The organism is Pseudomonas sp. S150 (genome assembly GCF_004526365.1).
Taxonomy (GTDB): domain Bacteria; phylum Pseudomonadota; class Gammaproteobacteria; order Pseudomonadales; family Pseudomonadaceae; genus Aquipseudomonas; species Aquipseudomonas putida_A.
In genome coordinates this window covers 516,187-746,872 of record NZ_CP038207.1, presented here as the reverse complement: position 1 = coordinate 746,872, position 230,686 = coordinate 516,187, and the positions used below count along the sequence as shown (strand labels likewise).

Below are 230,686 nucleotides of genomic sequence, written 5' to 3'. Positions count from 1 at the left end.
CGAGACACCGGGGATGTCGAGGGTAAAGCGCTCGGCCGCCTGCGCCGGAAACTGCACGCAAAGGGCGACGGCGACGGCCGCCAGCCAAGGGTTGAGAGAGGTCAATCGGGTCATTCCGGGAGTACCTTGTGCAGTTGGGCCTTCGTCGGCCTGCAAACTATAGCTGTACCGTTCGTACCTTGGCAGTGGCAATTGGCTGAACCTCGCACGGCGGCGCAAACTCGTAAGAGAAATGCCTGTCAGGAGCACGAACATGAGCCTGCACCGTGTCGCCCGTGTCGCCGATGTCCCCGAAGACCGTGGCCTGCAAGTCGAAATCGGCGAGCGCAAGATTGTCCTGCTCCACGCCAATGGCCAACTGCGCGCATTTCAGGGCGAATGCCCACATGCCGGGGCGCCACTGGCTGACGGCGCGCTGTGCAACGGACGCCTGATCTGCCCGTGGCACAAAGCCGCGTTTCGCGTCGAAGACGGCGCGCTGTGCGAACCGCCGGCCCTCGACAGTCTCAAGCGTTATCCGCTGGAACTACGCGGCGAGGAAGTCTGGGTCGATGACCAGCCGTTAAACGATGCGCACACACCGCCAGAAGATGACCCGCGTACATTCGTGATTGTCGGCGCAGGTGCAGCCGGGACGGCGTGCGCGGCCGCATTGCGGGAGAAAGGTTTCGGTGGTCGGATCATCATGCTCGACCGCGAAGCGGAGGCCGGTTACGACCGCACGGTACTGAGCAAATTCGTCCTCGCCGGCGAGATGCCGGCGCAGGAAACCCCGCCGCTGCGCGATGAAGATTTTTATCAAGAGCAGCGCATCGAACGCCGACAAGGCGAAATCTCCGCGATCGACGCTTCGGCGAAAACCCTGCATTTGCACGACGGCCAATCCCTGCGCTTCGACGCGGCAGTGCTCGCCACCGGCGGCGAGCCCAATCCGCTGCAACTACCCGGCGCCGACCTGCCGCAGGTGTTCGTCCTGCGCTCGAAAGCCCAGGCCGAACAGATCATGCGCACCGCCAACCCCGAACAGCGGGCGCTGATCATCGGCGACAGCTTTATCGCCCTCGAATGCGCCTCGGCCCTGCGTCAGTTCGGCCTCGACGTCACAGTCATCGCCCGCCTCGCCATCCCGTTTGCCGCGCAATTTGGCGAAGCGGTGGGCAAGGCGATCCGTGCGCTGCATGAACAACACGGGGTGAAATTCATCACCGATCACGAAGCCCGGGAAATCACCGGTGATGGCAAAGTCGAGGCGGTGCTGCTGGACAACGGTTTGCGCGTCTCGGCGGATCTGGTGCTGGCGGGGGTTGGTGTGCACCCGGCCACCGAGGCTTTTGCGTCGCTGCCCAAGGAGAAAGACCAGTCACTGCGCGTCGATGCCGGCCTGCGTGTTTGCGACGGGCTGTGGGCGATTGGCGATATCGCCACGTTCCCCCTGAGCGGCCAGCCGCAACGCATTGAGCATTGGCGCCTGGCCCAGCAGCACGCACGCATCGCTGCCGCCAACATGTTGGGCGCCGATGAGCATTATCTGGATGTGCCGTTTTTCTGGACCTGGCACTTCGGCAGGAACTACGACTACCTTGGCCATGCCAGTCAGTGGGATGAAATCGAGTTCAAGGGCGAACCCGAGCATCCGCCCTTTATTGGCCTGTTCGGCCACAACGGCGTGGTGGTTGCCGCTGTGGCAAGCGAGGAGGAGCGAGCCATGGCGATGCTGGCCGAGCGGATGAAACAGCCGCTGACGATGGAAGACGCGTGGGAACTGATTCGCTGCTGAATGCTGAACAATGTAGGAGCTGCCGAAGGCTGCGATCTTTTGATCTTTTAAATCAACAGATCGCAGCCTTCGGCAGCTCCTACAGGGGACGCGTCGTTCAGGTGAGGCGGTTTACCGGGTCGCGATTGTCATCATCCTCGGCGTGCAGAAAGATCACCCGCGGATGTTCAAGCGGCGCCAGCGGTGGCGGCAGCTCCGCAGGCTCCAGCGGACGGAAATTCAGCACCACATGGCTGATATCACCTTCCTGATCGTTGTGGATGGTCATCACCCCGGGTGTGCGCAGCTTCTCCAGGCGGTCATCGCACAGGCGGAAGCTCTTGCTCAGCCCTTCATCATCGACCACCGGTGCCGGCAAGCGACGCTGGGCGAAGCTTCTGCTTTTGCGCTGCTGATAACGCGCCCAACCAATCAGGATCACTGCGTTGACCAGCGCCACCCACAGGTAGATCTGCAACGTACCCAGGGCCTCGAACGCCGAGTTGTCGATGCGTGGCCCACCGGCGTGGGTCTCGATCAACGGCCACAGTCCGCGAATCAGCAGAAACAGCAGGCCGACCCAGGCCAGCACGGTGAGGACCACATCGACCACCACCAGGAAGGGCCGCTGCCGGGTCCGGATGATTTTCATTTGATGACCTCCTCTTCGTCGTCGCCGACCGGTTTGATACCCCGGTCAGGGCTGACCCAACGCGCACGCTTCTGGTGTTGACCAAACAGCACTTTGGGGAAACTGACCAAGGTGGTGAGCAGGCTGACCAGCCAGAACGCGATCGGATACCAGACCACCCAGAACATGGTTCGGCCCAGACCCGGTTCATAGCGCCGGTCGATGATTATGCTGACTGCGAATTGCACCAGGCAGACAAACGCCAGCAACAGGCCGGTGAACGCCGGGGGCATCAGGTGATGCACGGCAATCGATTCCGGCATGACCACAAACTTGCCAACACCCCAGAAAATCACCGACAGCAGGAAGGTGAAGGCCCAACCGGTTGACAGGCAGTATTCGAACAGCAGCGGCCACAGATAACGATGGCGGTACTGCCAGATCCCGCGAATGTTCTTGAACAGCACCTCGGCACCGCCTTGGGCCCAGCGCAGGCGCTGCTTCCACAGACCGCGCAGGGTTTCCGGCATCAGGATCCAGCACAGCGCGCGCGGCTCGTAGAAGATGCTCCAGTGATCGAGTTGCAGCTTCCAGCTGATGTCGATGTCTTCGGTGATCATGTCCGGGCTCCAGTAGCCGACCCGGTTCAACGCGGTACGACGGAACGCGACGATCACCCCGGACACGGTGAAGATCCGCCCGAACACCCGTTGCGTACGCTTGATCAGACCGATGATCGACGAGAACTCACCGACCTGCACCCGCCCGACCAGGGTCGAACGTGTGCGAATCCGTGGGTTGCCGGTCACTGCGCCAAGCCGCGCGTTGTCGAGCATCGGCGCCACCAGATAGGCCGCCGTGTTCGGCGCCAGCAGCGCGTCACCGTCAATGCACACCAGATATTCGCTGCGCGCAGCAATCGCACCCATGCGCAGGGCCACAGCCTTGCCCTGGTTTTCTGCCAGATGCAGCACCCGCAGGCGTGGGTCTTCCTGGGCGAGCCGGTCGAGCACTTCGGCGGTGTTGTCCTTGGAGCCGTCGTTGATCGCAATGACTTCGATGTTCGGGTAGTGCTGGGCCAGCGCCGCGTGAATGGTGTCGGCAGCGTTTTCGCCTTCGTTGTAGCAAGGGATCAGGATCGAGATCAGCGGCTCGCCTTCCAGTGGCGGCGGCAAAGTGTCGTCCTTCCATGGCCAGTGGCGTTCCCAGTGCAGCCAGAAATACAGGCCGCCGGCAATCCACAGCCCGGACATGAACAACGGGTAGAAGAACACGAAGTCCATCAGGAACTGCCCGGTGACCAGGAAGATCAACCCCAGCGGCACGCCGAGGACGAGCGCCAGAACAAGCAGGGCTAACAGTCTATCCAGCATGTCATGGGTTCCATTTGTTGGAGAGCGCAGGCCTTACGGTTTTCAGGTCCGGCAGGTTGTCGAGGAAGTTGTCCGGGTAGTAACCGAAACTGGTCGCACCCTGACGCTTGAGCCGGCCCATCCAGTCGGCCAGTTGGGCGCCGTCGATGTCGGCCTGATCCTTTTTCGTCCAGTCGCGGGCCTGCAGTTCGAAGACGGTGCGATCCAGTGCACCGGGGCGCTGTTTGATCTTCGCCACCAGTTCTTCAAGCCACGGGCCGGATTGCGCCTGGGTCTGTTTTTCCATCAGTGGCATGGCCATCGGCGCCGTCCAGTCGTAGGTCACGAGGAAGTCGTCGAGGTTCTGCGCAAACCAGGCTTCGCTCTCAGGATTGAGTACCGGCTCGGCGAAGATGTTGCGTGCGGTCAGCACTTGCGGGCCACGGATCGCACGTACCTTGGCGGTCAGCTCATTGGTGAAGTCGATCAGGTATTGGCTCTTGAACCGCGTCCAGCGCTGCATGGCTGCCGGATCATCCCGAAGCGCCGCAATGGACCCCGGCAAGCCATGCGCGGCATAAGCCTTCAGGGCCTCGGGGCTGGCGTCTTCGAAGTCCGAGAGCACCGCGTCGTCGTGATAAAGAATCCCGTCGACCGAGGTCAGACGCGCCACGTCTTCGTAGATTTCACCGATGATCCGCCGTACTTGCGGATCGAATGGCGACAGGCGTTGATACTGGCCCGGATCGACCGAGGTGCTGCCGGTCTTCGGATCCCAGCGCGTGACACGCGGCAGCTTCGCATCGAGGCCGAAACTCAGCACCGGCATCCACGCGAACACCTTCACATGCGCCCGAGTGCGCAGTTGCCAGGCAACGCGATCGAAAATGTCGGCGCGCACTGGCAGGTGACGGTTGGGGAAGTACAGCGAGTGCACCAGTCCGTCGCCCTTCGGATCGGCGAAGGCCTGCAGGAACACGGTGTTGGCGCCCATGTCGGCCATGCGCTGGATCAGCTTGCCGAGGTTGATTTCCTGTTGCGCCGGATCCGGGTCATAAACGTTGTCGAGATCGACGTGCACCACACGCATGGCGAAATCCGACTGCACGCCAACAATGCTGTTGGCGAAATGCTCGCCGTCAGGATCGGAGGCCACCAGGAAACGCGGGCCGCTCATCAGGTTGTCGAGAGCGTCGAGACCGTCGTCCAGGGTCAGGGCCATTTCGTAGCCCTGCTCGCCGACCACGGTCAGCGAAGTGCCGTCCGCCGTGCCGTACGGCCAGACCCAGATGCGAGGCTTCTTGCCGGTGACCTTGCGGATCTTTTCCGAAATGGTCGCGACGTCATTGCGGATTCGGGCGCGGAAATCCTCTTCGGACTCATAGCGTTTGGTGACTGGATCGTAGCGGCGGGTGGCCGCCGCCGGCTGCATGTTGCCCTGCGGGTTGGCGAGGATGCCTTTGTGGCTGGCGTCGGTGTGCGCGGCGATTTCCACCAGCCCCGACTGCGAGATTTCCCGCACCTGATCCCAGGTCAGGAAGTCGGAGCGTGCGCGGGGGGCGCCGGCAAAATCCACCGGTTGATTGAGCGGCGTGTCGATCCAGGTGCCGACCGGCGCCAGCAAGGCGTGCCAGTTGTAGGCGCGCAGCACCGGTAGCACGCGGGTATAGAAGCTTGAGTAACCGTCGTCGAAACTGAGCAGGATCGCTTTGGCCGGCAGTTCCGGGCCGCCCTTGCGCGCCGCCATGATCTGATCGACGGTGACCGGCTGGTAGCCGTTCTCGCGCAGCCAGGCCAACTGTTCGATCATGCGCTCGGTGCGCACGGCCACCACGGCCTGATCAGGGTCACGGTCTTCGACGTCGTGATAGGCGATGCCCAGCACGTGGTTTTTCGGCCACGGTTTTTCACTGGCCGCCAGCGGACGTTGCGAGGGCGGCGCGAAAGCCGGGGCTTGCTGGGCGCAGGCGCTGATCAGCAGCACTCCCAGCAGAAGGATGAAACGCGTCATCAAAGGCATCTTCAAACTCTTCTAGAAGCGGAAAGTGAGGTCGACAAGCAGACGCAGATCGGTCTCCCGATCACCGTCGTAGGGCCGGTTGATCACACTGAACAAACCGCCCACCTCGAACACGTCGTTCCAGGCATAACGCTGGCCGTAGCCGAGCATCGCCATGCCGCCGGTGCCGTGGTCACGCTGGCTGTAGGTGCCCGCACCGGCCTGGAATTGCTGGCTCCAGGAGGTTTCGTAGCGGTGGTAAAGCACATGGTTGACGTTGACCGTCGGCATCACGCTGAAGTCCGACTTCGGGTTGAAGTACGGCACATCCTCGGAATTGGAGTTGTGGCTGGTGCCGACTTCCAGACCGGCATCGACCTGCACGTTCGGTGCGCTGTAGACACCCTCGCGCCCGGTGAGCAAGGCCTCGACGCGGTTGTTGCCGTCGCTGAAGTGCGACGGGCTGACCGACAGTTTCCACTCGCGGCTCTCATTGGCGCGCCAGCGGATGAACGCGTTGCCGCCGTTGGCCTTGATGTCGCTGTTGAGCGCCCGCAATGGCGTCTCGGCCGACAGGTAGGCGAAGCTGCCGCCGTACTGCCAGTTGTCGTTGATGTCGCGGGCAATCGCGATGCGCGCGCCCTGCTTGGCGCCATAACCGTAATTGTGGTTGGACACCTCGGCTTCCAGGCTCATGTCGCGGGTACGACGTTCCAGGCCCACGCGCTGGAAACGGTCGGTACCGGTGCCTTCGGCGAAGTCGCCGGTGGCATAACCGGCGCCGACAAACACCCGCCAGTCTTCATCAATCGGCGGGCTGTACAGGGTGCTCTGGATGCCGAAATCGCGGCTGCCACTGACCGCGCCCGCACCACCGCTGCCGCCGCCCCCATTGGCTTTGCCGCCGTAGGCTTCGACACGCAGTTCGGACATGTCGTGCACTTCACGCTCACGGGCCGCGCGCTGCACCTGACGGTTGTCGGGAAAACGCGCGACCACGTCATCGGTCAGCGCATCCATTTGCCGCCATTCCTGCAGGGTCATCGCGGTGCGCGCCTGAGCCAGTTCCAGGCCCATGTCGCGGGGGGCCATGCTTTCGGTTTCCTTGAGCTGGTTTTCCGCGCGGCGTGGCCACTGTCGGGCCAGGTACAGATCGGCCTGGGCCAGACGCAAACCGAGGTTGCCCGGGGCCTGATCGACCAATGTCTGCAGGCGCTCCTCGCCGTGCGGCAGGTCAGAGCCGTAGGTACCGGCCTGCGCCGCGAGCTGCTGGGCGTCCATCCATTCGTCGTTGGGGTTGCCGATCGGCAAGCCCTTGAGTTCGACGCGCGGCTTCTGGGTCTTGGCCAGATCCTCGGCGACTTTGCGCGCTTCATCGGCGCGGTCGCTTTCCAGCAGCGAGTAGTACAACGCGGTGGTGTCTTCGAGACGATCACCGACATCAGCGTCGGGGGCCGACAGCACCTGGCGATACAGGTCAGTGGAGACTTCCGGCTGGCGCTGATCCAGATACGACGCCGCCACCCAGCGCATGGCGTAGGTCGGAATCTTCACGCCTTCGCTTTGCAGCTTCTGATATTCGTTGATCACGTCGGCGGTGCGCGCCCGGGCCTTGAGTGCGCCCATGCGGTCGATGCGCCAGCGAATCACGTCATCGTGGGCACTGGCGTCCGGGGTCCAGGTGGCGAGCAATTTGTCGTAATCGGCCAAGGCGCGGTCGGCGATCACATAGCGTTCTTTTTCGCTGCGGGTGGCGAGTTCGGCCAGACGCACGCGTTCGGCAGCCAGATCACCTTCGAGGCGGCGCAGGGTGACCGGGTCGATCAGCCCCGGACGTTGATTGGCCAGGCGCAGCGCCGGTTCCGGCAGCCGCGCCTTTTGCAGGGCGACCACGTATTCACGGGCGACTTCCGGCTTGCTGCCGGCACGCATGAACGCCTGATCGTATTCGAACAGTGCGTCGTACTGCTTGCCGGCGCGGGTCAGGGCATAGCCCAGTGCGAGACGGCGTGAGGGATCGTCGGGTTTGGCGGCAACCAGAGCCTTGGCGCGGGTCACGGCTTCGTCGGGTTTGCCCGCGTCAGCCTGAGTCAGCGCCAGCCCCAGTTGCAGGTCAGCGTTGTCCGGCTCCAGCGCCAGGGCCTTGTTGTAGACCTGGGTCGCCTGCTCCCAACGCTTGAGGTTGCGATAGGCGCGTGCGGTGGCGGTCAGTGCCTGCACCGGCAGTACCCGGTCACCGCCCTGGGTCTCATAGACCTGCACCACCTCGGCATCGAGGCCGGCCCAACTGGCGATCTGCAGGTGATCGCTGATCTGCCCGGTGGTCGATTGCCCCGGTGGCACCTGGCGCAGCACGTTCAGCGCAGGCGTGGTCTGCCCGGCACGGGCATCACGCACCATCTGATCATAGGGCGTATCGGCAAACGCCAGTGCCGGCCAGAGCAACTGGCTGCACAGCGCAACGCGAAACAACGGGCGTAAACCACGATGTAAAACAGGAACATCAATACGCGGCATTCGTCAGCATCCTTACATGGCCAGCCGGGTCGCAATGCCCCCCTTGCCCATTCGTAACGGAGACCGAGTCAAAAGAGACCCAGCCAAGCTTAGTCAGGCAGTCTTGCATGCAAGCGTAGTCGAATATTCAGAACACAATAATTGTTCAGAATCGTGGCGCCGGCTCAGACGAAAACCCGAACGCCAGACAGCAAAACGCCCGGCGTCTGAGGATCAGAGGCCGGGCGTTGTTATTTAGAGCGCAGGATTACTGCACTTGCGTGACGCCAGCGAACTTGCTCATCAGGAAGCCGACGAACTGCTCGACGGACATCTTCTGGCCGTTGAACTCCACCTGATTGGCAGCGTAATGCAGCTTGGTCACGACATTGGTGCCATCGACGGTCGCCAACTGCGAACCGACGGCCATGCCGGAGAACATGTCGGCACCGGCGCTGGCCTGGTCGACGATGGCTTTGGCGTCAGTCTGACCGTCGAGCTGCGCCTGCACGCTGAGCAGATCGATCAGCATCGGCTTGGACACCTGAATGTTCAGGTCCAGCAGCGCGACCAACTGTTTACCCAGTTGATCCGGCGGCAGATCCATCGACTGTGGCTTGGTCAGATCAATCACCAGGCTGGCGCGGCTTTCACCGTTGGCGGTTTTCAGCGACAGGTTTTCCAGCGCGATCTGTGGACTGGCGGCCAGCAGTTTCTGCAGGTCAGCCTTGACCTGTGCCGACTCGGCTTCGGTCAGGTTCAGTTCCGGTGCCGGCAGGCCGGCTTCGGCAGCGGCCGCCGCTTCCTTCTCGTACGGCTGCAATTTGGTCTGGTAGATCTGCATCAGCGACATGGTCGACGGGATGTCGAGGTTCTTCAGGCTCATAGCCATGTTGGCCGAACCGATTTTCTTGTCGTTGAGGGTGACTTCACCCACCTTGTAATCAGCGCGGCCCGAGGCATTGCTGCCGCTCTCTTCAGTGAGGTTCTTCATTTCGAAGTTCTTCACGCCGAGTACCGACTGCTTGGCACCGAAAGTGGTTTTGCTGTTGGTCAGCTCCAGGGTGTTTTCCCCGGTGTAGTAGCCGTAGCTGCTCTTGGTAAGGTTGCTGGCCAGGGTCAGACCGTTGAGTTCGACCTGCACCGGCGCCTGATCCTGCGACACGGTGACCAGTTTCAGGTTGTCCATGTAGCCGTCAGCCTTGACCTTCTGCGCCTGGGCACTGGCGGAGATGTTCATGGTCAGGCCGGAGAATTTCAGGCTCGACTGCTCGTCCAGCGCGGTTTCCAGCGGCAGCAACTCGAGGCTGCTGGTGGTGGATTCGTCGTAGCCGATGTTGGTCACACCTTTAAGCGGCGCGGCGCCCTTGGTGGCGGCAAACCATTTTTCGGTGGCCGGGCTCTTTTCCAGCTCGTAATTGCTGGTGGCCATGACCGGCAGCCACTTCAGCGACACCAGGCGCGAGAACGGCAGTGGGCCGTGCTCGATGTGGTCGACAAACAGCAGCTCGACCGGCTGGTCGCCGAACATCTCGCCCTCGCCCTTGAGACGGTAGTGCGCGGTGCTGGTGAAAGTGTGACGCTCCAGCGACACCAGCTCCAGCGACGCGGTGCCATTGGAGCCGGCCATCGCGGTCTGCAGCTCTTTGTTGGCGTTGCTGACGGCGTTGTTCAGTACGCCTTCGATCTTGGTCCCGGTGTACCAGGCCCCGCCGGCGCTGATCGCACCGATGGCAACAACAATCCCGAGAAGCACGCCTGCTGATTTATTCATGAATGACCTGATCAATGTCCGTGGCTGTAAGTGTCGTCGTCTTCCCTGAACCCGTGACCGGGTCGCGGCTCGACTCCGCTGAAATTAGCGGTGGAGATTAGCACTGGCAGCGCGAGGCGGCCCAATGTTTAAAGGTTAAAGAGTGTCTATGGGGAGTGTGGACAGCTGACAGGCGGGGAGAGTTGCAGTGTTTTTGAGGACGCTATCGCGAGCAGGCTCACTCCTACAATTGAAATGCGTTCCCCTGTAGGAGTGAGCCTGCTCGCGATAGGGCCACTGGATTCCCAGAAGCTCAGGAATACTGAACCTCGATCTCATCGAGTTGATGATCGAAGCTCTTCAACCGCGCCGTCCAAGTGTAGACCAGCACTTCAAAGTCGCGATCGATCACCGCCCCGCCCGGCCCATCCGCCCGGGGGTCACAGAAATCCAGCTGATAGCGCTCGCGGGCCATGGCCGTGGCGACATCCGACAGCTCGCGGGCATTGTTGAGCCAGTGCCAGCCTTCGTCGGCAATCTGCTTGTCGAGTTCCAGGCACTGTTTTTTCAAGGCTTCGAGGCTTTTTTCCAGCGGCGTGCCGGTGAGTTCGCCCATGACTTCGGCGAAGGTGCGTCCCGGTTGCCAGTAGCTGCCCCAGAAGTAGCGGTCGAACACGGTTTCGACCCGACGCAGGGCGACTTTGGTGTCCCAGATCAGCACCAGGGTCTTGCCTTGTTCAAGTTGTCTTTTCTTGACCCGCTGCACCTGGATCGACGCCCAGGCCACCACCACGATTGCCATCACCGCGATCAACGCGGTGGCGCTGTCGAGGAAGACCATGGCCTTGTCGATCTGATGGGCCAGCATGATGCCGTAGAAATAGGTGGCCGATAGCAGCACCAGCGCTACAAGGGCGCACCAGAAGCCGAGAGCGTAAGGGTTTTTCATTATTGGTTTCCCCTAGACCAGCGCTAGCAATGTGCGCTGAAAGGGTGCGTTGCACGTGGCACCCCTTCAACACTTCAAAGCATAGCAACGGCTTCAGGGTTTGCTGGCGCTCGAGGCTTGCGTTCGTCCGCTTTCCCAACCGCCACCGAGGGCGAGGAACAAATCGATCTGGCTCATGGCGACCTGGGTGTTGGCGGCGGCCAGTTGCGCGGTGACGTCGGTGTAGGTGCGGGTCGCCTGCAGGTCGGCGAGGAACGACTCGCGCCCGGCCTGGAAGAAGCGGTGGGTCTGGTCCGCCGCCAGTTTCGCCGACTGCTCGGCGTCGGCCAGGGCGTCGCGGCGTTGCAGCAGCGCGCTGTATTGGGCCAGACCGGTCTGGGTTTCGCGGATGGCGTTGAGCACCACGCCGTCGAAATGCGCCAGTGCGGCCTGGGTGTTGGCCTCGGCTTCACGGATCCGTGCGCGGGCGCCGTTGGTCGGCACTTTCCAGCTCAACGACGGGCCGAAGCCCCAACGGTTGGTCGATGGATCACCCAAGTCGTCAATAAGACCGACGGTGCCGATGGTCGCGCCGATGCTGATGTCCGGGTACAGCTCGCCCGTAGCGACGCCGATGCCCGCTGTCGAGGCCGCCAAGCGACGTTCCGCCTGACGGATATCGGGACGACGCTTGAGCAGCGCCGCACCGTCGCCCACCGGCACCAGTTGGGCAATTTTCGGCAGTTCGGCACAAGTGGCGGTACCGGCCGGCAATTGCTCGACCGGTTTCGCCAGCAACATCGACAGGCGGAACAACCCCGCCTGACGCGCCGCTTCGTAGCGCGGCATGTCGGCGCGCAACGACTTGAATTGGGTTTGCGAACGGGTGACCTGGGTTTCATCGCCACGCCCGGCATCGCGCAGGCGCTGGATCAGGGTCGTGCCTTGCGATTGCAGGTCAAGGGAGTGCTGGGCGATTTGCCGTTCTTCGTTCGCCGCACACACCTGGGTGTAGGCGCGCACCACGTCCGCCACCAGGGTGATGCGCGCGGTGTCGGCGGCCGCTTGCGTTGCATCGGCGTTGGCTTTTGCCGCTTCGATGCCGCGTTGCAGCGTGCCCCACAGGTCGAACTGATAAGACGCACTGATGCCAATATCGCCGACGTTGTCGACCGGGACTTTTTCCGGCAGCAAAAACGCCTGCCCGGATTCCTGCAAACGCTGCGCGCCCATCTTCACGCCTGCGCTCCAGCCACCCGCCGCTTCGGCCTCATCGACTTGCGCGCGCGCCCGTTGAAGGTTCGCCGCCGCCACGCGCAAGTCGGTATTCGACGCCATGGCCTGCTGCACCAGTTGATCCAGTCGCGGATCCTTATACAGCCGCCACCAGTCCGCCGGCACCGGCGCCGACACCACTGGTTTGCCGTCCACCGCCAGCTCGCCCTGAAAATCCTTGCGCTGCACCGCCGCATCAGCGGGCAGGTGATAGTCCGGCCCGACCATCTGACAGGCCGAGAGCATCACGCCCAACCCGGCGATCATCAGGGCCTTGTTCATTGCGCGGGCTCCTGCGTTTTATCGTCGATGATCGACACGGTGGCGGTACGTCCGGCGATCATGCGGAAATCTTCCGGCACATCGTCAAAGGCGATGCGCACCGGAATCCGCTGCGCCAGGCGCACCCAGCTGAACGCCGGGTTGACGTTGGGCAGCAGGTTATTGCCGCTGGTGCGGTCGCGGTCTTCGATACCGGCGACGATGCTTTCGACATGTCCGCGCAGTTTGGCTTTATCGCCGATCACGCGGATATCCACCGACTGACCGACATGAATGCCGTCGAGTTTGGTTTCTTCGAAATAGCCGTCGATGTGGAACGAGTTGCTGTCGACCACCGACAACACCGGACGCCCGGCGGTGACGAATTCCTGCACACGCGGCGCGCGGTCGTTGACGTAGCCGTCCACCGGGCTGCGGATCACCGAACGGTCGAGGTTGAGCTGCGCGCTGTCCACCGTCACCAGCGCTTCGGCCAGCGCCGATTGCGCCCGGGCGACTTTCGACTGGCTTTCTTCCAGCTGTTCGGCCGGCACCAGATTGCCCAGGCCACGGTTACGCTTGGCTTCGCGCTGGGCTTGAGCCAGGGTTTCCTCGCGATCGGCAACCGCCGCTTTAGCCTGACGCAGGGCCAGTTTGAAGCGGTCCTGATCGATGCTGAACAGCACTTGACCGCGCTTGATCAACTGGTTGTCCTTGACCTCGACCTGCTGGATCAGCCCGGACACGTCCGGAGCGATCTGGATGATGTCGGCACGGATGTGGCCGTCACGGGTCCACGGCGCGAACATGTAATACATCACCATGCGCCAGACGAGGACAACGGCAAAAGTCACGATCAGCAGGGTCAGTACCACGCGACCGATAGTCAGAAACGGTTTTTTCATGTCATCAGGTATCGACTGAGTGAGTCCACGCCGTACAGCATCACGGCGTAGAGGGCCACGTTGAACAATGCCCGGTGCCAGACCAGACGGTAAAAGTGCAGGCGCGTGAGCACGCCATGCACCAGCAGAAACAACACATAGGTGATGCCCATCAACACCAGCAGGGTCGGCAGGAAAATCCCGCTGATATCCAGATCACCGATCATAGGGGCGCTCCATCGGGCAGCGGTTCTTCGGCATCGCTGGTGCTGACGAATTCCACGCCGGGCAGCAGCGCCAGGCGCAAACCGCTCAAGGCATGCAACAGGTTTAGCCGGGTTTCTTCGTCGCCGTGGCCTTTGAGCGCGCGGCGCGCGCGGTCCATGGTCATCAGCAACGGACTCGGCGCCGGCAAGCGTTCGCCGGCCTTCAGACACGCGCGGAAATACTCGCCGACCTCAGCCACCACTTGCTGCAGCAGGGCCTTCGGCGCGCCGCTGACCCGTGGCGTGTAAGCCAGCAGATCGAGCAGGTTCAGGCCCACGCGCACTTCACGCATGGCAATCCCGGTGTCCTGGCCGGTCATGGCCAGACGCGGCAAGTGCTGCATCAGACGATCGAGCAACTGCACGCCCAGATGCCGATGTTCGGCCAGATTGGCCGGCTCGGTCATGCGCACGATGTCTTTCCAGCTGAAGCGGGTCAGACGTTTGGCGGCCAGCTCGACGCCGAACGGGCGGGCGATCAGGGTCCAGATAAACGCGAACAGCAGGCCCAGAGGGCCGGCCAGGTTGGAGTTCACGAAGGCGAAGAAGTCCGCGTCGTAAGCGCCCTGAATGCTGATGAACGACGAGGTGTTGACCAGCGTCAGGAGCATGCCGAGGAAGAAGCGTGGCTGCACCGTCAGGGTGCCGACACAGATGAACGGAACCGCAAACGCCAGTACCAGCATCGGGAAATCGTGCAGGTTCGGCAGAATCAGAAACAGGTAAAGGCTGGCGAACAGCACCGACATCCCGGTCCAGAAAAAGAACCGGTAGATCTGCGGTGCCGGGTCGTCCATCGAGGCGAAGAAACTGCACGCTACCGCCGCCAGAATCACCGCACTGCCACCGTCCGGCCAGCCGAGCAGAATCCACAGCACCGAAGCGACGATGATCGCCAGAACGGTCGAGGCCACCGAATACAGCATCATCCCGCGGTCGAGAAATGGCGTCAGCCGCCCGAGGCGCCAGTGCCGGTACACCGCGCGCCAGCTGTCCTGGCGCTCGCAGAGAATCGCGTCCTGCAAACTGCGGCAGTCCTGCCACAGATCGATGAATTCGCCGAGGCGATAAATCGCGTTGGAGAACAGCAATTGCTTGCGATCGTCCAGCGCCTCGCAGCTTGGTTGCAGGGCCTGGAGTTGATCCTTGAGCGCCTGCCACCGTTCGAGATCGGCGTCGTTATGGCCGAGCCATTGCTGGGTCGCGGTCAGCAGTGGGGCAAACTTTTCCACCAGTTCCGGTGTGCGTCGCTCAAGGGCATAGAGCGAGTCTTCCAGCGCGTCGATCACCGGCAACAGGTGGATCATCCGCCCGCGCAGCTCCTTGGTGTTGCGCACGGTTTGCGGTCGAGCGCCTTCGTGGGGCAACTGGCCGATCATCAATTCGAGGCTGTTGAAATTGGCGACCATGGCCATGCGCAGCGCGGCGATCTGTTCAGGCTGCACGTCGCGGCTGAGAAACTTCAGGCTGTAGGTGGTGGCGTCAGCGAACCACTTGCCCACCGCGTCGTTGAACACCGGCGCCAAGCGACGCGGCCAGAACATCGCGCCGACCACCGCCGCCACAGCGATGCCGAGAAAAATCTCTTCGGTGCGCGCCTCCGCCACGTCCCACACCGCCAGCGGGTTATCCACGGTCGGCAAGGCAATCAGCGGCAAGGTGTAGCCGGCCAGCATCAGCGCGTAGTTATTGGCGGTACGCAGGTGCAGCGACAGGAACAGCAAAATCCCCGTCCACAGGGCAATCACCACCACCAACACGTACGGACTCTGCACGAACATCGGCACGAACAGCACTGCCGCCGCCGCGCCGAGAAAGGTGCCGATGGCGCGGTACAGCGCCTTGGAACTGGTCGGGCCGAGAAACGGGCTGGAAACGATGTACACCGTGGCCATCGCCCAGTACGGACGCGGCATTTGCATGAGCAAGGCGATGTACAGCGCGATCATCGACGCTGCAAAGGTACGGACCCCGTAGAACCAGTCACGGGCAGGCGGGATGCCAGAGAAAAAACCGTTCAAGAATTGATCACCACAGGCGGATTGGCCGCCTCAAAAGCTCGCAGTACCCGAAGCGTAGCTTCCAGATCACTCTGGTCGATGCCTTCGAGCACTTCATGACGCAGACGCACCAGTTCGATCTCCACCGCTTGCACCAGTTCACGGCCGGTGTCGGTCAGGCTCAGGCACTTGGCCCGACGATCCTGCGCATCTTCGGTGCGGCAGACGTAGCCGGCGTGGCACAACTGATCGAGCAGGCGCACCAGCGACGGACTCTCCATCCCGGCCGCCTGCGCCACCTGCACCTGACGCACACCCTCGCCCAGCCGTCCGATCATCAACAACGGCACGGCGCAGGCTTCGGAGATTCCATAGTTGACCAGCGTGGTCTGGCAGATCTTCCGCCAATGCCTGGCGGCCACCACCATGGCACTGCTGATGTTCATCTGAAGAGCGTCGAGGGAATTCGGCACGGGAAAATGCACACTGTTAGTTTGCTAACTATCAATATCGCATTGGCGGGGAATTTCAGTCAAGTTTTGAAACAAATCTGCCCGTTGGTCGTGCGCACCGTAAACAGATGTGGCCGTTCGCAAAACAATGGTTATCCCTCCCGCCCATTGCGCAACAACACATTCAACTGATCCACCACCTCCGCCCAATCCGCATCATCAAGAATCTCGCCGCGCAAAAAATCCGCCTGGCTTTTGCTCCAGAAAAACGCGTCTGCGAGGTGCAATTCGGGTTTGAGTGGTGAATGGGTGGCGATGAATTGCTCGATGCCAGTCGGGTCGCTGTCCAGTCCCAGTTGCTTGAACAGGGATGGGAGGCTGTGGGTGGGCTGCTCCATGGAGGACTCCTTAAGGAATGCGGTGGATGGGCGATTATTCGCGAGCAAGCCCGCTCCCACAGGGGATTGCGGTCAACCTGTGGGAGCGGGCTTGCTCGCGAAGGTGTCAGTGGCCACACCACAAAACCTAATGACTCAACTCCTGCACCTGCGCATGCGGCACCATTTTCAGGAACTCGGGCATGCTCATGTGCAGCAGGTAGTTGTGGTTGCCGGCTTCCAGGTAGATGTCTTTCTGCCGAGTCAGCAGCGGGTCGATGACCATGTCCAGGCCATAGGAATCACCCAGTGGCGGCACCGCGCCGCGTTCGCAGTCATCGAAGATATGCGCCAGATTGCTCTCGCGAGTGATCTGCCATTCACCGCTGCTGCGCACTTTGCTCAAATCCAGGTGCCGGCTGGCGGGCAGCACGGCCATCAGGTAATGCCCGTGATGGTCGTCGAGAATGACCGACTTGGCCACGCGTTCGGCGGGCACCCCGGAAACCCGTGCGGTTTCCAGACTGCTGGCCGAGTGGCGGTGGGCCACGATGTCATATTCGCAATGCGCCCGGTTCAGGCTGCTCTGCACTTTTTTTGCCATACGCATGCTGCACCTCGGTGTCCCGCTGAACGTTGTGCCTGTTCTGCTGAGTCTAGTTCGGCCAGTTGCTGATGAAGGGAAATCCGCTCATTGGACACATCCGCTTATTGATCAAAATTCATCCGACGTCAGGCTCAACTAGACTTAAGGAAACACCCCCATGACTCTCCCGGAGGGTCACGTGAACAGCCGATGTTGCACGTTTTTCCTGATACTGCTGGCCAGCGGCTCGGCCCTCGCGGCTGATGTCCTGCCGACGGCGGTCAATCCGGTCGGCCTGTGGCTGATCACCCTCGGGATTGCCTTTCTGATTGCCGAAGCCGCGCTGCCCAACTACGGGGTGATCGGCCTGGGCGGAATCATCATGTTCGTCATCGGCGCGCTGATTCTGAGCAATGCCGATTTGCCGGTACCGATGATTATCGGCCTCGGCCTGCTCAGCGCTCTGCTGCTGATCGCATTGATCGTCCGCGCCTTGAAAACCCGCCCGCGCCACGCCGTCAGCGGCGATGCCGGGCTGGTCGGCAGCGTGACGGCGGTGACCACCGTGCAAGCGCAAAACGCCCACAACGGTTGGGTGCAATTGCAGGGTGAACACTGGCAAGTGCACAGCACGACACCGCTGCACACCGGACAATCGGTACGCGTGGTCGGGCGTAAAGGCTTACTGCTGAAAGTCGCCGCGACTGATGCGGTGCGACACGGAGAGTGATCATGGGTCTGCAAATCGGTTTCGTTGCACTGCTGCTGTTGGTGATCGCCCTCGCCGGGTCGACCTTCCGCATCCTGCGTGAGTACGAGCGCGGCGTGGTGTTCCAGCTCGGACGCTTCTGGCAGGTCAAGGGCCCGGGGCTGATCCTGCTGATTCCGGTGGTGCAGCAAATGGTCCGGGTCGACCTGCGCACCGTGGTCCTCGACGTGCCGCCACAGGATGTGATCACCCGCGACAACGTCTCGGTGAAGGTCAACGCGGTGCTGTACTTCCGGGTACTCGATCCGCAGAAGGCGATCATTCAGGTCGAAGATTTTCTTTCGGCCACCAGCCAACTGGCGCAGACCACCCTGCGCGCAGTGCTCGGCAAACATGAGCTGGATGAACTGCTGGCCGAGCGCGAGCAGTTGAACATCGACATCCAGCAGGTGCTCGACGCCCAGACCGATGCCTGGGGCATCAAGGTCGCCAACGTCGAGATCAAGCACGTCGACCTCAACGAATCGATGGTGCGTGCGATTGCCAAACAGGCCGAAGCCGAACGCGAACGCCGGGCCAAGGTGATCCACGCCGAAGGCGAACTGCAGGCCTCGGAAAAACTCATGCAAGCCGCCGAAATGCTCGGCCGCCAGCCCGGTGCCATGCAATTGCGTTACATGCAGACGCTGAGTTCGATTGCCGGTGACAAGAGCTCGACGATTGTCTTTCCGTTGCCGATCGAGTTGCTCAAGGGGATGGCGGATCTGTCGGGAAAAACCTGACAGCAAAAGATCGCAGCAACTCAAGATTCACAAAGGCATCCTGGGCACATTGCCGAACCCGTTCGCGCAACCACGGCGAAGCCTCGCGGCGCTTGTCTTCGCCATCAGCGACAAAACGCTGGGACGGCTGCTTGGCGTGCTGCACCGTCGCCGCCAACACCTGCTGCCGCTGCTCGGCATTCAAGCGGAAAAAATTCGCCAATCGGCCGGCCATGGCCTCGGGCAATTCGCTGTAGTTCACCAGCAGTCCATCACCCTCACGGCAGTGCAGATAAGCCGACGCCAGCAAGCGACCAAGCCGTCGTGCGATGAAGTCTTCACTGCCGGTAAACGGCAAACCATCGTCGAGCACACAGTTCCCAAGCATCCCCGGCACCATGTGCATCCCCGGACGGCGCACGTGCGACACGGCGATTTCCAGCGGATCGCGGTACACGAACAACCATGGCGTATCGGGAAAGCATGCCTGCAACAGCGGCCACTCGCCGATGTTCCAGGCGTCGAGCTTGATCACCAGTCGCTGCTCGACACCGCGTCGACGTTGACCGTAGGCCGAGAGCAATCCACGGATCGCTGCACGCCGCTCGACTTCGGGCAGCTCACCTCGCAAAAGCGCATCAAGCGGCGGTGGCTCCGAGACCACAATATGGTCATCGAGCCGCGCGAGCATCTGGCTGATCAACGTCGAACCGCAACGCGAGGCGTGCAGGATAAAGGCACTCGGCGCCAACCCCGGGCTTTGCGCTTGCCACTCGGTCAGCACCGACAGCGATGTCTGCCGGCGAAAAGCCTGATTGAACGGCAACCGCAGCGCCTCTTCGACGGCGTCACGAAAAAAAGGCTGATGCAGTGGCGTTTCACCAAACCAGCACCAGTCGACTTGCCACTGCCCCGCCAGCGGCCAGATCCGGATCGGCAACCAACCGTGCAGATTCAGCCGCTCCATTGTTCGTTCCATTGCCGACGACCGCTGCGCATCGCGGCGCGCAGTTCTTCGCGGGAGAATGGCAAGCCGTGTTTGGCGGCCAGCTCCAGAGTGCGCTCGATGAACGACTCAGGCTCCGCCATGTGCTGCAGAGTCGCCGCCAACGCTGCGTCACCTGCAACCAGTCGCTGGAATTGCTGTAACGCCGAATCAGCCGGTTGCGTTGCAGGAGTGTCGCGCAAACCTTCGGCGATCTTCTGCGTGAGCCAGGCCCCGGGCCGGCAGTCGAGCACCAGATGAATCCGCGCGCAGGTATCGAAATTATCCACCCGATGCGCACGAGCAAGATCGAGAAACCAGCACTCCCCCGCCGCCATCGGCACCCGTTGACCATCGAGCCAGAAATCCACTGCAGGTGGGCTGAGCAACGGAATATGCAGGCGCAGATCGGTATCCGGCCCTTCCAGGTCGTAATCACGATGCTCGTGAATTCGCCCGCCCGGCCCCAGTCGCAACAAGCGCGCACAGACGATATCCAGCGTCAGACCGCGCAGCCCCAACCGCCAGCGTTCATCGCACAGCCAAGGCGTGCGCTGCAGCGTTTCTCCGCGCCCGGGCGATAACTCGGTCAGCGCATCGGCGGCCGAAATCAGTGCCACACCGCTCCAGTCGCCCGTGAAGTAATCCGTGTTGAAGTGGCCATGCCATGCATCTTCGGCAATCGCCTGCAGCGCCTGCAACAGCAGCGGCAAGTCCACCGCCACCGGCAGACGCGAACAGACCGGGCGGCTCATGCTTTGGGCAACACCGCGCATTCGCCAAGCCAGGTCAGCAGCCGATCCAGACAGGCCTCCACAGTCTGCACGCCGGTGTCGAGCACCAGCGAGGGCTGCGCGGGCGGCTCGTACGGTGCCGAAACCCCGGTGAAACCGGCCATTTCGCCACGCCGTGCGCGGGCGTAATGCCCCTTCGGATCACGCTGCTCGCACACCGCCAACGACGCGCTGCACCAGACCTCGCGATAGTCCGCAGCCAAACGCCGAGCGAACACTTCGCGCAGCTCCAGCAACGGCGCGATCATCGCCAGAATCACGATCTGCCCGTTCTCCACCAGCAGCGCTGCCAGCTCGCTGGCACGGCGAATGTTCTCCAGGCGATCGGCGTCGCTGAACCCCAGATCGCGGTTGAGCCCGACCCGCAAGCCGTCGCCATCGAGCACCACGCTGTGCAATCCACGGGCGAATAGCTCGGCGTGCAACGCCTGAGCCAGCGTCGATTTGCCCGCCGCCGGCAGGCCAGTCAACAAAATCGCCGCACCGCGATGGCCGTTGCGGGCTTCGCGTTGCGAGCGGCTGACGCTGGCGACAGGCGCCAGCAGATTATCGGGCAGCGGCATGCGCCACCACAGGCACCGAGATATCCCCCGACGCCCACGCGGACTCGCGGTTGGCCAACGCCGTGGCGATCGACTGCACTTCGGTGGACTGCACCTGATCCGGCAGCGGGTCGAGACCAGCGCTGGCGAAGATCTGTCCATAGGCGTTGCGCAGATCGGCATACGACAAGTCACGGCGCAGGTCGGCTTGCAGGTTGTTCAGCTCGCCCTGAATCAGTTCAAGTTCACCGATACCGGCGGCCTGATGCCGATTGCGCAATTGGCCGACGATCTGCCCGTCGATGTCCGACAGTTGCTGATTGGTCTTGAACTGCCGCAGCGCCTCCTGATAGTTGGCGTTCGCCACATACAGCTGCGCCAGCACCGCGATCGACATCGCCTGCCGCCGGGCGGCGGCGACTTCCTCACCCGCCTTGGCGACGTCGATGGCCGCCGGAGCGGAAATCACGTTGAACAGGTTCCAGGTGACTTTCACGCCGTAGTCGGCCCAACCCTGTTCGACGAGGAACGAGTTGCTGTCATAATGCCCGCCGGCGGAAAACTCCAGACCCGGCAGCAGGCGCAACATCGCCTTGCGGGTTTCGGCGGCGCTGATGCGGCTCTGATAATCCTGCTCGCGCAGTTCCGGGCGGCTGGTCAGGGCTTCCTGCTCGAGTTTGGCCATGGCGACCTTGAGTTCGGGAATCTGATAACCGTCATCGGTCGCCAGCGTCAGGTTGGTGCCCAGCGGCAGGTTGATCAGCGTTGCCAATTCGGTTTTCGCCAGCGACAGGGCGCGGCGCTGTTCTTCCAGTTGCCGCGTGGCTTCGATCAGCGAACGCTGGTAACCGAGTGCCTGCACCGGGTCGCCGATGCGCTGATCGCTCAGGCTCTGGCTGTCACGCCGGGCGGTGTCGACGCGGGCCATCAGGCTGTCGATCTGCTTGAGCAACCGTTCGGCAGCCATCGCGCGCCAATAGGCTGAGCGCACGTCCTGAACGATGGTGTTGATCACCTTGCGCCGGCGTTCCTGCACGATCAGGCGCTGGTCGCCCTGCTGCTTGGCGCTGATGTAGCTGACGCCGAAGTCGAGGACGTTCCAGACCATGGTCAGGTCGGCGACATCGCGGTCGCGGTCCTGCGAGGTCGAGGGTTCCAGAGACTGAGTGCCGGTGCGCACGCTCTGGCTGCTGGAGGCGTTGACGTTGTTGCGCCCGACGTAACCGGCGTCCAGCGCCATGCGCGGCAGCATGTCGAAACTGGCGAGGTCGAGCTGCCGCTTGGCCAACGCTTCTTCCATGATTTTCAAACGGCCTTCGAGGTTGTATTTCACCGCGCGGGCCATGGCCTGATGCAGGGTCAGCGGGCCACGCAGCGGCTCCTGATCCTTGTACATGCTCTGCAGGTCGGTTTTGGCCCGCTGCTCACTGACGCTGCGTTCGATCGGTTCACTGGTCACTGCACATCCGCTGATCGCCAGCGCCAGCAGGCTGGCGCCGAACAACTTCTGACTTTTCTTCATCCCTGGATCGCCCCTAGGTGCCGCACCGTGTTGAGTAGTTGTGTGTTCAGGCCTGCATTTCGCTGATGCCGACCTGGCGCAATGCCGCTGCCAGGTCGTCGACCCGGTGCTGCTCGCTGTCCTTGAGTTGTTGCAATTGCTGCCCGAGGGTCGGCGCGCCAAATACCCCGCGCAGCCCTTGGGAAATGTCACCGGCCTTGAGCGAGTGACTGTCGAAGGCGTTCAGCGCCTCCCGCTCGGCGCCGTCGTTCTGGTGGAACAGGCTCGACAGCGTACTGCTGGCGAAGACTCCGCCATCACCGCCACCGAAACCGAGGAAGCCGTGCCCGCTGCCGTCACCGCTTCCGTCGCTGCTGCTGAATACCTGGGCGATGAAGCTCGGGCTCAGAGCACCGTGATTGATGAAAATGTCCCCCAGCGGCCGGATGCCGTCGCCCAGTACACGCTGCTCGAACAGCGGCGGGAAGGTCAGCGGCGAGCCGAGATTGCCGGTCGGTGGCGTAAACACAAACGGTTGCAACGGCACGTCCGGGGCCGGCGGCGGTGCGACCGGATCGCTGCTGCGGGACAGCGGATCGGGAATCACCCCATTGATCGGCGTGGTCGGCACCGTTGGCGGAATAACCGGCGGCACGGTATTGATCGCGTAGTTATTGGAGCTGCTGACACCGCTGCCGCTGTTGCCGGACAGGTCACTGACCCCGGCGCTGTTGACGCTGATCGCATTACTGGCGCTGTTGATGTTGGCGCCCGGGGTCAGCGTCGCGGTCCAGGTCTTGCCGCCGTCGTTGCTGCTCAGGTTCGACAGGGTGCCGTTGCCGACATTGATGTCACTGAGATCAAACCCGGTCACCGCCTCATTGAAGCTGATGGTCACCTGCGAGGTCTGGCCCACACCCAGATTCGGATTGGCAACCACCACCGTGGCGGTCGGCCGTTCGCTGTCGAGGGCGTAGTTGTTCGACACCGCCACCGTGCTGCCGGCGTTGCCCGCCAGGTCGCTGACGTTGCTGGTGTCCAGCGCAATGAAATTGCTCGGGTCGGTGACATTCGCGGTCGGCGTGAACGTCGCGGTCCAGGTCTTGCCGCCATCGCTGCTGGTCAGATTGCTCAGGTCGCCGTTGGTCACGCTCAGGTCGGACAGGTCGAAATTGCTCACCGCCTCGCTGAAGGTGAAGGTCACCGTGGTGGTCTGGCCGATGCCCAGATGCGGATTGGCGACCACGATATCCACCGTCGGCCGGGTTGCATCGAGGATGTAGTTGTTGGAGATGGCGATACTCGCCCCAGCATTGCCGGCCTGATCCTGAACACCGGCGGTGTCGATCAGAATCAGGTTGGTCGCGTCATTGACGCCGGCTGTCGGGGTGAAAGTCGCCGTCCAGGTCACGCCACCGTCGCTGCTGGTCAGGTTCGACAGCGCACCGTTGGCGACGCTGATGTCCGACAGGTCAAACCCGCTCACCGCCTCGCTGAAGGTGATGGTCACTGTGGTGGTTTCACCGATGCCCAGGCGGTTGTCGGCAACCACGATGGTAGCGGTCGGCAGCGCGGTGTCGATGGCGAAGTTGTTGGAATCGGTGGTACCGATGCCGCTGTTGCCCGACAGGTTGGCCACCCCGGCATTGTTCAGGGTGATCAGGTTGGTGGCGTCGGTGACATTGGCTGTCGGCGTGAAGGCGGCCGTCCAGGTGATACCGCCGTCGCTGCTGCTGACATTGCTCAACGTGCCGTTGGCGATGGTCAGGTCGCTGTTGTCAAAACCGCTGACCGCTTCGCTGAAGGTGATGGTCACCAGCGAGGTTTCCCCGGCCCTGAGCGACGTGTCGGCAACCACGATGGTGGCGGTCGGCACCTGAGTCTGGATCTGATAGTTGGCCGAACTGGTGGTGCCGGTGCCGGTGTTTCCGGCCAGGTCGGTGATGCCGGTGTTGTTCAGGACAATCAGGTTGGTGAGGTCGGTGATACCGATGTTCGGCGTGAACGTGGCCGTCCAGGTAATGCCGCCGTCGCTAGACGAAACATTGCTCAGGGTGCCGTTGGCGACGCTCAGATCGGAGTTGTCGAATCCGGTCACGGCCTCACTGAAGGTGATGGTCACCTGCACGGTTTCACCGGGACGCAGATCGCTGTCGGTCATGACAATGGTCGCCGTCGGACGCTGACTGTCGACCGCATAGTTGTTGGAATCGGTGGTACCGCTGCCGACGTTGCCCGCCAGATCGGCGATGCCGGTGTTGTCCAGGGTGATCAGGTTGGTGGTGTCGGTGATCCCCGCCGCCGGCGTGAACGTCGCCGTCCAGGTGAGGCCGCCGTCGCTGCTGCTCACCGCACTCAGCGTGCCGTTGGCGATGGTCAGGTCGGCGTTGGTGAAACCGGTCACCGCTTCGCTGAAGGTGATGGTCACCAGACTGCTCTGGCCGACGCCGAGCGCGGTGTCAGCCACCACGATGGTGGCGGTCGGGCGCTGAGTGTCGATCGAGTAATTGTTGGAATCGGTGGTGCCGCTGCCGGCATTGCCCGACAGGTTCTGTACGCCGGCGTTGTCCAGGGTGATCAGGTTGGTGGCGTCGGTGATGTTGCTGGTCGGCGTGAAGGTCGCTGTCCAGGTGATGCCACCGTCGCTGCTGCTGACTGCCGACAATGTGCCGTTGGCTATCGTCAGGTCGGCATTGCTGAAACCGGTCACCGCTTCGCTGAAGGTGATGGTCACCAGTGAGGACTCGCCGATCTTCAGACTGGAGTCCGCCACGATGATGGTCGCGGTCGGCACCACGGTGTCGATGGTGTAGTTGTTGGAGTTGGTCGTGCCGCTGCCGGCGTTGCCCGCCAGGTCGGCGATACCGGTATTGGCCAGCGTGATCAGGTTGCTTGCGTCGTTGATGCCCACGTTCGGCGTGAATGTTGCCGTCCAGGTGATGCCGCCATCGCTGCTACTCACCGCCGTCAACGTGCCATTGGCGATGGTCAGGTCGGCGTTGGTGAAACCGCTCACCGCTTCGCTGAACGTGATGGTCACCAACGAGGTTTCGCCGGCCGTAAGGTTGCTGTCGGCGACCACGATGGTTGCGGTCGGGCGCTGGGTGTCAATGGCGTAGTTGTTGGAGTCGGTGGTGCCGCTACCGGCGTTGCCCGCCAGGTCGGCAATGCCGGTGTTGTCCAGGGTAATCAGGTTGGTGGTATCGGTGACGCTGGCGCTCGGAGTGAACGTCGCGGTCCAGGTGATGCCGCCGTCGCTGCTGCTGACTGCGCTCAGCGTGCCGTTGGCAATGGTCAGGTCGGCGTTGGTGAAACCGGACACCGCTTCGCTGAAAGTAATGGTCACCAGCGAGGTTTCGCCGATTTTCAGAGCGTTGTCAGCCACCACGATGGTCGCGGTCGGGCGCACGGTGTCGATGGCGTAATTGTTGGAGTCGGTGGTGCCGCTGCCGGCGTTGCCGTTCAGGTCAGCGATGCCGGTATTGTTCAGCGTGATCAGATTGGTCGCATCAGTGATGCTGGCAGTCGGCGTGAAGGTCGCCGTCCAGGTGATGCCGCCATCGCTGCTGCTGAGCGCCGACAACGTGCCGTTGGCAATGGTCAGGTCGGCATTGGTGAAGCCGGTCACGGCTTCGCTGAAGGTGATGGTCACCAGCGAGGTTTCGCCGATCCGCAGGTTGTTGTCGGCCACCACGATGGTCGCGGTCGGCCGCGCAGTGTCGATGGCGTAGTTGTTGGAATTGGTGGTGCCGCTGCCGGCATTGCCGGCCAGATCGACGACCCCGGTGTTGTCCAGGGTGACCAGGTTGGTGGTGTCGGTGATGTTGGTGGTCGGGGTGAGCGTGGCGGTCCAGGTGATGCCGCCGTCGCTGCTGCTCAGACCGCTCAGGGTGCCGTTGGCCACCGTCAGGTCGGCGGTGGTGAAGCCGCTGACCGCTTCGCTGAAGGTGATGGTCACCAGCGAGGTTTCACCCGCTGCCAGATTGCTGTCGGCCACGACAATGGTCGCGGTTGGCCGCACGGTATCGATCACGTAGTTGGCCGAATCAGTCGTGCCGCTGCCGGCGTTGCCGGCGAGGTCGGCGATACCAGTGTTGTCCAGAGTGATCAGGTTGGTGGTATCGGTGATGCTGGCGGTCGGGGTGAACGTTCCGGTCCAGGTGATGCCACCGTCACTGCTGCTGACTGCTGACAGTGTGCCATTCGCGATGGTCAGGTCGGCGTTGGTGAAACCGGTGACCGCTTCGCTGAAGGTAAAGGTCACCAGCGACGTGTCGCCGATCTTCAACGCCGTGTCGGCCATCACGATGGTCACGGTCGGCCGCACGGTGTCGATCGCATAGTTGACGGAACTGGTCGTGCCGACGCCCGCCACGCCGTCGCTGATCGCATTGACCCCGGTGTTATCGAGGGTGATCAGGTTGGTGGCGTCGGTGATGTTGTTGGTCGGAGTGAAGGTCGCGGTCCAGGTCAGGCCACCGTCGCTGCTGCTGACCGCTGTCAGCGTACCGTTGGCAATGGTCAGGTCGGCGTTGGTGAAACCGGTGACCGCGCGGCTGAAGGTGATGGTCACCAGCGAGGTTTCGCCGATTTTCAACGCCGTGTCCGACATCACGATGGTTGCGGTGGGTGGTTCCACATAAGCGGTATTGAGTGTGCCGCCATTGTTGTAGATCGCCGCGAAGGCCAACGGTACAGAGCCCGTCACGCCGCCGCCCAGTTCTGCGCCGCCGGCGCCGCTGCCGGCCGCGTTGCCGCTGATGGCGCTGAAGTTGGCGGCGGTGATCAGTACCGTGCCGCCCTGGTTCCAGATCGCACCGACACCCCGTCCGCCGTCGCCGCCGTTCAGGTTGTTGCTGCCCTGGCCGCTACCACCGCCGCCACCGCCGCCCGCACCGAGGTTGTTGCTGATGACCGAGGTGCCGACAATTTTCAGGGTGCCGGTGGAGGCGTTGTAAATGCCGCCGGCCGCATTGCCGCCGACGCCGCCCACCTTGTCCCAGCCGGAGCCGCCACCGCCGCCGCCAATCGAAATGGTGCCGTTGTTCGCGGTGCCGCCATTGCCGCCGTTGCTGTAATAGGACACGCCCACGCCGCCGGCACCGCCGACGGTGGAGCCGCCGCGGCCGCCCATGTGCGTGGCGTCGTAGCCACCGCCGTAGCCACCGACGCCACCACTGCCGGCCTGGCCGCCCAACGTCCCGGTGCCCGGCCCGGCCGTACCGCCATGGCCGCCGCCCTGACCACCGAGGCCGCCGCCACCGCCACCGCCGCCGCCGTAGTTGGCTCCCGTGACCCCCCCACCACCGCCACCACCGGCCGCCGCGTTACCGGTGACCGAAACGTTGTTCAAGGTCAGGACGCCGGCGTTGAAAATCCCCCCGCCCATGGCCCCGGTTGCGCCATAGCCGCCATTTCCGCCATTGCCCGAGACCAATCCGCGAGTAATGACCAGACCATCGAGTGTCACCGTGCTGCTGGAGGTGATTTCCACCACCCGCGTCCGGTACTGGCCATCGAGGGTGACGTCCGCCACCCCGTCGTTGTTCAGGTCGCCATCAACGGTGATGTTCTTGTTGATCAGCAATTCCGAGGTGAGCTGCACCGTCATGCCGCTGCTGAAGGTCACGATGTCGCCGTTCTGCGCCGACGCCAGCGCTGCGCGCAGCGAGCCGACCCCGGTGTTCGCATTGTTGGTGGCAGTCCAGGTGGCGAGGCCCCACTGGTACTCGCTCATCGACAGGGTCGACAGCACGTTGGCGCTCTCGATCCTGCCCGTGGCGATTTCCAGATCCCAGTCGCCGCCCACCCCGGTGCGGTTGTTCGAGGCGGCCACATCGCGGCCGGTCAATTGTGCCAGCGAGTCGACGAAACTCAGGCCGCGGTCACCTTCGGCGGTGTAGCAGCCGTAAATGAGAATGTCGCCGCCGACGTTCATGTCCTTGCCGATTTCCGCCAGCACCGCACTGCGTTGCGCGACGTTGTCCGCCGACAGATAGCTGTTGCCGAGCCACAGGTCACCGGCGTTGCCGTGAGCGATGATCTGCACCGAGCTGACACCCGAATGCTGGTCGAGGTAATCAGCGATCTGCTGCAAGCCGTCCTTGCTGGCATCGAGCTTGACCACCTGCGCGCCGGGAGCAACGCCTTTGAGCAGGCTGTCGGCATCCTTGACCCGGGCATCGACGAACACCACGCTCTGGCCCGGTACGGCGACAGGGCTGGCAGCCGGCGTGGCATCGGCCTGGCCGTGGGTGTCCTTGCTGACCGACGGATGATCGGCCGTGGGCGCCTTCGCTGCATCGGCAGTGGGGTGGCTGTCGGGCTGGGCCGCAGCGGTATCGGCCACGGTGGCCGCGACAGCGCCGTCGAACAGCATGCGCGGTTCCAGCGACATGATCAGCGGCGCAGCCAGCGTCCGTTGGCCTTCGGTTACCCGCGACTTTTGCTTGCTCCACCACATGTTGCTCACCCGGACTCGAACAGTTGTAAACGCATCAATGAAAAACGCCGCGATCAACTGATCGCGGCGTCGGACTTCATACGAATCACATTGGCAGCGCTGGCTGAGCCATCGAGCCAAAAGGACAGATCGGCGTATTGCTTGAACAGGTCCGGCGGCAGAATCGTGCGTCGGGACTGCAGGGCGACCTTGGGTTTGACCTTGTGCAGGCCGGCCACACCCAGGGCCTGGTCGAACTCCGGCGCGTCATAGGCCAGGTGTTCGAAATCGTGCTCGAACCAGGGTTCGCCAATGAAGTCGTAGACCAGCCGCAGCACCCGCTCCGGGGCCTGGGTCAACAAGTCGTAATCGACGATCAGCAGCGAATCGGCGTGCTCGCCGTAATAGGCTTCTTTGAGCGCTGCCCAGGCAAAACCAACCAGACGATTGCGCTGGGCCAGGGTTTCGCAGCGGCTGTAGACCGTGTTGCGTTCGACAGCATCGCCGAACAGCTTGGTGTTTTCATAAGGATTGGCGCGGTACAACCGTTCCAGGCTGTCCATCACCCAGGCGACGTTGCGCACGCAGGCAATGACTTTGGCTTTAGGGAACAGATCGCTGATCGCCGGCAGGCGCGAACTCCACTGCCGGTTGGTGTCGAACACCACCGGTTTGTCAGCCTTGTCGGCATAGTAGGAATCGAACAGCCCGCGCAGCAGGCGCCGGCGCATTTCGGTGTCGATCACCGCGCCGAATTCGCTGCCGGCGCTGCATTGTTCAAGGACACCGGAGAAGAGTGCGCCGACCGGACTGGTCATGCCGGCATGAAAGCGCGGGTTCTGCAGAAGAATCGCAGAAAGCAGGGTAGAGCCTGAGCGCGGCAAGCCGGAGATAAAGTGGAACTGCTGCAATCCCTTCACCCTACTTTGTAAGTCCTTTTGTCCGACGAGCGTAGTCCAACAATACCCTTTCGACTAGTAGTGTTTTGATATCAAAACAGAGCAAAACGGACTATGAAGATCTGTTTTTATCGCGAAAGAAAAGGTGAACCGTTTAAGTCATTGCATCGCTGTCCCGTTATCGGTGGTCAACGAAAAAAGTCGCGCATTCGCGCCGCCGGCATGGGTCTGATCACGCAACTGCCAGTTCTTCGGCAAGGGTCGGAACGGATCGGGCACGTCCACATCCAGATCACCGATCAACCAGACGCGAGCACTGCCCTTGGGCAGGTCGTCGAGTCGATCCAGATAGACCTCCTCAGACACCAGGGTGCCGAAACCGTAGTGATTCGGGCGCGTCGAACGACCATCGGCGGCGGGCGGGGTAAACAGGCGCACCTGAGCGTCAGTGCGGTTGTAGTAGACGTAACTGAGATACCAGAGCATGTCGCTGGTGACGATCCGGTCACCGCTGACGAAATGCCGGTTGATGTAATCGACCATGACATTGAACTGATCGTGCGGGTCGACCGTGGCGTTGGTGTTTACGCCCACCAGCTCAACCCCGACCCATGACACCAGAACCGCCACTGCCAGCACACGAGCGCGGCGGTACAACCGGTCGATGGCCAGCGCCGCCAGCATCGGCAATCCCAGCGCATAGGCTGTCAGGTAACGCTCGATGAACACCGGACTGATGAAGGACACCGCGAACACCAGCAACAACGGCACACCGGTGTAAAGCGCCAGCAAAACGCTGCCATGGTTCACGCTGCGGTCGCGGGCCACGGCCACGCCCGCCAGCGCCAGCAGAGCCAGCGGTACGCCGCAGAACAGCAGCAATGGCAGATGCTCGCCCTCGTCCTGGATCAACCAGAGCCAGATCATCGACGGCAGCGAGGACAGGGTCACTGGATCTTCCCAGCCCACATCGCCACCGACCTTGAGTTCTTCCATGTGTTGCGTCAGATCAAGCAGGTTCGGCAACCACGGCAGGTAGAGCACAACGATGGCCAGATTGGCCAGCCACCAGTCCTTGCGCTGGATATGCCGCAGGCGATAGCCAGGCAGCAGGCGAATCAGCCCCAGATACAGCCAATGGCTCAGCGCCGCCAGCACGGCGAAGTAGTGGGTATACAACGCGGCGCTCATCAGCAATGCATAGATCAGCAGATACCGGTGGCGCTGCGGACGCCTGACCCAACAAATCAGCGCCAGTGTGGAACCGATCAGGAGCAGGCCGAGCAGCGAGTACATGCGCACTTCCTGGCTGTAGCGCACCGCCGTCGGCAGCAACGCCAGCAGCACCCCGGCAATGATTGCGGCGCGACGAGTGGCCAGGCGATCGACCAGGCACACCCCCAGCCCGACCGTGGCGATGCCGGCCAGCGCGCTGAGGCTGCGGATCGACAGAATCGTGTCGCCGAACAACCCGATCCAGCCGTGCAGCAGCATGAAATACAACGGCGGATGCACGTCGAACGCCGCGTGCTCCCAGATACCACTCAGCGAATAGTTCGCCAGCAACAGGCTTGAGCCTTCGTCGCCCCAGATCGCGGCGGCGTTCAGGTCATAAAAACGCACCACCGTCGCCAACAACAGAATCGGTATCAGCCACTGCCGGCGAGCCCAGCGCCATAAACGCCGGACACCGGCATTCGGTGCGGCAAACGGGTCCTGGGTATCCCCCAGCGGAGTCTCGCGACGCGCTTCCATCAACCTTCCCTTACAGATTTACCGAGTAAAAACCAGCGCCATTCATTGCGCACACTGTAGGCCAGAGTCGAAGTCGACGCGCGGCCACGACGACGTCCGGCAAGTCCGCCGATCCGGGTCTACGCTACCGCTTGGCGTGACCTGCCCGCGCAAACGCAAGGCGTCAGCACAGCATCTGTGCCTGTCCTGCAACCAAGGCTAACGCGCGGCGCGCCGACCACATAACAGAAGGATGAGGAACCATGGAAGTCTTTATGGGTACGATTCAACCGTTCGCCTTCAACTTCGCCCCCAGTGGCTGGGCCTTGTGCAACGGACAAATCCTGAGCATCTCGCAATACCAGGCATTGTTCGCTTTGCTGGGCACCTTCTACGGCGGCAACGGCACGACCAATTTTCAGTTGCCTGACCTGCAAGGTCGCGTACCCGTGGCACAGGGTAACGGACAGGGGCTTACGCCGCGTGTCATCGGTCAGGTGTATGGCACGGAAAACGTCACGGCCACGATCGCCAACATGCCTAACCACACCCACGCGATGACCGGCCTTTCTGCCAACACCGCCCTGCAACTGGCTGTGCCTGCAAGCAATCCGGCGACCGTGCCGACCGCCACCAACTCGTACATCGGCGCGTCCGGCGGCGGCCCTGGCTCGGCGAACATCTATTCCGATGCCCAAGGTGCCACGCCGGTTCCCATCAAAGGCCTGACCACGACTGTCACCGGGGACATTTCCTCCACGGGCGGCAGTCAGCCGTTGCCCATCGTCAACCCCTCTCTGGTCGTCAACTTCAGCATTGCCCTGAACGGGCTGTTCCCTTCGCGCAACTGAACCACTGTCGGGGGCCTCGGGCCCCCGACCGTTTTTCTCTTCACTGGAGTCAGACCATGTTGCAAACGGTTCAGATCCAACACGTCCAGGCATTGCTGGGCCAGCAACACACGCTGTACCTGCCGGATGGCACGGCGCTGCCGATCCACATCGAGTACCTCGACGAAGTCCCCGCCGCGAAGACGCGCTACAGCGAGCGCATGCCGTTCTGCCTCGAATTCAACAGTCTGGTGCCGACCGGGTTCGTCGACGGCCTGTGCGCACTGGAACTGCCGGAACTGGGGCGAGTGGAGGATATTTTCGTGTCACGAGTGCCAGCAATGGGGCGGGATCCGCAACTGGGTTATTTCTGTATTTCCTTCAACTGAAATCCCACCTCATTGCGGATACCACACCAGCCGCTCCGCCGCCGGATTACGCTCCTCCACCGCAAAACCCAACGCCAGATAGTGTTGCCGCGCGTGGGGGTTGTTGGCCCAGACCACCGTTGCCACCGGGCAGCGAACCTGCTGCGCGGCCTTTTGCACGCCTTGCAATACCGCGCGGCCGTAACCCTTGCCCCGCGCCTGGGGGATGAAGGCGATGTATAACACGCGGATTTCATTGGGGCCGAAGTCGGTGCTCAGTGCACCGATGGCCGTGCCGAGTTTTTCCACGACGTAGTGCATGGCGTTGGGATGGTTTTCACCCACGCCCTGTTCCTGCACCTGGAATTGCTGGGCGATCACTTGCTGCACCACTTCCTGCTCGCCGTCGATCCATTGCAGATCCGGGCGCGCCGACTGATAGAGGTGGTGCAAAAACGGCTCGTCGGTGGCCCGCGCAGGTCGCACCACCAATCCGTCTGCCGTCACATCTGCGTTGCTCGCCATGTTCACGCTCCCTAGAAACCGCTTTCCCTGACCCCCAGCGCCGCCAGCCGGCGCCAGGCCACGCCGAGTACCGACTCGCCCCTGCCCTGCAACACCACCACACCGCGCAACGGCTGAACCGGGGCTGGTGGCTGATCCAGCGTTGTCAATCGCGCGCCATATTGCGCCTGTACAGGCTCGGCTCGTTGCTGTTGATCACGGCGCACGGCAATCGGCCCGTGATGATCGGAGGTCAGCGCCTCCTGATCGACATAGGCCACGCCATTGGTATCGATTTCATCCAGTTTTACGCTGATCGCCGGATGCATCGGATCATCGGCGATGAACCGCCCGGTTGCACCCGGTTTGACCCGCCACAACTCGGCCTCGGCGATATAGCCGCGCAGGCGCAAACCATCCTCGACCACCCGCGCCAGCGCATCCTTGCTCGACAGCCAGCGCCCCGGCGTCAGATTCGGCAGCAGATCACGCACAGTGCCGGCATGGGGCGCGCGCAACAGCAGGCGCTCGCGTCGAGCGCTCAGACCACGATATTGCGCCACGGCTTCGGCGAGGCGTTGCTCGATGATACTGGCGTCGGCAGCGGTTTCGCTGCGACCGGCCTGTCGGCGCATCAGCAATTGCTGGATCTGGATTTCCCGGCGGACGATGGCCTGCTGCGATTCGAGGTCCGGCGACTCCAGTTCGATCAGCACATCGCCCTGAGCGACTTTCTGGCCATCCGCGACCTTGACTGATTTGACCCGCGCCGCCACCGGCGCATGCAACGCACTGGCCCGGCCGCTCTCAAGCATCGTCGGCAGTTCCACCGCGCTGCGCCACGGCACGATCAGCACCAGCAGCAGACCAAGCACAGCCAGGCTGCTGAGCAGCACACGCGGGCCATGCGCCTGTTCGCGGCGGCTCCACCACTGGCGCCACTCATTCATGATCGGCAGGAAGATGAACCAGACCAGTTCCACCAGCATGAGGAAAATCCCCAACACCTTGAAGAACAGGTGATAGACCGCCAGCGCGATCCCGAAAAACAACGCCGCGCGCCACAACCACGAGCCATACCCCCATATCAGCAAACGCCGTTGCATCTTCGGCGACCAAGGCTCCGGCGCCGGAGCGCCATAGCCGAACAAAAATTCGCGTAACCGCCAGCGACACAGGGCAAAGGCTCGCCCCTGAAGATTGTCGACCTCCCACAGATCACTGAGCAGAAAATAGCCATCAAAACGCATGAACGGGTTGAGGTTGACCACCAGCGTAGTGATCCACGTGGCGCTGGCGAGCATGAACGCTGCCGTGCGCCCGGGGCCATCGGGCAACAGCGACCAGGCCAGCAGCGCGATGCACGCCAGCAGCAGTTCCGCGAGCACCCCACCGGCACCGATCAGCAGCCGCGCACGCCGATCGTTGACCCGCCAGGCATCGCTGACATCGGTGTAAAACATCGGCAGCAAGACCATGAACGCCACGCCCATGCTCTGCACCCGACACCCGGCGCGCTTGGCCATGAAAGCATGGCCGAACTCGTGGCACAGCTTGGCAAAGAACAACGCAACGCCGAACGCCAATGCGCCGCCAAGGCTGAACAGGTGCGGGAAAGTACCGACAAAGCGCTGCCAGTCCCGCGACACCAGAAACACTCCCAGACCCAGCGTCAGCGGCAAACCGTAGCGCAACACCCGCGGGCCGAAGCGCTCCAGCCAGGGCCAGGCGCGGTTGAGAAAGGCGTCCGGGCGCCACAGCGGAATACGGAAAAACAGGTATTGATGCAGCAGGATTTTCCACAGGCTCTGGCGTTGCGCGAGGGCCTTGAGCGAGTAACTGACACGCTGCTGATCGTCGAGGGCGCTGATCAGGTCATGCGCGCGCAGAAACGTCAAAAGATGCTCTAGCTCAACGCCGTCCAGCGGCAGGCCCGGTTCGCGATTGGCGGCGTGCAACACCTGCTCGGCATCGCCCAGCGACCAATGGCGCAACAGACGCATCGCCGCCGCGCCGAGTTTGAAATAGCGACCGCGCACCGGATCGGCCAGGGTCCAGCGCGGTGAACCGTCCAGTGCCGGTGCCGCGGGCGACAGTTGCAGGTCGGCACGCAGGCTCGGCAGATTCATTTACAGGCCCACGCTCTGGCGCAGACCGGCCAGAGGGCGGCGCAGCAGGTACAAGGCCAGCGGGGCGCGATCACCGAAAATTTTTGCCGTGCCGCGCAGACCGATACGCGGTGGCGCATCAGCAAAATTGGCGTCGAGCCGATATGCAAGCTGCCCGCCCGCCGTCGGTTGCGCCTCGTAGGCCGAGCGTTCCAGCGTGGCGAGGTGGCGCTGCAACGGATCGCTGTCGAGAAACAGCGCGACTTCGGCACCCGGCGCCAGTGCAATCGCATCGCCCACTGCCAGTTCGATGCGCAGTTCGGCCTGATTCGGGTCGGCGATTTCCATCAACCGTTCGCCGGTCTGCACCGGTTTGCCGGTCAGACGTTCGGCATCGGCGAACACTGCAATCCCGTCACGCTCCGCGCGCACTTCGCTGCGCGCCAGCAACTCGCGGGCGTAATCGCGCTCGGCGCGTTTTTGCTCGGCGCGGGCAGCGAGCAAATCGACCCTGGCACTGGACTCGGCATCGGCAAATGAACGTTGCGAGTTGGATTTCAGTTCCGCTTCCGCCACGCCCAAGGCACGCTCGGCCACATCGGCCTGGGCCTTGAGGGTGGTGCTTTCAAACCGCAGCAGCAGGTCGCCGGTTTTCACCGGTTGATTGGGCTTGACCAGAAACTCGGCGATCACCCCGTCCAGCGGCGCCGCGACCACGCGCCCGCCCTGCGGCACCACCTCCGCCGGAGCCAATACCGACTGGCGCACCGGGATCAGCAACCCGAGCAACAGCACCGCCACCAGCGCCACCTGACGCTTGCGCGTCCAGCGCAGACGCCACGGTTTGCGTGGTTGCAGCGCCAGCCAGGCGTGACTGTAGGTGTCGCCCAGTTGCGACAGCAGCACTTGTTCGGAAGGATTCCACGGCACATCGCGGGCCAGCCACAGACCGCCGAACACCTCGCCCTGACGGTCGATCAGCGGCAGCCAGAACACCTGCGCCGCCGACAGCGAGCGCCAGTCGGCCTGAATCGACTCGGCAAGCAGTTGCGGGGTAATCACCCGTGCCTGCTTCAGCACATCCTGCTGGAACAACTGCGCCACGGCCTGCTCGACAAACGCCACGAACGGCGCATTCGGCTCCACCGCGCTGACGCCGGTCACCGCCTGCACCTTGCCGGCAATCAGCAACGCTGCATGACGAAAGCCGAACAGCGACTGGCCGTCATTGACCAGACTGTAGGCCAGTTGCGAGGCATCGCGGGCGGCGCGGGTCTGGCGTTCGAGGTCAAGGAACCGCGCGAACACCTGCTCGGCAGCGCCGGCTACCGGGGCGTTCATTTAAGCTCCGCAAAGTGCGCCGTGCCGCTCATGCCGGCGAGCAAGCCCTTGGCTTCGGGAAGTGTGGCGACCAGCAACAGTGTCTGGCTGCCTTCGTCGATGCGCGCACCGAGGCGTTTGACCGTGGCATCAAGCGGCTGGCCGGTTTCGTCGGGGACAAAGCTGAAGGTCTGGCCGGGTTTAAGCCTGGCCATCCAGCGCGACGGCACCAACAAGTGGATCTCCAGGGTGCGGTTATCCACCACGTCCAGCAGCGGCGCGCCGGCCGCCACGCTTTCGAAACGCTGGACCTTGCGCTCGACCACTTGCCCGTCGAATGGCGCGACCACGCTGCAGCGTTTGACCTGAACCTGATAAACCTGAGATTGCGCCTGGGTTTCGCTGACCTTGGCCTCGGCCCGCGCCACTTCGAAACGCCCGACGGAATTGAGCGCGGCCAACTGCCGGTTGTGCGCCAACTCCTCACCGGCACCGCGATTGGCAGCCTGCGCTGCATTGAGCTGAGCCTGATACGCCGAGCAATCAAACTTCGCCAGCACATCGCCCTTCTTGAACGACTCGCCCTCGCTGAACGGCAACTCGACAATCCGCCCCGACAGCTCGCTGGCCAGCGTCGCCTGATCCCGAGCTCGCAACACACCCCGCGCCTCACTGCTCGCCGTGGTTGCCGCAGGCGCTGCGTTATCCAGCAGCGGATCGTCTGGCCCGGGCGTTTGCGCCTGAACTGCACACGTAACAAAGGTCAATCCGATAACCCAACCGCGCAAACGCTGCATAACCGCTACTCCCTGACGGATGAGCGGAGTCTACGACAGCGGGGATTAGCGTCAAGCGAAAGGCCATCACTGTGCCGTTACGCTTGCTGTAATCCGACCGAAGCGCTATGGTCAACCGATCGAAAATATGACTTTGATGGAATATTCCATAACACTCATATTAGTGCCCATGAATTGGGATATCGAATACACCGACGAGTTCGGCAACTGGTGGGAAGAACTGACTGAGAGCGAGCAGAGTTCTGTGGCGGCAAGCGTCAAACTGCTTGGGCAATTCGGCCCAGGCCTGCGTTTTCCGCATAGCAGTGCAATCAATGGCGCGCGGCATGGTCATTTACGGGAATTGCGCGTCCAGCATGGCGGGCGACCGTATCGCGTGCTCTATGCGTTTGATCCAAGACGCTGCGCGTTGCTTTTGATCGGTGGAGATAAAACCGGTCAGGACCGCTGGTATGAACTCAACGTCCCGCTCGCCGATCGACTGTACGATGAGCATCTCGAAACATTGCGCAAAGAGGGTTGCAACAATGGCTAAGAAATTCGCCGACCTCGAAGCACGCATGACACCCGAAGCACGGGCGCTTGCCGATTCGATCTACGAACAACACATCAAGGAAATGCCGCTTAACGAACTGCGACAAGCCAAGGCCTTGAGCCAGGCCACGCTGGCTGAAATGCTGCACGTCAACCAAGCGGCCATCTCGAAAATGGAGCGCCGTACCGATATGTACATCAGCACGCTGCGCAACTATATCCGGGCAATGGGTGGCGAACTTGAAATCATCGCGACCTTTCCCGACGGGCAAATCAAAATCGAAAATTTCGCAGGCTGAACAGCCATAACCCGCTTCAACCTGTGAGTCTTCCACTGTGCAATAGCCGTATAGTGGCCAATCGAATTCGCCGATTTGCTCCCTCAGGCGCAATCTCAGCGCCGCGCCACCTCCCCCGCCGGATACACCGACTCCCAGCCCCCGCCCAACGCCCGGTACAACCCGACCATCGCCAGCGACACCCCGGTCGAGCTCTCCACCCACTGCTCCTGAGTCGCCAGCAACGCGCCTTGAACGGTGAGGACGTTGACGAAATCGACCACGCCTTCGACGTACTGCTGCTGTGCGGTGCGCAGGGCGATCTGGTTCTGGCGTACGGCTTCGGCGAGGCTGTCGCGGCGGCGTTGGCTGGCGTTGTAAGCCGTCAGTTGGTCGTCGATTTCATGCCAGGCGCGCAGCACGGTCTGCTGGTAGGCGATGGCCGCTTCCTGTTGCTGGGCCTCGCGCAGTTGCAACATGCCGCGCAGGCGGCCACCGTCGAACAGCGGCAGGCTGAATTGCGGGCCGATACCGAACGCGCGCGAGCCCCAGGAACCGAAATCGCTCAGTTGCATCGCTTGCGAGCCGAGATTGCCGGACAAGGTGATGCGCGGATAGAAATCACCCTTGGCCACGCCGATGTTGGCGGTGGCGGCATGCAGACGCGCCTCGGCCTGCCGGATGTCCGGCCGGCGTTCGGCCAGCTGCGACGGCAGGCCGATGGCGACTTGCAGCGGTGACTGCGGCACCGCGCCGTCTGTGGATAACTCCTTGGCCAGGGCCTGCGGCGGTTCGCCCATCAGCAGGCTGATCGCGTTGATCAATTGCGACTGACGCTGCTCGAGGGCCGGCAGGCGCGATTCGATGGCCGCGACCTGCGCGGCGGCTTCGGCGACGTCGAGATCGGTTGCCACACCATCGCTCAGGCGCAGTTGCGAAAGCTTGAGGCTGTGCCGGGCGACGTCGAGGTTCTGCTCGGTGACCGCGCGGGTGTTTTGCACGCCGCGCAGCTGGATGTAGTTCTGCGCGGTGTCGGCGAGCACCGCCAGAAGCACACCGCGACGGTCGTTTTCGGCGACTTCGAGGTTGGCATCGGCGGCTTCGGTTTCACGGCGCACGCGGCCCCAGAAATCCAGTTCCCAGGACGCGGAGAAACCGGCGTCCCACAGGTTGAAGGCGGAATCGCCGTTGTGCCCGGACGGGTCATTCAGGCCTTCGCCACTGTTGCGTTTACGCGCGTAGCTGCCGGTAGCGGCGGTGTTCGGGTAGCGATCCGCGGTGATCACTTGGCGCGCGGCACGGCTTTGTTGCAAGCGGCTGCTGGCCAGTTGCAGATCGAGGTTGCTGTTCATCGCCCGCTGGGTCAGGGCTGAGAGTTGCGGGTCGTGGAAAACCTCCCACCAGCGTTCGTTCAGCGGTTCGCTGACGGCTTGGCTGGGGGCGGATTTGGCGGGTTTGGCCCAGTCGGCGATCTTTGTGGCTTCGGGCTTGCGGAAGTCCGGGCCGACGGTGCAGGCGCTGAGGCCAATAGCGAGCAATGCACCGAGGGTGAGTTGCTGCCACTGGCCTCTTCGCGAGCAAGCCCGCTCCCACGGGTGATTGGCAGGTTGCTGGAGATCTTTGTTCCAAACGGAGATCCCTGTGGGAGCGGGCTTGCTCGCGAAGGCGTCAGTTCTATCAACGCTGTTCATCGCTGAGTCACCTCGCGCTCCGCCGGCGCCGAGCTGCGAGTGTCAATACTCGCCTCCACCGACATGCCCACACGCAAACGCTCGGCCAACGGCTGACCCGGTTCAAGCACGATCTTCACCGGAATCCGCTGCACGACCTTGGTGAAGTTACCCGTGGCGTTGTCCGGTTTCACCGCGGCGAATGTCACGCCAGTCGCCGGGGCGATGCTTTCGACGCGACCGCTCAAGGCCTCGCCACCAAGGCTGTCGACGCGTACCTGCACGTGCTGGCCCGGCTGCACGTCCGTCAGTTGGGTTTCTTGAAAATTTGCGACTACATACGCCTGCTGCAACGGCACCACCGCCAGCAGCTTGCTGCCCGGCGTGACATAAGCGCCGACGCGCACAGCACGCTCGCCGATCATGCCGTCCTGCGGCGCGGTGATCCGGGTATACGACAGCTCGAAACTGGCAATTTCCAGCGCCGCTTGCGCGTGCTTCAGATTGCCTTCGGCAGCATCGCGCTGCGCGGTGAGAATCTCGACCTGCTTGCGTTCAGCCGCGAGCTTCGCGCTGGCGGTATCGAGCCGAGCGGTTGCCTGATCAATACGCGTGCGGGCCTGTTGCGCGTTCTGCACCGTGCCGGCACCTACACCGGCGAGGTGGTTGTAGCGATTGAGTTCCTGCTGGGCGAAGGCCATTTCTGCCTTGGCCGAGACCACCGAGGCCTGCGCCTGAGCAATCACCGAGGTCTGCCGCTCCAGCGTCGCCTTGGCGTTTTGCAACTGAGCGCGGGCGACCAGGGTTTGCGCATCGGCCGCTTCAGCGGCGGCGCGCAAATCGCGATCATCGATCAGCGCCAGCAACTGCCCGGCCTTGACCTGCTGGTTGTCTTCCACCAGCACTTCCTTGATGAATCCGGCCACGCGCGGCACCACCAGGGTGAAGTCGGCGGAAACAAACGCATCGTTGGTGTTTTGCTGGGTGCGCTTGCCGAACAGTCCCGGCACCGCCAGGTACAGCAACACGCCGACCGCCAGTGCGGCCGCCACGGCCACCGCGAGTTTTTGCTTTGCTTGAGTCGTCATAAAAACCTTCGGTATCAGTGAAGCAATCAGGTCGGCGCACGGGGCGGAAAGATCCGCGTCGGCAGCCAGAAAATCAGCAGGATCAGCGCCACCGCGACGCCGGCCATGCACACATAGAGATCGGACGAAGTCAGCACCACGGCCTGTTCGTGCAGGCGATGGGCGAGGCCCGGGTCGCTGCGATCGGCCAGCGGTGAGTTGCCGAGGTTGTCGATCAACATGGTCGAGTGGAAATGCAGGCGCGCGGTGGTCAGTGCTTCGATGACGCCGGTGGCGATCACTGCCGCCAGGCCTTTGACCGTGTTGAACCACGCCGAAGCGAACGGCCCGTCCTGCGGCTGGATGCTGCCGGTCGAGAGCATCAACAGCGGCAGCACCGACATCGGCTGACCGAAAATCTGCAGCCATTGCAGGACGTAGAAATTGTCGCGGATCCACTCCGAGGTCAGCAGCGAGCCGCCCAGGCAGGACAGGGTCAACATGCTCAAACCGATGCCGAGCACCCAGCGGCAATCGACCCAACGCAAGTTGCACAGCGCCGCCACCAGCGGCAGCGCGATCAACTGCGGCAACGCGGCGATCAGCATGATCGGCGCGGTCTGCACCGGGCGATAACCCTGGACCTGCGCCAAGTAGCTCGACGGAATCAGCACCACCGCCTGCAACACCACCAGCACCCCGGCCAGGGTCATCAGTGCAAACGACAGGTTGCGGATGCCGAGCATCTGCAACTTGAAAAACGGAATCGGCTGCGACCATTCATTGATCAGAAACGCCACCAGCAACAGCGAACCGGCGCCGAGCAAACCGCAGATCAGGCTCGACTCGAACCAGTCCAGCCGGTTGCCCTGGAGCAAGCCGATCACCAGCATGCAGATCGCCGGAAAACCCAGCAGCAGGCCTTTCCAGTTGAAGGTCTTGAGGCGCTCCAGGCGCAGCGGATCCTGCGGAATCCCCCAAGCGACCATTGCCATGGCAATCAGGCACGGCACGATGATTTGCCAGAACGTCCATTGCCAGCCGACATACTCGCTCCACAGCCCGGCCAGCGGCGTGCCGAGGCCGGGGCCGAAAGTCGCCGTCAACGCATAACCGGCCAAACCATAGAGTTTGAAGTTGGCCGGTAGAAAACGCAGGGCGACCGTCATCAGCATCGGCGGCAACGCGCCGCCGGCCAGCCCTTGCAGGGTGCGCATCAGCAGCAGGCTTTCGTAGTTGGGGGCGAACGGGCACAGCACGCCGAGCAGCGTGAACAGGCTGATCGCGCAGAGGGTGAAACGGCGCAGCGAAAAGGTCACCGAGCACCACGGCGCGAACGCCATCGCCGCCACCGAGGTCGCGGCGTAGCAGGACACCAGCCAGGTGCCTTCGTCATAACCGATGTTCAGCGCGCCCCGAATATCGGCCAGCGCGACTTTGGTCACCATTTCGTTGAGGCCCGAGACCAGCACCGCCAGCAACACGCCAACCAGGCCGGTGATGATTCGCGCCCCGAACACCGGTGGCGCGGCCGCCGTCGCCGGACTGGCCGCAGCAATGGGCGCCGGAACCGACAGGGATGTCATGGATACACACTCCGGAAGGAAAAATACCGGAGCATTTTAGTAAGGCTTACTGCTGACGAAAATTGACTTATTGGCAGGTTATAAGTGCGCTCAGTGCAGCAATGAATATCCAATGTGGGAGCGGGCTTGCTCGCGAAAGCGGTGGATCATTCAACCTGTGCGGTGCCTGACACGACGCCTTCGGGAGCAAGCCCCCTCCCACACGGACTCTGCTTGTATCAGGGCTGTGCGGCCAGCCAAGTTTCGTCGCAACACGCCTTGAGCGTTTCACGCAGCCAGCGGTGCGCCGGGTCTTTGTCGAAGCGCGGGTGCCAGGCCTGGGTCAGCATCAGCGTCGGCAACGGGATTGGCAGGTTGAACGAACGTAGCTTCAGGCCCAGCCGGCGCACGCTGAGCAACGCTTCCTTGGGCACCGGCAGGATCAGGTCGGAATCGGGCAAGGCAAACATCGCCGCGTGGAAGCTTGGCGCAATCACCGCCACCCGCCGCTCCAGGCCCAAGGCGTTCAACGCAGTGTCGATGGGGCCGCGAGCAATGCCACGGCGCGACATGCTGATATGCGAGTAACCGGCATAGCGCTCAGCAGTGATTTCGCCGTCGAGCAGTGGATGATCCTCTCGCACCAGGCCGACGAAATGCGTGGAAAACAGGTTCTGCACTTTGACTTCCGGGGTCACCGGACGGGTGTTGCTGACACTCAGATCAATCCGTCCTTCACGCAACGCTTCGTCGTCGCCATCGCCCTCGGGGACGAAGCGCAACTCGCAGTGTGGCGCCTGCTGGTCGAGGGTATCGAACAGCTTGCCGCCATATACGCCAATGAAAAAGTCGTTGGCGCGGATGCTGAAGCGCCGGCGCAGGGTGCCAAGTTCCACATGGTCGGCGGAGCGAAACAACAGCGTCGCCTGTTCCACCACATCGCGCACCTGCTCGCGCAATTCCAGGGCTTTGGGGGTTGGCACCAGGCCGCGACCGGCGCGCACCAGGATCGGATCGCCGATCGCCTCGCGGATTCGCGTCAGAGTGCGGCTCATGGCGGCGGGGCTGAGGTTCATCCGCCGCGCGGCGCCGACCACACTGCCCTCGTCGAGCAAGGCGTCGAGGGCGACCAGAAGGTTCATGTCCGGGAGTTGCATGCTGAGCACTCTTGGCTGATCTGGATTGATCTGGGTGCAATGCTAGCAAACATCCTTGAAACCGGTGGCGCATGAACCGACGCCTTCGCGAGCAAGCCCGCTCCCACAGGAGAAACGCATTCCAAAATGTGGGAGCGGGCTTGCTCGCGAAGGGGCCAGGGGGAACAACACAAATTACCGCTGCATGCCCCAACGCTTCACCGTCACCCGCTCCAGCGTATCGAACACCAGATTCTCCACCAACAACCCGATCAGGATCACCACCGCCAACCCGGCGAACACCTTGTCGGTGTACAGCTCATTGCGGTTCTGGAAGATATACCAGCCCAACCCGCCCTTGCCGCTGGTGGCGCCGAATACCAGTTCGGCGGCGATCAGCGTGCGCCAGGCAAACGCCCAGCCAATTTTCAGACCGGCAAGGATCGACGGCAGCGCTGCCGGGATCAGAATGAACAGCACAAAACGCATGCCCTTCAGCCCGTAATTACGCCCGGCCATGCGCAGGGTTTCCGAAACGCCGAGAAAACCGGCGTAGGTGTTCAACGCCAGCGCCCACAGCACTGAATGCACCAGCACGAAAATCAGGCTGTTCTGCCCCAGCCCGAACCAGAGCAAGGCCAGCGGCAGCAAGGCAATTGCCGGCAGCGGATTGAACATTGAGGTCAGGGTGCTCAGCAAATCGCGACCGAACTGGGTCGACACCGCCAGCGTGGTCAGGGCGAACGCCAGCACGATGCCGATCAGGTAACCCTTGATCAGCACCACCAGCGATATCCACACCTTGCCCAGCAACTCACCGCTGAGCAGGCCGTCGTACAGCGCGTGACTGGTCTGCAGAAAACCTGGCAGCAGCAGGTCGTTGTTCTGCACCCGGGCGATCACTTCCCAGAGGATCGCCAGCAGAATCAGGATCACACTCTTACGCAACCAGCCCTGTTGCCACAGGCGTTGGCCCAGCGGCAGTTCGCGCTCGAGCGGCACGCTGGTCAGTGGTTCAAGGACGGTTTCAAACTCTTGCCGTACAGACGATGGTTGGCTCATCGGGCAATCCTCCAGAACGCTCAATAAGCGATACGAATGTCGTTGAAGTCATGGTCACGCTCGGTTTCCGGCGACTGGCCTTCATCGAACAGCAAATGGTGAATGCGCCGCGCCGATTCCTGAAACGCCACACCGCCGAGGCTTTGCAGATCGTATTGATGGCTGTGCACTTCGGCGCGCACCCGCCCCGGATGTGGCGACAGCAGCAGGATGCGATTGCCGACCACCAGCGCTTCTTCGATCGAGTGCGTAACGAACAGCAAGGTGAAGCGCACCTCTTCCCAGAGCAGCAGCAATTCTTCCTGCATCTTGCGCCGGGTCAGGGCGTCCAGCGCGGCGAACGGCTCGTCCATCAGAAGGATTTTCGGCTGCATCGCCAGCGCGCGGGCAATCGCCACCCGCGCTTTCATGCCGCCGGACAAAGTGTGGGGATAGGCGTCGGCGAATGCTGCCAGACCGACTTTTTCCAGGTAGTGCAGTGCACGTTCTTCGGCGTCTTTTTTGTTCAAGGTTCGCGAGGCCAGCAGCGGAAACATCACGTTCTGTTTCACGGTTTTCCACGGCGGCAGTTGATCGAATTCCTGGAACACCACGATCCGGTCCGGACCGGGTCCATCGACCCGCTGACCTTGCAGGCGAATCTCGCCTTCGCTCGGCGCAATGAAACCGGCGGCCGCCTTGAGCAAAGTCGACTTGCCGCAGCCGGACGGGCCGAGCAGGACGAAGCGGTCCGCCGGATCGACCTCGAAACTGACTTGATGGGTGGCCCGTACCACCCGTTGCGGGGTGCGGTATTCAAGGCTGACTTGGTCAACCGCCAGCAGCGCCTGGCTGCTGGCGATCGGGTTGCTGGCCGCGTGGCCTTGCAAGGGGGCATTCATCTCGATCAGCTCCCTTGCAGCGGTTTGGCGTCCTGGAAGAAGTAGTCCTTCCACGATTCCGGTTTGTTCTTGATCGCACCGACGCGGTAGAGGAATTCGGCCAGTGGATAGGTATTTTTCGGCGTGACGCTGAATTCGAATTGCGGGTTGTCGATGATTTTCAGCAGCTCGGCGCGGTCGATCTTGGCCTTGGTCACGCGGATGTAGGTGTCCGCCGCCGCGCCCTTATCGTTCTGCGCAAATTGCGCGGCTTCGGTCAGCGCTTCGACGAAGGCCTTGTAGGTTTTCGGGTTGTCGTTGCGGAATTTCTCGGTGGCGAACAGCACGGTTGGCGAGTTCGGGCCGAGGATGTCGTAGGAGTTGAGCACCACGTGCACGTTCGGGTTCTGCAGCGCCTGATCCTGGAACGGTGGGTTGGAAAAATGCCCGGTCAGCTCGGTGCCGCCGGCAATCAGCGCAGCGGTCGCATCCGGGTGCGGCACGGCGATGGTGTACTTGTCGAGGCGATTGAATTCCTTGTCACCCCACTGTTTGGCCGCCGCGTATTGGAGGAAGCGCGACTGCACCGACACGCCCACCGCCGGCACCGCAATGCGGTCTTTCTCGGTGAAATCGGCAATGGTTTTGACCTTGGGATTGTTGCTCACCAGGTAGTACGGGAAGTTGCCGAGCGAGGCCACGGCCTTGACGTTCTGCTTGCCGTGGGTGCGATCCCAGATGGTCAGCAGCGGGCCGACGCCGGCACCGGCAATGTCGATAGAGCCGGACAAGAGCGCATCGTTGACCGCCGCGCCGCCCGAGAGCTGCGTCCAGTCGACCTTGATGTCGAGGCCTTCCTGCTTGCCGTACTTCTCGATCAGGCCCTGATCGCGCACCACATTGAGCAATAAATAGACAATCCCGAACTGTTCGGCGATGCGGATTTCACCTTCGGCGTGGGCCACGGTCGGCGCCACCAGGCTGCCGGCAAGCAGGCTGAAACCCAGGCCGATGGCCGCCGCCAGCGATGCAAATGGAAGACGTTTGGACATGATCGAATCTCCGGCAAATCAGAAAGGCGCGTCGCCCTGAATGGTCGTGCGATACAGCTTGCGGCGCAGGTGCGCTGGGCAGCCGGCGGCGAGGTGGATCAGCGAACGGTTGTCCCAGAACACCATGTCGTGGGGCTGCCACTGATGGCGGTAGATGTTCTGCGGCAACACGCTGTGGGCGTAGAGCTCGGCGAGCAGTTGTTTGCTCTCGTCCTCCGGCAGACCGACGATGCGGGTGGTGAAGCCCTCGCTGACGAACAACGCCTTGCGGCCGTTTTCCGGGTGGGTGCGGACGATCGGATGCACCACTTCGGCGACCTGCGCCAGTTGCTCCGGGGTCAGGGTCGGACGCCAGTTGCCTTCGAATTTGGTTTCGCTGTAACGCGCGGTGTAGGAGTGTGCGGCGGAGCGCCCTTCTACGGCTTTACGCAGCGCTTCGGGCAGGTTGTCCCAGGCTTTGTGCATGTCGGCAAACAAGGTGTCGCCGCCCTCGGACGGCAACTCCTGGGCGTGCAGCATCGAGCCGAGACTCGGCAGCTCTTTATAGGAAAGGTCGGAGTGCCAGAACTTGCCGGCATCGCCGAGGCCGATGTTCTGGCCGTTCTCGACGATGTTGGAAACGATGAGGATTTCCGGGTGATTGGCCAGCAGGAACTGCTTGAGCACGTGGATCTGCAACACGCCGAAGCGGCGGCTGAAATCGATCTGCTGTTGCGGGGTGATGCGCTGGTCGCGGAACACCACGACGTGGTGATCCAGATGCGCACGATGAATGCGCGCGAAGTCCTGATCGGCGACCGGCCGGGTCAGATCCAGGCCGATGATCTCGGCACCGACGGCACCGCTGAACGGACGAATTTCAAAGGTTTGCGGCGCGGCAGTCGCGGCGCTTGGGGTGGCAGTAGCTGCGGACATCTTTCAATCTCCCACGCACGGCGCGCTCACAGGCGCGCACGTCGATCAGACACTCACGCTGAATTGCGTGTCGGTTCAGGTCGTGCGGCGCGCCGATTGGTCGGCAGGTACGCAGGTGGATGACTTTAAAGCTATAAGAACTGGAAATTAAATACCGTTAATGAATAACGATATGGCAGATGGTGAGGAATGGACTGGATGGTGAGTGACGATTTGTGTCACTTACTGACAGGGGTGTGGTGATTTTGCTGGCCCCTTCGCGAGCAAGCCCGCTCCCACATTTGATCTTCAGTGGACACAAGTTCTGTGTTCGACCGGGATCCACTGTGGGAGCGGGCTTGCTCGCGAAGGGGCCATGTGCCGCGCTGAAGACCTACCGCTCGTGCAGTGCCTCGGCCCGCGCCCGGATGATCGGCTTGAGCAGATAGCTCAACACCGATTTCTTGCCGGTGATGATATCCACCGACGCCACCATCCCCGGGATGATCAGCAACGGCTTTTCATCAGTGCCCAGGTGGCTGCGCTCGGTGCGCACCTTGATGATGTAGTAGGTGGTTTTCTTGTCTTCGTCGGTGATGGTGTCGGCACCGATCTGCTCCAGTTTGGCTTTCAGCCCGCCATAAATGGTGTAGTCGTACGCGGTGAATTTGACGATCGCTTCCTGCCCCGGATGCAGGAACGCAATGTCCTGCGGACGGATCTTGGCTTCGACCAGCAAGGTGTCATCCAGCGGCACGATTTCCACCATGTCGCTGCCCGGCTGAATAACACCGCCGATGGTGTTGACCAGCAACTTGTTGACGATCCCGCGTACCGGCGAGGTGACCAGCGTCCGGCTGACCCGGTCTTCCAGGGCCTTGCCGGTGGCCTGGGCCTTGTTCAGGTCGGTGCGGGCTTCGTTGAGCTGGGTCAGCGCATCGCTGCGAAATTTGCCGCGAGTCTCGTCGATCTTGCGCTGGACTTCCTTGATGGCCGATTCGGCGCGCGGGATCGCCAGCGTGGTGGCGTCGAGCTGACCACGGGTTTCAACTTCGGCACGCTTGAGTCGCAGCACCTCCACCGGCGACACCGCGCCCTGCGCCACCAGCGGCTCGGACATGTTGATTTCCTGGCGTTGCAGGCCCAGTTGCTGGCGATACTGCGCCTGCTTGGAGCTGAACTCGCGCAGCTCTTGCTGACGCTGGATCAACTGCTCCTGCAAACCGCCGATCTCGTCGTGCAGTTGCTGACGCCGGCTGATGTACAACGATTCTTCGCTTTTCGCCTGACCCGGCACGGCTTTGAGCACGTCTTCAGGGAAATTCAGCGGACGGTCATCGACCTCGGCGCTCAGACGCTCGACACGCAGCAGCATCGACAGCCGATCAGCCTCGGTTTCGCCGACGTTGGAAGCAAATCGCGTGTCGTCCAGACGAATCAGCGGTGCGCCGGCCTCGACGATCTGACCTTCCTTGACGAACATTTCCGAGACGATCCCGCCCTCAAGGTTCTGGATTTTCTGGATCTTCGACGACGGAATCGCCTTGCCGTCGCCCTTGGTCACTTCGTCGATCACGGCGAAGTTGGCCCACAGCAGCAGGAACAGGAAGAAGCCGATGATTGCCCAGATGGTCAGGCGCACGACGCGCGGGGCGTCCTCGATCAGCGCCTTGTTGACCTCCGGCAGCGGCTGGCCCTGCAGCGAGGCAGAACCCTTGAAGTAGCGACGGATCGACTCTTTGACACCCGACTTAAGCAACACTGATCTGCCCCTTCTTCAACGCTTCCATCACGGCGGCTTTCGGGCCATCGGCGAGAATCTGTCCACGGTCGACCACCAGCAGGCGGTCGACCAGCGACAGCAGCGAGGCCCGGTGCGTCACCAGCACCACGGTCTTGTTTTCAACGACGGCGGCCAGACGCTGCTTGAGGCGTTCTTCGCCGGTGTTGTCCATGGCGCTGGTCGGTTCGTCGAGCAGCAGGATCGGCGGGTTGAGCAGCAGCGCCCGCGCCAGAGCAACGTTCTGCCGTTGGCCACCGGACAGGTTCTGCCCGCGCTCGCCGACTTGCAGCTCATAACCCTGCGGATGCAGGCGGGCGAATTCGTGCACGCCGGCCAGTTCGGCGGCTTGCAGTACCAGCTCGTCTTCTACATAGCGCGCGCCAGAGACCAGATTGTCGCGCAGGGTACCGGCCAGCAGCTGGATATCCTGCGGCACGTAGCCGATGTTGTAGCGCAGCTCGCTGACGTCGATCTGGCGGATGTCCACGCCGTCCACCAGCAATGCGCCGTCGTCCGGTTGGTACAGGCCGACCAGCAGTTTCGCCAACGAACTCTTGCCCGAGCCGCTGCGACCGATGATGCCGATCTTCTCGCCGGGACGAATCACCAGGTTGATGTTCTTCAGCGCCGGGTTCTGCTGTTCCGGGTAGGTGAAGTTCAACTGACGGCACTCGATCGCGCCCTGCAACACCTTGCGGCTCAGCGGACGTTCTTCGAAATTGCGCTCCTGCGGCAGCTCCATCATCTGGTCGACGGAAGTCATGGTTACCCGTGCCTGCTGGTAGCGGGTCAACAGACCGGACAGCGACGCCAGCGGGCTGAGCGCGCGGCCGCTGAGCATGTAGCAGGCAATCAGACCGCCCATGCTCAGGTTGCCGGCGATGATCTGGTACACGCCGAAGACGATCATGATCACCCCGGCCAGTTGCTGGATCAGCAGGGTGATATTCATCGCCAGACCGGAGAGCATTTTCACCCGCAGTTCGAGGCGGCTGAGGGTGCCGATGGTCTGCTCCCACTGATACTGGCGTTCGCTTTCGGCGTTGTTGACCTTGACCGCGTCGAGGCCGGCGAGGGTTTCGATCAGGCTCGACTGACGCTCGGCACCGAGCGCCATGGTGCGTTCCATGGTCGCGACCAGCGGCTTCTGCAACGCGTAGCCGATCAGTAGCGCAATCGGGAACGCCAGCACCGGAATCCACACCAGATGCCCGCCGAGAATCGCGATGACGATGAAGATCAGGATGGTGAACGGCAGGTCGATCAGACTGGTCAGGGTCAGCGAGGCGAGGAAGTCGCGCAGGCTCTGAAATTCATGGATGTTCTGGGCGAAGCTGCCGACCCGTGCCGGGCGGTACTTCATGGCCATGCCGACGATACGCTCGAACAGCGTCGCGGAGATGATCAGGTCGGTTTTCTTGCCGGCCAGATCCAGGCACAGGCTACGCAGGCTCTTGAGGATCAGGTCGAAAATGTAGGCACCAGTGATGCCCAGCGCCAGCACCCAGAGGGTCGCTTCGGCCTGGTTCGGCACCACGCGGTCGTAGACGTTCATCACGAACAGCGGCGCGGCCATGGCGATGATGTTAATCAGGAAACTCGCGGCGATCGCATCCGCATACAACCAGCGCGAACGCTTGAGGGTGTCGCGAAACCACGAGCGCGCACGCGGGATCAGCGTGCCATGATTAACGTCGAATTTGTGCTGCGGCTGGGCGAAAAACACTTTGCCGGTGTAGTCGTCGGCCAGCAGTTCGCGGCTGACCACCGATTCGCCGCCATCACTTTCGCTGAGCAGCACCCGTGCTTCGTTGTCACCTTGCCAGCCGAGCAGGACGGCGCTGCGGCCATCCTTGAGTAGCAACAGCGCCGGCATGGCAATCGCCGGAATCTCTTCCAGCTTGCGTTGCAGCACCCGACCCTGCAGCCCGGCGCGAGCCGCTGCGCGGGGCAGCAACTCGACACTCAGGCGCTGCTTGGGCAACGGCAGGCCAGTGGTGAGCATCGCGGCACTGGCCGGCTTCTGGTGCAACATGCATAGAGCGAGCAGACCATCCAGTAACGGATCGTCGTGCATCGCGCGCGGATCATGAATGAGTTGAACTCGACTGACTTCTGATTCCACGCTCGGCACTCTTGGCTAACAATTGAACAATGAAGGTTCTGCTCAATTCATACCCGGCAGTTGGACCTTCGGCTTCACATCGTTCTGCACGACGGATGCCAATGGTGCGACCACTCCCTGGCTCTTGAGCAACTCGCCCATGGTCGCCTTGATTCGATACTGAGTAAATAACTGAATGTTCTTGATCTCGGCCAAACGGCGCGAAGCGGTGAACAACTCGTTTTCGCTGTCGAGCAAATCGAGCAGGGTGCGCTCGCCGAGGCTGAACTGACGCTGGTAGGCGGTACGCACGGCGGTGCTGTGATCAACGTACTGCTGCGCGATCGGCACCTGCGCATTGGCGTTGTTCAGGGCGTTCCAGGCCAGGCCCAGTTCTTCGTTCAACTGACGCAGGGCGTTGTTGCGGATGTCCAGCGCCTGGTTCGACAGGTACGACTTGGATTCCAGATCGGCCTTGTTGCTGCCGCCCGAGTACAGGTTGAAGCGCATGCGCAGCATGGCCTGCCACTCGTTGTTGTGGCCGTTCTGACCATCGAGATCGTTGTCGGCGGTGCGTCCCAGCTCGGCGTCGAAACGTGGGTAGAACGTCGACTTGGCGGTTTCGTACTGCTTCTCGGCAGCGGCGATATCGGACTCGGCCGAGCGCAGGATCGGGCTGTTTTCCAGCATCTGCGTACGGGCTTCATTGAGGTTGGCCGGCATCATCGCCATGAACGGCGCCGGGCGCTCCAACTGGTCAGGCATCTGGCCGACGGCACTGAGGAAGTTGGTCTCGGAGTCGGCGAGGTTGGTCTGTTCGGTGATCAGGTTGTTGCGGGCCTGAGCCATCCGCGCTTCCGCCTGATCGAGGTCGGCACCGCTGCCGACGCCGCGCTGGGTGCGCAACTGGATCTGGTCGTAGATGCGTTGGTGGCTTTTAAGGTTCTCTTCGGCCAGACGCACGAATTCGCGGCGGGTCAGCACGTCCAGGTACACCTGGGCGACGGTCAGCGCGGTGCGCTCGGAAGTGCCGAGCAGCGAGTAGGCGCGGGAGTTGACGGTGGCTTGTTGACGCCCGACTTCGCTGGACGTGGCAAAACCGTCAAAAACCATTTGCGAGAGACGTAAACTTGACTCGCTGCGGTTCAACGTTTCCCAGTGGTTGCCGCCACCGTTGGCGCGCGTGGTCACGCTGTCAGTGCCCTCACGGCCATAACCGCCCAGCAGATCGACCTTGGGCAGGTATCCCCCTTTGGCTGCCTTTAACTGATAATCCGCGGCCAAACGACTGTTGACCCCCGCCTGGATTTCCGGATGGACATCCAGTGCCTGTTGCATGGCTTCTGGTAAGGATTGTGCTTGGACGAAAGAGGCGGCGAGAGCGAACGGTAGAGCCTTGAACAAGTGCAAACGCATGGTAAAGATTTCCCAGGACTTCTTGTCTTGAATCACAGCAAAACGTGCTGCTGCGTCGGATGATTGGCAACCGGAATGACCGTATGTCGGAAAGTTCAAAATAGGAACTGGATCACACGCTGAGGGACAGGTCGCCGCGGAAATATCAATGTGACATTAGTGGGGCGATTGTTTAGGATGGCACCCAGAAGGTCAATAGTTTGGCATAAAGTTAATAGCGAAAGAATCTAGCCAAATTATTGACGAAGAACAGCGTCAATCTTGATTCGCAAATTTTTAAAGTACGTCCAGACTGAATCGGCGCCGAAGCCATCAGGCTATGGAAGTCAACTGAACGTGACACCCGGAGAGTCTTCAATGAGCAGTGTTGTTGCCATCGTCAAAAGCATTGTCGGTCAGGTATTCGTGGTCTCCCCCGAGGGTGTACGCCGCGTGCTCGTTGAAGGCGATCGCCTGTTCGTCGGCGACCAGATCGATACCGGCCTCTCCGGCGCCGTGTCGCTGGAACTGGCGGATGGCCGCACCCTGGACCTGGGCCGTGAAACCCAGTGGAGCGCCAACGCGCCCGACTCCAGCACTGACCTGGCCGAGGCCACCGCGCAGGCCGCACCGTCCGTAGCCGAGCTGCAGCAGGCCATCGCCGCCGGTGCCGACCCGACCACCGCCCTTGAAGCCACCGCTGCCGGCGCTACCGCCGCAGGGACTGGCGGCGCGGCAGGCGGCGGCCACAGCTTCGTGATGCTCGACGCCACCGCTGGCCGCGTCGATCCGACCATCGGCTTCCCGACCGCGGGCATCAACGCCGGTGCACAAGCGGCACAGAACATCACCGGTGGCCAGACCACCGACACCACCACCAACGCCCTGCGTGAGTCGACCCTGAGCCTCAGCGCCACGCCGACCATCACCGAAGCCGGCGGCGTGCTGGTGTACACCGCGACCCTGACCCAGGCGCCGCTGACCGACCTGACCATCACCCTGTCCAACGGCTCGGTGATCGTGATTCCGGCCGGCTCCACCACCGGCACCGTCAACGTGCCGCTGGCACCGAACGACACCGTTTATAACGACCCGACCCAGATCAACGTGACCGTCACCGGCACCACCGGCGGCAACGGCATTACCGTGACCCCGCCGACCACCCCGGCGACGACTCAGGTCACCGACACCATCGACACCACCACCGTCACCCTGACCGCTGGCAACAGCGTCACCGAAGGCGGTCAGATCACCTATACCGCGACACTGACCAACCCGGCGCAGACACCGGTCACCGTCACCCTGTCCAACGGTTCGACCATCACCATCGAAGCCGGCCAGACCACCGGCACCGTCAACGTGCCAACCGCGCCGAATGACGTCTACAACAACGGCAGCACCGTCAGCACCACCATCACCGGCGCCACCGGCGGCAACTTCGAGAATCTGGTACCAAACACGACGCCAGTCGTAACGAACATCGTCGATTCGCGCGACACCACCGGCCTGACCCTCACCGCCACCGGTACCGTGGTCGAAGGTGGCCAGATCACCTACACCGCGACCCTGACCAATCCGGCACAGACGCCGGTTACCGTCACCCTGTCCAACGGTTCGACCATCACCATCGAAGCCGGCCAGACCACTGGCACCGTCAACGTGCCGACCGCGCCGAACGACGTCTACAACAACGGCGGCACCGTCAGCACCACGATTACCGGTGCGACCGGCGGCAACTTCGAGAATCTGGTGCCGAACACCACGCCGGCGACCACTACCGTCACCGACTCCATCGACACCACCAACCTGTCGCTGAGTGCCACCGGCACCGTCGCTGAAGGCGGCTCGATCGTTTACACCGCGACCCTGACCAACCCGGCCGGCACCCCGGTGACCGTGACGTTGAGCAACGGCTCCGTCATTACCATCGAAGCTGGCAAAACCACCGGTACCGTGACCGTTCCGGCGCCTGCGGATGACGTCTACAAAGATGCCGGCAAAGTCGAAGTCAGCATCACCGGCACTACCGGTGGCAATTTCGAGAACCTGGTGCCGAGCACCGTTCCGGCGGTCACCGAAGTCACCGATACCATCGATACCTCGACCGTCAAACTGACTGCCGATACCTCAGTCGCTGAGGGCGGCATCGTCACTTACACCGCCACCGTCGGTGCACCTGTGACCGGTTCGCCAGTGACCGTGACCCTGACCAACGGTCAGACCATCACCATCGAAGTGGGCAAAACCACCGGCACCGTGACCACCACCGCGCCGAACGACGCGCTGACCGGCAACCCACCGCTGACCAACGCCATCACCAATGTCAGTGGCGGTAACTACGAGAACCTCGTCGCCGACAAAACCCCGGTTTCGACCACCGTTACCGACACCGTCGACACCACCAACCTGTCGTTGAACGCGACCGGTACCGTGGCTGAGGGCGGTTCGATCGTTTACACCGCGACGTTGACCAATGCTGCCGGCTCGCCGGTCACCGTGACCCTGAGCAACGGCGCCGTGATCACCATCGAAGCCGGTAAAACCACCGGCACCGTGACGGTTCCGGCGCCTGCGGATGACGTATACAAAGACGCCGGCAAAGTCGAAGTCACCATCAACGGTGCAACCGGCGGCAACTTCGAAAATCTGGTGCCAAGCACTGTCCCTGCGGTCACCGAAGTGACTGATACCATCGACACTTCGACGGTCAAACTGTCCGCTGACACCTCGGTCGCCGAGGGTGGCACCGTCACTTACACCGCGACCGTTGGTGCGCCTGTGACGGGCTCGCCGGTTGTCGTGACTCTGGCCAACGGTCAGTCCATCACCATCGAAGTGGGTAAAACCACTGGCACCGTGACCACCACCGCACCGAACGACGTGCTCAACGGCCAGGCGCCGCTGAGCAACTCGATCACTGGCGTGAGCGGTGGCAACTACGAAAATCTGGTCGCCGACAAGACGCCGGTCAGCACCACCGTGACCGACACCGTCGACACCACCAACCTGACGTTGAGCGCCACTGGCTCCGTCGCTGAAGGCGGTTCGATTGTCTACACCGCGACCCTGACCAACCCGGCCGGCACCCCGGTGACCGTGACCCTGAGCAATGGCTCCGTCATCACCATCGAGGCCGGTAAGACCACCGGTACCGTGACCGTTCCGGCCCCAGCCGATGACGTCTATAAAGACGCCGGCAAAGTGGAAGTCAGCATCACCGGCACCACGGGTGGCAATTTCGAGAACCTGGTGCCGAGCACGGTTCCGGCTGTCACCGAAGTCACTGACACCATCGATACTTCGACGGTCAAACTGTCCGCTGACACCTCCGTCGCCGAGGGTGGCACCGTCACTTACACCGCGACCGTTGGTGCGCCTGTGACTGGCTCGCCGGTTGTCGTGACCCTGGCCAACGGTCAGTCCATCACCATCGAAGTGGGTAAAACCACTGGCACCGTGACCACCACCGCACCGAACGACGTGCTCAACGGCCAGGCGCCGCTGAGCAACTCGATCACTGGTGTGAGCGGTGGCAACTACGAAAATCTGGTCGCCGACAAGACGCCGGTCAGCACCACCGTGACAGACACCGTCGACACCACCAACCTGACGTTGAGCGCCACTGGCTCCGTCGCTGAAGGCGGCTCGATCGTCTACACCGCGACCCTGACCAACCCGGCCGGCACCCCGGTGACCGTGACCCTGAGCAATGGCTCCGTCATCACCATCGAAGCCGGTAAAACCACCGGTACCGTGACTGTTCCGGCGCCTGCCGATGACGTCTACAAAGATGCCGGCAAAGTCGAAGTCAGCATTACCGGAACCAGCGGTGGCAATTTCGAGAACCTTGTTCCGAGCACCGTTCCGGCTGTCACCGAAGTCACTGACACCATCGATACTTCGACCGTCAAACTGACCGCTGATACTTCGGTCGCTGAAGGCGGCACTGTCACTTACACCGCTACGGTTGGTGCGCCGGTGACTGGCTCGCCGGTGGTTGTGACCTTGGCCAACGGTCAGACCATCACCATCGAAGTCGGCAAAACCACTGGCACCGTGACCACCACCGCGCCGAACGATGCGTTGAATGGTCATGAGCCACTGAGCAACGCGATCACTGACGTGAGCGGTGGCAACTACGAAAATCTCGTGGCCGACAAAACCCCTGTCAGCACCACCGTCACCGATACCGTCGACACCACCAACCTGTCGCTGACTGCGACCGGCACCGTGGCTGAAGGTGGCTCGATCATCTACACCGCGACCCTGACCAATCCGGCCGGCACGCCGGTAACCGTGACCCTGAGCAATGGCTCCGTCATCACCATCGAAGCGGGTAAAACCACCGGCACCGTGACCGTTCCGGCGCCAGCCGATGACGTCTACAAAGATGCCGGCAAGGTTGAGGTCAGCATTACCGGAACAACCGGCGGCAATTTCGAGAACCTGGTGCCGAGCACCGTCCCTGCGGTCACTGAAGTGACTGACACCATCGACACCTCGACCGTCAAGCTGACCGCCGATACCTCGGTGGCTGAAGGTGGCACCGTCACCTATACCGCGACCGTTGGCGCGCCTGTCACCGGCTCGCCAGTGATCGTCACGTTGGCCAACGGTCAGACCATTACCATCGAAGTGGGCAAAACCACTGGCACCGTGACCACCACCGCACCGAACGATGCGTTGACCGGTCACGAGCCACTGACCAACGCGATCACTGACGTGAGCGGTGGCAACTACGAAAACCTGGTCGCTGACAAAACCCCGATTTCGACCAACGTCACCGACACCGTCGACACCACCAACCTGTCGCTGACTGCGACCGGCACCGTGGCGGAAGGCGGTTCGATCGTCTACACCGCAACCCTGACCAATCCGGCCGGTACTCCGGTGACCGTGACCTTGTCCAACGGCTCGGTGATCACTATCGAAGCCGGTAAAACTACCGGCACCGTGACCGTTCCAGCACCTGCCGATGACGTTTACAAAGACGCTGGCAAGGTTGAAGTCACGATCAAAGACGCCGCAGGCGGCAATTTCGAGAACCTGGTGCCGAGCACCGTTCCGGCTGTTACCGAAGTTACCGATACCATCGACACCTCGACCGTGAAGCTGAGCGCCGATACTTCGGTGGCTGAAGGCGGCACTGTCACTTACACCGCGACTGTTGGCGCTCCAGTGACTGGCGCACCCGTTGTTGTGACCCTGGCCAACGGTCAGACCATCACCATCGACATCGGCAAGACCACCGGCACCGTGACGACCACCGCACCGAACGATGCGCTGAACGGTCACGAGCCGCTGAACAACTCGATCACCAACGTCAGCGGCGGCAACTACGAAAACCTCGTCGCCGACAAGACGCCAGTCAGCACCACCGTGACCGACACCGTCGACACCACCAACCTGTCGCTGAGCGCGACGCCGGCGGTGAACGAAGGCGGGCAGATCACCTACACCGCCACCCTGACCAACGCCGCCGGCACTCCGGTGACCGTGACCTTGAGCAATGGCGCGGTGATCACCATCGACGCCGGCAAAACTATCGGCACCGTGACCGTCGATGCGCCGAAGGATGACGTCTACAAGGACGCCGGCACCGTTGAAGCGACCATCAAAGGCGCGACCGGTGGCGACTTCGAGAACCTGGTGACCAGCAACACCCCGGCGGTGACCACCGTCAACGACACCATCGACACCTCCACCGTGTCGCTGACTGCCACCGCCAACGTCGCCGAAGGCGAAACCGTGGTTTACACCGCAAGCGTGACTGCACCAGTAACAGGCTCGCCTGTTGTGGTCACCCTGTCCAACGGCCAGACCATCACCATCGCCGTCGGTGAGACCACCGGCAGCGTGAACTTCGTCGCGCCGAACAGCCCATTGGCGGGCGGCAGCTCGTTGAGCGTGGCCATCGACAAGGTTGCCGGCGGTAACTATGAAAACCTGGTGGCCGACAAGACACCGGCGAACACCTCAGTGTCGGACACTGTCGACACCACCAACCTGAACCTGACCGCCAGCGACTCGGTGGCCGAGGGTGGTTCGATCGTTTACACCGCGACCCTGACCAATCCGGCCGGGACGCCGGTGACCGTGACCCTGTCCAACGGCGCGGTGATCACCATCGAAGCCGGTAAAACGTCGGGCACCGTGACCGTTCCAGCTCCGGCTGACGACGTTTACAAAGACGCGGGTAAAGTCGAAGCAACCATTTCCAGCGCTACCGGTGGCAACTTCGAGAACCTGGTGCCTAGCACCGTTCCGGCCGTCACCAACGTGACCGACACCATCGATACCACCACGGTCAAACTGACCGCGACCGAATCGGCTGCGGAAGGTGGCACCGTCACTTACACCGCGACTGTCGGCGCGCCAGTGACTGGCTCGCCGGTCGTGGTGACCTTGGCCAACGGTCAGAACATCACCATCGAAGTGGGTAAAACCACTGGCACCGTGACTACCACTGCGCCGAACGATGCGTTGACCGGCCACGCGCCGCTGACCAACGCCATCACCGACGTGAGCGGCGGTAACTACGAAAACCTCGTGGCGGATAAAACGCCGGTTTCGACCAATGTCACCGACACCGTCGACACCACCAATCTGTCGCTCAGTGCGACCGGCACCGTGGCCGAGGGTGGCTCGATCGTCTACACCGCAACCCTGACCAACGCCGCTGGTTCGCCAGTCACCGTGACCCTGTCCAACGGCGCGGTGATCACCATCGAGGCCGGTAAAACCTCTGGCACCGTGACCGTTCCGGCGCCAGCCGATGACGTGTACAAGGACGCCGGTAAAGTCGAAGCGACCATTTCCAGCGCTACCGGTGGCAACTTCGAGAACCTGGTGCCAAGCACCGTTCCGGCCGTCACCAACGTTACCGACACCATCGACACCACCACGGTCAAACTGACGGCGACTGAATCCGCTGCTGAAGGTGGCACCGTCACCTACACCGCCACCGTCGGTGCTCCGGTAACCGGCTCGCCTGTGGTCGTGACCCTGGCCAACGGTCAGAACATCACCATCGAAGTCGGCAAGACCACCGGCACCGTGACCACCACCGCGCCGAACGATGCGTTGACCGGTCATGCGCCACTGACCAACGCCATCACCGACGTGAGCGGCGGTAACTACGAAAACCTCGTGGCGGATAAAACGCCGGTTTCGACCAATGTCACCGATACCATCGACACCACCAACCTGTCGCTCAGTGCCACTGGCACCGTCGCTGAAGGCGGCTCGATCGTTTACACAGCAACCCTGACCAACGCCGCGGGCTCGCCAGTTACCGTGACGCTGAGCAACGGCGCTGTCATCACCATCGAGGCCGGCAAAACCACCGGCACCGTGACTGTTCCAGCTCCGGCGGACGACGTTTACAAAGATGCCGGTAAAGTCGAAGCAACCATTTCCACCGCCACCGGTGGCAACTTCGAAAACCTGGTGCCAAGTACCGTGCCGGCTGTCACCGAAGTCACCGACACGATCGACACCTCGACCGTCAAACTGACTGCCGATACCTCGGTAGCCGAAGGCGGCACCGTCACCTATACCGCCACTGTTGGCGCACCAGTCACCGGTTCGCCGGTCGTGGTGACCCTGGCCAACGGTCAGAACATCACCATCGAAGTCGGCAAGACCACTGGCACCGTCACCAGCACCGCGCCTAACGACGCGCTGACCGGTCATGCGCCTCTGACCAACTCGATCACAGGTGTGACTGGCGGCAATTACGAAAACCTTGTGGCTGACAAAACCCCGGTCAGCACTAACGTCACCGACACCGTCGACACCACCAACCTGTCGCTGTCCGCAACCGGTACCGTGGCCGAAGGTGGCTCGATCGTTTACACCGCGACCCTGACCAACGCCGCTGGCTCGCCAGTTACCGTGACGTTGAGCAACGGCGCCGTGATCACCATCGAAGCAGGCAAAACCACTGGCACCGTTACCGTTCCGGCCCCAGCCGATGACGTGTACAAGGACGCTGGCAAAGTCGAAGCGACCATTTCGACTGCTACCGGTGGCAACTTCGAGAACCTGGTACCGAGCACTGCTCCTGCAGTCACCAACGTCACCGACACCATTGATACCACCACGGTCAAACTCACCGCGACCGAGTCTGCTGCCGAAGGTGGCACCGTCACCTACACCGCGACCGTTGGTGCGCCAGTGACTGGCTCGCCAGTCGTGGTAACTCTGGCCAACGGCCAGAACATCACCATCGAAGTCGGCAAAACCACCGGCACCGTAACCACCATCGCACCGAACGATGCGCTGACCGGTCATGCGCCTTTGACCAACGCGATCACCAATGTGAGCGGCGGTAACTACGAAAACCCTGGTCGCCGACAAAACGCCGGTCAGCACAACCGTTACCGACACTGTCGACACCACCAACCTGTCGCTGAGCGCAACCAACTCGGTCGCCGAGGGTGGTTCGATCATCTACACCGCGACCTTGACCAACGCGGCTGGCTCGCCAGTCACCGTGACCCTGTCGAACGGCGCTGTGATCACCATCGAAGCCGGGAAAACCACTGGCACCGTGACCGTGCCGGCTCCGGCGGATGACGTCTATAAAGACGCGGGTAAAGTCGAAGCGACCATCTCCACCGCTACCGGTGGCAACTTCGAAAACCTGGTACCGAGCACCGTGCCGGCTGTGACTCAAGTCACCGACACCATCGATACCACCACGGTCAAGCTGACCGCGACCGATTCTGCTGCCGAAGGTGGCACCGTCACCTACACCGCCACACTGTCGGTGCGCCTGTGACCGGTTCGCCTGTCGTTGTGACACTGGCTAATGGTCAGAACATCACCATCGAAGTCGGCAAAACCACCGGCACCGTAACTACCACCGCACCGAATGATGCGCTGACCGGCCACGCGCCGCTGACCAACGCGATCACCAACGTCAGCGGTGGCAACTACGAAAACCTCGTTGCCGACAAGACCCCGGTCAATACCACGGTCACCGATACCGTCGACACCACCAACCTGTCGCTGTCCGCGACCGGTACCGTGGCCGAAGGCGGCTCGATCGTTTACACCGCGACGCTGACCAACGCTGCCGGTTCGCCGGTTACCGTGACGTTGAGCAACGGCGCCGTGATCACCATCGACGCCGGCAAAACCACCGGCACCGTGACCGTCCCGGCACCGGCTGATGACGTTTACAAAGACGCCGGCACCGTGCAGGCCACGATCAAATCCGCCACCGGTGGCAACTTCGAAAATCTGGTGCCAAGCACCACGCCAGCCGTGACCAGCGTCACCGACACCATCGACACCACCACGGTCAAACTGACCGCGACCGAGTCTGCTGCGGAAGGTGGTACCGTCACCTACACCGCGACCGTTGGTGCACCGGTAACCGGTTCGCCAGTGACCGTGACTCTGGCCAACGGCCAGAACATCACCATCGAAGTCGGCAAAACCACCGGTACCGTGACCACCACTGCGCCGAACGACGTGTTGACCGGTCATGCGCCACTGACCAACGCCATCACCAACGTCAGCGGCGGCAACTACGAGAACCTCGTTGCCGACAAGACCCCGGTCAGCACCACGGTCACCGACACCATTGACACCACCAACCTGTCGCTGAGCGCGACCGGCACCGTGGCCGAGGGTGGCTCGATTGTTTACACCGCAACGCTGACCAACGCCGCTGGTTCGCCAGTGACCGTGACGCTGAGCAACGGTGCAGTCATCACCATCGACGCCGGTAAAACCACCGGTACCGTCACCGTCCCTGCCCCGGCCGACGACGTCTACAAAGACGCCGGCACTGTTCAGGCAACGATCAAAACCGCGACCGGTGGCAGCTTCGAGAACCTGGTACCAAGCACCACGCCAGCAGAGACCAGCGTCACCGACACCATCGACACCACGGGCGTGAAACTCACCGCCACGGGCACCGTGGCCGAAGGTGGCACCGTCACTTACACCGCTACCGTTGGTGCGCCAGTTACCGGCTCGCCTGTCGTCGTGACCCTGGCCAACGGTCAGACCATCACCATCGACATCGGCAAAACCACCGGCACCGTGACCAGCATCGCACCGAACGATGCGCTGACCGGTCACGCGCCGTTGACCAACTCGATCACTAACGTGACCGGCGGCAACTACGAAAACCTTGTGGCCGACAAGACCCCGGTCAGCACCACCGTGACCGACACTGTCGACACCACCAACCTGTCCCTGAGCGCCACTAATACGGTCGCCGAGGGCGGTTCGATCATTTACACCGCCACCCTGACCAACGCCGCTGGTTCGCCAGTGACCGTGACCCTGAGCAACGGCGCAGTGATCACCATCGACGCCGGTAAAACCACTGGCACCGTGACCGTTCCTGCCCCGGCTGATGACGTCTACAAAGACGCCGGCACCGTGCAGGCAACCATCACCAATGCCAGCGGCGGCAACTTCGAAAACCTGGTACCAAGCACCGTACCGGCCGTGACCAGCGTCACCGATACCATCGACACCACTACCGTGAAGTTGTCTGCCACCGGTACAGCGGCTGAAGGCGGCAACGTCGTCTACACCGCCACCGTCGGCGCGCCAGTCACTGGTTCGCCAGTCGTGGTGACTCTGTCCAATGGCCAGACCATCACCATCGACATCGGAAAAACCACCGGCACCGTAACCACCACCGCACCGAACGATGCGCTGACCGGCCACGCGCCGTTGACCAACGCAATCACCAACGTGAGCGGCGGCAACTACGAGAATCTGGTTGCCGACAAGACTCCGGTCAGCACCACCGTGACCGACACCGTCGACACCACCAATCTGTCGCTGACCGCGACCGGCACCGTGGCCGAAGGTGGCTCGATCGTTTACACCGCAACCCTGACCAACGCCGCGGGTTCGCCAGTGACCGTAACGTTGAGCAACGGCGCCGTGATCACCATCGACGCCGGTAAAACCACCGGCACCGTGACCGTTCCGGCTCCAGCGGACGACGTCTACAAAGACGCCGGCACCGTGCAGGCGACCATCAAGTCGGCGACAGGTGGCAGCTTCGAAAACCTGGTGCCAAGCACCACGCCAGCCGTAACCAGCGTCACCGACACCATCGACACCACTGGCGTGAAACTCACCGCCACGGGTACTGTCGCCGAGGGTGGCACTGTCACCTACACCGCCACTGTCGGTGCGCCTGTGACTGGCTCGCCAGTTGTCGTGACTCTGTCCAACGGCCAGACGATCACCATCGACATCGGCAAAACCACCGGCACCGTGACCACCACTGCGCCGAACGACGTGTTGACCGGCCACGCACCGTTGACCAATGCGATCACCAACGTCAGCGGCGGCAACTACGAAAACCTCGTAGCCGACAAAACCCCGGTCAGCACCACCGTGACCGACACCGTCGACACCACCAGCCTGTCGCTGAGCGCGACCCCGGCGGTGAACGAGGGCGGCCAGATCACCTACACCGCAACCCTGAGCAACGCTGCCGGTTCCCCGGTAACCGTGACCCTGAGCAACGGCTCGGTGATCACCATCGACGCCGGCAAAACCACTGGCACCGTGACCGTTCCGGCTCCGGCTGACGACGTCTACAAAGACGCCGGCAGCGTGCAGGCGACCATCACCAACGCCAGCGGTGGCAACTTCGAGAACCTGGTACCGAGCACGACACCGGCCGTGACCAACGTCGCCGATACCATCGACACCACCACCGTCAGCATCACCGGCAGCACCTCGGTGACCGAAGGCCAGACCGCCAGCTACACCGTCAGCCTGACGCACCCGGCGCAAACCGACGTGACCCTGAAAATCGTCTACAGCGGCACCGCCGCCGACGGTTCGGACTTCACCGGTGTTTACACCGTGAAGATCCCGGCGGGCGCCAGCAGCGCACAGTTCAACGTCGCGACCATCGATGACAAGATCACCGAAGGCACCGAGAACTTCGTGGTCAAGATCGACTCGGCCACCGGCGGCAACTTCGAGAACCTGGCCGTCAGCAGCACCAACGGCAGCGTCAGCACCTCGATCATCGACAACGATGCGCCACCGGTCATCGACCTGGATGCCAACAACTCCAGCGGCGCCACCGGTGCCGACTACAAGGTGACGTTCACCGAAAACACCCCGGGCGCCGGCGTGTCGATTGCCGACACTGACCTGACGATCACCGACCCGGACAGCACCATGCTGACCGGCGCGACCATCGTGCTGACCAACCGTCAGGACGGCGATGCACTGAACCTCGGCAACAGCGTCAACGGCATCACCATCAATGCCAACAGCACCAACGGCACCGTGACCCTGACCCTGTCGGGTAACGCGACGCTGGCCGATTACATGCAGGCGATCAAGAACATCAGCTTCACCAACAGCAGTGAAGACCCGAGCACCGTGCCGCGGATCATCACCGTGACCGTGACCGATGGCGGCAACTACTCCAACACCGCGACCACCACGGTCAACGTGGTGGCGGTCAACGACGCGCCAGTCGCCGCGCCAGTCAACGTCACCGGCACCGAAGACACCCCGCTGATCCTCGGCTGGTCGACCTTCGGCGTGACCGACGTCGACAGTCCGGCCAGCAGCCTGGGCATCAAAATCACCCAGCTGCCGGGCGAAGGCAAACTGCAGTATCTGGACGGTTCGACCTGGAAAGACGTCGCCAACAACCAGACCTTCAGCAAGGCTGACATCGACGCCGGCAAACTGCGCTTCATGCCGGATGCCAACGAGTCGGGGGTCAACGGTTACGGCGGCACCGGTATGGGCAACAACCAGGCCGACTACGCACAGATCAAGTTCCAGCCAACCGACGGCCAACTGCTGGGCAACACCGGCACCGTGAAGATCGACATCACGCCAGTGGCGGATGCGCCGACCGTGAGCGTGGCCGACAACAGCGTGAAGTCCACCGGGCTGGTCAAGGAAGTCTGGACCGGCCTGTCGGGCCTGGGTACCAGCGGCAACGGCGCTGACTCGACCACGTTGAAAAACGTGATCGACGGCGCCGGCACCCCGAATTCCAGCACCAACGTGAATAACGTGCAGTCCGACGGCAGCGTGACCGCCGGTACCGCGTCGAAGACCTCGGGCCTGATCTATCTGGAAGCCGGCAAGACCTACAGTTTCAGCGGTGTGGCTGACGACAGCCTGCTGATCACCATTGGCGGCAAGAGCGTGGCGTCGGGTACCTGGGGCGCGGGCGGTGCGATCAGCGGTTCGTTCACCCCGACCACCAGCGGCTACTACACCCTGGACATCTACCACCACAACCAGAGCGGCCCGGGCAGCTATGACGTGAACCTGTCGGTCAACGGCAGCACGCCAATCGACCTGAGCAGCGCCGGCGTGCCGATCTACACCGGGGTGCAGGATCTAGTGAATTCCGGTGTGACCGTCTCCGACCTGCACGGCACCAACGGCGAAGGCTATTACGACGGCTACAAGCTCAACACTGGCGCCGAAGGCACCACGGTGAAACTGTCGGCGATCAACACCGCGCTGACCGACACCGACGGCTCGGAAACCCTGAGCGTGAAGATCAGTGGCGCGCCGGTCGGCTCGGTTCTCTCCGACGGCAACGGTCACACCTTCACAGTCACCGCGAGCAACGGCGAAGCCAACGTCACCGGCTGGAACCTGGGCAGCCTGACCGTAACCCCGCCGACCTACTACAACGGCCAGTTCAACCTGACCGTGACCTCGACCTCCACTGAAATGGTCGGCGGTTCGGCCAGCAGCACCGCGACGATTCCGGTCACCGTGGTGCCGGCGGTTTACAACGCGGTGGTTGGTACCTCTGGAGACGACACCTTCAACGGTACCGATGGCAACGACATCATGGTCGCCGACATCGGTGGTCTGACCGTGGTGCCGGGCACCAACTACAACATCGCGTTCATGGTCGACAGCTCGGGTAGCATGAGCACCTCGTCGATCAACGCGGCCAAGGACTCGCTGACCTCGGTGTTCAACACCCTCAAGCAGAGCTTGGGCGGCAGCAACTCGGGCACGGTGAACATCTTCCTGGCGGACTTCGATACCCAGGTCAACAAGTCGGTGTCGGTGAACCTCAACGACCCGAACGCGCTGACCAAGCTCAAAGCCGTGCTCGACTCGATGGCGTCCGGCGGCGGCACCAACTACGAGGACGTGTTCAAGACCACGGCCAACTTCTTCCAGAGCGCGGAAGCTGTGGCGAACACCGGGGCGAAGAACCTCACGTACTTCATCACCGACGGCCAGCCGACCTATTACCAGAGCGGCGAGCAGACCAACCCGACGCTGTACGGCAGCGTGAAGTTCGACAGTGTGGTGACAACCAGCAACTACAAGCTGGGCGACACTTTCAGCACGTACATCGACAACACGCATTACCTGAGCATCACCGCCAGCGGTTATGCCCAGTTGCAGACTTACACTGCCCGTTATGGCTGGAGCACCACCAACCTGGGCACTGTTCACGCTCAGGGTGACGGCACTTACGAGTTGTCGAGCCTGGCCGGTAGCGGCAGCAGTACGGATTCGGCGACAACCTCCAACTCCAACAGCAGCTTCGCCCTGCTCAGCGGTCTGTCGAACGTCGAAGCGATCGGTATCAACAGCGGTGTCAGCCTCAACGACCTGAAACCGTATGACTCGGATCACTCGCCGCAGACCAACATCGATCCGAAGGATCTGGCCAACTCGATCATCGGCCACACCGAAGCGACGATGCCGGGCAACGACACCGTCAGCGGTGGCGACGGCAACGACATCCTGTTCGGCGACCTGGTGAGCTTCAACGGCATTGCTGGCGAGGGTTATCAGGCAATGCAGGCGTTCGTGGCGCAGCAGACCGGGGTCGACGTCAGCAAAGTCACCACCAGCAACGTGCACCAGTACATCACCGAGCACTATCAGGCGTTCGATGTGTCCGGTGCGCATGACGGCAACGACACGCTGCTGGGTGGCGCAGGCAATGACATCCTGTTCGGCTCGGGCGGCAACGACCTGCTCGACGGCGGCAAGGGCAATGACATCCTGCTCGGCGGCACCGGCAATGACACGCTGATCGGCGGCCAGGGCAACGACATCCTGATCGGTGGTTCCGGTGCCGACACCTTCGTCTGGAAAGCAGGCGACACCGGCAATGACGTGATCAAGGACTTCAACGCCAACGAAGGTGACCGCATCGACCTGCGCGATCTGTTGCAGGGTGAAACCGGCAGCACCATCGACAACTTCCTGAAGATCACCACGGTTGATGGCACGTCGTCGCTGCAAGTCAGCTCGGCGGGCAAGTTCAACTCCGGCGACGCGGCAGCCGCCACGCCGGACGTGACGATCAAACTGGAAGGCAACAACTGGTCAACGGCCAACATTCATAACCTGATTGCCGGCAGCGATCCGACCATCAAGGTCGACCACAACAACAGCTGATGCGTGAACAAAACGGCCGCCCCTTGGGGCGGCCGTCACGTTTGCGGCTAACTCGGCGGTGACGATTTCGTCGCCACCCCGCATACTCGCGCGCAGTTGGCCTATGCTGCTGACAGCATGACGCTGGATCTTTCTGAGGGATGCTCAATGTTTTACGTGCAACGCGATGCGCAAGGTCTGTTGATTCGCGTGGAAGCCGCGGCCTACGCCGAGGCCACGGAAACGCTGCCGGCCGACAGCCATGAAATCCAGGCCTGGTTCGCCAATGAAGTGGTGGAAACCAGCCTGAAACAGCTCAAGCAGAGCGACCTGGAAATGATTCGGGTACTCGACGACCTGATTCAGGTGCTGACCCAGAAAGGCGTGATCCGCGTCACCGACCTGCCGCCGGCGGCGCAGGCCAAGTTGATGGACCGCACCCAGGCGCGGGAAGCGCTGGGCGGGTTGAGCCACTTGATCGACGACGAAGAGACCGGGCTGATCTGATCCGCGATCTTCAGTGACCGGACTGACCCCTTCGCGAGCAAGCCCGCTCCCACATTTGAAATGCATTCCAATGTGGGAGCGGGCTTGCTCGCGAAGGCTGATTTACCGACAACGAATAACGAACAGGTTACTTCCAGGGCGTGGGCTCACCAAACAACTGCCCCTGCACCCCATACAGGCCCATCTCGCGAATCACCGACAACTCGCCCTCGGTCTCCACCCGCTCGGCAATCAATGGCAGATCGATGCTGTGCGCCGCACGCTGGATCGCTTCGATGAACAGGCGCTTGTCGCTCTCCTGATCGATGGCGCGGATGTAACTGCCATCGATCTTCAGGTACGCCAGCCCCAGCCGCGCCAGGTTGCCGATCATGCTGAAGCGTCCACCAAAGCGCTGCAGGCTCAGAGAGAAACCGAGTTCACGCAGGCGCCGGGTCAACTGCTCCAGCACCGCTTGCTCCGGCAATTGCTCCTCGCCGATCTCCAGCGTCAGGCGCTCGCCGAGGTCGGAGTGCGCGCGCAGAATCTCGAACACTTTGTTCAGCGCTTGTGGATCGGCCAGGGTTGCCGAAGAGAGGTTCAGCGCCAGCGAATCTTCATGCGCCTTCATTTGCTCCAGCACGCGCTCGAGCATCAGACGGTCCAGTCGCGCGGTCCAGCCAAAACGCTCGAGCCACGGCAGGAAACGCCCGGCCGGGATGGTCTGGCCCTGTTCATCCAGCAAGCGCGAAAGCACTTTGTAATGCAGCACCAATTGCGTGTCCTGAGCGGCCACCACCGGTTGGAAATACAGTTCGAAACGCTGCTGATTCAGCGCCTGATCGAGCAAGCGATGCCAGGCGTGGTGATCGTCACCGACGTCCGCCACCAGGCTCTGATCGATGCACGCCCAGTTCTGCTCGCCCTGCCCCTCGGCCTGCGCCAGCGCCTGATCGCCCAGGGTCAGTACTGCTTGCGGTGAATCGCCGTGGGCAAACGGCGCGAGGCCAATGGAAGCCACGGCCGGCACATCGGTTGCGCCAGTGGCGTGCAGGCTGCTCAGCGCGCTGTCGAGGTTCTGCGCCAGTTGCAGCGCTTCTTCGCGCACCAGTCCCGGCGCCAGCACGGCGAATTCACCACCGCGAATACGGGTGACGAGGTTCTGGGTTTCCGGATATTTGGCGCACTCGCGGGACAGTTGCTCGCCGACAGCTTTCAACAATTCATCGGTGCGCTGACCGCCCAGACGCTGATTGAGCCCGGCCAGATCCTTGACCCGCAACAGCAGCAGATAACCGGAACTGGCCTGCTCCGGGTTGCTCACGCGGTTATGCAGCTGCATCTCGAAATAGCGCCGGTTGGCCAGCCCCGTGAGGTTGTCCTGATAAGACTCGGCACGCAGTTTTTCGCTGCGCTCGGCCTGCTCCTGGAACAGCGCCTTGAGCTTCTCGACCATCTGGTTCATCGCCTGCACCACGCGCCGCAGTTCCGGGGTACGCGGCAACTCCGGCAGGCTGAGGAATTCGCGGCGGGCGATGGCGTGGGACTGTTTGACCATGTAATCCAGCGGGCGCAATTGCCGGCGCAGCAGCAACGCGCCGAGCACTGCACTGACCGCGCCGCACAGCAGCAGCCAGCCGAGGCTGCCCAACGCGCTCTGCCACAGCTTGGCCACGGCAAACATCGGGTGACTGACCACCTCGACCCGCGCCGCCTGCTCCCAGCCACGGCTGACCAGCGCGTCGCCACCGGCCGGCTCCAGGCCGATCAGTTTGACGAACCAGTCAGGCACATTGCTCACCGCCGGAATCCCGCTGCGCTCGACAATGGTCTGGTCGGTCTTGAGATCGACCACGCGGATGCTCGCGTAATAGCCGCTGTCGAAAATCGAGCTGACCAGCAGCTCGACCATCGCCGGGTCGTCGATATTCGGCGTCAGCGACAACGCCAGCGCCGTGGCGGCGTCCTGGGCATGTGAGCGCAGCTGGTTGACGTACTGGGTGCGCGAGCTCTCCAGACTGACCATGAAGCTGCCGGTGAAGGCGACCACCAGGAACAGACAGATAGCGATCAACAGCTGTTTGAACAAAGACATCTGAGCGCGTGCTCCTAGTTAGTCGTTTCGACCGGGAAACCTTCGGCCTGCATTTTCTTCAGCACATCCTGCCAGCGCGACAGGCGTTTGGTGTCACCGACCTTTTTGTTGCCCTTGGCTCCCGGCAGGTACAGACCTTCAGCATTGAAAGAGTAGACCGGCAGCAAATCGGTTCGCTGGGACGCAGGCTGAATCGGATCGATCAGGCTGTCGAGCACCAGCGGCATGGCATCGGGGGTGGCGTAGTAAGTCAGCACCATGTGTGCGCGATTCTGGCGCAGTGCCTTGACGTAGGTGATGCGCAGCTTGTCACTGGAGACCCCGAGATGGCGCAGGCTGAAATACTTGGCGATCGCGTAGTCTTCGCAATCGCCGGCGCCTTTCCACAACGCTTCGATGGGCGTCTCCCAATAATCGACCTGCCCCCACAGATCGATATCTTCTACATAACGCACCTGTTTGTTGAAAAACAGGTTCACCACTTTCAGCTTTTCCATCTCGCTGACCTGTTTCTGCGTGGCCAGCAGGTTTTGCCAGGCATCGATCCGCTGCTGCCCGGCACCCAACGGGCCGTAGAGCGCCGTAGCCTTGCGGCTGATCGCGGAAAAATCCCAATCGGCATGCAGGCCGCCCAGCATGACGCCGGCCAGCAACAGTGCGCAGCCTAGCCAGCGCAGAGTCCGGGGGATTGCGAAACGTACCGCCACAGCAGGTTTCCAGGGGGCAGGAAGGAAAGCGTTTGATGGTGAAGCTTAGCCCGGCAAAAAACAATGGCACCATGAGATCATCGCCATCGCGCTAAACTTCATTCAGGACAGCAATCCTTTACATGGTTTGACAACCTGTAGAGCAATCACTAGTGTCTTTGGATCCAAATTCCGTCGTCATTCAGGGTGAGTAGTTGTGACACAGAAGCCCAAACCGCTGCACAGCATCAAAGTCGATGGGCCGATTCCCGCACACCTTGCCCGCTCGATCATCGAAGAAACCCTGCGCTCGGCGATCCTTGACGGTCGCTTGCCGTGCGGCACCGCCCTGCGCCAGCAGGATCTGGCCGACCTGTTCGGGGTCAGCCGCATGCCGGTGCGCGAGGCTCTGCGCCAGCTCGAAGCGCAGGAACTGCTGAGCGTCACCACCCACAAGGGCGCCGTTGTAGCGCCGCTGATCCAGGGCGACGCCACCGAAACCTACGAGTTGCGGATCCTCCTCGAATCCGAGGCCATGCGCCAGTCGATCCCGTTGCTGACCAGCGCCGATCACGCGCTTGCCGCCGGCTATATCGAAGAACTCGAAACCCAGCACGACTACAGCGAAATCGGTCGGCTCAACCGTCTGTTCCACATGGCCCTGTACAGCAAGGCACCGAATAAGCGTCTGCTGCGGCTGGTCGAAGACGGCCTCAACGAGGAGGAGCGCTTTTTGCGTTTCAACCTCGAAGCCATGGGTCTGGGCAAATTGTCCCAGGAAGATCACCGCGCCATGCTCCAGGCCGTGATCGAGCGCGATGTCGAGCTGTCGGTGAAGTTGCTCACACATCACCTCAACCGTGGCGTCGAGGTCATCACCCGCTATCTCGCCAGCCCCGCCGGACAAAACCGCAAGGCCGTGCGCTGACACCCCTCACGCCGGTCTCAGGCCTTCGCGCCTGACCGGCGAATAACCCGCTTACAAATCCTCTCCCCGATCCTCCGCAAACCTGGTGGCGGATCCGCGTGTTCGCTCTAACCTCCCAGCGCTCGCAAGCCCGCCATTGCGGCTCGGCGCGGACGAATCGGTCATAGCCGTCCCGCCAATTTACCCGCACTCTTTAACGGCCACCCCATGAAGAACGGGCGACGCGCCGCACCGCCGGCGCAGTCCCCGCACCAGGAACCTACGGAAGGAGCCTTGCCACGGGAAAAAGGGAAGTTACGGCGCCGTTTCCGGCCCACTTTCATTCCTATACATCACATTCAATTTCCGCTTCTTAAAGTTGCTTTGAGTGAGGCATTCACTCTTGTCTTCAATTTTGGCCATTATTTGCCGAAAGGAGCAACTACGCCCAAGTAAAACTTAAACCAAAAGTTTTACCGGGCCGACTCATACTTGAAAAACACACAACTAAAAATAATTAAAAATAAACTTGTTAAGTTATTTGACGATGTATTAGCTTTTCCTCGCCGAGCAGGTTCTACCTGCAAACACGGCACGGCTCCGCAGTCATCCAATAGCTTTGGCAAATATTCGCCAACGCATGGTCGAGAGCCTTTCATGCACTTTGCAAACTTTCATTAATCCGAATGAGGCCCGCGTTCGCCAATAGAAAACATTTCAAACTTATCAAGTCCGTGTTGATGCACTGAACGAGCAACTCCCTCTATTCCAATAACACCGAGGTTCGCCATGATGCCAACTAAAGAACAACTCGCCCTGAAAAAAGCGCAATTGAGCGTTCACCCGATCTTTACCGAGATCGATTCGTTATCGGTACTGCGCCGGTTCATGGAATCCCACGTCTTCGCCGTGTGGGATTTCATGTCGTTGACCAAGCGCCTGCAGCAGGAACTGACCTGTACGCGGCTGCCATGGTTACCGCCACGCGATCCGCATGCTGCGCGGCTGATCAACGAGATCGTGCTAGGCGAAGAGTCCGATGATCGTCCCGCCCACGGCCATTACAGCCATTTCGAGCTGTACCTGGACGCGATGCGCGAAGTCGGTGCGAGCACCACGACGGTCGAACGGTTTGTCGCGCTGCAACAGGAAGGCGTGAGTTACGACGTCGCCCTGCAAAGCGTTGAGGTTGATCCGGCAGCGGCGAAATTTGTGCGCGAGACGCTGCACACCGCGCTGCACGCACCGGGCCACAGTGTCGCCGCCGCGTTCCTGCATGGCCGCGAAAGCGTGATCCCGACGATGTTCCAGCGCATCCTCGATGACTGGGGGATCGGCATCGAACAGGCACCCACCTTTCGCTATTACCTGGAGCGCCACATCGAGGTCGACTCCGAAGATCACGGCCCGGCGGCAGAGCAACTGCTGGAGCGCCTGGTCGACGGTGATCCGCAGCGTGAGGCCGAAGTCTACGCCAGCGCCATCGCGGCGGTGGATAGCCGCATCGCCCTTTGGGACGGCCTGCGTCTGAGCATGCGCGAGCCCTTGGCGGAGGTGGCCCAATGAACGCCGCCGACTACCAATCCTTCGCCGACGCCTGGGAAACCCGCGCCACTATCCGCACTCGGCCACGGCGTGTTCTGGAAGACGATGAGCGCCTGATCTATCCGTTGAGCCGTCAGCCGCTGGTGCTCAGCGAAACCTTCCTGCGTGAGTGCCCGCAGCAGCGTGATTTCGCCCTGGTGCAGACGCTGTACAAGTTCATCAACGACGTGGTGATTTTCGAAACCGAAATCGTCGACCAGACCGCCCGCGCCATCGCCAAGAATCGCTTCGCCGTACCCTTCCCGTTCGCCTGTCGCTACGACGCCATGACCGTGGTGGTGGACGAGGATTACCACGCGCTGGTGGCGATGGACTTCATGCAGCAGACCGTGGCCATGACCGGCATCGAGCCGATCGAACTGCCCATTGAAATCGAATTGAGCCGGGCAATTCCTGCCGCTGTGGCACTGGCGCCCGAACACCTGCGCAGCGCCGTGGAACTGATCTGCGTGGCCATCGCCGAGAACACCGTGACCGGCGACGTTGCGGCGTTCGCCCGGGACGATACGGTCAAGCCGTCGATCAAAGGGCTGATGGCCGATCACCTGCTCGACGAGGGCCGGCACTCCAGTTTCTGGGCGCGCATGGTGCGCATCTATTGGCACACCGCCAACGACGCGGACCGGGAAACCATCGCGCAGATCCTGCCGGTGTTCATCGGCCATTACCTGACCAACGACATCCAGAAGTCCTTCGATCTGCGCCTGATCGACGCCTTGCCGGTCAGTGATGCGATCCGCCGCTCGCTCAAGGACGAAATGGCCGGGCTGGCCTTCCCGATCAATCGCCACCATCCGCTGGTGGGCAACATCGTGCGCTTTTTCCACAACAGCTCGCTGCTCGACACGCCGTGCGTGCAGCACGCCCTGCGTGACTATCTGGTTTGATGAGGAGGCCGACATGAGACGTCTCGACATTTTATTGATTGGCGCCAGCCAGGCCATGACCGACCTGGCGCAGGAACTCGAACAACACGGTCACTCCTTACGGCGCAGCGGCGCGGCGCAATCGCCAGTAGATCTGATCATCGACGATGGCTTCATCGGCGCCGGCGATTTCTGCGCCATCCCGCACCTGCATCTGCGCCTGGGTATCGCTGCGCAGCGCCTTGGCGGTTTACCGACGCTCGACCTGCTGTGCTTCCTCGGCTCGTCACTGATCAGCCGTGTGCCGATTGGCGATGAGCCGTCCGGCAATGGTCAGGCACTGCGCCAGCGATTGCTGACGCAGGTGGTAGACGAAGTCGCGCTGCTGGTCAGCCGTTTCTCCCGCGATGCCGAGTATTTTCAGCAGGCATTGCCGGCCACGGCGCCGGACTTTGAACAGGTGGAGGACCTGTCGTTTCTCGACAGTCTGGCTTACGTCCATCGCCTCAACGCCACGACGCATCCGGCATTGTTGCAACAGGCGCAGACGCCGTTGATCGAACGCCTGCAACGCAGCCTGATCGAACACGCCGAGCGACCGGCGCTGCACCTGGCCGAGCACTCGCTCAGCTACCGCCAGTTGCACGCGCACAGCCGTGCGATCCAGCAACGTCTGCAGCCACTGCTAGAGCAGCATCCGCAGCCGTGGATCGTGGGTATCTGCCAGCCGAAAAGCCCGGCGCTGTTCGCCTCGATTCTGGCGGTGCTCGGCAGTGGCGCAGTGTATCTGCCGCTCGAGCCGAGTCATCCTTTGCAGCGCCAGCAATACATCCTGCAAAACGCCGGCGCGGTGTTGTTGCTGCACGACGGCGAGCATCCGCTCGGTGAGTCGATGCCCGGGTTGGATGTCAGTCATATCGACAGTGCCGACGCCGATCTCAGCCAACCGTTGATGCGTCAACGGCCGACGCTTGAAGCACCGTGCATGGCGCTCTACACCTCCGGCACCACCGGGCATCCGAAGGGTGTACTGCTGAGCCAGGCGAACCTCGCGCACTTTACCGCGTGGTACGCCGATTACGTGCAATTGCGCGCCGAAAGCCGGGTGTTGCAGTTCTCTTCGCTGAGCTTCGACTCATCGCTGATCGATATCTTTCCGACGCTGCTCGAAGGCGCCGAACTGGTGGTGCCCGATGACACTCAACGCCGCGATCCGCTGCAGTTGGTGGCGTTGATCCGCCGCCGGCAACTGACCCACGCGTTCCTGCCGCCGGCGCTGTTGAGCATCCTGCCGCTGGAGCATTTGCATGGCGTCGAAGTGATGACCGGCGGCGACGTCTGCGAGCCCTTCGTCATCGAGCAACTGACCCGTCAGGGCAAGCTGCACAACCTCTACGGCCCCACCGAAGCGACGGTGCTGATTACCGCTCGCCAGCTCAAGCCGGGTGACAGCAACCGCACCCTCGGCGCGCCGATTGCCAACAGTCAGGTGCTGATTCTCGATGACGAGTTGCAACCGGTGCCGGAGAACACCGTCGGCGAATTGTTCATCGTCGGCCCCGGCGTTTGCCTCGGCTACTTGAACAATCCGCAGCAGACCGCCGAGCGCTATCTGACCCTGCAACTGCCGCACGGCGAAACCTTGCGGGCCTATCGCAGTGGCGACATGGCCAAGTGGGGCGAACACGGTATCGAGCTGTGCGGACGGCGCGACAATCAGGTGAAGATTCGCGGTTTCCGGGTCGAGCCGGAAGAGATCGAACGCTGCCTGCGCGAGAGCCAGTTGTACCGTCAGGTGGCGGTGGTGATCGACAGTCAGCGGCGGATTCTGGCGTTCCTTGCGCAGCCGCAGTCGGACGCTGCCCGCGATCTGTTGAAGGCGCATGCCCAGCAGTTTCTGCCGGACTACATGCAACCGGTGGCATGGACTGAACTGGCACGGATGCCGTTCGCCAGCAACGGCAAGGTCGATCGCAAGGCATTGCTGGAGCTGCCGGTGAGCGTGCAGGACAGCGGTCCGAAATGCCTGCCGGCCAACGCTGACGAAGCGTTGCTGCTGGAGATCTGGGCGGAACTGCTGGAGCTGCCGAGCAGCGATATTTCCACCGACGAAAGCTTCTTCAATCTCGGTGGGCATTCGATTCTGCTGTCGCGGATGTTACTGCGCTTGCGTGAGGAGTTCGGGCGCAGCATCTCGATCAACCGCTTCATCGAATTGCCGACCATCATCAAACTCGCAACGCTGGTGCGCGGTACCGATGACAGCGCAGTGCTCAGCGCCCAGGCCATGGCCGACGCCGAGCGCCCGCTGAACATCGAACCGCTGCCGATCAGTCGCCTGGGCGATGTGCACAAGGTGATCGTCACCGGCGCCAACAGCTTTGTCGGCGTGCACATCGTCGAAGCGCTGCTCGGTTGGGGCGCCAGCGAAGTGGCGTGTCTGGTGCGCGACGGTGGCGGGCAAACGGCGGCGCAGCGTTTTGCTCAGGCGCTGCGTGAGAACCGTCTCGAGCATCTCGATTTGAGCCGGGTGCGGATCTACTCCGCGGACCTCACCCGCCCGCAACTTGGCCTGACCGACGACGATTATCAGCGCCTCGATCGCGAGTTCGGCGCACTGGTGCACAACGCCGCCAACGTCAACCACGTGCTCGATTACGAGTCGCTGGCAGCGGATAACGTCGAGCCGATTTTCGAGCTGCTGCGCCTGTGTGAAGGACGCAGCAAAAAGGTCTTCAACTTTGTCTCGACGCTGTCCGCTTCAAGCACCGTCGATGGCGAAGGCCGAGTACTCGAATTGCCTGCCGCGCCGACCCCGCCGATCTACATCCGCAACGGCTACAACCTGTCGAAGTGGGTCGGCGAACGCGTCCTCGAACGGGCGCGCGAGCGGGGGGTGTGGGTCAACCTGTATCGCCCCGGCAACATCAGTTTCAACAGCCTGAGCGGCGTCTGCCAGCCGCACAAAAACCGTTTGATGCTGATGCTCAAAGGCTCGATCCAGCTCGGTCAGGTGCCGGCCTTTGCGCTGAATTTCGACCTGATGCCGGTGGACTTTCTAGCGCGTTTCATCGCCTTCCACGCCAGCCGCTATTCGACCGAAAGAGCGGTGTTCAACCTGCACAACCCCGAACCGCTGAGTTGGGATGCCTACGTCGCTTCGTTCCGCGAAACCGGCAGCGAGTTTTCGCTGGTCAGCGTCGCCGACTGGCAGCAGCAACTGAGCCGGGTCGATGCCGACAACGCGCTGTTCGGCGTGCTCGGTTTCTACCTCAACGGCTTCGAGGAAGACATCGGCGACATCTCCCTGATCGGCCACGCCAATGCTGAAGCCGGCGTGCAGCAGATGGGCGCGCACTACCCGGAAAAATCTCCGGCACTGCTGCGTCGCGGCTGCGATTACCTGAAACAGATCAACTTCATCTAGTTCACCCAAAAAGGAGCAACACCATGAGCAATCTGCAACCCGACACCCTGATCAAAAACCCGCACGGCTGCCACGTTGTGTCGTCGGTGGAAGTGCCGGCGGACGCGGCGCAGGTCTGGGCGGTGGTCGGCAATTTCGCAGGCTTCGACCGATTCATTCCGGCGCTGTCGCACATCGACATGACCGGCGACGGCGTGTCTTCGCTGCGCAAGAAATTCTTCAAGGACGGCAACGTGGTGGTCGAACAACTCAACTCACGCGATGAGCAGGCGCGCGCCATGACCTGGACCACGATCTACAACACGCTGGGCGTGGCGAATTTGTGGGCGGCGATGAACGTGGAATCTTTGGGGGCGGGCAAGTCGCGGGCGACCTGGACGATCATTGCCGAGCCGGCTTCAGGTGGGGAGGAGGTGCTGCCGGGGTTCAAGGATTTCGTGCAGGGGTTCGCCGATGATGCGATGGGGAATGTGCTGAAGCTGTTTGTCTAAGGCTTCGGTTTGGCAGTGACTGATCTGCCGCAATCGCGAGCAGGCTCACTCCTACAGTTGGAATGCGTTCCCCTGTAGGAGTGAGCCTGCTCGCGATCAACGATAACGCGGTCTCGAATCTGAAAATCAGATCTTGAAGCTATCGACCAACTGCTTCAACCGATTCGCCTGCTGCGACAACGCATCACAATCCTTCAACGTTTCATTGAGGTTGGCGACGCTCTGCTGGTTCAGCAGGTTGATCTGGTTGACGTCGACGTTGAGGGTTTCCACCACCGCCGTCTGCTCTTCGGTTGCAGCGGCCACCGACTGGTTCATGCCGTCGATTTCACCGATGCGCTGGGTCACGCTGACCAGGCGCAGACCGGCCTGATTGGCCACTTCCACGCTCTCTTCGCTGGACGCCTGACACTGGCGTTCATGGTGGTCACCGCTTCACGCGAACCGACCTGCAAGGAGGTGATCATCTTGTGGATCTCTTCCGCCGATTCCTGGGTGCGATGCGCGAGGTTACGCACTTCGTCCGCCACCACCGCAAAACCGCGCCCGGCTTCACCGGCACGGGCCGCTTCAATCGCCGCGTTGAGTGCCAGCAGGTTGGTCTGCTGCGAGATGCCTTTGATCACATCGAGGATGTGGCCGATGTTGTCGGTGCTGGCATTCAGGGTTTCGATCTGGGGTGCATGACAGGCTGATCTTCTGCGACAGCTCGGTCATCGCCTGAATGGTCTGCTCGACCACCTGACGACCGTCATCGGCCTGCTCGCTCGCGCCGCTGGCGTGCTGCGAAGCGTCGGCGGCGTTGCGGGCGATTTCCTGAGTGGCGGCGCCCAACTGGTTGATCGCGGCGGCCACACTGTTGGTGCGCGCGCTTTGTTCGTCGGAACCGATGATCGAGGCGTTGGACGAGGCCATTACCCGTTGCGACAGGTCGTGCACATGACGGGTAGCCGAGGACACTTCGGAAATCGACGCGTGAATGCGCTCGACGAACTGGTTGAACGCGCTGCCCAGTTCGGCGAACTCATCCTTGCCTGCCACGACCAGACGCCGGGTCAGGTCGCCTTCGCCTTGAGCGATGTCCTGCATCGCGCGGCCCATGGTGGTCAGCGGACGCATCAGGACGTTGATCAGCAGGCTCAGCAGCAGCGCAATCGCCGCGACCGCGACGAACATCGCGATCAGCGCCGAAGTACGGAACTGGCTGAGGGCGGCGTAGGCCTTGTCACGATCGATCGACAGACCGATGTACCAGTCGGCATTCGGCAAACCGCTGACCGGGGTGAACGACAGGATGCGTTCCTGGCCGCTGAGCACCACGTTCTGGTTGCCCTTCTCGATGCGCACGCCGGCGTTCGGGTAGATGTCCTTGAGGTTCTTCATCACCTGGTCTTTGTCCGGGCTGACGATCACTTGGCCGTCACCGCTGACCAGGAATGCGTGGCCGAGGCCACCGAAGTCCACCGAGTTGATGATCTTCACCAGGGTTTCCAGGCTCAGGTCACCGCCGACCACACCCAGCAGTTCGCCATTCTTTTTCACCGGCATGGCGATGGTCACGACCAGACCACCGACCGCCGCCATGTATGGCGGGGTCAACATGGTTTTGTCGGCGACCACGGCCTGCTTGTACCAAGGGCGCTGACGCGGGTCGTAGCCGTCGGGCATCTTCGCGTCAGGGCGCTGGGTGAATACTCCGTTGGCCTGACCGACGTAGGTGAACTGGAAGTTCGAGGTAAAGGCCGGTTGATCGACCAGCCCCGGGAAGTCGGCGTCCTTGCCCTGATGGGCAACGTTCTGCGCGAGGTTTTCCAGCACCAGAATTCGCCCGCTCATCCAGTTCTGCACGCTGCTGGCGGTCAGATCGCCGGCCTGCTGTACGGACGACTGGAGGTTCTGGCGAATGGTGTTGCGCTGCAGATAGTCGTTGTAGAGGGTGAACAAAGCGAAAGCCAGGACCACGACGCCCGAGGCGGCCAACAGGATTTTATGGCTGAACTTGAGATTCATTTCATGGGACTTCTTATGCAAAAGTGGGGATGCGTTCCGGGATGCAACATTCCATGTACAGCGCAGGCGGCGTTCTGACGGCCGCTCTACTTTGGTGCACGCATGTCTCACCAGTCTGTCGGCACCATTCACGGAAATCTTAGGGCTGCGTGGGAAATGGCCTGCATTTCTGTCAGATTCCCGCCGAACGGCGTGCCAGAGCGTTCGCCACGAAGTTTTTTTGCTGGATCTCCGAGCAGAGGTTGCAAAATTCGCAGCCCCTGATAAAAATGCGACTAATTATCATTTGTGACGTTCGGGCTGTCGCGTTCATGTCCTCACCTGAGTTTGCAGTGCAGGCGCTTTACAGGAGTCATCACGGCTGGCTCAACGCCTGGCTGCGGGCGCGGCTGGGCAATGCCGCGGATGCCGCAGATCTGGCCCAGGACACCTTCGTCCGCCTGTTGCAGCGCAGCGAACGCCTGGAACTCAAGGCGCCTCGCGCATTTTTACGCACCATCGCCCGTGGCCTGGTGATCGATCATTGGCGTCGTGAAGAAATCGAACGCGCCTATCTCGAAACCATCGCCCATTTGCCCGAAGCCGAAACCCCAAGCGCCGAAACCCGCGCGCTGGTAATCGAGTTGCTCGAGAGCATCGCGCGCATGCTTGAAGGCTTGCGACCGAAAGTGCGTCAGGCGTTTCTGCTGGCGCAGTGCGAAGGTTTGACCCACAAGCAGATCGCCGCGCAGATGGGCTTGTCACTGCGCTCCGTCGAACGTTACGTCGCCGATGCGATGTATCACTGCTACGTGTTGCGGTACGCAAGTTGATGCCTGTGGATAACAACTCAGTCGCGCGCCGCGCCGAGCCGCAGCAACAGGTGGTCAAGCAAGCCATCCACTGGTTGCTGCGGCTGCGTAACAACCATGGCAATGCGCGCCTGAGTCATCAGTGCGACGCGTGGCGCGCCGAACATCATGAACATGAACTGGCCTGGCAGCGCGTGCAGTCGCTGCAGGCGGAATTGAGCCATAACCTGCGCGCAGTGCCCGGCGCGCACGTGGCGTTCAATACGCTGGAAAACAGTGCGCAAGGGCTGGGGCGGCGACAAGCCTTGAAGCTGCTGTCTGGCGCGGTGCTGATGGGCTCCGCGGCATGGCTGGCCAAGGACACCTCCGTGTGGCAGCAGTGGCGCGCTGATTACGCTACGGCGACCGGCGAGCGTCGCGGGTTCCAGTTGCCCGACGGCACGCGGATCGAGCTGAACACTGCCAGCGCAGTGGATCTGGACTACACCGCGCAGCAGCGGCTGATCAAACTCACTCGCGGCGAAATCATCGTCACATGCGGCGGTAACGATGAAGGCGCGACGTTCAACCGGCCACTTCGCGTGCAAAGTCGTCATGGCATTTATGAGCCGATAAAAGCCCGCTTCATCCTGCGTCAGGACAGCGATTGCACGCGGCTGACTGTCAGCTCAGGGAGCGTCGCCATTCGCAGCGGCGCAACCTCCGTCGAGGCGCTCGCCGGGCAGACCTATCTGATCGATCACCATCAGGTGCGCCCGGCACTGCCACTGAGTATGGAGGCGGGTGCGTGGGTCGACGGTTTGATCGTCACTCGCAACATGCGCCTGGGCGATTTCCTCAATGAAGTCGGACGTTATCGGCAGGGCTTCGTGACGTGCGCGCCGCAGGTGGCGGACTTGCGCCTGTCCGGAGTGTTCCGCCTGGAGGACACCGACACGCTGCTGGCCATCCTGCCGCAGACCCTGCCGGTGCAATTGCGTTATCGCACCCGATGGTGGGTCACACTCGAGGCGGTGGCCTGAAATTATTTTGGCGGGTTTTCGCGACAAGTCCGGCTTGGTCAGTAAGCACTTCAACTCAGCCTTTGCGACTTGCCACGGAAACCGACAATGACTGTCCGCCTCACCTGTAAGAAACCGCTGAATTTCACTGCCGAATCGGGCCTGCTGCGCCACGCCGTTCGCGCCGCCCTGCTGTCCACCGTTCTGGGTGCCGGTGCGCTGCCCGGCCTGAGCGTCGCCGCCCCTGCCAGTGAAGCGAGCAGTCATCGCTACAGCATCGGCGCCGGCCCGCTGGGCGAAGCGCTGAACCAGTTTGCCCGTCAGGCCGGCATTACCCTGGCGATGACTCCGCAGCAAACGCAGGGACAACAGTCTCCGGGCGTACAGGGCGAATATTCAACTGATCAGGCGTTGAGCCATTTGCTCAGCGGTTCGGGCCTGGAAGCAGTCAGCCAGGACGGCAGCAGCTACGTCCTGCGTCCAGTCAGTGAAACCGATGCGCTGGCTCTGCCAACCACCGATATCAAAGGTTTCGCCCTCGGCAACGCACTCGGCAGCATGGAAGGCTATAACGCCACCCACAGCCAGATCGCCACCAAGACCAGTACCGCGTTGCTGGAAACTTCGCAAAGCGTTTCCGTGGTCACCCGCGAGCAAATGGACGATCAAGGCTCGCAGACCGTCTCCCAGGCGATGCGTTATACCCCCGGCGTGCTGACCAACCCTTACGGGGCGACCCATCGCTACGACTATGTGGCGATGCGCGGCTTCAACGATGGCTCGGTGGATAATATCTACCTCGACGGCCTCAAGTCGATGGGCGACAGCGGGACCTACAGCACCATGCAGGTCGATCCGTATTTCCTCGAGCGCGTGGATATTCTCAAAGGCCCGTCGTCAGTCTTGTATGGCCGCAGTTCGCCCGGTGGCCTGGTGGCGCTGACCAGCAAAAAGCCGTTGTACGAGGCCTATCATCAGGTTCAGGCCACGGTCGGTACCCAAGGTCAGCGCGGGGTCGGTTTTGACTTCAGCGGTCCGGTCGATGACGACAAGCGCATTGCCTATCGTCTGACCGGTTTGACGGATCGGTCCGACACACAATTCGACCACAACAAGGAAAAACGCTTCGCCCTCGCCCCGACCCTGAGTATCGATTTCACTGAAGACACCTCGCTGACACTGCAGGCGTATCTGCAGCACGATCCGGATGGCGGCTACCACGGCGGCGTGCCGGCGGACGGGACGATTCATCAGCGCAACGGCAATCGCATCTCGCCGCACTTCTTCGAGGGTGAGCCGAGGATTGATGGCTACTCGCGGGATCAGCAATCGTTCGGCTATCAGTTCGAACATCGCTTCAACGATGTCTTCACGGCGCGGCAGAATTTCCGTTACCTCGACTCCAAGGTCAACATGGATCAGGTCTACGCCTACGGCTGGACGACGCCAACCAGCAACGAACTGAACCGCTACTACACCGGCGGCGATGAACGTCTGCATGCGTTCATCGTCGACAACATGCTGCAGGCCGAATTCTTCACCGGTGCCACCAAGCACACCGTGTTGATGGGTGCGGACTATCAGCGGCGCAAAACGGTGGTCGACTGGACCAGCGGCGGTCTGGCGCCGATCAATGCGTTCAACCCGGTCTATGGCAACTCGGCGATCGATATGTACGGCGACACCAGTTACCTGCGGCGCCTGGAGCAGACCGGGGTCTACCTGCAAGACCTGATCGAGATGGACCAGTGGCGCTTCTCGCTGGGTCTGCGTCAGGACTGGGTCGAGACGTCGGATGAGAACCGTATCGCCGAAGCAGGCCGTCCGGTCGGTACTGAAATCAATGACCGTCGCACCAAACTGACCGGCCGTGCTGGCGCGTTGTATCTGTTCGATAACGGCCTGGCGCCGTACATCAGCTACTCCGAGTCGTTTAACCCGAACTCGTATGCCGACAGCGCTGGCAATCCTCTGCCTCCGACCGATGGCACACAGTGGGAAGTCGGCCTGAAGTATCAACCGCCGGGCACCGACAACCTGTTCACCGCCTCGCTGTTCCGGATCGATCAGGAAAATCTGGCGACCAAGCTGCCTCAGGAAAACTTCTACCGCGCGGTAGGCGCTGTCCGCTCGCAAGGCCTGGAGCTGGAAGCGCACATGCAGTTGACCGACAACCTGAAAGTGCTCGGCAGCTATACCTTCACCGATATCGAGTACTCGAAGTCGATGGTCAGCACCTTGAGCACGCCGACCGATGTGATCGAGAACAAAGGCAACTCGCCAACTCAGGCACCGCGGCACATGGCCTCGTTGTGGGCCGACTACAAATTCGACAGTGCGGCACTCGACGGCCTGCGCCTGGGCGGTGGTGTGCGTTATGTCGGTTACAGCTGGGCGGATGCGGAAAACACGCTGAAGGTACCTGCCTACACCTTGTTCGACGCATCCATCGGTTATGACCTGGGCAAGGTCGGCTTGAAGGGCGTCGACGTTCGCCTGAACGCGAACAACCTGACCAATGAATCCTACGTAGCCTCCTGCGCGAGTCTGAACTTCTGCTACATGGGCGAAGAGCGCAACGTCGCCGCCACGGTCAGCTACCAGTTCTAAACCTTTGCCTTGTGCATAAAAAAGCCAGCCCCTGTTTTCAGGGGCTGGCTTTGTCGCTTCTGTGGGGAAATTCTCATGCGCGCATTGTTGGTGTTGTTGCATCGCTATATCGGGCTGGCAACAGCGGTGTTTTTGCTGCTGGCCGGGATCACCGGAAGCATTCTTGCGTTCAATCATGAGTTGGATGAGTGGCTGAATCCGCAGTTCTACGCGGCCTCATCTGAGGGGCAAAGATTGCCTCCCGGGGCGTTGGTCGACGCTGTGCAGACCACGCATCCGAAGCTGCAGGTCTGGTACATGGAGTATCCGGACGAGTTGGGGCATACCGCGCTATTGGCAGCTGTTCCACGTAAGGATCCGGCGACGGGCAAACCGTTTGATGAGCGCAATCAGGTGTTCTACCTGGACCCGGTGAGTGCCGAGCAGAAAGGGCAACGTTACTGGGGCGAGTGCTGCTTTTCCCGGGAGAACTTCATTCCGTTCATTCTTGAGTTTCATTACAACTTGACGCTACCCGGAAACTGGGGCTTGTGGTTGATGGGGCTGGTTGCCAGCGCCTGGGTGATCGATTGTTTCATCGCGCTGTGGCTGACGTTTCCTCGTGGCAAGCCGTTCTGGAAAAAGTGGTCGGCGGCCTGGAAGATCAAGGGCGGCCACGTTTATCGACTCAACTTCGATCTGCATCGGGCCGGTGGATTGTGGCTGTGGTTGTTGTTGCTACCGATTGCGGTCAGCAGTGTCGCGATGAACTTGCCCAGTCAGGTCTTCAAACCGGCGGTGTCGCTGCTTTCACCGATCGAGCCGAGCGTTTATGAGGCTCGAGGGCGAATGCCTCCATCTGAGTTGGGGGTGACACAGTTGAGTTATCAACAGGCGTACGAAAGGGCATTGGTCGAGGGGAAGAGGCTAGGACTGACAGCGGCGATCGGGGAGTTGTATTACAGCTTTGAGTACAACTTCTACGGCGCAGGACTCGGGCATCACGACACTGAAGCGCATGGCAAGTCCTGGTTGTTTTTTCACGGTACTGACGGGCGATTATTAGGTCAGGAAATTGCCGGACAAGGGACACTGGGGGAACGGTTTTACCGCTTGCAACTACCGATACATGGCGGACGGATCATCGGCTTCACCGGGCAAGTGATCATCGCGGTATTGGGGGTTGTGATTGCGGGGCTGTCAGGGACTGGCGTCTACATCTGGTGGCGCAAGTGGCAGGCCCGGCGCATCAGCAAGGCTCGCAAAGCGGCCTGAGTTTTGGGAGCCCTGAAACGACAAAACCCCTGTCTGCGTTAGCAGACAGGGGTTCTGGAATTTAATCTTGACGATGACCTACTCTCACATGGGGAAACCCCACACTACCATCGGCGATGCATCGTTTCACTTCTGAGTTCGGGATGGGATCAGGTGGTTCCAACGCTCTATGGTCGTCAAGAAATTCTGTATCTGGCCCGTCAACACGGTAACGTGCCAGCAAAATCGGTGACTTCTACTAAAAAACAAAACCCCAACTGCTTTCGCAATTGGGGTTTCGGAATTTAATCTTGACGATGACCTACTCTCACATGGGGAAACCCCACACTACCATCGGCGATGCATCGTTTCACTTCTGAGTTCGGGATGGGATCAGGTGGTTCCAACGCTCTATGGTCGTCAAGAAATTCGGGTACTGACTCGTGACCGGTTGGCCTCGCTTCAGCAAATCGGGTATGTGATACAGGTGTTTGTGAGCATCGCGAACTTTCGGTTCATTGCGTCTTCACACACCGCAATCTGGTCTCTTTCGAGCATGCAGATTGCTGGGTGTATATGGTCAAGCCTCACGGCAATTAGTATTGGTTAGCTCAACGCCTCACAGCGCTTACACAAACCTATCAACTCGTCGTCGTAGTCTCGACGGCCCTTCAGGGAACTCAAGGTTCCAGTGAGATCTCATCTTGAGGCAAGTTTCCCGCTAGATGCTTTCAGCGGTTATCTTTCCCGAACATAGCTACCCGGCAATGCCACTGGCGTGACAACCGGAACACCAGAGGTTCGTCCACTCCGGTCCTCTCGTACTATAGGAGCAGCCCTCTCAAATCTCAAACGTCCACGGCAGATAGGGACCGAACTGTCTCACGACGTTCTAAACCCAGCTCGCGTACCACTTTAAATGGCGAACAGCCATACCCTTGGGACCGGCTTCAGCCCCAGGATGTGATGAGCGCCGACATCGAGGTGCCAAACACCGCCGTCGATATGAACTCTTGGGCGGTATCAGCCTGTTATCCCCGGAGTACCTTTTATCCGTTGAGCGATGGCCCTTCCATACAGAACACCGGATCACTAAGACCTACTTTCGTACCTGCTCGACGTGTCTGTCTCGCAGTCAAGCGCGCTTTTGCCTTTATACTCTACGACCGATTCCGACCGGTCTGAGCGCACCTTCGTGACTCCTCCGTTACTCTTTAGGAGGAGACCGCCCCAGTCAAACTACCCACCATACACTGTCTCGATCCGGATAACGGACCTGAGTTAGAACCTCAAAGTTGCCAGGGTGTATTCAAGGATGGCTCCACGCGAACTGGCGTCCCACGCTTCAAAGCCTCCCACCTATCCTACACAAGCAAATTCAAAGTCCAGTGCAAAGCTATAGTAAAGGTTCACGGGGTCTTTCCGTCTAGCCGCGGATACACTGCATCTTCACAGCGATTTCAATTTCACTGAGTCTCGGGTGGAGACAGCGCCGCCATCGTTACGCCATTCGTGCAGGTCGGAACTTACCCGACAAGGAATTTCGCTACCTTAGGACCGTTATAGTTACGGCCGCCGTTTACCGGGGCTTCGATCAAGAGCTTCGCGTTAGCTAACCCCATCAATTAACCTTCCGGCACCGGGCAGGCGTCACACCCTATACGTCCACTTTCGTGTTTGCAGAGTGCTGTGTTTTTAATAAACAGTCGCAGCGGCCTGGTATCTTCGACCGGCATGAGCTTACGGAGCAAGTCCTTCACCCTCACCGGCGCACCTTCTCCGAAGTTACGGTGCCATTTTGCCTAGTTCCTTCACCCGAGTTCTCTCAAGCGCCTTGGTATTCTCTACCCAACCACCTGGTCGGTTTGGGGTACGGTTCCTGGTTATCTGAAGCTTAGAAGCTTTTCTTGGAAGCATGGCATCAACCACTTCGTCACCTAAAAGGTAACTCGTCATCAGCTCTCGGCCTTAAGATCCCGGATTTACCTAAGATCTCAGCCTACCACCTTAAACTTGGACAACCAACGCCAAGCTGGCCTAGCCTTCTCCGTCCCTCCATCGCAATAACCAGAAGTACAGGATATTAACCTGTTTTCCATCGACTACGCTTTTCAGCCTCGCCTTAGGGACCGACTAACCCTGCGTCGATTAACGTTGCGCAGGAAACCTTGGTCTTTCGGCGTGGGTGTTTTTCACACCCATTGTCGTTACTCATGTCAGCATTCGCACTTCTGATACCTCCAGCAAGCTTCTCAACTCACCTTCACAGGCTTACAGAACGCTCCTCTACCGCATCACTTGCGTGATACCCGTAGCTTCGGTGTATGGTTTGAGCCCCGTTACATCTTCCGCGCAGGCCGACTCGACTAGTGAGCTATTACGCTTTCTTTAAAGGGTGGCTGCTTCTAAGCCAACCTCCTAGCTGTCTAAGCCTTCCCACATCGTTTCCCACTTAACCATAACTTTGGGACCTTAGCTGACGGTCTGGTTGTTTCCCTTTTCACGACGGACGTTAGCACCCGCCGTGTGTCTCCCATGCTCGGCACTTGTAGGTATTCGGAGTTTGCATCGGTTTGGTAAGTCGGGATGACCCCCTAGCCGAAACAGTGCTCTACCCCCTACAGTGATACATGAGGCGCTACCTAAATAGCTTTCGAGGAGAACCAGCTATCTCCGAGCTTGATTAGCCTTTCACTCCGATCCACAGGTCATCCGCTAACTTTTCAACGGTAGTCGGTTCGGTCCTCCAGTCAGTGTTACCTAACCTTCAACCTGCCCATGGATAGATCGCCCGGTTTCGGGTCTATTCCCAGCGACTAGACGCCCTATTAAGACTCGCTTTCGCTACGCCTCCCCTATTCGGTTAAGCTCGCCACTGAAAATAAGTCGCTGACCCATTATACAAAGGTACGCAGTCACCCAACAAAGTGGGCTCCCACTGCTTGTACGCATACGGTTTCAGGATCTATTTCACTCCCCTCTCCGGGGTTCTTTTCGCCTTTCCCTCACGGTACTAGTTCACTATCGGTCAGTCAGTAGTATTTAGCCTTGGAGGATGGTCCCCCCATATTCAGACAAAGTTTCTCGTGCTCCGTCCTACTCGATTTCATGACTAAGAGACTTTCGCGTACAGGGCTATCACCCACTATGGCCGCACTTTCCAGAGCGTTCCGCTAATCTCAAAGCCACTTAAGGGCTAGTCCCCGTTCGCTCGCCACTACTAAGGGAATCTCGGTTGATTTCTTTTCCTGGGTACTTAGATGTTTCAGTTCCCCTGGTTCGCCTCTTGCACCTATGTATTCAGTACAAGATAACCATCTTATGATGGCTGGGTTCCCCCATTCAGACATCTCCGGATCAAAGTCTGTTTGCCGACTCCCCGAAGCTTTTCGCAGGCTACCACGTCTTTCATCGCCTCTGACTGCCAAGGCATCCACCGTATGCGCTTCTTCACTTGACCATATAACCCCAAGCAATCTGGTTATACTGTGAAGACGACATTCGCCGAAAATTCGCAAAACTCTTAAGAGCCACTCACAAATTTTACCTTAGCCTGATCCGTTACCAGTGAAAGTAACGTTCAGTCTATCTTTCTATCACATACCCAAATTTTTAAAGAACGATTTAATCAAAAGACTAGAAATCAGCATTCACCATCACAGCGATGGAATGCTCATTTCTAAGCTTTCAAACTTCAGAAGCAGTGGTGGTGGAGCCAAGCGGGATCGAACCGCTGACCTCCTGCGTGCAAGGCAGGCGCTCTCCCAGCTGAGCTATGGCCCCGTATTTCTACAGGTTTCCCACACAAAAATTGGTGGGTCTGGGCAGATTCGAACTGCCGACCTCACCCTTATCAGGGGTGCGCTCTAACCAACTGAGCTACAGACCCAATTTCGGCTGCTTCTATCGTCTTCTTCAATGAATCAAGCAATTCGTGTGGGAACTTATGGAGCAGCTGATGTCGTCGATTAAGGAGGTGATCCAGCCGCAGGTTCCCCTACGCTACCTTGTTACGACTTCACCCCAGTCATGAATCACACCGTGGTAACCGTCCTCCCGAAGGTTAGACTAGCTACTTCTGGTGCAACCCACTCCCATGGTGTGACGGGCGGTGTGTACAAGGCCCGGGAACGTATTCACGCGACATTCTGATTCGCGATTACTAGCGATTCCGACTTCACGCAGTCGAGTTGCAGACTGCGATCCGGACTACGATCGGTTTTGTGGATTAGCTCCACCTCGCGGCTTGGCAACCCTCTGTACCGACCATTGTAGCACGTGTAGCCCAGGCCGTAAGGGCCATGATGACTTGACGTCATCCCCACCTTCCTCCGGTTTGTCACCGGCAGTCTCCTTAGAGTGCCCACCATAACGTGCTGGTAACTAAGGACAAGGGTTGCGCTCGTTACGGGACTTAACCCAACATCTCACGACACGAGCTGACGACAGCATGCAGCACCTGTCTCAATGTTCCCGAAGGCACCAATCCATCTCTGGAAAGTTCATTGGATGTCAAGGCCTGGTAAGGTTCTTCGCGTTGCTTCGAATTAAACCACATGCTCCACCGCTTGTGCGGGCCCCCGTCAATTCATTTGAGTTTTAACCTTGCGGCCGTACTCCCCAGGCGGTCAACTTAATGCGTTAGCTGCGCCACTAAGAGCTCAAGGCTCCCAACGGCTAGTTGACATCGTTTACGGCGTGGACTACCAGGGTATCTAATCCTGTTTGCTCCCCACGCTTTCGCACCTCAGTGTCAGTATCAGTCCAGGTGGTCGCCTTCGCCACTGGTGTTCCTTCCTATATCTACGCATTTCACCGCTACACAGGAAATTCCACCACCCTCTACCATACTCTAGCTTGCCAGTTTTGGATGCAGTTCCCAGGTTGAGCCCGGGGATTTCACATCCAACTTAACAAACCACCTACGCGCGCTTTACGCCCAGTAATTCCGATTAACGCTTGCACCCTCTGTATTACCGCGGCTGCTGGCACAGAGTTAGCCGGTGCTTATTCTGTCGGTAACGTCAAAGTTGCAGAGTATTAATCTACAACCCTTCCTCCCAACTTAAAGTGCTTTACAATCCGAAGACCTTCTTCACACGCGGCATGGCTGGATCAGGCTTTCGCCCATTGTCCAATATTCCCCACTGCTGCCTCCCGTAGGAGTCTCTGGACCGTGTCTCAGTTCCAGTGACTGATCATCCTCTCAGACCAGTTACGGATCGTCGCCTTGGTGAGCCATTACCTCACCAACTAGCTAATCCGACCTAGGCTCATCTGATAGCGCAAGGCCCGAAGGTCCCCTGCTTTCTCCCGTAGGACGTATGCGGTATTAGCGTTCCTTTCGAAACGTTGTCCCCCACTACCAGGCAGATTCCTAGGCATTACTCACCCGTCCGCCGCTGAATCCAGGAGCAAGCTCCTTTCATCCGCTCGACTTGCATGTGTTAGGCCTGCCGCCAGCGTTCAATCTGAGCCATGATCAAACTCTTCAGTTCAAACATCTTTGGGTTTTTAAGAAACCCTAAACTTGGCTCAGCAATCGTTGGTTACATCTTTGATTTCTCGCGGAGTAACTTGTGATGCTGATAATCTTGTTGACTATCAGTCTGACTCCACAAGCACCCACACGAATTGCTTGATTCAGTTGTTAAAGAGCGGTTGGTTAAGATCTTTCGTCTCAACCGAGGCGCGCATTCTACAGCAGCCTCATTTGCTGTCAAGTGATTATTTTCAGAAGTTTTCGAAGATTTCTTCAACAACTTCAACCACTTGCGCTTCCGATCTCTCGTTAGCGGGAGGCGAATTCTACAGCGTTACACGCTGCTGTCAACACCTCTTTTTCTCCGCTTTCGACCGAGAAGATCGAACCGTCAAAAGAGCCAAACATCACCGCTCTTTCAACTCCTTCCAGGCTTCGATGAACTGAAGCAAGTCGCTGTCGAAAACTGCGTAACTCATTGAATCTCAAGGAGTTTTCCGTTTCGACTGCGCCGGAAGTGGGGCGAATTATAGACCTCCTGAATCTGCCGTCAACCGTTAATTTCAGTTTTCTTTCAACAACTTACAGATCGGTTAAAAAACGCACAAATCCATCTATATATAGGCAGGAAACAGCCTTCTTCTATATAGAAGCGATACTCAAAGCACTCCATCAGCCTTGAGTGCCTCTACCGCGCCAGCGCCCAGACCCAGCACCCGCTGCAAAACCTCCAACGTATGCTCGCCCAATAAAGGAGGCGCGCGAAGGTACTCGACCGGCGTCTGCGACAGCCGGATCGGACTCGCCACCTGCGGGACCATCCCCGCCAATGCGTGCGGAAGCTCTATCGCCAACCCCCGCGCCTTCACCTGCGGATCCTCAAACACTTGGGACAGATCATTGATCGGCCCACACGGCACACCCGCTTGCTCCAGCTGAGCCACCCATTCGGCGGTAGTCTTGAATACCGTCGCCTGGCGGATCAGAGGAATCAACACCGCGCGGTTAGCCACCCGCAGCTTGTTAGTCGCGAATCGCGGATCGTCCGCCCACTGCGGCTGGCCCGCCACCTCGGCAAACTTGCGGAACTGGCCGTCATTGCCAACGGTAAGAATGAAATCACCGTCGGCCGTCGGGAAGTCCTGATAAGGCACGATGTTCGGGTGTGCATTACCCAGACGCTTCGGCGCATTGCCGGTAGTCAGATAGTTCATCGCCTGATTCGCCAGACATGCGACCTGCACATCCAGCAAAGCCATATCGATGTGTTGCCCGCCACCGTCGTGATCACGATGAGCCAGCGCCGCCAGTATCGCCACGGTCGAATACAGCCCCGTAAGAATGTCCGTCAGCGCCACTCCCACCTTCACCGGCCCGGCGCCTTCATCACCTTCAGGGCGACCGGTCAGGCTCATCAACCCGCCCAGCCCCTGAATCATGAAGTCATAACCCGCACGCTTGGCATACGGCCCGGTTTGACCGAAGCCAGTGATCGAGCAATAGATCAGATCCGGATTGATCGCCTTCAGCGACTCGTAGTCCAGCCCATAGGCAGCCAGCCCACCGACCTTGAAGTTCTCGATCAGAATGTCCGACTTCGCCGCCAGCTCCCGTACCAGGTTCTGCCCTTCAGGCCGAGTGAAGTCGATCGTCACCGATTGCTTGTTGCGGTTGGCCGACAGGTAATAGGCCGCCTCGCTGGTGTTTTCCCCATAAGCATCCTTAAGGAACGGCGGCCCCCAGGCGCGCGTATCATCGCCATTGCCCGGGCGCTCGACCTTGATCACCTCGGCGCCAAGGTCGGCGAGAATCTGCCCGGCCCACGGCCCGGCCAGCACGCGCGATAAATCCAGTACCCGCAGATGCGACAGCGCGCCCATGGTCGCTCTCCTGTTAATAGAACGCCTGCAGACCGGTTTGCGCGCGACCGAGGATCAGCGCGTGAACGTCGTGAGTACCTTCATAGGTATTCACCACTTCCAGGTTGACCAGATGACGGGCCACACCGAACTCGTCAGAGATACCGTTACCACCCAGCATGTCACGGGCCATGCGAGCGATATCCAGCGACTTGCCACAGGAGTTGCGCTTCATGATCGAAGTGATTTCGACCGCGGCAGTGCCCTCATCCTTCATGCGACCCAGGCGCAGACAGCCTTGCAGCGCCAGAGTGATCTCGGTCTGCATGTCGGCCAGCTTCTTCTGAATAAGCTGGGTGGCAGCCAATGGGCGCCCGAACTGCTGACGATCAAGGGTGTACTGGCGAGCGGTGTGCCAGCAGAACTCGGCAGCGCCCAATGCGCCCCAGGAGATGCCATAGCGTGCGGAGTTAAGGCAGGTGAACGGGCCTTTCAGGCCGCGCACGTCCGGGAAGATGTTTTCTTCCGGCACAAACACGTTGTCCATGACGATTTCGCCGGTGATCGAGGCGCGCAGGCCGACCTTGCCGTGAATCGCCGGAGCGCTCAAGCCCTTCCAGCCTTTCTCCAGGACGAAGCCACGGATGTCGCCGGCATCGTCCTTGGCCCAGACCACGAACACATCGGCGATCGGGCTGTTGGTGATCCACATCTTGGCGCCGGTCAGGCTGTAGCCGCCGTCGACTTTGCGCGCACGGGTGATCATCGCGCCCGGGTCGGAGCCGTGGTTTGGCTCGGTCAGACCGAAGCAGCCGATCCATTCGCCGGAAGCCAATTTCGGCAGGTATTTCTGTTTCTGTGCTTCAGTGCCGAATTCGTTGATCGGCACCATCACCAATGAGGACTGCACACTCATCATAGAACGGTAGCCAGAGTCGACACGCTCGACTTCGCGAGCAATCAGCCCGTAGCTGACGTAGTTCAGACCGCTGCCACCGTATTGTTCAGGGATGGTCGCACCGAGCAGACCGACTTCGCCCATTTCGCGGAAGATTGCCGGGTCGGTTTTCTCATGGCGGAAAGCTTCAAGCACGCGTGGCGCCAGGCTCTGCTGAGCGAATTGGGCGGCGGTGTCGCGGATCATGCGCTCCTCTTCGGTGAGCTGTTGATCCAGCAGCAGGGGATCGATCCAGTTGAAGCTAGCTTTACCGCCCATGAGTGAGTCCTCGCAAATCGGTGAATTAACGTGGCATTGATCCTAGGCCCGGTTGGCCAGCGCGGCAAACGAGGATTTCGCATCCTGTTGTGCTAATTTCTCACTCCGAAACGTCGCTGAATGCCTTTTATGCGGCGCATTAGTGAGGTTGACGTACATGCGCAGGAAGATACCCAGCACCACGGCCCTGATCAGCTTCGAAGCCGCCGCCCGCCACGAAAGCTTTACCAAGGCTGCCGAAGAACTTTCCCTCACCCAGGGCGCCATTTGCCGACAGATCGCCAGCCTTGAGGAGTTCCTCAGTGTGGAACTGTTCCGACGCTCGCGACGTGGAGTGAAGCTGACGGAAGCGGGACTTTCCTACAGCCGTCGGGTGGCCACGCAGCTCGACGCCGTCGAGCGCGACACGCTTTCGGTGATGGGCCAGCAGGGCACAAATGTGATCGAACTGGCGGTGGTGCCCACCTTCGGCACGCAATGGCTGCTGCCACGGCTCAAGGACTTCCAGCTCAAACACCCGGAAGTAACGGTCAACCTGACCAACCGCACCCGCCCGTTCCTGTTTGCCGACACTGATTTCGATGCGGCAATCTACTTTGGCGACGCCGATTGGTCGGGTACCGAATCCCACAGGCTGATGGGCGAAAATCCGATGCCGGTATGCAGCCCCGCTCTCCTCGGCAGCAAGAAACATCTGACACCCAACGAGATTGCCGAGCTGCCTCTGTTGCAGCAAACCACCCGTCCCTACGCCTGGCGCCAATGGTTCAATTCACAGCACCTGAACATCCCACGCGACATGACAGGCCCGCGCTACGAGCTATTCTCCATGCTGGCTCAGGCGGCCATGCACGACATGGGCATCGCGCTGATTCCACCGTTTCTGATTCAGCGCGAACTGGCCGAGAAACGCCTGGTGGTCGCCAACCCGAATGCGCTCTCCAGCATCAAGGCGTATTACCTGATGATTCCGGAGCGAAAGGTCGAATCGGCATCACTCAAGGCTTTTCGCGATTGGCTGATTAACCAGGCAAACAGCTACAGCCTAGAAGGATAAAGGCTTACAGCGATTACTAACCAGGTAGTCAGGAAAATCAAAGCCCTACAGATATAAGTATTTGTCGCAAAATCACAGACTGTATCCGAAAGTCGTACAGACGTCCCACAAGCGCCTGCGGACGTGGCTTTGAGCCTCTATTCACGACTCATTACGGCCTATTCACGCCGCCGATGAGAAATTTTTTCAAATTCAGCCAAAATCCTTACAAGGCACGGCCTGCAAGGGATTCAGCTGGCCATCTGCGACATTCGGTCACGGGATGACTTGTAGTTAATTTTCCGTCACCCGTCATAATCCCTTGAAGGGCATAAAGTTCGCCTGCAAAATGCCGCGCCCCGCCCTGATTTGGCGGGATCGTGCTGATCGGCCGCCCCAGTCGCACCATCCGCAGTGCCTGGGTTTACTCAATAAGATCACGCAGGAGATTTGACGTGCACATTGGTGTTCCTCTCGAAACCCAGACCGGTGAAACACGGGTTGCTGCAACCCCGGAAACCATTAAAAAGCTGATCAGCCAAGGCCATAAGGTCACTGTGCAAACCGGCGCCGGCGTTAAAGCCAGTGTTGTCGACAGTGCCTATGAAGCGGCGGGCGCAACCATTGGCAGTGCCAACGATGCGTTCGGCGCCGAGCTGATTCTCAAAGTGGTCGCCCCCAGCGACGCCGAACTGGCGCTGATCAAGCGCGGCACGGTGCTGGTGGGCATGCTCAACCCCTTCAATAACGACACCATCGCCAAAATGGCCGAGTGCGGGATTACTGCGTTCGCCCTGGAGGCGGCGCCGCGTACCTCTCGGGCGCAGAGTCTCGATGTGCTGTCGTCGCAGGCAAACATTGCCGGCTACAAGGCTGTGTTGCTGGCCGCGCACTACTATCCGCGCTTCATGCCGATGCTGATGACCGCTGCGGGCACCGTGAAAGCGGCGCGCGTGCTGATTCTGGGTGCCGGCGTGGCCGGGTTGCAGGCGATTGCCACGGCGAAACGTCTGGGTGCGGTGATCGAAGCGTCTGACGTGCGTCCGGCGGTAAAGGAACAGATCGAATCCCTCGGCGCCAAGTTCGTCGATGTGCCTTACGAGACTGACGAAGAGCGTGAATGCGCGGTCGGTGTCGGCGGTTACGCTCGCCCGATGCCGGCGAGCTGGATGCAACGTCAGGCCCAGGCTGTGCACGAACGCGCCAGGCAGGCCGACATCGTCATCACCACCGCACTGATCCCGGGCCGCAAGGCGCCGACACTGTTGAGCGCAGACACCGTGGCGCAGATGAAGCCGGGCTCGGTGGTCATCGACCTCGCGGCTGCGCAGGGCGGCAACTGCCCGCTGACCGTCGCCGATCAGGTCGTGGTCGAGAACGGCGTGACCATCGTCGGCCCGACCAACCTGGCCGGTGAAGTCGCTGCAGACGCCTCGGCGCTGTACGCCCGCAACCTGCTGGACTTCCTCAAGCTGGTGTTCACCAAAGAAGGCCAGTTCGACGTCAACCTCGAAGACGACATCGTCGCCGCGTGCCTGATGTGCCGCGACGGCCAAGTCATCCGCAAAAACGCCTAAGCAGGGATTCAGACGATGGAAGAGCTTATCTCCCCCGGTATCTACAACCTGATCATCTTCGTGCTGGCGATTTATGTCGGTTACCACGTGGTCTGGAACGTTACACCTGCGCTGCACACGCCGTTGATGGCGGTGACCAATGCCATTTCGGCAATCGTGATCGTCGGCGCCATGCTCGCTGCTGCGCTGACCGTCACGCCGCTGGGCAAGACCATGGGCACCCTCGCCGTGGCACTGGCTGCGGTCAACGTGTTTGGTGGCTTCCTGGTCACCCGCCGCATGCTTGAGATGTTCAAGAAGAAAGCCCCGAAAGCAAAAGAAGAGGCGCCGAAGTAATGAGCATGAATCTCGTCACGACGCTCTACCTGATCGCGTCGATCTGCTTTATCCAGGCCCTTAAAGGCCTGTCGCACCCGACCACGTCGCGGCGCGGCAACCTGTTCGGCATGCTCGGCATGGCGCTGGCCATCCTCACCACCATCGGCCTCATCTATAAGCTCGGTGCGGAACTGGCGACTGCCGGTATCGGCTATGTGATCGTTGGCCTGCTGATCGGCGGCACTGCCGGCTCGATCATGGCCAAACGCGTCGAAATGACCAAGATGCCGGAACTGGTCGCCTTCATGCACAGCATGATCGGTCTAGCGGCGGTGTTCATCGCCATTGCTGCGGTGGTTGAGCCGCAATCGCTGGGCATCGTCAAGCAACTCGGTGATTCGATCCCGGCGGGTAATCGTCTGGAACTGTTCCTCGGTGCGGCGATCGGTGCAATCACCTTTTCCGGTTCGGTGATCGCCTTCGGCAAGCTCTCGGGCAAGTACAAGTTCCGCCTGTTCCAGGGTGCGCCGGTACAGTTCGCCGGTCAGCACAAGCTGAACGCGGTACTCGGTCTGGCGACACTGGTGCTGGGCGTGACCTTCATGCTCACCGGCAACCTCGCAGCGTTCGCGCTGATGCTGGCCCTGGCGTTCGTGATGGGCGTGCTGATCATCATCCCGATTGGCGGCGCCGACATGCCGGTGGTGGTGTCGATGCTCAACAGTTACTCGGGCTGGGCTGCAGCGGGTATCGGCTTCTCGCTGAACAACTCGATGTTGATCATCGCCGGCTCGCTGGTGGGTTCGAGCGGTGCGATCCTCTCGTACATCATGTGCAAGGCGATGAACCGTTCCTTCTTTAATGTACTGCTTGGCGGTTTCGGCAACACGGCCGACGCAGGACCTGCCGGCGCGAAAGAAGCCCGTCCGGTGAAATCCGGTTCGGCCGACGACGCAACGTTCCTGCTGACCAACGCCGACACCGTGATCATCGTCCCGGGTTACGGCCTGGCGGTGGCCCGTGCGCAGCATGCATTGAAAGAGCTGACCGAGAAACTGACCCATCGCGGCGTGACCGTGAAGTATGCAATCCACCCGGTGGCCGGTCGCATGCCGGGGCACATGAACGTCCTGCTCGCCGAGGCCGAAGTGCCTTACGACCAGGTGTTCGAGATGGAAGACATCAACTCCGAGTTCGGCCAGGCCGACGTGGTGCTGGTACTCGGCGCCAACGACGTGGTCAACCCGGCCGCCAAGAACGATCCGAAATCGCCGATTGCCGGCATGCCGATTCTCGAAGCGTTCAAGGCCAAGACCATCATCGTCAACAAGCGCTCGATGGCCAGCGGTTATGCCGGTCTGGACAACGAACTGTTCTACCTGGACAAGACCATGATGGTGTTCGGCGACGCGAAAAAAGTCATCGAAGACATGGTCAAAGCGGTCGAGTAATCCTCCGCAGTTGCACCGGACGCCCCGACTTGTCGGGGCGTTTTTGTTTGCGCAAACCGTCGGACAATTTGCCACGTTGTTGCAGATCCAGTAACGGTGTTTTACTTGAAACCCGCTAAATAGACGCCTCGTTTGCGACCTTGGTAGCGGGACAGGCGCCCGCGAAATTCACTAGACTGCGCATCCTGCTACTCGCTTCCCGAGAAAATAATCCATGTACCGTGACCGTATTCGCCTGCCTTCGTTGTTGGATAAAGTGATGAGCGCCGCCGACGCCGCCGCGCTGATTGAAGACGGCATGACCGTCGGCATGAGCGGCTTCACCCGCGCGGGCGAAGCCAAAGCTGTCCCTCACGCACTGGCCGAGCGAGCCAAGGTCACGCCGCTGAAGATCAGCCTGATGACCGGCGCGAGCCTGGGCAACGACCTCGACAAGCAACTGACCGAGGCCGGCGTGTTGTCGCGGCGCATGCCGTTCCAAGTCGATAGCACCTTGCGCAAGGCAATCAACGCCGGCGAAGTGATGTTCATCGACCAGCACCTGTCGGAAACCGTCGAGCAACTGCGCAACCAGCAACTGAAGCTGCCGGACATCGCGGTGATCGAAGCCGTGGCCATCACCGAGCAAGGCCACATCGTGCCGACCACCTCGGTGGGCAACTCGGCGAGCTTCGCGATTTTCGCCAAGCAGGTGATTGTCGAGATCAACCTGGCGCACAACGCCAACCTCGAAGGCCTGCATGACATCTATATCCCGACCTATCGCCCGACGCGCACGCCGATCCCGCTGGTGAAAGTCGACGATCGCATCGGCAGCACCGCGATCCCGATCCCGCCGGAAAAGATTGTCGCCATCGTCATCACTCAGCAGGCGGATTCGCCGTCCACGGTGTCGACCCCGGATGTCGACACCAATGCCATCGCCGAGCACCTGATCACCTTCTTCAAGCAGGAAGTCGACGCCGGGCGCATGACCAACAGGCTCGGCCCGTTGCAGGCCGGGATCGGCAACATCGCCAACGCGGTGATGTGCGGCCTGATCGATTCGCCGTTCGAAGACCTGACCATGTACTCCGAAGTGCTGCAGGACTCGACCTTCGACCTGATCGACGCCGGCAAGCTGAGCTTTGCGTCGGGCAGCTCGATCACTTTGTCGGAGCGGCGCAACAGCGACGTATTCGGCAACCTGGAGAAGTACAAGGACAAACTGGTGCTGCGCCCGCAGGAGATCTCCAACCACCCGGAAGTGGTGCGTCGTCTGGGTATCATTGGCATCAACACCGCGCTGGAGTTCGATATCTACGGCAACGTCAACTCCACCCACGTCTGCGGCACGCGGATGATGAACGGTATCGGCGGTTCGGGGGACTTTGCGCGCAACGCGCACCTGGCGGTGTTCGTGACCAAATCGATCGCCAAGGGCGGCGCAATTTCCAGCGTGGTGCCGATGGTCAGCCACGTTGACCACACCGAGCATGACGTCGACATTCTGGTGACCGAAGTCGGTCTGGCTGACCTACGCGGCCTGGCCCCACGCGAACGCGCTCGGGTGATCATCGACAACTGTGTGCACCCGGACTATCGCCAGGCGCTGAACGACTACTTCACCGCAGCGTGCGCCATCGGCGGCCATACCCCACACATCCTGCGAGAAGCCCTGAGCTGGCACATCAACCTGGAAGAAACCGGACGCATGCTCGCGGTGTAATCACACAGTCAAACCGCTGATGCAAACACAGTTTGTGTCAGCGGATTTTTTAACCCGCCACATCTGGCAAAAACTGTACTGCTGTACCGGTTGTTTCCTACAGATTTTGCCTACCTCCTTCCTCGAATTGAGCAAAAACGCACCACATTAGTGCTGACAGGTACAGTTTGCTCAATTTCGACCCGTACACCCCCTATAAACAGTTAACTGGTCACTCACAATACAGTTGAACTGTATCTAGAGAGACTAGGCAAACGAGAGGATCATGGGCACCAGTTAAACCACTACCTGATCCCGCCACAAGCGGAAGGATGTCAACCATGGAACGTACACTCAGTTCCGAACTGTTCTTCGAAGACAAAGCTGCAAAAAACCAGGCTTCCCTGCCTCTGCGCGTTATCGCTAACCTGATGTTGTGGCAGCGCCGCATCTCCAGCCGCCACCAACTGGCTCGTCTGGATTCGCGTCTGCTGGCTGACGCCGGTATAAGCGAAGCACAACGCTACGAAGAGCTGAGCAAGCCGTTCTGGCGCTAAGTAGCGTCGCTGGCTCTGGTCGTCAGACCCACCGCCAGCAACCCGAATTGAACACACAAGACCCGTCGCGGGAAACCGCGACGGGTTTTGTCGTTTCAGGGTTCGAAAATGCCCGTACAGCAGAATATTCAAAGTACAGGTACAGTTCTCAATAAACAAAATCTGAACCAGTACAATTTTTCATGAGTGTATCTGCTCGCCAAACTGCATCGGGCGCAGCATGTCCTTAACCCTCCTCGGTTTAAGGAAAACGCCATGAAAGGCTTACAGGATGTTTCGACAGCTTCGACTCTACCCCGCGCTCACTCGCACCTGCTGCGGCGCCTGTTTCGACCCCTGTGGCAAGGACTGGAGCGCGCCAGGACGCGGCGCCTGCTGGCTCAACTGGACCAGCGCGACCTAGCGGATCTGGGCCTCAGCCATGCCGATCGGCTCAGAGAACTGGAGAAACCCTTCTGGCGCTAGCATTCTGCCCACTGTCCGAACCTCGCGCGCAGGCCTAATATCCACGCCAGAACGTGGCGAATCTTCTGTAACCCGCGTCTGACTCATCAGACACAAGCCACCTCTCAATACGGTTTACTATCAGGAGATCCACCATGTCCCGTCTTCGCCTGCTCAGCGCTGCCGCCTTGCTGGCCGTGGCTGCCAACGCCAGTGCCTCCAGCTTCATTGTGACCACCGATGCCGTGGTTGGCGCGCTGAAATCCTCCTCGGACGCCACCTCCGATGTCAGCTCTTCGCTGCGTGACAACAAAGTCGTGATCGCCGCCCGTGACGACGCTGCCAGCTTCGTCGCCAGTGAAGGCCAGATCCGTGGCGTGAAACTGGAAAGTGCTCTGGACCTGATCCGTCATCAGGCACCGCAACTGAACGCGACCGACTTCCAACTGGCGCAAGCCATCCTCGCGATCTGATCCGCCATTGCCGGACGGGGCACGCCAGTCGTGTCCCGATGTTTCGCCGCTGGCTCTGGCCCGGGCATTTGCGCTAGCCTTGAAGCTCGTTAACCGTTACCGAGTCTCATGCGTTTATTCAGACTGTTTTTCCCTTGCGTATTGGTCAGTGCCTTCTGGGCGACCTCGGTCGATGCCTTTGATGTCTCCACACAAAACACCGTGGTCAGCGTTTGGGCGACCGGAATGGTGTCTTCCGCACCATTCGACCGTAAACTGATCATCGCCGCTCACGATGACGCGGCGGCGTTTGTCGCCAGTGACGGTCAATTGCGCGGCGCGCAGCTCGAATCCGCCCTGCATTACTTGCGCAAATCCCGACCAAAACTTCATGTCAGCGACCTTGAACTGGCACAGGCAATTCTCGTCCAATAGTAATCATGATCCCTCGTTAACATTGCCCTCCGGAGTCGTTCCATGCGTAGCCCGCTGATTGCTGCCGCCCTTGGCCTGTTTTTGTTGGCCGACGTGGCCCAGGCACACACCCTGGTAGCCACCAGTAACATCATCGTTCGTGCCTCCCAGCGCACCATCGATTTCACCTCCGATACCACGACGTCGATTCGCGATTCGAAAATCATCCGCGAAGCCCACGACGATGCGGCCAGCTTCGTTGCCACCAACGGCGATATCCGCGGTGCGCACCTGGAAGCCGCCCTCAACACCTTGCGCACGCGCGTGCCGGAAGCTCGCGACGCCAGTGATCAGGTGCTCGCCGAAGCCATCCTCGCCCTGTGAAGTCACTCGGCGCCTGGCTGCTGGCCGGGGCGTTGTTGCTGCTTGGCAACAGCGCCCACGCCAGCCTGCAATTGCGACTCAAGACCGACGGCCTGAGCCCCGCCCAGCAACAGGCCAGTCAAACGCTGCTCGATGAAGCCATGCAGAAACTGCCGCCCAGTTTCGTCGAACAGCTGGATCGGCGCATCGACGTCGGCTGGTCCGACGACATGCCTAGCAATGCGTACGGCCAGGCGACCCTGGTTGCCGAGCTCGACCTGAACCGCAAACTGCTCGCCGGCCTCACCGACGGCAGCGCGGCCACAGAGAAAACCAATCGCCCCCATGGCACTGTGCGCCAGGAACTGCTGGCAACGGTGCTGCATGAACTCACCCACATTTATGACCGCGCGCGCCTGTGGCCCGCCGCCGAGCGCACGCTGATTCAGCGCTGCACTCGCCGCAGTAACAGCGCCGGCCTGGTCGGCATTCCCGATGAGTGCCGTGGCCAGGCTGAACGACGCTTTACCCTCAGCGATGACCCGCGCCTGCTCGACCTCGCCGGTTGGCAACAGTACGTAGGGCGCCGCGGCGAGCGTGAACAGCACAACCGTCAGGTCGCTCGCAGTCCGGACCTGTACGAAATCTCCAGTCCGAAAGAGTTTGTCGCGGTCAACATGGAGTATTTCCTCCTCGACCCGAGCTACGCGTGTCGCCGTCCGACGCTCTATCGCTATTACAAGGCGCGCTTCGGCTGGGCACCACCGGCCAAGGACACTTGCAGCAACACTTTCGCCTTTCTCAACGCCGGCAACGATTTCGCCAAGCAACCCCTGGGGCAGGTCGACCCTGAGCGGGTGTATGCCGTCGATTATCTGCTGGCCGAAGCCAACCAGAACTGGGTCAGCCGCTGGGGCCACAGCATGCTGCGCCTGGTGATCTGCGCGCCGGGTCGACCACGGGGCCCGGATTGCCGGCTCGACCTCGACCAGCACCTGGTGCTGTCCTACCGCGCCTTTGTCGGCGACGTGCAGCTGTCGAGCTGGGACGGACTGGTCGGCAAATATCCATCACGCCTGTTCGTCCTGCCGCTTGCGCAGGTCATCGACGAATACACCAAGACTGAATTGCGCAGCCTCGCCTCGGTGCCATTGAATCTGTCACGCGACGAGATCGAAGGCGTGGTCGAACACGCTGCCGAAATGCACTGGAGTTATGACGGCAACTACTTCTTCCTGTCGAACAACTGCGCGGTGGAAGGCCTCAAGCTGCTGCGCAGCGGCAGCAACAACAAGCAACTCGTCGGCCTCGACAGCATCATGCCCAACGGCTTGCTCGAAGTGCTCAAAGGCCGGGGGCTGGCCGACTCCAGCGTGCTCGACAATCCCAAGGAAGCCCTGCGCCTGGGCTATCGCTTCGATTCGTTCCGCGATCGCTATCAGGCGATGTTCGATGTGTTGAAAAAGCAGCTGCCGATCAAGCAAACCAGCGTCGAAGATTGGCTATCGCTGTCTGCCGAAGAACGTCGCCAGTGGTTCGAACGTGCAGACCTGCGCACCAGCGCTGCATTGCTCCTGCTGGAACAGGCGAGCTATCGCCGCCAGTTGCTGCTGGCCCAGGACGAGGTCAAGCAGCGCTACCTCGGCGCCCGGGAGCTGGAAAACGGCGGCATGGACAAGGCCAACGCCACCCTGCAGGAAATTCTCGCCAACAGCGGCTTCCTCAGTCGTCCGGCAGAACTGCTCGACAGCCGTGGCTACGGGCTGCCGCAACCAAGCGAGTTCAAGCGCCTGCAGGACGAAAGCGCCCAACGCCAGAAACAACTGCTGGCGCTGAGCGGCGATCTGGACAAGGAAGTGCGCAAGTTGCTGGAACCCAAGCGAGCGGCCGAAATTGCCGCCAGCGAAGCCAACGTGAAGCAGATCGGCGAGCATCTGCGCAAACTGCACAAGGCGTCCGGCGGACTGGAGCTACCCTGAGACAGAAGACTGGAACTGAATCTTGTGGCGAGGGAGCTTGCTCCCGCTCGGCTGCGCAGCAGTCGTAAATCGGTTGAATGCCGAATTTTCAGGGCCGCTCCGCGCCCCAGCGGGAGCAAGCTCCCTCGCCACAGATGCTCGTGCCAAATCAGTACAAAACACCATCCAGAATTTCGTAAACGATCCCGGTACCCACCGCGATCAGGACAATGTCACCCCCGGCCCGGCGCCACTCATAACCCGGATACACTGGCAGACGACTCAGCGCCCGACCGTCAAGTCGCTCGCCGTAATACCCGCGCGGCAACGGCCGGCCGCGTTCCAGATGGATGCCCGGTGGCGGCGGTGCGCCGCGCACGAAGTAGCCGTGATTGTCGCGAATGGTCTGGCGTACCGGGCCGAAGTCGCGCGGCGGGCCACCTCGGTGGTCGATCTGCGGGCCACGGTGATCGTCACCACGGTTGTCGTAGTGGCCCTGCTGCGGGCCGCCGTGGTCATGATCATCGCGTGGATCGGCGCTGGCCAGCAGCGGCGTCGCGCTGAGCATCAGCACACCCAGTCCGGCAATCAGACGTTTCGGCATTTTCATCAAGTCTTCCTCACTGCACCAACAGCAAAAAGGGATTCAGAACGTGGTTCTGAATCCCTCGGTCTTGCTCAATTAGGCCGTGGTGTGAGGCGCTAATTCCTCTGTATCAGGAACTTTACCTTCAGTTGACGCGGGCCTGACGCACGCCTTCGGACAGCGCCTTGCACAGACCCAGCACACCATCGACAGCCTGGGCCGGCGTGGTCGCATTGGCGATGTGATCGATCAGTGCCGAACCCACCACCACCCCGTCCGCCAAACGAGCGATGGACGCCGCCTGCTCCGGAGTACGGATACCGAAACCGATGCTGATCGGCAGGTCAGTGTGTCGACGCAGACGAGTCACCGCTTCTTCGACATGCTCCAGAGTCGCAGCACCGGCACCGGTCACACCGGCCACCGACACGTAGTAAACGAAGCCCGAGCTGCCATTGAGCACTTTCGGCAGACGCGCATCGTCAGTGGTCGGGGTGGTCAGGCGGATGAAGTCCAGACCCGCAGCCTGTGCCGGGTCGCACAGTTCATTATTGTGCTCTGGCGGCATGTCGACCACGATCAGACCGTCGACGCCCGCTTCCTTGGCATCAGCGATGAAACGTTCAACGCCGTACATGTGGATCGGGTTGAAATAGCCCATCAGCACCAGCGGCGTGTCGCTGTTGCCTTCGCGAAACTCGCGAACCATTTGCAGGGTTTTCGCCAGATTCTGCTTGGCGCCCAAGGCACGGATGTTCGCCAGTTGAATCGCCGGGCCGTCGGCCATCGGGTCGGTGAACGGCATGCCCAGCTCGATCACGTCGGCGCCAGCGCCGGGCAAACCTTTGAGGATCGCCAGCGAAGTGTCGTAGTCCGGATCACCGGCGGTGACGAAAGTCACCAGCGCGGCGCGATTCTGTTGCTTGAGGTCGGCAAAACGGGTTTGCAGGCGGCTCATCAGTGTTTCTCCTGCTTCGACTGTTCCATATGGTGCATGACGGTCTGCATGTCTTTGTCGCCACGGCCGGAGAGGTTGACCACCATCAGGTGATCCTTCGGCAGTTTCGGTGCGCGTTTGAACACTTCAGCCAGCGCATGCGCGCTTTCCAGTGCCGGGATGATGCCTTCGAGGCGGCAGCACTGGTGGAACGCGGCGAGGGCTTCGTCGTCAGTCACCGAGGTGTACTGGACGCGGCCGATGTCATGCAACCAGGCGTGCTCAGGGCCGATGCCGGGATAGTCGAGACCGGCGGAAATCGAGTGGGCGTCAATGATCTGGCCATCGTCGTCCTGCAGCAGGAAGGTGCGGTTACCGTGCAGCACACCCGGTACGCCACCGTTGAGGCTGGCCGCGTGCTTGCCGGTTTCGATGCCGTAACCGGCCGCTTCAACCCCGATGATTTCGACGCTTTGATCATCGAGGAACGGGTGAAACAGGCCCATGGCGTTGGAACCGCCGCCGATGCACGCCACCAGGCTGTCCGGCAGACGACCTTCCTGAGCTTGCAACTGCTCGCGGGTTTCCTTGCCGATCACTGCCTGGAAGTCGCGCACCATGGCGGGATACGGGTGCGGGCCGGCCACGGTGCCGATCAGGTAGAAGGTGCTGTCGACGTTGGTCACCCAGTCACGCAGCGCTTCGTTCATCGCGTCTTTCAGGGTGCCGGTGCCGGCCACCACCGGAATCACTTCGGCGCCCAGCAGCTTCATGCGGAACACGTTGGCCTGCTGACGCTCGATGTCAGTGGTGCCCATGTAGATCACGCAGTCCAGACCGAAACGTGCGGCCACGGTGGCCGTTGCCACGCCGTGCATGCCGGCACCGGTCTCGGCGATGATGCGTTTCTTGCCCATGCGCCGCGCCAGCAGGATCTGGCCGATGCAGTTGTTGATCTTGTGCGCGCCGGTGTGGTTCAGCTCTTCGCGTTTGAGGTAGATCTTCGCGCCGCCGCAGAACTCGGTCAGACGCTCGGCGAAGTACAGCGGGCTCGGACGACCGACATAGTCACGCTGGAAGTAGGCCAGCTCTTCCTTGAACGCCGGATCTTCCTTGGCCGCCTCGTATTCGCGGGACAGATCGAGGATCAACGGCATCAGGGTTTCCGCCACGTAGCGGCCGCCGAACGCACCGAACAGGCCGTTATCGTCAGGGCCGCTGCGCAGGTTGGAGGTGTTCGAAGTCTGGGTCATGATGTGCTCCAGGTGAATTCGGGTAAGAAGACAATGGCGTCCACTCTACCCCTGACCTTCCAGGCTGAAAACCGATAAGATCGCCACAACCTGTCAGGAAAACTCACAGATACCATGAGCCACGACCTTCCCCCGCTGAACGCCTTGCGCGCGTTCGAAGCCACCGCCCGGCTTAACAGCGTTAGTCAGGCGGCCGAACAGCTGCACGTCACTCATGGTGCAGTCAGCCGTCAGCTCAAAGTGCTCGAGGAGCATCTGGGCGTGAGCCTGTTCGTCAAGGATGGTCGCGGCTTGAAACTCACAGATGCCGGCGTTCGTCTGCGAGATGCCAGCGGTGAGGCCTTTGATCGGTTGCGCAGTGTGTGTGCCGAGCTGACGCAAAGCACCGCTGACGCGCCGTTCGTGCTCGGCTGCTCCGGCAGTCTGTTGGCGCGCTGGTTCATCCCACGCTTGGGGCGGCTCAACGCCGATCTGCCGGACTTGCGTCTGCACTTGTCAGCGGGTGAAGGTGATCTTGACCCGCGGCGCCCTGGACTCGATGCCTTGCTGTTGTTCGCCGAGCCGCCATGGCCGGCAGACATGCAGGTCTACGAACTGGCCGCAGAACGCATCGGCCCGGTGATGAGCCCGCTGTTCAGCGGCTACCAACGCCTGCAAGCGGCGCCGGCGTCAGCCTTGCTCAGCGAGCCGCTGCTGCACACCACATCGCGCCCGCAAGCCTGGCCGAGTTGGGCACAGCAAAATCACCTCGACGCCAAGGCGTTGAAGTGGGGGCAAGGTTTTGAGCATTTGTATTATCTGCTGGAAGCCGCAGTGGCCGGACTCGGCGTGGCAATCGCGCCAGAGCCGCTGGTGGCCGAAGACTTGAAGGCCGGTCGCCTGGTTGCGCCGTGGGGCTTTTGCGAAACCCCGGCGCAACTGGCGTTGTGGCTACCCAAGCGCGCCGCAGACGGACGCGCCCGGCAACTGGCGCAATGGCTCAAGAATGAGCTGCGCCAGACGGATCACTCGCCGCGCTTGAACAGCAAATAAGCAGCCAGCAGACCGATTGCACCGACTGCCACACCGGCTGTGGTCCAAGGGTGTTCCTGAGCGTAATCGCGGGTGGCGATGCCGGTCTCGCGGGTTTTCACTTTGACTTCTTCATAGGCATCGCTGAGCAGGCTGCGCGAATGTTTCAGCGCGCTTTCAGCGTTGCTCTTGAGCGCCTTGAGGGTCTTGCGCGACTCGTCGGACGCGTCGTCCTTCAGGCTTTCCAACGATTTGAGCAGACTCTCGATCTCGGCTTCCATGCTTTGCAACGAGGCTTTACGTAAAGAGGTGTTGGCCATGGTGGCTCTCCTGCATTGGTGATGAGTGGCGTGTGTTGGTTGGGACTTCAGCGGTTTGAGAAAGTGCAGAAAATCTGAACTTCGCTTGCATCGAGCCGCCGAAATCATCAGTGCAGATTCACTGCTAGTCTCAAATCCACACATCCAGGAGATCGCCATGAGTGACCATCATACGTACAAGAAAGTCGAGCTGGTCGGCTCGTCCACCAGCAGCATCGAAGACGCCATCAACAACGCGTTGGCTGAAGCGAACAAGAGCATCAAACATCTGGAATGGTTTGAAGTGGTCGAGACCCGTGGCCACATCAAGGACGGCAAGGCTGCGCATTTCCAGGTCACACTCAAAGTCGGCTTCCGGATTGCCAGCAGCTGAGTTTGGGCTACGCTTCTGAACTTGCGCGCTGGCCGAGTGCCATAGGAATGGCAAAGCGCTACAAGGTGAGTGCATCGGCACAGCCGGTGCCCGCCTCTTTTAATCCGACCAGGGAGTGCGACCGATGAAGAAGTTCATATTGGCAGTAGGTTTGTTGAGCCTTGCGGGTGGCGCGTTGGCTGCTGGCAAGCCTTGTGAAGAGTTGAAAAGCGAGATCGCGGCGAAGCTGGATGCCAAGGGCGTTTCCGGGTATTCGCTGGAGGTTGTCGACAAGGGAGCCAATGGCGGAAAAGTTGTGGGCACCTGTGAAGGCGGCACCAAGGAAATCGTCTACAAACGCGGGTGATCGCGATTGAAATGCAAAAGCCGACGCGAAGGCGTCGGCTTTTTTGTGGGCCACTGGTTCCCAATGTGGGAGCGGGCTTGCTCGCGAAAGCGTTATGTCAGCCGACATCCAGGGTGTCTGACACTCCGTCTTCGCGAGCAAGCCCGCTCCCACAGAAGCCGTATTCCAGAGTCAGCCCTTCATCACCTGCGCCAGCAATTCATAGGAATGCAGGCGATCGGCATGCTCATACAGATCGCAGGTGAAAATCAGCTCATCGGCCTGGGTCTGCTCGACCAGCACCTCCAGCTTCGCACGGATCTTCTGCGGGCTGCCAACCATCGCCAGACCGAGGAAATCCCCCACCGCTTCGCGCTCATGGGGCAGCCACAGGCCGTCCATGGTTTTCACCGGCGGACGCTGCACCAGACTCTGCCCACGCATCAGCGCGAGAATTCGCTGGTACACCGAGGTCGCCAGGTAGTCGGCCTGCTCATCGGTATCGGCTGCCACCAACGGCACCCCGAGCATCACGTACGGCTTGTCGAGCACTGCCGACGGCTTGAAGTGGTTGCGGTAGACGCGAATCGCCTCATGCATGAAGCGCGGGGCGAAGTGCGAGGCGAAGGCGTAGGGCAACCCGCGCTCACCGGCCAGCTGCGCGCTGAACAGGCTGGAACCGAGTAACCAGATCGGCACGTTGGTGCCGGTGCCGGGCATGGCGATCACCCTTTGGTCCGGGGTGCGCGGGCCGAGGAAACGCGTCAGCTCGGCAACGTCTTCCGGGAAATCATCGGCACTGCCGGAGCGTTCGCGGCGCAGAGCGCGGGCGGTCATCTGGTCGGAGCCGGGCGCGCGGCCCAGACCCAGATCGATGCGTCCCGGATACAGGCTTTCGAGAGTGCCGAACTGCTCGGCGATCACCAGCGGCGCGTGGTTGGGCAGCATCACCCCGCCGGAGCCGACACGAATCGTCGAGGTGCCGCCGGCCAGATAACCCAGCAGCACCGAGGTGGCGGAGCTGGCGATGCCGTCCATGTTGTGGTGTTCGGCGACCCAGAAGCGCGTATAGCCGAATTTCTCGACGTGCTGCGCCAGGTCCAGCGAGTTGCGCAGCGATTGCGCCGGGCTGCCGTTCTCGCGCACGGGCACCAGATCAAGGGTGGAAAACTTTACGTCGGACAGTTGCTTCATAAACCTGCGTCTCCGAATGAGGAGGCAGGTTTTTCTTGCGAACGAAAACCTGCCCAATCCATAAGCGTGTTTTATGCAATGAGGGCATATACCCGAGTTTCAATAGCCGCGATGAAATTTCCTACTAAAAAAGTCAACGATTCAGCCGGGCTGAACTTTGTCCCGACGTCTATCCTCAGAAGCCTTGCAAGTAAAAACCACGACGGCGCGGCGTTCCGCGCCAGATCTTGAGGAGGCAGACATGGCTATCGTGAAGAAAGCATCCGCACATTGGGCAGGCGATCTGAAAACCGGCATCGGCTCGATCTCTACCGAGACTGGCGTGCTCAGAGAAGCCCCCTACGGCTTCAAGGCCCGCTTCGAGGGCGGCAAGGGCACCAACCCGGAAGAACTGATCGGCGCCGCACACGCCGGCTGTTTTTCCATGGCGTTTTCGATGATTCTCGGTGATGCAGGCCTGAAGGCCGAGAGCATCGACACCCAGGCTGAAGTCACCTTGGATCAGGTCGAGGGTGGCTTTGCCATCACCGCGATCAAGTTGATCCTCAAGGCGAAAATCCCGGGCGCTACTCAGGCGCAGTTCGAGGAACTGAGCAACAAGGCCAAGGAAGGGTGCCCGGTGTCCAAGGTACTGAATGCGAAGATTACCCTTGAGGCTTCGCTGGTCAGCTGATCAGGCATTAACTGCACTGGCGCCATCGCGAGCAGGCTCACTCCTACATTCGATCTCCAGCGGACACATCAAGTGTGAACAATCGGGATCCCCTGTAGGAGTGAGCCTGCTCGCGATGGCAATCCAACAATCACCACAATTCCTGAAGATGTGAGCGAAGTCAGAACCTGCCCCGCAAAAATATGGTCGAATAAGTGACAGCAGCTTCAGCGCACGCCCGTGCGCGCTGCATCAGGGAGCTTCATCTATGAAACGTATTGGCTTGGCGATTCTTTGCAGTGCACTGGCCACAACGGTTCTCGCCGCACCGAAAGACTGCGAAGAATTGAAGAAAGAGATCGAAGTAAAGATCCAGGCGAATGCAGTGCCGTCCTACACACTGGAAATTGTCAGCAAGGAAGAGGCCGACAAGCACGACGTGGCGATGGTTGTCGGCACCTGCGAAAACGGCACAAAAGCGATCGTCTACCAGAAGAACGACATCTGACAGTCCGCTCAAGGCACGCAGTTGATCTGGCGCTCTTCGGCAACTATCTGCCCTTGGCGATTGATCAACCGAGCACTCGGCGTGAACGCCAGCGACCGGGCTTCAAGTCGGTAACGTTGCCCGGCTTCGAAATGATCGTAGCGCACGGTCATGTAACACAGGCGTTCCTGCGGGTCGGTGTCCAAGCCCTGGCTGCCACCGAAGATCTCGAAATCGAAGCGCACCGTCAGCTCATGACTGCCCGGCGCGACCTGGAAAAAGCGCCCGTCCCGCAGGCGCACGTTGTCCAGCCGTTCAGCCATCAGCACCTTACCGCCGGGTGTCGGCATCGAAAAGTCGACCCAGGCCTTGCCCGGATCGGCTGCCGGCATCGGGCTCTGGCAGCCAGCAAGCAGACTTGCAGCGAGCAACAACGTCAACCTGTGCATGATCAATGTCCCGTGATTTGGACATCCAGCATAATCCCGATCAGGTTTTCTGGCAGCCTGCGGGTGTGCCCTGCCCTACGACTTTGCGCTGTTCATCATAAAGCCTGGCCCATGGCCGAAAACCGATGCTGCCGGCTTGCAACTGATAGCGCTGACCGGCGTTGAAGTCCTTGAATGTCACCTTCAACTGACAATCGCGCCACAGCGGTTCGGCGTCGGGGCCGATGTTGGTGGCTTCGACCGGAAACTGATAACGCACCTTCAACTCATGGCTGCCGGGCTGCACTTCGAAATAACGTTTGTCGACAGTTGCCTTGTCATCGACTTTCAGCGCTTGCAACGCCGTGTCCTGTTGCCGGGCATCGAGATCAATCCAGGCTTGCGAGGGGTCAGGATCGGGCATTCCGAATCCGGCACAACCGGCCAGCGTCAGCAGGCCTCCTGTCAGCAACAACATGCGCATAGCGAAGCTCCAAATGGCGGGATAGTCTTGCGGGCAGACTTTCCAAAGGATTTTTATTTTGAGCAGGCCGCTTCCAAGCCATGGGTTACTTGATCGCGTTTTTCGGATTTTGTTTCCGGGGGTGATGTTTTTGTTGCTCAACGGTTGTTCCAGCGTCAGCTATTACAGCCAGTTGGCCAGCGGTCAGTTGCAGTTGTTGCGAGCGCGTGAGCCGGTGGCCAAGGTGATTGCCGACCCAAGTCGCGATGCAACCCTGCGCACGCACCTGACCCAGTCGCAAAAGGCCCGGGACTTCGCCAGCGAACAGCTGCACCTGCCGGACAACCAGAGCTATCGGCTGTACGCCGACATCGGCCGGCCGTATGTGGTGTGGAACGTGTTCGCCACCCCGGAGTTTTCCCTGACCCCGCAGAACCATTGCTTCCCGATCGCCGGTTGCGTGGCCTATCGCGGCTACTACAGCCAGAGCGCTGCCCGGGGCGAAGCGGCGATTCAGCGCCTGCAAGGCATGGACGTGTCGATTGGCGGCGTCGAGGCCTATTCGACCCTCGGCTGGTTCAATGACCCGATCCTCAATTCGATGATGGGCTGGGGTGACGAACGCCTGGCCACGCTGATCTTTCATGAACTGGCGCATCAGCGTTTCTATGTGAAAGACGACACCGAGTTCAATGAGTCGTTTGCCACGTTTGTCGAGCAGGAAGGCACCCGCCAGTGGCGGGCGTTTCGTGGCCTGCCGCCGGACACCGATGCCAGGCTCAAGCAGCGCGATCAGTTCATCGAACTGGTGCTGGAAACGCGCTCACGCCTGGAAAAGCTCTACGCTCAGCCGCTGCCAGCCGAGCAGATGCGCGAACGCAAAGCGGCGACGTTCGAGCAGTTTCGCCGCGAATATCGATTGATGCGCGACCGCCAGTGGGCCGGGGACAAGCGTTACGACGCCTGGGTGAACATGCCGCTGAACAATGCGCGGTTGCTGCCGTTTGGGCTGTATGACCAGTGGGTGCCGGCGTTTGCAGCGTTGTTCAGGCAGGTTGGGGGGGATTGGCTGCGGTTTTATGCCGAGGTTGAGAAGTTGGGAGATTTGCCGGTTATCGAGCGTAAGGCAGCACTCAAAGCATTGGCAGAAGCCTGATTTTTCGCGGTCTGTACTGGCCTCTTCGCGAGCAAGCCCGCTCCCACAGGTGACATGCATGCCTCCTGTGGGAGCGGGCTTGCTCGCGAAGACTGACTGATCAGCGCCGCAAAAACGCCTGATGCAACTCAGCCAAAGTCTCAAAGTGATAAGCCGGCGCTTCGGCACTCAACTCTTCAAAACTGCCAAACCCATAGCCCACTGCCGCCGCGTCCACGCCGTTGCTGCGCGCGCCGATCAGATCATGCTTGCGGTCGCCGATCATCAGCGTATTGGCCGGATCCAGCCCTTCTTCGGCGATCAGGTGCGCAATCAGCTCGACCTTGTTGGTCCGCGTGCCATCCAGCTCACTGCCGTAGATCACCTTGAAGTGTTTAGCGAAGTCGAAGTGCCGGGCGATTTCCCGGGCGAACTCCCAAGGTTTGGAGGTCGCGATATACAGCTGTCGCCCTTGCCCGCTCAGGGTTTCCAGCAGCGGCGTGACGCCATCGAACACGCGGTTTTCGTAGAGGCCGGTGACCTTGAAGCGCTCGCGGTAGAAATTCACCGCTTGCCAGGCCTTGGCCTCGTCGAAGCCATAGAACTGCATGAACGCCTGCAACAGCGGCGGGCCGATGAAGTGTTCGAGCCTGGTCAGGTCCGGCTCGTCGATGCCGAGTTTGCTTAAGGCAAACTGGATGGAACGGGTGATGCCTTCACGCGGGTCGGTCAGGGTGCCATCGAGGTCGAACAGTATGGTCTGGTAATGCATGAGAAATCCTGAGCAGGTGTAAGTCGTTTCAGAGCTGGTCGTAGCCTTCGGCCAGATGCAGGTCCTTGAGCTTCACGTAGTTCGCCGCGCTGTAGGTGAAGAAGGCTTGTTCCTTGTCGGTCAGCGGGCGGATCTGCTTCACCGGGCTGCCCACGTAGAGGAAACCGCTTTCCAGGCGCTTGCCCGGCGGCACCAGGCTGCCGGCGCCGATGATCACATCGTCCTCGACCACCGCGCCGTCCATGACGATGCTGCCCATACCGATCAGCACACGGCTGCCAACGCTGCAGCCATGCAGCATGACCTTGTGGGCGATGGTCACGTCATCGCCGATCAGCAGCGGGAAACCATCCGGGTTGAACGGGCCGGCGTGGGTGATGTGCAGCACGCAGCCGTCCTGCACGCTGGTGCGCGCGCCGATACGGATGCGGTGCATGTCGCCACGGATCACGGTCAGCGGCCACACGGAGCTGTCTTCGCCGATTTCGACGTCGCCGATCACCACCGCGGAGGCGTCGACAAACGCGCCCTTGCCGAGTTGCGGGGTGTGATTCTGGTACTTGCGAACGGGCACGATAAGTTCTCTCTCTGTCGCCGATAGCTGCGGTGAGTGTCGATTGTAATTAAGATGGGCGCATGTTTCTTCCAGCCAAGGTGCCAACCGTGAGCGTGAACAACCCTCTTCTGCAGTCCTACGACCTGCCGCCGTTCTCCACGATCCGTGCCGAACACGTGCTGCCAGCCATCGAAACGATCCTGGCCGACAACCGCGCCGCCATCGCCGAAATCCTCAATACCCAAGGCCAGAATCCGACGTGGGCCGGCCTGGTGCTGGCGATGGACGAACTCAACGATCGCCTCGGCGCTGCCTGGAGCCCGGTCAGCCACCTCAACGCCGTGTGCAACAGCGCTGAACTGCGCGAAGCCTACGAGTCGTGCCTGCCGGCCCTGAGCGCCTACTCCACCGAGATGGGCCAGAACCGCGAACTGTTCCAGGCCTATGAAGCGCTGGCCAACAGCCCGGAAGCCGCCGGTTTCGACGTGGCGCAAAAAACCATTCTGGAACACGCCCTGCGCGATTTCCGTCTGTCGGGTATCGACCTGCCGGAAGCCGAACAGAAGCGCTACGCCGAAGTGCAGAGCAAACTGTCCGAGCTGGGCAGCCGCTTCTCCAACCAACTGCTCGACGCCACACAAGCCTGGACCAAGCACGTCACTGAGGAGGCTGCCCTCGCCGGCCTGACTGATTCGGCCAAGGCGCAAATGGCTGCCGCCGCGCAGGCCAAAGGTCTCGATGGCTGGCTGATCACCCTAGAATTCCCGAGCTACTACGCGGTGATGACCTACGCCCAGGATCGCGCGCTGCGTGAAGAAGTCTATGCCGCCTACTGCACCCGTGCGTCGGACCAAGGCCCGAACGCCGGGCAGAACGACAACGGCCCGGTCATGGAAGAGATCCTCGACCTGCGTCAGGAACTGGCAAAACTCTTGGGCTTCGCCAGTTTCTCCGAGCTGAGTCTGGCCACGAAAATGGCCGAGTCCAGCGATCAGGTGCTGAGCTTCCTGCGCGACCTGGCCAAACGCAGCAAGCCGTTCGCTGCGCAGGATCTACAGCAGCTGCGCGCCTACGCCGCCGAACAGGGCTGCGCCGATCTGCAAAGCTGGGACAGCGGTTTCTACGGGGAAAAACTCCGCGAGCAGCGCTACAGCGTCGCTCAGGAAACCCTGCGTGCGTACTTCCCGATCGATAAAGTCCTCGGCGGTCTGTTCGCTATCGTCCAGCGCCTGTACGGCATCGAAATCGCCGAACTGAAAGGCTTCGACACCTGGCACCCGGACGTGCGCCTGTTCGAAATCAAGGAAAACGGCCAGCACGTCGGCCGCTTCTTCTTCGATCTCTACGCCCGCGCCAACAAGCGTGGCGGTGCGTGGATGGACGGCGCCCGCGACCGCCGCCGTACCGCTGACGGCGTGCTGCAAAGCCCGGTGGCCAACCTGGTGTGCAACTTCACCCCGGCAGACAGCGGCAAGCCTGCGCTGCTGACCCACGATGAAGTGACCACCCTGTTCCACGAATTCGGTCACGGCCTGCATCACCTGCTGACCCGCGTTGATCACGCCGGTGTCTCGGGGATCAACGGCGTGGCGTGGGATGCGGTCGAGCTGCCAAGCCAGTTCATGGAAAACTGGTGCTGGGAGCCGGAAGGCCTGGCGCTGATCTCCGGTCATTACGAAACCGGCGAGCCGCTGCCACAGGACCTGCTGGAGAAAATGCTCGCGGCGAAAAACTTCCAGTCCGGGCTGATGATGGTGCGGCAGTTGGAGTTCTCGCTGTTCGACTTCGAGCTGCACGCCACCCACGGTGATGGCCGCAGCGTGGCGCAAGTGCTGGAAGGCGTGCGCGACGAGGTGTCGGTGATGCGTCCACCGGCGTACAACCGCTTCCCCAACAGCTTCGCGCACATCTTCGCCGGCGGTTACGCCGCGGGTTACTACAGCTACAAGTGGGCGGAAGTGCTGTCAGCCGATGCCTTCTCCAGGTTCGAAGAAGACGGCGTGCTCAACGCCGAGACCGGGCGCGCCTTCCGCGAAGCGATTCTCGCGCGTGGCGGCTCGCAGGCACCGATGGTGCTGTTCGTCGACTTCCGTGGCCGTGAGCCATCGATTGACGCACTCTTGCGCCATAGCGGCCTGAGTGAGGACGCAGCAGCATGAGTGAGGCACCTGTGATTACCAAGAAGCGCTTTATCGCCGGGGCTGTCTGCCCGGCGTGCAGCGAGCCGGACAAACTGATGATGTGGAACGAGGACAGCGTGCCGCACCGTGAGTGCGTGGCCTGCGGTTACTCGGATACGCTGAACGAGCAAGGGCTGTCGGTTCCCAAGGAACTGGGCACGCGGGTCAATACCAGCGCGCTCAAGCCGGCGCCGGACAAGACCGTCCAGGCCGTGCAGTTCTTTCCGAATCCGAAGCTGAAGAAAAAGTCCGAAGACTGAGCCGACGCATGACCCTCCACGGTGCAATGCCGTGGAGGGTGCGGCTTACTTGAGGTTGACCGACTGGAACCAGCTCTTCATCGAGCAGGTGGCAAAGGCACTGGTGCTGCAGTCGCCGTTGGCCAGCGCGGTGCGCAGTTTGTCGACATCGGCTTGCATCACATAACGCACGCCATCCTTGAAATGGCCGCTTTCACCAAAACCACCCTGCGTCATTTCATTCAGCGCGTCTTCCTTGCTCCAGCCCTGCACCACAATCCGGTACATCGCCGCCATCAGGCCGGTGCGGTCGGAGCCATGTTTGCAATGCATCAGCACCGGTCCATTGGCTTCGGCAGCCTGAATCGCGCGCAGCGTCTTGAGCACATCGGCGTCATCGACATGGTTGGTGCGATAAGGCAGTTGCACTTGATTGATGCCCGGCTCGGACAGCCAGCTGCTGTCAGCTTCCGGCAGGAAGTTGATCACCGTCGCCACTTTCAGGTTCTTCAGCAACGGCACTGCGCCGCCATCCGGCAAGGCGCTGCGGTAGAGGGTTGGCGACATCTGGAACAGGTTGTACTGCACTTCAACCGGTTGCGCCCATTCAGGGGGACGCGATGTTGCAGCGGCGTCAGCCTGGGCCGGCATCAAGTGCAACAAGGCAACAAGCGACAAACACAAAGCAGGGAAAAGGCGCACTCGAGACATGCTGGGCTGACCGTATCGGAATTCATCAATGAAAGGCCTCGCAGCTTCCACGTCTGACGGTCAAAGCCCTGTGAGGCACTTGTCAAAGAATCGTGAATCCGTGCGATTTCATTGAGCACTCAGGTAAAAAACCGCAGCTTTTTCCGCTGAATCGGTTCAACCCGATGCATAGCCTGCTACCATTTGTCACACGATGTTGCAGGCGTCCCCCTTTTCCCGGTCAACCACCGGGCCACGCCGCGACGAAAAAATGCTCACGCCGTTCGCAGAAACGGCGGACAACCATCAATGCCTGATGAGGTGCACCCCCATGTCTGACGCAGATCGAGACAACCCGCGGCGTGAGTTCTTGCGCAAATCCCTGACCCTGATTCCCGTGGTCACCCTCGCCGGTACCGGTCTGGGCAGCAGCGTGTTGCAAGCGGCGCCTGAAGCGGCCCCGTCGACGCCCGCAGCCACACCGGCCAAAGCTGACGCCAGCGCTTATCAGCCGAGCTATTTCACCGCCGAGGAATGGGCCTTCATCAACGCCGCCGTGGCACACCTCATCCCCAATGACGAGCAAGGCCCGGGGGCTCTGGAAGCCGGCGTGCCGGAATACATCGACCGCCAGATGAACACCCCGTATGCCGCCGGTGCCCTGTGGTACATGCAAGGCCCGTTCAACGCCGACGCCGCGCCGGAGATGGGCTGGCAGAGCAAACTGGTACCAAAAGAGATCTATCGCCTGGGCATCGCTGCCACGGATCAGTGGGCAAAATCCCTCAACGGTAAAACATTTGCTGAGCAAGACAGCGCTACCCGAGAAGATTTGCTCAAGCAGCTCGAAGCCGGCAAACCACAGTTCGATGCGGTTCCAGCGAAGATTTTCTTCAGCCTGCTGCTGCAAAACACCAAGGAAGGGTTCTTCTGCGACCCGATCCACGGCGGCAATAAAGGCATGGTCGGCTGGACCATGATCGGCTTCCCCGGCGCCCGCGCCGATTTCATGGATTGGGTGGAACGCAACGAGCAATACCCCTTCCCGGCAGTTTCGATTCGCGGCGAGAGGGCTTGAGCATGGCAACCGTAATGAAGAAGGTCGACGCAGTGATCGTCGGTTTCGGCTGGACTGGCGCGATCATGGCCAAGGAGCTGACCGAGGCCGGGCTCAACGTGCTGGCGCTGGAGCGCGGGCCGATGCAGGACACCTACCCCGACGGCAACTATCCACAGGTGATCGACGAACTCACCTACAGCGTGCGGAAAAAACTCTTTCAGGACATCTCGAAAGAAACCGTCACCATCCGCCACAGCGTCAACGACATCGCCCTGCCGAATCGCCAGTTGGGTGCATTTCTGCCGGGCAATGGCGTCGGCGGCGCCGGTTTGCACTGGTCGGGCGTGCACTTTCGCGTCGATCCGATCGAGCTACGCATGCGCAGCCACTACGAAGAGCGTTACGGCAAAAGTTTCATCCCCAAGGACATGACCATCCAGGACTTCGGCGTCAGCTATGAAGAGCTGGAGCCGTTCTTCGATTTCGCCGAGAAGGTCTTCGGCACCTCCGGCCAGGCCTGGACCGTGAAGGGCCAACTGGTCGGTCAGGGCAAGGGCGGTAACCCTTACGCACCGGATCGCTCCAATCCGTTCCCGCTGGAAGCGCAGAAGAATACGGTTTCCGCACAGCTGTTCGGCAAAGCGGCGACAGAGGTCGGTTACAAACCCTACAACCTGCCCTCCGCGAATACCTCAGGCCCGTACACCAATCCCTACGGCGCACAGATGGGCCCGTGCAACTTCTGCGGGTTCTGCAGCGGTTACGTTTGCTACATGTACTCCAAGGCCTCGCCGAACGTGAACATTCTGCCGGCGCTCAAGCCACTGCCGAATTTCGAGCTGCGGCCCAACTCGCATGTGCTGCGGGTCAACCTCGACAGCACCAAGTCCAAGGCCACCGGCGTGACGTACATCGACGGCCAGGGCCGCGAGATCGAGCAGCCGGCGGACCTGGTAATCCTCGGCGCCTTCCAGCTGCACAACGTGCGCCTGATGCTGCTCTCGGGCATCGGCAAGCCGTACGACCCGATCAGCGGCGAAGGCGTGGTCGGGCGCAACTTCGCCTACCAGAACATGGCGACCATCAAGGCGTTCTTCGACAAGGACACCCACACCAACAACTTCATCGGCGCCGGCGGCAACGGCGTGGCGCTGGACGATTTCAACGCCGACAACTTCGACCACGGCCCGCATGGCTTCGTCGGCGGCTCGCCAATGTGGGTCAACCAGGCGGGCAGCCGCCCGATTGCCGGCACCTCAAACCCGCCCGGCACCCCGGCCTGGGGCAGCCAGTGGAAACGCGCGACCGCCGATTACTACACCCACCAGGTGTCGATGGACGCCCACGGCGCGCATCAGTCCTACAGAGGCAACTACCTCGATCTGGATCCGGTGTACCGCGATGCCTACGGCTTGCCGCTGCTGCGCATGACCTTCGACTGGCAGGAAAACGACATCAAAATGAACCGCTTCATGGTCGAGAAAATGGGCAAGGTCGCTCAAGCCATGGGCCCGAAAGCCATCGCGGTGATCGGCAAGCAGGTCGGTGATCATTTCAACACCGCGGCCTACCAGACCACCCACCTCAACGGTGGCGCAATCATGGGCACCGATCCGAAGAAGAGTGCCCTGAACCGTTATCTGCAGAGCTGGGACGTGCACAACGTATTCGTGCCAGGTGCGTCGGCGTTCCCGCAAGGCTTGGGTTACAACCCGACCGGGCTGGTGGCGGCGTTGACCTACTGGTCGGCCAAGGCGATTCGTGAGCAATACCTGAAAAACCCCGGCCCGCTGGTTCAGGCATAAGGAGCGATGACCATGAAAAATCTTGTTATCGCCATCTTGGCGCTGCTCGGCAGCACGGCTGTACACGCCGCCGACGATGATCAGGCGTTGATCAAACAAGGCGAATACCTCGCCCGCGCGGGTGACTGCGTGGCCTGCCACACCGCCAAGGGCGGCAAGCCGTTCGCCGGCGGCCTGCCGATGGAAACCCCGATCGGCACGATCTACTCGACCAACATCACCCCGGACAAAACCGGTGTCGGCGATTACAGCTTTGAGGACTTCGACAAAGCCGTGCGCCATGGCGTGGCGAAAAACGGCAGTACCTTGTACCCGGCGATGCCGTATCCGTCCTACGCCCGTGTCAGCGAAACCGACATGCAGGCGCTGTACGCCTACTTCATGCACGGCGTCGAACCGGTGGCGCAGGAGAACAAGGCCAGCGACATCCCATGGCCGCTGAGCATGCGCTGGCCGCTGATGGGCTGGCGCTGGCTGTTCGCGCCGAAGGTCGAGGACTACAAGGCAACCTCGGATGATCCGGTGATCGATCGCGGCGCCTACCTGGTCGAAGGCCTCGGCCATTGCGGCGCCTGCCATACGCCACGGGCGCTGACCATGCAGGAAAAATCCCTGAGCGCGGCGGACGGCAAGAACTTCCTCGCCGGCAGTGCGCCGCTGGAAGGCTGGATCGCGAAAAGTCTGCGCGGTGATCACAAGGATGGCCTGGGCAGCTGGAGCGAAGAGCAGCTGGTGCAATTCCTCAAGACCGGTCGCAGCGACCGCAGTGCAGTGTTCGGCGGCATGAGCGATGTGGTCACCCACAGCATGCAATACATGACCGACGCCGACCTGACCGCGATCGCCCGCTACCTCAAGTCGCTGCCGGCCAATGATCCTGCCGATCAGCCGCACCAGTACGATGAGAAAGCGGCCAAAGCCCTGTGGAACGGCGACGACAGCCAGCGTGGCGCAGCGGTGTACATCGATAACTGCGCGGCCTGCCACCGTACCGACGGCCATGGCTACACCCGTGTGTTCCCGGCGCTCGCGGGCAATCCGGTGCTGCAATCGGAAGACCCGACCTCGCTGATCCACATCGTGCTCAAGGGCGGTACCTTGCCGGCGACGCACACGGCACCCTCGACCTTCACCATGCCGGGTTTCACCTGGCGGTTGTCGGATCAGGAAGTGGCGGATGTGGTGAGTTTCATCCGTGGCAGTTGGGGCAACAAAGGGGCGCCGGTGAAAGCCGCTGACGTCGCCGAGTTGCGTAAGGAGGATATGAAGCACACCTCCGGCGATGACCTCGGTCAGGTCACGCAACACAACTGACCAGTCGCCCGACGGCACTAGCCAGATGAGCAACGCCCCGATACTGTATATGCACACAGTATCGGGGCGTTTTCATGTCTACTCCATTGCCACCGCGCGGCCGCGGCACCGCGACCAACCCGCACAACCGCTTTGCGCCGAACCGTTCGGTGGCCGAGGACGACGGCTGGTATCAGGAAGTGCCCGAAACGCAGAACACCGAGGTGATGATCGAAACCGCGAAAACCATCATTACCCGCAACACCTCGCCGGACCTGCCCTTCGATCGCTCGATCAATCCCTATCGCGGCTGCGAGCACGGTTGCATCTATTGCTATGCGCGACCCAGCCACGCCTATTGGGACATGTCGCCGGGGCTGGATTTCGAAACCCGACTGATCGCCAAGACCAACGCCGCTCAGGTGCTTGAGGAACAGTTGAGCAAACGCGGTTACCAATGCGCGCCGATCAATCTTGGCTCCAACACCGATCCGTATCAGCCCATCGAGCGCGAGCACAGGATCACCCGGCAGACCCTTGAAGTGCTTCTGCGCTACCGGCACCCGGTGACCATTGTCACCAAAGGTTCGCTGATTCTGCGCGACCTCGACCTGCTCACCGAGCTGGCGCAGCAACGGCTGGTGGCGGTGATGATCAGCCTGACCACGCTGGACGATGAACTCAAACGCATCCTCGAACCCCGTGCCGCTGCACCGAAAGCACGGCTGCGGGCGATCCGGGTGATGCGCGAAGCAGGCATTCCCGTGGGGGTGCTGTGTTCGCCGATGATTCCGATGATCAACGACAGCGAAATCGAAAGCCTGCTGACCGAGGCACATGCCGCCGGTGCACAAAGTGCCGCCTATATGATGCTGCGCCTGCCGCTGGAAGTGGCGCCGCTGTTCGAGGAATGGCTGCAGGCGCACTATCCGCAGCGTGCGGCCCATGTCCTGAGCCTGATCCGCCAGAGCCGAGGCGGCGAACTCTACGACAGCCGTTTCGGCGCGAGAATGCGCGGCGAGGGACCGTTCGCCGACCTGCTGGCGCAACGTTTCGCCAAAGCCATTAAACGTCTCGGTTTAAACCATCGTGAGGGCTATAACCTCGACTGCACGGCCTTCTGTCCGCCAGGGGCACAAATGGCTCTGCTGTAGGCAGAGCGCAAAACAATAAAAAATCGCTTGATGGAGTCTGGCTCCATCAAGCGATTATTTAGAACTACTGGCTTCGGAGAAGCTGTTACTTGAACCAGTTACTGATCCAGTCGACGATGCGGCGGGCGGTATTCTTGATGTTTTCCAAAGCGTTTTTCACCCACTCGACAAACTGCTCAACAATATTGCTGACCCAGAAATAGATCTCGTTGTATAACTTGCTGAAAAACGCCATGATCTGGTCCGACACAGAAAGGATTGCCCCCTGAGTCGCCGGATACTTTTCACCAATATCAATAGCCTTATCGAACATATCATCGATCATTTTGTTGGAAGATTCTTTCTGCGCTGCACGCTTCTCCTCCATACGCTTCCTGAACTCCTCGCTGGCAGCGTCACCACCACCGCTTTCCTTGAACCGCTCGGTGTCCGCGGTGATCTGATTCTGAATTTCATTGGTGTTAACGGCACCGTTTCTTTGCGAATCTTCTTTCAAGCCTTCAACTGCCGCGGCTTCTTCCGGGGTCAGCGAAGTGAGCGCAGAAACGGTTGGATAAACCGGTTTGGCCAGAACTTGGCGGCGCGCCCCAGGCGTATGATCGCAACTTGCCTTATGAAATTCGCGCAGTGCATTCATGGTAGTAACAAAAGTAGTTTGAGTTGTCATCTTTTCAATCCTTGAATAATTAATTAGACGGACACACCAATTATGCCCGCCCAAAAAACTATAGGAATAAAACGATTGAGCCACAACAACTTAGTCATTTCAAAATAATAAAGTCGACTACAAACAGAACAACTAACATGAGACTCAAGCCAACTAATACTAACTTCCTCCTCATTATCAAATGACATAGATAAAAAATTCTTCAGCTTGATCGCGCAGCCTTCTGTCCGCCGGGTCGCCACATGTCGTTGATTCAGCGACAATCGGCTTATGGTTGAGGGTTGGAATCCTTGCGTCGAAACACGCCAGTCACGTTTTTTGTGACCTGGAACACACGTTCTAGAGCGCTTGATTCAGTTTGAGTTAAGTTTCGGCAGCTACCTTGTTCATCGAGTGACTGACGGGTCGGGATGGCCCGGATGTTTTAAACAGCCACTGGCTTCATACCGGAATACACGGGAACGACTCCCCGAATCCGCCAAAGAGGATGAATCATGAGTGACAAGGATAAACAGCCGTTGGCTGCGTCGGCGCAAGCCGTCCCTGGGGCGGAATCCGCCGATGCAGCGCTGCGAACGATCGTTGACGGCTTTTTGCATTTTCATCATGAGGTCTTCCCGCAGCAGGAAGAACTCTTCAAGAAACTCGCCACGGCGCAATCGCCACGGGCGATGTTCATCACCTGCGCCGACTCGCGCATCGTGCCCGAGCTGATCACCCAGAGTTCGCCAGGCGATCTGTTCGTGACCCGTAACGTCGGCAACGTCGTGCCGCCTTACGGCCAGATGAACGGTGGCGTTTCCACTGCCATCGAATACGCGGTGCTGGCGCTGGGCGTGCAACACATCATCATCTGCGGCCACTCCGATTGCGGTGCCATGCGCGCAGTGCTCAATCCGGACAGCCTGGAAAAAATGCCGACGGTCAAAGCCTGGTTGCGCCACGCCGAAGTGGCAAAAACCATGGTGCACGAAAACTGTAACTGCACCGACGAAAAAGAAAGCATGCCGATCCTCACCGAGGAGAACGTCATCGCCCAACTGCAGCACTTGCGTACCCATCCTTCGGTAGCCTCACGCATGGCGAACGGTCAACTGTTCATCCATGGCTGGGTCTACAACATCGAAACCAGCGAAATCAAGGCTTACGACGCGGATCAGGGACGCTTCCTGCCGCTCGACGGCAGCCATCCGATTCCGGTGGCGACGCCCAAAGCGCGCTTCTAAATCCTCCTAAAAATCTGTGTGGCATGACGCCGGCCGCTGTTCAGCGGCCCGGCTTCGCCACGCCTGAAGAAAGCTTCGGGAGAGTCATCATGCGTGCTGCTCAATTGAAAGCGGTGTTGCCACGGGAGCTGCTGGCTTCGGTGGTTGTGTTTCTGGTCGCGCTGCCGTTGTGCATGGGCATTGCGATCGCTTCCGGGTTGCCGCCGGCCAAAGGTCTGATCACCGGGATCATCGGCGGTCTGGTGGTGGGTTGGCTGGCAGGCTCGCCATTGCAGGTCAGCGGGCCGGCGGCCGGTCTGGCGGTGTTGGTGTTCGAGCTGGTGCGCCAGCACGGGATCGAGATGCTCGGGCCGATTCTGTTGCTAGCGGGTTTCCTGCAACTGGTGGCCGGGCGCCTGAAGCTCGGGTGCTGGTTTCGGGTCACGGCGCCAGCGGTGGTCTACGGCATGCTCGCCGGGATCGGCGTGTTGATCGTGCTCTCGCAAGTGCATGTGATGCTCGATGCCAAGCCGCAACCGTCCGGGCTGGATAACCTGACGGCGTTCCCCGGAGCGGTGGCGCAGGCCTTGCCGTCGTTCGGCTGGCAGGCCGGCTTGCTCGGGTTGGCGACCATTGCGGTGATGTGGCTGTGGGAGAAATTTCGCCCGCATTCGCTGCGCTTCATTCCCGGTGCGCTGCTCGGTGTTGGCCTGGCGACCGGGGCCAGCCTGTTGCTGGCGTTGCAGGTCAAACGGGTTGAGGTACCGGAGAACCTCGCCGAAGCCATCGACTGGCTGAAACCGGCGGACTTGCTCAGCCTCGCTGATCCAACCCTGCTGATTGCGGCTTTTGCCGTGGCGTTCATCGCCAGCGCCGAAACGTTGTTGTCCGCTGCTGCGGTGGATCGCATGCACAACGGCGTGCGCTCGGATTTCGACCGTGAGCTGTCGGCGCAAGGTGTCGGCAACATGCTCTGCGGTCTGCTCGGTGCGCTGCCGATGACCGGGGTGATCGTGCGCAGCTCGGCCAACGTCCAGGCCGGTGCAACCACCCGTTACTCGACGATCTTCCATGGTCTGTGGCTACTGGCGTTCGTGCTGTTGCTGTCGAGCGTGCTGCAAAGCATTCCGGTGGCGAGCCTGGCAGGCGTATTGGTGTACACCGGGTTCAAACTGGTGGACCTCAAGGCCTTTCGTGGTCTGGGCCGTTACGGGCGGATGCCGATGTTCACCTATGCCGCCACGGCGCTGGCGATCATCTTCACCGACCTGCTGACCGGTGTGTTGATCGGTTTCGGTTTGACGATGTTGAAACTGGCGTTCAAGGCTTCGCGATTGAAGATCAGCCTGATCGATCTGTCGCAGGACGGTGAGATGGAATTGCGTCTGGTCGGCGCGGCGACCTTCCTCAAGGTACCGGCGCTGACTCAGGTGCTGGGGAGCATTCCGGCGGGCACGACGGTGCACGTGCCGCTCAATAACCTGAGCTACATCGACCATTCGTGTCTGGAGTTACTGGAAGAGTGGGGCCGGGCGAATGCGGCCAAGGGGTCGAAGCTGTTGATTGAGTCGCGCGGGTTGAAGCGACGGCTTGAAGGTAGGGTTCGGACTAACACCGGGATCGGTGCGGCTGGTTAAATCCCCCGCTTGCAAAGAACCCCTGTGGGAGGGGGCTTGCTCCCGAAGGCGATGGATCAGTCGATATTGATATTGACTGACCCACCGCCTTCGGGAGCAAGCCCCCTCCCACAATTGGGATTTGTACCGGGCTTTGAATCAGGCGGCTGGCTGATCCAGCTCCAGGCCCACACCCAGGCGACGGCCCATGCACGGCCAGCGCTTCCACGCAGCACCGGTATCCGGGCTGATCAGTTTGTCGCGGTAGGCCTCTACCGATTCCAGCGCAAAACTATCGTCGTCGAGCATCTCGTCGATGGCGTGATGCACCACTTCGTCCAGTTGATTGGCAAATTTCTCACCGAGCAATTGGTGAGCAATCAGGTTGGCGACCGTCATGTCCAAGGGGATCAATGGCTGGCCGAGGTGTTTGATGTACAGGTCGTTGACCTCTTCAACAAAGCGGTGCGCCAGATAGGCTTCGTCCAGCAGGCTGTCCAGGCCGACCGGCGGCTGGAGGAAGTACTGCTCGGCGATTTTCAGCACCGGCTTGATCTGCGACTCGATTCCCGCTTCCCTGGCAACTTCATTGGCTGCGTCCAGCATGTCTGGTACTTCATCGATATAGGCGGTGACAAAACTCGTCAACGCGTCTTCGCGGTTAGCGTCCGGCAATTGAATGGCCGAATGCAGATGAGGCAACTTGGCTTCCAGCTGACGCTTGAGCCGTCCGGTTTCGTTTTCGGTTTGTCGGGCTTTTTGGATCTGCTCGCGCAATGCGGCGGTGTTCATGAAAACTCCAGGGAACAAGGCAATGAAATAGGGAAGACATAACTTAGCTGGCTTACGAAAAATGCTAAGACGCATTTGTCATAATTATTTCATCCTTGATGCAGCAGCGTTATATCGGTTCGCCACCACTCGTCTGCATCCTTCTCCATTCGTACCCTTGAGCGCAAGCCCCGGCTGTTTCAGATCATTTACGCGTCGACATTGCAATTCCCGATGGCTGTCTATACTCGCCATTGAATGGAGTTAGCTGATGACGCCCGACTGCCCACGCAGCAAGGCCCGGCGATTCAAGTTCGTAGTCTGATGCAGCCGCTCCCTTGCCGAAGGCGTTGCGCCTACGGGATAACAAGAACGATAAGGGGAACCCGCAATGATGCGACATCCACACGTCTGGATGGGCCTCCTGTTGTGGTCGATTTTCAGCCCGGCTCAAGCGGCCTGGACTGTGAATATGGCGCCTGGAGCGACTGAAATCAGTCACGCAGTATTCGACCTGCACATGACCATTTTCTGGATCTGTGTGGTGATCGGGATCATCGTCTTCGGCGCCATGTTCTGGTCGATGATCGTGCATCGCCGCTCGACCGGGCAGGTCGCCGCAAAATTCCACGAAAGTACCACCGTCGAGATTCTCTGGACGGTCGTGCCGCTGCTGATCCTGGTAGCGATGGCCGTTCCGGCGACCGCCACCCTGATCCGCATGTACGACACCAGTGAGCCGGATATCGATATCCAGATCACCGGCTATCAGTGGAAGTGGCACTACAAATACCTGGGTCAGGATGTCGAGTTCTTCAGCAACCTGGCCACCCCCGCCGAACAGATCCACAACAAGGAAGCCAAGGGCGAGCACTACCTGCTCGAAGTGGACAAGCCGCTGGTGCTGCCGGTCGGCGCCAAGGTGCGCTTCCTCGTGACCTCCGCCGACGTTATCCACTCCTGGTGGGTGCCGGCCTTCGCGGTCAAGCGCGATGCGATCCCGGGATTCGTCAACGAAGCCTGGACCCGCATCGACAAGCCCGGCCTCTACCGTGGCCAGTGCGCCGAGTTGTGCGGCAAGGATCACGGCTTCATGCCGATCGTGGTCGACGTCAAAGAGAAGGCCGACTACGACAAATGGCTTGCCGACCGCAAAGCCGAAGCCGCGCAGCTCAAGGAGCTGACCAGCAAGGAATGGACCCTCGACGAACTCAAGGAACGCGGCGACAAGATTTATCACACCACTTGCGTGGCCTGTCACCAGGCCGAAGGCCAGGGCCTGCCGCCGATGTTCCCGGCGCTCAAGGGCTCACCGATTGCCACCGGGCCGAAAGCCGACCACCTGCACCGCGTGTACTTCGGCAAACCCGGCACCGCCATGGCAGCGTTCGGCAAGCAGTTGTCGGAAGTCGATATCGCAGCGGTGGTGACCTACGAACGTAACGCCTGGGGCAACAACAAGGGCGACATGGTCACGCCAAAAGAAGTGCTGGAGCTCAAACAGGCGGAAAGCAAATGAGCCGGTCTATCGCGAACTTCGTGAATCGGTCGGGGCAATGCGCCCCGGCCCGCCCCGTCCACTCACGTAAAGGAGACCGGCCATGAGCGCTGTAATCGATGACCACGGTCATGCCGACCACGCCCACGGCCCCGCCAAAGGCCTGATGCGTTGGGTGCTGACCACCAACCACAAGGACATCGGTACGCTGTACCTGTGGTTTGCGTTCTGCATGTTCCTGCTCGGCGGCACGTTCGCCATGGTGATCCGCGCCGAGCTGTTCCAGCCCGGGCTGCAGATCGTCGAACCGGCGTTCTTCAACCAGATGACCACCATGCACGGCCTGGTGATGGTCTTCGGCGCGGTGATGCCGGCGTTCGTCGGCCTCGCCAACTGGATGATCCCGTTGATGATCGGCGCGCCGGACATGGCCCTGCCACGGATGAACAACTTCAGCTTCTGGCTGCTGCCGGCGGCGTTCCTGCTGCTGGTCTCGACCCTGTTCACCGCCGGTGGCGGGCCGAACTTCGGCTGGACGTTCTATGCGCCGCTGTCCACGACTTATGCGCCGGAAAGCGTCACCTACTTCATCTTCGCCATCCACCTGATGGGGATCAGTTCGATCATGGGCGCGATCAACGTGATCGCCACCATCCTCAACCTGCGCGCCCCCGGCATGACCCTGATGAAAATGCCGCTGTTCGTCTGGACCTGGCTGATCACCGCGTTCCTGCTGATCGCGGTGATGCCGGTACTGGCCGGGTGCGTGACGATGATGCTGATGGACATCCACTTCGGCACGAGTTTCTTCAGTGCCGCCGGTGGCGGTGACCCGGTGCTGTTCCAGCACGTATTCTGGTTCTTCGGCCACCCCGAGGTGTACATCATGATCCTGCCGGCCTTCGGCGCCGTCAGCCAGATCATCCCGACCTTCTCGCGCAAGCCGCTGTTCGGCTACACCTCGATGGTCTATGCGACGGCGAGCATCGCGTTCCTGTCGTTCATCGTCTGGGCGCACCACATGTTCGTGGTCGGCATCCCACTGGTGGGCGAGTTGTTCTTCATGTACGCGACCATGCTCATCGCCGTGCCGACCGGGGTGAAGGTGTTCAACTGGGCCAGCACCATGTGGCAGGGGTCGCTGACCTTCGAGACGCCGATGCTGTTTGCCGTGGCGTTCGTGATCCTGTTCTCGATCGGCGGTTTCTCCGGATTGATGCTGGCCATCGCCCCGGCGGACTTCCAGTACCAGGACACCTACTTCGTGGTCGCGCACTTTCACTACGTGCTGGTGCCGGGGGCGATCTTCGGGATCTTCGCTTCGGCTTATTACTGGCTGCCGAAGTGGACCGGGCACATGTACGACGAAACCCTCGGCAAGCTGCACTTCTGGCTGTCGTTCGTCGGCATGAACCTGACCTTCTTCCCGATGCACTTCGTGGGATTGGCGGGGATGCCGCGACGGATTCCGGACTACAACCTGCAGTTCGCCGACTTCAACATGGTTTCCTCGATCGGCGCATTCATGTTCGGCGCTACGCAGATCTTCTTCCTGTTCATCGTGATCAAGACCATTCGCGGCGGCCCGCCAGCGCCGGCCAAACCGTGGGACGGCGCCGAAGGTCTGGAGTGGAGCGTGCCGTCACCGGCGCCGTATCACACCTTTACCACGCCGCCGGAAGTGAAATGAAACGCCTTGCCTTTGTGGGAGGGGGCTTGCTCCCGAATGCGTCAGATCATTCCACTCATGGGTTGAATGATGAATTGCATTCGCGAGCAAGCCCGCTCCCACAGGGGATCTCGGTGGAGGCTGACAAACATGGCTGACTCGATCTCGCTGAAAAAACTGGTCACCCGTCTGCTCGGCGTGGTGGTGGCAATGTTTGTCTTCGGCTTTGCCTTGGTGCCGATCTACGACGTGATGTGCAAGGCCTTCGGCATCAATGGCAAAACCGCCGGGCAGTACGAGGGTGAGCAGGTGGTGGATAACTCGCGGCAAGTGCGCGTGCAGTTTCTGTCGATGAACAACGCCGACATGCCGTGGGAGTTCTACCCCAAGGGTGAGGAACTGGTGACCCATCCTGGCGGCGTAAACGAGATGATCTTCGTCGCCCGCAACCCCACCGACAAACCGATGAGCGCCCAGGCCGTGCCGAGTATCGCACCCAGCGAAGCGGCGGCGTATTTCCACAAGACCGAATGCTTTTGCTTTACCCAGCAGGTGCTGCAGCCCGGTCAGCAGATCGAGATGCCGATGCGTTTCATCATTGACCGCGACATGCCCAAGGACGTGAAGCACCTGACGCTGTCCTACACGCTGTTCGATATCACCGCCCGACATCCTCCGGTGGCTGCAAACACTGGCGGTTAAGCGTGCCCGATAAGGAGAACAATAAATGGCAACTCATGAGCACTATTACGTCCCGGCCCAGAGCAAATGGCCGATCATCGCCACCTTCGGCATGGTCATCACCGTGTACGGCCTGGCGACCTGGTTCAACGATCTGAAGGCAGCGCGCCCGGAATCCCACGGCCCGTACATCTTCTTCGTCGGCGGGCTGCTGCTGGCGTACATGCTGTTCGGCTGGTTCGGGGCGGTGATCAAGGAAAGTCGTGCCGGGCTGTACAGTCCGCAGCTCGACCGCTCGTTCCGCTGGGGCATGAGTTGGTTCATCTTCTCCGAGGTGATGTTCTTCGTCGCCTTCTTCGGTGCGCTGTTTTACGTGCGGCACATCTCCGGCCCGGCGCTGGGCGGCGAAGGCCCGAAAGGCATCGCGCACATGCTCTGGCCGAACTTCCAGTTCACCTGGCCGCTGCTGCACACGCCGGATCCGAAACTGTTCCCGCCACCCAAGGAAGTCATCAGTCCGTGGGGCCTGCCGCTGATCAACACGATCCTGCTGGTCAGCTCCAGCGTGACCATCACCATCGCCCACCACGCCTTGAAAAAAGGCCATCGCGGTGCGCTGAAAATCTGGCTGGCGATCACCGTGCTGCTGGGCTGCGGCTTCCTCGCGTTGCAGGCCGAGGAGTACATGCACGCCTATCACGAACTGGGTTTGACGCTGGGTTCGGGCATTTACGGCGCGACGTTCTTCATGCTCACCGGTTTCCACGGCGCCCACGTGACCATCGGCACGATCATTCTGTTCGTGATGCTGATGCGCATCATGAAGGGCCATTTCGATGCCGAGCATCAGTTCGGCTTCGAGGCGGCGAGCTGGTATTGGCACTTCGTCGATGTGGTGTGGATCGGTTTGTTCGTCTTCGTTTACGTGCTCTGAGCACTGATTACCAAGGCGCGTGCGACACCAGTTGGCCGCTGTAGAAGCCCCAGGCGATCAAGCCGACGGTGGCAGCGGCCAGTGCCACCCGAACACTCAAGGCGATCACCAGGCGATTGGAGCTGCTGTCGTCCTTGACCAGGAAAAACAGGCCGCTGAACAGGCTGATCACCGTGGCAATCAGCAGCAGGACGATGGCTGCTTTGAGCATGGGAAGACTCCGGGGGACAGGCGATGCAGTTGAGTATAGCGAGCGCGACGACTGACTTTATGGCGCGGCCATGAAGCGCTTCCGTCCGGGCGTGATACCGACCGTGGTGGTGGCGCTGCTGCTGCCGCTGCTGGTGTCGCTGGGTTTCTGGCAACTGGGCCGGGGGGCGGAGAAAACCGCCCTGCTCGCCACTTACGCCGAGCGCCGCGCCGCCGAGCCGATGGCCAGCAGCGAATTGCTGCACAGCGCCGACCCGGCCTTTCGCCGTGTGCATCTGTACGGCCAGTTCGATGGCGCCCACAGCCTGCTGCTCGACAACCGCCAGCGCAACGGCAAGGTCGGTATCGAGCTGCTGCAGCCGTTTCAGGATCGGGCCACCGGCCAGTGGCTGCTGGTCAATCGCGGCTGGCTGCCATGGCCGGATCGCCGGGTGACGCCGCAATTCGCAACCCCCACCGACGCGGTCAACCTGGATGCCTGGGTCTACGTCGCCCCCGGCGCGACCTTCCAGTTGCACGCCGACCCGGCCAGCAGCACCTGGCCGCAAACGATCACCGCCGTCGAGCCGTCGAAGCTGTGGAAAACCCTCGAACGCGACGGCTTCGCCTACGAACTTCGTGCCGAACCCGGCCCCGCCAGCTATGAGGCCGACTGGCCGGTCGTCGCCATGGGCCCGGAAAAACACCTTGGATACGCCGTGCAGTGGTTCGCCATGGCCACCGCCCTGCTCGGCCTCTACCTCTACCTTGGATTGCACAACGCAAAGGAGAAAACCCATGGGAACGGCCATGAATCCACCCAGCATGTCTGAGGCGAAAACCCCGGCTACCCGCCGCCGTGGACGGATCCAGCTGTTGCTGATTGTGCTCGGCGTGGTCGGCCCAATGATTCTCGCCACCGGCATGTACAAATTGCAGTTCTGGGTGCCGGAAGGTCGCAGCTATCACGGCGAACTGATCGGCAACGGCCAGACCCGCGCCGACCTCGGCGTGCAGGCCGACGAACAGCGCTGGCAGATGCTGGTGACCGCGCCGAAGGATTGCGCGGTGGACTGCCAGCAACTGGTGTACCTCGCCCGGCAGATCCAGATCGGCCTCGGCCGCGATGCCGGGCGCGCCAGCCACGCCCTCGCCGCTGCACAGCCGCTGAGCGCCGACTACGAAGCCAAGCTGACCCGCGAATACCCGCAGCTGCAACGCTACCCGCTGGACAGCGCAGCGTTGAGCAAGGCCACCGGCGACAAGGCCACGCCGCAGCTGTGGATCATCGACCCCCACGGCAACCTGGTGCTGCGCTACGACCCGAGTGTCAAAGGCAAGGATCTGCTCAACGACCTGCGCCACCTGCTGAAACTGTCGAACATCGGATAAGGGCATCGTCATGGCCAAACCTGGATTTCGCCTCGCGCTGTTTGCCACCCTGCTGGCACTGATCGTCGTGCTGCTCGGCGCCTACACCCGCCTGACCCATGCCGGCCTCGGCTGTCCGGACTGGCCGGGCTGCTACGGCTTTATCAGCGTGCCGAAAAGCGAAGCCCAACTGGCCCATGCCGAACTGCATTACCCCGACTCTCCGGTGGTGGCGCACAAGGGCTGGAACGAGATGATCCACCGCTACTTCGCCGGCACCCTCGGCATGCTCATATCGATTCTGGCCGGGCGCGCCTGGGTCAATCGGCGTCATCCGGGCCAGCCGTTGAAATTGCCGCTGTTTCTGCTGGCGGTGGTCTTCGCCCAGGCGGCGTTCGGTATGTGGACGGTGACGCTCAAGCTCTGGCCGCAAGTGGTCACCGGGCATTTGCTCGGCGGTTTTGCGACCTTGAGTCTGTTGTTTTTGCTGACGTTGCGATTGTCCGGGGTGCTGCCGGCACTGACCGTGCCCAAGCGCTTGCAGTATTGGGCAACGGCGGGACTGTTACTGGTGATCGGCCAGATCGCACTGGGTGGTTGGGTCAGTTCCAACTACGCGGCGGTGGCCTGCATCGACTTCCCGACCTGCCACGGTCAATGGCTGCCACCGGCGGACTTCGCCAACGGCTTTCACCTGACCCAGCATATCGGCCCCAATTATCTCGGCGGTCAGCTCGACAGCGACGCGCGCACGGCGATTCACCTGACTCACCGCATCGGCGCGCTGCTGGTGACGATCGTCCTGCTCGGTCTGGCCTGGCAACTCAGGGCTGTCGGCATGACGCGTTTGGCCGGGCTAGTCGTCATTGCCCTCGGCGCACAGATCACCCTTGGCATCAGCAACGTGTTGTTCCATCTGCCACTGCCGGTGGCCGTGGCCCACAACGCCGGTGGCGCCGCGCTGCTGCTGAGCATGGTGCTGGTCAATTACCACGCGCGCACCAGTCTGGTCCGGGTCAAACAGCCGATGTTGGCGCGCTGGCGTCTGAGCCCGCGTAAACATTCGGCTGCGCCCATCACGATAAAAGGAGAAACGCCATGGCGCTTCTGATCGGCGAACGTCCCGCGCAAGCGCTGTGGCGTGACTATCTGGAGCTGACCAAGCCGAAAGTGGTGGTGCTGATGCTGATCACCTCGCTGGTCGGCATGTTCCTCGCGACCCGCGCCGGGGTGCCGTGGACGGTGCTGGTGTTCGGCAATCTGGGGATTGCGTTGTGTGCCGGCGGCGCGGCGGCGGTCAACCATGTGGTCGACCGGCGCATCGATGCGGTGATGGCGCGCACGCACAAACGGCCGTTGGCCGAGGGCCGGGTTTCACCGGCAGCGGCGCTGACCTTTGCGCTGGTGCTGGCGCTGCTCGGGCAGGCGATGCTGCTGACGTTCACCAATGCGCTGACCGCATGGCTGACCCTCGCTTCGTTACTCGGCTACGCGGTGATCTACACCGGCTTCCTCAAACGCGCGACGCCACAGAACATCGTCATCGGCGGTCTTGCCGGCGCCGCCCCTCCGCTGCTCGGCTGGACCGCCGCCACCGGCCATGTCAGCGCCGAACCGTTGCTGCTGGTGCTGATCATCTTCGCCTGGACCCCGCCGCACTTCTGGGCGCTGGCGATCCATCGCAAGGAGGAATACGCCAAGGCCGACATCCCGATGCTGCCGGTAACCCACGGCGAGCACTACACCAAGGTGCATATTCTGCTGTACACCTTCGCCCTGCTCGCGGTGAGCCTGCTGCCGTACGTGATCCACATGAGCGGCGTGCTCTACCTCATCTGCGCCCTCGCGCTGGGCGCAAGGTTTCTGCAATGGGCCGTGGTGCTGTACCGTGGCACTCGGCCGCACGCGGCGATCAACACCTTCAAGTACTCTATTTATTACTTGTTCCTGTTGTTCATCGCCCTGCTCGTAGACCACTACTTACTGTTGAACCTATGACTCGAACCCAGAAAACCGTCTTCATCCTCGTCGCCGTGATCGCGCTGATCCTGGGACTGACCGTCAACAAAGTGCTGAGTGGCAAGGGCCAGGGCGACCCCACCGCGCTGATCGACGCCGGTATCATCCTGCTGCCGCAGAGCCGCACGTTGCCGGGCGTGACCATGACCAATCAGGACGGCCAACCGGTCGCCATCGACGAGTTGAAAGGCAAGTGGAGCCTGCTGTTTTTCGGCTACACCTTCTGCCCGGACATCTGCCCGACCACCCTCGCCCAACTGCGCCAGATCAAGAGCGAATTGCCCAAAGACGCGGTGGATAAGTTGCAGATCGTGCTGGTCAGCGTCGATCCGAACCGCGATAACCCGCAGCAGTTGAAGCAGTACCTGGGCTACTTCGATCCACAGTTCGTGGGCCTGACGCCGAAATCGATCGAAGAGCTGCAGAAGGTCGCGAATGCGGTGAGCATTCCGTTCATTCCGGCCGATACCAGCAAACCGAATTACACCGTCGACCATAGCGGCAATCTGGCGGTGATCGGGCCGGATGGGACGCAGCGCGGTTTTATTCGGGCGCCGTTGAACAACGCCAAACTGGTTGCGCAGCTGCCAGTAATGCTCAACCGTAAATAGCCAAGATCAAAAGCCACCCCTCACCCTAACCCTCTCCCGTAGGGAGAGGGGACTGACCGAGGGATGCTGACGCAATACGCCGACCTGTAAGTCCTTTGCCGAATCCATAATCGACCCAATCTTTCAGGTCGACGTACAACGCAAGACACCTCGGTCGGCTCCCTCTCCCTCTCCCTCCGGGAGAGGGCTGGGGTGAGGGGCGAATACACAGCAGGTCCAAAACCGAACACTCGGCCACAAAAAAGGGGACGCCATTGGCGTCCCCTTTTCATTGCAGCTATCTGTATCAGAACGCCGGCAATACCGCGCCTTTGTACTTCTCGGTAATGAATTGCTTCACTTCCGGGCTGTGCAGCGCAGCCGCCAGTTTCTGCATCGCGTCGCTGTCCTTGTTGTCCGCACGGGACACCAGGATGTTGACGTACGGCGAGTCGTTGCCTTCGATCACCAGCGCGTCCTTGGACGGATCGAGTTTGGCTTCCAGCGCGTAGTTGGTGTTGATCAGTGCCAGATCGACCTGGGTCAGCACGCGCGGGATGGTCGCGGCTTCCAGCTCACGGATTTTCAGGTCTTTCGGGTTCTGCGCGATGTCTTTCGGGGTCGACAGAATGTTGGTCGGATCCTTCAGGGTGATCAGGCCAGCCTTGGCCAGCAGCAACAGCGCACGGCCGCCGTTGGTGGCATCGTTCGGGATCACCACGTTGGCGCCGCTTGGCAGGTCCTTCAGATCCTTGATCTTGTTCGAGTAGGCGCCCAGTGGCTCCAGATGCACGCCGGTCACCGCCACCAGGCTGGTGCCCTTGGCCTTGTTGAACTCATCGAGGTACGGCTGGTGCTGGAAGAAGTTGGCGTCCAGGCGCTTTTCAGCCACCTGCACGTTCGGCTGAATGTAGTCGGTGAAGACCTTGACCTTCAGCTCCACGCCTTCTTTGGCCAGGGCCGGCTTCACGAATTCGAGGATTTCCGCGTGCGGCACCGGGGTGGCGGCAACGGTCAGGGTTTCAGCGTGGGCCGAAAAAGCGGCTACGGCAGCGAAAGCAGCGATCAGTTTTTTCATTCAGCTAACTCCTTATGAGGCGCCCGTCTGGCGCCTGCCAGCGAATGGCCGGCTCATCTCTTGATTACAAAAACCGGTTATTTGCGCGAGAAATGCACGACCAGTCGGTCGCCGACCATTTGCAGCACTTGTACCAGAATCAGCAGCAACACCACGGTAACGATCATCACGTCAGTCTGGAAACGCTGGTAGCCGAAACGGATCGCCAGGTCACCCAGACCACCGGCGCCGACCACACCGGCCATTGCCGTGTAGGACACCAGAGTAATCGCGGTCACCGTAATCGCTGCGAAGATGCCCGGACGGGCCTCCGGCAGCAAGGCGTTCATGATGATCTGCCGGGTGGTCGCGCCCATCGACTGGGTGGCTTCGATGATGCCGCGATCGACTTCACGCAGGGCGGTTTCTACCAGACGCGCGAAGAACGGCGTCGCACCCACCACCAACGGCGGAATCGCACCGGCCACGCCCAGCGAAGTGCCGGTGATCAGCACGGTGAACGGGATCATCACGATCAGCAGAATGATGAACGGCAACGAACGCAGGATGTTCACCGCCAACGACATGAAGGCGTAGAGGCCACGGTTTTCCAGCAACTGACGCGGGCTGCAGAGGAACAGCAGCACCCCCAACGGCAGGCCGAGCAATACGGTGAACAGCAGCGAACCACCGAGCATCAACATGGTGTCGCCAGTGGCCAGCCAGATTTCCAGCCAATCGATGTTTTCGAAGAAAGCCTTGAGCATTTCCATTAACGCAGCACCTCCATATGAACGTCAGCGGCGGTGAAGCGGGCGAAAGCCGCTTCCATGTCGCCACCGGTGACGGCGAGGGTCAATTGCCCGTAAGGAATGTCTTTGATGCGGTCGATGCGACCGGCGAGGATGCTGTAGTCGACCCCGGTTTCCCGGGCAACGGTACCGAGCAACGGCGCGTAGGTCGCTTCGCCCTGGAAGGTCAGACGCACGATGCGACCCGGCACGTGAGCGAAGTCATCGCGCTGTTCGCTTTCGTCGATCTGCTCGCTTTCCTGAACGAAACGCTTGGTGGTCGGGTGCTGCGGATGCAGGAACACATCGGCCACCGAACCTTGCTCGACGATCACCCCTGCGTCCATCACTGCCACCTGATCGCAGACGCGACGGATCACGTCCATCTCGTGGGTGATCAGGACGATGGTCAGCTTCAGTTCACGATTGATCTCGGCCAGCAGTTGCAGAACCGACGCGGTGGTCTGCGGGTCGAGGGCGCTGGTGGCCTCGTCGCACAGCAGAATTTTCGGCTTGGTCGCCAGGGCGCGGGCGATGCCGACGCGCTGTTTCTGGCCGCCGGACAACTGCGCCGGGTACTTTTTGGCGTGATCAGACAGACCGACCCGCGCCAGCAACTCGGCGACGCGTTGATTGATTTCACTGCTCGACAGTTCGCCGGCCAGGGTCAGCGGCAGCGCAACGTTGTCGGCCACGGTCTTGGAGGCGAGCAGGTTGAAGTGCTGGAAGATCATCCCGACCTGCTGGCGGAAGCGGCGCAGGCCGTTGGCGTCCAGCGCGGTGACTTCTTCGCCGTCGACGATGATCTTGCCGCCGCTGGAATCCTCCAGGCGATTGATCAGACGCAGCAGGGTACTTTTGCCCGCACCGGAATGGCCAATCAGGCCGAAGACCTGACCGTTTTCAATCGAAAGACTGGTCGGGTGCAGGGCGGGGATGTCCTTACCGGCGACGCGGTAAGTTTTGTGGACGTTTTGAAACTCGATCACGTAGCGAACCTTGTGGGGCGCGTTAGAAAAGGATCAGCGGTTAGCCGGGCGCGCATTTTAGCCTGTCCGTATAGAGGTTCTTAGCATTTATTTCGCAATTAACCTTCGATTTGGCAATAACAAGATCAAAGGTCATAAAAAAGGAACGCCCGTTCCCGCTCATTGGTCACTAGTTAAGCGACTTGAAACCCTGGGTAACCGTGCCCGGAAACGCTCAAGAGTCCCCGTTGAAAAGGGGTCAACCGAGGAGTTTACGTCTGATGAGCAGCAAGAAACCTACGACCGACAAAAGCCAGCTGGCCGGAACCGATACCAAGGATCGCGCCAACACCAACGCCAAACTCGACAGCCTGGAGAAATTTCGCTCCGACGCGACCGGCCAGGCCCTGCGTACCAACCAAGGGGTGAAGGTCGCCGATAACCAGAACACCCTCAAGGCCGGCCCGCGCGGGCCGTCGTTGCTGGAAGACTTCATCATGCGTGAGAAAATCACGCACTTTGACCACGAACGCATTCCAGAGCGCATCGTTCACGCGCGCGGCACTGGCGCGCATGGTTTCTTCCAGGCCTACGAGAACCATTCGACACTGACCAAGGCCGGCTTCCTACAGGATCCGGGGAAAAAGACTCCGGTGTTCGTACGTTTTTCCACCGTGCAGGGGCCGCGCGGTTCCGGTGACACCGTGCGCGACGTGCGCGGTTTCGCGGTGAAGTTCTTCACCGACGAGGGCAACTTCGATCTGGTCGGCAACAACATGCCAGTGTTCTTCATCCAGGACGCGATCAAGTTCCCCGACTTTGTCCACGCGGTAAAACCCGAACCGCACAATGAGATCCCGACCGGCGGCTCGGCCCACGATACGTTCTGGGACTTCGTCTCGCTGGTACCGGAATCGGCGCACATGGTGATCTGGGCGATGTCCGACCGGGCGATCCCGAAAAGCCTGCGCAGCATGCAGGGCTTTGGCGTACACACCTTCCGCCTGGTCAACGCCGAGGGCAAATCGCGCTTCGTCAAATTCCACTGGCGCCCTACCGCTGGCACCTGTTCGCTGGTGTGGGACGAGGCGCAGAAGCTCGCCGGTAAAGACACCGACTACCACCGTCGCGACCTCTGGGAAGCCATCGAGATGGGCGACTACCCGGAATGGGAGCTGGGCGTACAGATCATCGAGGAGGAAAACGAACACGACTTCGATTTCGACATCCTCGACCCGACCAAGCTGATCCCCGAAGAAATCGTGCCGATCACCCCGCTGGGCAAGATGACCCTGAACCGCAACCCGGACAACTTCTTTGCCGAGACCGAGCAGGTCGCATTCTGCCCGGGCCACATCGTGCCGGGGATCGACTTTTCCAACGATCCTCTGCTGCAAGGCCGGCTGTTTTCCTACACCGACACGCAAATCAGCCGACTCGGTGGGCCGAACTTTCATGAGCTGCCGATCAACCGCCCGGTCGCGCCATTCCATAACGGCCAGCGCGACGCGCAGCACCGCACAGTAATCGACAAGGGGCGCGCGTCCTACGAGCCGAACTCGATTGATGGCGGCTGGCCGAAGGAAACCCCGCCGGCGGCTAAAGACGGCGGCTTCGAGAGCTACCCGGAACGCATCGATGCGAACAAAATCCGCCAGCGTAGCGAGTCGTTCAGCGATCATTTCTCCCAGGCGCGGCTGTTCTTCAACAGCATGAGTGAGCACGAGAAGGAACACATTATTGCCGCCTACAGCTTCGAGCTGGGCAAGGTCGAACGCGAGTTCATCCGTGCACGGCAGGTGAACGAGATTCTCGCCAACATCGACCTGGAATTGGCCAAACGTGTGGCGGCCAACCTCGGATTGCCAGCGCCAAGCAAAGGCACGGTCGAGGTGCGTAAAACCTCGTTCGATCATTCGCCAGCGCTGAGTCAGGCGAATCTGCTGCCAGAGGACATCAAAACCCGAAAAGTGGCGATTCTTGCCGCTAACGGCGTCGATGGTGCAGCGATTGATGCGATGAAAAAGGCCTTGGAAGCAGAAGGTGCGCACGCCAAGCTGCTCGGCCCGACTTCGGCACCGGTGAAGACTGCCGACGGCAAAGCCCTGCCGGTGGACGCATCCATGGAAGGTATGCCTTCAGTGATCTTCGATGCGGTGTTCGTGCCCGGTGGTGCGGCGTCGATCAAGGCGTTGAGTGGCGACGGCGTGGCGCTGCATTACCTGCTGGAAGCCTACAAGCACCTCAAGGCGATTGCGCTGCACGGCGAGGCCAAGCAGTTGCAGGATCTACTGAAGCTGGAAGCGGATGCAGGACTGCTGCAGGGCAAGGATGTGCCGGGGTTGACCAAGCCGTTCTTCGCGGCGATCGGGCAGCATCGGGTCTGGGCGCGGGAGCCTAAGGCCAAAGCCATTCCAGCTTAAGTTCTTGGCTGGCTGAGAGGACGCTTTCGCGAGCAAGCCCGCTCCCACAGGGTTCACGCTGTACCTGTGGGAGCGGGCTTGCTCGCGAAGCTTTTAAGGTTTACGCGGGCTCAAGACCATCTGCGCCGGCACCGTGCGCAGAATCTGCTTCTCGATGCGCAACTCGAAATCCGGATTCAGTTTCTTCACCCGCTTGCTCAGCAGAGTCGCCAGCCAAGGGTAATCCTGGGTGCGCGGCGCCTGAATGCTCACGGCACACTCATAATTCACCACATCGGCGGCGATCGCGTCGAGTTGCCGGCGAAGCTTGCGGCTATCGTTAATGTTCAGCGCCACCGTGGTGCTTTCGGCAGTCGGATCGATGACCTTGGCTTTCGGCTTGGCTTCGGCCGCCAGCAGCGCCGCTTCGGCTTTCTCCAGCTCGGCTTTGCGCGCTTCGGTGATGGCACCATTGACGCCACCGGTCAGCGCCGGGGCTTTCGGCATCAGGGCACGGGCACGGCTCAGCGCAGTGGCTGCGGCGTTCACATCACCCTTTTGCAATACGATCTGGCTGCGGCGCAGGTAGGCCTCAGCCAACTGGCGCTGGTATTGCTCCAGGGACTGATCGTTGGGGGTTTGTGCCTGCAAGGCGGCCAGTTGGTCTTCGGCGGTGGCCAGTTCGCTGCTGGCCAGGCTTTGCTCCAGCTGTGCGATGGCCGTGGCCCGCGCGTCGGGGGCTTCAGCCACCGGCGGCGTACTTTGGCAGGCGCCCAGCAGCACGGAAAATGCGACAAGGAGCAGATAACGGGAGGCGAACGGCTTCATTCCTGCGACTCTCTAATTGCGCAAAAAGCGAGCAAGTCTACACCCCTCGACGGGGCAGAACAAAACTCAGCAGAAACAGTGCGGCCGCCGTCACAACGATCGACGGCCCCGCCGGGGTGTCCTTGAACCATGACAACGCCAGCCCGCCACATACGGCGAGCATGCCCAGCAGGCTCGCGCCCACGGCCATCTGCTCCGGCGAGCGGGCGTGACGTTGTGCCGCAGCCGCCGGAATGATCAGCAGCGAAGTAATCAGCAACACACCGACGATTTTCATCGCCACCGCGATCACCACCGCAATCAACAGCATCAGCGCCATGCGCAGGCCCGCCACCGGCAGGCCTTCGACCTTGGCCAATTCCTCATGCACGGTGATCGCCAGCAGCGGCCGCCACAGCGTCACCAGCAACACCAGCACCGCCGCGCTGCCGCCGAGGATCCACGCCAGATCGGTCGGGCTGATCGCCAGCAGGTCGCCGAACAGATAGGCCATCAGGTCGATCCGCACTTCATGCATGAAGCTTAGTACCACCAGCCCGAGAGAGAGCGTGCTCGGCGCGAGAATTCCCAACAGCGTGTCGGAGGCCAGCGGCTGACGCTGTTGCAAGGTCACCAGCAGCACCGCCAGCAGCAGGCAGCCGACGGTCACCGCAACGGTCGGGCTGACATCCAGCAGAAAGCCCAGGGCCACGCCGAGCAGCGCAGCGTGGGACAGGGTGTCGCCGAAGTAGGCCATGCGCCGCCAGACCACGAACGAACCCAATGGCCCGGCCACCAGCGCCAGCGCCAGACCTGCAAGCAGGGCATACAACAGAAAATCAGCCATGCTTGCAGTGGTCTCCGTGAACGTGGGTGTGGCCCGCACCGGGCGCCTTGACCACCGAACCGTGCAGGTCGTGGGCGTGGTCGTGATGGTGGTGATAGATCGCCAGGCTCGGCGCATTCTTGCCGAACAGTTCGACGAACGCCGGATCGCCGCTGACCTGCTCGGGGTGCCCGGAGCAGCAGACATGGCGATTCAGACATACCACCTGATCGGTAGTACTCATCACCAGATGCAGATCGTGGGACACCATCAGCACGCCGCAACCGTGACGGTCACGCAGGCGGGTGATCAGGCTGTACAGCTCGGCCTGCCCGGCGACATCGACGCCCTGCACCGGCTCATCCAGCACCAACAGCTCCGGCTCGCGCAGCAGCGCCCGGGCCAGCAGCACGCGCTGCATTTCGCCACCGGAAACACTTTGCACCGGGCTGTCGATGACGTGTTCGGCGCCGACTTCCTTGAGCGCCGCCAATGCACGCGGACGGTCTACGCCGGGCACCAGGCGCAGGAAGCGCAGTACCGACAGCGGCAAGGTCGGATCGACGTGCAGCTTTTGCGGCATGTAGCCGACGCGCAGTTTCGGCTTGCGCCAGACACTGCCGCTGTCAGGCTTCAGCAGGCCAAGCACGGCGCGCACCAGTGTGGTCTTGCCGGCGCCGTTGGGGCCGATCAGGGTGACGATCTGCCCCGGTTCGACACTCAGCTCGATGTTGTCCAGCACGGTCTGCCCGGCAAACGTGACGGCAACCTGCTCAAGACGGATCAACGGGTTGCTCATCAAGCCCCCTGGCAACCGGAGCACAGGCCGACCACTTCGACGGTCTGCGCTTCGACGATGAAACCGACATCCCTGGCGCTATTGATGATCGCGTCGCTGATAGCTTTCTGTTCCAGCTCAATGGCGGCGTGGCAGTCGCGGCAGATCAGGAACTGGCCCTGATGCGCATGTTCCGGATGCACGCAACCGACAAAGGCGTTGAGCGAAGAAATGCGGTGCACCAGGCCATTTTCCAGGAGGAAATCCAGCGCGCGGTACACGGTCGGCGGCGCGGCGCGGCGGCCGTCCTGCTCGCTGAGCACCGCCAGAATGTCGTAGGCGCCCAGCGGCTTGTGGCTCTGCCACACCAGTTCCAGCACCCGCCGGCGCAACGCAGTCAGGCGCAGGCCTTTCTGGGCGCACAAGGTATCGGCCTCGGTCAGTGCGCTGTGCACGCAATGAGAGTGGTCGTGGGGACGGCTGGCAATCGGTGTAATAGGCATGGGCGGCGACGCGTTTTGATAGAGACGTTATTATGTTACCCGTTCTCGCCTCCTTGAGTGGTCATCGTGTCCCGACTTTTTTCTGTTTTTGTGGCGTTTATCGCCAGTTTTCTGCTGATCGGTTCGGCTCAGGCCGAGGTCAGGGTTCTCACCAGCATCAAACCGCTGCAGTTGATTGCCGCGGCGGTGCAGGACGGGATCGCCATTCCGGAAGTGCTGCTGCCACCGGGTGCCTCGCCGCACAATTACGCCCTGCGTCCGTCCGACGTACGGAAGGTGCAATCGGTGGATCTGCTGTACTGGATCGGCCCGGACATGGAAGGTTTCCTGCCGCGCGTGCTGAACGGTCGTACGCTGCCGAGCGTCGCCGTGCAGGACCTGCCGGGCATGAAGTTGCGCCGCTTTGCCGAAGACAGCCACTCCCACGCCGAAGACGCCGACGAGCATGATCACGATCACCGCCCGGGCACCCTGGACGCGCATTTGTGGCTATCGCCGGTCAATGCTCGGGTCATTGCCGAGAAAATGGCTGCCGACCTCAGCGCAGCCGATCCGGCCAACGCCGAACGCTATCAGAGCAACGCCAAGGCTTTCGATGAGCGCCTCGACGCACTGGATGCACGCTTGAAGAAGCGCATGGCTGATGTCGAGGGCAAACCGTACTTCGTGTTCCACGAAGCGTTCGATTACTTCGAAGACGCTTACGGCCTGAAGCACACCGGGGTATTCAGTGTGGCAGCGGAAGTGCAGCCCGGCGCGCAGCATGTGGCGGCAATGCGCAAACGCCTGCAGGAAGTCGGCAAGACCTGCGTGTTCAGTGAACCCCCGCTGCGTCCGCGCCTGGCGGAAACCCTGGTGGCAGGCCTGCCGGTGAAGCTGGCGGAGCTGGATGCGCTGGGCGGCTATACGCCGGCGACAGCTCAGGGGTATGAGCAGGTGCTGGAGAAGTTGGGCAACGATCTGGCCGGGTGCCTGGAATCGTTGTAACCCCACAAGACCCGTGGCGAGGGAGCTTGCTCCCGCTTGAGTGCGCAGCACTCACAAAATATGGCTGACTGCCAGAATTTTGGGGCCGCTTCGCAACCCAGCGCGAGCAAGCTCGCTCGCCACAATTTAAAGCGCGAACGGTAGAGGGGTGTTGACCTGCTGCCGCTGCGCCAAGCGCTGCTCGAACTCCCGCGGATCGTGAATCAGCACGTCCTGCCCGGCAAACTGCTCGGCGGCGATCAACCGCGACAGCCAGAACCGCACACACGCCACGCGCAGCAGGGTCGGCCACAGCTCCGCTTCAGCGGCCGTGAACGGACGCAGCGCCGCATAGGCACCGAGGAATGCGCGGGCACGCGGCCCGTCAATCAAGCCATCCTCATCCGAACACCAGTCGTTCAAAGCAATCGCCACGTCATAGAGCATTGGTCCCGAGCAGGCGTTGTAGAAGTCGATCAAGCCGGTCAGGTGCGTGCCTTCGAACATCGCGTTATCACGGAACAGGTCGGCATGAATGTTCGCCCGTGGCAGCGCGAGAATTCTTTCTTTCTGCACAGTGATTTCATCCAGCGCCTTGCGCAGCAGCACACGCGGCTCGTCCGCCAGATGCGAGAGAAACTCCGTGCCCTCCTCCAGCATCCAGTCCAGGCCGCGATCGGTCTTGCGCTTGATCATGCGCTCGCCCTGGGTCGCCAGGTGCAGATGCGCCTGCAACTCGCCAACCTGCGCGCAATGCTGGGCGTTGGCAACCTTGATGTGCTTACCGGACAGGCGCGGCTGGAGCAATGCCGGTTTACCCTTCAGTTCACGCAGGGCCACGCCGTCAGTGGTACGCAGCGCGTAGGGCACCGGCAGATCGGCCTCGTGCAGCACGTCGAGCAGGTCGATGAAGAACGGCATTTCCTGCACCGGGCCGCGCTCGACCAGGGTCAGGACGAATTCGCCCTGCTCCAGGCTGATAAAGAAATTGGTGTTTTCGCTGCCGGCGGCGATCCCCTGGAAATCAAGCAGACGGCCGAGCCCGTAAGGGGCGAGAAAGGTTTCCAGCTCGGGCCGAGCCAGGGGGGTGAACACAGACATGGTTAAAAACTGCTCAGTTCGGGCGCCGCCAGCACAGCGGCGCCGATTAATTTAAGAGACTACTTCCATTCGAAAATCTTCCACGACGGAATCAGCATATCCGGCTGATCCGAGCGGATGAAGTTTGCATCGGTACCGTCCGCACGCACCAGAAAATAGGGCGGGAATCCTTTCTGGGTAACCTTGATCGCGTACAGGAAGCCGTTCTGCCGGTACTCCTGAATGGTTTTGTCACCCTCGGTGTGGATGGTGACTTCCGGATCTGCCGACGGCGCATCATCCGCCGCGATCGCGGCCAGCGGTGAGGCAGCAATCAAACCGACCAGCAGCAAGCGATTTAACGTACGCATGATAACCTTGTCCCTTTGTCGTCAACGGTCCCGCTATTCTAGCGCCGGGCCCGCCGAAAAGGTTGATTCTGCTCATGAGCCAAGCCCCCCTCGTCCTGGTGGACGGTTCGTCTTACCTGTACCGCGCTTTCCACGCCCTGCCACCGCTGACCACCTCCAAAGGCCTGCCGACCGGCGCGGTCAAAGGTGTGCTGAACATGCTCAAGAGTCTGCGCAAGCAGTACCCGGACAGCCCGTTCGCCGTGGTCTTCGATGCCAAGGGCGGGACGTTTCGCGATGAGATGTACGCCGAATACAAGGCCAACCGCCCGAGCATGCCCGACGACATGCGCGTGCAGATCGAGCCGCTGCACCAGAGCGTGATCGCCCTCGGCTTCCCGCTGCTGTGCGTGGAAGGCGTCGAGGCTGACGACGTGATCGGCACCCTGGCACGCAGCAGCGCGGCGGCGGATCGCCCGGTGATCATCTCCACCGGCGACAAGGACATGGCGCAACTGGTCGATGGCCACATTACCTTGGTCAACACCATGTCCGGTAGCTCGATGGACGTGGAGGGCGTGAAGGAGAAATTCGGCGTCGCACCCGAGCAGATCATCGATTATCTAGCGCTGATGGGCGATTCTTCCGACAACATTCCGGGCGTTCCCGGCATCGGTCCAAAGACCGCCTCCGGCCTGCTGGTCGGCGTCAACGGCGGCCTGACCGAGCTGTACGCGAATCTCGACATCGTCCCGACCCTGCCGATTCGCGGCGCGAAAACCCTGCCGGCCAAGCTCGAAGAGCACAAGGAGATGGCTTTCCTCTCCTATCAACTGGCGACCATCAAGGTCGACGTGCCGCTGGACATCGGCCTCGATGACCTGCAGATGGGCGCGGAAGACCCGGCCAAGCTCTACGAGCTGTACACCTTGCTGGAATTCAAGAGCTGGCTGAACGACCTCGATCGTGACGCCAAGCGCCAGGAACTGAGCGCGGCCGCCGAACCTGCGCCGGCTGGCGATCTGTTCAGCGCCCCCGCAGAAGAAGCCCCTGCCGCTCCAACCGAAGCAGCGTATGAAACCATCCTTGATCAGGCGCGTTTCGACGTCTGGCTGGAGAAACTGAACAACGCCAAGCTGTTCGCTTTCGACACCGAAACCACCGGCATCGACGCGCAACAGGCGCAACTGGTCGGCCTTTCGTTCGCGGTGCAAGCCAACGAAGCCGCGTACATTCCGCTGACCCACTCCTACATCGGCGTGCCCGAGCAGCTGGATCGCGACACCGTGCTGCGTGCGTTGAAGCCGATTCTGGAAGACCCGAACAAACTCAAGGTCGGCCAGCACGCCAAGTTCGACATGAACATTCTGGCCAACTGCGCCATCGGCGGTGATCAGAACGAAGGCATCACCGTGCGCGGCATCGCTTTCGACACCATGCTTGAGTCCTACGTGCTCAATTCCACCGCGACCCGCCACGACATGGACAGCCTCGCGCAGAAGTACCTGGATCACACCACCGTGAGCTTCCAGGACATCGCCGGCAAAGGCGCCAAGCAGCTGACCTTCGACCAGATCGCTCTGGAGCAGGCCGGCCCATACGCAGCCGAAGATGCCGACATCACCCTGCGTCTGCATCAGACCCTGTTTGAAAAACTCAGCGCAATCCCGAGCCTGGCCAGCGTGCTGACCGACATCGAAATCCCGCTGGTGCCGGTGCTGGCGCGCATCGAGCGTCAGGGCGCGTTCGTCGATGCCGAACTGCTCGGCATCCAGAGCATTGAGCTGGGCAACAAGATGGTCGCGCTGGAGCGAGAAGCCTTCGAAATTGCCGGTGAAGAATTCAACCTCGGCTCGCCAAAGCAGCTGGGCGTGATCCTCTACGAAAAGCTCGGACTGCCGGTGCTGAAGAAAACCGCCAAGGGCCAGCCATCGACCGCCGAGGAAGTGCTGGCGAAACTGGCCGAGGACGATCACCGCTTGCCAAAAGTGCTGATGGAACACCGTTCCATGAGCAAACTGAAAAGCACCTACACCGATCGGCTGCCGGAGCAGATCAACCCGCGCACCGGGCGTATCCACACCTCGTACCACCAGGCCGTGGCTTCTACCGGACGCCTGTCCTCCAGCGATCCGAACCTGCAGAACATTCCGGTGCGTACCGCTGAAGGCCGCCGCATCCGTCAGGCGTTCGTCGCGCCCAAAGGCTACAAACTGCTGGCGGCAGACTATTCGCAGATCGAGCTGCGGATCATGGCCCACCTGTCCAAAGACGAAGGCCTGATGAACGCCTTCCGCAACAACCTGGACGTGCACACCGCGACCGCCGCTGAAGTATTCAAGGTCGAGCTGAGCGAAGTGACGTCCGACCAGCGCCGTGGCGCCAAGGCGATCAACTTCGGCCTGATCTACGGCATGGGCGCGCAGAAACTCGGCAAGGACATCGGCGTCGACACCAAGACCGCCAAGGCCTACATCGACACCTACTTCGCCCGTTATCCGGGTGTGCGCGAATACATGGAGCGCACCCGCAAGCAGGCCGCCGACCAAGGCTATGTAGAGACCTTCTTCGGTCGTCGTCTGTACCTGCCGGAAATCAACTCCAACAAGCCGCAGGAACGCGCTGCCGCCGAACGCACGGCGATCAACGCGCCGATGCAAGGCACCGCCGCCGACATCATCAAGAAAGCCATGGTGGCGGTGGATAACTGGCTGGCATCGTCCGGGCTGGACGCCAGAGTCATCCTGCAGGTGCACGACGAACTGGTACTGGAGGTTCGCGAGGATCTGGTCGATCAGGTGAGTCAGGAAATCCGCCTGCACATGAGCGAAGCGGCGAAACTGGACGTGCCGTTGCTGGTGGAAGTCGGCGTCGGCAACAACTGGGATGAGGCGCACTGAGGCGTCTAGGTCGGGCGTTTGCCGCGACACACTGACGCGGCAAACGGCCGAAAAGCGCTTATTTCGAAACGCGCTTGCGGTTATTCCAAAGCTTTTTGAAAAAAATCTGAACTAATCTGACAACTCACTACTCAGAGATACTGAATGGCTGGTGAAGCCCTTCGATGCTCCTATGTTGTGTTAAGTGTTGGCAGATATCTGAACCCCGCCCTAGCGGTTCGGAACTTGAACCCCGGAACTTCTCCCTCCCCATATGAAGTCCGGGGCTTTTTTTGCCTCAAAACTGCCTGTGACGCAGCCATGCTGCGTTAAAAGCGCAACAAAAAATGCTCATTTAGGTCCCCTAAACTCCGCTTTTTTGTTGCACTTTTGCCTTGCCTGGCAGCACCACAGACAGTTTTGATATTCCCTTATTCTGCCTCGGTCGCCGCTTCGGCGCCCTTGTCAGCCAGTTCCATCCAGCCTGCCAACACAGTGTAGGCCTCTTCCAGGCCCATGCGTTTTGGCGCCGAGAACAGCTGGATCGTCACCAGATCGCCCCAGCCCTTGCGGATTTCCGCCTGCACCTTCAGCAGCGTGTTCTTGGCGGCGCCGTACGTCAGCTTGTCGGCCTTGGTCAGCAGAATATGCATCGGCATGCCGGCCGCAACGGCCCAGTCGAGCATCAGCAGGTCGAAGTCGGTCATTGGATGACGGATGTCCATCATCAGAATCAAACCCTTCAAACTCTCCCGGCCACCGAGGTACGCCTCGAGGTGACGCTGCCAGTGTTGCTTGAGCGGGATCGGTACTTTTGCATAACCGTAGCCCGGCAGGTCGACCAGACGCCGTTCATCGTCTAGCTTGAAGAAGTTCAACAGCTGTGTGCGACCCGGGGTTTTCGAGGTGCGCGCCAGACTGGCGTGAGTCAGGGTGTTCAGTGCGCTGGATTTACCGGCGTTGGAACGACCGGCGAACGCCACTTCGAAGCCTTCGTCGTCAGGGCATTGATCGACTTTGGCGGCACTGAGCATGAACGTGGACTGTTGGCACAGGCCGAGGATGGGATTCTTGAGTTGCATGGGATTTCCGATGTGGGCGGCGCCGGGATTGGGCGCGGAACGCGGTGTCGCTTCCGTTTCAGTGACGCCAGTATATAATGCCGCAGATTTTGTGTGTGCTTTGTCCCAGCGAAGGATGAAGTTCACGAGAGCCAAAGACCTTGATTGCGCATCAGAACGCAGAACGCTCTCAACCCTGAAAAGGTCGTTTTATGACGAAATGGCTGCTGGCTGCCGGAGTCCTGATACCGCTTTGCGGCGCACAGGCTACACAGGAACCGGAAGCCGTGTACAACCGTGTTTGTGGTGCCTGTCATTCCGGCCAACTACCCATGGCGCCCGAAAGAGGCGATCAGGCAGCTTGGACGCCGAGGTTGGCGAAAGGTATGGAGACGCTGGTGCAACACGTGACCCAGGGTTTCAAGGCGATGCCGCCGCGTGGTTTGTGCATGGACTGCAGTGCCGAGGATTACCAGGCCATCATCCTTTGGATGAGCGAGAGTAAACCCGGTCCATAACTCTTAACCCTTAGCCGTAGTTGGATTAGCTGATGAACAAATTGATCGTGAGTCTGCTGTTGACCGTGGGAATTTCAGGCTTCGCCCATGCTGCCGGTGATGCCGCCGCCGGCCAGGCGAAAGCTGCCGTCTGCGGAGCCTGCCATGGCCCTGACGGGAACAGCATGGCGCCAAACTTCCCGAAACTGGCCGGTCAGGGTGAACGCTACCTGACCAAGCAACTGCACGACATCAAGTCGGGCAAGCGCACCGTTCTGGAAATGACCGGCCTGCTGACCAACCTGAGCGACCAGGATCTGGCTGACATCGCAGCCTACTTCGCCAGCCAGAAAGGCAGCGTCGGCGCAGCCGATCCGAAGATCGTCGCTCGCGGTGAAGCTTTGTTCCGCGGCGGTAATCTGGCCAAGGGGCTGCCAGCCTGCACCGGTTGCCACTCGCCGAATGGCGCCGGCAACGCCGCCGCTGGCTTCCCGCATCTGGGTGGTCAACACGCTCAATACATCGCCAAGCAACTGACCGATTTCCGTAAGGAAGAAGGCGGCCGCAACAACGACGGCGACACCATGACGATGCAGACCATCGCCAAGCGCTTGAGCGACGAAGACATTGCCGCAGTCTCCAGCTACATCCAGGGCCTGCACTAACCGCCCTGAATCGAGCATTAACGGTGATGGACATCTCCTGCAACGTTAACGCTCGATTAATCCGTCGCAGCAAGTATAAAAAGGGTGGCTTTGGCCGCCCTTTTTTGTGGCCGCTGCCGTTACACTACAGAACTCATGCCCGCCAGGATCTGTCTGAAAACAGGTCGCGCGAGGCGACCAAAATTGTCCAGGAGTAAAGCATGCGTAATCTGATCATCAGCGCCGCTCTCGTCGCTGCCAGCCTGTTCGGCGTGACCGCCCAGGCCGCCGAAGCACCGGCCGCCCCTTATGTCGAGCTGGCCAACCCGGTACCGGTGGCAGAGCCTGGCAAGATCGAAGTGGTCGAGCTGTTCTGGTATGGCTGCCCGCACTGCTACGCGTTTGAGCCGGTGATCAATCCCTGGGTTGAAAAACTGCCGTCCGACGTCAACTTCGTACGCATTCCTGCCATGTTCGGCGGCCCGTGGGACGCTCACGGCCAAATGTTCCTGACCCTGGAAGCAATGGGCGTCGAGCACAAGGTTCACGCTGCGGTTTTCGAAGCAATCCAGAAACAACACAAGAAGCTGACCGACAAGAACGACATGGCTGACTTCCTCGCCACACAAGGCGTGGACAAGGACAAGTTCCTCGCCACCTTTGACTCGTTCGCGATCAAAGGTCAGATCGTCAAAGCGCGTGAGCTGGCCAAGAAGTATGAAATCACTGGCGTGCCAACCATGATCGTCAACGGCAAGTACCGCTTCGACATCGGCTCTGCCGGTGGTGCCGAGCAAGCCCTGAAACTGGCTGATCAACTGGTCGCCAAAGAGCGAGCGGCCAACAAGGCAGCCGCCAACTAAGCGCGGTAACCGCCATGCGCCGCTGGGGCACCGAACGCAGCGTTGGCCTGCATGATCCGCAGGTCAACGAGCATCACCTGGAGTCCACGGGCCTGCCCGCAGACCATCGTCTGCGCTTGCTCAGTTTCAATATCCAGGTCGGCATCAGCACCGAGCGCTATCGGCATTATCTGACCCGCAGCTGGCAGCACCTGCTGCCGCACACCGGACGCTCAGGCAATCTGCAGAAGATCGGTGACCTGCTTGGCGACTTCGATCTGGTCGCCCTGCAGGAAGCCGATGGCGGCAGTCTGCGCTCAGGCTACGTCAATCAAGTCGAACACCTGGCCCACCTCGGCGCCTTCCCCTACTGGTATCAACAACTCAATCGCAACCTCGGCCGACTGGCCCAGCACAGCAATGGCGTGCTCAGTCGCCTGAAGCCGTGGGCGATCGAAGATCATCCGCTGCCCGGCCCGAAAGGTCGCGGCGCGATCCTGCTGCGCTTCGGCGAAGGTCCGGAGGCGCTGGTGGTGGTGATGATGCATCTGGCGCTCGGCGCACGGGTGCGCAGCCTGCAACTGGCCTATATTCGTGACCTGATCAGTGGCTACAAGCACCAGATATTGATGGGCGACATGAACACCCATGCCAGTGATCTGCTACAACAGTCACCGTTACGCGATCTCGGCCTGCTGGCCCCGCAGATGCAAGCCACCTTTCCCAGTTGGCGGCCACAGCGATGCCTTGATCATATTTTGCTCAGCCCGACCCTGACCCTGGAAAAGGTCGAAGTGCTGGCCCAACCCATTTCCGATCACCTGCCGGTCGCGGTAGAGATTCGTCTGCCGGGTTCGCTCACGGCCGATGCATTGCCCGCGTTGAGTCCTGCCCCTCGCGGAACCCCTGAATGAGCGACGACGCCCAGCGCTGGAAAGAGAAGTACCTCAAAAGCATCGAACAACAGGACAAGCTCGAACGTCGCTGGGCCGCCCGGCTCGACTTGCTGCGCCGCGGTCTGGTGCGCAGCACGCTGGCCGCTGAAGGCACCGACAAGGTCGTTGATCAGTGCATGAAAGAGATGCGCGACGTGGTGCGCACCGACGACTTGGACGCCGGCCTCGCCGCCCTGCTGCCGCGCCTGGAAAAAGCCGTGCTCGATTCCGAGCAACGTCGCGAAACCCGAATCGATCAGGTCAGCACCGCGCTTACCGCGCTGGTCACCCAGCTACAAGCGCTGCCGCTGCCCCGGGAAGTCGCCCAGCCGCTGAAGAAATTCGCCAAGCAACTCGACAGCCGGGTCGGTCAGGCGCGGGAAATGCCGCTGCTGCTGAGTGAGCTCAGCGGTTTGCAGGGCAAGGCGTTGAGCCAGCTGGAAACACCGCCCGAGCCGGACCGCCCGGGCTTTTTGCAGCGCCTGTTTGGCAGCCGTGACAGTGAAGGGGTGCCAGAGTCTTCGGATCAGCCTCAGGCGCCGACGCCGACACCGGCCAACGCTGAACCTGCATCTGAGCCGGTACCCGCGCCAACCGCAGCGGTCGAGCCGATTCCGGCAGCACCCGTCACCGTAGCGGCCATCGCGCAACCACCAGAGGCCGAGCTTAAGCAAACGCCAGCAGTGCAGCCCGAGTCCGAATCACCTGTGTTCGCGTTCGTGCCTCCGGTCATTGCTGCCGAGCCGATCAGCGAACCCGTTGCTGCACCTGCAGTACCAGCGGCCGAACCTGAAGCCGAACGGCCGACCACCCCGATCACGGCGCCAGCACCTGCTGCCGCGTTCAACCCCGACGAGTTGATCCACCCGGGCGACATCCCGGCACCGTTGCTCCTCGATAGTCTGCCCCTACCCGAACCGATTGCCCAGGCTTTGGCCGCCATCGATCCGGAGCAACCCGAGCAGGACATTCTGTACGCCCTGCCCGATTCCCCGGAGCCGTCTTACAGTTCAGTGGCCAAACACATCGAAGACACGCTGATCGGGCTGCTCGACGACCTGACCCTGCCCGAGCGCCATCGCCCGCAGGCTGAGGCGATGCGCGACCGGTTGAAAAATGGCCTGAACTGGTACGAACTGCTGCCGATTCTCGACGATCTAGCGACCTTGATGCTGGCGATCACCGACAGCGGCCAGCACGAATTCGAAGCCTATCTGCAGCAACTCAACGAGCGCCTCGAAGCGTTCCAGAGCAACCTGCAGGCCGCCAGCGAAGGCCACGCCGACAACAGCTCGGCGGCGCGGGCGATGGACACGCAGATCCGCGAGCAGGTCGATGGTTTGCAGACCAGCATGCAGGAAGCGGCCGATCTGGATGACCTCAAGCAAGTGCTGGAGAACCATCTGGAAGGCCTGCTCGGCACCATGGATCAACACCAGAAACAGCGCGATGCCCGCGAGCAGGAAGTGGCGGCACGCCTCAAGGGTCTGGCCGAGCGTGTGGCGCACATGGAGCAGGAAGCCCTGGGCTTTCGCGAACACCTGGAAGAACAGCGGCAGAAAGCCCTGATCGATCCGCTGACCGGCCTGCCCAACCGCGCCGCCTGGAGCGAACGCCTGGAACACGAGATCAAGCAGTGGCAGCAACACGGCAACACCTTGAGTCTGGCGATGCTCGACCTCGATCATTTCAAGCGCATCAACGACAACTACGGCCATCTGGCCGGCGACAAGGTGCTGAAGATCATCGCCACAGTGCTGCGCAAACGCCTGCGCGCAGCGGATTTCATTGCCCGTTTTGGTGGGGAGGAATTCGTTCTGCTGCTGCCGGCGACCACGCCTGCGGTGGGCGCCAAACTGCTGGAAAGCCTGCGCGCGGCAATCGAAGCCTGCCCGTTTCACTTCAAGGGCGAACGGGTGACGATCACCATTTCCATGGGCCTGGCGTCGTTCAAAACGGGAGAACACAGCGATCTGGTGCTCAAAAGAGCCGATCAGGCGCTTTACCGGGCGAAAAATGGCGGACGCAACCGGGTCGAGCTGGGCTGAGTAATTGTTCCATTTTGTTTAATTCAGCCCGCCGGCCGTCGAGACCCGAGGCATTACGTTACACTGTTGCATTACTGTCTTGCGTGTACTGCCTCTTGCCATGAAATTTTTTACCCTTCTCGCGTCGCTGCTCATTCTGGCCGGTTGTGCCAGCGGCCCGCGTTACGACACCAGCCATCCTTCGGCCAATCACGACAGCCGCGTGCAGTTCGTGATCGTGCATTACACCTCGGCGTCGCTCGCGCGTTCGCTGCAACTGCTGACCCACGGCGAAGTCAGCAGCCACTACCTGATCGGCGACGACAAGAGCGCCACCATCTACAAACTGATGGATGAAAACCAGCGCGCCTGGCACGCCGGGGAAAGCCAGTGGCAGGGCCGCACCTGGCTCAACTCCAGCTCGATCGGTATCGAGATCGTCAATCCGGGCTCCAAGGACACGCCGACCGGGCGCCTGTGGTTCCCTTATAGCGAAGCGCAGATTCAGTCGCTGATCGTTCTGCTCAAGGACATCAGCAAGCGCCAAGGCATCAGCCCGCGCCATATCATCGGTCACAGCGACATCGCGCCCCTGCGCAAACTCGACCCCGGCCCACTGTTCCCATGGAAACGCCTGGCCGCCGAAGGCCTGGGCGTATGGCCTAATGAACAAGCGGTGGCGCGGCAGCAGGTGCTGTTCAACGCCGAATTGCCGAGCATCAGCTGGTTCCAGGAACAACTGGCGCGCGTCGGTTACGACACCCCGCAAACCGGCGAGCTGGATGTAGCGACGCGCCATGTGCTCGCAGCGTTCCAGATGCATTTCCGCCCTTCCCGTTTCGACGGTATGCCGGACGCGCAAACAGCCGCGTTGTTGCTGGTACTCAATCAGACAAAATAATGACGCCCGCCCGACGGTCAGGGCGAAATCGCAATCAGCAGCTATAACTCATTGGTAATTCTTCGGATATTCCATGATGGTTGCTACCCGAGCGACGCTGCGTAGCTGGTTTTATCGCCCGTGGTTTTTGGCGATGATCGCGGCTGTCCTCAGTGCAAGCCTGCTGATCGCCGGCGGAATGTTCGTCGCCATGCGCCAGATCGAGCAGAACGAGAGTCAGGAGATGAACGCCCAGGGCGAGCGTTTTCTGGCCCGCCTTGAGCAGCTGTTCGGGCAATTGCGCGAAAGTCTCGACGACCTCCAGGCGCAGCCGTTGCGCAGTTGCGATGAGGAAATGATCGCCACCCTGCAACAGGTCACGTTCAACTATCGCTTCGTGTATGAAGCGGCCTACATGGACGGCTCGCGGATCTGCTCCAACCGCCCCCGGCAGGAGGGACTGTCGGTCGTCCGCGCGCCGGACATCAAGGGCCCGACTTACAGCTACTGGCTCAACACCACCACCGAACCCGATGAAAACCGCGCGGCGCTGATGCTCGGGCGCGGCAACTTCCGCGTGGCGACATCGCGCGGGCATTTGACCGACATGGTCGACCTGCCACCGGACAGCAGCCTGCTGGTGGTACTCGATCATGGAAGGCGAGCGATTCCGGTGCTCGGCACAGCCCAGACCTGGCCACCGAGCGAAGTCTGGCCACCGAAGAGCCGCGAGGCCCTGCAAGTCACCCAGTCACGGCTGATCTATCGCATGCCAACCAACAATCCGGAATACCAATTGGTGCTGATCACCCCGCGCAGTGGCATGCACATCCCGACCGTCTGGTGGTGGATGGTGCCGGCCTGCCTGCTGCTGGGGGCGTTTGCCGGTTTCTTCGTGTTTCTACTGGTGCGTCAGCGCCAGTCACTGGACGCCGAGCTGCAGGGTGCGATTCGGCGTGGCGAGCTGCAAGTCCTGTATCAACCAATCTTCGACCTCGACAGCCGCAATTGCGTGGGCGCCGAAGCCCTGCTGCGCTGGCGCCGCCCGGACGGCACCCTGACCAGCCCCGACCTGTTCATTCCATTGGCAGAAAACACCGGGCAGATACGGCAGATGACCGATTTCGTCCTGCAGCGGCTGCTGGAGCAATTGGGGCCGGTGCTACGCGCGAATCCGCAACTGTACATCTCGGTCAACCTTGCGGCGTGCGACGTGATGGTGCCGCGCATCGGTCAAGTCATGGCCAGGCTGTTGACCCTGCACCGGGTTGCGGCGCGGCAGATTGCCTTCGAAGTCACCGAGCGCGGGCTGATCGATGTGGTGGTGGCGCGGGAGAACCTGCAAGCCTTGCGCGATGTCGGCCATCAAGTGTTGATCGACGATTTCGGTACCGGTTATTGCAGCCTCGCCTATCTGCAGACGCTGCCGGTGGATTGCCTGAAAATCGACAAGGCCTTCATCGACGCACTCGGTCATGACGCGGCGAGCAGTGGCGTTGCTCCGCACATCATTCACATGGCGCAGGCACTGGATCTGAAGGTGATTGCCGAGGGCATCGAGCACGAAGCGCAAGCCGTGTTTCTCAGCAGCGAGGGGGTCAAGTTCGGTCAGGGCTGGCTTTTCGCCCAGGCCTTGAGTGCGGTGCAGTTCATTGAACTGATCACCCGTGGACGGCGCCTCGCCGGACGCCGGCTGGATGACGAAGCCTAGACCGCCAGCGCCATGTAGAACTGCGTGCCCTGTCCCGGCCGCGAATAGACGCCCATGCGCCCGCCATGCAACTGGACGATTTCCTTGCACAGCGCCAGGCCAAGGCCGGCGCCGCCCTTTTTGCGCCCGACCTGCACGAACGGTTCAAAAATCCGCCCCTGCTGCCCGTAGGCAATGCCTTCGCCGTTGTCCTCGACGCTGATGATGACCCGCTCGCCATGCCGACGCGCCTGCAAGCGAATCTGCCCGTCGCGGGCGGTATGGCGCAGGGCGTTATCGATCAAGTTATCCAGTACCCGGTCCAGTTGCGCCTGATCGGCTTGCAGGCGCGGCAACGGCCCCTGCACTTCGACGTTCAACGCAATGCCTTTGGCCGCCGCCGCAGCCGCGAAGCGCGATTGCGCCTGCGTCAGCAAATCTTCGATGGAGCACGGCGCCAGGGTGAGTTTCTGTAAACCGTTCTGATAACGCGAGAAATTGAGCAAGTCGTTGATCAACTGCATCAGGCGCTGCATCTCTTCGTTGACCGTGTCGAGCAGGTCCGCCTCGCGTGACTCCGGGGGAAACTTCGCCCGCTCGCGAAACAGCCCGAACGCCATGTGCATGCCGGTGACCGGCGTGCGCAGCTCATGGGAAGCACGCAGCACAAACTCGCTGCGTACGCGCTCGAAGGCGCGCTGCTCGGTGACGTCATGCAGCACCATCACCGCGCCAAGAATATGCCCCTGGGTGTGGCTGACCGGCGTCAGGCTGTAAGTCAGCAGACGTGATTCGCCATCGACCTCGATGCTCAAATCTTCCGGAGCACGCTCAAGGGTGCCGCCGCGCAACACCAGTTGCAGTTGCGCGTCGAGTTCCGGGCGCTCCAGCGCTGTGCCCAAGCCCTGACCGAGTCGATCACTGTCCCAGCCCAACTGGCGCTGGGCCACTGGATTGAGGTGCTCCAGATGCCCTTCGCGGTCAATCATCAGCAAGCCATCGTCGATACCGTCAAGCACCGCTTGCAAGCGTTGCTGACCGGCCAGCAGCTCGTCGACGTTGGTCGCCTGATGCTCGCGCAGCGCCTCGGCCATCAGCCCGAAGCGCTTGGTCAGCTGGTTCATTTCCATCGCCGAGGAAATCGGCAGCGTCACCTCGAAATTGCCTTGGCCGATGTTGTCCGCCGCTTGCGCCAGCGCCTCGATCGGCGCGCCGAAACGCCGGGCAATCGCATGCGCGGTGACAAAGCCGATGATCAGCACCGCCAGTCCCACCAACCCGAGCAGGCCGGAGACCAGCAGCGCCCTTTCCCGGGCGTCATGCTGCACGGCGTTGATGTTGTCCAGCGCGTGCTTGTGCTCGGCAATCAAACCGTTGCGCAAGATGTTGAAGCGTTCTCTGAGGTCGCTGTTGCCGCTGAGCACATTGCCCGGATTACGCGACAGCTCGAACGCCTGGAGAAAACTCAGATAGTCGGCCTTGGCCTGGGTAAACCCGTACTGGCGGCCATCGCCGTCGGCCTCCTGCGAAATGCCTTCATCGAGCAATTGCAGGTAATGCTGCTTTGACGCTTCGAACGCGGCGGGATCGGGTTTTTCGGCCAGCATCAGCACCAACTGGTCGCCGAGGGTCTGGCGCAATTTGAGCCCCAGGTCGAGGGTCACGAAGTTGCTGCGGATCGTTGCTTCCTGAGTACCGGCCATCTGCATCACGCTGACCAGCCCGAGCAACAGCCCGAGCAAGGCGACCGTGATCAGCGCAGAAATGCTCAGGAACAAGCGAGTGCGCAACTTCATCGCCAGTTTCATCGTCGGGCGCTCACAGGTTGTACTGCTTGCGCTTGCGATACAGGGTCGACGCGTCGATACCGAGGGTTTTCGCCGCCTGATCCAGCGTGCCTGCCGTCGCCAGCACCGCGCCGATGTGGGCTTTTTCCAGTTCATCGAGGCTCAGCGCGGCGCCGACTCGAGGTGCGTTGTTCGCCGGCTGCTCGGCCATGCCGAGGTGGCTGATTTCCACGCGTTCCTGCGGGCAGATGATGCTCGCCCGCTCCACTACGTTGCGCAGCTCGCGGATATTGCCCGGCCAGCGATAACCCAGCAGCGCCTCCCGCGCCTCGTCACTGAAGCCCCGGGCCGGACGCGCGTACTCTTTGACGAAGCGCGCGAGGAAGCGGTCGGCCAGGGTCAGGATGTCCTCGGCACGTTCGCGCAATGGCGGCAGATGCAGGGTGATCACGTTGAGGCGATACAACAGGTCTTCACGGAAGCGCCCGTCGCGCACCATGTCTTCAAGGTTGAGGTTGGTCGCGGCGAGAATCCGCACATCGGCGCGGCGAGTCACTGGGTCCCCTACCCGCTCGTATTCCTTGTCCTGAATAAAACGCAGCAACTTGGGTTGCAAAGTCAGCGGAAAATCGCCGATCTCGTCGAGAAACAGCGTGCCACCGTCCGCCTGATTGACTCGACCAAGCGTACTTTCGCTGGCGCCGGTAAACGCACCGCGACTGTGACCGAACAGCTCGCTTTCCATCAACTCTGCGGTCAAGGACGGGCAGTTGATGGTCACGCAGGATTTCTTCTCGCGCTTGCTCCAGCCGTGGATGGCCCGGGCCAGTTCCCCTTTACCCGTGCCGGATTCGCCGAGGATAAGGATGTTGGCGTCGGTACCGGCAACCTGCCGCGCAGTTTCCAGCACGACTTTCATCGCCGGGCTGTGGGAGTCGAGGCCGTCCTTGGGTTTGCGGATCTCGCCTTCGAGGGCTTCCAGACGCGCCGAGAGCTGGCGCACTTCCAGCTGCTTGGCGGTAGCCAGACGCAACTGGTCAGGGCTGCACGGTTTGACCAGATAGTCGGCGGCACCCGCCTGGATCGCGTCCACCGCGGTATCGACCGCCGAATGCGCGGTGACAATCACCACCCGCATCCATGGCGCCTGAACGCGCATCTGCGCCAGTACATCGAGACCGTTGTCTTCACCCAGACGTAAATCAAGGAAGCACAGGTCGAATACCTGGCGTTGCAACAGTGCATCAGCCTGAGCCGCGCTGTTGGCGGTTGCCACCGTATAACCTTCGTCTTCGAGGCAGTAACGAAAGGTTCGCAGGATGGCGGACTCGTCGTCCACCAGCAGAATGCGGCCTTGATGCTCAGTGGCAGATTCCATTTTTCCTACGCTCCATAGTGATTGATCTTGGGTTAGTCCCGGAAAAATCGGGCAAGTTGCATGGTTGATTCTGAACGATGCGAGCCATGGGAGGGTAGCTCTCTCCTGCCTTGACGGCCAATCCGTTGATTTCGTTGAGTTTTTAAACAATCACCGATTTACAGAGGGTTCCCTGCGTACTTTTCTGACATCCGGGACGTGCTCTCAATTCCATAAGAATGAAATCTCCTACGAAATAATCATGCATTTCGCACGACCGTAGATGACCCATCGTGCAGGATGCGTCCGTCGCTGAATTCCACTCACTCGCAAGCCATTGATTTTATTGAATATTTTTCAAATAAAAAACTGGCATGCAGCCTGCAATAACTCATTCAGCCCGGGCAGATTCCACTGCCCTAACCGAATAAGAGTGAGGAACCCAGGATGACTCGCCAACGTGCCGCCCAAGTGCGTATCTCGCCACTGCATATCCAGCAAGGCCTGTTTGGCGTACTTGCACTGTTGATCACCCTGATTGCCTGCCAGCAATACCTGAGCTGGGAAAACAGCCAGAAGCCTGAGCCGCTGATCTCTATTCAACACAGCACGCAGACGCACTTCAGCGCCGTCAGCAGCAGTCAGGCCGAAAGCGCCTCGATGCGCATGATGGATGTCGATCAGCCACAGCCGCTGGATCAACTGCCACGTGAAGAGCGCTGGGTTTTCTGACGAACCGAAGAATTCAGGCGCATCGCGCCGGAACACGCAATATCCCTAAATAGAGAAGTAAGGAGAATCACCATGTTGAGCTGGGCAATTACATTCTTGATCATTGCCATCATCGCCGCCGTACTGGGCTTCGGTGGTATCGCGGGCACCGCCACGGGTATCGCCAAGATTCTCTTTGTCGTGTTCCTGGTGATGTTCATCGCTTCCTTCTTCTTTGGCCGTCGCGGCCGAGGTTAACGATGATTGCTTTGAAGACACTGGCAGCCGCCCTGCTTATGGGCGGCAGTGCCATGGCGATGGCGGCCAATGATGGCCAGGCGCGGGTCAACGAGCTGCTCAGCTCCGACCCGCAATACCGCGAAACCTGGCAAGGCGTTGTGAAGCACGAAGAGCGCCTGCCGGAATGGGTGATGAACCTGTCCGGCACGCCAGACCAGCAGATGAATGCCGTGACTGAAGACGGCGACAAGTACCTGGTCGGCCCGCTCTGTGAATCCGCAGACAAGTGCCTCAACCACCGCTTGATCGTGGCTTTCAGCTTCGACAAGAAAGACGCGTACGCCATGCTCGTCGATGTTCCCGAAGGACTGCCGGCCGACAAGTCGCCAACGCGACATGCCACCTACCGCTTCCTCGGCAAACCGGATGAGGGTATGCAGAACCTGTTGATGGAAACGCTGAAGAAAGACCCGAAGTGGTATTGATTCGAACATGAGGGCAGCGCCCCGCTGCCCTTTATTGCGCCTACCCGAGGAGGGCCGGCGCATGACCAAGGGGCCGGGACGTTCTGACTGTTGCAGGGTCGGAGTGACCTACGGGTACAGGGAGTGCCTGCGCGAGGGCCGGGTCAGGGTAAAAGCTGCGACGCAGGTTCGCCGACCCTCAGTGGTTCGACGGACTTGCGCTGAGCTTTATCCGATGCAAAAACATTGATCCAGAGCGTCCTGCTCATCTTTTTATGCCTCACACTGCGCGCGAAAACATTACGCGGTGTTTCCTGGCGACCGTATATCGAGAAAGAGTCCCTTTAAACAGTGGGACATCTAGTCTGCAAACGTAGGCTTTTTCTTAAGATTTCCGTCGAAATTTCTCGTTTAAAAAATAACCAATCTACGCTGCAATGGCCGGTTCACGGCACTTATGCCGGCTGAAATGTCGTAATCGAACCGGTTGGGACGCCAGTTTCAATTAAAAAAGCTCATGCCGATTCGGCATAGGGTAGGCGTTTACGGCATTAGACGGCGCAACCTTGCATCGGAATAGTTGCGCCTTTTTTCGCCTGCCGAAGAGCCGTAAATACGCGCTTCGGGGCACCTTATACGGAGGCAGATGCACAGACTTTTCCGCTGACAGAGCGTTCCAGTTCCTGCATGTGCCTGAGTCAAACGCAAGTAAGGGTAAAGATAATGAAGAAGGCAAAACTCAGCCTCGCCTGGCAGATCCTCATCGGTCTGGTTTTAGGGATTGCAATTGGTGCGTTGCTTAACCACTTCAGTGCCGAAAAAGCCTGGTGGATCAGCAACGTCCTGCAACCGGCAGGCGATATCTTTATCCGTCTGATCAAGATGATCGTGATCCCGATCGTCATCTCCTCCCTGATCGTCGGCATCGCCGGCGTGGGCGACGCCAAGAAACTCGGGCGTATCGGTCTGAAGACCATCATCTACTTCGAAATCGTCACCACCATCGCGATCATCGTCGGCCTGCTACTGGCCAACCTGTTCCACCCGGGCGCCGGCATCGACATGAGCACCCTGGGCACGGTGGATATCTCCAAGTACCAGGCGACCGCCGCCGAAGTGCAGCATGAGCACGCGTTCATCGAGACCATCCTCAACCTGATTCCGTCGAACATCTTCGCGGCCATGGCCCGCGGCGAAATGCTGCCGATCATCTTCTTCTCCGTGCTGTTCGGTCTCGGTCTGTCGAGCCTGCAGTCGGACCTGCGCGAGCCGCTGGTGAAGATGTTCCAGGGCGTCTCGGAAAGCATGTTCAAAGTCACTCACATGATCATGAACTACGCGCCGATCGGTGTGTTCGCCCTGATCGCGGTGACCGTGGCCAACTTCGGCTTCGCCTCGCTGCTGCCGCTGGCCAAACTGGTGATCCTGGTTTACGTCGCCATCGCCTTCTTCGCCTTCGTGGTGCTGGGCCTGATCGCCAAGCTGTTCGGCTTCTCGGTGATCAAGCTGATGCGCATCTTCAAGGATGAGCTGGTTCTGGCTTACTCCACCGCCTCCTCGGAAACCGTGCTGCCACGCGTCATCGAGAAGATGGAAGCCTACGGCGCACCGAAAGCCATCTGCAGCTTCGTGGTACCGACCGGCTATTCGTTCAACCTCGACGGTTCGACCCTGTACCAGTCGATCGCCGCGATCTTCATTGCCCAGCTGTACGGCATCGATCTGTCGATCAGCCAGCAATTGCTGCTGGTGCTGACCCTGATGGTCACCTCCAAAGGCATCGCCGGCGTACCGGGCGTGTCCTTCGTGGTGCTGCTGGCGACGCTGGGCAGCGTCGGTATCCCGCTGGAAGGCCTGGCGTTCATCGCCGGTGTCGACCGCATCATGGACATGGCGCGTACCGCACTGAACGTGATCGGCAACGCCCTGGCAGTGCTGGTTATCGCGCGCTGGGAAGGCATGTACGACGACGCCAAGGGCGAGCGCTACTGGAACTCCCTGCCGCACTGGCGCAGCAAGGAAAAACTGCCGGCTGGCGAAATTTCCAAGCCGTAATGCAAACCCCTGTGGGAGCGAGCTTGCTCGCGAAGAGGCCGGCACATCCAACAATTATGTTGATTGACACACCGCCTTCGCGAGCAAGCTCGCTCCCACAGTGACTGATGCAAGCCTTACCAACAAACCCCGGAGCAATCCGGGGTTTGTCGTTTCTGGCGACCCCGCTATCATTCGCCGCATCTTCCGGGGGATTTGACTGATGCTTAATGGCCTGTGGCTTGGCTTCTTCGTCGTGGCAGCAATATCTGCGCTGGTGCAGTGGCTGGTCGGTGGCAACGCCGGGATTTTCGCGGCGATGGTGGAAAGCATTTTCGCCATGGCCAAACTCTCGGTCGAGGTCATGATGCTGCTGTTCGGCACGCTGACCCTGTGGCTGGGCTTTCTGCGCATCGCTGAAAAGGCCGGAATCGTCGAGTGGCTGGCCAAGGTGCTCGGGCCGCTGTTCCTGCGGCTGATGCCGGAAGTCCCGGCCGGTCATCCGGCACTCGGTCTGATTACCCTGAACTTCGCCGCCAATGGTCTGGGTCTGGACAACGCCGCCACGCCGATCGGCCTCAAGGCCATGAAGGCGCTGCAGGAGCTCAACCCCAGCGCGACCATCGCCAGCAACGCGCAGATCCTGTTCCTGGTGCTCAACGCCTCGTCGCTGACCCTGTTGCCGGTGACAATCTTCATGTACCGCGCCCAGCAAGGCGCACCAGACCCGACTCTGGTGTTTCTGCCGATCCTGTTGGCGACCAGTTGTTCGACCATCGTTGGCTTCCTTTCGGTGGCGTTCATGCAGCGCTTGCGCATCTGGGACCCGGTGGTGCTGGCCTATCTGATTCCCGGCGCACTGATCCTCGGCGGCTTCATGGCGCTGCTGGCGACGATGTCGGCCACGGCGCTGGCCGGGCTGTCGTCGATCCTTGGCAACCTGACGCTGTTCGGCCTGATCATGCTGTTCCTGGTGATCGGCGCGTTACGCAAGGTCAAGGTTTACGAAGCGTTCGTCGAGGGCGCGAAGGAGGGCTTCGACGTCGCCAAGAACCTGCTGCCGTATCTGGTGGCGATGCTCTGCGCGATTGGCGTGCTGCGTGCCTCGGGCGCGCTGGACTTTGGTCTGGATGGCATTCGGCATCTGGTGCAGTGGGCCGGGTGGGATACGCGTTTTGTCGATGCGTTGCCGACGGCGATGGTCAAACCGTTTTCCGGCAGCGCCGCACGGGCGATGCTGATCGAGACCATGAAGACCTCCGGCGTCGACAGCTTCCCGTCACTGGTGGCGGCGACGATTCAGGGCAGTACCGAGACCACGTTCTATGTGCTGGCAGTGTATTTCGGTGCGGTGGGGATTCAGCGCGCAAGGCACGCCGTTGGATGCGCGCTGCTGGCTGAATTGGCCGGCGTACTCGGCGCCATCGGCGTCTGCTACTGGTTCTTCGGTTAACCACGAATCCCCATTGTGGGAGCGGGCTTGCTCGCGAAAGCGGCGGGTCAGTCGACCTATATATTGACTGACACACCGCCTTCGCGAGCAAGCCCGCTCCCACAGGGGTTATGTATAAGGTTTAAGGTCTGGGTTGTTGGGTGAATTGCTGGCCTTGCTGAACAGCCCACGCGACAACCTTGGCCGTCAGCCGATCACTGGCCAGTCCAAACCCCGCGACCACCGCCGGCACCTGTACATCATTCAACGGCTGACGCTCTTCGAAGCGGCGACTGGCGAGGATCTTCTGGTCATAGCCGCGCACCAGCAACGCATCGACCCGCACCACGACGCTGGCCTGATTGCCCTGATACTCAGTCTGAAACGCCTGCAAGCTGCCGCCCAGTTCCAGATCCGCAGCGAAGTTGCTGTCATCGGTGCTGAGCAGCGTCACCCGACCATCCCGGGCAAAACCATCCAGCAGCCGATTACGCACCAGCACCGGCGCCGGATCGCTCCAGCGCGAGGCCTTGTAGCTGCTGATCACGTCGCCCTGTGGGATCACCGCGATGTTCGGCCGGTTCAGCGCTTCGCTGGCCTGCAACTTGTTCAGGCGCAGCGACCAATGCTGGGTCGCCACTGAGCTGGCCGAGGCAGGCGCTTGCGCGGCAGGCAGGCGATAGACGTCCGAAGGTTCGGCCTTGGGCAGGATCGAGCAGGCACTGGTCAAAGCGAGGCTGGCGAGGAGAGCAAAGTGAATCAGCTTCATGGGGTGAATTCCTTGTTCTTGTCACTGCCCAGCAGGTAGCCGCTGGGGTTGGCCTCAAGCCGTTGCGAAATGCCACGCAGCGAAGTCAGGGTTTCGCGCAGTTCGCGGATCGCCGGCGCCAGGCCATTGAGGCCCTGCATTCCGTTGTCGAGGGAGTTCTGATTCTTGCTCAGCAGGCCATTGATGGTGGCGCTGCTTTGCTCCAACGACTTCATCGCCTGCTCGGCACTGCCCAGCGCCTGCTTGCCCTGATCGTTGAGCAGGCCGTTGGCGTTGCGCATCAGCGCCGAAGTTTGCTCGAGCATGCTGCCGGCCTGCTTGCCGACGCTCGCCAGTTGCTGCATGGCCTGACGCAGGTCGCCGCGCTGATCGTTGATCGAACCGGTGGTCTGCTCCAGATGCGCCAGAGTGTTGCTGACGCGCTCGACGTTCTCCGGGGAGAACATCTGGTTGGCGTTGCTCAGCAGCGCGGTGATGCCACTCATCAAATCGTTGCTGTCGTTGAGCAGCCGGGAAATAGGCGAGGGTGCCGCGACGATGGTCGGCAGCTCGCCGTCATGCCCACGCAGCTTCGGACTTTCTGGAGTGCCGCCGCTGAGCTGGATGATCGAAGTCCCGGTGATCCCGGCCAAAGCCAATTTGGCCTGGGTGTCTTCCTTGACCGGGGTGTCACCGCCCAGACGAATCCGCGCCAGCACCCGACGTGGGTCTTTCGGGTCGAGACGCAGGTTGACCACGTCACCGACCTTGATCCCGCTGTACTGCACGGGGCTGCCCTTGGACAGGCCGCTGACCGCCTCGTTGAAGACCACTTCATAATCCTTGAACTCGCTGTCGACGCTGGACTTGGCCAGCCACAGGCCGAAGAGCAGGGCGCCTGCCACGACAATCACTGAGAACAGGCCGATCAACACATGATGGGCTCGGGTTTCCATGTCAGACCTCGTTGAGCAATTTGGCGGCGTCCAGCGCCGAGCGGCCACGCGGGCCGTGGAAGTATTCGTGAATCCACGCGTCGTCGGTTTCCGAGACCACGTCGATCGGGCCGGCCACCAGCACTTTCTTCTGCGCCAGCACCGCCACGCGGTCGGTGATGGTGTAGAGCGTGTCGAGGTCGTGGGTCACCAGAAACACGCTCAGGCCCAACGCATCGCGCAGGGTCAGGATCAGTTGATCGAACGCCGCTGCGCCAATCGGATCGAGGCCAGCGGTGGGTTCGTCGAGAAACAGGATGTCCGGATCCAGCGCAAGGGCCCGCGCCAGCGCAGCGCGCTTGATCATCCCGCCGGACAGCGAAGCCGGGTATTTGTCCGCCGCCGACAGCGGCAGCCCGGCCAGCGCCAGTTTAACCGCCGCCAGATGCTCGGCGTCGTTGCGGCTCAGGCCGGCATGTTCGATCAGCGGCAGGGCGACGTTTTCGGTCACCGTCAGCGAGGAGAACAGCGCGCCTTTCTGGAACAACACACCAAAGCGCCGCTCGACCAGCGAACGCTCATGCTCGGACAGGCTCGGCAGGTTTTGCCCGAACACCTTCACGTTGCCTTCGCTGGGCCGGCGCAGGCCAACAATGCTGCGCAACAGCACCGATTTACCGCTGCCGGAGCCGCCGACCACGGCGAGGATTTCACCTTTGTACAAATCCAGATCGAGATTCTCGTGCACGCTCTGGCTGCCAAAGCGATTGCACAGGCCACGGACTTCGATCACCGCCTCCGAGGGCGCGCGGGGTAGACGACTCACCAGCCCATCTCCATGAAAAACAGCGCAGCCACCGCATCGAGCACGATCACCACGAAAATCGACTGCACCACGGCTGACGTGGTGTGCGCACCGACCGATTCGGCGCTGCCGCTGACCTTGAAGCCTTCCAGGCAACCGATCGTGGCGATCAGGAAGGCAAAGATCGGCGCTTTCACCAGGCCGACCAGAAAGTGCTGAATACCGATGTCGCTCTGCAGCAGCGAGAGAAACATCGCCGGCGAAATCCCCAGCGACACCGCGCACACCACGCCACCGCCGATGATCCCGCAGAGCATCGCCAGAAATGTCAGCATCGGCAGCGCCACCAGCATCGCCAGCACGCGCGGCACCACCAGCAGCTCCATCGGGTCGAGGCCGAGGGTGCGGATCGCGTCGATCTCCTCGTTGGCCTTCATCGAACCGATCTGCGCGGTGAACGCGCTGGCGGTGCGCCCGGCCATCAGGATCGCCGTGAGCAACACGCCGAACTCACGCAGGAAAGAGAAGCCCACCAGGTCCACGGTAAAGATCGTCGCGCCGAAACTGGCCAGCACCGTGGCGCCGAGAAATGCCACCACCGCGCCGACCAGAAAAGTCAGCAGCGCCACGATCGGCGCGGCGTCGAGACCGGTCTGTTCGATGTGGGCGACAACGGGGGTGATGCGCCAGCGCTTGGGGCGCAACAGGTTGCGGGCGATGGTTTCGAGGATCAGGCCAATGAAACCCAGCACTTGCAGGGTGTCCTGCCAGACCGTTTCCACCGCGCGCCCGATGCGGGTCAGCAGTTGCACGCTGACACTGACTTCCGGCTCTTTGACCGGCACACAGAAATCAGTCAGCGAGCGATACACAGTCTGCAGCAGCGCGCGGTCAGCCTGGGAAATCGTGCAGTCGGGGTGTTCGGCGGATTTGCCCAGACGCTCGGAACCGAGCAGTTCAACCAGCAACGAAGCGCCCGCAGTGTCGAGCGCACCGAGGCTGTTGAGGTCGACCACGGTATTGGCGTCGTACTGGCCGGTCAGTTTTTCGGTCAGGTGCTTGAGGTCGGCGTAATGGGCAAGCGTCCAGTCCCCGGAAACCCGCAGGCGGGCAGGGCTGATTGACGTGTCCAGTTGGGCATTACCGCTCATTGAGCTGCTGATCATAAGCTCCGTGCTTGTCCGGCTATTAAGCGAACTAACGTAATAGCACGAACCGGATTACTTTTCTTTGATCGCTGTGCTGTCGGTCACTTCGAAACGCAGTACGCCGATCACCTGACCGTCTTCAGTCAGCACCCGCACCTGCCACTTGCCCGCCGGGTTGCCGGGGAAGTTCTGCTTGTGCGTCCACGCCCGGTAACCTTCCTTGCGCCCGCCGTGGATATCGAGAGCGATGCGGTCGACCTCTTTGCCGTCGAACTGCCACACGTGGTAGATCCGCTCATCCAGCCCGCGCGGCGCGTTGATTGCGGTGTAGGCGTAGAGACCGCCGTTGCGGATCTGCTCGGCGCTGACCTGTTCGAGGCTGTCGCCCGGGGTGCGATCCTGCAACTGAGTGCTGATCGCCACGTCGGTCATCCACAGCGTCGCCGGCGGCACCCACGAGCGCAGGGTCCAGCCGACCGCGCCTATGCCGACGGTAATGCACAGAATGGCCAGCGCGTTGCGCACCGTGCGGATCGGGAAGATCGACGCCAGGCTCGGGAATGACAACACCACCGCCGTGCCCAGTGCCCATTTGAAACTTTGCGCGGTGGTCAGGTGCATGATCACCGGCAGCGCGGTGAGCAGGGCGGCGAACAGGGTCAGGGTGTGCAACGCGAGAAAAGCCCAGCGCCGTGGCGCCAGCCATTTGTAATAGAGCGGATCGACAATCGAGATCAGCGCGGCGATGCACAGCAGGCCGGTGAAGATCAGTTGGCCGCTGTTCCAGGTGGTGGTGATGAAGAAGAACGGCAGGACGAAAAACAGGCTTTCCTGATGAATCATCTGCGTCGCGTAACGCAGCAGCGGCTGGGGGATCTCCCGCTTGAAGATGCGCGTGAACAGGCCGGTCAGGGTGTTTTCCAGCATCAGCCAGATCCAGCTCAGCAGCATGATGATGGTGATCCAGCTCGCCAGTCCCTGCTGGCGATCGACCAGAATGAAACTGCCGACCCCGGAGATGAAACCGCCAAGCGCAATCACCCCGGGATAGCGCTTCATCAGCTCGAGAATGCGCTGGATCAGGAGGGGGATTTTCTGCATGTTGGCGGTTCACGACTGAGTAGGAAAAAACCTCGACAGAGTACCGTCCGCCGGGCGACGTGGCGAGGCTCCCGGTCAGTAAAATCAGCACAGATCCCTGTGGGAGCGGGCTCGCTCGCGAAGGGGCCGTGTCAGTCGACATCATTGCTGAATGACACACCGCATTCGCGAGCAAGCCCGCTCCCACAGGTTCAGTGTTCGGCTGGCTTACGGCGGTGCAAGCGCCAACCCACCAGGATGAGCAGCACGACGCCCAATCCACCCGCCACCAGCCACAACACCTGATCATCACTGAGCAACGGTTTCTCGATCCGCAGATACCCCGGCTGCAGCAGCAACTCGCGCATGGCCTTGTTTGCCGTTTCCAGGGTCACGCCTTGCAGCTCGCGGGCAGGGTTGGCAAAGCGCCCGTCCTCGTAATCGCCCAGCGCGCTCCAGTAGTAATCCGCCATGGCACTGTTGCCCTGTACCGCCCAGGCCTGATGGGCGATGGCGGCTTGTTTGATCCGGGCGAAGGTGTCCGGGTCGAGGCCGTTTTTCAGCAGGTCGGCCTTGAGGTCTTCCAGCACCTGTTGGGCTTCGGCGAGGTCATCGCGATCCACGTCAGCGTTGAGGCTCATGAAGCCGACCCCGCCAAACACTTCACGCTCGGCCCACGGCCCGTAGGACAGGCCGTGATTCAGGCGAATCTGCCGGTACAGCGCCCAGTCGAGGTAGTCCTTGAGGATGTCGAAGGTCTCGTCGTACTGATCGTCGAGCATCGGCTCCGGCACCAGCCAGTGCAACTTGGCGCTGTCGCCGATGAAGCCGCGGGTGAGGTTGCGTTCATGGGCGGCGCTGGTGCGGATGTCCGGCAGCTCACGGTGCTCCGCCGGGTCCACCGCTTCAAGCGCGCCCCAGGTGCGTTCCAGATAGGCCGGCAGCAGTTTGTCGAGTTCACCGACGACGATCAGGGTCATGTTGTTCGGCGCGTACCAGGTCTTGCGCACCTTCTCCAGTTGCTTCTGGGTCAGGTGACCGACCTCGGCCCGCTGCGGGCATTTCAGGCCCAATTCCACCGCCAGTTGATTGCTCGCGGTGTGGCCCAGATCCTGGCGGTCGAGAAAGCGTTGCAGGCGCGTGTAATGGCCGCCGTCCTCGCGCTCGACCACACGTTTGGCAGCGTTGATCGCGTTGTCGTCGATGCGGGTCTGGGTCAAAAGGTCGAGCAACAGGTCGAGGACCTTGCGCTGATTCTTTGCCGGGGCTTCGATGACGAACGTGGTGTCGGCGTTGCTGGTGAACGCGTTCCACTCACCGCCCAGCGCCTGCATGCGCTCCTCGAGACCGCCTTCACCGGTGGCATCGACGCCGCTGAACAGCAGGTGCTCAAGCAGGTGCGGCAGCTCTTTTTCATCGCAGTCGAAATCGTCGAGACCGACGCCCACCACCAGACGAATCGCCACATGCCCGCGCTCGGTGCCGGGTTTGAGCAACAGCTGCAAACCGTTGGGCAGCGCGTAGCCTTCGACCTGAAAGCGATCAACGGCGAAGGCGGGCAGGGAACCGAGCAACAGACAGGCGAACAACAGGCAACGCATAACAGGCTTCCATACGGCTGATTTGGAGATCCGTGTCGCTATTCAGGCCGGCATTCGCGAGCAAGCTCGCTCCCACAGGGGAATGCATTTCAAATGTGGGAGCGAGCTTGCTCGCGAAGGTCTTAAGGCTGAATCAATGTTACTGACTGACCCCAGCCCCAGACGTTCAAGGCGAATGCGTAATGTCGGCAATATCATCCGCTTCCAGCGCCCCGGTATCGGCCGTTTCCAGCACCACATAAGCACTGCTGCAAAACAGCGAATTCAAGCGCTTCATATCCGCAATCAGCTCCAGATGCAGCGAACTGGTTTCCAGACTCTGCACGATCTTACGTTGCAAACGGCTGACATGGGCATGGGCCAGACGCCGTTCCTGTGCGCGAAAGCGACGTTTCTCGCGCAACAGCTGACGGGCGCTTTCCTTGTCGCCGCTGAGGAACACTGACAGGCCCAGGCGCAGGTTGGCGATCAGTTGCTGATGCAGCCCGGCCAGATCCTCCAGGCCCTCTTCGGAAAACGACCGACGCTGGGAGGTCTTCTGCTGCTGCACCTTGCGCAGCATGCGTTCGATCAGGTCGCTGGCCAGTTTCAGGTTGATCGCCAATTCGATGGTCTCTGCCCAGCGCCGACTGTCCTGTTCGCCGAGATCCTCGCGGGGCATTTGCGCCAGATACAGCTTGATCGCGCTGTACAGCGCTTCGACGTCATCGGTCAGTCGGCGCATTTCCTGGGTAATGGCGGTCTGCTTGCCGCGCAGCACATCGAGCATCGCGTCGAGCATGTTGTCGATCAGGTCGCCCATGCGCAGGGTCTCGCGGGCCGCGTTGGCCAGCGCCAGGCTCGGGGTGACCAGCGCCGTCGCATCGAGATGCCGCGGCTTGGCGGTGCCGTTGACCTCCGGGCGCTCCGGCAGCAGCCAGGCACACAGGCGTGCCATCGGCGAAACACTGGGCAGCAGGATCAGGCAGCGCGCGGTGTTGTAGAGCAAGTGGAAGCCGATGACCATTTCCTGCGGGCTGAAATCCAGGCCGTCCATCCAGTGCACCAGCGGATCGAGCACCGGGATGATCAGCAGCAGGCCGATCAACTTGTACAGCAGGCTGCCCAGCGCCACTTGCCGCCCGGCCGCGTTCTGCATGCTGGTGCTCATGAACGCCAGCACGCCGCTGCCGATGTTGGCGCCGATCACCAGACCGATCGCCACCGGCAGGCTGATCACGCTGGCGCCGGCCAGCGTCGCGGTCAGGAGCACGGCGGCGAGGCTGGAATAGGAAATCATCGCGAACAACGCACCAACCAGGGCGTCGAGGAGGATGTCGCCGGTCAGCGAAGCAAAGATCACCTTCACCCCTTGGGCGTGGGTAATCGGTGCGGCGGCCTCCACGATCAGTTGCAGCGCGAGAATGATCAGCCCCAGACCGATGCTGACCCGGCCCATCTGCCCGAGCCGCGTCTGTTTGCGCGACAGAAAGAAAATCACCCCGAGGAAAATCAGCAGCGGCGACAGCCACGACAGGTCAAAGGTCAGCACCCGCGCCATCAGCGCGGTACCGACGTCGGCGCCAAGCATGGTCGCCAGCGCCGGGGTCAGCGCCATCAAGCCCTGACCAACGAAGGAGGTGACGAGCATGGCCGTGGCGTTGCTGCTCTGCACCATCGCAGTCACGACGATGCCGGCGACGAACGCGAGCCAGCGTTTGGACATGTTCTGGCCGATCACATGGCGCAGATTGGTGCCGTACACCCGCAGGATGCCGGTTCGGACGATGTGCGTGCCCCAGATCAGCAGGGCCACGGCAGACAGCAAATTGAGCAGGGTGAGCATGCAGACCCCCTGTAGTTGCAGCGCCCCAAAGGGGCAAGTTGACGGTACCGCGCGGTTTCTACGTTTTTGATACTTAAGCTGTAGTTGGCTAACGGACTGGGCGCCAGCATTGCACAGCTAAAGTGCGGATTGAAACAAAAGTGTCATGAAAACAGGTTCATCCACCTCATCTGAAATCACCGCGGTCCCCTGTAGGAGTGAGCCTGCTCGCGATAGGGCGACCAGCTTCAACATCGTTGCTGACTGACGGACCGCTATCGCGAGCAGGCTCACTCCTACAGGTATTACGGCTGCCCCGGATTCTTCAGTACCCCTGAACAACTGTGGGAGCGAGCCTGCTCGCGAAAGCGGTGGATCAGCCAACATTGTTGTCGACTGACACTCCGTCTTCGCGAGCAGGCTCGCTCCCACAGGGGTGTTGCGTGATTCAGGACTACCGGGTTATTGCCCCGGAACATCCTTGCGCAGTTTCACCGGATCCTGCTGCTGTTTCTTCCGGGCCATCGCGCCGCGCAGTTTGATGTTGATCGCTTCCACCGCCAGCGAGAACGCCATGGCGAAGTAGACGTAGCCTTTCGGCACATGCACGTCGAACGACTCGGCGATCAGTACGGTACCGACCACCAGCAGGAACGACAGCGCCAACATCTTCAGCGACGGGTGCTTGTCGATGAACTCGCTGATCTTGCCCGAGGCCGCCATCATCACCAGCACGGCGACGACGATTGCCGCGACCATCACCGGCACATGGGAGACCATGCCGACGGCAGTGATTACCGAGTCCAGCGAGAACACGATGTCGATGATCGCGATCTGAATGATCGTGTAAAGGAAGTTGCCGCCCTTGCCCGAAGGCTCGTCGCCTGTTTCGTCTTCGCCTTCCAGCGCGTGGTACATCTCCTGCGAGCTCTTCCACAGCAGGAACAGGCCACCGAAGAACAGGATCAGGTCGCGACCGGAAATGCCCTGGCCGAACACCACGAACAGGTCGGCGGTGAGGCGCATGACCCAGGTGATCGACAGCAGCAACAAGATCCGCGTGATCATCGCCAGGCCCAGGCCGAAAATCCGCGTGCGCTGCTGCATGTGCTTGGGCATGCGGCTGACCAGGATCGAAATCATGATGATGTTATCGATGCCCAGAACGATTTCCAGGGCGGTCAGGGTAAAGAAGGCAACCCAGATTTCGGGGTTGGTCAGCCAATCCATGTGTATTCCTTTGAGCGAGTGTTAAACCATGACGCCAGCAAGCAGCTGGCGTCATGGTGAGTGAATGCCGTTACAACGTGCTGAACAGCGGGAACGTCCCCAGCAGCAAGGCGGCCACCAGTATGCACAGGCAGACCAGCACTGCCCACTTCAGGGTGAAACGCTGGTGATCACCGAATTCGATACCGGCCAGCGCCACCAGCAGGTACGTCGACGGTACCAGCGGGCTGAGCAAGTGGACGGGCTGACCGACGATCGAGGCACGGGCCATTTCCACTGCGGTGATGCCGTAATGGCTGGCCGCTTCGGAGAGCACCGGCAACACGCCGTAGTAGAACGCGTCGTTCGACATGAAGAACGTGAACGGCATGCTCACCAGCGCCGTGATCACCGCCAGGTACGGGCCGAGGAAGTCCGGAATCACTGCCAGCAGACTTTTCGACATGGCGTCGACCATGCCGGTTCCGGACAGGATACCGGTGAAGATACCCGCAGCGAAAATCAGACTGACCACCGACAGCACGCTGCCGGCATGGGCCGCAACGCGGTCCTTCTGCATTTGCAGGCATGGGTAGTTGACGATCATCGCGATACTGAACGCCACCATGAACAGCACCGGCAGCGGCAGCAGGCCGGCGATCAGGGTGCACATCAGCGCCAGGGTCAGCAGGCCGTTGAACCAGATCAGCTTCGGACGGCGGGCATCGGGGAACTGCGAGACGCTGATTTCACTGTGATCAATCTCGTCGCCGATCAGGTGCAGCTCGCCCAGACGCGCACGCTCACGTTTGCCGTAGAAGTAGGCAATGATCAGGATCGCCACCACACCGGCAGCCATCGCCGGGATCATTGGTACGAAGATGTCCGACGGGTCGACATGCAGCGCACTGGCGGCACGCGCGGTCGGGCCGCCCCACGGGGTCATGTTCATCACGCCACCGGCGAGGATGATCAGACCGGCCATGATCCGCGGGCTCATGCCGATGCGGCTGTACAGCGGCAGCATGGCGGCCACGCAGATCATGTAAGTGGTCGCGCCGTCACCATCGAGGGAAACGACGAGCGCCAGCACGGCGGTACCGACCGAAACTTTCAACGGGTCGCCCTTGACCAGTTTGAGGATCTTGCGCACGGCCGGGTCGAACAGGCCGGAGTCGATCATCAGGGCGAAGTACAGAATGGCGAACATCAGCATCACGCCGGTCGGCGCAAGCTTGGTAATACCTTCGAGCATCATCGGGCCGATCTTCGGCGCGAAACCACCGAACAGGGCGAACAGGATCGGGATGATGATCAGGGCGATCAGCGCAGACAGGCGCTTGGTCATGATCAGGAACATGAACGTGATGACCATGGCGAAGCCAAGGAAAGTCAGCATGGGATTACTCCAGGCGTAGCGCGGCTAATTGAGTGAGCGGATCGGAAGGGATCAGCGCAGAACGGGAAGCACGAGACGTACGGGCGGAGTTTCAGCGAGAAGGCGGGCTACAGAGGACATCAGAATCACCATTGTTGTTGTTAATTGGGCCTGACATGCGAGCGATCACACGCGTTGGCCAACCGGTCTGTTGCCGGTAGTGGCGGCGATCCTAATCGGGCAACCTTTCAGCTACCTTTCGCTGACGAAAGCTTCAGGCGAATGGCCAACCGGCTGTCGGATGCGGCTAGAGTCAATCATTTCGGGGACGGGAGGGCAGGGACATGGAAGAAGTGCACAGCGGTGGCTGCCACTGCGGACAGATTCGCTATCAGTTCAGCGGGCCATTGCAGGACATTGCCCACTGCCACTGCTCGATCTGCCGCAAGGTCAGCGGTGGGATTGTCACCACGTGGATTACCGTGGCGGCGGCCAGCTTCCAGTGGCTGAGCGGCACGCCATCGCGCTATGACTCGTCGGGCAGTTGCGCGCGATACTTCTGTCCGCATTGCGGCGCGCAACTGGCGCTGGTGACGCAGCTCAGCCTCGAAAGCATCGACGTGACCATCGCCTCACTGGATCACCCGGAGTTGGCACCAGCCTCGCGGCATATCTGGACGGACAGCCAATTGCCCTGGCTGCATCTGGACGAGCATCTGCCGGGCGAGCCCGAAGAAACCCTTTGATCAAAAAATAGACAGATCCAGCGGCCGCATCGCGCCCATCCAAATCGCGTGCTCGGTGTGATCGAGCAAATCATCGCCAGTGTCGGGGTGCAAAAACACCACCAGCCCCTTGCGATTGAGCGCCAGCCACGGCAACACCTCACCGATCAGCTCCGGGCCGAAAGCCAACTGGCAGCTCCAGTCTGGATGCGGGCCGACCGGGCGCTCATGGACGCGCCCCATCTTCAGAGGAAACAACTGCGCCGCCTGTTCACACAAAGCGCGCGCCTGATCAATTGAGTCAGCGTCGAAATAGACGTGGGCGTGATAGCCATTGATTGCGTGCATCTGAAAGCCTCTGAATCGGTTCGAACCCTCGGCGCAGGCTGCGTGTCACACGTCATACGAGGGACAACAAAAAGGAATCAGCCATGAAAAATGCCGAAACCCCGACGGTGAAAGTGGTGCTCTATGGTGCCATGGCCAGCCTGGGCGGTGCGTTGATGGCTGAATTGCTGCGACGGCAGCACGAAGTCGTCGCGATTCTCGACGATTTGAACGTACTCGCACCACGTCCGGGCCTGCGCACCAAAAGCGGCGATCTGTTCGATGCCGAGCGGGTCAAGCAGAGCGTAGCGGGCAGCTCGGCAGTGATCTGCTTGTTGGACGCACCGGGTCTGCCGTTCAGCAGCGACCATGTGGAAAGGTCCGTGGTGCTCGGCCCGGTGGAACAGGTTTTGGCGGTCGATGCGTTGGTCGACGGTTTGCAAATGGCCAACGTGCCACGGCTGTTTCTGGTGGGTAATTTTGCCGTGCTCGACGAGCCAGATCTGGACGACGCACTGCAACGCCACGCCGCCGAAGAAATCCGCGAGGCCCTGCAAAGCAGCCCGCTGCAGTGGACACTGGTGAATGCGCCGCACGGGGTGGCGGGGCTGACCATTGAGCATTTCAGTCAGGTGGGCGGCAATCTGGAGCCGGGGCTGGCGGAGCCACTGGAACGACTGAACCGGGTCGCGGTGGGGATTGCCGATGAGCTGCGGTTGAATCTGCATGTGGGGCAGCATGTGAATTTTGTCGCCGCAACTGGCTGAGCCTTCAAACCGCAATCGACGGTAACGCTACCCCGGCGAGCGATTCGGCGCTGCTGGCCTGCTCGGCCATTAACCAGTCGACAAACTGCTGAATCAACGCGCCCCGGCGTTTGCGTTGCGGCAGCACCACGTAATAACCGAGGCGCGACAACGTGGTCTCGGCGATCGGCCGACACAGCAAGCCTTGGCTCAGCAAGTTATCCACAAGGTGGCGCCAGCCGATGGCCACACCCTGACCGCCAATCGCCGCTTGAATCAACAAGGTGTAATTGTCGAAACGCAATTGGCCCGGTGCTGGCGGGGTACTGATGCCCAGTTCGCGAAACAGCCCGCTCCAGTCAAACCAGTTGCTGCTGTTTTCACCGCGCAGGTGCAGCAGCGGCAACTCCAGCAACGCCTGGGCAGGCAAGGGCAGGGCACGCTCCTTGAGCAATTGCGGACTGCACACCGGAAATACTTCCTCGCTGAACAGCCAATGGCTTTCGCCCTGTTTGAAACGCCCGTCGCCGAACAGGATCGCGACATCGATGTCGGTGCGCAGCATGTTGTGGTTGCGCTCGCTGGTGACCAGGCTGACATCGACGTTCGGATTTGCTTCGTGGAAGCGGTGCAGGCGTGGCATCAGCCAGTAAGCGGCAAAGGCGAAATCGGTGGCGACTTGCAATACCTCATGTTGCTGCTGCGTACTGATCGCGCTCAATCCTGCGTCGATATTCTGTAAACCGAGCTGAACCTGCTCGAACAGGATCGCGCCGCCCTCGGTCAGTTCAATACCGCGATAGATCCGGTCAAACAGTCGTACTCCCAGCTGTTCTTCCAGACGCTTGATCTGCTGGCTGATCGCTGGCTGCGTGGTGCCCAGCTCAACCGCCGCCGCAGTAAAACTGTGATGACGCGCCGCTGCTTCGAAGGCGCGCAACAGATCGAGGGACAGATTACCGAGGGCGTCATACATAAGCTGTGCTTATCCTAGTCATTGTCCGGCGCAGGCTTTACCGGACGGGGCATGGACTCCATGCTCGATCGCAGCAATGTCGCATAAATATTCACTATGGAATGCCGCGATCACATGAAGCGCAAGAACATTCTTTTCATCATGGCCGATCAAATGGCCGCGCCAATGTTGCCAATCTACGGCCCGTCGCCAATCAAACTGCCGAATCTTTCGCGCCTCGCCGCTCAGGGCGTGGTGTTCGATGCCGCTTACTGCAACAGTCCGCTGTGCGCGCCGTCGCGTTTCACTCTGGTCAGCGGCCAGTTACCGAGCAAGATCGGCGCCTACGACAACGCCGCCGATTTCCCTGCCGATATTCCGACCTACGCCCACTACCTGCGTCGCCTCGGTTACCGCACCGCGCTGTCGGGCAAGATGCATTTCTGCGGCCCGGATCAGTTGCACGGTTATGAAGAGCGCCTGACCAGCGACATCTACCCGGCCGACTACGGCTGGGCGGTGAACTGGGACGAGCCGGACGTGCGCCCGAGCTGGTATCACAACATGTCGTCGGTGCTGCAGGCCGGGCCGTGCGTGCGCACCAACCAGCTCGACTTCGATGAAGAGGTGGTGTTCAAGGCCCGGCAATACCTGTTCGATCACATTCGCGAGGACGGCGATCAGCCGTTCTGCCTGACCGTTTCGATGACTCACCCACACGACCCGTACACGATTCCCAAGGCGTTCTGGGATTTGTACGACGACGGTGACATCCCGTTGCCGAGCACCCCGGATCAACATTCCCTCGATCCACACTCGCAGCGCCTGCTCAAGGTCTATGACCTGTGGGACAAGCCGCTGCCTGTGGATAAGATTCGCGATGCTCGGCGTGCCTACTTCGGCGCGTGCAGCTACATCGACGACAACGTCGGCAAACTTCTGCAAACCCTCGAAGATACCGGGCTGATCGATGACACCATCATCGTGTTCTCCGGCGACCACGGTGACATGCTGGGAGAGAAGGGCCTCTGGTACAAAATGCACTGGTTCGAGATGGCCGCGCGGGTGCCGCTGTTGATCAGTGCGCCGGGGCAGTTCGCTGCTGGCCGGGTTAGCGCGGCAGTGTCCACCGCCGACCTGTTGCCGACCTTCGTTGAACTGGCCGGCGGCAGCCTGGAGCCGAACTTGCCGCTGGACGGCCGCTCGCTGCTGACGCACCTGCAAGGGCAGGGCGGGCACGACGAAGTGTTCGGCGAGTACATGGCAGAGGGCACGGTCAGCCCGCTGATGATGATCCGTCGCGGCGCTTACAAATTTATCTACAGTGAGAGCGACCCGTGCCTACTCTTCGATGTGCACAACGATCCGCGTGAACTCGAAGAACTCAGCCAGTCGCCGCAACATCGCCAGCTGTTCGACGATTTTCTCGCCGAAGCGCGGGCCAAGTGGGACATCCCGGCGATTCACCGCGAGGTGCTCGCCAGCCAGCGCCGCCGGCGTTTTGTCGCCGATGCCCTGACCATCGGCAAGCTGAAGAGCTGGGATCACCAGCCGCTGGTGGACGCCAGTCAGCAGTACATGCGCAACCACATCGACCTCGACGATCTGGAACGCAAGGCCCGTTATCCACAACCCTGCCAAAACCAATAATGTAAGGGGAAGTCCATGCGCAAGTTATCCACAGCACTGACATTTGGCCTGCTGGCTCTGGGCAGTGCCTCGGCATTCGCCGAGCAAAGCTGCGAAACGGTGAAAATGGCCGACCCGGGCTGGAGCGACATCGCCGCGACCAACGCCATCACCGGGTTTCTGCTGGACGGCATGGGCTACAAGGCCAAGGTCGACACCCTCGCGGTGCCGATCACCTTCGGCGGTTTGAAGGACGGTCAGGTGGATGTGTTCCTCGGCAACTGGATGCCGGCGCAGCAGGGCTTCTACGACAAGTTCGTCGCCACCGGTGATGTCACGCAACTGGCGAAGAACCTCGACGGCACCGAATTCACCCTGGCCGTCCCGGATTATGTGTGGGACGCCGGCGTGCATGACTTTGCCGACCTGAACAAATACGCCGACAAGTTCGACAAGAAAATCTACGGCATCGGTTCCGGTGCGCCAGCGAACATCTCGCTGCAGGAAATCATCAAGAAGAACGACTTCGACCTCGGCCAGTGGAAGCTCATCGAATCCAGCGAACAGGCGATGCTCGCCGAAGTGTCGCGGGCAGTGAAGAAGCAGAAATTCGTCACCTTCCTCGGCTGGACCCCGCACCCGATGAACGTGCAGCTGAAGATGCATTACCTCAAGGGCGGCGAGAAGTATTTCGGCGACACCGGCAGCGTCTACACCCTGACGCGCAAAGGCTACGCCGAGGCCTGTCCGAATGTGGGCAAGTTGCTGACCAACCTGGCGTTCACCCAGGACATGGAGAACAGCATCATGGCTGAGGTGGTGAACAAGAAAGTCAGCAATGCCGATGCGGTGAAGGCATGGATCAAGGCCAATCCGGCGGTGCTGGACAAGTGGCTGGAGGGGGTGAAGACCGTGGATGGCAAGGATGCTTTGGCGGCTGTAAAGGCAAAGCTTTGACCGTGGGATGGCTTTGAATTTTGCTCGGCTTGAGATTTTTGCCCCCTCACCCCAGCCCTCTCCCCGAGAGGGGGCGAGGGGGAAGGGAGCCGATCTTTATGTTGTTCAGAACCTGAGTTCGACTGGATATCTCAGGTCGGCGTACTTCCCTCTTTCACCTCGATCAGTCCCCTCTCCCTCCGGGAGAGGGTTAGGGTGAGGGCCTTTACCCTGGCACCCTGATAACCTTGAACAAAACCCGCCCGCGAGGACCCATGGCCCTGCCAAGTCGCCATTCACTCTTTCCCTTCCTGACCTGGCTGCCCCGGCAAACCCGCGCCAGCGTCGGCCGGGATCTGGTCGTTGGCCTGAGCGGTGCGATTCTCGCGTTGCCGCAGTCGATCGCCTACGCGCTGATCGCCGGCCTGCCGCCGGAATACGGCCTCTATGCGGCGATCATCCCGGTGCTGATTGCCTGTCTGTGGGGTTCGTCGTGGCACCTGATCTGCGGCCCAACGGCGGCGATTTCGATTGTGCTGTATGCCAGCGTCAGCCCCTTGGCTGTGCCGGCGTCACAGGACTACATCACGCTGATCCTGCTGCTGACCTTCCTTGCGGGGATTTTTCAGTGGCTGCTGGGGTTGCTGCGCTTCGGCGCTTTGGTGAATTTCGTCTCGCACTCGGTGGTGCTCGGCTTCACCCTCGGCGCGGCGGTGGTGATTGCCATCGGCCAGTTGCCCAATCTGCTGGGGCTGGACCTGCCGGCGAAAGCCACGGCGCTGGCCAGTCTGATGGACCTGCTGCAACACCTGCGGGCTGTGGATAAACCATCACTGGTGTTGGGTGTGGCCACGGTGCTGGTCGGTTTTGTCCTCAGACAACTGCTGCCGCGCTGGCCGACCCTGTTGATAACCCTGGTGCTGGGCAGCGCAGTGGTGTGGTTATGGCCGGCGATGTTCGGCCACGTGCATCTGGTCAGCGCCTTTGTCGGACGCCTGCCACCGTTCAGTGCGCTGCCGCTGGATCTCGATCTGGTGCTGCGCTTGCTGCCGAGCGCGGTGGCGGTAGGCATGCTCGGTCTGGTCACCAGCCTGTCGATTGCCCGTTCGATTGCTGCACGTTCGCAGCAGTTGCTTGATGCCAACCAGGAAGTCCGCGCACAGGGCTTGTCGAATATTGTCGGGGCGTTCTTTTCCGGATCGCTCTCCGCCGGTTCGTTCACCCGCTCAGGCCTGAGTTACGAGGCGGGTGCCTGTTCGCCGCTGGCCGGGGTGTTTTCGGCGATATGGGTCGCGCTGTTCGCGATTTTCGGCGCCGGGCTGATTTCACACATTCCGATTCCGGCGATGGCCGGGAGCATTCTACTGATCGCCTGGGGCCTGGTGGATCATCGCGGGATTCGTTCGTTGCTGCGGGTCAGCCGTGCCGAGTTCGTGGTCATGGCGCTGACCTGCCTCGCCACGCTGCTACTGGAACTGCAGACCGCGATCTATGCCGGGGTGCTGGCGTCGCTGTTCTTCTACCTCAAGCGCACCTCGCAACCGCGAGTGCAGCATTCGCGCGAGGGTGAGGAGGACGTACTGCGAGTCGGCGGCTCGATCTTCTTCGGCGCCAGCCATTACCTGCAAGTGCGCCTGCAACGGCTGCACGGTACGCGGGTGGTGATCGAGGCGCAGCAGATCAACTTCATCGATTATTCGGGGGTGGAGATGCTGCATCAGGAGGCGCGGCGCCTGCTGCGTCAGGATCGCAGCCTGACCCTGCGCCGGGCGCGGCCGCAGGTGGTCGAGGAGTTGCGGAAGCTCGAAGGGCCCGAAAAGTGTCCGATCCGGTTTGAGGATTGATCCAGGATCGGCGGTGCGGCCATTCGCGAGCAAGCCCGCTCCCACATTTGATCGCATTCCAATGTGGGAGCGGGCTTGCTCGCGAAGCTTTTAAAGGGCCAACTGGCGGCGTAGTTCGGCCAGTACCGGCGCCGTATCCGGGCGCACCCCGCGCCACAGGAAAAACGCCTCGGCCGCCTGTTCAGCCAGCATTCCCAGACCATCCATCGACACTGCCGCGCCATGCTCGCTGGCCCAACGGCAGAACGCAGTCGGCTCTTTGCCGTACATCATGTCGTAGCACAGGGTCTGGCCCGGCTCGATCAGGCTCGCGGCAATCGGCGGCACGTCGCCGGTGAGGCTGGCGGAAGTGGCGTTGATGATCACGTCCACCGGCTCCTGCAACCAGTCGAAACCACTGGCCGACACCGGCCCCAGATCACAGAACAGCTCGGCCAGCAGCTCGGCTTTGTCCACCGTACGATTGGCGATGATCACCGATGCCGGCTTCTCCGCCAGCAACGGCTCCAGCGCGCCACGCACCGCGCCGCCAGCGCCGAGCAGCAGGATGCGTTTGCCGGTCAGGCTGAAACCGGCATTCACCGTCAGGTCGCGCACCAGACCGGCGCCGTCGGTGTTGTCGCCGAGCAGCGAACCGTCAGCCAGTTTACTCAGGGTGTTCACCGCACCCGCCCGTTGCGCACGGGCGGTCAGGCTATTGGCCAGGCGAAAGGCTTCTTCCTTGAACGGCACAGTAACGTTGGCGCCGCGACCGTCCTGGAAGAACGCCATGGCGCAGGCGCTGAAGTTGTCGAGCGGCGCCAGCAGGGTGCTGTAGTCGAGGCGCTGACCGGTCTGCTCGGCGAACAGTTTGTGAATCATCGGCGACTTGCTGTGGCCGATCGGGTTACCGAAAACGACGTAACGATCCATCAGCAGTCCTCAGGCCTCGGCCAGCCAGTCGCGGTCTTGCAGGAAGTAGTCGGTCAGGCGCGCTTCTTCACTGCCGGGTTCGGCCTTGAAGTCATAGGCCCAGCGCACTTGCGGCGGCAACGACATGAGGATCGACTCGGTACGCCCGCCCGATTGCAGGCCGAACAGGGTGCCTCGGTCGTAGACCAAGTTGAACTCGACGTAGCGGCCACGGCGGAATTCCTGGAATTCACGCTGCTGTGCGTTGAACGCGTCGTGCTTGCGGCGCTGCACGATCGGCAGGTAAGCGTCGATGTAGGCATCACCGATGGCGCGCATGAAGGCGAAACTGGTGTCGAAATCCCACTCGTTCAGGTCGTCGAAAAACAGGCCGCCGATGCCACGCGGTTCATGGCGATGCTTGATGTGGAAATAGGTGTCGCACCAGGCCTTGTAACGCGGATAGACGTCCGGCCCGAACGGCGCGCAGGCCTGTTCGGCGACGCGGTGCCAGTGGATGCAGTCTTCTTCGTTGCCGTAATACGGGGTCAGGTCGAAGCCGCCGCCGAACCACCAGACCGGCTCTTCACCTTCCTTCTCGGCGATGAAAAAGCGCACGTTGGCGTGGGAAGTCGGCACATGCGGGTTGTGCGGGTGAATCACCAGCGACACGCCGAGGGCTTCAAAGCCACGACCGGCCAATTCCGGACGATGGGCGCTGGCCGACGGCGGCAGACCGCTGCCGAACACATGGGAAAAGTTGACGCCGCCCTTTTCGATCACCGCACCGTTCTCGATCACACGGGTACGACCGCCACCACCGGCAGGCCGGGTCCAGGCGTCTTCGACGAAGCGCGTGCCGCCGTCCTCGGTTTCCAGCGCGGCGCAGATGCGGTCTTGCAGGTCGAGCAGATAGGCCTTTACGGCGTCGGTGCGGGTCGTCATGGCTTCACCTTGAATCGGGCATAACTACGCGGGCGCCCCGCAGGCAGGGGGCGGCGCAAATGGGCGCGTAGCATAACACCGCAAACCTGCGCGCCGCAGTTGACGAAGATCAAGCAGGGGAGTTGGATAGGGGGCTTACAAACGACCCAAGGAGAGCAGGCAGATGGCAAAGCGTATCCAGTTCCGCGCCCACGGCGGTCCCGAAGTGCTCGAGTTTGTTGACTACGAACCCGCCGCGCCCGGCCCGAATCAGGTGCGGGTGGCGAACAAGGCGATCGGCCTGAACTTCATCGATACCTATTTCCGCAGCGGTCTGTATGCCCCGCCAGCCTTGCCGTCCGGCCTCGGCGCAGAAGGCGCCGGCATCGTCGATGCGGTGGGCAGCGACGTCACCCGGTTCAAGGTCGGTGATCGCGTGGCATATGGCAGCGGCCCGTTGGGCGCCTACAGCCAGTTGCACACCCTGCCCGAAGCCAATCTGGTGAAGCTGCCGGACGAAATCAGCTTCGAGACCGCAGCCGGGGTCATGCTCAAGGGCCTCACCGTGCAGTACCTGCTGCGCCAGACCTATGAACTCAAGGGTGGCGAAACCATTCTGTTCCACGCCGCTGCCGGGGGCGTCGGTTCGCTAGCCTGCCAATGGGCCAAGGCCCTAGGCGTGAAGCTGATCGGTACGGTCAGCTCCAAGGAAAAAGCCGAACTGGCCAAGGCCAACGGTGCCTGGGCAACCATTGATTACAGCCACGAAAACGTGGCACAGCGGGTGCTGGAGCTGACCGATGGCAATAAAGTCCCGGTGGTGTACGACGGCGTCGGCAAAGACACCTGGCTGACCTCGCTCGACAGTGTGTCGCCGCGTGGGCTGGTGGTGAGTTTCGGCAACGCCTCCGGTGCGGTGGACGGGGTGAATCTGGGGATTCTTTCGGCCAAGGGCTCGCTGTACGTGACCCGCCCGACCCTGGCGACCTACGCCAACAACGCCGAGAACCTGCAGCGCATGGCCGACGAGCTGTTCGAGATGATCATCAGCGGCAAGCTCAAGGTGGACATCAGCCAGCGCTATCCACTGGCTGATGCGGCGAAGGCGCAGACCGAATTGTCGGCACGGCGCACCACCGGTTCGACCATCCTGCTGCCCTGACAAACCTTCGGCGTCTTGCCAGTCAGGGTTGCAAACCCATGGCTGGCAAGTCAGTTCGAACGCGTTCAACACCTCGGCAGATGACACTCCAACGGTTTTTGCACCACGTGGCCAACCGCCGGATCAGGCGGTTGGACCGCCGCGAGAATTTGCCGCCACTCGGCTGACAGCACCCAGTAATCGCCGCGTGCGCGCTGGTCGATATGCAGGGCATTGGAGGCGATCGGCATCAGGCCGAAACGCTGGTAGAAGCGCAGCTGTTGCGATCTGCACAACGCGGGTTACCCCGTTATAACCGCATTTAATGGCCCACTCGGTAGCGGCCGCCAGCAGACCGTTGACCGCGATGGGCAACTGATTGGGCGTGTACGACATCAATCGACTGAATTCGACATGGCGCGACAGCGCCACCGTGGGAGAAACGTGTTGCTGCCAGCGATACCCACTCGAACGGTGCCGGAGTCGCTCTCAATACCGCCAACAGTTGATCGTGCCGATACAGCAGGAAATGGGTACTGCGCGACTTTATCGCCAGTCTGGTTTCGAGCATCCGCGCCCGTGAAGTCAGCATGTAATGCTGCAACCGAAGCCGAAATTGCCGATCGATAAACCGGTCGAACTCCTGAGTATCCGCCCCAGCCTCAAGCATCACGATGCGACAACCCTCATGGTGACTCTTCAACGTCACCTGAAGCGCCTGCAGGTAATCCGTGAGTTGCAAATTGGTAGTGTCCATTCTTTCTCCGCAGACCTTAACTTATCGAAGTGTTTCGAGTGCAGGGAAAGGATGGTTGCTTTTGCCGATTCCGCCACGCCAGAAAGTCTGATAATCAAGTGGGAAAAGCCAATGAATCTGGGGACTTGGCGACTTTTCCGACAGAGAAACTGGCGTCATTGCAGGATAAATCGCAGGCACGCGTAGTCCTCCTCACCATCAAGGCGAGGAAGACTCACGGTAAAGGTTTTCGACGCAGGATCAGTCGGGGCGAATGACCTTGCCGGTTGCCAGATCGCGAATCACGCTGGGGTTCTTGCGCCCGCCCAGTTGCCCGCCAAGGATCAGGTCGATCTGCCCACGGAAATACTGCTCGACGCGCAACCGCGTGCGCGCCGCCGGCCGCCCCTGCGGGTTGGCCGAGGTGGAAATCAGCGGCCCGACCATCGAGCACAGATCCCGCACCTGCGGGTGATCGCTGACCCGTAGCGCCACCGTGTCATGCACACCCGTCACCCATTCCGGCAACAGGTTCTGATGCGGCACCAGCCAGGTGTTCGGCCCCGGCCAGGTGCTGGCCATGCGGTCGAGCCACTCTTGCGGGAAGTCTTCGAACAGGAAGTCGAACTGGCGTATGTTGTCGGCGACCAGGATCAGGCCCTTGTCCACCGAACGGTTCTTGATCGCCAGTAGCCGATCCACTGCCTCTTCGTTCCACGGGTCGCAACCCAGCCCCCAGACGGCTTCGGTTGGATAGGCAATCACCGCCCCGGCGCGAATCTCTCGTGCGGCTTGTTGCACACGCCAACTGTTGACCATGAAAAAACTCTCCGAAAACAGGTTTTGCGCAGTTTACCGATCTTCCCTGTAAAACCTAGCGTGTCCTCGCCAGCCAGCGACCGTTTTCACACACTGCGCGGCCGTCCATTTCCAGCTCGGTGAGCGCCGCGAGGACTTTGGGCAACGCCCAGCCGCTGCTTTCGACCAAGGCTTCGCTGGTGTGCGGCGCGGCGTGCAGCAGATCAAGCAAGGGATGCGCGGAATCCGGCGGGTCTGTGGATAACGGCAAATGCTGCCAGCCGCGCAGGGCTTCGAGAATGTGTTCGATGGTTTCCACCAGCACCGCGCCGTCGCGGATCAACTGATGGCAGCCGCGCGCACCGGGGTGATGGATCGAGCCGGGAATCGCATACACCTCGCGGCCCTGTTCCGCCGCCAGCCGGGCAGTGATCAGCGAACCGCTGGCGACACTCGCCTCGACCACCAGCACACCGAGGGACAAACCGCTGATGATCCGGTTGCGCCTGGGGAAGTTGCTCGCCGTTGGCCCGGCGTCCAGTGGAAACTCAGAAACCACTGCGCTGCCCGAGGCAATCATCGCGTCGGCCAGTCGACGATTGCGCTGTGGATAAAACTTTTCCAGGCCGGTGCCGAGTACACCGACGGTTTGCCCGCCGACGTCCAGAGCCGCTTGATGCGCAGCCGCATCGATACCCAGCGCCAAGCCACTGGTGATGACAAAACCGGCCCCGGCGAGGCTGCGGGAAAATGCGGCGGCGGTATCCATTCCCGGGCGCGACGCGCTGCGACTGCCGACCATCGCCAGTTGCGGTTTTTCCAGAATCAGCGGATCACCGGCGACGAACAACAACGGTGGCGGGTCAGGGATCTGCGCCAGCAGCGCCGGATAATCCGCCTGGTCCAACATCAATAGATGCTGGCCGGGCCGCTCTAGCCAGCGCAATGCATGGCTGGCGCCGTCGCGCACTTGCGGGCTGCGCCGGGCCTCGGCCGACGCCGCCGGCAACCCCAGCGCACGCCAGGCACTGGCCGGCGCGCTCAGGGCTTTTGACGCCGAGCCGAAGGCTTCAAGCAGTTTGGCAAAACGTTTCGGACCGATTTCCGGCAAGCGGTGCAGGCGCAAACGCGCTTCCAGTTCCGCAGGGGAAACCGGCGTACAGGCAGACAGCATCGTGGATCATCCTTGATCGTTATAAGTCCCGAACCATTCGGAACAAGCTGTGGATAACTCTGTTGGTAACTTGTTAAGCCTGCTAAGGATTTCTCACCTTGTCGAGCACCGCCAGCGAGCGCGATGCGTTGAGTACGAGGCCGTAACTGAGCTTGTCGTAGGTACGGAACACCATCAGCAGACCGGCCCGTTCATCGGGAATTTTCAGCGGCTGGCCGGTGATCCGGTCGCGCACGGTTTCCCCGGTTTTCATCACCACCAGCACATTGCCTTCGGCCAGACCGTCGCGCTTGCCTTTGTTCAGGGTGACCACGTCCATCACGCCGATCTGCGTGACGCCGCGCGGCACGTCGATGATCAGGCCGTTGATGTTGGTGCTCGGGGCGCTGGGCATGAAAGTCGAATTGATCGAGCGCTCTTCGCCGCTGAACAGACGATCGCCCAGACGTACTTCCTGGGTGGTGCGTTGCAGGGCGAGGGTGGCGACGTCGCCTTCGGTGGCGACGATTTCACCGCCACCGATATCGTCGGCGTTGATCCCGAGGAACTCCTTGGTCTGCGGGTCGGTGTAGACCTTGCCCTGGCGGAAGATGCCGTACACCGGTTGATTCGGATCGAAGTGGCCCCGGGCGAAGATCCGGTCGCCAGTGCCACTCAACACGCGCTCGGCATCGCCGGCGACGATATACGGCGCCTTGTCGAAGTCCTCGACCTTGTCGACGATGCGGTTGCTCAGCAGGAAACTGTTGATTGATTTCAGCGGAATGCTCGGAATCGCCTCGGCCACCGGGCTGGTGCGGATGCGTGGCGACAGCTTGATGGTGCCCCGTGACTCGCCGCGATTGAGGGTCAGCTGCGGCTGGCCGTTGACGTAACTGAGCGTCAGCGTGTCGCCCGGGTAGATCAGGTTGGGGTTTTCGATCTGCGGATTGGCCCGCCACAGCTGTGGCCATTGCCAGGGCTCGCGCAGGTATTTGCCGGAAATGTCCCAGAGGGTGTCTCCCGAAACCACCGTGTATTGCTGTGGAAAACCATCCCTGAGTTGCACTTGCACTTGCGCAGCCGCGGCCGAAGCCAGAAGCAGCAGGGCGAGTAGTGTTTTCCTCATGCAGCGAATCCCTTTATCATGTGCGTTCGCGTGAACCGTCAGAGCCCCCGTGGCTCGCTACTGCAAATTGCATTAGCTACGCTTCACAACGGTAGCCTGCATCTTCGGACCTGCCAGGCCATCGACCCGACTTTACTCAATACGTGCAGCAATCAGCCTATGGCCATTTTAAACATCCTCGAATTTCCGGACCCGCGTCTGCGTACTATCGCCAAGCCTGTGGCTGTAGTGGACGACGAAGTGCGTCAGTTGGTCGATGACATGTTTGAAACAATGTATGAAGCGCCGGGCATCGGCCTCGCCGCGACCCAGGTCAACGTGCACAAACGTATCGTCGTGATGGACCTTTCCGAAGACCGCACCGAACCCCGGGTGTTCATCAACCCCGAGTTCGAATCGCTGACCGACGAGATGGATCAGTACCAGGAAGGCTGCCTGTCGGTGCCGGGTTTCTACGAAAACGTCGACCGCCCGCAGAAGGTCAAAATCAAGGCGCTGGACCGCGATGGCCAGCCTTACGAACTGATCGCCGAAGGCCTGCTCGCGGTGTGCATCCAGCACGAATGCGACCACCTCAACGGCAAGTTGTTCGTCGATTACCTGTCCACGCTCAAACGCGACCGGATCAAGAAGAAACTGGAAAAGCTGCACCGCCAGAACGCTTGATGCCCCTCTTCAAAGGCTTGCTGCGGCAAGCCTTTTTCTTTTTGTGAGACTCCCTTCATGACTGAGCCAATGCGCATCGTTTTTGCCGGCACCCCGGAATTCGCCGCCGAGCACCTCAAGGCCCTGCTGAACAGCCCTTACGAGATCGTCGCGGTCTACACCCAACCGGATCGTCCGGCCGGTCGCGGGCAAAAACTGATGCCGAGCCCGGTCAAACAGTTGGCCCTGGAAAATAATATCCAGGTGTTGCAGCCGCCGACCCTGCGCAACGCCGATGCTCAAGCCGAGCTCGCCGCGCTGAAACCGGACTTGATGGTGGTGGTCGCCTACGGCCTGATCCTGCCGCAAGCGGTGCTGGATATTCCGCGTCTGGGCTGCATCAACAGCCACGCCTCGCTGCTGCCACGCTGGCGCGGTGCGGCGCCGATCCAGCGCGCCGTGGAACACGGTGATGCCGAAAGCGGCGTGACCGTGATGCGCATGGAAGCCGGCCTCGACACCGGGCCGATGCTGCTCAAGGTCGTGACCCCGATCAGCGCCGACGACACGGGCGGCACGCTGCACGACCGCCTCGCAGAAATGGGTCCGCCCGCCGTGGTCCAGGCGATTGCCAGCCTGGCCGCCGGAACCCTCGAAGGCGAAGTGCAGAACGATGAGCTCGCCACCTACGCCCACAAACTGAACAAGGATGAAGCGCGCCTCGACTGGCGCCGTCCGGCGGTTGAGCTGGAGCGCCTGGTACGCGCCTTCAATCCCTGGCCGATTACCCACAGCACCCTCAACGGTGAAGCGCTGAAGGTATTGGCCGCGACACCTGGCTGACGGCAAAGGCGCACCGGGAGAAATCCTCAGCGCCAGCAAGGACGGCCTGATCGTCGCCTGCGGTGAACAGGCGCTGTGCCTGACCCGCCTGCAACTGCCCGGCGGCAAGGCGCTGAACTTCAGCGACCTGTTCAACAGCCGCCGCGAGAAATTTGCCGTTGGCACCGTGCTCGGCGCCGTGGTGGACGCGCAATGAACCCGCGTCTGGCTGCCGCCCCGCGTCTGGCTGCCGCCAAGGCACTCGCAGCCGTGCTCAGCGGCAAGGCTTCGCTGAACAGCTCCCTGCCGGCGCAACTGGACAAGGTCGAGGACCGTGATCGCGGTTTCACCCAGGATCTGGCGTTCGGCACCGCGCGCTGGCAGCCACGGCTGTCGGCGCTGGCGGAAAAACTTTTGCAGAAACCGTTCAAAGCTGCCGACGCCGATGTCGAGGCGCTGCTGCTGGTCGGTCTCTATCAATTGCTCTACACCCGCGTGCCGCCGCACGCGGCCATCGGCGAAACCGTCGGTTGCGCCGACAAGCTGAAAAAGCCGTGGGCCAAGGGTCTGCTCAACGCCGTGCTGCGCAATGCCCAGCGCGAAAGCGAGACGATTTTCGCCGAGCTGGAACGCGACCCAGTGGTACGCACCGCCCACCCGCGCTGGCTGCAAAAATCCCTGAAAGCCTTCTGGCCGGAGCAATGGGAAGCGATCTGCGCGGCAAATAACGCGCACCCGCCGATGATTCTGCGGGTCAACCGCCGCTATCACAGCCGCGACGCCTACGTCGGCTTGCTCAGCGACGCCGGCATCGCCGCCACGCCGTGTGTCTATAGCCGCGACGGCATCGTCCTCGACGCCGCCGCCGACGTGCGCAGCCTGCCGGGTTTTGCCGAAGGCTGGATCAGCGTGCAGGACGAAGCCGCGCAACTGGCCGCCGATCTGCTCGATCTGGCGCCGGGTCAGCGCGTGCTCGATGCGTGTTGCGCGCCGGGCGGCAAGACCTGCCACATCCTCGAAGCCGAACCGGCGCTGGCCGGTGTGGTGGCGGTGGATCTGGAAGCCAAGCGTCTGGTGCGGGTGAAGGAAAACCTTGAGCGGCTGGGGCTGAGCGCCGAACTGATCGCTGCGGACGGCCGCGATACCGCTGCGTGGTGGGACGGCAAGCCGTTCCAGCGCATCCTGCTCGACGCGCCATGTTCGGCCACCGGCGTGATCCGCCGCCACCCGGACATCAAGCTGACCCGTCAGCCGGACGACATCGTTGCCCTCGCGCAACTGCAAGGCGAGCTGCTCGACGTCCTGTGGAAAACCCTCGACGTCGGCGGCATCCTGCTCTACGCCACTTGCTCGACCTTGCCGACCGAGAACACCGAAGTCATCGCCGCGTTCCTTGAGCGCACGCCCGGTGCCCGCGAACTCGACCTGGCCACCACGGCCGGGATCAAACAGCCCCATGGTCGCCAATTGCTGGCCCAGCAGGGCGGGCATGACGGGTTCTACTACGCCAAGCTGATCAAGATCGCTGCCGCGCGCGGCTAAACGGATTCAACGGAGTGACTGGATGAAAATCATCATCCTCGGTGCGGGACAGGTCGGCGGTTCGCTGGCTGAACACCTGGCGAGCGAAGCCAACGACATCACCGTGGTCGACACCGATGGCGAACGCCTGCGCGACCTCGGCGACCGTCTCGACATCCGCACCATTCAGGGCCGCGGCTCGCTGCCGTCGGTGTTGCGCCAGGCCGGCGCCGACGATGCTGACATGCTGGTGGCGGTGACCAACAGCGACGAGACCAACATGGTCGCCTGCCAGGTCGCCCACACGCTGTTCCACACCCCGACCAAAATCGCCCGGGTGCGCGAAGCGTCCTACCTCAATCGCGAAGAACAGCTGTTCCAGAACGAAGCGATTCCGGTCGACGTGCTGATCAGCCCCGAGCAGGTGGTGACCAACTACATCAAGCGTCTGATCCAGCATCCGGGCGCGCTGCAAGTGATCGACTTCGCAGAAGGCCAGGCGCAACTGGTGGCGGTGCGCGCCTATTACGGCGGGCCGCTGGTGGGCCAACAACTGCGCCAGTTGCGCGAGCACATGCCGAATGTCGAGACGCGTGTCGCGGCGATTTTCCGCCGCGACCGGCCGATCCTGCCGCAGGGCGATACGGTGATCGAGGCCGATGACGAAGTCTTCTTCATCGCCGCCCGTGAGAATATTCGCGCGGTGATGAGCGAAATGCGCCGTCTCGACGAAACCTACAAGCGCATCGTGATTGCCGGTGGCGGGCAGATCGGCGAGCGTCTGGCCGAGGCCATCGAAAGCCGCTACCAGGTGAAGATCATCGAGATGAACCCGGCCCGCTGCCGCTATCTCTCCGACACCCTCGACAGCACCGTGGTGCTGCAGGGCAGTGCGTCGGACCGTGATCTGCTGCTGGAAGAGAACATTGCCGACGCCGACATCTTCCTTGCGCTGACCAACGATGACGAGGCCAACATCATGTCGTCGCTGCTGGCCAAGCGCCTGGGCGCGAAGAAGGTGATGACGATCATCAACAACCCGGCTTACGTCGATCTGATCCAGGGCGGCGACATCGACATCGCCATCAGCCCGCAACTGGCGACCATCGGCACCTTGCTGGCCCACGTACGCCGTGGCGATATCGTCAGCGTGCACTCACTGCGCCGGGGTGCGGCGGAGGCCATCGAGGCGATTGCCCACGGCGATGCGAAGTCGAGCAAGGTCATCGGCCGGCCGATCGAGAAAATCGGCCTGCCACCGGGCAGCACGATTGGCGCGATCATCCGCAACGAAGAAGTGATCATCGCCCACGACGATACGGTGATCGAAACCGGTGACCATGTGATTCTGTTCCTTGTGGATAAAAAGCATATCCGTGATGTAGAGAAGCTGTTTCATGTGGGTCTGAGCTTCTTCTGATCCAGAAATATCGTCGGTTGTAATGGCCTCTTCGCGAGCAAGCCCGCTCCCACATTTGGAATGCATTCCCCTGTGGGAGCGGGCTTGCTCGCGAAAGCGGTGTAACTGACACCGATCAACACCTGACACTCCACAGAAAAGGACTCCGCCCATGCTCGAATCCCTGGAAAAAATGCTCGCCAAGGGTGTGGATAACTCATTGCTGCGCTTTGGCCTGGGCAAGGGTTATCTGGATTTGGGAGAGAACGCCAAGGCAGCCGAGCATTTCCAGCGCTGTGTCGGTTTCGACCCGAAGTACTCGGCGGCGTGGAAGCTATTGGGCAAGGCGCAACTTGCACTCGGCGATCACGCGGCCGCGCGGCAGGCGTGGGAACAAGGTCTGGAAGCCGCCCGCGCCCATGGCGACAAGCAGGCCGAGAAGGAAATGACGGTGTTTCTGAAGAAGCTCGACCGCCAGGCGCAATAAGTTAGAGATAACGCAGGCCGATGCCCTCGGCATCCACCGTCACCACTTCCATTCGCACCCGCGGCGCGCCTGTGGGTAAACCCTGCACCTGACCATAAACCACCGCGCCCTTGGGCAGCGAAGCCAGGCGCGGATGCTCGACATACACCCCGGTGGCCGACAGATTGCGCGTCTGGCCCAGGCATTCGCCAAAGCTGTCGTGGGTGATCTTGATGCGGAAGGATTTGCGTTGTTCGGACATCTTTATGCGCCCTTGAATGAACGGGTTGTGGATAACCTCAAGCAAGATCAAAAGATCACAGCCTTCGGCGTTCCTACAGGTTATCCACAGAGTGTGCCAACTTGCTCAGTACCAGCGCGCTTCGCCCGGCGGACGTTTCTTGAAGCGCTTCATGCTCCACATGTACTGACTCGGATACGCCGCGACGTAACGCTCGACCACCTTGCTCATGGCCGCGCAGGATTCCTCGGTATCGGTGCTGTACATGGCCTCGGGTGCCGCTTCGAGGATCACTTTGTAGCCGGAGCCGTCCGGCAGGCGCAGGGCATGCAGGAACACGCCGACCGCTTTGCCGCCGGCGAGCATGTTCGGCACGAATTTGCTGGTCAATGCCTGGGTGGCGAAGAACGGCACGAAGATCCCCGCGGATTCGGCCGGTTCCGGGTCAGCGGGAATGCCCACTGCACCACCTTTGCGCACTTCCTTGATGACGCTGAGGATGCCTTCCTTGGTGGAGGCAGCGACCTTGTTGCCCAGCTGCACGCGTTGCTTGCGCAGTAATTCATCCACCGCCTTGAGCTTTGGCGGGCGGTAGAAAATGATCGGTTTGCACTGGCTGCAATAGAAGTGATTGAGCACTTCCCAGTTGCCCAGGTGGCTGGTGATGCCAACCACGCCTTTGCCCGAGGCCAGCGCATCCTTGAGGATGTCGAGGCCTTCGACTTCGCGCACCAGATCGATGGAACGCTGGGCCGGCCAGATCCACGCGCAGGCACTTTCGGTCAGGGATTTACCGATGTCTTTGAGGCTCTGGCCGACCAGACGCTCGCGCTCGGCCGGATCCATCTGTGGAAAACATTTGGAAAGGTTGATCCGCACCACGTCGCGGGAGCGGTTGGGGGTTTTCCACATGATCCAGCCGATCGCCGAACCCACGGCCTGCACGGCCCGCCATGGCAGCAGGGCAAACAGCCGCAGAGCGCCTACCAGCAAGGCGCCTTTAAACTTTTCCACAGGTCACTCCTGATTTTGTGCTGTGCGCGAGGCGGCCATTCTAACCGCCGTTGACCAGCTGCGCGTAGCGGTCGCAGTCCTGAGTGTGATCCATGACCATGCCCGAAGCCTGCATCAGTGCGTAGCAAATGGTTGGGCCAACGAAGGTGAAGCCGGCCTTTTTCAGGGCTTTGCTCATCGCCAGCGCTTCGGGGGTGATCGCCGGGACTTCGCTGCGATCCTTGAAATGATTGATGGTCGGTCGATCGCCGACGAACGACCAGAGGAAGGCCACCGGATCTTCCAGCGCCAGCCAGGCCTGGGCATTGCGTCGGGCGGCATTGAGTTTGAGGCGGTTGCGGATGATCCCCGGATCGAGCATCAGTTCATCGATCTCGGCGTCGCTCATCTGCGCCACGCGCTGCACGTCGAAGCCGTACAACACCTCGCGGTAGCGCTCGCGTTTACGCAGCACGGTGATCCACGACAGCCCGGCCTGGAACCCTTCGAGCAAAAGCAACTCGAACAAACCCTGCGCATCGCGTAGCGGCGTGCCCCACTCCTGATCGTGATAAGCCATGTACAGCGGATCTTCGGTACACCAAAAGCAGCGTGGCATAAGGCTCCAGGGGGCGTGCGCAGCAACGAATCGGGTATACTCCCGCTCTTTAAATCGCAGCCCAAGAAACAGGTGAATTTCGTGAGCCAGCCTACGCCAGCCGTGCGTACCTTCCAAGACTTGATCCTCGCGCTCCAGCAATACTGGGCCGAGCAAGGTTGTGTGGTACTTCAGCCCTACGATATGGAAGTAGGCGCCGGCACTTTCCACACCGCGACCTTCCTGCGCGCCATCGGCCCGGAAACCTGGAACGCCGCGTATGTGCAGCCAAGCCGTCGTCCGACTGACGGCCGCTACGGGGAAAACCCGAACCGTCTGCAGCACTACTATCAGTTCCAGGTCGTGCTGAAGCCGAACCCGGACAACTTCCAGGAACTGTACCTGGGCTCGCTCAAGCATGTCGGCCTGGACCCGCTGGTCCACGACATCCGCTTCGTCGAAGACAATTGGGAATCGCCGACCCTCGGCGCCTGGGGTCTGGGCTGGGAAGTCTGGCTCAACGGCATGGAAGTGACCCAGTTCACTTACTTCCAGCAGGCCGGCGGCATCGAGTGCTACCCGGTCACCGGTGAAATCACCTACGGTCTCGAGCGTCTGGCCATGTACCTGCAGGGCGTGGACTCGGTCTACGACCTGGTCTGGGCTGACGGCCCGTTCGGCAAGGTCACCTACGGCGACGTGTTCCACCAGAACGAAGTGGAGCAGTCCACCTACAACTTCGAACACGCCAACGTCGACAAACTGTTCGAACTGTTCGATTTCTATGAAAGCGAAGCCAAGCGCCTGATCGAGCTCGACCAGCCGCTGCCGTTGCCAAGCTACGAAATGGTCCTGAAGGCCTCGCACACCTTCAACCTGCTGGACGCGCGCCGGGCGATCTCGGTGACCGCGCGTCAGCAATACATCCTGCGCGTACGCACCCTGGCGCGTTCCGTTGCGCAAGCCTACCTGCTGGCTCGCGCCAAGCTGGGCTTCCCGATGGCGACCCCGGACCTGCGTGATGAAGTACTGGCCAAGCTGGAGGCTGCACAATGAGTGCGCAAGATTTTCTGGTTGAACTGGGCACCGAAGAACTGCCGCCAAAAGCCCTGAACACCCTGGCTGAAGCGTTCCTCGCCGGTATCGACAAGGGCCTGCAAGCTGCCGGCCTGAGCTACGAAAGCAAAACCGTCTACGCCGCACCGCGTCGTCTGGCGGTGCTGATCACGGCGCTGGCGACCCAGCAACCGGATCGCAGCATCAACCTGGATGGCCCGCCACGTCAGGCCGCCTTCGACGCTGAAGGCAACCCGACTCAGGCAGCCCTGGGCTTCGCCAAGAAGTGCGGCGTCGAGCTGAGCGAAATCGACCAGAGCGGCCCGAAACTGCGTTACAGCCAGAACATCGCCGGCAAGCCAACCGCAAGCCTGCTGCCGACCATCGTCGAAGATTCGCTGAACGACCTGCCGATCCCGAAACGCATGCGTTGGGGTGCGCGCAAGGAAGAGTTCGTGCGTCCGACCCAGTGGCTGGTGATGCTGCTCGGTGACCAGGTCATCGACTGCACCATCCTCGCGCAGAAGGCTGGCCGCGACTCCCGTGGTCACCGTTTCCACCACCCGGAAAGCGTGCGCATCGGTTCGCCGTCGAGCTACCTGGCCGACCTGCGTGCCGCCTACGTGCTGGCCGATGCCAACGAGCGTCGCGAGATCATCAGCAAGCGCACCGAAGAACTGGCGACCCGTCAGGAAGGCACCGCGATCGTGCCGCCGGCGCTGCTCGATGAAGTGACCGCGCTGGTCGAATGGCCGGTGCCGCTGGTGTGCTCGTTCGAGGAACGCTTCCTCGATGTGCCGCAGGAAGCACTGATCACCACCATGCAGGACAACCAGAAGTACTTCTGCCTGCTGGATGCCGACGGCAAGTTGCTGCCACGGTTCATCACCGTCGCCAACATCGAAAGCAAAGATCCACAGCAGATCATCGCCGGTAACGAGAAAGTGGTTCGCCCACGCCTGACCGACGCCGAGTTCTTCTTCAAGCAAGACAAGAAGCAGAAACTCGAAGCCTTCAATGATCGCCTGAAGAACGTGGTGTTCCAGGAAAAACTCGGCAGCGTCTACGACAAGGCCGAGCGCGTCTCGAAGCTCGCGGCGTATATTGCCGCGCGAATCGGCGGCAACGCTTCCTGGGCGGCCCGTGCCGGCCTGCTGTCGAAGTGCGACCTGGCCACCGAAATGGTCGGCGAGTTCCCGGAGATGCAAGGTGTCGCCGGTTACTACTACGCGCTCAATGACGGCGAGCCGGAAGACGTCGCGCTGGCGCTGAACGAGCAATACATGCCACGCGGTGCCGGTGCTGAACTGCCGGCGACCTTGACCGGTGCCGCTGTCGCGATCGCCGACAAGCTCGACACCCTGGTCGGCATCTTCGGTATCGGCATGCTGCCGACCGGCAGCAAAGACCCGTATGCCCTGCGCCGTGCGGCCCTCGGCGTGCTGCGCATCCTGATCGAGAAACAACTGGATCTGGACCTGAACGACGCCGTGGCTTTCGCTGTGGCTGCTTTCGGTACCAAGGTCAAGGCTGCCGGTCTGAACGACGCGGTGCTGGAATTCATCTTCGACCGTCTGCGTGCGCGTTACGAAGACGAGGGCGTCGATGTCGCCACTTACCTGTCGGTACGTGCCCTGAAGCCGGGTTCGGCGCTGGACTTCGACCAGCGTGTGCAAGCGGTTCAGGCCTTCCGCAAACTGCCGGAAGCGGCAGCGCTGGCGGCGGTCAACAAGCGTGTATCGAACCTGTTGAGCAAGGTTGAAGGCTCGGTGCCGACCGTGGTCGAGGCCAAGTACTTCGACAACGCCAACGAGTTCTCGCTGTACTCGGCGATTCAGCAAGCGGATCAGGCGGTGCAGCCAATGGCCGCAGCGCGTCAGTACAACGAATCGCTGGCGCGTCTGGCGGCATTGCGTGAGCCGGTGGATGCGTTCTTCGACGCGGTGATGGTCAATGCCGAAGACGCCAAGGTCCGGGCCAACCGCTACGCGCTGCTCGCGCGTCTGCGTGGTTTGTTCCTCGGGGTTGCCGACATTTCGCTGCTGGGTTGAGGGATTGCTGTTGAAACTGCTGATTCTCGATCGGGACGGAGTGATCAATTACGACTCCGACGCTTACATCAAGTCGGTGGAGGAGTGGATTCCACTGCCCGGCTCGATCGAGGCGATTGCGCAGTTGAGCAAGGCCGGCTGGACGGTGGCGGTCGCCACCAACCAGTCGGGCATTGCTCGCGGCTATTACGACCTTGCCACCCTCGACGCCATGCACACGCGCCTGCGCACGCTCGTGGCAGAGCAGGGCGGTGAAGTCGGGCTGATCGTGTACTGCCCGCATGGTCCGGACGAGGGTTGCGATTGCCGCAAGCCGAAGCCGGGGATGTTGCAAACCATCGCGGCGCATTACAACGTGGCGCTGACGAATGTCTGGTTCGTCGGCGACAGCCTTGGTGACCTGGAGGCCGCCAAAGCCGTCGATTCACAGCCCGTTTTGGTAAAGACCGGGAAAGGCGAAAAAACTCTGGGCAAGACCCTTCCGGTCGGCACCCTGATTTTTGACGATCTGGCGGCGATTGCCGCAGAACTTATCCACAACTAGAGTGCTTCTGAAGTTCCTGACCAGGGATTGATCGGGAGTGCGCTTGAACAGTCGGGCATTGCCCGTAACGGTAAACGTCGCCATGTCGATACTGCAGGCCATCAGAATTTTTCTCTTTTACCTGCTGCTGGGCACCACTGCCTTGCTGTGGTGCAGCCTGAGCTTTTTTATCGCGCCCTTTCTGCCGTTCAAGGCGCGCTATCGCTTCATCAACGTGTACTGGTGCCGTTGTGCCTTGTGGTTGACCAAGGTGTTTCTCGGCATTCGTTACGAGATCAAAGGCGCGGAAAACGTGCCGGACCGGCCCTGCGTGATTCAGTCGAACCACCAGAGCACTTGGGAGACGTTCTTTCTCTCTGCTTATTTCTCGCCCTTGAGCCAGGTGCTCAAGCGTGAATTGCTCTACGTACCGTTCTTCGGTTGGGCCATGGCCATGCTGCGGCCGATCGCGATTGACCGCGACAACCCGAAAGCGGCGCTCAAACAAGTCGCGGCCAAGGGCGATGAACTGCTCAAGGACAACGTCTGGGTCTTGATCTTCCCTGAAGGCACCCGGGTCCCCTACGGCACTGTCGGCAAGTTCTCGCGCAGTGGCAGCGCGTTGGCGGTAAATGCGGCGCTTCCGGTGCTGCCGATTGCACACAATGCCGGCAAGTTCTGGCCGAAAATCGGCTGGGGCAAGACGTCGGGTGTGATCACCGTGGTCATCGGCGAGCCGATGTATGCCGAAGGCACTGGTCCGCGCGCCATCGCCGAGCTGAACGACCGGGTACAGGCCTGGAACGAACAGACCCAGCGCGAAATGGGTTCGCTGCCACCAGCACCGCAGGCGCCTGCCGCGAATGATCAGGTGGCTGTCTGAGATTTTGTGGATAACCTGTGTACGGTTTTGTTGAAAAAGCCTGAATATTGAAAGTAACCAATTGATTTACTTATATATTTCTCAAGCTCATAAAACACCGTAAAAGGTGCATAAGTTTTTTTCGGAAGTAAAAAAACCGGCTGATATAGCCGGTTTTTTTGTGCCTGTTCACTCGCAGATAAGCGGTAACTGCAGCCGGAACGTGGTGCCTTGATCGACGATACTGTGGCACTCGATGTTACCGCCATGATGGTCGACTACTGCCTTGACCATCGACAGCCCCAACCCGACGCCATCAATCCCCTGCGCCGACGAAAAGCGCCGGTACTGGGTGAACAGATCCGGCAGCTCCTCGGCGGCAATGCCTTTGCCCTGATCGGTCAATTCACAGCATAGCCACTCACCCTGGCAACTGACGTTCAACTTGATCATGGTACCGACCGGGCTGTACTTGATGGCGTTCTCCAGCAGGTTGAACAAGGCGCGGGTCAGCAGGCCCTGGTCAGCGTTGATCAGACGCTCCTGGGATTGTTCGTCCATCGTGTGCAGCAGTTTGATGCTTTTCTGCTGAGCAATGGGCAGCGCTTGATCCAGTACGTCCAGCACCAGCATCGCGAACAGACTGGGCTGGAACTGATAAGCCTCGGACTCGGCTCGCGCCAGCAGAACAAAACCGTCAGTCAGATCGAGCGCCCGGCGTACCTGGCGCTCGATCTGCTCGAACAGCGGTGAATCCGCGCCGGCTTGATGGCGATGTACATCGAGCAGGGCCAAAATCGCCGAATGCGGGGCGCGCAGATCGTGGGAAAGGAACCGCAGCAAGACCCCACGCTGTTCTTCTGCGGCGCGTTCGGCGCTCAGATCGGTGAGGCTCAGCAGCCAGCCGATGGGAGTATCGCCATCCACCGGCAGCAAAGCCGCCCGTTCCAGACGCAAACTGCGTTCCTTGTGATCGCGAAACTCCAGCAGCGTCAGGTCCGACAGCGCCGGGCGTGGTTCTGTGGACAATTCCGGATAACCGAGGCGGGCCAGTTGCTCGAGAACATAGTCACCGACCAGCGGGTCATCGAACAATACCCGGGCCTTGCGGTTTCCCAGCAGAATCTGCCCCTTGGGATCGCTGATCAGCGTCGCCACCGGCAGGTATTCCAGACCGTCGGCAATGAAACGCCGGGTATCGCGGGTGCGGCTCATGGCTTGCTCCAGTGCCATGATCTGGCCCTGCAGCTGATCAGCGCTGGTGAATTGCGCACGGCGCCGCTCGGGAAATACTTTCGGCTCGCGGTCCAGTCGGGCCAGCTCCCAGCCAAAATACGTCAGCACCACACTCAGGCGCCGCCAGTTCCAGATCAGGTAGCCGAACAACATGCCCAGCGCCGCTGGAGTCGGTGACCACCAGTGTCGAACTTCCGCCAGCCCGGCGCTAGCCAGCAGCACACAAGCCACACCGCACGATGTCACCCAGATCGCCCAGCGCGGGCGCCACAGCAGCAATCCGAGTACGCAGGCTACCAGCCCTACCGAAAGCAACGCGCTCCACATCGGTACCACGTCGTGCAGATTGATCTGCGCGCGATACGACAACAAGGCAGTCAGCGGCAACAGCACTAGACTTATCCACAACCACTCACGCACCAGCCGTCGAAACAGACGCTGGACCTGACTTGGCTCGCGGCTTTCACGCCGACGCGGGCTATTCATGACAAACAGGGCAGGGGACAGTGAATGGTTTCATGGGCCACAGGTCTGAGGATGTAGATCCGAAGAATCATAGCGGACGTCGACCGATGGTGGACTGCTTACTTTTACCGCACAGGCCGAGCCTTCAGGGTTGCCGGCCACTGCTCAAGCAACAAGGAACCCACGCGTATGCGCGTTGCGATACTGGACGATGAACCCGCCGAACTGCGTCGGGTCGAGCAAACCCTGCAGCAGATGGCTGCGGAGGGAGACCAGCCTTGGTCGTTGCACAGCTTTGAACGGGGCGAGGACCTGTTGCGCCAATTGCGCCGGGACACCTTCGACCTGCTGATCCTCGACTGGCAACTGCCCGACCTGTCCGGCCTGGCACTCCTGCGCTGGACCCGCGAACACATGGAGGCGCCGCCCGCCGCAATCATGCTGACCAGCCGCGACGGCGAGAGCGATATCGTCCAGGCGCTGAACGCCGGTGCCGACGATTACGTCAGCAAACCGTTCCGCCCCAACGAGCTGAAAGCCCGAGTCGCCGCCGTACTGCGCCGGCACAGCCAGCAACGTAGCAGCGCTGCTGAAGTCCTGAGTTTCAATGACCTGACCTTCGACGACGCCGAACTGAGCGTCACCCGCGAGGGCAAGGCAGTGGTCATGACGGAGCGTGAATACCGCTTGGCGCGCTGCCTGTTCAGTAACTTGGGTCGGCCATTGTCGCGGGAGTACCTGTACGAACGCTTCTGGCCCCACGAAGAAGTGGCGTCGTCACGGCCGCTGGATACGCACATCTATCGCCTGCGCAACAAGCTGGGGCTGACGGCGGATCGGGGTTGGCAGTTGCTGACGATTTATGGGTATGGGTATCGGTTGGAGAGTGTGACGGTTGCATCCGAGTAAAAATCAAAAGATCGCGGCCTGCGGCAGCTCCTACCGGTAATCCATCTGGAGCTGCCGTAGGCTGCGATCTTTTGATCTGCCAATAAAAAGGCCAACGCATGAGCGTTGGCCTTTTTGTTTGCCGCCGAACAGGATCAGAAATCCAGGTTGGAAACCGCCAGAGCATTGCTCTCGATGAAGTCACGGCGAGGTTCGACCGCATCACCCATCAGGGTGTTGAAGATCTGGTCTGCGCCAATGGCGTCTTCGATGGTGACTTTCAGCATGCGGCGCACGCTTGGGTCCATGGTGGTTTCCCACAGCTGATCCGGGTTCATTTCGCCCAGACCTTTGTAGCGCTGGATGGTGTGGCGCTTGGTGCTTTCGGCCATCAGCCAGTCGAGGGCTTCCTTGAACTCGGTGACCGCTTTCTTGCGCTCGCCACGCTGGATGTACGCGCCTTCGTCGAGCAGGGTGCTCAGTTGAGCGCCGAGGGTGACGACGGTCTTGTAGTCGTTGCTGCCGAAGAAGTCGCGGTTGAAGGTGACGTAGTTCGACAGGCCGTGGGAGATCAGCTCGACCTCTGGCAGCCACACGCCACGTTCACGATCTTCACGCAGGCTGGCCTTGTAGACCAGACCCGACTTCTCGACGGTGCGCAGACGCACTTCGTACTGAGCCAGCCAGTCCTGCATCTTGGCGTGGTCGCCGAGCATTTCCAGGCTCACGGCCGGCAGGTAGATGAAGTGTTCGGTCAGTTCCTGCGGGTACAGGCGCGACAGACGCTTGAGGGTCTTCATCACCATGCGGAAGTCGTTCACCAGACGCTCGAGCGCTTCACCGGAAATGCCCGGAGCCTCTTCGTTCAGGTGCAGGCTCGCATCTTCCAGAGCCGACTGCGTCATGTACTCTTCCATGGCGTCGTCGTCTTTGATGTATTGCTCTTGCTTGCCTTTCTTGACCTTGTACAGCGGCGGCTGGGCGATGTAGATGTAGCCGCGCTCGATCAGTTCCGGCAACTGACGGAAGAAGAAGGTCAGCAGCAGGGTACGGATGTGCGAACCGTCGACGTCAGCATCGGTCATAATGATGATGTTGTGATAGCGCAGCTTGTCGATGTTGTACTCTTCGCGACCGATACCGCAGCCGAGTGCAGTGATCAGCGTGCCCACTTCCTGGGACGAGATCATCTTGTCGAAGCGTGCTTTCTCGACGTTGAGGATCTTGCCCTTCAGCGGCAGGATCGCCTGAGTCTTGCGGTTACGTCCCTGCTTGGCAGAGCCGCCCGCGGAGTCACCTTCCACGAGGTACAGTTCGGACAGCGCAGGATCTTTTTCCTGGCAGTCAGCGAGCTTGCCCGGCAGGCCGGCGATGTCCAACGCGCCTTTGCGGCGGGTCATCTCACGGGCCTTGCGTGCCGCTTCACGGGCACGCGCCGCGTCGATCATCTTGCCGACGACCAGCTTGGCTTCGTTCGGGTTTTCCAGCAGGAAGTCGGAGAAGTACTTGCCCATCTCCTGCTCGACCGCGGTCTTCACTTCGGAAGACACCAGTTTGTCTTTGGTCTGCGAGCTGAACTTCGGATCCGGCACTTTCACCGAGATGATCGCGGTCAGACCTTCGCGGGCATCGTCACCGGTGGTGGCGACTTTGTGCTTCTTCGCCAGACCTTCCTGCTCGATATAGTTGTTCAGGTTACGCGTCAGTGCGGAACGGAAACCCACCAGGTGAGTACCGCCGTCGCGCTGCGGAATGTTGTTGGTGAAGCACAACAGGTTCTCGTTGAAGCTGTCGTTCCATTGCAGGGCGATTTCCACGCCGATGCCGTCTTCACGCTGGATGTTGAAGTGGAACACCTGGTTGACCGCAGTCTTGTTGGTGTTCAGGTATTCAACGAACGCACGCAGGCCGCCTTCGTACTTGAACAGCTCTTCCTTGCCGCTGCGCTCGTCCTTGAGGACGATGCCGACACCGGAGTTGAGGAAGGACAGTTCACGAATGCGCTTGGCCAGGATGTCCCAGCTGAAGTGAATATTCTTGAAGGTTTCGCTGGAAGCCTTGAAGTGGATCTGGGTACCTGTGGTTTCACTGTCGCCAACGATCGCCATAGGAGCCTGAGGCACGCCGTGGACGTAGGTCTGTTCCCAGATCTTGCCGCTGCGGCGTACGGTCAGTACCAGCTCTTCGGACAGGGCGTTCACGACCGACACACCTACACCGTGCAGACCGCCGGATACCTTGTAGGAGTTATCGTCGAACTTACCGCCAGCGTGGAGGACGGTCATGATGACCTCGGCGGCGGAAACGCCTTCCTCTTTGTGCACGTCTACCGGGATGCCACGGCCGTTGTCTTTGACGGTGATGGACTCATCCGGGTGGATGATGATGCTGATGTCGTCGCAGTGGCCGGCGAGGGCTTCGTCGATCGAGTTGTCGACCACCTCGAACACCATGTGGTGCAGACCGCTGCCATCGTCGGTGTCACCAATGTACATACCGGGACGTTTGCGTACGGCATCCAGGCCTTTCAGCACTTTAATGCTCGTTGAGTCGTACGTATTTTCTTCGCTCAATGCCTTCACTCCCGATGGTCGTGGGTCTGGGTGATACGGCCCTGTTCCACGTGGAACAGAGCGACTGGCGTTTCCGTCTGCCAGCCTTCCCTCAATAATTCGTGATCTACACAGGTGATGAAAACCTGGCAGCGTAAGTCTTCCAGCAAGCGGCACAGCGCGCGACGGTGGCTCTCGTCCAGCTCGGACGGCAAGTCATCCACCAGATAAATACACTGGCCGCGTCGGGCCTGGCTCACCAGATGCCCCTGGGCAATTCGCAAGGCACAAACCACCAGCTTCTGCTGACCCCGGGACAAGATGTCCGCGGCGTTGTGTGCGCCCAATCTAAGGCGCAAGTCAGCGCGTTGCGGTCCGGCCTGGGTATGACCCATTTGCTGGTCCCGTTGCACGGAGCCAGCCAGTACGGCACTCAATTCCCGGTCCTTGTCCCAGCCTCGGTAATAGCTGAGCGTCAAACCTTCAAGCTCAACCAGTTCGCTCAAGGTTTGTTCAAAGACTGGCTTCAAGGCTTTGATGTAAGCGCGGCGGTATTCATCGATTTCAGCGCTGGCCTGGCACAGTTCCCTATCCCAAACCGCTTGCGAAACGGCGTCAAGTGTACCATGCCGCAGCCAGGAGTTTCTCTGGCGCAAGGCCTTCTGCAAACGCTGCCAGGTCGCCATGAAACGCGGTTCGACGTGGAACACGCCCCAATCGAGAAACTGCCGGCGAATCTTCGGCGCACCTTCGAGCAGGCGGAAGCTGTCGGGGTTGATCAGTTGCAATGGCAGGATCTCGGCCAGTTGCGCGGCACTGCGAGCGTTCTGCCCGTCGATGCGGATCTGGAACTCGCCCTGACGGTCGCGAGATATCCCCAACGCACTGTGACCACCCTCGGCCAATTCGACCTGACCGAACACGGTGCAGGCGAGTTGCTCGTACTGGATGACCGGCAACAGCCGCGTGCTACGAAACGAACGGGCAAGCCCCAGCAGATGAATGGCTTCCAGAACACTGGTTTTGCCGCTGCCGTTGGCGCCGTAAAGAATGTTGATGCGGGGGGAGGGGGAGAAGGTCACCGGGTGCAGATTACGCACCGCGGTGACCGAAACACGACTTAAGGACATCCAGAATCAGCTGATTACAGACGCATCGGCATGACAACATAAGCCGAGTCGTCATTGTCGGACTCTTGCACCAGCGCACTGCTGTTGGAGTCGGACAGGATCAGGCGAACCTGTTCGGTGGTCATCACGCCCAGCACGTCGAGCAGGTAGCTCACGTTGAAGCCGATTTCCAGCGAACCGCCGTTGTATTCAACGCCCACTTCTTCTTCCGCTTCTTCCTGCTCCGGGTTGTTGGCCTGGATCTTCAACTGACCATTGGCCAGTTGCAGACGGATGCCGCGGTACTTCTCGTTGGACAGAATCGCGGTACGGCTGAACGCTTCACGCAGGGCCTGACGATCGCCGAGTACCAGCTTGTCGCCACCCTTCGGCAGAACGCGCTCGTAATCCGGGAACTTGCCGTCGACCAACTTCGAGGTGAAGGTGAATTCGCCGGTGGTGGCGCGGATGTGGTGCTGACCCAGAACGATGCTGACGTTGCCATCCGGCTCGGTGAGCAGACGCGCCAGTTCCAGAATGCCTTTGCGTGGCACGATCACCTGGTGACGATCCGGCTGACCGATATCGGCCTGCATCGAGCACATGGCCAGACGGTGACCGTCGGTTGCCACGGCGCGGATCACACCGGCCGAGACTTCCAGCAGCATACCGTTGAGGTAGTAGCGCACATCCTGCTGGGCCATGGCGAAGCTGGTGCGTTCGATCAGGCGACGCAGTTTGCTCTGCTCCAGGCTGCAGGTCAGCGAACCCGGGCCTTCTTCAACCGTCGGGAAATCATTGGCGGGCAGGGTCGACAGGGTGAAACGGCTACGGCCGGCCTTCACGACCAGCTTCTGCTCGTCGACCTTGATGTCGATCAGCGCGTCGTTGGGCAGGCTCTTGCAGATGTCCATCAGCTTGCGCGCAGGCACGGTGATGGAGCCGGTTTCAGCCGGCTCTTCGAGTTGCACGCGACCGACCAGCTCGACTTCCAGATCGGTACCGGTCAGCGACAGTTGCTGGCCATCGACGACCAACAGCACGTTGGACAGTACCGGCAAGGTCTGTCGGCGCTCGACGACGCCTGCGACCAGTTGCAGGGGTTTCAACAGGGCTTCGCGTTGAATGGTGAAATGCATGGTCTAGTCCCTTGCCTTAATAAGCTGCGCTGGAGTTCATCAAGTGGTCAGTGTACGCAGCAGGTTCTTGTAGTCCTCGCGGATGTCCGCGTCGGATTCCTTAAGTTCGTTGATCTTGCGGCAGGCGTGCAACACCGTCGTGTGGTCGCGACCACCAAACACATCGCCGATTTCCGGCAGGCTGTGGTTGGTCAGCTCCTTGGACAGCGCCATGGCCACCTGACGCGGACGTGCCACCGAGCGCGAACGGCGCTTGGACAGCAGGTCGGAAATCTTGATCTTGTAGTACTCGGCGACAGTGCGCTGAATGTTATCCACAGAGACCAGTTTGTCCTGCAGTGCCAACAAGTCTTTCAGGGATTCGCGGATCAACTCGATGGTGATGTCGCGGCCCATGAAGTGCGAGTGGGCGATCACGCGTTTCAGCGCACCTTCCAGCTCACGGACGTTGGAACGAATTCGCTGGGCGATAAAGAACGCCGCATCGTGAGGCAACTCGACTTTGGCCTGGTCGGCCTTCTTCATCAAGATCGCCACACGGGTTTCCAGCTCCGGCGGCTCGACGGCAACCGTCAGGCCCCAACCGAAGCGGGATTTGAGGCGCTCTTCAAGGCCTTCGATTTCTTTCGGGTAGCGGTCACTGGTAAGAATGACCTGCTGGCCACCTTCAAGCAGGGCGTTGAAGGTGTGGAAAAACTCTTCCTGGGAACGCTCTTTACGGGCGAAGAACTGAATATCGTCGATCAGCAGAGCGTCCACCGAACGGTAGAAACGCTTGAACTCGTTGATCGCGTTCAGTTGCAGCGCCTTGACCATGTCGGCCACGAAGCGCTCGGAATGCAGGTACACAACCTTGGCATTCGGGTTCTTCTTTAATAAATGGTTACCCACTGCGTGCATCAAGTGAGTTTTACCCAGGCCGACGCCGCCATAAAGGAACAGCGGGTTGTAACCGTGCTTGGGATTGTCCGCCACCTGCCAGGCTGCCGCGCGGGCGAGCTGGTTGGACTTGCCTTCGACGAAATTCTCGAAGGTGAAGGTGCGGTTCAGGTAACTGGTGTGCTTGAGCGCGCCTTCGACCTGAACGGTGCGCTGTTCGGCGCGAACCGGGGCCTGTTGCGAGGCCGCACCGGCCATCGGGTCAAAGCTGTCGCGGGACGGCTCTTCACTGACTTCCTCGGTTTTCTGCGTCGAGCGCTTGGCCGGAGCTGCACTTGGAGCGGGTGCTGGCGCACTGGCCGGCACGGTATTGGCCTGAGCCTGGGACACCTGCGCAGCGGCCAACGGCGCGTTCGGCGCGGCACGCGGTGCCGAGCTGCGTTTGCTGCCTATTAATAAGGAAAGCGCTGGCGCCATGCCGTTGCCGTGCTCATCCAGCAGTTCAAGGACGCGACCGAGGTACTTTTCGTTGACCCAGTCCAGCACAAAACGGTTCGGTGCGTAGACGCGCAACTCGTCGCCTTCGGCTTCGACCTGTAGTGGACGGATCCAGGTGTTGAATTGTTGGGCAGGCAGCTCCTCGCGCAAAAGCTCCACGCACTGCTGCCAAAGTTCCACTGACACGGATATCCCCTAAGTTGAAAGCCGGTGAGGCAAAAACAAGCGGCCATTGTAGCGGCGAGCCGTCCACTTATCCACATGCAGGTTGTGTGGTGACCATGATTAATCAATGCGTTAACCGGTAAAAAGGCGACCAACGGTGTGTGCATAAGCTCTGTGGATAACCGCCTCTGAGGGCACTGGACAACTGGGGGTGGAACTCGGTGGATAACCAGCCTGTGGATAACAGGCCATTCCACACACAGGTTATCCGACAGCGCAGCACAGGCTGAACACGGTTTTCCACTGTAGTTGTCATTCTCTGTACATCACGCTCTACAAGGGCTGAAGGTGGTTATCCACAGAAGACGGCTGCCCTAGCTTTTACAAGCTTTACAGAAAAGCTTTAAATAATTCCCTTCTTTATTTTTATGTCTGGCAAACAGGATTTCGCTTCCGCAAGCTCCAGAGATCTATTTATAAGGAAACGTTGGTTGGAAATTGACCTGCGGGCTTGCTTTCTCTAGAATCCCCGGTCTCTTAAAACGGGGGCCATTCCGGCCCGTTGTGGACGAACCAGGTAACACGACATGAAACGTACTTTCCAACCAAGCACTATCAAACGCGCTCGTACCCACGGTTTCCGTGCTCGCATGGCTACCAAGAACGGTCGCGCTGTCCTGTCGCGTCGTCGCGCCAAAGGTCGTGCGCGTCTGGCAGTTTGATAATCCGGTACTGGAGGTGAGTCAGGACTTCAGTCGGGAAAAGCGTCTGCTTACCCCCCGGCATTTCAAGGCAGTCTTTGACTCCCCTACCGGCAAGGTTCCGGGGAAAAATCTCCTGCTCCTTGCGCGCAACAACGATCTTGATCACCCCCGTCTCGGGCTGGTTATCGGGAAAAAGAGCGTAAAGCTCTCCGTTGAGCGCAATCGCCTCAAACGTCTGATGCGCGAATCGTTCCGTCTGCACCAGGATTCTCTGGTCGGCTGGGATATCGTTATCGTCGCGCGCAAAGGTTTGGGCGACGTAGAAAACCCCGAATTGATTCAGCATTTCGGCAAACTCTGGAAGCGTCTGGCCCGTAACAAGCCAGTTCCAGCAGTCAAAACCGAAACTGTAGGGGTAGACAGTCCAGATGCGTAAACTGGCACTCGTTCCGATCCAGTTTTATCGCTACGCCATTAGTCCTTTGATGGCCAGTCACTGTCGTTTCTACCCCAGTTGTTCTTGCTACGCGTATGAAGCCATCGAAAATCATGGCCTTCTGCGCGGTGGCTGGCTGGCCTTTCGTCGTTTAGGTCGCTGTCATCCGTGGAATCCCGGTGGTTATGACCCGGTTCCACCTATCCCTACCTCCCGTTCTTCTTCGATGGCCGAGTAATCATGGATATCAAACGCACGATCCTGATCGTCGCCCTGGCAATCGTGTCCTACGTTATGGTTCTTAAATGGAACCAGGACTATGGCCAGGCTGCCCTGCCGACTCAGAATGTTGCTTCCAGTACGACTGCATCCGGTTTGCCGGACACCGTTCCTGGCAATAACGCTTCCGCCAGTGACGATATTCCGCGTGCCGCAAGCGACACCAGCGCACCTGTGGAAACCCCGGTCGCTGCCAGCAAGGATCTGATCCAGGTCAAAACCGACGTGCTCGATCTGGCGATCGATCCCCAGGGCGGTGACGTTGCTCAACTGACTTTGCCACTGTATCCACGTCGTCAGGATCGTCCTGATGTACCGTTCCAGCTGTTCGACAACGGCGGCGAACGTACTTATCTGGCACAAAGCGGCCTGATCGGCACCAACGGTCCGGACGCAAGCCCGGCCGGTCGTCCGGTTTACGCCTCGGAGAAGAAAAGTTATCAACTGACTGACGGTCAGGACCAATTGGTCGTCGACCTGAAGTTCAGCAAGGACGGCGTCAACTACATCAAGCGTTTCACCCTGAAACGCGGCCTGTATGACGTTACCGTGACCTACCTTGTGGATAACCAGAGCGCTCAGCCTTGGTCGGGTTCGATGTTCGCCCAACTGAAGCGCGACGCCAGTGCCGACCCTTCGTCGACCACTGCCACCGGCACCGCGACTTACCTGGGCGCCGCCCTGTGGACAAGTTCCGAGCCGTACAAGAAAGTGTCCATGAAAGACATGGACAAAGGTCAGCTCAAGGAAACCGTCACCGGTGGCTGGGTAGCCTGGCTGCAACACTACTTCGTGACTGCATGGGTTGCGCCGAAGGGCGAAAACAACATTGTTCAGACGCGTAAGGACAGCAAAGGCAACTACATCATCGGTTACACCGGTCCTTCGCTGACCGCTGCACCGGGTGCCAAAGTTGAAACCAGCGCCATTCTTTACGCCGGGCCGAAAAGCCAGGCCGTACTGAAACAGTTATCCCCAGGTCTGGAACTGACAGTCGACTACGGCATTCTGTGGTTCATCGCTCAGCCGATCTTCTGGTTGCTGCAACACATCCACGCGATCGTGGGTAACTGGGGCTGGTCGATTATCTTCCTGACCATGCTGATCAAGGGCATCTTCTTCCCGCTGTCGGCTGCCAGCTACAAATCCATGGCGCGCATGCGTGCCGTAGCACCGAAACTGGCTGCACTGAAAGAGCAACATGGCGATGACCGGCAGAAAATGTCGCAAGCCATGATGGAGCTGTACAAGAAAGAGAAGATCAATCCGCTGGGCGGCTGCTTGCCGATCCTCGTGCAGATGCCGGTTTTCCTTTCGCTGTACTGGGTTCTGCTGGAAAGCGTGGAAATGCGCCAAGCGCCATTCATGCTGTGGATCACTGACCTGTCGATCAAGGATCCGTTCTTCATCCTGCCGATCATCATGGGCGCGACCATGTTCATCCAGCAGCGTCTGAACCCGACTCCACCGGATCCGATGCAGGCGAAGGTCATGAAAATGATGCCAATCATCTTCACCTTCTTCTTCCTGTGGTTCCCGGCTGGTCTGGTGCTGTACTGGGTTGTGAACAACTGCCTGTCGATTGCCCAACAGTGGTACATCACGCGTAAGATCGAAGCGGCGACGAAAAAAGCCGAGGCGTAACTTACTCTGTGGATAACACCACTCAAAACGCCCCCTAGTGGGGCGTTTTGCTATCTGCCACTTTTGTCTGGATTCCGGTTTATGAGCGTACCTCGTGAAACCATCGCTGCTGTCGCCACCGCTCAAGGTCGCGGCGGTGTCGGCATCGTCCGTATTTCCGGGCCGTTGGCCAGCGTTGCAGCCAAAGCCATCAGCGGCCGTGAACTGAAACCGCGTTACGCGCATTACGGGCCGTTTTTCAGTGATGACCGGCAGGTGCTGGACGAAGGTCTGGCGCTATATTTCCCGGGCCCCAACTCGTTCACCGGCGAAGACGTGCTGGAACTGCAGGGACACGGTGGCCCGATCGTTCTCGACATGTTGCTCAAGCGTTGCCTGGAACTGGGTTGCCGTTTGGCCCGTCCGGGTGAATTCAGCGAGCGCGCGTTCCTCAACGACAAACTGGACCTGGCTCAGGCCGAGGCCATTGCCGACCTGATCGAAGCCAGTTCTGCACAGGCTGCACGCAATGCCTTGCGCTCCCTGCAGGGGGCGTTTTCCCAGCGTGTGCATAACCTCACCGAACAACTGATCGGCCTGCGCATCTACGTCGAAGCCGCCATCGACTTCCCGGAAGAGGAAATCGACTTCCTCGCCGATGGCCACGTGCTGAGCATGCTCGACAAGGTGCGCGATGAACTGTCCACAGTGCTTCGCGAGGCCGGGCAGGGGGCTTTGTTGCGTGACGGCATGACCGTGGTGATCGCCGGTCGGCCGAATGCCGGCAAGTCCAGTCTGTTGAATGCCCTGGCCGGCCGCGAAGCCGCGATCGTGACTGAAATTGCCGGCACCACCCGCGATATCCTGCGCGAACATATCCACATCGACGGCATGCCGCTGCATGTTGTCGATACGGCAGGTCTGCGTGATACCGATGATCAGGTGGAAAAGATCGGCGTCGAGCGTGCGTTGAAAGCGATCACTGAAGCGGATCGGGTGCTGCTGGTAGTCGATGCCACCGCGCCGGAAGCTGCAGACCCGTTTGCCCTTTGGCCGGAATTTCTCGAAACCCGTCCGGATCCGGCCAAAGTCACCTTGATTCGCAACAAGGCTGACCTGACGGGTGAAGCGATTGCCCTGGAAGTCAGCGACGATGGCCACGTGACCATCAGCCTCAGCGCCAAATCCGCCGGCGATGGTCTGGAGTTGCTGCGCGAACACCTCAAGGCCTGCATGGGCTATGAGCAAACCTCGGAAAGCAGCTTCAGTGCCCGTCGCCGTCATCTGGAGGCTCTGCGCCATGCCAGTGCTGCGCTGGAACATGGTCGCGCACAGCTGACGTTGGCCGGTGCCGGTGAACTGCTTGCCGAGGATTTACGTCAGGCCCAGCACTCTCTGGGAGAAATCACCGGGGCATTCAGCTCCGATGACCTGCTTGGCCGGATCTTCTCCAGCTTCTGCATCGGTAAATAACCCTTCTGCTGTTCACAGACAGGCCCGTTCGCGGCCTGTCTGCACTCCTCATTTCTCAATTCCTTTCTCCAGTGCCGGGCAGACTCTCTCGCCCTGGGCGGATTTCCCTTGCCCGCCAACCAATCATTCAGCTGATTTCTGTGGATTAAGCCCTGTGAATAACTGCCAATGAGGTCAGTTGATAACAGGGCGTGAAAACTGGATATAACTGCCTCTGTGGATAACCACCCCATTCATCCACAGGCTTAAACCGGTTATCCAAGGGCCTCCCGAGGACCTGATAACAGGGTTTTGAAACCCTGTACACATTGAATAATAAGGCCTGTAGCAATCTATCCACAGAAAGGTCGGTCAGTAAGAATAAGCATTAAAACAAAGGTTTTATAAATTTCTCTCTTTTTTATTCTTTTAACCTCGAGTTCTCCACAGCTGGTTAAATTTTGTGCAAAGGGTTCTTTAGGAAGGGCGAAGTCCCTATACTTGTCGACCAGGTCCAGAAACCTGATCTCAAACTATTCCTGAATACCTACTTAAGCAGGCACGAGGTGCGTGGTGGATTTCCCTTCCCGTTTTGAAGTGATCGTCATCGGCGGCGGTCATGCCGGTACCGAGGCAGCACTGGCCTCAGCACGTATGGGGGCAAAAACCCTGTTGCTGACGCATAACGTGGAAACCCTCGGTGCCATGAGCTGCAACCCGGCCATCGGTGGCATTGGCAAAAGCCATCTGGTCAAGGAAATCGACGCCCTCGGCGGCGCGATGGCCATGGCTACCGATCTGGGCGGCATCCAGTTTCGCGTATTGAACAGCCGCAAAGGTCCGGCCGTACGAGCGACTCGTGCGCAAGCCGACCGTATTCTGTACAAGGCCGCTGTCCGCGAAATTCTGGAAAACCAACCGAACCTGTGGATATTTCAACAGGCCGCTGACGACCTGATCGTCGAGCAGGACCAGGTTCGCGGTGTTGTCACGCAAATGGGTCTGCGGTTCTTCGCCGATTCCGTGGTGTTGACCACTGGTACGTTCCTCGGTGGACTTATCCACATCGGTTTGCAGAATTTCTCCGGCGGTCGTGCCGGTGACCCGCCATCGATCGCCCTGGCACATCGTCTGCGTGAACTGCCGCTGCGTGTCGGTCGCCTGAAAACCGGTACGCCACCGCGCATCGATGGCAAATCTGTGGATTTCTCGGTCATGACCGAGCAACCGGGCGATACGCCGATCCCGGTCATGTCGTTCATGGGCAACAAGGAACAACATCCGCGCCAGGTCAGTTGCTGGATTACCCATACCAACGCCCGCACCCACGAAATCATCGCGGCGAACCTCGACCGTTCGCCGATGTATTCCGCTGCCGGCGAAATCGAGGGCATCGGTCCGCGCTACTGCCCGTCGATCGAAGACAAGATTCATCGCTTTGCCGACAAGGAAAGCCATCAGGTGTTCATCGAGCCGGAAGGCCTGACCACCCATGAGCTGTACCCGAACGGGATATCCACAAGCTTGCCGTTCGACGTGCAATTGCAGATCGTGCAATCGATCCGCGGCATGGAAAACGCGCACATCGTGCGTCCGGGTTATGCGATCGAGTACGACTACTTCGACCCGCGTGACCTGAAATACAGCCTGGAAACCAAAGTTATCGGCGGCCTGTTCTTTGCTGGCCAGATCAACGGCACCACTGGTTACGAAGAAGCCGGTGCGCAAGGTTTGCTCGCCGGGGCCAACGCTGCGCTGCGCGCGAAGGGCAAAGAAGCCTGGTGTCCGCGTCGCGATGAGGCGTACATCGGCGTGCTGGTCGACGACCTGATCACCCTCGGTACCCAAGAGCCGTACCGCATGTTCACTTCCCGTGCCGAGTACCGCCTGATTCTGCGCGAGGACAACGCCGACCTGCGTCTGACCGAAAAAGGTCGTGAACTGGGTCTGGTCGATGACGCGCGTTGGGCGGCCTTCTGCAAGAAACGCGAAAGCATCGAACTCGAAGAGCAGCGCCTGAAGAGCACCTGGGTTCGCCCGGGCACCCAGCAGGGCGATGCGATTGCGGAAAAATTCGGCACGCCGCTGACTCACGAATACAACTTGCTCAACCTCTTGAGCCGTCCGGAAATCGACTACGCTGGTCTGGTCGAAGTGACCGGGCAGGGCGCCGAAGATCCACAGGTCGCCGAACAGGTTGAAATCAAGACCAAATACGCCGGTTACATCGACCGTCAACAGGACGAAATCGCCCGTCTGCGCGCCAGTGAAGACACGAAATTGCCTGTGGATATCGATTACACCAACATTTCCGGTCTCTCCAAGGAGATTCAGAGCAAGCTCGGTGCGACGCGTCCGGAGACGCTCGGCCAGGCTTCGCGGATCCCGGGCGTGACCCCGGCAGCGATTTCGCTGTTGATGATTCATTTGAAAAAACGCGGCGCGGGCCGTCAGTTGGAGCAAAGCGCTTGAGTTCTAAGGTCACTTCGCAACACGCCGAAGAGTTATCCACAGGAGCCCGCGAGCTCGGTGTCAATCTCAGCGCAGCCCAGCACGAATTGCTGCTGGGTTACCTGGCCCTGTTGATCAAATGGAACCAGGCCTACAACCTGACTGCAGTGCGCGATCCTGATGAAATGGTTTCGCGGCATCTGCTCGATAGCTTGAGCGTGATGTCGTTCATCGAAAACGGCCGTTGGCTCGATGTTGGCAGTGGCGGCGGCATGCCCGGCATTCCGCTGGCGATCCTGTATCCGGACTCGCAAGTCACCTGTCTGGACAGCAACGGCAAGAAAACCCGCTTCCTGACTCAGGTCAAACTCGAACTCAAACTGGATAACCTGCAAGTTATCCACAGTCGCGTCGAAGCCTTCCAGCCTGCCCAGCCATTCAACGGGATCATTTCCCGGGCTTTCAGCAGTATGGAGAACTTCACCAACTGGACTCGCCACCTCGGCGATGCCGACACGCGCTGGCTGGCAATGAAGGGCGTTCATCCGGCCGATGAGCTGGTAGCATTGCCGGCAGACTTCAAACTCGATAGCGAACACGCCCTGGCCGTACCCGGTTGCCAAGGCCAACGCCATCTGCTGATACTGCGCCGCACGGCATGATTGGGAACACAAGCAAGAATGGCTAAGGTATTCGCGATAGCGAACCAGAAGGGTGGTGTGGGCAAGACCACCACCTGCATCAACCTCGCAGCATCCCTGGTCGCGACCAAGCGCCGGGTGCTGTTGATCGATCTCGATCCACAGGGCAACGCCACCATGGGTAGCGGTGTGGATAAACATGGCCTGGAAAACTCGGTCTACGACCTGCTGATCGGCGAATGCGATCTGGCCCAGGCCATGCACTACTCCGAGCACGGCGGTTATCAACTGCTGCCGGCCAACCGCGACCTGACCGCGGCCGAAGTGGTTCTGCTGGAAATGCAGATGAAGGAAAGCCGTCTGCGCAGCGCGCTGGCGCCGATCCGTGAAAACTACGATTACATTTTGATCGACTGCCCGCCGTCGCTGTCGATGCTCACATTGAACGCACTGGTCGCCGCTGACGGGGTGATTATCCCCATGCAGTGCGAATACTTTGCGCTCGAAGGCTTGAGCGACCTTGTGGATAACATCAAGCGCATCGCCGAACTGCTGAACCCCAACCTCAAGGTCGAAGGTCTGCTGCGCACCATGTACGACCCGCGGCTGAGCCTGATGAACGATGTTTCGGCGCAGCTCAAGGAACACTTTGGCGAGCAGCTATACGACACAGTGATCCCGCGCAACATCCGCCTGGCCGAAGCACCGAGCTACGGTATGCCGGCACTGGCCTACGACAAGCAATCGCGCGGCGCGCTGGCCTATTTGGCCCTGGCGGGCGAGATGGTTCGCCGTCAGCGCAAAAATTCACGCATCGCCGCTGCCCAGCCAACTTAAGGAATCCCCATGGCCGTCAAGAAACGAGGTCTCGGACGTGGACTGGATGCACTGCTGAGTGGTCCGACCGTCAGCGCGCTGGAAGAACAGGCGGCGCAGGCCGATACCCGTGAGCTGCAACACCTGCCGCTGGATCTGCTGCAGCGTGGCAAATACCAGCCACGCCGCGACATGGACCCGCAGGCGCTGGAAGAGCTGGCGCAGTCGATCAAGGCGCAAGGCGTGATGCAGCCGATCGTGGTGCGCCCGATTGGCGGTGGCCGTTTCGAAATCATCGCCGGCGAACGCCGCTGGCGCGCCAGCCAGCAGGCCGGCCAGGAAACCATCCCGGCGATGGTTCGTGATGTGCCGGATGAGACCGCGATCGCCATTGCGCTGATCGAGAACATCCAGCGTGAAGACCTGAACCCGATTGAGGAAGCCGTCGCCTTGCAGCGTCTGCAGCAGGAATTCCAGCTCACTCAACAGCAGGTGGCCGAGGCTGTGGGTAAGTCCCGCGTGACTGTGGCTAACCTGTTGCGACTTATTGCACTGCCGGAAGTCATCAAGACCATGCTGTCCCACGGTGACCTGGAAATGGGTCATGCCCGTGCTTTGCTCGGTCTGCCGGACAATCAGCAGGTGGAAGGGGCGCGACATGTTGTCGCACGCGGCCTGACTGTGCGCCAAACCGAGGCACTGGTTCGTCAGTGGTTGAGTGGCAAACCGGAGCCTGTGGAAGCGGCCAAACCCGACCCGGATATCGCCCGGCTCGAACAGCGTCTGGCCGAGCGCCTAGGCTCTGCGGTGCAGATTCGCCACGGCAAGAAGGGAAAAGGTCAGCTGGTGATCGGTTACAACTCCCTCGATGAGCTTCAAGGTGTGCTCGCACACATCCGCTGAAACATTTCCTCATGTAGCGCGCAGTCGGAAATCACTACCTGACAGTTGAATAGGGGCAGAACCGCCCCTATACTCTGCGCGCATTTTGTCGGCACAAATTATGCCAAGTTATTGAATTCTGGCAACCGACCATTGGAGAGCAAACGTGATGGAAACCCGCAAGCCAAACCGCCTGCCGTTCCATCGCCTGGCGGTTTTTCCGGTGTTGATGGCTCAATTTGTCATTTTGCTCATTGCCGCTTTGGCGCTCTGGCAATGGCACGGAGTCGTTGCCGGATACTCGGGACTTTGCGGAGGCCTGATAGCCTTGCTGCCCAATGTTTATTTCGCTCACAAGGCATTTCGGTTTTCCGGCGCCCGAGCAGCCCAGTCCATCGTCCGGTCATTTTATGCCGGCGAGGCAGGCAAACTGATTTTGACGGCAGTGCTGTTTGCACTGGTGTTTGCAGGTGTGAAGCCATTGGCGCCGATCGCAGTATTCGGCGCTTTCGTGCTGACTCAGTCGGTCAGCTGGTTCGCTCCCCTGCTGATGAGAACAAGACTTTCGAGACCTTAGGGCGTTTGAGGCAACCATGGCAGAAACAACCGCTTCGGGCTATATCCAGCACCACTTGCAGAACCTGACCTTCGGTCAGCTACCTAACGGCGGCTGGGGCTTTGCCCATACCGCAGCAGAAGCCAAGGAAATGGGCTTCTGGGCTTTCCACGTCGATACCCTCGGCTGGTCGGTCGCGCTGGGTCTGATCTTCGTTTTCCTTTTCCGCATGGCGGCAAAGAAAGCAACATCGGGTCAGCCAGGTGCTTTGCAGAACTTCGTTGAAGTATTGGTCGAATTCGTCGATGGCAGCGTGAAAGACAGCTTCCATGGCCGTAGCCCGGTGATCGCACCGCTGGCACTGACCATCTTCGTCTGGGTGTTCCTGATGAACGCCGTCGACCTGGTACCGGTCGACTGGATTCCTCAGCTGGCCATCCTGATCACCGGCGACCACCACATCCCGTTCCGTGCCGTGTCGACCACCGACCCGAACGCGACCCTGGGCATGGCGTTCTCGGTTTTCGCACTGATCATTTTCTATAGCATCAAGGTCAAGGGCATCGGCGGCTTCATCGGCGAACTGACCCTGCACCCGTTCGGCAGCAAGAACATCTTCGTTCAGGCCCTGCTGATCCCGGTGAACTTCCTGCTGGAATTCGTGACCCTGATCGCCAAGCCGATCTCTCTGGCCCTGCGTCTGTTCGGCAACATGTATGCCGGCGAGCTGGTGTTCATTCTGATCGCTGTGATGTTCGGCAGCGGCCTGCTCTGGCTGAGTGGCCTGGGCGTTGTTCTGCAGTGGGCGTGGGCTGTGTTCCACATCCTGATCATCACCCTGCAGGCGTTCATCTTCATGATGCTGACCATCGTCTACCTGTCGATGGCGCACGAAGAAAACCATTAAGAGCAGCCTCGGCTGATCTGATGTCCCTCCCGGTCAAACGGGAGGGGGCTCTTAACCGGGCCTCTGAAACGATTTGTTTTACCGCTTTAATCTAAAAAACCTAAACCATACGACGTAAAAGTCGGGAGGAAAGATGGAAACTGTAGTTGGTCTAACCGCTATCGCTGTTGCACTGTTGATCGGCCTGGGCGCACTGGGTACCGCAATTGGTTTCGGCCTGCTGGGCGGCAAGTTCCTGGAAGGCGCAGCGCGTCAGCCAGAAATGGTTCCAATGCTGCAAGTTAAAATGTTCATCGTTGCCGGTCTGCTCGACGCCGTAACCATGATCGGTGTTGGTATCGCTCTGTTCTTCACCTTTGCGAACCCGTTCGTTGGTCAGATCGCTGGCTAATTACCCGGATTCTTCCGAGTAATTTGGTGTGATGGACAACGTAACTGCGAGGTGTTGGCGTGAACATTAATGCGACCCTGATTGGCCAGTCCGTTGCGTTCCTGATTTTTGTACTGTTCTGCATGAAGTTCGTATGGCCTCCGGTCATCGCTGCTCTGCACGAACGTCAAAAGAAGATCGCTGATGGTCTGGACGCTGCCAGCCGTGCAGCTCGCGACCTGGAGTTGGCCCAAGAGAAAGCGGGTCAGCAACTGCGCGAAGCGAAAGCTCAGGCAGCTGAAATCATCGAGCAAGCCAAGAAACGCGGTAACCAGATCGTTGAAGAGGCTGTTGAAAAAGCCCGTATCGACGCTGACCGTGTGAAGGTTCAGGCTCAAGCCGAGATCGAACAGGAACTGAACAGTGTCAAAGACAAGCTGCGCGCCCAAGTGGGCTTGCTGGCTGTCGGCGGCGCCGAGAAGATCCTGGGTGCCACAATCGATCAAAACGCGCACGCAGAGCTGGTTAACCAACTGGCTGCTGAAATCTAAGCGAGGGCGATCATGGCAGAACTGACCACGTTGGCCCGACCTTACGCTAAGGCGGCCTTCGAGCACGCTCAGGCCCACCAGCAACTGGCCAATTGGTCAGCCATGCTCGGCCTGGCTGCAGCGGTGTCACAAGATGACACCATGCAGCGCGTGCTCAAGGCCCCGCGACTGACGAGCGCAGAAAAGGCCGCCACGTTCATTGACGTGTGCGGCGACAAGTTTGATGCCAAGGCACAGAACTTCATCAATGTCGTTGCCGAAAACGACCGTCTCCCGCTTCTGCCGGAGATCGCCGCTCTGTTCGACCTGTACAAGGCCGAACAAGAGAAGTCGGTAGACGTTGAAGTGACCAGTGCTTTCGCATTGAACCAAGAACAGCAAGACAAACTCGCCAAGGTTCTCAGTGCACGACTCAACCGGGAAGTGCGCCTGCAAGTTGCGGAGGATGCTGCCCTTATAGGGGGTGTCGTTATCCGCGCCGGCGACCTGGTTATCGATGGCTCGATTCGCGGCAAAATCGCGAAACTTGCCGAAGCATTGAAATCTTGAGTTTGAAGGGGCAGCAGAGCAATGCAGCAACTCAATCCTTCCGAAATAAGTGAAATTATCAAGGGCCGCATCGACAAGCTCGATGTGACCTCCCAAGCCCGTAACGAAGGCACTGTCGTCAGCGTATCTGACGGCATCGTGCGGATTCACGGTCTGGCCGACGTCATGTACGGCGAGATGATCGAGTTTCCGGGCGGCGTCTACGGTATGGCCCTCAACCTGGAGCAAGACTCCGTAGGTGCCGTTGTACTGGGCGCATACACCAGTCTGGCTGAAGGCATGAGCGCCAAGTGCACCGGCCGCATCCTCGAAGTTCCGGTGGGTAAGGAACTGCTGGGTCGCGTAGTCGACGCACTGGGTAACCCTGTTGACGGCAAAGGTCCACTGGGCAACACCTTGACCGACGCGGTCGAGAAAGTTGCACCTGGCGTGATCTGGCGTAAGTCGGTAGACCAGCCTGTACAGACTGGCTACAAGGCTGTCGATGCCATGATCCCTGTCGGCCGTGGCCAGCGTGAGCTGATCATCGGTGACCGTCAGATCGGTAAAACCGCTCTGGCGATCGACGCGATCATCAACCAGAAAGACAGCGGCATTTTCTGCGTCTACGTAGCGATCGGTCAGAAGCAATCGACCATCGCCAACGTGGTTCGCAAGCTGGAAGAAAACGGCGCCCTGGCCAACACGATCATCGTGGCTGCCAGTGCTTCGGAATCTCCTGCGCTGCAATTCCTGGCACCGTACTCCGGTTGCACCATGGGTGAATTCTTCCGCGACCGCGGTGAAGACGCGCTGATCGTTTATGACGATCTGTCCAAGCAAGCAGTGGCTTACCGCCAGATTTCCCTGCTGCTGCGCCGTCCACCAGGCCGTGAAGCTTACCCAGGCGACGTGTTCTATCTCCACTCCCGTCTGCTGGAGCGCGCATCCCGCGTTTCGGAAGAATACGTAGAGAAGTTCACCAACGGCGCAGTGACCGGCAAAACCGGTTCCCTGACCGCACTGCCAATCATCGAAACCCAGGCTGGCGACGTTTCCGCGTTCGTTCCGACCAACGTGATTTCCATCACCGACGGTCAGATCTTTCTGGAATCGGCCATGTTCAACTCGGGCATCCGCCCTGCAGTGAACGCCGGTGTTTCGGTATCCCGTGTGGGTGGTGCCGCTCAGACCAAGATCATCAAGAAGCTGTCCGGTGGTATCCGTACCGCTCTGGCTCAGTACCGTGAACTGGCGGCATTCGCCCAGTTCGCTTCTGACTTGGACGAAGCGACCCGTAAGCAACTTGAGCATGGTCAGCGCGTTACCGAGCTGATGAAGCAGAAGCAATACGCACCAATGTCGATCGCTGACATGGCGCTGTCGCTGTATGCCGCTGAGCGTGGGTTCCTGACTGACATTGAAATCGCCAAGATCGGCAGCTTCGAACAAGCGCTGATTGCTTTCTTCAACCGCGATCACGCCGATTTGATGGCCAAGATCAACGTTAAAGGTGACTTCAATGACGAAATCGACGCTGGCATGAAAGCCGGTATCGAGAAGTTCAAGGCCACCCAAACCTGGTAAGCCGCAGCGGGAGCCGCAAGGCTCCCGCTTGCTAACCTGATAGGTGTTACATGGCAGGCGCAAAAGAGATTCGCAGTAAGATTGCGAGCATCAAAAGCACGCAAAAAATTACCAGCGCCATGGAAAAAGTGGCGGTGAGCAAAATGCGCAAGGCACAAATGCGCATGGCAGCCAGCCGTCCTTATGCGGAGCGTATCCGCCAGGTAATTGGGCATCTGGCCAACGCCAACCCGGAATACCGCCACCCGTTCATGATCGACCGTGAAGTAAAGCGCGTCGGTTATGTCGTCGTGAGCAGTGACCGTGGTTTGTGCGGCGGCTTGAACACCAACCTGTTCAAGGCCCTGGTCAAGGACATGGCGGTAAACCGCGAAAACGGCGTCGAGATTGATCTGTGTGTAGTCGGTAGCAAGGGTGCGGCCTTTTTCCGCAACTTCGGCGGTAACGTCGTTGCAGCTATCAGCCACCTGGGTGAAGAGCCGTCGATCAATGATTTGATCGGCAGCGTCAAGGTGATGCTGGATGCCTACCTGGAGGGCCGTATCGATCGCCTGTCCGTGGTATCCAACAAGTTCATCAACACCATGACACAACAGCCTACCGTGGAGCAGTTGATTCCACTGGTGGCAACCCCGGATCAAGAACTCAAGCACCACTGGGACTACCTCTACGAACCAGACGCCAAAGAGCTGCTTGACGGCTTGATGGTGCGCTACGTGGAGTCGCAGGTGTACCAGGCGGTGGTCGAGAACAACGCGGCTGAACAAGCTGCGCGGATGATCGCGATGAAGAACGCTACCGACAACGCCGGTGATTTGATCAGCGATTTGCAGCTGATCTACAACAAGGCGCGTCAGGCTGCGATCACCCAAGAGATCTCGGAAATCGTCGGCGGCGCTGCCGCGGTTTAACGGTTCAAATATTCAGAGGATCCAGCTATGAGTAGCGGACGTATCGTTCAAATCATCGGCGCCGTTATCGACGTGGAATTTCCACGCGACAGCGTACCGAGCATCTACAACGCGCTGAAAGTAGTCAGCGCGGCCGAAACCACTCTGGAAGTTCAGCAACAGCTGGGCGACGGCGTGGTTCGTACCATTGCGATGGGTTCCACCGAGGGCTTGAAGCGCGGTCTGGAAGTTACCGATTCCGGCGCAGCCATCTCCGTACCGGTCGGTAAAGCGACTCTGGGCCGGATCATGGACGTTCTGGGTAACCCGATCGACGAAGCCGGTCCAATCGACACCGAAGAGCGCTGGGGCATTCACCGCGCAGCACCTTCGTTCGCTGAGCAAGCAGGCGGCAACGACCTGCTGGAAACCGGCATCAAGGTTATCGACCTGGTTTGCCCGTTCGCCAAAGGCGGTAAAGTCGGTCTGTTCGGTGGTGCCGGTGTAGGCAAAACCGTAAACATGATGGAACTGATCCGTAACATCGCCATCGAGCACAGCGGTTATTCCGTGTTCGCCGGTGTGGGTGAGCGTACTCGTGAGGGTAACGACTTCTACCACGAGATGAAGGACTCCAACGTTCTGGACAAAGTGGCACTGGTTTACGGTCAGATGAACGAGCCGCCGGGAAACCGTCTGCGCGTAGCCCTGACCGGCCTGACCATGGCCGAGAAGTTCCGTGACGAAGGTAACGACGTTCTGCTGTTCGTCGACAACATCTACCGTTACACCCTGGCCGGTACTGAAGTATCCGCACTGCTGGGCCGTATGCCTTCGGCAGTAGGTTACCAGCCGACCCTGGCTGAAGAGATGGGCGTTCTGCAAGAACGTATCACTTCGACCAAAGAAGGTTCGATCACCTCGATCCAGGCGGTATACGTACCTGCGGATGACTTGACCGACCCGTCGCCAGCGACCACCTTCGCCCACTTGGACGCCACCGTCGTTCTGTCCCGTGATATCGCTTCCCTGGGTATCTACCCAGCGGTAGATCCACTGGATTCGACTTCGCGCCAGCTGGATCCGAACGTAATCGGTCAGGACCACTACGACACCGCTCGCGGCGTTCAGTACGTTCTGCAACGTTACAAAGAGCTGAAAGACATCATCGCGATCCTGGGTATGGACGAGCTGTCGGAAGCCGACAAACAGTTGGTTAACCGTGCTCGTAAGATCCAGCGCTTCTTGTCGCAGCCGTTCTTCGTGGCTGAAGTCTTCACCGGTGCTTCGGGTAAATACGTTTCCCTGAAAGACACCATTGCTGGCTTCAAAGGCATCCTCAACGGTGACTACGACCACCTGCCAGAACAAGCGTTCTACATGGTTGGCGGCATCGAAGAAGCGATCGAGAAAGCCAAGAAACTGTAATCCCGGCGCCCGGCAACGGGCGCTAATTTAGGTTGAGGCAATCAGATGGCTATGACAGTCCATTGCGATATCGTCAGCGCGGAAGGGGAAATCTTTTCCGGCCTGGTCGAGATGGTGATTGCGCACGGTGCACTGGGTGATCTTGGTATCGCTCTGGGTCACGCGCCGCTGATCACTAATCTGAAGCCAGGTCCGATCCGCCTGATCAAGCAAGGCGGGGAAGCCGAGGTGTTCTACATCTCCGGTGGTTTCCTCGAGGTTCAGCCGAACATGGTCAAGGTGCTTGCCGATACCGTGCAACGTGCCGCCGACCTGGATGAAGCTCAAGCCCAGGCAGCTCTCAAGGCTGCCGAAGCTGCTCTGCACGAGAAGAGCGCAGATTTCGACTACGGAGCTGCGTCCGCACGTCTGGCCGAGGCTGCAGCTCAGCTGCGCACCGTCCAGCAGATCCGCAAGAAGTTTGGCGGTTAATCCGTCAGCCACTTGTTGTGCGATTGATAAAAAAGGGTAGCCTCGGCTACCCTTTTTTCTTTTCCGATTTTTACAACCCGGTCGCAGTTGCTGACCACCCAGGATTGGTAGCCAGTCATGTCTCTCGAAATCGTTATCCTCGCGGCCGGTCAAGGCACCCGTATGCGTTCGGCGTTGCCGAAAGTGCTGCACCCGGTAGCCGGCAATTCCATGCTTGTGCATGTTATCCACAGCGCACGGCAGCTCGATCCACAGCGCATTCATGTGGTGATCGGCCACGGTGCCGATGTGGTGCGTGAGCGTCTGGCGGCTGACGATTTGAATTTCGTGCTGCAGGACAAGCAATTGGGCACTGGTCATGCAACGGCTCAGGCTGTGCCGTTCATCAGCGCCGACACCGTGTTGATCCTCTACGGTGACGTGCCATTGATCGAGGTCGAAACCCTGCAGCGCCTGCTTAAACATGTCGTACCGGGGCAGATGGGCCTGTTGACCGTCGAGCTGGAAGATCCGACCGGTTACGGCCGCATCGTGCGTGATGCTGACGGCAAGGTCGCAGCCATCGTTGAGCACAAAGATGCCAGCGAAGCCCAGCGCGCAATCACCGAAGGCAATACCGGCATTCTCGCCGTCCCGGCCAATCGCCTGGCCGACTGGATGAGCCGCCTGTCGAACAACAATGCCCAGGGCGAGTACTACTTGACCGACGTGATCGAAATGGCGGTCAGCGATGGTTTGGTGGTGGCCACTGAACAACCGCACGACCCGATGGAAGTGCAGGGCGCCAACGATCGCAAGCAACTGTCCGAGCTCGAGCGTCATTACCAGTTGCGCGCCGGTCGCCGGCTGATGGCGCAAGGCGTGACCCTGCGTGACCCGGCGCGTTTCGATGTACGCGGCGAAGTCACCGTCGGTCGCGATGTGCTGATCGACATCAACGTGATTCTTGAAGGCAATGTTGTCATCGAAGACGACGTGGTGATTGGTCCGAACTGCGTGATCAAGGACAGCACCCTGCGCAAAGGCGTGGTGATCAAAGCCAACAGCCACATCGAAGGTGCGGTGCTGGGTGAAGGCAGCGATGCCGGTCCGTTCGCCCGTCTGCGTCCGGGCACGGTGCTCGAAGCACGCGCGCATGTGGGTAACTTTGTCGAACTGAAAAACGCGCGCATGGGTGAGGGCGCCAAGGCCGGGCATCTGACCTATCTGGGCGACGCGGAAATCGGCGCCCGCACCAACATTGGCGCGGGCACCATTACCTGCAACTACGATGGCGCCAACAAGTGGAAAACCGTGTTGGGCGAGGACGTGTTCATCGGCTCCAATAACTCGTTGGTGGCACCTGTGGATATCTCGTCCGGTGCAACCACGGCGGCTGGCTCGACTATCACGCAGAATGTGGATAACGCGCAGTTGGCCGTGGGTCGGGCGCGGCAGAAAAATATTGATGGCTGGAAGCGGCCGGAGAAGATCAAGAAAAGCTGATTTATCCACAGCTGCACTGTGGGAGCGGGCTTGCTCGCGAATGCGGTGTTTCAGTTTCACATTTCAGTGACTGACCCTCCGCATTCGCGAGCAAGCCCGCTCCCACATTCGTCTGGGTCGTTTCTAAAATTTTCGATCTGTCGCTTGACGATTTATGGCCGATAGGTTTTGATTGCTTCCGTTATCTTTCGAATCGAAACTTAAGCCGCCATGTCGAAACGCAACACACCCCAGCGCCGACACAATATCCTCGCCTTGCTCAATGAGCAGGGCGAAGTCAGTGTGGATGAACTGGCCAAGCGCTTCGAAACTTCTGAAGTTACGATTCGCAAGGATCTGGCCGCACTGGAAAGCCATGGTCTGTTGCTGCGCCGTTACGGCGGGGCGATCACCATGCCGCAGGAATTGGTCGCTGAACCGGGCCAAAGCGTTTCAAAGTACAAACAGGCGATTGCCCGCGCCGCCGTCAAACGTATCCGCGAGCACGCCCGCATCATCATCGACAGTGGCAGCACCACTGCGGCGATGATTCCCGAGCTTGGCCAGCAGCCGGGTCTGGTGGTGATGACCAACTCCCTGCACGTGGCCAACGCCTTGAGCGAACTCGAACACGAGCC

194 protein-coding genes, 2 tRNA genes, 4 rRNA genes and 3 pseudogenes (2 of these 203 running past the window's edge) are annotated in these 230,686 nt (G+C 60.7%); 105 read left to right on the top strand and 98 right to left on the bottom strand.

Going from position 1 to position 230,686, the window contains the following annotated elements; genetic code table 11:
• Positions 1–114: the start of a YbhB/YbcL family Raf kinase inhibitor-like protein gene (locus tag E3Z29_RS03465; protein ID WP_098966595.1), read on the bottom strand. The gene continues 447 nt to the left of window position 1, outside the view; only the first 114 of its 561 coding nucleotides appear in the window; its start codon is at positions 112–114; its stop codon lies beyond the left edge, outside the window.
• 139 nt (positions 115–253) lie between these two features.
• Between E3Z29_RS03465 and E3Z29_RS03460 the strand changes: the two genes are divergently transcribed.
• Positions 254–1,777 (top strand): FAD-dependent oxidoreductase, encoded by a 1,524-nt coding sequence (locus tag E3Z29_RS03460; protein WP_134785146.1) that lies wholly within the window; start codon positions 254–256, stop codon positions 1,775–1,777.
• Between the two features lie 97 nt (positions 1,778–1,874).
• Here the strand turns inward: E3Z29_RS03460 and pgaD are convergent, their stop codons facing one another.
• From pgaD to E3Z29_RS03390, 13 genes are all read right to left on the bottom strand, one after another.
• Complete coding sequence (pgaD, locus tag E3Z29_RS03450; protein ID WP_134785145.1) at positions 1,875–2,408, bottom strand: poly-beta-1,6-N-acetyl-D-glucosamine biosynthesis protein PgaD; 534 nt, start codon at positions 2,406–2,408, stop codon at positions 1,875–1,877.
• A complete protein-coding gene (gene pgaC / locus E3Z29_RS03445; protein ID WP_007961454.1) occupies positions 2,405–3,760 on the bottom strand; it encodes a poly-beta-1,6-N-acetyl-D-glucosamine synthase in 1,356 nt (451 codons plus the stop codon). The genes pgaD and pgaC overlap by 4 nt, the downstream gene beginning before the upstream one ends.
• 1 nt (position 3,761) lies before the next feature.
• Complete coding sequence (pgaB, locus tag E3Z29_RS03440; protein WP_134785144.1) at positions 3,762–5,759, bottom strand: poly-beta-1,6-N-acetyl-D-glucosamine N-deacetylase PgaB; 1,998 nt, start codon at positions 5,757–5,759, stop codon at positions 3,762–3,764.
• A 12-nt stretch (positions 5,760–5,771) separates the two neighbouring features.
• Positions 5,772–8,255 (bottom strand): poly-beta-1,6 N-acetyl-D-glucosamine export porin PgaA, encoded by a 2,484-nt coding sequence (pgaA, locus tag E3Z29_RS03435; RefSeq protein WP_134785143.1) that lies wholly within the window; start codon positions 8,253–8,255, stop codon positions 5,772–5,774.
• 247 nt (positions 8,256–8,502) lie between these two features.
• Positions 8,503–10,008: a YdgA family protein gene (locus tag E3Z29_RS03430; RefSeq protein WP_134785142.1), complete on the bottom strand. Its 1,506-nt coding sequence runs from the start codon at positions 10,006–10,008 to the stop codon at positions 8,503–8,505.
• 292 nt (positions 10,009–10,300) lie between these two features.
• Positions 10,301–10,936 carry a hypothetical protein gene (locus E3Z29_RS03425; RefSeq protein ID WP_025113416.1) on the bottom strand — a complete coding sequence of 212 codons (636 nt, stop codon included), beginning with the start codon at positions 10,934–10,936 and terminating at the stop codon, positions 10,301–10,303.
• Positions 10,937–11,029: 93 nt separating this feature from the next.
• Positions 11,030–12,472 (bottom strand): efflux transporter outer membrane subunit, encoded by a 1,443-nt coding sequence (locus tag E3Z29_RS03420; protein WP_134785141.1) that lies wholly within the window; start codon positions 12,470–12,472, stop codon positions 11,030–11,032.
• Complete coding sequence (locus E3Z29_RS03415; RefSeq protein ID WP_134785140.1) at positions 12,469–13,356, bottom strand: HlyD family secretion protein; 888 nt, start codon at positions 13,354–13,356, stop codon at positions 12,469–12,471. Before E3Z29_RS03415 ends, E3Z29_RS03420 begins: the two co-directional genes overlap by 4 nt.
• A complete protein-coding gene (locus E3Z29_RS03410; protein ID WP_098966584.1) occupies positions 13,353–13,562 on the bottom strand; it encodes a DUF1656 domain-containing protein in 210 nt (69 codons plus the stop codon). The genes E3Z29_RS03415 and E3Z29_RS03410 overlap by 4 nt, the downstream gene beginning before the upstream one ends.
• Positions 13,559–15,622: an FUSC family protein gene (locus E3Z29_RS03405; protein ID WP_134785139.1), complete on the bottom strand. Its 2,064-nt coding sequence runs from the start codon at positions 15,620–15,622 to the stop codon at positions 13,559–13,561. The genes E3Z29_RS03410 and E3Z29_RS03405 overlap by 4 nt, the downstream gene beginning before the upstream one ends.
• Positions 15,619–16,047 (bottom strand): MarR family winged helix-turn-helix transcriptional regulator, encoded by a 429-nt coding sequence (locus tag E3Z29_RS03400; RefSeq protein WP_007961473.1) that lies wholly within the window; start codon positions 16,045–16,047, stop codon positions 15,619–15,621. Before E3Z29_RS03400 ends, E3Z29_RS03405 begins: the two co-directional genes overlap by 4 nt.
• A 158-nt stretch (positions 16,048–16,205) precedes the next feature.
• Positions 16,206–16,451, bottom strand: a complete 246-nt coding sequence (locus tag E3Z29_RS03395) for a DUF2789 domain-containing protein (RefSeq protein ID WP_098966581.1) — start codon at positions 16,449–16,451, stop codon at positions 16,206–16,208.
• Positions 16,452–16,578: 127 nt separating this feature from the next.
• Positions 16,579–17,040, bottom strand: coding sequence for an aminoacyl-tRNA deacylase (locus E3Z29_RS03390; protein WP_134785138.1), 462 nt, complete (start codon positions 17,038–17,040; stop codon positions 16,579–16,581).
• Between the two features lie 154 nt (positions 17,041–17,194).
• Here E3Z29_RS03390 and E3Z29_RS03385 point away from each other — a divergent pair, with 154 nt between their 5' ends.
• Entirely contained in the window at positions 17,195–17,746 is a 552-nt protein-coding gene (locus E3Z29_RS03385) for an NfeD family protein (protein WP_134785137.1), read from the top strand.
• A gap of 2 nt (positions 17,747–17,748) precedes the next feature.
• Complete coding sequence (locus E3Z29_RS03380; RefSeq protein WP_041070974.1) at positions 17,749–18,507, top strand: slipin family protein; 759 nt, start codon at positions 17,749–17,751, stop codon at positions 18,505–18,507.
• On the opposite strand, the gene E3Z29_RS03375 is transcribed toward E3Z29_RS03380, so the two are convergent.
• From E3Z29_RS03375 to E3Z29_RS03345, 7 genes are all read right to left on the bottom strand, one after another.
• Complete coding sequence (locus tag E3Z29_RS03375; RefSeq protein WP_134785136.1) at positions 18,473–19,453, bottom strand: sulfotransferase family protein; 981 nt, start codon at positions 19,451–19,453, stop codon at positions 18,473–18,475. The two genes, E3Z29_RS03380 and E3Z29_RS03375, sit on opposite strands and share 35 nt — an antisense overlap.
• Complete coding sequence (locus E3Z29_RS03370; RefSeq protein WP_134785135.1) at positions 19,441–20,226, bottom strand: aspartyl/asparaginyl beta-hydroxylase domain-containing protein; 786 nt, start codon at positions 20,224–20,226, stop codon at positions 19,441–19,443. The genes E3Z29_RS03375 and E3Z29_RS03370 overlap by 13 nt, the downstream gene beginning before the upstream one ends.
• Positions 20,223–20,828 carry an adenylyl-sulfate kinase gene (gene cysC, locus E3Z29_RS03365; RefSeq protein WP_134785134.1) on the bottom strand — a complete coding sequence of 202 codons (606 nt, stop codon included), beginning with the start codon at positions 20,826–20,828 and terminating at the stop codon, positions 20,223–20,225. The genes E3Z29_RS03370 and cysC overlap by 4 nt, the downstream gene beginning before the upstream one ends.
• Positions 20,812–22,329 (bottom strand): TolC family protein, encoded by a 1,518-nt coding sequence (locus E3Z29_RS03360; RefSeq protein ID WP_134785133.1) that lies wholly within the window; start codon positions 22,327–22,329, stop codon positions 20,812–20,814. The genes cysC and E3Z29_RS03360 overlap by 17 nt, the downstream gene beginning before the upstream one ends.
• A gap of 46 nt (positions 22,330–22,375) precedes the next feature.
• The gene (locus E3Z29_RS03355) at positions 22,376–28,771 is read right to left on the bottom strand and encodes an Ig-like domain-containing protein (RefSeq protein ID WP_134785132.1); all 6,396 of its coding nucleotides are present in this window, start codon (positions 28,769–28,771) and stop codon (positions 22,376–22,378) included.
• 53 nt (positions 28,772–28,824) lie between these two features.
• A complete protein-coding gene (locus tag E3Z29_RS03350; protein WP_098966570.1) occupies positions 28,825–29,670 on the bottom strand; it encodes a sulfotransferase in 846 nt (281 codons plus the stop codon).
• A gap of 138 nt (positions 29,671–29,808) precedes the next feature.
• Positions 29,809–31,404, bottom strand: a complete 1,596-nt coding sequence (locus E3Z29_RS03345) for a glycosyltransferase family 39 protein (RefSeq protein WP_098966569.1) — start codon at positions 31,402–31,404, stop codon at positions 29,809–29,811.
• 242 nt (positions 31,405–31,646) lie between these two features.
• On the opposite strand from E3Z29_RS03345, the gene E3Z29_RS03340 reads away from it, so the two are divergent.
• Together E3Z29_RS03340 and E3Z29_RS03335 are read left to right on the top strand one after the other, a co-directional pair.
• Positions 31,647–32,234: a phage tail protein gene (locus tag E3Z29_RS03340; RefSeq protein WP_098966567.1), complete on the top strand. Its 588-nt coding sequence runs from the start codon at positions 31,647–31,649 to the stop codon at positions 32,232–32,234.
• Between the two features lie 56 nt (positions 32,235–32,290).
• Positions 32,291–32,602, top strand: coding sequence for a hypothetical protein (locus E3Z29_RS03335; RefSeq protein ID WP_134785131.1), 312 nt, complete (start codon positions 32,291–32,293; stop codon positions 32,600–32,602).
• A 9-nt stretch (positions 32,603–32,611) separates the two neighbouring features.
• Here E3Z29_RS03335 and E3Z29_RS03330 read toward each other — a convergent pair whose 3' ends face one another.
• Genes E3Z29_RS03330 through E3Z29_RS03315 form a run of 4 tightly spaced genes read right to left on the bottom strand, consistent with a single transcriptional unit; the run spans position 32,612 to position 37,310 of the window.
• The gene (locus E3Z29_RS03330; RefSeq protein WP_098966563.1) at positions 32,612–33,106 is read right to left on the bottom strand and encodes a GNAT family N-acetyltransferase; all 495 of its coding nucleotides are present in this window, start codon (positions 33,104–33,106) and stop codon (positions 32,612–32,614) included.
• Between the two features lie 11 nt (positions 33,107–33,117).
• Complete coding sequence (locus tag E3Z29_RS03325) at positions 33,118–35,214, bottom strand: efflux RND transporter periplasmic adaptor subunit (protein ID WP_134785130.1); 2,097 nt, start codon at positions 35,212–35,214, stop codon at positions 33,118–33,120.
• Positions 35,215–36,534, bottom strand: a complete 1,320-nt coding sequence (locus tag E3Z29_RS03320; protein WP_134785129.1) for an efflux RND transporter periplasmic adaptor subunit — start codon at positions 36,532–36,534, stop codon at positions 35,215–35,217.
• On the bottom strand, positions 36,531–37,310 hold the full coding sequence (locus E3Z29_RS03315; protein WP_098966558.1) for an efflux RND transporter periplasmic adaptor subunit: 780 nt from the start codon (positions 37,308–37,310) through the stop codon (positions 36,531–36,533). Before E3Z29_RS03315 ends, E3Z29_RS03320 begins: the two co-directional genes overlap by 4 nt.
• A gap of 169 nt (positions 37,311–37,479) precedes the next feature.
• Between E3Z29_RS03315 and E3Z29_RS03310 the strand changes: the two genes are divergently transcribed.
• Together E3Z29_RS03310 and E3Z29_RS03305 are read left to right on the top strand one after the other, a co-directional pair.
• Positions 37,480–37,845 (top strand): type II toxin-antitoxin system RelE/ParE family toxin, encoded by a 366-nt coding sequence (locus E3Z29_RS03310; RefSeq protein WP_047290723.1) that lies wholly within the window; start codon positions 37,480–37,482, stop codon positions 37,843–37,845.
• Positions 37,838–38,143, top strand: a complete 306-nt coding sequence (locus E3Z29_RS03305; RefSeq protein ID WP_098966556.1) for an XRE family transcriptional regulator — start codon at positions 37,838–37,840, stop codon at positions 38,141–38,143. Before E3Z29_RS03310 ends, E3Z29_RS03305 begins: the two co-directional genes overlap by 8 nt.
• Before the next feature lie 95 nt (positions 38,144–38,238).
• Here the strand turns inward: E3Z29_RS03305 and E3Z29_RS03300 are convergent, their stop codons facing one another.
• From E3Z29_RS03300 to E3Z29_RS03245, 11 genes are all read right to left on the bottom strand, one after another.
• Complete coding sequence (locus E3Z29_RS03300) at positions 38,239–39,813, bottom strand: efflux transporter outer membrane subunit (RefSeq protein ID WP_177416183.1); 1,575 nt, start codon at positions 39,811–39,813, stop codon at positions 38,239–38,241.
• A complete protein-coding gene (locus tag E3Z29_RS03295) occupies positions 39,810–40,880 on the bottom strand; it encodes an HlyD family secretion protein (RefSeq protein ID WP_134785128.1) in 1,071 nt (356 codons plus the stop codon). Before E3Z29_RS03295 ends, E3Z29_RS03300 begins: the two co-directional genes overlap by 4 nt.
• Positions 40,881–40,906: 26 nt before the next feature.
• On the bottom strand, positions 40,907–42,445 hold the full coding sequence (locus E3Z29_RS03290) for an MFS transporter (protein WP_134785127.1): 1,539 nt from the start codon (positions 42,443–42,445) through the stop codon (positions 40,907–40,909).
• 218 nt (positions 42,446–42,663) lie between these two features.
• The gene (locus E3Z29_RS03280; protein ID WP_134785125.1) at positions 42,664–43,581 is read right to left on the bottom strand and encodes a LysR family transcriptional regulator; all 918 of its coding nucleotides are present in this window, start codon (positions 43,579–43,581) and stop codon (positions 42,664–42,666) included.
• 174 nt (positions 43,582–43,755) lie between these two features.
• A complete protein-coding gene (locus E3Z29_RS03275; protein ID WP_123585717.1) occupies positions 43,756–44,622 on the bottom strand; it encodes an ABC transporter permease in 867 nt (288 codons plus the stop codon).
• A 20-nt stretch (positions 44,623–44,642) separates the two neighbouring features.
• The gene (locus E3Z29_RS03270; RefSeq protein WP_134785124.1) at positions 44,643–45,503 is read right to left on the bottom strand and encodes an ABC transporter ATP-binding protein; all 861 of its coding nucleotides are present in this window, start codon (positions 45,501–45,503) and stop codon (positions 44,643–44,645) included.
• A 5-nt stretch (positions 45,504–45,508) separates the two neighbouring features.
• On the bottom strand, positions 45,509–46,534 hold the full coding sequence (locus E3Z29_RS03265) for an ABC transporter substrate-binding protein (RefSeq protein ID WP_134785123.1): 1,026 nt from the start codon (positions 46,532–46,534) through the stop codon (positions 45,509–45,511).
• An 18-nt stretch (positions 46,535–46,552) separates the two neighbouring features.
• A complete protein-coding gene (locus E3Z29_RS03260) occupies positions 46,553–47,449 on the bottom strand; it encodes a TauD/TfdA family dioxygenase (protein WP_134785122.1) in 897 nt (298 codons plus the stop codon).
• Between the two features lie 373 nt (positions 47,450–47,822).
• Positions 47,823–49,190, bottom strand: a complete 1,368-nt coding sequence (locus tag E3Z29_RS03255; RefSeq protein WP_096796933.1) for an HlyD family type I secretion periplasmic adaptor subunit — start codon at positions 49,188–49,190, stop codon at positions 47,823–47,825.
• Positions 49,180–51,336 carry a type I secretion system permease/ATPase gene (locus E3Z29_RS03250; protein WP_027611114.1) on the bottom strand — a complete coding sequence of 719 codons (2,157 nt, stop codon included), beginning with the start codon at positions 51,334–51,336 and terminating at the stop codon, positions 49,180–49,182. Before E3Z29_RS03250 ends, E3Z29_RS03255 begins: the two co-directional genes overlap by 11 nt.
• A gap of 42 nt (positions 51,337–51,378) precedes the next feature.
• Positions 51,379–52,731, bottom strand: coding sequence for a TolC family outer membrane protein (locus E3Z29_RS03245; protein ID WP_007961502.1), 1,353 nt, complete (start codon positions 52,729–52,731; stop codon positions 51,379–51,381).
• Positions 52,732–53,088: 357 nt separating this feature from the next.
• Between E3Z29_RS03245 and E3Z29_RS29855 the strand changes: the two are divergent.
• The 4 genes and pseudogenes from E3Z29_RS29855 to E3Z29_RS03235 form a co-directional block, all read left to right on the top strand.
• Positions 53,089–60,996, top strand: a pseudogene (locus E3Z29_RS29855) (retention module-containing protein); the annotation flags it as partial.
• A gap of 61 nt (positions 60,997–61,057) precedes the next feature.
• Positions 61,058–61,495 carry an immunoglobulin-like domain-containing protein gene (locus E3Z29_RS29850; RefSeq protein WP_372241214.1) on the top strand — a complete coding sequence of 146 codons (438 nt, stop codon included), beginning with the start codon at positions 61,058–61,060 and terminating at the stop codon, positions 61,493–61,495.
• Complete coding sequence (locus E3Z29_RS29845) at positions 61,492–68,130, top strand: immunoglobulin-like domain-containing protein (protein ID WP_372241195.1); 6,639 nt, start codon at positions 61,492–61,494, stop codon at positions 68,128–68,130. Before E3Z29_RS29850 ends, E3Z29_RS29845 begins: the two co-directional genes overlap by 4 nt.
• Before the next feature lie 147 nt (positions 68,131–68,277).
• Complete coding sequence (locus tag E3Z29_RS03235) at positions 68,278–68,616, top strand: tryptophan synthase subunit beta (RefSeq protein WP_098966540.1); 339 nt, start codon at positions 68,278–68,280, stop codon at positions 68,614–68,616.
• 127 nt (positions 68,617–68,743) lie between these two features.
• Here the strand turns inward: E3Z29_RS03235 and lapD are convergent, their stop codons facing one another.
• Positions 68,744–70,690 (bottom strand): cyclic di-GMP receptor LapD, encoded by a 1,947-nt coding sequence (lapD, locus tag E3Z29_RS03230; protein ID WP_115988499.1) that lies wholly within the window; start codon positions 70,688–70,690, stop codon positions 68,744–68,746.
• A 14-nt stretch (positions 70,691–70,704) separates the two neighbouring features.
• A complete protein-coding gene (gene lapG, locus E3Z29_RS03225; RefSeq protein WP_007962016.1) occupies positions 70,705–71,397 on the bottom strand; it encodes a cysteine protease LapG in 693 nt (230 codons plus the stop codon).
• A 196-nt stretch (positions 71,398–71,593) separates the two neighbouring features.
• Here lapG and E3Z29_RS03220 point away from each other — a divergent pair, with 196 nt between their 5' ends.
• From E3Z29_RS03220 to E3Z29_RS03200, 5 genes are all read left to right on the top strand, one after another.
• Positions 71,594–72,304, top strand: coding sequence for a GntR family transcriptional regulator (locus tag E3Z29_RS03220; protein WP_134785121.1), 711 nt, complete (start codon positions 71,594–71,596; stop codon positions 72,302–72,304).
• A gap of 768 nt (positions 72,305–73,072) precedes the next feature.
• A complete protein-coding gene (locus E3Z29_RS03215) occupies positions 73,073–73,849 on the top strand; it encodes a DUF3050 domain-containing protein (RefSeq protein ID WP_134785120.1) in 777 nt (258 codons plus the stop codon).
• Positions 73,846–74,775, top strand: coding sequence for a diiron oxygenase (locus tag E3Z29_RS03210; protein ID WP_134785119.1), 930 nt, complete (start codon positions 73,846–73,848; stop codon positions 74,773–74,775). The genes E3Z29_RS03215 and E3Z29_RS03210 overlap by 4 nt, the downstream gene beginning before the upstream one ends.
• Before the next feature lie 13 nt (positions 74,776–74,788).
• Positions 74,789–78,181, top strand: a complete 3,393-nt coding sequence (locus tag E3Z29_RS03205) for an amino acid adenylation domain-containing protein (protein ID WP_134785118.1) — start codon at positions 74,789–74,791, stop codon at positions 78,179–78,181.
• Between the two features lie 23 nt (positions 78,182–78,204).
• Positions 78,205–78,672, top strand: coding sequence for an SRPBCC family protein (locus E3Z29_RS03200; RefSeq protein ID WP_134785117.1), 468 nt, complete (start codon positions 78,205–78,207; stop codon positions 78,670–78,672).
• Positions 78,673–78,798: 126 nt separating this feature from the next.
• Here the strand turns inward: E3Z29_RS03200 and E3Z29_RS03195 are convergent.
• A pseudogene (locus E3Z29_RS03195) lies at positions 78,799–80,682 on the bottom strand (methyl-accepting chemotaxis protein).
• A gap of 311 nt (positions 80,683–80,993) precedes the next feature.
• Between E3Z29_RS03195 and E3Z29_RS03190 the strand changes: the two are divergent.
• The 4 genes from E3Z29_RS03190 (at position 80,994) to E3Z29_RS03175 (ending at position 86,338) form a co-directional block, all read left to right on the top strand.
• Positions 80,994–81,494 carry a sigma-70 family RNA polymerase sigma factor gene (locus tag E3Z29_RS03190; protein WP_134785116.1) on the top strand — a complete coding sequence of 167 codons (501 nt, stop codon included), beginning with the start codon at positions 80,994–80,996 and terminating at the stop codon, positions 81,492–81,494.
• Positions 81,494–82,495 (top strand): FecR domain-containing protein, encoded by a 1,002-nt coding sequence (locus E3Z29_RS03185; protein ID WP_134785115.1) that lies wholly within the window; start codon positions 81,494–81,496, stop codon positions 82,493–82,495. Before E3Z29_RS03190 ends, E3Z29_RS03185 begins: the two co-directional genes overlap by 1 nt.
• Before the next feature lie 87 nt (positions 82,496–82,582).
• Positions 82,583–85,084: a TonB-dependent siderophore receptor gene (locus tag E3Z29_RS03180; protein WP_134785114.1), complete on the top strand. Its 2,502-nt coding sequence runs from the start codon at positions 82,583–82,585 to the stop codon at positions 85,082–85,084.
• 75 nt (positions 85,085–85,159) lie between these two features.
• Complete coding sequence (locus E3Z29_RS03175) at positions 85,160–86,338, top strand: PepSY domain-containing protein (RefSeq protein ID WP_134785113.1); 1,179 nt, start codon at positions 85,160–85,162, stop codon at positions 86,336–86,338.
• A 65-nt stretch (positions 86,339–86,403) separates the two neighbouring features.
• Here the strand turns inward: E3Z29_RS03175 and rrf (E3Z29_RS03170) are convergent.
• From rrf (E3Z29_RS03170) to E3Z29_RS03130, 8 genes are all read right to left on the bottom strand, one after another.
• A 5S ribosomal RNA gene (gene rrf, locus E3Z29_RS03170) occupies positions 86,404–86,519 on the bottom strand.
• A 107-nt stretch (positions 86,520–86,626) separates the two neighbouring features.
• Positions 86,627–86,742 (bottom strand): 5S ribosomal RNA (gene rrf / locus E3Z29_RS03165).
• A gap of 151 nt (positions 86,743–86,893) precedes the next feature.
• Positions 86,894–89,777: ribosomal RNA gene (locus E3Z29_RS03160) — 23S ribosomal RNA — on the bottom strand.
• A 247-nt stretch (positions 89,778–90,024) separates the two neighbouring features.
• A tRNA-Ala gene (locus E3Z29_RS03155) sits at positions 90,025–90,100 on the bottom strand.
• 29 nt (positions 90,101–90,129) lie between these two features.
• A tRNA-Ile gene (locus E3Z29_RS03150) sits at positions 90,130–90,206 on the bottom strand.
• An 80-nt stretch (positions 90,207–90,286) separates the two neighbouring features.
• A 16S ribosomal RNA gene (locus tag E3Z29_RS03145) occupies positions 90,287–91,815 on the bottom strand.
• Together the 16S, 23S and 5S rRNA genes with 2 tRNA genes alongside form the textbook arrangement of a ribosomal RNA operon.
• Before the next feature lie 643 nt (positions 91,816–92,458).
• A complete protein-coding gene (locus E3Z29_RS03135) occupies positions 92,459–93,679 on the bottom strand; it encodes a CaiB/BaiF CoA-transferase family protein (protein ID WP_098966520.1) in 1,221 nt (406 codons plus the stop codon).
• 13 nt (positions 93,680–93,692) lie between these two features.
• Complete coding sequence (locus tag E3Z29_RS03130) at positions 93,693–94,874, bottom strand: acyl-CoA dehydrogenase (protein WP_003220420.1); 1,182 nt, start codon at positions 94,872–94,874, stop codon at positions 93,693–93,695.
• A 157-nt stretch (positions 94,875–95,031) separates the two neighbouring features.
• On the opposite strand from E3Z29_RS03130, the gene E3Z29_RS03125 reads away from it, so the two are divergent.
• From E3Z29_RS03125 to E3Z29_RS03075, 11 genes are all read left to right on the top strand, one after another.
• A complete protein-coding gene (locus E3Z29_RS03125) occupies positions 95,032–95,931 on the top strand; it encodes a LysR family transcriptional regulator (protein WP_098966519.1) in 900 nt (299 codons plus the stop codon).
• 434 nt (positions 95,932–96,365) lie between these two features.
• A complete protein-coding gene (locus E3Z29_RS03120) occupies positions 96,366–97,487 on the top strand; it encodes a Re/Si-specific NAD(P)(+) transhydrogenase subunit alpha (RefSeq protein WP_098966517.1) in 1,122 nt (373 codons plus the stop codon).
• Between the two features lie 15 nt (positions 97,488–97,502).
• Positions 97,503–97,823 carry an NAD(P) transhydrogenase subunit alpha gene (locus E3Z29_RS03115; protein WP_003220416.1) on the top strand — a complete coding sequence of 107 codons (321 nt, stop codon included), beginning with the start codon at positions 97,503–97,505 and terminating at the stop codon, positions 97,821–97,823.
• Complete coding sequence (locus tag E3Z29_RS03110; protein ID WP_007962843.1) at positions 97,823–99,256, top strand: NAD(P)(+) transhydrogenase (Re/Si-specific) subunit beta; 1,434 nt, start codon at positions 97,823–97,825, stop codon at positions 99,254–99,256. Before E3Z29_RS03115 ends, E3Z29_RS03110 begins: the two co-directional genes overlap by 1 nt.
• A gap of 214 nt (positions 99,257–99,470) precedes the next feature.
• Positions 99,471–100,964 (top strand): acetyl-CoA hydrolase/transferase family protein, encoded by a 1,494-nt coding sequence (locus E3Z29_RS03105; RefSeq protein ID WP_134785112.1) that lies wholly within the window; start codon positions 99,471–99,473, stop codon positions 100,962–100,964.
• A gap of 320 nt (positions 100,965–101,284) precedes the next feature.
• Positions 101,285–101,500, top strand: coding sequence for a DUF1127 domain-containing protein (locus tag E3Z29_RS03100; protein WP_007962833.1), 216 nt, complete (start codon positions 101,285–101,287; stop codon positions 101,498–101,500).
• Between the two features lie 255 nt (positions 101,501–101,755).
• Positions 101,756–101,965, top strand: a complete 210-nt coding sequence (locus E3Z29_RS03095) for a DUF1127 domain-containing protein (RefSeq protein WP_098966513.1) — start codon at positions 101,756–101,758, stop codon at positions 101,963–101,965.
• 134 nt (positions 101,966–102,099) lie between these two features.
• The gene (locus E3Z29_RS03090) at positions 102,100–102,417 is read left to right on the top strand and encodes a DUF2388 domain-containing protein (RefSeq protein ID WP_007962831.1); all 318 of its coding nucleotides are present in this window, start codon (positions 102,100–102,102) and stop codon (positions 102,415–102,417) included.
• Positions 102,418–102,525: 108 nt separating this feature from the next.
• Entirely contained in the window at positions 102,526–102,831 is a 306-nt protein-coding gene (locus tag E3Z29_RS03085) for a DUF2388 domain-containing protein (protein WP_098966511.1), read from the top strand.
• Positions 102,832–102,873: 42 nt separating this feature from the next.
• A complete protein-coding gene (locus tag E3Z29_RS03080) occupies positions 102,874–103,194 on the top strand; it encodes a DUF2388 domain-containing protein (RefSeq protein ID WP_007911662.1) in 321 nt (106 codons plus the stop codon).
• Complete coding sequence (locus E3Z29_RS03075) at positions 103,191–105,152, top strand: DUF4105 domain-containing protein (RefSeq protein WP_134785111.1); 1,962 nt, start codon at positions 103,191–103,193, stop codon at positions 105,150–105,152. The genes E3Z29_RS03080 and E3Z29_RS03075 overlap by 4 nt, the downstream gene beginning before the upstream one ends.
• Positions 105,153–105,300: 148 nt before the next feature.
• Here the strand turns inward: E3Z29_RS03075 and E3Z29_RS03070 are convergent, their stop codons facing one another.
• The 3 genes from E3Z29_RS03070 to trpB form a co-directional block, all read right to left on the bottom strand.
• Positions 105,301–105,741 (bottom strand): anti-virulence regulator CigR family protein, encoded by a 441-nt coding sequence (locus tag E3Z29_RS03070; RefSeq protein ID WP_134785110.1) that lies wholly within the window; start codon positions 105,739–105,741, stop codon positions 105,301–105,303.
• Positions 105,742–105,862: 121 nt separating this feature from the next.
• Positions 105,863–106,675, bottom strand: coding sequence for a tryptophan synthase subunit alpha (trpA, locus tag E3Z29_RS03065; protein WP_134785109.1), 813 nt, complete (start codon positions 106,673–106,675; stop codon positions 105,863–105,865).
• Positions 106,675–107,907: a tryptophan synthase subunit beta gene (trpB, locus tag E3Z29_RS03060; protein WP_134785108.1), complete on the bottom strand. Its 1,233-nt coding sequence runs from the start codon at positions 107,905–107,907 to the stop codon at positions 106,675–106,677. The genes trpA and trpB overlap by 1 nt, the downstream gene beginning before the upstream one ends.
• A 114-nt stretch (positions 107,908–108,021) precedes the next feature.
• On the opposite strand from trpB, the gene E3Z29_RS03055 reads away from it, so the two are divergent.
• Complete coding sequence (locus E3Z29_RS03055; protein WP_134785107.1) at positions 108,022–108,939, top strand: LysR family transcriptional regulator; 918 nt, start codon at positions 108,022–108,024, stop codon at positions 108,937–108,939.
• On the opposite strand, the gene E3Z29_RS03050 is transcribed toward E3Z29_RS03055, so the two are convergent.
• Positions 108,912–109,238: a YqjD family protein gene (locus tag E3Z29_RS03050; protein WP_003220391.1), complete on the bottom strand. Its 327-nt coding sequence runs from the start codon at positions 109,236–109,238 to the stop codon at positions 108,912–108,914. The genes E3Z29_RS03055 and E3Z29_RS03050 overlap by 28 nt on opposite strands.
• A 157-nt stretch (positions 109,239–109,395) precedes the next feature.
• Here E3Z29_RS03050 and E3Z29_RS03045 point away from each other — a divergent pair, with 157 nt between their 5' ends.
• Positions 109,396–109,611 (top strand): dodecin, encoded by a 216-nt coding sequence (locus tag E3Z29_RS03045; RefSeq protein WP_027610201.1) that lies wholly within the window; start codon positions 109,396–109,398, stop codon positions 109,609–109,611.
• 124 nt (positions 109,612–109,735) lie between these two features.
• Positions 109,736–109,957: a DUF1161 domain-containing protein gene (locus tag E3Z29_RS03040; RefSeq protein ID WP_098966508.1), complete on the top strand. Its 222-nt coding sequence runs from the start codon at positions 109,736–109,738 to the stop codon at positions 109,955–109,957.
• Between the two features lie 171 nt (positions 109,958–110,128).
• On the opposite strand, the gene E3Z29_RS03030 is transcribed toward E3Z29_RS03040, so the two are convergent.
• Positions 110,129–111,130 carry an LLM class flavin-dependent oxidoreductase gene (locus E3Z29_RS03030; protein ID WP_134785105.1) on the bottom strand — a complete coding sequence of 334 codons (1,002 nt, stop codon included), beginning with the start codon at positions 111,128–111,130 and terminating at the stop codon, positions 110,129–110,131.
• A 241-nt stretch (positions 111,131–111,371) separates the two neighbouring features.
• Here E3Z29_RS03030 and E3Z29_RS03025 point away from each other — a divergent pair, with 241 nt between their 5' ends.
• Both E3Z29_RS03025 and E3Z29_RS03020 read left to right on the top strand, forming a co-directional pair.
• On the top strand, positions 111,372–111,803 hold the full coding sequence (locus E3Z29_RS03025; RefSeq protein ID WP_007962818.1) for an OsmC family protein: 432 nt from the start codon (positions 111,372–111,374) through the stop codon (positions 111,801–111,803).
• 247 nt (positions 111,804–112,050) lie between these two features.
• A complete protein-coding gene (locus E3Z29_RS03020) occupies positions 112,051–112,290 on the top strand; it encodes a DUF1161 domain-containing protein (protein ID WP_027610205.1) in 240 nt (79 codons plus the stop codon).
• Between the two features lie 8 nt (positions 112,291–112,298).
• Here E3Z29_RS03020 and E3Z29_RS03015 read toward each other — a convergent pair whose 3' ends face one another.
• Together E3Z29_RS03015 and E3Z29_RS03010 are read right to left on the bottom strand one after the other, a co-directional pair.
• Entirely contained in the window at positions 112,299–112,718 is a 420-nt protein-coding gene (locus E3Z29_RS03015) for a hypothetical protein (RefSeq protein WP_027610206.1), read from the bottom strand.
• Between the two features lie 40 nt (positions 112,719–112,758).
• Positions 112,759–113,181, bottom strand: coding sequence for a hypothetical protein (locus E3Z29_RS03010; RefSeq protein WP_134785104.1), 423 nt, complete (start codon positions 113,179–113,181; stop codon positions 112,759–112,761).
• A 58-nt stretch (positions 113,182–113,239) separates the two neighbouring features.
• Between E3Z29_RS03010 and E3Z29_RS03005 the strand changes: the two genes are divergently transcribed.
• Entirely contained in the window at positions 113,240–114,316 is a 1,077-nt protein-coding gene (locus E3Z29_RS03005) for an aminopeptidase (RefSeq protein WP_098966506.1), read from the top strand.
• A gap of 100 nt (positions 114,317–114,416) precedes the next feature.
• Here E3Z29_RS03005 and E3Z29_RS03000 read toward each other — a convergent pair whose 3' ends face one another.
• Positions 114,417–115,067 (bottom strand): HAD family hydrolase, encoded by a 651-nt coding sequence (locus E3Z29_RS03000; protein ID WP_134785103.1) that lies wholly within the window; start codon positions 115,065–115,067, stop codon positions 114,417–114,419.
• 28 nt (positions 115,068–115,095) lie between these two features.
• Positions 115,096–115,641: a gamma carbonic anhydrase family protein gene (locus E3Z29_RS02995; RefSeq protein ID WP_003220373.1), complete on the bottom strand. Its 546-nt coding sequence runs from the start codon at positions 115,639–115,641 to the stop codon at positions 115,096–115,098.
• A gap of 62 nt (positions 115,642–115,703) precedes the next feature.
• On the opposite strand from E3Z29_RS02995, the gene prlC reads away from it, so the two are divergent.
• The gene (prlC, locus tag E3Z29_RS02990; protein ID WP_167734085.1) at positions 115,704–117,782 is read left to right on the top strand and encodes an oligopeptidase A; all 2,079 of its coding nucleotides are present in this window, start codon (positions 115,704–115,706) and stop codon (positions 117,780–117,782) included.
• A complete protein-coding gene (locus E3Z29_RS02985) occupies positions 117,779–118,063 on the top strand; it encodes a YheV family putative zinc ribbon protein (RefSeq protein ID WP_007962808.1) in 285 nt (94 codons plus the stop codon). The genes prlC and E3Z29_RS02985 overlap by 4 nt, the downstream gene beginning before the upstream one ends.
• A gap of 45 nt (positions 118,064–118,108) precedes the next feature.
• On the opposite strand, the gene E3Z29_RS02980 is transcribed toward E3Z29_RS02985, so the two are convergent.
• Positions 118,109–118,753, bottom strand: coding sequence for a dual specificity protein phosphatase family protein (locus E3Z29_RS02980; protein ID WP_027610212.1), 645 nt, complete (start codon positions 118,751–118,753; stop codon positions 118,109–118,111).
• A gap of 310 nt (positions 118,754–119,063) precedes the next feature.
• Here E3Z29_RS02980 and E3Z29_RS02975 point away from each other — a divergent pair, with 310 nt between their 5' ends.
• The 4 genes from E3Z29_RS02975 (at position 119,064) to E3Z29_RS02960 (ending at position 124,044) form a co-directional block, all read left to right on the top strand.
• Positions 119,064–119,810, top strand: a complete 747-nt coding sequence (locus tag E3Z29_RS02975; protein ID WP_134785101.1) for a gluconate 2-dehydrogenase subunit 3 family protein — start codon at positions 119,064–119,066, stop codon at positions 119,808–119,810.
• A 2-nt stretch (positions 119,811–119,812) separates the two neighbouring features.
• Positions 119,813–121,597, top strand: a complete 1,785-nt coding sequence (locus tag E3Z29_RS02970) for a GMC family oxidoreductase (RefSeq protein WP_047597066.1) — start codon at positions 119,813–119,815, stop codon at positions 121,595–121,597.
• A 12-nt stretch (positions 121,598–121,609) separates the two neighbouring features.
• Positions 121,610–122,911, top strand: coding sequence for a cytochrome c (locus tag E3Z29_RS02965; protein ID WP_134785100.1), 1,302 nt, complete (start codon positions 121,610–121,612; stop codon positions 122,909–122,911).
• A gap of 74 nt (positions 122,912–122,985) precedes the next feature.
• A complete protein-coding gene (locus E3Z29_RS02960) occupies positions 122,986–124,044 on the top strand; it encodes a PA0069 family radical SAM protein (protein ID WP_134785099.1) in 1,059 nt (352 codons plus the stop codon).
• A gap of 85 nt (positions 124,045–124,129) precedes the next feature.
• On the opposite strand, the gene E3Z29_RS02955 is transcribed toward E3Z29_RS02960, so the two are convergent.
• Positions 124,130–124,711, bottom strand: coding sequence for a hypothetical protein (locus tag E3Z29_RS02955; protein WP_134785098.1), 582 nt, complete (start codon positions 124,709–124,711; stop codon positions 124,130–124,132).
• A gap of 494 nt (positions 124,712–125,205) precedes the next feature.
• On the opposite strand from E3Z29_RS02955, the gene E3Z29_RS02950 reads away from it, so the two are divergent.
• Together E3Z29_RS02950 and E3Z29_RS02945 are read left to right on the top strand one after the other, a co-directional pair.
• Positions 125,206–125,937 carry a carbonic anhydrase gene (locus tag E3Z29_RS02950; RefSeq protein ID WP_098966495.1) on the top strand — a complete coding sequence of 244 codons (732 nt, stop codon included), beginning with the start codon at positions 125,206–125,208 and terminating at the stop codon, positions 125,935–125,937.
• Between the two features lie 89 nt (positions 125,938–126,026).
• Positions 126,027–127,553, top strand: coding sequence for a SulP family inorganic anion transporter (locus E3Z29_RS02945; protein ID WP_134785097.1), 1,527 nt, complete (start codon positions 126,027–126,029; stop codon positions 127,551–127,553).
• Between the two features lie 138 nt (positions 127,554–127,691).
• On the opposite strand, the gene E3Z29_RS02940 is transcribed toward E3Z29_RS02945, so the two are convergent.
• Positions 127,692–128,324 (bottom strand): hypothetical protein, encoded by a 633-nt coding sequence (locus tag E3Z29_RS02940; protein ID WP_098966492.1) that lies wholly within the window; start codon positions 128,322–128,324, stop codon positions 127,692–127,694.
• A gap of 370 nt (positions 128,325–128,694) precedes the next feature.
• Between E3Z29_RS02940 and coxB the strand changes: the two genes are divergently transcribed.
• The 4 genes from coxB (at position 128,695) to E3Z29_RS02920 (ending at position 133,085) form a co-directional block, all read left to right on the top strand.
• Positions 128,695–129,822: a cytochrome c oxidase subunit II gene (gene coxB, locus E3Z29_RS02935; protein WP_027610220.1), complete on the top strand. Its 1,128-nt coding sequence runs from the start codon at positions 128,695–128,697 to the stop codon at positions 129,820–129,822.
• An 82-nt stretch (positions 129,823–129,904) separates the two neighbouring features.
• Entirely contained in the window at positions 129,905–131,491 is a 1,587-nt protein-coding gene (ctaD, locus tag E3Z29_RS02930) for a cytochrome c oxidase subunit I (RefSeq protein ID WP_007962785.1), read from the top strand.
• A 129-nt stretch (positions 131,492–131,620) separates the two neighbouring features.
• Positions 131,621–132,172, top strand: a complete 552-nt coding sequence (locus E3Z29_RS02925) for a cytochrome c oxidase assembly protein (RefSeq protein ID WP_003220348.1) — start codon at positions 131,621–131,623, stop codon at positions 132,170–132,172.
• Positions 132,173–132,197: 25 nt separating this feature from the next.
• A complete protein-coding gene (locus E3Z29_RS02920; RefSeq protein ID WP_134785096.1) occupies positions 132,198–133,085 on the top strand; it encodes a cytochrome c oxidase subunit 3 in 888 nt (295 codons plus the stop codon).
• Between the two features lie 7 nt (positions 133,086–133,092).
• Here the strand turns inward: E3Z29_RS02920 and E3Z29_RS02915 are convergent, their stop codons facing one another.
• Positions 133,093–133,296 (bottom strand): twin transmembrane helix small protein, encoded by a 204-nt coding sequence (locus tag E3Z29_RS02915; RefSeq protein WP_003220344.1) that lies wholly within the window; start codon positions 133,294–133,296, stop codon positions 133,093–133,095.
• Positions 133,297–133,366: 70 nt separating this feature from the next.
• On the opposite strand from E3Z29_RS02915, the gene E3Z29_RS02910 reads away from it, so the two are divergent.
• Genes E3Z29_RS02910 through E3Z29_RS02890 form a run of 5 tightly spaced genes read left to right on the top strand, consistent with a single transcriptional unit; the run spans position 133,367 to position 137,275 of the window.
• The gene (locus tag E3Z29_RS02910) at positions 133,367–134,107 is read left to right on the top strand and encodes an SURF1 family protein (protein WP_134785095.1); all 741 of its coding nucleotides are present in this window, start codon (positions 133,367–133,369) and stop codon (positions 134,105–134,107) included.
• Positions 134,073–134,666 (top strand): hypothetical protein, encoded by a 594-nt coding sequence (locus E3Z29_RS02905; RefSeq protein ID WP_134785094.1) that lies wholly within the window; start codon positions 134,073–134,075, stop codon positions 134,664–134,666. The genes E3Z29_RS02910 and E3Z29_RS02905 overlap by 35 nt, the downstream gene beginning before the upstream one ends.
• A 10-nt stretch (positions 134,667–134,676) precedes the next feature.
• A complete protein-coding gene (locus tag E3Z29_RS02900; RefSeq protein WP_134785093.1) occupies positions 134,677–135,756 on the top strand; it encodes a heme A synthase in 1,080 nt (359 codons plus the stop codon).
• Complete coding sequence (gene cyoE / locus E3Z29_RS02895) at positions 135,744–136,643, top strand: heme o synthase (RefSeq protein ID WP_003220336.1); 900 nt, start codon at positions 135,744–135,746, stop codon at positions 136,641–136,643. Before E3Z29_RS02900 ends, cyoE begins: the two co-directional genes overlap by 13 nt.
• Positions 136,640–137,275, top strand: coding sequence for an SCO family protein (locus tag E3Z29_RS02890; protein ID WP_007962772.1), 636 nt, complete (start codon positions 136,640–136,642; stop codon positions 137,273–137,275). Before cyoE ends, E3Z29_RS02890 begins: the two co-directional genes overlap by 4 nt.
• A 286-nt stretch (positions 137,276–137,561) precedes the next feature.
• Here E3Z29_RS02890 and E3Z29_RS02885 read toward each other — a convergent pair whose 3' ends face one another.
• The 3 genes from E3Z29_RS02885 to E3Z29_RS02875 all read right to left on the bottom strand — a co-directional run bounded on the left by E3Z29_RS02885 (position 137,562) and on the right by E3Z29_RS02875 (position 140,091).
• Positions 137,562–138,332: a MetQ/NlpA family ABC transporter substrate-binding protein gene (locus E3Z29_RS02885; protein WP_134785092.1), complete on the bottom strand. Its 771-nt coding sequence runs from the start codon at positions 138,330–138,332 to the stop codon at positions 137,562–137,564.
• A 77-nt stretch (positions 138,333–138,409) separates the two neighbouring features.
• Entirely contained in the window at positions 138,410–139,084 is a 675-nt protein-coding gene (locus E3Z29_RS02880) for a methionine ABC transporter permease (protein WP_027610229.1), read from the bottom strand.
• A complete protein-coding gene (locus tag E3Z29_RS02875) occupies positions 139,084–140,091 on the bottom strand; it encodes a methionine ABC transporter ATP-binding protein (RefSeq protein WP_027610230.1) in 1,008 nt (335 codons plus the stop codon). Before E3Z29_RS02875 ends, E3Z29_RS02880 begins: the two co-directional genes overlap by 1 nt.
• Before the next feature lie 260 nt (positions 140,092–140,351).
• Between E3Z29_RS02875 and katE the strand changes: the two genes are divergently transcribed.
• The gene (gene katE, locus E3Z29_RS02870; RefSeq protein WP_134785091.1) at positions 140,352–142,493 is read left to right on the top strand and encodes a catalase HPII; all 2,142 of its coding nucleotides are present in this window, start codon (positions 140,352–140,354) and stop codon (positions 142,491–142,493) included.
• 93 nt (positions 142,494–142,586) lie between these two features.
• On the opposite strand, the gene E3Z29_RS02865 is transcribed toward katE, so the two are convergent.
• The 4 genes from E3Z29_RS02865 to E3Z29_RS02850 are packed head-to-tail and all read right to left on the bottom strand — an operon-like array spanning position 142,587 to position 145,386.
• Positions 142,587–143,300 carry a PA5502 family lipoprotein gene (locus tag E3Z29_RS02865; protein ID WP_098966478.1) on the bottom strand — a complete coding sequence of 238 codons (714 nt, stop codon included), beginning with the start codon at positions 143,298–143,300 and terminating at the stop codon, positions 142,587–142,589.
• A gap of 37 nt (positions 143,301–143,337) precedes the next feature.
• Complete coding sequence (gene znuB, locus E3Z29_RS02860) at positions 143,338–144,126, bottom strand: zinc ABC transporter permease subunit ZnuB (RefSeq protein WP_008081222.1); 789 nt, start codon at positions 144,124–144,126, stop codon at positions 143,338–143,340.
• Positions 144,119–144,904 (bottom strand): zinc ABC transporter ATP-binding protein ZnuC, encoded by a 786-nt coding sequence (gene znuC / locus E3Z29_RS02855; protein ID WP_027610233.1) that lies wholly within the window; start codon positions 144,902–144,904, stop codon positions 144,119–144,121. Before znuC ends, znuB begins: the two co-directional genes overlap by 8 nt.
• Positions 144,904–145,386, bottom strand: a complete 483-nt coding sequence (locus E3Z29_RS02850) for a Fur family transcriptional regulator (protein WP_098966472.1) — start codon at positions 145,384–145,386, stop codon at positions 144,904–144,906. The genes znuC and E3Z29_RS02850 overlap by 1 nt, the downstream gene beginning before the upstream one ends.
• 66 nt (positions 145,387–145,452) lie before the next feature.
• Between E3Z29_RS02850 and E3Z29_RS02845 the strand changes: the two genes are divergently transcribed.
• The gene (locus tag E3Z29_RS02845; protein ID WP_134785090.1) at positions 145,453–146,373 is read left to right on the top strand and encodes a zinc ABC transporter substrate-binding protein; all 921 of its coding nucleotides are present in this window, start codon (positions 145,453–145,455) and stop codon (positions 146,371–146,373) included.
• Between the two features lie 126 nt (positions 146,374–146,499).
• On the opposite strand, the gene E3Z29_RS02840 is transcribed toward E3Z29_RS02845, so the two are convergent.
• Both E3Z29_RS02840 and E3Z29_RS02835 read right to left on the bottom strand, forming a co-directional pair.
• Entirely contained in the window at positions 146,500–147,453 is a 954-nt protein-coding gene (locus E3Z29_RS02840) for a homoserine kinase (RefSeq protein ID WP_134785089.1), read from the bottom strand.
• A 59-nt stretch (positions 147,454–147,512) separates the two neighbouring features.
• Complete coding sequence (locus E3Z29_RS02835; protein ID WP_134785088.1) at positions 147,513–147,803, bottom strand: DUF2782 domain-containing protein; 291 nt, start codon at positions 147,801–147,803, stop codon at positions 147,513–147,515.
• 74 nt (positions 147,804–147,877) lie between these two features.
• Between E3Z29_RS02835 and polA the strand changes: the two genes are divergently transcribed.
• Complete coding sequence (gene polA / locus E3Z29_RS02830; protein ID WP_134785087.1) at positions 147,878–150,682, top strand: DNA polymerase I; 2,805 nt, start codon at positions 147,878–147,880, stop codon at positions 150,680–150,682.
• Positions 150,683–151,092: 410 nt separating this feature from the next.
• Here the strand turns inward: polA and yihA are convergent, their stop codons facing one another.
• Positions 151,093–151,743 (bottom strand): ribosome biogenesis GTP-binding protein YihA/YsxC, encoded by a 651-nt coding sequence (yihA, locus tag E3Z29_RS02825; protein ID WP_007962753.1) that lies wholly within the window; start codon positions 151,741–151,743, stop codon positions 151,093–151,095.
• A gap of 191 nt (positions 151,744–151,934) precedes the next feature.
• Between yihA and E3Z29_RS02820 the strand changes: the two genes are divergently transcribed.
• From E3Z29_RS02820 to E3Z29_RS02790, 7 genes are all read left to right on the top strand, one after another.
• On the top strand, positions 151,935–152,240 hold the full coding sequence (locus E3Z29_RS02820; RefSeq protein WP_041073683.1) for a cytochrome c5 family protein: 306 nt from the start codon (positions 151,935–151,937) through the stop codon (positions 152,238–152,240).
• Between the two features lie 32 nt (positions 152,241–152,272).
• Positions 152,273–152,884, top strand: coding sequence for a cytochrome c (locus E3Z29_RS02815; RefSeq protein WP_016986443.1), 612 nt, complete (start codon positions 152,273–152,275; stop codon positions 152,882–152,884).
• 200 nt (positions 152,885–153,084) lie between these two features.
• Positions 153,085–153,726 carry a thiol:disulfide interchange protein DsbA/DsbL gene (locus tag E3Z29_RS02810; RefSeq protein ID WP_027610241.1) on the top strand — a complete coding sequence of 214 codons (642 nt, stop codon included), beginning with the start codon at positions 153,085–153,087 and terminating at the stop codon, positions 153,724–153,726.
• Positions 153,727–153,740: 14 nt separating this feature from the next.
• The gene (locus E3Z29_RS02805; RefSeq protein WP_027610242.1) at positions 153,741–154,619 is read left to right on the top strand and encodes an endonuclease/exonuclease/phosphatase family protein; all 879 of its coding nucleotides are present in this window, start codon (positions 153,741–153,743) and stop codon (positions 154,617–154,619) included.
• Positions 154,616–156,688 carry a diguanylate cyclase gene (locus E3Z29_RS02800; protein ID WP_134785086.1) on the top strand — a complete coding sequence of 691 codons (2,073 nt, stop codon included), beginning with the start codon at positions 154,616–154,618 and terminating at the stop codon, positions 156,686–156,688. The genes E3Z29_RS02805 and E3Z29_RS02800 overlap by 4 nt, the downstream gene beginning before the upstream one ends.
• Before the next feature lie 100 nt (positions 156,689–156,788).
• On the top strand, positions 156,789–157,568 hold the full coding sequence (locus E3Z29_RS02795; RefSeq protein ID WP_134785085.1) for an N-acetylmuramoyl-L-alanine amidase: 780 nt from the start codon (positions 156,789–156,791) through the stop codon (positions 157,566–157,568).
• 76 nt (positions 157,569–157,644) lie between these two features.
• Entirely contained in the window at positions 157,645–159,258 is a 1,614-nt protein-coding gene (locus E3Z29_RS02790) for an EAL domain-containing protein (protein WP_372241213.1), read from the top strand.
• Here the strand turns inward: E3Z29_RS02790 and E3Z29_RS02785 are convergent.
• The gene (locus tag E3Z29_RS02785; RefSeq protein ID WP_098966460.1) at positions 159,255–161,045 is read right to left on the bottom strand and encodes a KinB sensor domain-containing domain; all 1,791 of its coding nucleotides are present in this window, start codon (positions 161,043–161,045) and stop codon (positions 159,255–159,257) included. The two genes, E3Z29_RS02790 and E3Z29_RS02785, sit on opposite strands and share 4 nt — an antisense overlap.
• 10 nt (positions 161,046–161,055) lie before the next feature.
• Positions 161,056–162,402 (bottom strand): sigma-54-dependent response regulator transcription factor AlgB, encoded by a 1,347-nt coding sequence (algB, locus tag E3Z29_RS02780; RefSeq protein ID WP_027610247.1) that lies wholly within the window; start codon positions 162,400–162,402, stop codon positions 161,056–161,058.
• Between the two features lie 426 nt (positions 162,403–162,828).
• Between algB and E3Z29_RS02775 the strand changes: the two genes are divergently transcribed.
• The 5 genes from E3Z29_RS02775 (at position 162,829) to E3Z29_RS02755 (ending at position 167,283) form a co-directional block, all read left to right on the top strand.
• On the top strand, positions 162,829–163,113 hold the full coding sequence (locus tag E3Z29_RS02775; RefSeq protein ID WP_047297449.1) for a hypothetical protein: 285 nt from the start codon (positions 162,829–162,831) through the stop codon (positions 163,111–163,113).
• Positions 163,114–163,185: 72 nt separating this feature from the next.
• Entirely contained in the window at positions 163,186–163,350 is a 165-nt protein-coding gene (locus E3Z29_RS02770; RefSeq protein WP_003177151.1) for a DUF1328 domain-containing protein, read from the top strand.
• A 2-nt stretch (positions 163,351–163,352) separates the two neighbouring features.
• On the top strand, positions 163,353–163,817 hold the full coding sequence (locus E3Z29_RS02765) for an inhibitor of vertebrate lysozyme family protein (protein WP_096797612.1): 465 nt from the start codon (positions 163,353–163,355) through the stop codon (positions 163,815–163,817).
• Positions 163,818–164,519: 702 nt separating this feature from the next.
• Positions 164,520–165,851, top strand: a complete 1,332-nt coding sequence (gene gltP / locus E3Z29_RS02760) for a glutamate/aspartate:proton symporter GltP (protein WP_103367992.1) — start codon at positions 164,520–164,522, stop codon at positions 165,849–165,851.
• Between the two features lie 202 nt (positions 165,852–166,053).
• Complete coding sequence (locus tag E3Z29_RS02755; RefSeq protein WP_134785084.1) at positions 166,054–167,283, top strand: nucleoside recognition domain-containing protein; 1,230 nt, start codon at positions 166,054–166,056, stop codon at positions 167,281–167,283.
• Positions 167,284–167,404: 121 nt separating this feature from the next.
• On the opposite strand, the gene E3Z29_RS02745 is transcribed toward E3Z29_RS02755, so the two are convergent.
• From E3Z29_RS02745 to E3Z29_RS02695, 9 genes are all read right to left on the bottom strand, one after another.
• Positions 167,405–168,031, bottom strand: a complete 627-nt coding sequence (locus tag E3Z29_RS02745) for an ABC-type transport auxiliary lipoprotein family protein (protein ID WP_134785083.1) — start codon at positions 168,029–168,031, stop codon at positions 167,405–167,407.
• Complete coding sequence (locus tag E3Z29_RS02740) at positions 168,028–168,966, bottom strand: MlaD family protein (RefSeq protein ID WP_027610252.1); 939 nt, start codon at positions 168,964–168,966, stop codon at positions 168,028–168,030. The genes E3Z29_RS02745 and E3Z29_RS02740 overlap by 4 nt, the downstream gene beginning before the upstream one ends.
• A gap of 1 nt (position 168,967) precedes the next feature.
• A complete protein-coding gene (locus E3Z29_RS02735) occupies positions 168,968–169,771 on the bottom strand; it encodes an ABC transporter ATP-binding protein (protein ID WP_007962720.1) in 804 nt (267 codons plus the stop codon).
• Positions 169,768–170,916 (bottom strand): ABC transporter permease, encoded by a 1,149-nt coding sequence (locus E3Z29_RS02730; RefSeq protein ID WP_098966456.1) that lies wholly within the window; start codon positions 170,914–170,916, stop codon positions 169,768–169,770. The genes E3Z29_RS02735 and E3Z29_RS02730 overlap by 4 nt, the downstream gene beginning before the upstream one ends.
• 54 nt (positions 170,917–170,970) lie before the next feature.
• A complete protein-coding gene (locus E3Z29_RS02725) occupies positions 170,971–171,999 on the bottom strand; it encodes a DUF5924 family protein (protein ID WP_098966454.1) in 1,029 nt (342 codons plus the stop codon).
• A gap of 191 nt (positions 172,000–172,190) precedes the next feature.
• Positions 172,191–173,579, bottom strand: coding sequence for a pitrilysin family protein (locus E3Z29_RS02715; protein ID WP_134785082.1), 1,389 nt, complete (start codon positions 173,577–173,579; stop codon positions 172,191–172,193).
• A 166-nt stretch (positions 173,580–173,745) separates the two neighbouring features.
• Positions 173,746–175,404, bottom strand: coding sequence for a Na/Pi cotransporter family protein (locus tag E3Z29_RS02710; RefSeq protein WP_096797619.1), 1,659 nt, complete (start codon positions 175,402–175,404; stop codon positions 173,746–173,748).
• 441 nt (positions 175,405–175,845) lie between these two features.
• The gene (locus tag E3Z29_RS02700; RefSeq protein ID WP_003220266.1) at positions 175,846–176,613 is read right to left on the bottom strand and encodes a TerC family protein; all 768 of its coding nucleotides are present in this window, start codon (positions 176,611–176,613) and stop codon (positions 175,846–175,848) included.
• Positions 176,614–176,683: 70 nt separating this feature from the next.
• Positions 176,684–177,991 carry a CitMHS family transporter gene (locus E3Z29_RS02695; protein ID WP_007954069.1) on the bottom strand — a complete coding sequence of 436 codons (1,308 nt, stop codon included), beginning with the start codon at positions 177,989–177,991 and terminating at the stop codon, positions 176,684–176,686.
• A gap of 323 nt (positions 177,992–178,314) precedes the next feature.
• Here E3Z29_RS02695 and E3Z29_RS02690 point away from each other — a divergent pair, with 323 nt between their 5' ends.
• Complete coding sequence (locus E3Z29_RS02690) at positions 178,315–178,716, top strand: GFA family protein (protein WP_134785081.1); 402 nt, start codon at positions 178,315–178,317, stop codon at positions 178,714–178,716.
• Here E3Z29_RS02690 and E3Z29_RS02685 read toward each other — a convergent pair whose 3' ends face one another.
• Positions 178,717–179,043, bottom strand: a complete 327-nt coding sequence (locus tag E3Z29_RS02685; protein ID WP_098966448.1) for a DOPA 4,5-dioxygenase family protein — start codon at positions 179,041–179,043, stop codon at positions 178,717–178,719.
• An 83-nt stretch (positions 179,044–179,126) separates the two neighbouring features.
• Here E3Z29_RS02685 and E3Z29_RS02680 point away from each other — a divergent pair, with 83 nt between their 5' ends.
• A complete protein-coding gene (locus E3Z29_RS02680; RefSeq protein WP_134785080.1) occupies positions 179,127–179,789 on the top strand; it encodes an NAD(P)-dependent oxidoreductase in 663 nt (220 codons plus the stop codon).
• Positions 179,790–179,793: 4 nt separating this feature from the next.
• On the opposite strand, the gene E3Z29_RS02675 is transcribed toward E3Z29_RS02680, so the two are convergent.
• Positions 179,794–180,744 (bottom strand): LysR family transcriptional regulator, encoded by a 951-nt coding sequence (locus E3Z29_RS02675; RefSeq protein ID WP_134785079.1) that lies wholly within the window; start codon positions 180,742–180,744, stop codon positions 179,794–179,796.
• Positions 180,745–180,858: 114 nt separating this feature from the next.
• Here E3Z29_RS02675 and betC point away from each other — a divergent pair, with 114 nt between their 5' ends.
• From betC to E3Z29_RS02660, 3 genes are all read left to right on the top strand, one after another.
• Positions 180,859–182,373: a choline-sulfatase gene (gene betC, locus E3Z29_RS02670; protein ID WP_134785078.1), complete on the top strand. Its 1,515-nt coding sequence runs from the start codon at positions 180,859–180,861 to the stop codon at positions 182,371–182,373.
• Positions 182,374–182,388: 15 nt separating this feature from the next.
• The gene (choX, locus tag E3Z29_RS02665) at positions 182,389–183,309 is read left to right on the top strand and encodes a choline ABC transporter substrate-binding protein (RefSeq protein ID WP_098966441.1); all 921 of its coding nucleotides are present in this window, start codon (positions 182,389–182,391) and stop codon (positions 183,307–183,309) included.
• A 254-nt stretch (positions 183,310–183,563) separates the two neighbouring features.
• On the top strand, positions 183,564–185,132 hold the full coding sequence (locus E3Z29_RS02660) for a SulP family inorganic anion transporter (protein ID WP_134785077.1): 1,569 nt from the start codon (positions 183,564–183,566) through the stop codon (positions 185,130–185,132).
• Between the two features lie 90 nt (positions 185,133–185,222).
• On the opposite strand, the gene aroE is transcribed toward E3Z29_RS02660, so the two are convergent.
• Positions 185,223–186,044, bottom strand: a complete 822-nt coding sequence (gene aroE, locus E3Z29_RS02655; protein WP_134785076.1) for a shikimate dehydrogenase — start codon at positions 186,042–186,044, stop codon at positions 185,223–185,225.
• Between the two features lie 9 nt (positions 186,045–186,053).
• Complete coding sequence (gene hemF, locus E3Z29_RS02650) at positions 186,054–186,968, bottom strand: oxygen-dependent coproporphyrinogen oxidase (RefSeq protein WP_134785075.1); 915 nt, start codon at positions 186,966–186,968, stop codon at positions 186,054–186,056.
• 163 nt (positions 186,969–187,131) lie between these two features.
• Between hemF and E3Z29_RS02645 the strand changes: the two genes are divergently transcribed.
• Positions 187,132–188,109, top strand: coding sequence for an NADPH:quinone reductase (locus E3Z29_RS02645; protein WP_134785074.1), 978 nt, complete (start codon positions 187,132–187,134; stop codon positions 188,107–188,109).
• A 65-nt stretch (positions 188,110–188,174) separates the two neighbouring features.
• Here the strand turns inward: E3Z29_RS02645 and E3Z29_RS29555 are convergent, their stop codons facing one another.
• The 5 genes from E3Z29_RS29555 to E3Z29_RS02625 all read right to left on the bottom strand — a co-directional run bounded on the left by E3Z29_RS29555 (position 188,175) and on the right by E3Z29_RS02625 (position 191,904).
• Positions 188,175–188,384: a hypothetical protein gene (locus E3Z29_RS29555; RefSeq protein WP_256662069.1), complete on the bottom strand. Its 210-nt coding sequence runs from the start codon at positions 188,382–188,384 to the stop codon at positions 188,175–188,177.
• Between the two features lie 26 nt (positions 188,385–188,410).
• Complete coding sequence (locus E3Z29_RS29550; protein WP_256662068.1) at positions 188,411–188,845, bottom strand: hypothetical protein; 435 nt, start codon at positions 188,843–188,845, stop codon at positions 188,411–188,413.
• A gap of 240 nt (positions 188,846–189,085) precedes the next feature.
• Entirely contained in the window at positions 189,086–189,643 is a 558-nt protein-coding gene (locus tag E3Z29_RS02635; protein ID WP_003220243.1) for an L-threonylcarbamoyladenylate synthase, read from the bottom strand.
• Positions 189,644–189,698: 55 nt separating this feature from the next.
• Positions 189,699–190,796: a DNA-processing protein DprA gene (dprA, locus tag E3Z29_RS02630; RefSeq protein ID WP_134785073.1), complete on the bottom strand. Its 1,098-nt coding sequence runs from the start codon at positions 190,794–190,796 to the stop codon at positions 189,699–189,701.
• An 82-nt stretch (positions 190,797–190,878) separates the two neighbouring features.
• Positions 190,879–191,904: a LysM peptidoglycan-binding domain-containing protein gene (locus E3Z29_RS02625; RefSeq protein WP_134785072.1), complete on the bottom strand. Its 1,026-nt coding sequence runs from the start codon at positions 191,902–191,904 to the stop codon at positions 190,879–190,881.
• Between the two features lie 159 nt (positions 191,905–192,063).
• On the opposite strand from E3Z29_RS02625, the gene def reads away from it, so the two are divergent.
• The 5 genes and pseudogenes from def to E3Z29_RS02600 all read left to right on the top strand — a co-directional run bounded on the left by def (position 192,064) and on the right by E3Z29_RS02600 (position 196,778).
• Complete coding sequence (gene def, locus E3Z29_RS02620) at positions 192,064–192,570, top strand: peptide deformylase (RefSeq protein WP_027610272.1); 507 nt, start codon at positions 192,064–192,066, stop codon at positions 192,568–192,570.
• A gap of 57 nt (positions 192,571–192,627) precedes the next feature.
• Positions 192,628–193,588, top strand: a pseudogene (gene fmt / locus E3Z29_RS02615) (methionyl-tRNA formyltransferase).
• On the top strand, positions 193,585–194,913 hold the full coding sequence (gene rsmB / locus E3Z29_RS02610; protein WP_134785071.1) for a 16S rRNA (cytosine(967)-C(5))-methyltransferase RsmB: 1,329 nt from the start codon (positions 193,585–193,587) through the stop codon (positions 194,911–194,913). The pseudogene fmt and the gene rsmB overlap by 4 nt, the downstream one beginning before the upstream one ends.
• A gap of 22 nt (positions 194,914–194,935) precedes the next feature.
• The gene (gene trkA / locus E3Z29_RS02605) at positions 194,936–196,312 is read left to right on the top strand and encodes a Trk system potassium transporter TrkA (RefSeq protein WP_003220233.1); all 1,377 of its coding nucleotides are present in this window, start codon (positions 194,936–194,938) and stop codon (positions 196,310–196,312) included.
• Between the two features lie 151 nt (positions 196,313–196,463).
• Positions 196,464–196,778, top strand: coding sequence for a tetratricopeptide repeat protein (locus E3Z29_RS02600; RefSeq protein ID WP_027610275.1), 315 nt, complete (start codon positions 196,464–196,466; stop codon positions 196,776–196,778).
• A 1-nt stretch (position 196,779) separates the two neighbouring features.
• Here the strand turns inward: E3Z29_RS02600 and E3Z29_RS02595 are convergent, their stop codons facing one another.
• From E3Z29_RS02595 to E3Z29_RS02585, 3 genes are all read right to left on the bottom strand, one after another.
• Complete coding sequence (locus E3Z29_RS02595; protein ID WP_134785070.1) at positions 196,780–197,019, bottom strand: PilZ domain-containing protein; 240 nt, start codon at positions 197,017–197,019, stop codon at positions 196,780–196,782.
• 105 nt (positions 197,020–197,124) lie between these two features.
• Positions 197,125–198,012: a lysophospholipid acyltransferase gene (locus tag E3Z29_RS02590; RefSeq protein ID WP_047596996.1), complete on the bottom strand. Its 888-nt coding sequence runs from the start codon at positions 198,010–198,012 to the stop codon at positions 197,125–197,127.
• A gap of 40 nt (positions 198,013–198,052) precedes the next feature.
• Entirely contained in the window at positions 198,053–198,610 is a 558-nt protein-coding gene (locus E3Z29_RS02585) for a DNA-3-methyladenine glycosylase I (protein WP_134785069.1), read from the bottom strand.
• Positions 198,611–198,691: 81 nt separating this feature from the next.
• Between E3Z29_RS02585 and glyQ the strand changes: the two genes are divergently transcribed.
• The 4 genes from glyQ to E3Z29_RS02565 all read left to right on the top strand — a co-directional run bounded on the left by glyQ (position 198,692) and on the right by E3Z29_RS02565 (position 203,102).
• Positions 198,692–199,645 carry a glycine--tRNA ligase subunit alpha gene (gene glyQ / locus E3Z29_RS02580; protein ID WP_003187265.1) on the top strand — a complete coding sequence of 318 codons (954 nt, stop codon included), beginning with the start codon at positions 198,692–198,694 and terminating at the stop codon, positions 199,643–199,645.
• Entirely contained in the window at positions 199,642–201,696 is a 2,055-nt protein-coding gene (gene glyS, locus E3Z29_RS02575; RefSeq protein WP_103367979.1) for a glycine--tRNA ligase subunit beta, read from the top strand. Before glyQ ends, glyS begins: the two co-directional genes overlap by 4 nt.
• Before the next feature lie 4 nt (positions 201,697–201,700).
• Positions 201,701–202,240 carry a D-glycero-beta-D-manno-heptose 1,7-bisphosphate 7-phosphatase gene (gmhB, locus tag E3Z29_RS02570; RefSeq protein ID WP_167734075.1) on the top strand — a complete coding sequence of 180 codons (540 nt, stop codon included), beginning with the start codon at positions 201,701–201,703 and terminating at the stop codon, positions 202,238–202,240.
• An 82-nt stretch (positions 202,241–202,322) separates the two neighbouring features.
• Positions 202,323–203,102: a 1-acyl-sn-glycerol-3-phosphate acyltransferase gene (locus tag E3Z29_RS02565; RefSeq protein WP_098966425.1), complete on the top strand. Its 780-nt coding sequence runs from the start codon at positions 202,323–202,325 to the stop codon at positions 203,100–203,102.
• A gap of 168 nt (positions 203,103–203,270) precedes the next feature.
• Here the strand turns inward: E3Z29_RS02565 and E3Z29_RS02560 are convergent, their stop codons facing one another.
• The gene (locus tag E3Z29_RS02560; RefSeq protein ID WP_134785068.1) at positions 203,271–204,803 is read right to left on the bottom strand and encodes a HAMP domain-containing sensor histidine kinase; all 1,533 of its coding nucleotides are present in this window, start codon (positions 204,801–204,803) and stop codon (positions 203,271–203,273) included.
• A gap of 168 nt (positions 204,804–204,971) precedes the next feature.
• Between E3Z29_RS02560 and E3Z29_RS02555 the strand changes: the two genes are divergently transcribed.
• Positions 204,972–205,691 carry a response regulator transcription factor gene (locus E3Z29_RS02555; RefSeq protein WP_134785067.1) on the top strand — a complete coding sequence of 240 codons (720 nt, stop codon included), beginning with the start codon at positions 204,972–204,974 and terminating at the stop codon, positions 205,689–205,691.
• A 134-nt stretch (positions 205,692–205,825) separates the two neighbouring features.
• Here E3Z29_RS02555 and gyrB read toward each other — a convergent pair whose 3' ends face one another.
• From gyrB to dnaA, 4 genes are read right to left on the bottom strand one after another with little or no spacing between them, the layout of a single operon-like run.
• The gene (gyrB, locus tag E3Z29_RS02550) at positions 205,826–208,243 is read right to left on the bottom strand and encodes a DNA topoisomerase (ATP-hydrolyzing) subunit B (RefSeq protein WP_007960764.1); all 2,418 of its coding nucleotides are present in this window, start codon (positions 208,241–208,243) and stop codon (positions 205,826–205,828) included.
• A gap of 5 nt (positions 208,244–208,248) precedes the next feature.
• The gene (gene recF / locus E3Z29_RS02545) at positions 208,249–209,352 is read right to left on the bottom strand and encodes a DNA replication/repair protein RecF (protein WP_003220208.1); all 1,104 of its coding nucleotides are present in this window, start codon (positions 209,350–209,352) and stop codon (positions 208,249–208,251) included.
• A gap of 14 nt (positions 209,353–209,366) precedes the next feature.
• Positions 209,367–210,470 carry a DNA polymerase III subunit beta gene (gene dnaN / locus E3Z29_RS02540; RefSeq protein WP_003220202.1) on the bottom strand — a complete coding sequence of 368 codons (1,104 nt, stop codon included), beginning with the start codon at positions 210,468–210,470 and terminating at the stop codon, positions 209,367–209,369.
• A gap of 39 nt (positions 210,471–210,509) precedes the next feature.
• Positions 210,510–212,033, bottom strand: coding sequence for a chromosomal replication initiator protein DnaA (gene dnaA / locus E3Z29_RS02535; RefSeq protein WP_095139791.1), 1,524 nt, complete (start codon positions 212,031–212,033; stop codon positions 210,510–210,512).
• A gap of 566 nt (positions 212,034–212,599) precedes the next feature.
• Between dnaA and rpmH the strand changes: the two genes are divergently transcribed.
• The 20 genes from rpmH to E3Z29_RS02430 form a co-directional block, all read left to right on the top strand.
• Positions 212,600–212,734 carry a 50S ribosomal protein L34 gene (rpmH, locus tag E3Z29_RS02530; protein WP_003213577.1) on the top strand — a complete coding sequence of 45 codons (135 nt, stop codon included), beginning with the start codon at positions 212,600–212,602 and terminating at the stop codon, positions 212,732–212,734.
• Between the two features lie 16 nt (positions 212,735–212,750).
• Positions 212,751–213,152 (top strand): ribonuclease P protein component, encoded by a 402-nt coding sequence (gene rnpA, locus E3Z29_RS02525; protein WP_011336726.1) that lies wholly within the window; start codon positions 212,751–212,753, stop codon positions 213,150–213,152.
• Positions 213,145–213,390 (top strand): membrane protein insertion efficiency factor YidD, encoded by a 246-nt coding sequence (yidD, locus tag E3Z29_RS02520; protein WP_080761984.1) that lies wholly within the window; start codon positions 213,145–213,147, stop codon positions 213,388–213,390. The genes rnpA and yidD overlap by 8 nt, the downstream gene beginning before the upstream one ends.
• Before the next feature lie 2 nt (positions 213,391–213,392).
• Positions 213,393–215,075, top strand: coding sequence for a membrane protein insertase YidC (gene yidC, locus E3Z29_RS02515; protein WP_134785066.1), 1,683 nt, complete (start codon positions 213,393–213,395; stop codon positions 215,073–215,075).
• A gap of 81 nt (positions 215,076–215,156) precedes the next feature.
• Complete coding sequence (gene mnmE / locus E3Z29_RS02510) at positions 215,157–216,527, top strand: tRNA uridine-5-carboxymethylaminomethyl(34) synthesis GTPase MnmE (RefSeq protein WP_134785065.1); 1,371 nt, start codon at positions 215,157–215,159, stop codon at positions 216,525–216,527.
• Positions 216,528–217,079: 552 nt separating this feature from the next.
• Positions 217,080–218,978: a tRNA uridine-5-carboxymethylaminomethyl(34) synthesis enzyme MnmG gene (mnmG, locus tag E3Z29_RS02500; protein ID WP_007960775.1), complete on the top strand. Its 1,899-nt coding sequence runs from the start codon at positions 217,080–217,082 to the stop codon at positions 218,976–218,978.
• A complete protein-coding gene (gene rsmG, locus E3Z29_RS02495) occupies positions 218,975–219,619 on the top strand; it encodes a 16S rRNA (guanine(527)-N(7))-methyltransferase RsmG (RefSeq protein ID WP_003229789.1) in 645 nt (214 codons plus the stop codon). Before mnmG ends, rsmG begins: the two co-directional genes overlap by 4 nt.
• Positions 219,620–219,637: 18 nt before the next feature.
• On the top strand, positions 219,638–220,435 hold the full coding sequence (locus tag E3Z29_RS02490; protein ID WP_003229787.1) for a ParA family protein: 798 nt from the start codon (positions 219,638–219,640) through the stop codon (positions 220,433–220,435).
• Positions 220,436–220,444: 9 nt separating this feature from the next.
• On the top strand, positions 220,445–221,317 hold the full coding sequence (locus E3Z29_RS02485) for a ParB/RepB/Spo0J family partition protein (protein WP_007960777.1): 873 nt from the start codon (positions 220,445–220,447) through the stop codon (positions 221,315–221,317).
• A 148-nt stretch (positions 221,318–221,465) separates the two neighbouring features.
• On the top strand, positions 221,466–221,873 hold the full coding sequence (locus E3Z29_RS02480; protein WP_003229783.1) for a F0F1 ATP synthase subunit I: 408 nt from the start codon (positions 221,466–221,468) through the stop codon (positions 221,871–221,873).
• A 16-nt stretch (positions 221,874–221,889) separates the two neighbouring features.
• The gene (atpB, locus tag E3Z29_RS02475; protein WP_007960779.1) at positions 221,890–222,759 is read left to right on the top strand and encodes a F0F1 ATP synthase subunit A; all 870 of its coding nucleotides are present in this window, start codon (positions 221,890–221,892) and stop codon (positions 222,757–222,759) included.
• A gap of 133 nt (positions 222,760–222,892) precedes the next feature.
• Positions 222,893–223,150: a F0F1 ATP synthase subunit C gene (gene atpE / locus E3Z29_RS02470; RefSeq protein ID WP_003097235.1), complete on the top strand. Its 258-nt coding sequence runs from the start codon at positions 222,893–222,895 to the stop codon at positions 223,148–223,150.
• 59 nt (positions 223,151–223,209) lie between these two features.
• Positions 223,210–223,680 (top strand): F0F1 ATP synthase subunit B, encoded by a 471-nt coding sequence (locus E3Z29_RS02465; RefSeq protein WP_011336718.1) that lies wholly within the window; start codon positions 223,210–223,212, stop codon positions 223,678–223,680.
• A 12-nt stretch (positions 223,681–223,692) separates the two neighbouring features.
• Complete coding sequence (locus E3Z29_RS02460; RefSeq protein WP_007911956.1) at positions 223,693–224,229, top strand: F0F1 ATP synthase subunit delta; 537 nt, start codon at positions 223,693–223,695, stop codon at positions 224,227–224,229.
• 21 nt (positions 224,230–224,250) lie between these two features.
• Positions 224,251–225,795 carry a F0F1 ATP synthase subunit alpha gene (atpA, locus tag E3Z29_RS02455; protein ID WP_047596971.1) on the top strand — a complete coding sequence of 515 codons (1,545 nt, stop codon included), beginning with the start codon at positions 224,251–224,253 and terminating at the stop codon, positions 225,793–225,795.
• Between the two features lie 50 nt (positions 225,796–225,845).
• Positions 225,846–226,706 (top strand): F0F1 ATP synthase subunit gamma, encoded by an 861-nt coding sequence (gene atpG / locus E3Z29_RS02450; protein WP_010565870.1) that lies wholly within the window; start codon positions 225,846–225,848, stop codon positions 226,704–226,706.
• Positions 226,707–226,733: 27 nt separating this feature from the next.
• Complete coding sequence (gene atpD, locus E3Z29_RS02445) at positions 226,734–228,113, top strand: F0F1 ATP synthase subunit beta (RefSeq protein WP_027610292.1); 1,380 nt, start codon at positions 226,734–226,736, stop codon at positions 228,111–228,113.
• 45 nt (positions 228,114–228,158) lie between these two features.
• On the top strand, positions 228,159–228,584 hold the full coding sequence (locus E3Z29_RS02440; RefSeq protein ID WP_007954164.1) for a F0F1 ATP synthase subunit epsilon: 426 nt from the start codon (positions 228,159–228,161) through the stop codon (positions 228,582–228,584).
• A 117-nt stretch (positions 228,585–228,701) separates the two neighbouring features.
• Entirely contained in the window at positions 228,702–230,069 is a 1,368-nt protein-coding gene (glmU, locus tag E3Z29_RS02435; protein ID WP_134785064.1) for a bifunctional UDP-N-acetylglucosamine diphosphorylase/glucosamine-1-phosphate N-acetyltransferase GlmU, read from the top strand.
• 210 nt (positions 230,070–230,279) lie between these two features.
• A protein-coding gene (locus E3Z29_RS02430; protein WP_098966413.1) for a DeoR/GlpR family DNA-binding transcription regulator crosses the window boundary here: on the top strand, positions 230,280–230,686 show its 5' portion. The gene runs 370 nt beyond the window's last position; 407 of the gene's 777 nt are visible here — the first part of the coding sequence; it begins with the start codon at positions 230,280–230,282; its stop codon lies beyond the right edge, outside the window.

Excerpts from the sequence above, each read along its gene's own strand:
- E3Z29_RS03305 (WP_098966556.1), top strand. The coding sequence starts at position 37,838 with ATGGCTAAGAAATTCGCCGACCTCGAAGCACGCATGACACCCGAAGCA.
- E3Z29_RS03130 (WP_003220420.1), bottom strand. The coding sequence starts at position 94,874 with ATGGGCGGTAAAGCTAGCTTCAACTGGATCGATCCCCTGCTGCTGGAT.
- atpA (WP_047596971.1), top strand. The coding sequence starts at position 224,251 with ATGCAGCAACTCAATCCTTCCGAAATAAGTGAAATTATCAAGGGCCGC.
- E3Z29_RS02980 (WP_027610212.1), bottom strand. The coding sequence starts at position 118,753 with ATGTCTCGAGTGCGCCTTTTCCCTGCTTTGTGTTTGTCGCTTGTTGCC.
- glmU (WP_134785064.1), top strand. The coding sequence starts at position 228,702 with ATGTCTCTCGAAATCGTTATCCTCGCGGCCGGTCAAGGCACCCGTATG.
- E3Z29_RS03135 (WP_098966520.1), bottom strand. The coding sequence starts at position 93,679 with ATGGGCGCGCTGTCGCATCTGCGGGTACTGGATTTATCGCGCGTGCTG.
- E3Z29_RS02960 (WP_134785099.1), top strand. The coding sequence starts at position 122,986 with ATGTCTACTCCATTGCCACCGCGCGGCCGCGGCACCGCGACCAACCCG.
- yidC (WP_134785066.1), top strand. The coding sequence starts at position 213,393 with ATGGATATCAAACGCACGATCCTGATCGTCGCCCTGGCAATCGTGTCC.
- E3Z29_RS02440 (WP_007954164.1), top strand. The coding sequence starts at position 228,159 with ATGGCTATGACAGTCCATTGCGATATCGTCAGCGCGGAAGGGGAAATC.
- E3Z29_RS03115 (WP_003220416.1), top strand. The coding sequence starts at position 97,503 with ATGGAAGAGCTTATCTCCCCCGGTATCTACAACCTGATCATCTTCGTG.
- E3Z29_RS02660 (WP_134785077.1), top strand. The coding sequence starts at position 183,564 with ATGGCCCTGCCAAGTCGCCATTCACTCTTTCCCTTCCTGACCTGGCTG.
- E3Z29_RS02880 (WP_027610229.1), bottom strand. The coding sequence starts at position 139,084 with ATGGAAATGCTCAAGGCTTTCTTCGAAAACATCGATTGGCTGGAAATC.
- E3Z29_RS02755 (WP_134785084.1), top strand. The coding sequence starts at position 166,054 with ATGCTTAATGGCCTGTGGCTTGGCTTCTTCGTCGTGGCAGCAATATCT.
- gltP (WP_103367992.1), top strand. The coding sequence starts at position 164,520 with ATGAAGAAGGCAAAACTCAGCCTCGCCTGGCAGATCCTCATCGGTCTG.
- E3Z29_RS02675 (WP_134785079.1), bottom strand. The coding sequence starts at position 180,744 with ATGTATGACGCCCTCGGTAATCTGTCCCTCGATCTGTTGCGCGCCTTC.
- E3Z29_RS02625 (WP_134785072.1), bottom strand. The coding sequence starts at position 191,904 with ATGAGGAAAACACTACTCGCCCTGCTGCTTCTGGCTTCGGCCGCGGCT.
- E3Z29_RS03430 (WP_134785142.1), bottom strand. The coding sequence starts at position 10,008 with ATGAATAAATCAGCAGGCGTGCTTCTCGGGATTGTTGTTGCCATCGGT.
- E3Z29_RS03125 (WP_098966519.1), top strand. The coding sequence starts at position 95,032 with ATGCGCAGGAAGATACCCAGCACCACGGCCCTGATCAGCTTCGAAGCC.
- E3Z29_RS02595 (WP_134785070.1), bottom strand. The coding sequence starts at position 197,019 with ATGTCCGAACAACGCAAATCCTTCCGCATCAAGATCACCCACGACAGC.
- E3Z29_RS03370 (WP_134785135.1), bottom strand. The coding sequence starts at position 20,226 with ATGAGCCGCCCGGTCTGTTCGCGTCTGCCGGTGGCGGTGGACTTGCCG.
- E3Z29_RS02555 (WP_134785067.1), top strand. The coding sequence starts at position 204,972 with ATGCGCGTTGCGATACTGGACGATGAACCCGCCGAACTGCGTCGGGTC.
- E3Z29_RS02795 (WP_134785085.1), top strand. The coding sequence starts at position 156,789 with ATGAAATTTTTTACCCTTCTCGCGTCGCTGCTCATTCTGGCCGGTTGT.
- E3Z29_RS03410 (WP_098966584.1), bottom strand. The coding sequence starts at position 13,562 with ATGATCGGTGATCTGGATATCAGCGGGATTTTCCTGCCGACCCTGCTG.
- E3Z29_RS03275 (WP_123585717.1), bottom strand. The coding sequence starts at position 44,622 with ATGAGCCAACCATCGTCTGTACGGCAAGAGTTTGAAACCGTCCTTGAA.
- E3Z29_RS02915 (WP_003220344.1), bottom strand. The coding sequence starts at position 133,296 with ATGCTCAAAGCAGCCATCGTCCTGCTGCTGATTGCCACGGTGATCAGC.
- E3Z29_RS03010 (WP_134785104.1), bottom strand. The coding sequence starts at position 113,181 with ATGCGCATGTTGTTGCTGACAGGAGGCCTGCTGACGCTGGCCGGTTGT.
- yihA (WP_007962753.1), bottom strand. The coding sequence starts at position 151,743 with ATGCAACTCAAGAATCCCATCCTCGGCCTGTGCCAACAGTCCACGTTC.
- pgaC (WP_007961454.1), bottom strand. The coding sequence starts at position 3,760 with ATGCTGGATAGACTGTTAGCCCTGCTTGTTCTGGCGCTCGTCCTCGGC.
- E3Z29_RS03020 (WP_027610205.1), top strand. The coding sequence starts at position 112,051 with ATGAAACGTATTGGCTTGGCGATTCTTTGCAGTGCACTGGCCACAACG.
- E3Z29_RS03080 (WP_007911662.1), top strand. The coding sequence starts at position 102,874 with ATGCGTAGCCCGCTGATTGCTGCCGCCCTTGGCCTGTTTTTGTTGGCC.
- E3Z29_RS03325 (WP_134785130.1), bottom strand. The coding sequence starts at position 35,214 with ATGAATCTGCCGAGCCTGCGTGCCGACCTGCAACTGTCGCCCGCGGCA.
- atpB (WP_007960779.1), top strand. The coding sequence starts at position 221,890 with ATGGCAGAAACAACCGCTTCGGGCTATATCCAGCACCACTTGCAGAAC.
- E3Z29_RS02765 (WP_096797612.1), top strand. The coding sequence starts at position 163,353 with ATGATTGCTTTGAAGACACTGGCAGCCGCCCTGCTTATGGGCGGCAGT.
- E3Z29_RS02560 (WP_134785068.1), bottom strand. The coding sequence starts at position 204,803 with ATGAATAGCCCGCGTCGGCGTGAAAGCCGCGAGCCAAGTCAGGTCCAG.
- E3Z29_RS03290 (WP_134785127.1), bottom strand. The coding sequence starts at position 42,445 with ATGACATCCCTGTCGGTTCCGGCGCCCATTGCTGCGGCCAGTCCGGCG.
- E3Z29_RS03260 (WP_134785122.1), bottom strand. The coding sequence starts at position 47,449 with ATGTCCGCAGCTACTGCCACCCCAAGCGCCGCGACTGCCGCGCCGCAA.
- E3Z29_RS02975 (WP_134785101.1), top strand. The coding sequence starts at position 119,064 with ATGTCTGACGCAGATCGAGACAACCCGCGGCGTGAGTTCTTGCGCAAA.
- E3Z29_RS03425 (WP_025113416.1), bottom strand. The coding sequence starts at position 10,936 with ATGAAAAACCCTTACGCTCTCGGCTTCTGGTGCGCCCTTGTAGCGCTG.
- E3Z29_RS03385 (WP_134785137.1), top strand. The coding sequence starts at position 17,195 with ATGACTCTCCCGGAGGGTCACGTGAACAGCCGATGTTGCACGTTTTTC.
- choX (WP_098966441.1), top strand. The coding sequence starts at position 182,389 with ATGCGCAAGTTATCCACAGCACTGACATTTGGCCTGCTGGCTCTGGGC.
- ctaD (WP_007962785.1), top strand. The coding sequence starts at position 129,905 with ATGAGCGCTGTAATCGATGACCACGGTCATGCCGACCACGCCCACGGC.
- E3Z29_RS02900 (WP_134785093.1), top strand. The coding sequence starts at position 134,677 with ATGGCCAAACCTGGATTTCGCCTCGCGCTGTTTGCCACCCTGCTGGCA.
- trpA (WP_134785109.1), bottom strand. The coding sequence starts at position 106,675 with ATGAGCCGCCTGCAAACCCGTTTTGCCGACCTCAAGCAACAGAATCGC.
- E3Z29_RS02600 (WP_027610275.1), top strand. The coding sequence starts at position 196,464 with ATGCTCGAATCCCTGGAAAAAATGCTCGCCAAGGGTGTGGATAACTCA.
- znuC (WP_027610233.1), bottom strand. The coding sequence starts at position 144,904 with ATGAGCAACCCGTTGATCCGTCTTGAGCAGGTTGCCGTCACGTTTGCC.
- E3Z29_RS02985 (WP_007962808.1), top strand. The coding sequence starts at position 117,779 with ATGAGTGAGGCACCTGTGATTACCAAGAAGCGCTTTATCGCCGGGGCT.
- E3Z29_RS03015 (WP_027610206.1), bottom strand. The coding sequence starts at position 112,718 with ATGCACAGGTTGACGTTGTTGCTCGCTGCAAGTCTGCTTGCTGGCTGC.
- pgaD (WP_134785145.1), bottom strand. The coding sequence starts at position 2,408 with ATGAAAATCATCCGGACCCGGCAGCGGCCCTTCCTGGTGGTGGTCGAT.
- E3Z29_RS03375 (WP_134785136.1), bottom strand. The coding sequence starts at position 19,453 with ATGGAGCGGCTGAATCTGCACGGTTGGTTGCCGATCCGGATCTGGCCG.
- atpE (WP_003097235.1), top strand. The coding sequence starts at position 222,893 with ATGGAAACTGTAGTTGGTCTAACCGCTATCGCTGTTGCACTGTTGATC.
- E3Z29_RS02740 (WP_027610252.1), bottom strand. The coding sequence starts at position 168,966 with ATGGAAACCCGAGCCCATCATGTGTTGATCGGCCTGTTCTCAGTGATT.
- E3Z29_RS02905 (WP_134785094.1), top strand. The coding sequence starts at position 134,073 with ATGGGAACGGCCATGAATCCACCCAGCATGTCTGAGGCGAAAACCCCG.
- E3Z29_RS03345 (WP_098966569.1), bottom strand. The coding sequence starts at position 31,404 with ATGGAAGCGCGTCGCGAGACTCCGCTGGGGGATACCCAGGACCCGTTT.
- E3Z29_RS02910 (WP_134785095.1), top strand. The coding sequence starts at position 133,367 with ATGAAGCGCTTCCGTCCGGGCGTGATACCGACCGTGGTGGTGGCGCTG.
- E3Z29_RS03415 (WP_134785140.1), bottom strand. The coding sequence starts at position 13,356 with ATGAAAAAACCGTTTCTGACTATCGGTCGCGTGGTACTGACCCTGCTG.
- E3Z29_RS03050 (WP_003220391.1), bottom strand. The coding sequence starts at position 109,238 with ATGGCCAACACCTCTTTACGTAAAGCCTCGTTGCAAAGCATGGAAGCC.
- E3Z29_RS03090 (WP_007962831.1), top strand. The coding sequence starts at position 102,100 with ATGTCCCGTCTTCGCCTGCTCAGCGCTGCCGCCTTGCTGGCCGTGGCT.
- E3Z29_RS02480 (WP_003229783.1), top strand. The coding sequence starts at position 221,466 with ATGGAAACCCGCAAGCCAAACCGCCTGCCGTTCCATCGCCTGGCGGTT.
- E3Z29_RS02685 (WP_098966448.1), bottom strand. The coding sequence starts at position 179,043 with ATGCACGCAATCAATGGCTATCACGCCCACGTCTATTTCGACGCTGAC.
- trpB (WP_134785108.1), bottom strand. The coding sequence starts at position 107,907 with ATGACCCAGACTTCGAACACCTCCAACCTGCGCAGCGGCCCTGACGAT.
- atpG (WP_010565870.1), top strand. The coding sequence starts at position 225,846 with ATGGCAGGCGCAAAAGAGATTCGCAGTAAGATTGCGAGCATCAAAAGC.
- E3Z29_RS03100 (WP_007962833.1), top strand. The coding sequence starts at position 101,285 with ATGGAACGTACACTCAGTTCCGAACTGTTCTTCGAAGACAAAGCTGCA.
- pgaA (WP_134785143.1), bottom strand. The coding sequence starts at position 8,255 with ATGCCGCGTATTGATGTTCCTGTTTTACATCGTGGTTTACGCCCGTTG.
- E3Z29_RS03200 (WP_134785117.1), top strand. The coding sequence starts at position 78,205 with ATGAGCAATCTGCAACCCGACACCCTGATCAAAAACCCGCACGGCTGC.
- E3Z29_RS02890 (WP_007962772.1), top strand. The coding sequence starts at position 136,640 with ATGACTCGAACCCAGAAAACCGTCTTCATCCTCGTCGCCGTGATCGCG.
- E3Z29_RS03085 (WP_098966511.1), top strand. The coding sequence starts at position 102,526 with ATGCGTTTATTCAGACTGTTTTTCCCTTGCGTATTGGTCAGTGCCTTC.
- E3Z29_RS03335 (WP_134785131.1), top strand. The coding sequence starts at position 32,291 with ATGTTGCAAACGGTTCAGATCCAACACGTCCAGGCATTGCTGGGCCAG.
- E3Z29_RS03000 (WP_134785103.1), bottom strand. The coding sequence starts at position 115,067 with ATGCATTACCAGACCATACTGTTCGACCTCGATGGCACCCTGACCGAC.
- E3Z29_RS03105 (WP_134785112.1), top strand. The coding sequence starts at position 99,471 with ATGTACCGTGACCGTATTCGCCTGCCTTCGTTGTTGGATAAAGTGATG.
- E3Z29_RS03340 (WP_098966567.1), top strand. The coding sequence starts at position 31,647 with ATGGAAGTCTTTATGGGTACGATTCAACCGTTCGCCTTCAACTTCGCC.
- E3Z29_RS03380 (WP_041070974.1), top strand. The coding sequence starts at position 17,749 with ATGGGTCTGCAAATCGGTTTCGTTGCACTGCTGCTGTTGGTGATCGCC.
- E3Z29_RS03395 (WP_098966581.1), bottom strand. The coding sequence starts at position 16,451 with ATGGAGCAGCCCACCCACAGCCTCCCATCCCTGTTCAAGCAACTGGGA.
- E3Z29_RS03300 (WP_177416183.1), bottom strand. The coding sequence starts at position 39,813 with ATGAACAGCGTTGATAGAACTGACGCCTTCGCGAGCAAGCCCGCTCCC.
- E3Z29_RS03320 (WP_134785129.1), bottom strand. The coding sequence starts at position 36,534 with ATGAACGCCCCGGTAGCCGGCGCTGCCGAGCAGGTGTTCGCGCGGTTC.
- E3Z29_RS02800 (WP_134785086.1), top strand. The coding sequence starts at position 154,616 with ATGAGCGACGACGCCCAGCGCTGGAAAGAGAAGTACCTCAAAAGCATC.
- E3Z29_RS02460 (WP_007911956.1), top strand. The coding sequence starts at position 223,693 with ATGGCAGAACTGACCACGTTGGCCCGACCTTACGCTAAGGCGGCCTTC.
- katE (WP_134785091.1), top strand. The coding sequence starts at position 140,352 with ATGAGCAGCAAGAAACCTACGACCGACAAAAGCCAGCTGGCCGGAACC.
- E3Z29_RS03330 (WP_098966563.1), bottom strand. The coding sequence starts at position 33,106 with ATGGCGAGCAACGCAGATGTGACGGCAGACGGATTGGTGGTGCGACCT.
- E3Z29_RS02585 (WP_134785069.1), bottom strand. The coding sequence starts at position 198,610 with ATGCCACGCTGCTTTTGGTGTACCGAAGATCCGCTGTACATGGCTTAT.
- betC (WP_134785078.1), top strand. The coding sequence starts at position 180,859 with ATGAAGCGCAAGAACATTCTTTTCATCATGGCCGATCAAATGGCCGCG.
- E3Z29_RS02920 (WP_134785096.1), top strand. The coding sequence starts at position 132,198 with ATGGCAACTCATGAGCACTATTACGTCCCGGCCCAGAGCAAATGGCCG.
- znuB (WP_008081222.1), bottom strand. The coding sequence starts at position 144,126 with ATGGCTGATTTTCTGTTGTATGCCCTGCTTGCAGGTCTGGCGCTGGCG.
- E3Z29_RS03205 (WP_134785118.1), top strand. The coding sequence starts at position 74,789 with ATGAGACGTCTCGACATTTTATTGATTGGCGCCAGCCAGGCCATGACC.
- E3Z29_RS02485 (WP_007960777.1), top strand. The coding sequence starts at position 220,445 with ATGGCCGTCAAGAAACGAGGTCTCGGACGTGGACTGGATGCACTGCTG.
- E3Z29_RS02835 (WP_134785088.1), bottom strand. The coding sequence starts at position 147,803 with ATGCGTACGTTAAATCGCTTGCTGCTGGTCGGTTTGATTGCTGCCTCA.
- E3Z29_RS02810 (WP_027610241.1), top strand. The coding sequence starts at position 153,085 with ATGCGTAATCTGATCATCAGCGCCGCTCTCGTCGCTGCCAGCCTGTTC.
- E3Z29_RS02645 (WP_134785074.1), top strand. The coding sequence starts at position 187,132 with ATGGCAAAGCGTATCCAGTTCCGCGCCCACGGCGGTCCCGAAGTGCTC.
- E3Z29_RS03460 (WP_134785146.1), top strand. The coding sequence starts at position 254 with ATGAGCCTGCACCGTGTCGCCCGTGTCGCCGATGTCCCCGAAGACCGT.
- E3Z29_RS03180 (WP_134785114.1), top strand. The coding sequence starts at position 82,583 with ATGACTGTCCGCCTCACCTGTAAGAAACCGCTGAATTTCACTGCCGAA.
- E3Z29_RS02635 (WP_003220243.1), bottom strand. The coding sequence starts at position 189,643 with ATGGTCAACAGTTGGCGTGTGCAACAAGCCGCACGAGAGATTCGCGCC.
- E3Z29_RS02700 (WP_003220266.1), bottom strand. The coding sequence starts at position 176,613 with ATGGATTGGCTGACCAACCCCGAAATCTGGGTTGCCTTCTTTACCCTG.
- E3Z29_RS02775 (WP_047297449.1), top strand. The coding sequence starts at position 162,829 with ATGACTCGCCAACGTGCCGCCCAAGTGCGTATCTCGCCACTGCATATC.
- E3Z29_RS02770 (WP_003177151.1), top strand. The coding sequence starts at position 163,186 with ATGTTGAGCTGGGCAATTACATTCTTGATCATTGCCATCATCGCCGCC.
- E3Z29_RS03095 (WP_098966513.1), top strand. The coding sequence starts at position 101,756 with ATGAAAGGCTTACAGGATGTTTCGACAGCTTCGACTCTACCCCGCGCT.
- E3Z29_RS03315 (WP_098966558.1), bottom strand. The coding sequence starts at position 37,310 with ATGCAGCGTTTGCGCGGTTGGGTTATCGGATTGACCTTTGTTACGTGT.
- E3Z29_RS02815 (WP_016986443.1), top strand. The coding sequence starts at position 152,273 with ATGAACAAATTGATCGTGAGTCTGCTGTTGACCGTGGGAATTTCAGGC.
- E3Z29_RS03270 (WP_134785124.1), bottom strand. The coding sequence starts at position 45,503 with ATGAATGCCCCCTTGCAAGGCCACGCGGCCAGCAACCCGATCGCCAGC.
- E3Z29_RS02715 (WP_134785082.1), bottom strand. The coding sequence starts at position 173,579 with ATGCGTTGCCTGTTGTTCGCCTGTCTGTTGCTCGGTTCCCTGCCCGCC.
- trkA (WP_003220233.1), top strand. The coding sequence starts at position 194,936 with ATGAAAATCATCATCCTCGGTGCGGGACAGGTCGGCGGTTCGCTGGCT.
- recF (WP_003220208.1), bottom strand. The coding sequence starts at position 209,352 with ATGTCCTTAAGTCGTGTTTCGGTCACCGCGGTGCGTAATCTGCACCCG.
- algB (WP_027610247.1), bottom strand. The coding sequence starts at position 162,402 with ATGGAATCTGCCACTGAGCATCAAGGCCGCATTCTGCTGGTGGACGAC.
- aroE (WP_134785076.1), bottom strand. The coding sequence starts at position 186,044 with ATGGATCGTTACGTCGTTTTCGGTAACCCGATCGGCCACAGCAAGTCG.
- def (WP_027610272.1), top strand. The coding sequence starts at position 192,064 with ATGGCCATTTTAAACATCCTCGAATTTCCGGACCCGCGTCTGCGTACT.
- E3Z29_RS03245 (WP_007961502.1), bottom strand. The coding sequence starts at position 52,731 with ATGCGTTTGCACTTGTTCAAGGCTCTACCGTTCGCTCTCGCCGCCTCT.
- E3Z29_RS03210 (WP_134785119.1), top strand. The coding sequence starts at position 73,846 with ATGAACGCCGCCGACTACCAATCCTTCGCCGACGCCTGGGAAACCCGC.
- E3Z29_RS02865 (WP_098966478.1), bottom strand. The coding sequence starts at position 143,300 with ATGAAGCCGTTCGCCTCCCGTTATCTGCTCCTTGTCGCATTTTCCGTG.
- glyS (WP_103367979.1), top strand. The coding sequence starts at position 199,642 with ATGAGTGCGCAAGATTTTCTGGTTGAACTGGGCACCGAAGAACTGCCG.
- rpmH (WP_003213577.1), top strand. The coding sequence starts at position 212,600 with ATGAAACGTACTTTCCAACCAAGCACTATCAAACGCGCTCGTACCCAC.
- E3Z29_RS02850 (WP_098966472.1), bottom strand. The coding sequence starts at position 145,386 with ATGCCTATTACACCGATTGCCAGCCGTCCCCACGACCACTCTCATTGC.
- E3Z29_RS03055 (WP_134785107.1), top strand. The coding sequence starts at position 108,022 with ATGAGCCACGACCTTCCCCCGCTGAACGCCTTGCGCGCGTTCGAAGCC.
- E3Z29_RS03420 (WP_134785141.1), bottom strand. The coding sequence starts at position 12,472 with ATGAACAAGGCCCTGATGATCGCCGGGTTGGGCGTGATGCTCTCGGCC.
- E3Z29_RS03030 (WP_134785105.1), bottom strand. The coding sequence starts at position 111,130 with ATGAAGCAACTGTCCGACGTAAAGTTTTCCACCCTTGATCTGGTGCCC.
- E3Z29_RS02565 (WP_098966425.1), top strand. The coding sequence starts at position 202,323 with ATGTCGATACTGCAGGCCATCAGAATTTTTCTCTTTTACCTGCTGCTG.
- E3Z29_RS02490 (WP_003229787.1), top strand. The coding sequence starts at position 219,638 with ATGGCTAAGGTATTCGCGATAGCGAACCAGAAGGGTGGTGTGGGCAAG.
- dprA (WP_134785073.1), bottom strand. The coding sequence starts at position 190,796 with ATGCTGTCTGCCTGTACGCCGGTTTCCCCTGCGGAACTGGAAGCGCGT.
- E3Z29_RS03265 (WP_134785123.1), bottom strand. The coding sequence starts at position 46,534 with ATGTCCAAACGTCTTCCATTTGCATCGCTGGCGGCGGCCATCGGCCTG.
- polA (WP_134785087.1), top strand. The coding sequence starts at position 147,878 with ATGAGCCAAGCCCCCCTCGTCCTGGTGGACGGTTCGTCTTACCTGTAC.
- E3Z29_RS03390 (WP_134785138.1), bottom strand. The coding sequence starts at position 17,040 with ATGCGTATGGCAAAAAAAGTGCAGAGCAGCCTGAACCGGGCGCATTGC.
- E3Z29_RS03280 (WP_134785125.1), bottom strand. The coding sequence starts at position 43,581 with ATGCAACTCCCGGACATGAACCTTCTGGTCGCCCTCGACGCCTTGCTC.
- rsmB (WP_134785071.1), top strand. The coding sequence starts at position 193,585 with ATGAACCCGCGTCTGGCTGCCGCCCCGCGTCTGGCTGCCGCCAAGGCA.
- E3Z29_RS02690 (WP_134785081.1), top strand. The coding sequence starts at position 178,315 with ATGGAAGAAGTGCACAGCGGTGGCTGCCACTGCGGACAGATTCGCTAT.
- E3Z29_RS29550 (WP_256662068.1), bottom strand. The coding sequence starts at position 188,845 with ATGGACACTACCAATTTGCAACTCACGGATTACCTGCAGGCGCTTCAG.
- pgaB (WP_134785144.1), bottom strand. The coding sequence starts at position 5,759 with ATGCCTTTGATGACGCGTTTCATCCTTCTGCTGGGAGTGCTGCTGATC.
- E3Z29_RS02945 (WP_134785097.1), top strand. The coding sequence starts at position 126,027 with ATGCGTGCTGCTCAATTGAAAGCGGTGTTGCCACGGGAGCTGCTGGCT.
- E3Z29_RS02805 (WP_027610242.1), top strand. The coding sequence starts at position 153,741 with ATGCGCCGCTGGGGCACCGAACGCAGCGTTGGCCTGCATGATCCGCAG.
- E3Z29_RS03025 (WP_007962818.1), top strand. The coding sequence starts at position 111,372 with ATGGCTATCGTGAAGAAAGCATCCGCACATTGGGCAGGCGATCTGAAA.
- E3Z29_RS02950 (WP_098966495.1), top strand. The coding sequence starts at position 125,206 with ATGAGTGACAAGGATAAACAGCCGTTGGCTGCGTCGGCGCAAGCCGTC.
- E3Z29_RS03235 (WP_098966540.1), top strand. The coding sequence starts at position 68,278 with ATGTTTTACGTGCAACGCGATGCGCAAGGTCTGTTGATTCGCGTGGAA.
- E3Z29_RS02885 (WP_134785092.1), bottom strand. The coding sequence starts at position 138,332 with ATGAAAAAACTGATCGCTGCTTTCGCTGCCGTAGCCGCTTTTTCGGCC.
- E3Z29_RS02680 (WP_134785080.1), top strand. The coding sequence starts at position 179,127 with ATGAAAAATGCCGAAACCCCGACGGTGAAAGTGGTGCTCTATGGTGCC.
- hemF (WP_134785075.1), bottom strand. The coding sequence starts at position 186,968 with ATGACGACCCGCACCGACGCCGTAAAGGCCTATCTGCTCGACCTGCAA.
- E3Z29_RS02790 (WP_372241213.1), top strand. The coding sequence starts at position 157,645 with ATGGTTGCTACCCGAGCGACGCTGCGTAGCTGGTTTTATCGCCCGTGG.
- prlC (WP_167734085.1), top strand. The coding sequence starts at position 115,704 with ATGTTTCTTCCAGCCAAGGTGCCAACCGTGAGCGTGAACAACCCTCTT.
- E3Z29_RS02710 (WP_096797619.1), bottom strand. The coding sequence starts at position 175,404 with ATGCTCACCCTGCTCAATTTGCTGTCTGCCGTGGCCCTGCTGATCTGG.
- E3Z29_RS03185 (WP_134785115.1), top strand. The coding sequence starts at position 81,494 with ATGCCTGTGGATAACAACTCAGTCGCGCGCCGCGCCGAGCCGCAGCAA.
- E3Z29_RS02965 (WP_134785100.1), top strand. The coding sequence starts at position 121,610 with ATGAAAAATCTTGTTATCGCCATCTTGGCGCTGCTCGGCAGCACGGCT.
- E3Z29_RS03190 (WP_134785116.1), top strand. The coding sequence starts at position 80,994 with ATGTCCTCACCTGAGTTTGCAGTGCAGGCGCTTTACAGGAGTCATCAC.
- E3Z29_RS03360 (WP_134785133.1), bottom strand. The coding sequence starts at position 22,329 with ATGAAGAAAAGTCAGAAGTTGTTCGGCGCCAGCCTGCTGGCGCTGGCG.
- mnmE (WP_134785065.1), top strand. The coding sequence starts at position 215,157 with ATGAGCGTACCTCGTGAAACCATCGCTGCTGTCGCCACCGCTCAAGGT.
- E3Z29_RS03400 (WP_007961473.1), bottom strand. The coding sequence starts at position 16,047 with ATGAACATCAGCAGTGCCATGGTGGTGGCCGCCAGGCATTGGCGGAAG.
- E3Z29_RS03070 (WP_134785110.1), bottom strand. The coding sequence starts at position 105,741 with ATGAAAATGCCGAAACGTCTGATTGCCGGACTGGGTGTGCTGATGCTC.
- E3Z29_RS02730 (WP_098966456.1), bottom strand. The coding sequence starts at position 170,916 with ATGATCAGCAGCTCAATGAGCGGTAATGCCCAACTGGACACGTCAATC.
- E3Z29_RS02940 (WP_098966492.1), bottom strand. The coding sequence starts at position 128,324 with ATGAACACCGCCGCATTGCGCGAGCAGATCCAAAAAGCCCGACAAACC.
- E3Z29_RS03355 (WP_134785132.1), bottom strand. The coding sequence starts at position 28,771 with ATGTGGTGGAGCAAGCAAAAGTCGCGGGTAACCGAAGGCCAACGGACG.
- cyoE (WP_003220336.1), top strand. The coding sequence starts at position 135,744 with ATGGCGCTTCTGATCGGCGAACGTCCCGCGCAAGCGCTGTGGCGTGAC.
- E3Z29_RS03045 (WP_027610201.1), top strand. The coding sequence starts at position 109,396 with ATGAGTGACCATCATACGTACAAGAAAGTCGAGCTGGTCGGCTCGTCC.
- lapD (WP_115988499.1), bottom strand. The coding sequence starts at position 70,690 with ATGTCTTTGTTCAAACAGCTGTTGATCGCTATCTGTCTGTTCCTGGTG.
- dnaN (WP_003220202.1), bottom strand. The coding sequence starts at position 210,470 with ATGCATTTCACCATTCAACGCGAAGCCCTGTTGAAACCCCTGCAACTG.
- E3Z29_RS02725 (WP_098966454.1), bottom strand. The coding sequence starts at position 171,999 with ATGCAGAAAATCCCCCTCCTGATCCAGCGCATTCTCGAGCTGATGAAG.
- atpD (WP_027610292.1), top strand. The coding sequence starts at position 226,734 with ATGAGTAGCGGACGTATCGTTCAAATCATCGGCGCCGTTATCGACGTG.
- E3Z29_RS02820 (WP_041073683.1), top strand. The coding sequence starts at position 151,935 with ATGACGAAATGGCTGCTGGCTGCCGGAGTCCTGATACCGCTTTGCGGC.
- E3Z29_RS03175 (WP_134785113.1), top strand. The coding sequence starts at position 85,160 with ATGCGCGCATTGTTGGTGTTGTTGCATCGCTATATCGGGCTGGCAACA.
- yidD (WP_080761984.1), top strand. The coding sequence starts at position 213,145 with ATGCGTAAACTGGCACTCGTTCCGATCCAGTTTTATCGCTACGCCATT.
- E3Z29_RS02695 (WP_007954069.1), bottom strand. The coding sequence starts at position 177,991 with ATGCTGACTTTCCTTGGCTTCGCCATGGTCATCACGTTCATGTTCCTG.
- E3Z29_RS02840 (WP_134785089.1), bottom strand. The coding sequence starts at position 147,453 with ATGTCTGTGTTCACCCCCCTGGCTCGGCCCGAGCTGGAAACCTTTCTC.
- E3Z29_RS02955 (WP_134785098.1), bottom strand. The coding sequence starts at position 124,711 with ATGACAACTCAAACTACTTTTGTTACTACCATGAATGCACTGCGCGAA.
- coxB (WP_027610220.1), top strand. The coding sequence starts at position 128,695 with ATGATGCGACATCCACACGTCTGGATGGGCCTCCTGTTGTGGTCGATT.
- E3Z29_RS02745 (WP_134785083.1), bottom strand. The coding sequence starts at position 168,031 with ATGAAGCTGATTCACTTTGCTCTCCTCGCCAGCCTCGCTTTGACCAGT.
- E3Z29_RS03295 (WP_134785128.1), bottom strand. The coding sequence starts at position 40,880 with ATGACGACTCAAGCAAAGCAAAAACTCGCGGTGGCCGTGGCGGCCGCA.
- E3Z29_RS03215 (WP_134785120.1), top strand. The coding sequence starts at position 73,073 with ATGATGCCAACTAAAGAACAACTCGCCCTGAAAAAAGCGCAATTGAGC.
- E3Z29_RS03310 (WP_047290723.1), top strand. The coding sequence starts at position 37,480 with ATGAATTGGGATATCGAATACACCGACGAGTTCGGCAACTGGTGGGAA.
- E3Z29_RS03110 (WP_007962843.1), top strand. The coding sequence starts at position 97,823 with ATGAGCATGAATCTCGTCACGACGCTCTACCTGATCGCGTCGATCTGC.
- E3Z29_RS02925 (WP_003220348.1), top strand. The coding sequence starts at position 131,621 with ATGGCTGACTCGATCTCGCTGAAAAAACTGGTCACCCGTCTGCTCGGC.
- cysC (WP_134785134.1), bottom strand. The coding sequence starts at position 20,828 with ATGCCGCTGCCCGATAATCTGCTGGCGCCTGTCGCCAGCGTCAGCCGC.
- E3Z29_RS02785 (WP_098966460.1), bottom strand. The coding sequence starts at position 161,045 with ATGAAACTGGCGATGAAGTTGCGCACTCGCTTGTTCCTGAGCATTTCT.
- E3Z29_RS02970 (WP_047597066.1), top strand. The coding sequence starts at position 119,813 with ATGGCAACCGTAATGAAGAAGGTCGACGCAGTGATCGTCGGTTTCGGC.
- E3Z29_RS03040 (WP_098966508.1), top strand. The coding sequence starts at position 109,736 with ATGAAGAAGTTCATATTGGCAGTAGGTTTGTTGAGCCTTGCGGGTGGC.